Genomic DNA, 230,686 nt, shown 5'->3' on the forward strand with positions numbered 1-230,686 from the left:
GACGCCGCCTGGCACCTCCACCACCTCACCCACCACCACCCCCTCCAAGCATTCGTGCTCTTCTCGGCGGCGGGAGGGCTGCTCGGGAACGCCGGGCAGGCCAACTACGCGGCGGCCAACGCCTATGTGGACGCGCTCGCCGCCCACCGCCGGGCCCGGGGGTTGCCCGCGGTGTCGCTGGCCTGGGGGCTGTGGGAGGAGGTCAGCGGGCTGACCGGGGGGCTCGCCCCGGCCGATCTGGCGCGGATGCGGCGGGCCGGGGTACTGCCCCTGTCGACCGAGGACGGGCTGGCGCTCTTCGACCGGGCGCTGGGGCAGGAGCGTGCGCTGCTCGTGCCGGTCCGGCTGGACCGGGAGGCGCTGCGCGGGGAGGCCGGTGCCCGGCCGCTGCTGCGGGACCTGGCTCCCCGGGCGGAGCTGCCGCGAGCGGCGGCAGCGGGAACCGGAGGGGCCGGTGGCGCCACGGCCGCTCCGGTCGTCTCGCTCGTCGGCCTGACTCCTGGCGAACGTGCCCACACTTTGCTGGAGTTGGTGCGACGGCAGGTGGCCGTGGTGCTGGGGCACGCCTCCCCCGACGCGGTCGATCCCGAGCGCGGTCTTCTCGACGCCGGCTTCGACTCGCTGCGCGCCGTGGAGCTGCGCAACCTGCTGAACACGGCCACCGGGTTGCGGCTGCCCGCGACGCTGATCTTCGACCACCCCACGGCGGCGGCGGTCGCCGCCCGCCTGGACGCGCTGCTCGCCACCGCCGGGGACCCCGGAGGTCGGGAGGAGCCGCCGTCGGGGGCCGGACTGGCCGCGGTGGAAACCCTGGAAGCCGGCCTGCTCGCCTCGGGTCTCCTGGCGGCGGACGGTGCCGGCGCGCTCCCGGTCCCCGACCGTGAGCGGGTCGCGGAGCGGCTGCGCGCGCTGGTCGACCGGCTGGCCCCTGCCGGTGCGGTCCGTGCGGTGCCCGCCGCCGATGCCGGAGCGGATGCCGAGGGCGGACAGGACGACCGGTTCGGGGAGTTCGAGAGCGAGTTCGACAACGCGTCCCTCGACGACATCCTCACCATCGTCGACGACGAACTGCGCAAGTCCTGACATGGCCGCCGACCCGTCCACCCCTCACGCACGGAAGAAGGCTGACGCAACCATGACGAGCGACGCCCCTCGCGGGGACTCAGGCCCTCGGGACGCGGAGGCGAAGGTCGTCGATGCCCTGAAGCGGCTGACCGTGGACCTGCGCAAGACCCGGCAGCGGCTGAAGGAGGTCGAGGCGGCGGCGCGCGAGCCGATCGCGATCGTCGGCATGGCCTGCCGCTACCCGGGCGGGGTCACCTCCCCCGAGGACCTGTGGCGGCTGGTGGCCGAGGGCCGGGACGTCATCGCGCCGCTGCCGGCCGACCGTGGCTGGGACGCGGACCTGTACGACCCGGATCCGGCCCGCGCCGGCAAGGTCACGGTCCGCGAGGGCGGTTTCCTGGACGACCCGGCCGCCTTCGACCCGGCGTTCTTCGGGATGAGCGCCCGCGAGGCCCTGGCGACCGACCCGCAGCAGCGGCTGCTCCTGGAGACCTCCTGGGAGGCAGTCGAGCGCGCGGGCATCGATCCGGTGTCGTTGCGCGGCAGCCGGACCGGGGTCTTCGCGGGCGTGATCTACCAGGACTACGCGGCCCGGCTGCGCAACGCGCCGGGCGAGTTCGAGGGGTATCTCGGCAACGGCAGCACGGGCAGTGTGGCCTCGGGGCGGGTCGCGTACACGCTCGGCCTTGAGGGGCCGGCGATCAGTCTCGACACGGCCTGTTCGTCGTCGCTGGTGGCGCTGCACGAGGCCGCGCAGGCGCTGCGGGCCGGGGAGTGCCAGCTGGCGCTGGCCGGCGGTGTCACGGTGATGGCCTCGCCGCTGGCGCTGCTGGAGTTCAGCCGGCAGCGCGGCCTGGCGGGGGACGCCCGCTGCAAGGCGTTCGCGGCCGGGGCCGACGGGACCGCGCTCGGCGAGGGTGCCGGGATGCTGCTGCTGGAGCGGCTGTCCGACGCCCGTCGGCACGGGCGGCGGGTGCTGGCCGTGGTCCGGGGCAGTGCCGTCAACCAGGACGGCGCGAGCAGTGGGCTGACCGCGCCGAGCGGGCCGGCGCAGCGGCGGGTGATCCGGCAGGCGCTGGACCGGGCGGGGCTGTCGGCGGCGGACGTGGACATGGTCGAGGCGCACGGCACGGGAACCCGGCTGGGCGACCCGATCGAGGCGCAGGCCCTCATCGACACGTACGGCCAGGAGCGGCCCACCGAACGGCCCCTGTGGCTGGGCTCGGTGAAGTCCAACATCGGGCACGCGCAGGCCGCCGCCGGGGTCGCCGGTGTCATCAAGGCGGTGCAGGCGATGGAGCACGGAGTGCTGCCCGGCACCCTGCATGTGGACGCGCCGAATCCGCACGTGGACTGGTCGGCGGGCGCGGTGGAGCTGCTCACGGAGCGCCGGGAGTGGCCGGCGGCCGGCCGGCCCCGGCGGGCGGGGGTGTCGTCCTTCGGTGTCAGCGGGACCAACGCCCACGTGGTGCTGGAGCAGGGTGATCCGGCGCCCGTCCCGCGGACCGGGTCCGGTGGCGGTGCGAGTACGGGTGACGGTGATGGTGCGGGTGCCAGTGGTGGCGCGGGTACCGGTGTCGGTGGTGGCGCCGTCGTGCCATGGGTGCTGTCCGGTCGTACGGAGGACGCGCTGCGCGCCCAGGCGGAGCGGCTGGCGGCACATCTGACGGACCGTCCGGAGCTGTCGGCCGCCGCGGTGGGCGAGGCGCTGGCCCGGGGCAGGTCCGTGTTCGAGCACCGTGCGGTGGTGGGCGGCGCCGACCGTGCCGAGCTGCTCGCGGGACTGACCGCCCTGGCCGACGGGCGCGACGCCCCCGGTCTCGCCCAGGGGCGCGTCACGTCGGACGCGCGGGCCGTTCTCGTGTTCGCCGGCCTGGGGAGGTCGGCGGATCTCGGCTGGGCCGGTCGCCTCGCCACGGTCTCCCCGGTGTTCGCCGCGTGCCTGGAGCGGTGCGACGAGGCACTGCGGGCGGGCACCGACAGGCCGCCGCTGCTCGACGTGCTGCGCGGCGGCACCGGCGAACCCGCCTCCCGCTGGGCGGTGTCGGTGGCGCTCGCCGGACTGTGGGAGGCGTTCGGGATCCGGGCCACGGCGGTCGTCGCCGTGACGGACGCCGATGCCGACGCCGACGCCGCGGTCGACGACGACGTGGCGGTGCTCGCGGCCTCCTGTGTCGCGGGCGCGACGACGCTGAAGGAGGCCGCCCGCGCGCTGCTGTCCGGCGGCGGGGCACCGCAGCCCGGCAGCGCACGCGTCCCCCTGCTGACGGCGTCCGCCTCCGTGTCCGGCGAACTTGAGCGTGTGATCGAGGAGTTGGCGGACCGCGGCCTCTTCGTGGAGGTCGGCCCGCCGGGTTCGGTCGCCCCGAGGCTCCCCGCGGAGCGGACCGTCGCCCCTCCGGTCGGCGGCGCTCACGGCGACGAAGCGCTGTGGGCCGCGCTGGCCCGGCTGCATGTGAGCGCCGCGACCGTGACCTGGGCGGCGGCCTTCCCCGCACCGGGTCCGGACGGCCCGTTCCCGGCCGAGCTGCCGACGTACGCGTTCCGCCGCCGCCGGTACTGGCTGGACGACGGCCCCCGCATCGCCGACCCGACGGCCGCCGGACTCGCACCGGCCGGCCATCCGCTGCTCGGCGCCGCCGTGGAACTCCCTGACGGTGAGGGCCTGTTGTTCACCGGGCGGCTGTCGACGGACACCCATCCCTGGCTCGCGGACCACACGGTCGCCGGGCGGGTCGTGGTGCCCGGTACGGCCCTGCTGGAGCTGGCCGGCTGGGCAGGTACGCGCGCCCACTGCCCCCGGGTCGCCGAACTGACCCTGCACGCCCCGCTGGAGCTGCCCCCCACCGGGCGCGCGGTCCGGCTGCACGTCACCGCCCCGGACGCGGACGGCCGACGCCGTCTCACCGTCTCCGCGCGACCGGGCCCGGACCAGGAGTGGACCCGGCACGCCACCGGCACCCTCTCCCCCGCCGACGCCCCGGAGGCCGGCGGCGCCGACCTGGTGACCTGGCCGCCGACCGGCGCCGAACCGGTTGCCGTCGACGTCGACGACCTCCACCGGCGGGCCGCCCGCCACGGCATCGGATACGGGCCCGCCTTCAGGGGGCCGCGGTCCGTGTGGCGCCGGGGCGACGAGGTGTTCGCGGAGGTCGCCCTGCCCGAGGGCCTGCGGACGGAGGCGGGGCGGTTCGGGGTGCACCCCGCGCTGCTCGACGCCGCGCTCCAGTCGTGGCCGGCGGCGCACCCCCAGGTCCTGGCCGAACGCCGGGTGCCGCAGGTCTGGCACGGCGTGACGGCGGGCACCGGCGGCGCGGACGCCCTGCGCGTGCGGATCGCACCGGCCGAGGGCCACGACGAGGACGGCACCCACGCCGTGAGCGTGCGGGCGTCCGACGCGGCGGGCGTCCCGGTGCTGTCCGTGACCGCCCTCGTCTCGCGCCCCCTGCGCGACGCCGACCCGGCGGGGGTGCTGCTGCGACCGGGCTGGGCACCACTGGCGGCCCGGCCGCACCCCGCGCACGCCGTGGTCGCGGCGCTCGGCACCGAGGACGACCTGCCGGTGACCGTCGATCGTCGGTACGGCGACCTGGACGCACTGGTCGAGGCGGTCACCGCCGGCGCACCCGCGCCGGACGTGGTGCTGCTCCCGGTCTCCCGGCTGCCGGTGCCGCCCTCCCCCGGCGTCCCGGAAGCCGTGCACACGGCGACCGCCGCCCTCCTCGCCCGGCTGCGGACCTGGCTCTCGGAGCCCGGGCTGCGGGCGAGCAGGCTCGTGACGGTCTCACGGGAGGAGTCCGGGGCGGCGGCGGATTCCGGCAGCGGGGGTGCCCTGGTCGACGCCGCCGTGCGCGGGCTGATGCGCAGCGCGCGGACCGAGCACCCGCGACGCTTCGGGCTGCTGACGCTGACCGGCTCGCAGGCACCCGGGCCGGAATCGCTCGCGACGGCACTGGACGCCGTACGGGACGAGCCGGAGGTCGTGCTCAGGGGCGACACCGCGTGGGTGCCCCGGCTGTCCCCGACGGGGCCTGCGGGGCCTGCGGATCAGGCTCCGGTCGTCGACCCCGACGGGACCGTCCTGATCACCGGCGGCACCGGCACCCTGGGGGCGCTGGTGGCCCGCCATCTGGTCTCGCGGGGCGCCCGGCATCTGCTGCTGACCGGCCGCCGGGGCGAACAGGCTCCGGGGGCGGCCGCGTTGGCGGCCGAACTGACCGCCGAGGGGGCACGGGTCACCGTGTCCGCCTGCGACGCCTCCGACCGGGACGCACTCGTGGCCCTCCTCGACGCCGTACCCGACGCCCATCCCCTGACGGCCGTCGTCCATGTGGCCGGGGTGACGGCCGACGCCTCGGTCGGCGCGCTGACGGACGTCCGGCTCGCCGCCGTGCTGCGGCCGAAGGTGGACGCGGCCTGGCATCTGCACGAGCTGACGCGCGGCACCGGCCTGACGGAGTTCGTGACGTTCTCCTCCGCCTCGGGCGTGTTCGGCGGTGCCGGGCAGGCCAACTACGCGGCGGCCAACGCCTTCCTGGACGCCCTCGCCCAACACCGGCACGCACAGGGTCTGCCCGGCCGCTCCCTCGCGTGGGGCCCGTGGGCCGAACGCAGCGCCCTCACCGCCGACCTGACGGCGGCGGACCGGGCGCGGATCGAGCAGGACGGTATCCGCGCGCTCGCCACGACGGACGCCCTGAACCTGTTCGACGCCGCCCTCGCGACGGCCGACACCCCGGTCCTCGTCCCTCTCGGGCTCGACCCGGCACGGGTGCGGGAACGCCGGGGCGACGGGCGGCTGCCGGCCCTGCTGAGCACACCGGCGGACACCGGGCAGGCGGAACCGAGCGACTCCGCTCCGGCCGCGGCGACCACCGCCGCCCCCGAAGTCCTCTACGCCGAGCGGCTGAAGGCGATGTCGGAGGGCGAGCGCCGACGGGCCCTGCTCGACCTGGTCCGCTCGCACGCGGCCGTGGTGCTGGGCGGCGGTCAGTCGGCCCAGGACATCGCACCCCGGCAGGGCTTCGTCGACCTGGGCTTCGACTCCCTGTCCAACCTGGAGTTGCAGGACCGGCTGTACGACGCCACCGGTGTGGACCTGCCGAGCACACTGATCTTCGACCATCCGACCGCCGAGGCCCTCGCCGACCACCTCTGCGCGGAACTCACCGGCCCGGCGGACAGCGGCGGTCCCGCCGTGGGACCCGCGCTCGCCGAGCTCGACCGGCTGGAGGCCTTCCTGGCCTCCTTCGCCGAGAACGCCGACGCCGGAGCCAGGGAGACGGTCGCACACCGGCTGCGGGACCTCGTCTCCCGCTGGCCCGGCAGGTCGCGTCAGGACGGTGGACCGCATCCGGACGGTGGACCGCGTCAGGACGGCGGGCCGGACCAGGACGGGCCGACCACGTCCGGGCTCGCGTCGGCCTCCGACGACGAACTCTTCGAAGTCCTCCAGCAGTTGCGATCCGCCGAGGGCGGGACGCCGACGGACCAGCAGCGTCTCTAGGAGCGGGGCACCGTGTCGCAACCACAGCAGCAACAGCCGACCTCGTCCTCGGCGCAGTTGGACAAGTTCCGTGAGCATCTGCGCTGGGCCACCAACGAGTTGGGCGAGGCCCGTCGGCGGGTGACCGAACTGGAGGAGGCCGACCGCGAGCCGATCGCGATCGTCGGCATGGCCTGCCGCTTCCCGGGCGGGGTCACCTCCCCCGAGGACCTGTGGCGGCTGGTCGCCGAGGGCCGGGACGCCGTCAGCGCGCCGCCCGCCGAACGCGGCTGGCCCGCCGAGGAGTTCCACGACCCGAGCGGGCAGCGGCCGGGCACCTCGTACGTCTGGGAAGGCGGGTTCCTGGACCGCGCCGCCGACTTCGACCCGGCGTTCTTCGACATCAGCCCGCGCGAGGCCCTGGCCATGGACCCGCAGCAGCGGCTGCTCCTGGAAACCTCCTGGGAGGCGATCGAACGTGCCGGCATCGACCCGACGGCACTGCGCGGCACCCGCGTCGGGGTGTTCGCCGGGCTGATGTACCACGACCACGCCGCCCGGCTGGGCGAGGTCGACGAGGCCGTCGCGGGCTTCCTCGGCAGCGGCAACGCGGGCAGCGTGGCCTCCGGACGGATCTCGTACGTCCTGGGCCTCGAAGGTCCGGCGATCACCGTCGACACGGCCTGCTCGTCCTCACTGGTCGCCCTGCACCTGGCGGCCCACGCGGTCCGGCGCGGGGAGTGCGCCATGGCACTGGCGGGCGGGGTCACCGTGATGGCCACCCCGTCCACCCTCGTCGACTTCAGCAGGCTCGGCGGGCTCGCGCGGGACGGCCGTATCAAGTCCTTCGCCGCCTCGGCGGACGGCACGGCCTGGGGTGAGGGCGCGGGCATGCTGCTGGTCGAGCGGCTCTCCGACGCCCGCCGCCTGGGCCATCCCGTCCTCGCCGTACTGCGCGGCTCGGCCGTCAACCAGGACGGCGCCACCAGCAGCCTGTCCGCCCCCAACGGCCCCTCCCAGCAACGGGTCATCCGGGCCGCGCTGGCGGCGGCCCGCCTCTCCCCCGACCTGGTGGACGCGGTGGAGGCGCACGGGACGGGTACGACCCTGGGCGACCCGATCGAGGCTCAGGCCCTCCTGGCCACCTACGGCCAGAACCGCCCCGCCGAACGACCCCTGTGGCTCGGCTCGTTGAAATCCAACATCGGCCACACCCAGGCCGCCGCCGGCGTCGGCGGCGTCATCAAGATGGTCAAGGCCCTGGAACACGGGGTACTGCCCCACACCCTCCACGTCGACGAACCCACCCCGCACGTCGACTGGACCACCGGCGCCGTCTCCCTCCTCACCGAACAACGCCCCTGGCCCGACACCGACCGCCCACGCCGCGCCGCCGTCTCCTCCTTCGGCGTGAGCGGCACGAACGCGCACGTCATCCTGGAACAGGCCCCGGAGGCGGCACGCCCCGAGACGGCCCCGGATCACCCTGCCTTCGCCTGGCCGATCTCCGCACGCTCCACCAAGGCCCTGCGCGACCAGGCCGCACGACTACGGGACGCGGTGACGAAGCATCCCGAATGGTCACCGGCCGAGATCGGCCACGCCCTCACCTCCGGCCGGACGCGCTTCGAGCAGCGGGCTGTGGTGGTGGGGGCCAGCAGGGATCAACTCCTGGACGGGCTGGCGGCGTTGGCGTCCGGCGGCGAGGCGCCCGGTGTCGTCACCGGGCACGGAGACGGCGGGCAGCCGGTGTTCGTGTTTCCCGGCCAGGGGTCGCAGTGGACCGGGATGGCCGTCGAACTCCTCGACACGTCCGAGGTGTTCGCCGAGTCCATCACCGCGTGCGAAGCCGCCCTCTCCCCTCATGTGGAGTGGTCGCTGAGCGAAGTGCTCCGCAACGGCCAGCCGTTGAACCGGGTGGACGTGGTGCAGCCCGCCCTGTTCGCGGTGATGGTGTCGCTCGCCGCGGTCTGGCGATCCCTGGGGGTCGAGCCCGCCGCCGTCGTCGGACACTCCCAGGGCGAGATCGCCGCAGCCGTCGTCGCCGGGGCACTCACACTCGACGACGGCGCCAAGATCGCCGCCCTCCGCAGCCGCGCCATCCTCAAACTCGCCGGACACGGCGGCATGGTCTCCCTGCCCCTCAGCAACGAAGACACCACCGAACTCCTCAAACAGTGGCCCGACCGCATATCCATAGCCGCCCTCAACGGACCTCAAGCCACCGTCGTCGCCGGAGACGCCACCGCCCTCGACGAACTACTGACCCACTGCGAGACCGAGAGCGTCCGCGCCCGCCGCATCGACGTCGACTACGCCTCCCACACCGCACACGTCGAAGCCATCGAAAGCGACCTCGCCGAAGCCCTGAAGGGCATCACCCCGCACACCAGCACCGTGCCCTTCTACTCGACGGTCACCGGCGAGCCCATCGACACCAAACAACTCGACGCCGGCTACTGGTACACGAATCTCCGCCAGACGGTCCTCCTCGAACCCACCCTGAAGCGTCTGACGGCAGACGGCCACACCGGCTATGTGGAATGCAGCCCCCACCCCGTCCTCGTCCCCGCCATCGACGAGACGACCGAAGGCCACGTCACCGGCACCCTGCGCCGCGACGAAGGCGGCTGGCAACGCCTCCTCACCTCCGCAGCCCACCTCCACACCCACGCCACCCCCATCACCTGGCCCACCAGCCACACCCACCACATCGACCTCCCCACCTACCCCTTCCAACGCAACCGCTACTGGCTCGAAACCACCACACCCACAACCACCACCGGCGCAAAACACCCCCTGCTCGACACCACCATCCCCCTCGCCGACAGCGACACGATCGTCCTCACCGGCCGGATCTCCCTGCACACACACCCCTGGCTGGCCGACCACGCCGTATGGGACACCACACTCCTCCCCGGCACCGCACTCGCAGAACTCGCCCTGCAAGCCGCCGACCGGGCCGGATGCGACGTCGTGGAGGAACTGACACTCCAGGCACCTCTCGTCCTGCCCGAAGACGACACGACCGACCTCCAACTCACCGTCGAAGCACCCGACGACACCGGCCGCCGCAGCCTCACCATCCACAGCCGCCCCACAAGCCACACCGGCTGGACCCGCCATGCCACCGCCACACTGACCCCCGCGACAACCCACCCCGACTGGGACCTCACCACCTGGCCTCCCCCCGACGCCCAGCCCCTCGACCTCACCGGCCTCTACCCACGACTGGCCGACCAAGGATTCCACTACGGACCCGCCTTCCAAGGCCTCCACACAGCCTGGCGACACGGCAAGGAACTCTTCGCCGAAGTACGACTGCCGGACGAACTGCACCACACGGCAGGCAGGTTCGGGATCCACCCCGCCGTCCTCGACGCGGCCCTGCACACCAGCCTGATCGACGGCATCGACGGCATCGACGGCACCGACGACGTCCGACTCCCCTTCGCCTGGACCGGCATCACCCTGCACGCCACCGGAGCCACCACCCTCCGCGTCCGCATCACACCCCAGGGACCCGACACCCTCGCCCTCACCGCGGCCGACCAGAACGGCCGGCCGGTGGTCGAGGTCGCCTCGTTGACCAGCCGGGCGGTGGGTGCGGAGCAACTCGGCCGCAGGATTCCCCTGTTGCATGTGGAGTGGACCGAACTCCCCGTGCCCGAAGGCGCCTCGGAGGACGAGGTGTTCGTCCTGGGGGCGGACGAGCTCGGTCTCGGCTTCGATACCCGGTCCGCCCTCGGGGCGCCCGGCACGTACGTGCTGTCGTGCGGCGGCGGCACGACCCCGGCGAACACTCCGGATGCCGTCCGGTCGGCGCTGCACCGCGTCCTGTCCGCCGTGCGCGCATGGCCGGCCGACGAGCGGTTCGCCGACGGCCGGCTGGTGGTGGTCACTCGGGGCGCGGTGGCGGCCGGGGACGGCGAGGCTGTGGCGGACCTGGTGCACGCGCCGCTGTGGGGGCTGCTGCGCTCGGCGCAGTCCGAGCACCCCGGCCGGTTCGTGCTCGTCGACGTGGACGGACGGGCCCCCTCCGCGGCCACCCGTACGGCGCTGCGTCGCGCGCTCGCGTCCGGGGAGCCCCAGTGCGCGCTGCGGGACGGGCGGCTGCTGGTGCCCCGGCTGGTGCGGGAGACGGCGGGGCGGGTGCTGGAGGCGCCGGCCGACGGGTCGGCCTGGCGGCTGGACACGACCGGCAAGGGCACGCTGGAGAACCTCGCGCTGGTGCCGTACCCGGAGGCGGCGGCCCCGCCGGCTCCGGGGCACGTCCGGGTCTCGGTCCGTGCGGCGGGGATGAACTTCCGTGACGTGCTGCTGGGCCTGGGGATGGTCGACCAGGACGTGATGGGCGGCGAGGCGGCCGGTGTCGTGCTGGAGGTGGCACCGGACGTCACGGACCTGGCGCCGGGCGACCGGGTCATGGGCATGATGCCGGGGTCGTTCGGTCCGGTCGCGGTCGTCGACCGGCGGCTGCTCGTGCCGCTGCCGCGGGGATGGACGTACGCGGAGGGCGCCTCGGTGCCGATCGCGTTCCTCACCGCCTACTACGGTCTCGTCGACCTCGCCGGCCTGCGGGCCGGGGAGTCGGTGCTGATCCACGCGGCGACGGGCGGAGTGGGTCTGGCCGCGCTGCAACTCGCCCGGCATCTGGGCGCCGAGGTGCACACGACGGCGTCCCCGGCGAAGTGGGAGACGCTGCGGGCGCTCGGTGTGCCCGAGGACCGGATCTCCTCGTCCCGCTCCCTGGACTTCGAGGAGCGGGTCCGGGCGGCCACCGGCGGGAGCGGGGTCGACGTCGTACTGAACTCGCTGGCCCAGGAGTTCGTCGACGCGTCGCTCCGGCTGTTGACGCCCGGTGCCGGGGGCGGGCGGTTCGTGGAGATGGGCAAGACCGACATCCGGGACGCCGAGCGGGTCGCGGCCGACCATCCGGGCGTGTCGTACCTCTGGTTCGACCTCATCGAGGCGGGCCACGAGCGCATCGGGCGCATGATGGCCGGGCTGATGCCATTGTTCGAGAGCGGCGCGCTGGCGCCGGTCCCGACGTCCGCCTGGGACGTGCGGCGTGGGCTGGACGCCTTCCGGTACATGAGTCAGGCCCGGCATGTCGGCAAGGTGCTGCTCACGCTGCCGCCCGCCGCGCTCGACCCGGACGGCACGGTGCTGATCACCGGCGGTACCGGCACCCTGGGCGCCCTGGTGGCCCGGCATCTGGTCGCCGAGCACGGCGTACGGCGGCTGCTGCTGCTCGGGCGGCGGGGCGAGGCGGCCGAGGGGGTGGCCGGGCTGCGTGCCGAACTCGCCGCCGCGGGCGCCGAGGTGGGCGTGGTGGCCTGCGACAGCGCGGACGGTGAGGCGCTCGCGGAGGTGCTGGCCGGGATTCCGGCCGCGCATCCGCTCACCGGCGTGGTGCATGCGGCCGGGGTGCTCGACGACGCCGTCCTGACCGCTCTGACACCCGAGCGGCTCGATGCGGTGCTGCGGCCCAAGGTCGACGCGGCCTGGCATCTGCACGAGCTGACGCGGGACGCGGACCTGGCCGCGTTCGTGATGTTCTCCTCGTCGGCGGCGGTGCTGGGCGGTCCCGGCCAGGGCAACTACGCGGCGGCGAACGCCTTTCTCGACGCCCTCGCCCGGCACCGGCGGGCCCAGGGGCTGCCCGGGCTCTCGGTGGCCTGGGGCCTGTGGGAGCGGGCGAGCGCGATGACGGGGCATCTGGACGAGGGTGACCTGGCCCGGTTGCGCCGGGCGGGCTTCCACGCCCTGTCCGACACCGACGGGCTCGCGCTGTTCGACGCGGCCCTGCCGTCGGACCGGTCCGAGGTGGTGGCGGTGCGCCTGGACGCGGCGGCTCTCGAAGCGGGCGGCGCGGCGGGCCATCCGCTGCTGCGGGGACCGGCCGGACCGGCGACGCGCCGTCGTCGTACGGTCGAGGCGGCGGCCGCCGTGGCGAACTCGTCAGCCGCACCTGCGGAGTTGAGGGAGCGGTTGGCGGCTCTGCCGGTCGCGGAGCGTGGGCGGGTGGTGCTGGATCTCGTCCGTGACGCGGCCGCCCTCGTGCTCGGGCACCCGTCGAACGCGGCGATCGGGCCCCGGCAGGCCTTCAAGCAGCTCGGCTTCGACTCGCTGACGTCGGTCGAGCTGCGCAACCGGCTCAACACGGCCACCGGGCTGCGGCTGCCCGCCACCCTCGTCTTCGATCATCCGACCCCGACGGCGCTCGGCGAGCACCTGCTGGGCGAACTGGCCCCGGCCGCACAGGAGTCGGCCCCCGCCGACGCTCACGCCGGCTTCGGCGACCCCGGCGACCCCGCCGACCTCGGTGACGAGGACGTGCGGCGGCTGCTGGCGGCCCTGCCGCCGGCGCGGCTGCGGGAGTCCGGGCTGCTGCCGGCCCTGGTGCGACTGGGCGCGGCGGCCGCCTCCGCGCCGGGCGGCGACGCCGCCGACGAGCCGGACGAGTTCGACGACCTGGACGCGGACGACCTCATCGACCTGGCGCTCGGCGCGGGCGACCACTGAGCGCGGCCGGACGTACGGACGGACCGCGGAGACGACCATGAGCGGAGAGGGAACCCCCGTGACGCAGGACGAGCAGGCCGGGCGGATGCTGGAGGCGCTGCGCCACTCCCTGAAGGAGAACAAGCGCCTCCAGCAGGAGAACCGCAGGCTCGCCGAGAGCCGGCACGAGCCGATCGCCGTCGTCGGCATGGCCTGCCGGTTCCCTGGTGGTGTGTCGTCGCCGGAGGACTTCTGGCGGCTGCTCGACGAGGGCCGGGACGCGGTCGGCCCGTTCCCCGCCGACCGCGGCTGGGACGTCGGGGCGCTGTACGACCCGGACCCGGACCACCCGGGCACCAGCTATGTGCGGCACGGCGCGTTCCTGCGGGACGCCGCCCGGTTCGACGCGGACTTCTTCGGGATCAGCCCGCGAGAGGCCCTCGCCATGGACCCGCAGCAGCGGCTGCTGCTGGAGACGTCCTGGGAGGCGGTCGAGCGGGCGGGCATCGACCCGGCCTCGCTGCACGGCAGCCGTACGGGGGTGTTCGTCGGCGCCTCCCCGCTCGGTTACGGTGCCGGTCCGCGCGCCGCGTCGCAGGGCGCGGAGGGCTATCTGCTGACGGGCACCACCGTGAGCGTCGCGTCCGGGCGGCTGGCCTACACCTTCGGGTTCGAGGGCCCGGCGCTGACCGTGGACACGGCCTGTTCGTCGTCCCTGGTGGCGCTGCACCTGGCGGCGCAGGCGCTGCGCGGCGGCGAGTGCGAGCTGGCGCTGGTGGGCGGGGCGGCGGTGATGGCGCGGCCGCACATGTTCGTGGAGTTCAGCCGGCAGCGGGGTCTGGCGCCCGACGGCCGGATCAAGGCGTTCGCGGGTGCCGCGGACGGCACCGCCTGGGGTGAGGGTGTCGGGATCCTGCTGGTGGAGCGGCTGTCGGACGCACGGCGGCACGGGCACCGGGTGCTGGCCGTGGTCCGGGGCTCGGCCGTCAACCAGGACGGCGCCAGCAACGGCCTCACCGCCCCCAACGGCCTCGCCCAGCAGAAAGCCGTCCGCGCGGCCCTCGCCGACGCCGGCCTGACCCCGGCCGACGTGGACGCCGTCGAGGCCCACGGCACCGGCACCCGCCTCGGCGACCCCATCGAGGCGCGGGCGCTGCTGGCCACCTACGGCCGGGAGCGCCCGGCGGAGCGGCCGTTGTGGCTCGGCTCGGTGAAGTCGAACATCGGACACACCCAGCTGGCGGCGGGTGTCGCCGGTGTCATCAAGATGGTGCTGGCGTTGGAGCACGGGGTGCTGCCCCGCACCCTGCACGTGGACGAACCCACCCCGCACGTCGACTGGACCACCGGTGCCGTCTCCCTCCTCACCGAGCGGCGCGCGTGGCCCGAGACGGGCAGGCCGCGCCGGGCCGCCGTCTCCTCCTTCGGGATCAGTGGCACCAACGCCCACATCGTTCTGGAGCAGGCTCCGCCGGAGCCCGGGGCGACGGGGGCGATGGGGGCGATGGGGCCGGAAGCGGCGCCCAAGGTGTCCGAGGTACCCGAGGTACCCGAGGTACCCGAGGTACCCGAGGTACCCGAGGTACCCGAGGTACCCGAGGTACCCGAGGTACCCGAGGTACCCGAGGTACCCGAGGTACCCGAGGTGTCCGAGGTGTCCGAGGTGTCCGAGGTGTCCGAGGTGTCCGAGGTGTCCGAGGCGGCAGATGGGGTCTCCGACGCCGGCCGTCCGCTGCTCCCCTGGCTGCTGTCCGCCGCCGGACCGGCCGCGCTGCGCGCCCAGGCCGAGCGGCTGCACACGGCCGTCTCGGCGCACCCCGTCCCGGCGCACCCCGACTGGACGCCCGCGGCGCTCGCCCGTTCCCTCGCCACCACGCGCGCCCGCCTCGACCATCGGGCCGTCGTGCTCGGCTCCGACCGGGAAGACCTGCTCGCCGGGCTGGAGGCACTGCGGACACCCACGGCGGACGCCGGCCGTCCGGTGACGGGCACGGCCGCGCAGGGCGGGGCCACGGCCTTCCTCTTCACCGGGCAGGGTTCCCAACGAGCCATGATGGGGCGGGAGTTGTCCGCCAGGTATCCGGTGTTCGCCGCGTCCCTCGACCGGATCTGCGGCCTGTTCGACGAGCGGGCCGGCCTCGGGCTGCGTGAGGTGCTGGACGCGGCGGCCGGTTCCGAGCGCGCGGGGCTGCTGGACCGTACGGCGTGGACGCAGGCCGCGCTGTTCGCCGTCGAGGTGAGCCTGTACCGGCTGGTGGAGTCCTGGGGCGTGCGCCCGGACCAACTGCTCGGTCACTCGGTCGGCGAGCTGGCGGCGGCCCATGTCGCCGGCGTCTTCTCGCTCCAGGACGCCGTCACGGCGGTCGCGGCCCGCGGGCGGCTGATGCAGGAACTGCCGCCCGGCGGTCGGATGGCGGCCGTCGAGGCGGCCGAGGAGGAGGTGACGGCCCTGCTCGCGGGCCGGGCCGAGGGGCCCGGGCGGGCGGGGATCGCGGCCGTCAACGGGCCGTCGTCCGTCGTGGTCTCCGGCGACGAGGACGCCGTACGCGAGGTCGTCGAGGTACTGCGGGCCCGGGGCCGGCGCACCAGGGAACTCCCGGTGAGCCACGCGTTCCACTCGCCGCGCATGGACGGCATGCTGGACGGCTTCCGTGAGGTGCTGGCCACGCTCACGCTGCGCGAGCCGGTCCTGCCGATCGTCTCGAACGTCACCGGCCGGCCCGTCACGAGCGCGGAGGTCCGTTCGGCGGACTACTGGGTGCGGCACGTGCGGGAGGCGGTTCGCTTCCACGACGGCGTCGGCACGCTGCTCGGCCAAGGGGTGCGTACGTTCGTGGAGTTGGGGCCCGACGGAGTGCTGTCCGCGATGGTGCGCGAGGGCGCCGCAGCGCTGCTCCCGGACGACGCGCTCGCCGATGTCGTCGCGGTGCCGCTGCTGCGCCGCGACCGCGACGAGGTCCGCACCCTGCTCACGGGGGTGGCGCAGGCGTATGCGCGGGGCACGGAGGTGGACTGGGGTGCCGTCGTGGCCGACCCCGGTGCGGGTCCGGTGGTGCCCACCCGGATCCCCGGCCTGCCCACCTACGCCTTCCAGGGCGAGCGGTACTGGCTCGCGGACGGCGCGGACGTCCCGGCCGAGCCCGGCGATCTGGGCCTCGCCCCGGCCGGACACCCGCTGCTCGGCGCCGCGCTCGCGCCCGCCGAGGGCGACGGCCTGGTCCTCACGGGCCGGCTGTCGCCGCGTACCCACGGCTGGCTCGCCGATCATGTGATCCTCGGCTCGACCGTCGTACCGGGCACCGCGTATCTGGAACTCGCCCTGCACGCGGCCGCGTCGACCGGCTGCGACACGGTGGAGGAGCTGCACCAGGAGAGCCCGCTGATCCTCGCCGAGGACGAGGCCGCGCACCTCCAGCTGACGGTGGGCCCGGCCGACGAGCACGGGCGGCGCACGATCGCCGTGCACTCCCGGCCCGCCCGCGCGGCCGAGGACAACCCGCCGTGGACCCGCCGCGCGAGCGGAGTCCTGGCCCGCACGGCGGACGCCGCGACGGGCCCTGAGCCGGGCGGCGCCTGGCCGCCACCGGGTGCCGTCCCCGTCGACGTCACGGGCTTCTACGACTCCGTGGCGGACGACGGCTTCACGTACGGCCCGTCGTTCCGGGGCCTGCACGCGGTGTGGCGGTCGGGCGAGGACACGTTCGGCGAGGTACGCCTGCCCGAGGGCCACGACGCCGAGGCGGCCCGGCACGGGGTCCATCCGGCGCTGCTGGACGCCGCGCTGCACGCCGGCCTGGTCGGCACCACCGCCGACGAGGTGCTGCTGCCCTTCGTGTGGAGCGGGGTGCGGCTGCACCGGCCGGGCGCCACCGCGCTGCGCGTACGCCTCTCCCCCGTCGGGCCCCGGGCGATGTCGGTGACCGTGTGGGACGCGGACGGGGCCCTCGTGGCCTCGGTGGAGTCGCTGCGGGCCCGCCCGGTCTCGGTCGCCCAGCTGCGGGCCGCGGCCCCCGACCGGCGGCCAGAGCACCTGTTCCACGTCGGGTGGACGCCGGTGGAGCGGGACCGGGCGGAACCGGACCGGGCGGCGGACCTGGTCGTGGTGGGCCCGGGGCGGGTGCCGGAGGGTGTCGTACGGGAGCGGTTCGCGGACGTCGCGGCGCTCGCGTCGGCCGTCTCCGCGGGCAGGCCCGTGCCCGACGCCGCGTTCCTGACGGCTCCCGAGGACACCGACGGCCCCGTCCCCGAAGCTGTCCCCGAGGCCGCGCACGCGGCGGTGCACGCCGTGCGGTCCGCGCTCGTGGCGTGGGCCGCGGACGAGCGGCTCGCCGGAACTCCGCTGATCGTGGTCACCCGCGACGCGGTCGCCACCGGGCCCGGCGACCCGGTCACGGGGCTGCGCCAGGCGCCCCTGTGGGGGCTGACCCGCGCGGCCCAGGCGGAACACCCGGACCGGTTCGTCCTGCTGGACCTGCCCGACGACACGGCGGCGGACGTACGGCGGACGACGGCGGACGACCGGCATACGGAGGCGGACGGCCGGTGTGCGGAGGCGGACGCCTGGCGCGCGGCGGCGGACCGCTTCGGCGAACCGCAACTGGCCCTGCGCGAGGGTACGTTGCTCACCCCCCGCCTGACCCGAGCCCGCCCCTCGGCCGCTGCCGAGACCCGCATCCCGCTCCCCGGGCCGGACGGCGGCACGGTCCTGGTGACCGGCGGCACGGGCGCCCTGGGCGCACTGGTCGCCCGGCACCTGGTGCGCGAACACAGCGCCCGCAGGCTGCTGTTGCTGAGCCGCAGCGGTCGATCGGCTCCCGGGACAGCCGAGTTGACGGCCGAGCTGACCGGGCTCGGCGCACACGTGACCGTGGCGGAGTGCGACGCCGCCGACCGGGAGGCGCTAGTCTCCGCCCTCGACGGCATCCCGGCGGAGCACCCGCTGACGGCCGTCATCCACACGGCCGGTGTCACGGGCGACGGCGCCCTGGACGCGCTCACGCCGCGACGCGTGGACGCCGTACTGCGTCCCAAGGTGGACGCGGCCTGGCAGCTGCACGAACTGACCGGGGACACACCGCTGGTGCTGTTCTCGTCGGCGACGGCCACCCTCGGCGGCGCCGGACAGAGCGCCTACACCGCCGCCAACTCCTTCCTGGACGCCCTCGCCGCACACCGTGCGGCGCGCGGGCTGCCCACGGTGTCGCTGGCCTGGGGCCTGTGGGAACAGGACACGGCCGGTATGGCGGCCGGGCTGGACGCGACGGCCCTGCGCCGGATGCGCCGCGCCGGGATCCTGCCGCTCTCCGCCGAGGAGGGCCTGGCCCTGTTCGACGCGGCGACGGCCACCCTGCGGTCCGCCGCCGGAGGCCTCCCCGTCGTCGTACCGGTACGGCTCGACCCGACGGCGTTCGGCGCGTCCGCCGGCGCCCCCGTCTCGCCCCTTCTGCGCCGGCTGGAGCCGGATGCCGCCCAGGACGCCCGTCCGGCGGGGTCGGACATGTCCGAGCGGGCGGCGGCGTTGCGCGGGCGGCTCGGCGGGGTGGACGAGGAGGAGCGGCGGCGCATCCTGCTGGAGTTGGTGCGTGGCACGGTCGCCGAGGTGCTCGGCCACCCGGGCCTCGGCTCCGTCCCCGCCGAACGTGCCTTCAGCGACCTGGGCTTCGACTCGCTCACGGCGGTGGAACTCCGCAACCGGCTCACCACCACCACCGGACTGCGGCTCACCGCGACGCTCGTCTTCGACCACCCGACGTCCCAGGCGCTGGCCCGCCACCTCGACGAGGCACTGCCCCGCGACGACACCCCGGCCGCCGCCCCCGTCCTGCGCGAACTCGACCGACTGGAGGCGGTGTTGGCGAGCATCGCCCCCGGCCACCACCCGGACCACGAACGGATCGCCGGACGGCTGCGGGCCGTTCTCGCCGCCTGGGACGAACGGACGGACGACCGGGCGGGCCCGACGGCCGCCGGGCCCGCCGACGGACCGAACACGGCCGGCTCCGCGCTGGAGCTGGACTCGGCGGACGACGACGCGGTCTTCGACTTCATCACCAACGAACTCGGGATCTCCTGACCCGTGCGGAACAGAGAGGGTGGCACCACCGTGGCGAGCAGTGAGCCCAGCGAGATCGAGGACAAGCTCCGCTACTTCCTCAAGCGGGTCACGGCCGATCTCCAGGAGACCCGGCAACGGCTCCAGGAACTGCGGTCCGTCGAGGGCGAGCCGATCGCGATCGTCGGCATGGCCTGCCGCTACCCGGGCGGCGCCGACTCCGCCGACCGGCTGTGGGACCTGGTCGCCGAAGGACGCGACACCGCCGCCCCGTTCCCCGCCGACCGGGGCTGGGACCTCGACGAGCTGTACGACCCGGACCCTGACGCGCCGGGCAAGACGTACGGCCGCGAGGGCTGTTTCCTCGACGGCGCCGACCGGTTCGACGCCGGGTTCTTCGGCATCGGCCCGCGCGAGGCCCTGGCCATGGACCCGCAGCAGCGGCTGCTCCTGGAAACCTCCTGGGAGGCGTTCGAGCACGCGGGCATCGACCCGACCGTGCTGCGCGGCAGCCGCACCGGCGTGTTCATGGGCACCGGCCAGCAGGACTACGCGAGCCTCGTGCAGCGCGCCACCGAGAACCTGGAGGGCTACCTGCTCGCCGGCGGAGCCGCCAGCGTGATCTCCGGCCGGCTGTCGTACACCTTCGGCCTGGAGGGCCCGGCGATCACCGTCGACACGGCCTGCTCGTCCTCGCTGGTCGCCCTGCATCTGGCCGTGCAGTCGCTGCGGCGCGGTGAGTCCACACTGGCGCTCGCGGGCGGGGCGGCGGTCATGGCGGCGCCGGGCATGTTCGTGGAGTTCGCCCGGCAGCGCGGCCTCGCGCCCGACGGCCGCTGCAAGGCCTTCGCCGCGTCGGCCGACGGGACCGGCTGGGGCGAGGGCGTGGGCGTCCTGCTGCTGGAGCGGCTGTCGGACGCACAGCGGCAGGGCCACCGGGTGCTGGCCGTGGTCCGGGGCTCGGCCGTCAACCAGGACGGCGCCAGCAACGGCCTCACCGCCCCCAACGGCCCCGCTCAGCAACGGGTCATCCGCCAGAGCCTCGCCAACGCCCACCTGGACACCGCCGACATCGACGCCGTGGAGGCGCACGGGACGGGTACGACCCTGGGCGACCCGATCGAGGCCCAGGCCCTCCTGGCCACCTACGGCCAGAACCGCCCCGCCGAACGACCCCTGTGGCTCGGCTCGTTGAAATCCAACATCGGCCACACCCAGGCCGCCGCCGGCGTCGGCGGCGTCATCAAGATGGTCAAGGCCCTGGAACACGGGGTACTGCCCCGCACCCTCCACGTCGACGAACCCACCCCGCACGTCGACTGGACCACCGGCGCCGTCTCCCTCCTCACCGAACAACGCCCCTGGCCCGACACCGACCGCCCACGCCGCGCCGCCGTCTCCTCCTTCGGCGTGAGCGGCACGAACGCACACGTCATCCTGGAACAGGCCCCGGAGAACCCACCCGCCGGGAAGCCGCCCACCACGGCCGCACCCGCGCCCCTCGCCCCCCTCGTGTTCTCCGCCCGCTCAGCCGGAGCCTTGCGGGAACAGGCGGCACGGCTGGCCGACCATCTCCGGCAGAGCCCCGAGGACGTACGACACGTGGGTCACGCCCTACTGACCCAGCGGGCTTCACTCGACCGGCGCGCGGTGGTGCTCGGCGGGGACCGGGAGCAACTGATCGCCGGACTGAGGGTGTTGGCATCCGGAGAAGAGGCCCCCGGGACCGTCACCGGGCAGGGGGACTCGAAGCAGCCGGTGTTCGTGTTTCCCGGTCAGGGGTCGCAGTGGACCGGGATGGCCGTCGAACTCCTCGACACGTCCCAGGTGTTCGCCGAGTCCATCGCCGCGTGCGAGGCAGCGCTTGCCTCGCATGTGGAGTGGTCGCTGAGTGAAGTGCTCCGCAACGGGCAGCCGTTGAACCGGGTCGACGTGGTGCAGCCCGCCCTGTTCGCGGTGATGGTGTCGCTCGCCGCGGTCTGGCGGTCCCTGGGGGTCGAGCCCGCCGCCGTCGTCGGGCACTCCCAGGGCGAGATAGCCGCAGCCGTCGTCGCCGGGGCACTCACACTCGAAGACGGCGCCAAGATCGCCGCCCTCCGCAGCCGAGCCATCCTCAAACTCGCCGGACACGGCGGAATGGTCTCCCTGCCCCTGAGCAGCAAGGACGCGACCGAGCTCATCGACCCCTGGGACGGCCGTATATCGATCGCCGCGCTCAACGGACCTCAGACAACCGTCGTCGCCGGAGACGCCACCGCCCTCGACGAACTACTGACCCACTGCGAGACCGAGAGCGTCCACGCGCGCCGCATCGACGTCGACTACGCGTCTCATACCTCGCACGTCGAAGCCATCGAAAGCGACCTCGCCGAAGCCCTGAAGGGCATCACCCCGCACACCAGCACGATCCCGTTCTACTCGACGGTCACCGGCGAGCCCATCGACACCGCACAGCTCGACGCCGGCTACTGGTACACCAACCTCCGCCAGACCGTCCTCCTCGAACCCACCCTCAAGGGGCTGACCGAAGACGGCCACACCAGCTACCTCGAATGCAGCCCCCACCCCGTCCTCGTCCCCGCGATCGACGAGACGACCGACGGCCACGTCACCGGCACCCTGCGCCGCGACGAAGGCGGCTGGCAACGCCTCCTCACCTCCGCAGCCCACCTCCACACCCACGGAACGCCCGTCGACTGGGCCCTCTTCACCACCACGCCCGGCCGTCACATCGACCTCCCCTCCTACGCCTTCCAGCGCAAGTCCTACTGGGTCGAGACGGTCCCGGGCGCCGCCGTCTCCTCGTACGTCCCGGCGGAGGACGGCGCGGGGGACGAACTCGACCCGGCCGTGGCGGAGTTGCGTGAGCGGCTGTCCGGGCTGCCGGAAGCCGTGCGCGAGAAGGTGATGCGGGACCTGGTGACGGACCACGCCACGGCGGTCCTCGGGCTGGAGGAGCCGCTCGAACCGACTCGTTCCTTCCACGAGTCGGGGTTCGTCTCGCTCACGGCCGTGGAGCTGCGCAACCGTCTCGTCCGGGCCACCGGCACCCGGCTGCCCTCCTCCGTCGTCTTCGACCACCCGACGCCCCAGGCCCTCGGCCGTCATCTGCTCGCCCTCCTCGACGGGACGAACGACCGCACGGGCGACGCCTCGGGGCCCCAGGTCGGCGTACGCGCGGACGACGATCCGATCGTCATCGTCGGTATGGCCTGCCGCTATCCGGGCGGGGTCGCCTCCCCCGAGGACCTGTGGCGGCTGGTCGCGGAGGGTACGGACGCCATCGGCCCGTTCCCGCAGGACCGCGGCTGGGACGTCGAGTCGCTGTACGACCCCGACCCGGGGCGTTCCGGGCACACGTACGTCCGTGAGGGCGGCTTCCTCGCCGACGCGGACCGCTTCGACGCGTCCTTCTTCGGCATCAACCCGCGCGAGGCGCTGGCCATGGACCCGCAGCAGCGGCTGCTCCTCGAAACGTCCTGGGAGCTGTTCGAGCGTGCGGGCATCGATCCGGCGGAGCTGCGCGGCAGCCGTACGGGCGTGTTCGCGGGGCTGAGCGGACAGGACTATCCGCTGCTGCTGGACGCGTCACGGACGGAGTCGGAGGAGGTGGAGGGCTATCTGATGACGGGCAACGCGGCGAGCGTGCTGTCCGGCCGGCTCTCCTACACCTTCGGTCTGGAGGGGCCGGCGATCACCGTCGACACGGCGTGCTCGTCCTCGCTGGTCGCGCTGCATCTGGCGGCGCAGTCGCTGCGTTCGGGCGAGAGCGAGCTGGCGCTCGCGGGCGGGGTGACCGTGCTGTCGACGCCGCAGGCGTTCGTCGGGTTCAGCCGGCAGCGCGGACTGGCGCCGGACGGCCGGTGCAAGCCGTTCTCGGCGGGTGCCGACGGCACGGCGTGGGCCGAGGGCGTCGGTCTGGTGCTGCTGGAACGGCTGTCGGACGCCCGCCGTCACGGGCGTCGGGTCCTCGCGGTCCTCCGGGGCAGCGCGACCAACCAGGACGGTGCGAGCAACGGCCTCTCCGCCCCCAACGGGCCCTCCCAGCAACGGGTCATCCGCCAGGCCCTCGCCAACTCCCGGCTGGAAAGCGGCGACGTGGACGCGGTGGAGGCGCACGGTACGGGTACGCCGCTGGGCGACCCCATCGAGGCCCAGGCGCTGCTCGCCACCTACGGCCGGGGCCGGTCCGCCGAACAGCCCCTGCTGCTGGGCTCGGTGAAGTCGAACATCGGGCACACCGCGGCGGCGGCGGGCGTGGCCGGGGTGATCAAGATGGTGCAGGCGATGCGGCACGGGGTGCTGCCCCGCACCCTGCATCTGGACGAGCCGACCCCGCACGTGGACTGGTCGGCCGGGGCCGTGACACCGCTCGCCGACACCGTGAAGTGGCCCGAGCGGGGCCGGCCGCGCCGGGCCGGGGTGTCCGCGTTCGGCATCAGCGGGACGAACGCGCACGTCATCCTGGAACAGGCCCCACCGGAGACGGTCACCGCGCCCGCCCCCAGTGCTTCGGCGCCCGTCGTGCCGTGGCTGCTGTCCGCGCACTCCGCGGCGGCCCTGCGGGCCCAGGCGGAGCGCCTGCGGGCCCACCTCGCCCGACTCGACCCCACGAACGCAACCGACACCAGCACCAGCACCAGAACCAGCACCGATACCGACACCGACACCGACACCGACACCGCGGTCGCCCCGAACGCCACGGACCCCACGCTTGTCGCACGCTCCCTGGCCTTCACCCGCTCGGCGCTCCCGCATCGCGCCGTCGTCCTCGGCGGCGACCGGGCCGCCCTCGACTCGGGGCTGACGGCCCTCGCCACGGGCACGGCGGCACCGGGCCTGGTCCAGGGCCGGACCGCGACCGGCCGGCTCGCCTTCCTCTTCCCGGGACAGGGCAGTCAACTCCCCGGCATGGGAAGGGGGTTGTACGCGCACCATCCGGTCTTCGCGAGGACCCTGGACGAGCTGTGCGCGCTTGTCGACGGCGAGCTGGACGGGCGGCTGCCCGGCATCCGTGAGGTGCTGTTCGCGGAGGCCGGCACGCGGACGTCCGCGCTGCTGGACGAGACCGTGCACACGCAGGCCGCGCTGTTCGCCGTGGGCGCCGCGGCCTACCGGCTGCTGGAGTCGTGGGGCGTGGTCCCCGATGTCGTGGGCGGCCACTCGATCGGCGAGCTGACGGCGGCGTACGTCGCGGGCGTGCTGTCGGCCGAGGACGCCTGCCGGCTGGTGGCCGCGCGCGGCCGGCTGATGCAGGCGTCCCCGGAGGGTGGGGCGATGGCCGCGCTGGAGGCCACCGAGGACGAGGCGACCGAGCTGCTCGCGGCCGGCTCCGGGGCGCTGGGCGTCGCCGCGGTCAACGGCCCGCGTGCCGTCGTGGTGTCCGGGGTCTCGGGCGCCGTCGACGAGATGGTGGCGGCGTTCGCGCGGCGAGGCCGACGCACCAAGCGGCTCCGGGTCTCGCGCGCGTTCCACTCGCCGCTGATGGACGGCGTGCTGGAGGAGTTCGGCGAGGTCGCGGGCGCCCTGTCGTTCCACACGCCCCGGCTGACCCTGCTCTCCAACCTCACGGGCGCGCCGGCGGCCGCCGCCGAGGTGTGCTCGCCCGCGTACTGGGTGCGGCACGTCCGCGAGACCGTACGCTTCCACGACGGGGTGCGCCGGCTGCTGGACGACGGTGTGACGACGGTCCTCGAACCGGGTGCGGGCGGTGTGCTGTCGGCGCTGGTGCGGGACAGCGCGGCGGACCGTCCCGGCGCCCCGGTGGAGGCGATACCGCTGTTGCGGCGGGGCCGTCCGGAGCCGGAGAGCGCCGTCGCCGCCCTCGCCCGGCTCCACGTCCGGGGTGTCCCGGTGGACTGGTCGGCCCTGCTCGGCTCCTCCCGCGACACCGTCGCCCTGCCCACGTACGCCTTCCAGGGCCGCCGCTACTGGCCGGACTCACCCACGACGAGCCGCACGACGGGCCCCACGACGGGCCCCACGACGGACCCCACGGCAGCCCCCACAGGCCCCACGACCGGCCCCTCGGCGGCCCCCGGGCCGGTACCCGCCACCACCGACGCTCCCGTCCCGTCCTCCCCCTCCCCCGCCTCCGCACTGCACGCCCGCCTCGCCCCGCTTCCCGTCCCCGCCCGCGAGGCCGTCCTGCGGGAGCTCCTCGCCGAGGAGGTCGCGGCGGTCCTCGGGCACGGGGACACCACGGAGGTCGACGCCGCCCCCGGTCTGCCGGAACTCGGCATCGACTCGCTCACGGCCGCCGAACTGCGGGCCGGGCTCCAGTCGGCCACCGGCGCCCCGCTCGCCTCCACGGCCGTGTTCGAGCACCCCACGCTGGACGCCCTGGCCGCCCATCTGCACGCCGTGCTGGTCGAGTCGTCGCTCCTCACGGTCACGGCGGACTCGGCTCCCGCGCCGCGGGCGGCACCGTCCGGGTTCCTCACCGAACTGGCCCTCCGGGCGGGGCGGGAGGGCCGGTTCGCGGAGTTCGGCTCCTTCCTGGAGGAGGCGGCCCGGTTCCGGGAGACGTTCGACGCGTCGACGCCACCCGAGGCCGTACGCCGCCCGGCGCCCGTACGGCTGGCACGCGGGGACGGCGGGCCCGTACTGATCTGCTTCCCGTCGTTCGCGAGCCGATCCGGCGCCCACCAGTACGCCCGGCTCGCCTCCCGCGCGCGGGGCGAGCGGGACGTCTGGGTGCTGCCGGCGCCCGGGTTCGCGCCCGGCGAGGCGCTGCCCGCGGACCTCGACGCGCTGGTCGGGGTGCACGCGCACGACGTCGAACTCCTCATGCGGGAGCGGCCGTTCGCGCTGCTCGGCCATTCGGCGGGCGGCTGGATCGCGCACGCGGTGGCGGCCCGGCTGCGCGAGCACGCCCCGACGGCCGTCGTCCTGATCGACAGCTACGAGCCGGGGCACCCCGTGCTGCCGCGGATCCAGTCCCACCTCGCCGCGGACCCCCGGCGGACGGGCCCGGACGACGACACCGTGCTGACGGCGATGGGCGGCTACGCGCGCCTGTTCGCCGCCGGCCGGCGGCCCGACGACGACGGCCCCGCCCGTCCGACGCTCCTCGTGCGCGCCACCGAGCCCCTGCCCGGCTTCCCCACGACCGGCTGGCAGGCCCACTGGCCGGCCCGGCCCGCACCCGTCGTCGTGGACGTGCCCGGCGACCACTTCACCACGACCACCGACCACGCCCCGACGACGCTCGACGCGATCCGCGACCACCTGTCGTCGCTGTCCCCCTCCCCCTCCCCCGTCCCCGCCCCTCACGGAAGGTGAGCACACCCATGTCTCCCGAGAACGGCGCTCAGCCGCACGAGATCGACCAAGCGGTCCTGGACGGCCAGGCCCCCTACCACCGGCGTGCCCTGGCCTTCTACGACCTCGTCGTGTTCCGGGGCAGCGCACCGTGGTTCTGGCGCTGCCACCCGAGCAACTTCGAGCAGCTGTACCGCACGAGCATCGGCGCGAAGCACCTGGAGATCGGCGTCGGCACCGGATACCTGCTGTCCCGCACCCGGTTCCCGGTGTCCAACCCGAAGGTCACGCTCGCCGATCTGAACCCGGCCACCCTCGACTTCACCGCGCAGCGGCTGCGCTTCGTCGAGACGACGAAGGTCGTCGCCAACGCGCTGGAGCCGCTGCCGGTGCCGGACGAGAGCCATGACTCGGCGGCGCTGAGCTTCCTGCTGCACTGCATCCCCGGCAGCCTCCGCGACAAGGGTGTGGCGATCAAGCACGCGGCGGCGGCCGTGAAGCCGGGCGGAACCGTGTTCGGCAGCACGGTGCTGTCCTCCGGCGTCCCGGTCACCCGGGCGGGCCGGTGGCTGATGGGCAACCTCAACGCCAAGGGCGTGTTCCACAACGACCAGGACAGTCTGGGTGACCTGCGCGCCCAACTGGAGCAGAACTTCGACGACTTCGAGCTGGTCACCCGGGGCAGCGTCGGCCTCTTCCGCGCCCGCAAGCCGAAGTAGCCCCCCGCCCGGACACCGCCTTGCCGAAAGGACCCGCCATGGGTGATCGCTGGTACCCGGTCGAAGAGGCCGACGACTCCTTCTTCGCCACCGCCCCCCTCCATCACGCCCGCTCCGTCGAACTGCCGTACCCGGCCGAGGAGACCTGGGCCGCGCTCACCGGTGAGGGGGTGTCGAGCTGGACCAAGGGCATGAAGCGCCTCACGTGGACCTCACCGCGTCCCCACGGCGTCGGCACCACCCGGGAGATCGAGCTGGGCGGCGACTTCGTGCTGCGCGAGCGGTTCTTCCGCTGGGAGGAGGGCCGGCGCAAGACGTTCACCGCCGTCGAGGGCACCAAGAACATCTTCCGGCATCTCGTGGAGGACTACGTCGTCGAACCGACCGACGGCGGCTCGCGGTTCAGCTGGCGCTGGGCCGCCGAGCTGAACCGCCCCTGGTCGTATCTCCAGGGCCCGCTGGACCGATGGATGTTCGCCCCGACCGGCCGCTCCCACATCGACGGGCTGCCCGTGTACATGGCCGCCCACCGCTGACCCGAGCACACGACACGCACCCCCGACCGAAGGAAGACACACATGTGTGGGATCGCCGGCTGGATCGCCTTCCAGCGGGACCTGCGGACCCGACGCCCCGCGCTCGACGCGATGACCGCCACCATGGTCTGCCGGGGCCCGGACGCCGGGGGCACCTGGCTGTCACCGTCCGCGGCGCTCGGGCACCGGCGGCTGTCCGTCATCGACCTGGAGGGCGGCGTCCAGCCCATGACGGTCGACACGCCGGACGGCCCGGTCGTGCTGACGTACAGCGGTGAGGCGTACAACTTCGTCGAACTCCGCGACGAGCTGCGCCGGCGCGGTCACCGCTTCCGCACCACGAGCGACACCGAGGTGGTGCTGCACTCCTACCTGGAGTGGGGCGAGGAGTTCGCCGAGCGGCTCGACGGGATGTACGCGCTCGGCGTCTGGGACGGCCGCACGGACAAGCTGGTCCTGCTGCGCGACCGGCTCGGCATCAAGCCGCTGTACGTGTACGAGACCGAGGACGGCGTCCTGTTCGGCTCGGAGGCCAAGGCGATCCTCGCCCACCCGGAGGTGCAGCCGGTCGTGGACACGGACGGCTTCCGGGAGCTGTTCGGGTTCGTCAAGGAGCCGGGCCGCGCCGTGTGGGCGGGGATGCGCGAGGTCAAGCCCGGCAGCCTGCTGATCGTCGACCGCGCCGGGCCGCGCGAGCGCCTGTACTGGCGGCTGGAGGTCGCCGAGCACGAGGACGACACCGCGACGACCGTGCGCCGGGTGCGGGAGCTGCTGGAGGACAGTGTCGGCCGGCAGCTCGTCGCGGACGTGCCGCAGTGCGTGCTGCTCTCCGGCGGCCTCGACTCCAGCGCGCTGACCGCGCTGGCCGCCCGCGGGATGGCCGAACGCGGCCGGGAGACACGGACGTTCACGGTCGACTTCGAGCAGCCGGACGACTTCCGCGCCGACGAGCTGCGCGGTTCACCGGACGCGCCGTACGCCCGTGAGGTCGTCGCGCACGTGGGCACGGTGCACACCGACATCCGGCTGGACCACCAGGCGCTGGCCGATCCCGAGGTGCGGCGCGCGGTCGTCACCGCGCGGGATCTGCCGTTCGGCTTCGGGGAGGCGGACAACTCCCTCTACCTGCTGTTCAAGGCGATCCGGGAGCACGCGACGGTGGCGCTGTCGGGCGAGTCCTCCGACGAGATCTTCGGCGGGTACCCGTGGTTCCATCTGCCGGTCGTGCAGGAGGCCGCCATGTTCCCGTGGGTCACGGCCTCCGGGCTCGGGCCCAGGTCCCATCCCACCAAGCTGATCGACCCCTCCCTGCTGCTGGGCACGCTGGACGTGCCCGGCTACTGGGCGCAGCGCTGGGCCGACACCGTCGCCCAGCTCCCGGCCGTACCGGGCGAGGACGCGCACGAGCGCCGGATGCGGGAGTTCTGCTACGTCCATCTCACCAGCCTGCTGGGCCTGTTGCTGGACCGGAAGGACCGGATGAGCATGGCCGTGGGCCTGGAGGTCCGGGTGCCGTTCTGCGACCACCGGCTGGTGGAGTACGTGTTCAACACCCCGTGGTCGATGAAGACGTTCGACGGCCGGGAGAAGAGCCTGCTGCGGGCGGCGGTGCGCGATGTGCTGCCCACCTCGGTGGTGGAGCGGGTCAAGGCGCTCTACCCGCACACGCAGGAGCCTCGGTACGTCGGCGCGTTGCAGCACCAGGTGGGCGATCTGCTCGCGGGCGGCCACCAGGCGGTCGACTTCTTCGACCGGGCCGCGCTCACGAAGGCCGTCCAGGGGCGGCCGGAGGCCGTGGAGCGTGACGAGCGCGAGGCGTTCGAGCGGGTCCTCGACCTCGCCGTCTGGCTCGATGTGCACCGCCCCACCCTCAAGCTCTCCTGACCCCCCATCCCACCCCCCTCTGCGAGGAGCACCCACGGCATGGCAGTCGACAACGACCTCTACGACCAGCTCTCCTGGTGGGACGACAACCAGCCCTTCGCCACGCTGGAGGCGTTCACCCCGGCCCGCTTCACGTACTTCCACGACGTCCTGACCACCCGGCTGCGGCTGGAGCCGAAGGGCCTGCGGGTGCTGGACGTGGGCTGCGGCGGCGGGCTGCTCGCCGAGCGCTTCAGCCGTACGGGCGCCCAGGTCACCGGCATGGACCCGTCGGGCCCCTCGCTGGAGGCGGCCCGCGCCCACGCCCGCGAGCAGGGCCTGGAGATCGACTACCGGCAGGGCGTGGCGGAGGAACTCCCGTTCCCTGACGGCACGTTCGACCTGGTGTACTGCTGCGACACCCTGGAGCACGTCACCAGCACCGACCGGGCGGTCGGCGAGGCGGTGCGCGTACTGAAGCCGGGCGGCCACTACCTGTACGACACGATCAACCGCACCTTCCGCTCCAAGCTCGCCATGATCAAGATGGCCCAGGAGTGGAAGTCGGTCAGCTTCGCCCCGAAGGACCTGCACGACTGGAACAGCTTCATCAGGCCCGAGGAGCTGTACGCGCTGTTCCGCCGGCACGGTCTGGACAACCAGGAGACGATCGGCTTCGCCTCCACCCGGCCGCAGCTGGAGCTGCTGAAGGACATGCGCCGCCGCGCCCGGGGCGAGATCACCTACGGCGAACTGGGCCGCCGCTTCGGCCTCGGTGTCCATCCGAAGGACACCTCCGTCATCTACGCCGGTTTCGCGAGGAAGGCCGCCTGATGGACACGACCCAGAGCACCGCCACGCCGGCGATCCACGTCCCCGTACTCGTCGTCGGCGCCGGTCCGGCCGGGCTCACCGCGTCCCTCGCGCTGTCCCGGTACGGTGTCCGCCACCTCCTGGTGGACCGCTACGACGGCAGCGCGCACACGCCCCGCGCCCACCTGCTCAACCAGCGCACCGGCGAGATCTTCCGCGATCTGGGGGTCGAGGACCGGGTGCTGGCCGAGGCGACCCCGAGCCCGCTCTTCGCCAACCATGTCTTCATGTCGACGTTCGCGGGCCCCGAGGTCAGCCGCCTGGACGCGTACGGCAACGGCCCCGACCGGATCGGGGACTACCTGGCGGCCAGCCCCGGCCGGATGTGCAACCTCGCCCAGCATCTGCTGGAGCCGATCCTGGTCGACGAGATCGAGCGGGCCCGGGTGGGCGAACTCCGTGGCGGGCAGGACTTCCAGCGCCTCACGCAGGACGACGACGGCGTCACCGCCGTGCTCCGCGACCGGCACTCGGGGCAGGAGTACACGGTCCGCGCGGACTATGTGATCGGCGCCGACGGCGCGCGCAGCCGGGTGCGGGAGCAGGCCGGCATCGGGATGCAGGGGCACGAGGGCATCGCGCGGGTGGCGTCGGTGTGGTTCGAGGCCGACCTCTCGCGGTACAGCGCCGACCGTCCGGCGATCCTCTACATCGGCGGCGTGCCGGGCCGCCCGGCCGGGGACGGCCGCGTCTTCGTGAGCATCCGCCCCTGGAACGAGTGGGTGTATCTGCGGTTCCTCGACCACGACGACGATCCGGAGGGCTTCTCCGCGGACGACCACGAGGAGATCACCGCCCATATCCGCCAGAGCATCGGCGACCCCTCGATCGACATCAGGATCAAGAGCGTCTCGCCGTGGCAGGTCAACGCGCAGGTCGCCGAACGCTTCGCCGCCGGGCGGGTGTTCTGTGTCGGCGACGCCGTGCACCAGATGCCGCCGACGAACGGCCTCGGCCTGAACACGGCGGTCGCGGACGCCCACAACCTGGCCTGGAAGCTGCGGCTGGTCCTCGCCGGCCTGGCCGGACCCGAACTCCTCGCCACCTACGAGACCGAGCGGCTCCCGGTGGGCGGCCACGCCGTGGACCGTGCGGTGCGCAGCATGCTCGACTTCCTCGGCATCCCGGCGGCCCTCGGGTACGAGGAGGGCCAGAGCGCCGAGGAGCAGTGGGCGCTGCTGCGCGGCCTGCACGACGACACACCGGAGGCGGCTGCCCGGCGGGAGGCGCTGGCGGCGGCGACCGACCGGATCAACGGCCAGGTCAACGCGCACGGCATGGAGATCGGCCACCGCTACCGGGCGGGGGCCCGGGTGGACGACGGCACACCGGAACCGGCCCAGGACCGCGACCCCGAGCTGTACTACCAGGCCACGACCTGGCCGGGCGCACGGCTGCCGCACGCCTGGCTGGAGGACGGCCGGCTCCGCTGCTCCACCCTGGACCTCGTCGGGCACGGCCGTTTCGTGCTCCTGACCGGCCGGGGCGGCGAGGCCTGGCACGAGGCGGCCCGGGAGGCGGCCCGGCTGACCGGCGTCGAGGTCACCGTGCGGCCGGTCGGCACGGCCGGCGGCCCGCGCGACCCGTACGGCACCTGGGAACGGCTGCGGGAGGTCGACGCGGACGGCGGTGTCCTGGTCCGCCCCGACGGCCATGTGGCCTGGCGCGCCGCGTCGTCCGCGTCGGCACAGGACCTGCCGAAGATCCTGGCGACCCTGCTGCACACACCCAGCGGCCGCTGACGGCAGTTGGCGCGTGCGCGGGCGGGCGGGCGGTACGACCGTGGGCCGGCAGCGGGGCGACGCCGCCGTACGGTCCGCCGGGGCCGGGGGCCGGTCCGCGGGGGCCGGGGGCCGGTCCGCACGGCCGCAGGCCGGTCTGCACGGCCGTGCCGCCGTGGCCGGGTGTGACGTCCCGGGAGGCCGCCGCCCGGATGCGGTCGAGGACCGTGCGTGTCGACCGCGTCCGAGGGGATGGGCGGTGGCCTCCCCCGGTTCACCGGGTCACTTGGTGACCGAGTAGGAGTGGGCGCCGGTGCCGGCCAGGGCTCCGCCGTCGACGATCAGGTACGCGTCGCGGATCGGACGGCCCGCGAGCCAGGACTCCAGGATCTCGCGGGTGCCGGCCGCGTAGCGGGCCTGCGCCGAGAGGGACGAGCCGGAGATGTGCGGGGTCATGCCGTGGTGCGGCATGCTGCGCCAGGGATGGTCGGCCGGGGCCGGCTGCGGGTACCAGACGTCGCCCGCGTAGCCCGCCAACTGCCCGCCGCGCAGGGCGCGTTCGACGGCGTCCCGGTCGACGATCCGCGCCCGCGCGGTGTTGATCAGGTAGGCGCCGCGCTTCATCCTGGCGAGCAGTTCGTCGCCGAACAGCCCCTCGGTCTCGGGGTGCAGCGGCGCGTTGACGGTGACGACGTCGCAGTGCGGCACCATGTCCGCCGCGCTCTCGTGGAAGGTCAGCCCCAGCTCCTCCTCGACCTCGCGCGGCAGCCGGTGCCGGTCGGTGTAGTGCAGCCGTACCTCGAAGGGCGCGAGGCGGCGCAGGACGGCGAGGCCGATCCGCCCGGCGGCGACCGTGCCGACGTGCATGCCTTCGAGGTCGTAGGAGCGGGCCACGCAGTCGGCGATGTTCCAGCCGCCGTCGAGCACCACCTGGTGGGAGGGCAGGTAGTTGCGCACGAGGGACAGCGTCATCATCACCACGTGCTCCGCGACGCTGATGCTGTTGGAGTACGTCACCTCGGCGACCGTCACCCCGTTCGCGACGGCCGCGTCGAGGTCGACGTGGTCGGAGCCGATGCCCGCGGTGACGGCGAGCTTGAGGTTCTTCGCGGCGGCGATGCGCTCCGCCGTCAGGTACGCCGGCCAGAACGGCTGCGAGATCACCACGTCCGCGTCGGCCAGCTCACGGTCGAAGACCGAGCCGTCGCCGTCCTTGTCGGAGGTGACGACGAGGGTGTGGCCGGCCTTCTCCAGGAAGTCCCGCAGGCCGAGTTCGCCGGACACGCTGCCCAGGAGGTGCCCCGGGGTGAAGTCGACGGCTTCCGGGGTCGGGGTGGTCTGGCCGCCCGGGTAGTGGTCGATCGTGGGGAGGTCGTCGCGGGCGTACGCGGTCGGGTATCCGTCGGTCGGGTCGTCGTACAGGACGCGGTCGGCTGCCGATGCGGCGGGACGGCTCGGGGAACCGGGTGATCGACGGGGCGGGGCGGGGCCGGCCCGGTTCGCGAAGGGGCGGGATTCAGCCGAGGGTGAGCAGTTCCTCGCAGAAGCCGCCGAAGCCTCGCTCGCGGTCGACGAGGTGGATCTCGAGGATCCAGTGGCAGCGGCGCCCGGCCATGTCCGTGCGCCGCAGCGGGGTGTCGTTCGCCGGGGCGATGTACGACTCCACGTCCGCCGTCGATCCACGCGTGCGGGAACTCGCCGACCAGATGGCCGGCGTGCCAGCCGCCCAGCTCCCACCCGGCCTCGGCGGCCAGCCGCTCCACCTCGGTGTACAGCTGCTTGCCCGTGATGTCGGGCGTGTCGGCGAAGAACCGCTTGCCGGCGGCGAAGGCCTTCGCCAGGTCGTCCCGCAGCCGGTGCTTGACCGGGTCGTCGCCGAGGACGAAGGTCCGCCCGAAGTCGGCCTCGTACTCCTCGAAGATCGGCCCGAAGTCGGCGAACACGATGTCGTCCGCACCGATCACCCGGTCCGGCGGGTTCTCCCGGTACGGCTCGAGCGTGTTCGGCCCGGACCGCACGATCCGCTTGTGCCAGTGCCGGGTGGTGCCGAACAGTTCGTTCGCGAGATCCCGGACGCGGTCGCCGACCGCCCGCTCCCCGGCCCCCGGCACCACCAGGCCGCGCCTGTCGATCTCCGCGAACAGCCGAACGGCCTTCGCCTGTGCGTCCAGCAGCCGTGCCGCACGCGTGGGTTCGTCGTCATCCGCCATGGTGGCGAACGTACTTTTCCCTCCCCTTCCCGGCAATCGGACAAGAGCGGTCCGCCCGGGGCCTTCGAGGCGGGGGCGGCCGAATCATCACCCGAGGGCAGGACGGCCCCGGGCTGGTAAATGAAAATGATTATCGATAGCGTGTGCGTGCGCAGCACCCGGCCCCTCCCGCCCGAGGGCTCTCCGGGATGCCCTGGCGCCGAGCCTGAACCGAGCCCACGAAAAGGGGAGTTGTGACGCATCTGCTGATGGTCGAGAGCTGGGTCGGGTCGATGAGCAGACTGCTGCCGCGGGCGATCCGGGAGGGCGGGCACGAGTTCACGTTCCTCACCCGCGACCTGCACCACTACCTCCGCCCGGCACCCGACGCGGCGGCACACCCGCTGCTCGGCGCGCGCAACGTGATCACGGCCGACACCAACGACACCGACGCCCTGCTGCCTCGGATCGCGCGCCTGCACGAGGTGCTGCGCTTCGACGGCGTGCTCACGTCCTGCGACTACTACCTGCCGACGGCGGCACGGATCGCCGCACGTCTGGGCCTGCCGGGCCCGGCCCCGGAGGCGGTGCAGAGCGCCTGCCGCAAGGACACCACCCGCCGTGTCCTGCGCGACGCGGGGGTGCCCGGGCCGCGCTTCGCCGTGCACGAGGAGTGGGCCGACCTCGCCCGGGCGGCGCGGAGCATCGGCTACCCGCTCGTCGTCAAGCCCGTCGACCTCTGCGCGGGCATGCATGTGCGGCGCGTGGACGACGAGATCCAACTCGCCGCCGCCGTAAGGGCGCTGGCCGACTTCCCGGTCAACGCCCGGGGGCAGCGCCGGGATCCCGCCGTCCTGCTGGAGGAACTGCTGGACGGCCCCGAGGTGAGCGTCGAGACGGTGTCGCACGCGGGTGCGGTGCATGTGGTGGGCGTGACCGACAAGAGCATCGGCGGGGCACCCGCGTTCATCGAGACCGGGCACATGTTCCCGGCCGCCCTGCCGCCCGCCGACATCGCGGGGGCCGAACGGACCGCCCTCGCCGCGCTCGAGGCCCTCGGCCTGACCGACGGTGTGGTGGCGCACACCGAGATCAAGCTGACCACCGCCGGGCCGCGCGTGGTCGAGGTCAATCCGCGGCCCGCCGGGAACCGCATCACCGAGCTGGTCCGCCGGGTGACCGGCATCGACCTGGCCGCGGCCTTCGTGGAGGTGTCCCTCGGCCGCCGGCCCGACCTGCGGCGCGGCGACACCGGGCTGCGCAGCGCGGCCGTCGGCTTCCTCGTCCCGGAGACCTCCGGCACGCTCGAGTCGCTGGACGGCGACGCGCTCCGGGACGTGCCGGGCGTACTGGAGGTGCGGCTCGCCGAGCCCGGCGCACAGGTGAAGGCGGCCGGCAGCAACAACGAGTACCTCGGGCATGTCATGGCGGGCGATGCCGAGGGACCGGGCGCCCGCGACCATGTCGAGGCCCTGCTCGACGAGCTGCGACGCACGCTGGTGATCCGATGACCGCCACCCCGCACACCGCCCACATCGCCCACCCCGCCCACATCGCCCACCCCGCCCACATCGCCCACCCCGCCGACATCGCCCCCGTCGCCCGATCCGCCCGCACGACGGTCGCGGCCCACGAGTCGTACGACGAGCTCGTGGCCCGCGTCCTCGCCGGTGAGTTGGGCCCTGATCCCGCCTCGCAGCGGATCGCCGTGGCTTTCGGCACGCGGCAGGCGGTACGGCACGACGGGCGCGGCACCGGCTACCGCAACGACGTCCTCAGCCTGCGCCTGGGCTCGGCCGTCGGCTCGTGCGCGGTCGAGCCCGGGACGCTGCCCGACGGCACGATCGACGACTGTGCGGGCACCGATGTGGCCCGGCTGCTGGGGCATCCGCTGGCGCCGGTGCGGGTGGCCGCGCTGGACGCCTATCTGATGCACGTCCACCCGCACACCGCGCCGAACGGGGCGCGGCCCGTGCCGTTGCCCGCCGGGACGTCGCTGGAGAAGTCCCGGGCCCGGGCGAGGGCCGTCGTCGAGCTGCTCGATCTGCCGGCGGGCGCGACCGTGCTGGTGGTGGGTGTCGTCAACTCGCTGCTGGAGGAGCTGCGTTCGCGCCGGCTGGACTACGTGCCCTGTGATCTCAAGGGCGGGCTGACCGAGTGGGGCGAGGCGGTCGTCACCGACGCGCCGGCCGAGGCGGACCGCTGCGACGCGCTGCTGGTGTCCGGGATGACGCTGGGCAACGGCACCTTCGATCCGCTACGGCGGCACGCGCTGCGGCACGGCAAACAGCTGGTGATGTTCGCCCAGACGGGCAGCGCCGTCCTGCCCCGCTTCCTCGGCCACGGGGTGAGCGCGGTGTGCGCCGAGCCGTACCCGTTCTTCTGGCTCGACGGCGGCCCCGGCACGGTGCACCAGTACGGCGGCCCTGATCCGGAGGGGGGACGATGACCACGACGGCCGTACGCCCCGTCGCCCGCCCGGAGCTGCTCACCCTGCTCGGCCGCACTCCCCTGGTCCGGGTCACCGCCGACCTGCCAGGCCCGCACCCCGGATTCTGGGCCAAGCTCGAAGGGCTCGCGGCGGGCGGCATGAAGGCGCGGGCCGCCGTGTCGATGCTGCGGGGCGCCCGTGAGCGCGGCGAACTGCGGCCCGGCGCACCGGTGGTGGAGTCCACCTCCGGCACGCTCGGCATCGGGCTCGCCTTCGCGGGGCAGGCGCTCGGGCATCCCGTCGTACTGGTCGGCGACAGTGAACTGGAGCCGTCCATGAGGCAGTTGCTGCGCGCTCATGGGGTGCGGCTGGAGATCGTGGCCCATCCGGCGGCCCGGGGCGGCTGGCAGGCCGCGCGGCTCGGCCGACTGCGTGAGCTGCTCGCCGTGCTGCCGGGCGCCTACTGGCCGGACCAGTACAACAACCCTGACAACACTGCCGGTTACGCCTCTCTGGCCGCCGAACTCGTCGACCGGCTCGACCATCTCGACGTCCTGGTGTGCAGCGTCGGCACCGGCGGCCACAGCGCGGGCGTGATCGGCCCGCTGCGGCGGCGCTGGCCCGCTCTGCGGCTGATCGGTGTCGACTCGACCGGCTCCACCATCTTCGGCCAGCCCGCCCGGCCGAGGCTGATGCGCGGCCTGGGCAGCAGCATCCACCCTCGTAACGTCGCCTACGACGCCTTCGACGAGGTTCACTGGGTCGGCCCGGCCGAGGCCGTGGACAGCTGCCGCCGACTGGCCCGCGGAAGCTTCGTCAGCGGTGGCTGGAGCACGGGCGCCGCCGCCCGCGTCGCCGCCTGGGCGGCCCGCGTCCACCCTGGCGCGGTCGTCGCCACCGTCTTCCCCGACGGCCCGCACCGCTACCTCGGCACCGTCTACGAGGACGACTTCACCACCGCCCACGGCCTCGACCCCGCCGCGGCGGCCACCTGCCCGGTCGAGATCCCGCACCCCCGTGCGGTGGAGGCCACCGGCTGGGCGCGCTGCACCCGCGTCACCGACCCGCTGAAGGCCGTCCCCCGTCCGGAAAGGACCCCGTGAAGGCCAGCCTGCGCACCGTGCGCCTCGAACTCGCCGAGCCGCTGCGCATCTCCCGCTCCACCATGTCCGCCCGCGACGCCGTATGGCTGACCGTCGAACACGACGGCGTCACCGGTCACGGCGAGGCCGTCAGCAGCGTCTACCAGCGGCTCGACGTCCGGACCCTGGAACGGCTCCTGACCGCCGTCGGTACGGACCTCGCCCGCTTCCCCGACCCCGAGAGCGCCCTGGACGCCCTGTGGGCGGCCGGGCCGGCCGGGGAGGGCCGCACTCCCCCGGCCGTGACCGCCGCCGCCGAGGCCGCGCTGCTCGACCTCGTCGGCAAGCGGGCCGACCGTCCCGTGCACCGGCTGCTCGGTGCCGGGAGGCCTCCGGTCGCGGCCACCGCCCGCACCATCGGCATCACCTCCCTCGCCCACGCGGCGGCCCAGGCCCGCCGTCTCGTGGCGAGCGGCTTCGAGATCATCAAGGTCAAGGCGGGAACGCCCGATCCGGAGGACGACGTGGAGAGGGTCCGGGTCATCCGCGACGCCGCGCCCCGGGCCCGCCTGCTCCTCGACCCCAACGGCGCCTGGACGGTCGCGCGGGCCGAGGCGCTGCTGCCCCGGTTCGCCGACCTCGGCGTCGAGGCCGTCGAGCAGCCCCTCGCGCCGGGCGATCCCCGGGCGCTGGGCGCGCTGGCCGAACGCTCACCGCTGCCGGTCATCGCCGACGAGGACGCCGTCGGCCTGGACGACGTCCGCCACCTGGCCGGACGCGTCCAGGGCGTCAACGTCAAGCTCGCCAAGTGCGGCGGGGCGCACGCCGCCCTGCGTATCGCCGAGGCGATCGACGGCAGTGGCACGGAGCTGATGCTGGGCTGCCTGACCGCCAGCAGCCTCGGCCTCGCGCCCGCCGTCCACCTCGCCGGCCGGGCCCGCTGGGCCGACCTCGACGGGCACCTGCTGCTCGCCCGCGACCCGTGGACCGGCATCGGCGGCGAGGACGGAGTCGTCCGCCCGAACGGCCTTCCCGGTCTGGGAGTTCGGGAGGCGGTGGCGCATGCGGACCTGGCGTGAGACGCGCCGCCTGCCGCTCGCGGTCCAGCTCCTGCTGGTCAACCAGCTCGGCGTCAACACGGGCTTCTATCTCCTCATCCCCTATCTGGCCACCCACCTGGACGAGGACCTGGGCATGTCGGCGGTCGTCGTCGGCGTCGTCCTCGGTGTGCGCAACCTCAGCCAGCAGGGGCTGTTCATCATCGGCGGGTCCGCCGCCGACCGGCTGGGGGCGCGCGGCGTCATCATCACCGGCTGCGCCCTGCGCACCGCCGGGTTCGCGCTGTTCGCGCTCGGCGACGGCCTGGCCGTGCTGCTCGCCGCGTCCGTGCTGAGCGGGCTCGCGGGCGCGCTGTTCAACCCCGCCGTGCGCACCTACCTCGCCCAGGAGGCGGCGGAGCGCAGGGCCGAGGCGTTCGCCCTGTTCAACGTGTTCGCCACGACCGGCGCCCTGATCGGCCCCCTGCTGGGCAGCGTGCTGCTGCTGGTGGACTTCCGCACGTCCGCGCTGACCGCCGCCGGGATCTTCGCGGCCCTCACCGTCGCGCAGGCCCTGGTCCTGCCCGCCCGGAAGGTCGGGCCGAGCGATGCCACCGTTCTCGCGGACTGGCGCGAGGTGCTGGGCAACCGCGCCTTCCTCGCGTTCGCCCTCGCCATGATCGGCATGTTCACCCTGGAGAACCAGCTGTACCTGCTGCTGCCCGACGGAGCCCGCCGGGCCACCGGCTGGGACGGTGCGGCCGGGCTGGTCCTCCTCGTCGGCACCCTCGCCAATCTGGCGTTCCAGCTGCGCATCACCCATGCCCTGAAGGAGCGGGGGGACCGGGCGCGCTGGATCGCGGCGGGCCTGGGTCTGATGGCCCTGGCGTTCCTGCCGCCCGCCGTGGTGACGGCCGGCTCCGGCGGCCCTGACGGTGTGGCCGGCGCGGCGCTGCGTGCCCTGCCCGTCCTGGCCGGCGCGCTGCTGCTCCACCTGGGAGTGATGATCGCCCAGCCGTTCGTGATGGAGCTGATCCCCGGCTTCGGCAGGCCCGGGCTGACCGGCACCTACTTCGGCGTCTTCTACGTGGTCTCCGGCATCGCGGCAGCCGTCGGCAACGCCGTCGTCGGCTGGGCCATGGACACCGGGGAGCGGGGCGGCGCCGGCTGGCTGCCGTGGGCGTGCTGCGCGCTGTTCGGGCTCGCCTCCGCGCTGGGCGTGGCGCGGCTGCACCGGCTCGGGTCCCTGCCGCAGCCGTCGAAGCCCGCGATACCCGTGACGGTCTGAGGAAGGACGAGCCATGCCCACCGCCGCGCGCAATCTGCTCACCGACAACCCCGCACTGTACGAGGCCCGCTTCCGCGACCCCGGCCGGCTGGCCGGGCGCTGGACGGAGGACTGCCTGCGGCGGCACGGCGCGGGAGCGCGCGTGCTGGACATGGGCTGCGGCACCGGCCGCGACGCCGCCCATCTGCACGGCGCCGGCCGCGAGGTGACGGGTGCCGACCTCTCCGAGGCGATGCTCGCCCACGCCCGCGCCCATCATCCCGGGCCCGAGTACGTCCATGCCGACCTGCACGGATTCGACCTGGGCCGGGGTGTGTTCGACGCCGTGGTGTGCCTGGACAGCGCCCTGCTGTACTGCCACACCAACGACCGGCTCGACGCCTTCCTGTCCTCCTGCCGCCGTGCCCTGGTACCCGGCGGCCTGCTGGTCACGGAGATGCGCAACGGCGCCTACTTCCTCGGCCGTACGGACCTGCTGGACACGCCCACCGTCGACGCGTTCACCTGGCAGGGCACCGTCTACCGGTCCACCACCACGCTCACCGTGGACCGTACGGCCCAGCTCCTGCGGCGCAGGCGTGTGTGGACCGCGAGCGACGGGTCGGCTCCGGTCGAGCAGCGCTCAGCGTGGCGGCTGCTGTTCCCGCAGGAGCTGCGTCACCTGCTGGCCGGGCACGGCTTCGCGGTCCTCGAACTCCACGACGGGCCCGGCCCGCGCACCGAACCACCGTGGCGGGAGGGCCGGTTGCCCGGAGCCACGGCGGACGCGGACCGGCTGCATCTCGTCGCCCGCCTCACCACCCCCCACTGACCCTTCGTCCCCACCACACCCCAAGGAATCCCATGCATGACGCACACGTCCCCGGGCTGCGCCGCCGCGGCTTCCTCGCCGCCACGGGAGTCGCCTCGCTGGGCGCGCTCGCCCTCACCGGCTGCGGCGGCTCAGGCGGCGAGGGCTCCGACGCCAAGGGCGACGGCACACCGAAGCGGGGCGGGCGGCTGCGCGCCGCGTTCGCGGGCGGTGGCGCCGCCGAGACCCTCGACCCGCACCTGGCCAACCTGTTCGCCGACGCCGCCCGCGCCAAGGCCCTGTTCGACAAGCTCGCCGACTACGGCGCCGACCTGTCCGCCCAGCCGCGCCTCGCCGAGAAGTGGGAGCCGAACAAGACCCTGGACCGCTGGCGGGTCACCCTGCGCGAGGCGGCCTTCCACGACGGAAGTCCGGTCACCGCCGCGGACGTGCTCTACAGCTATCGCCGCATCGCCGACCCCGGGCGGGCGTTCCGTGCCAAGGCGTCCCTGGAGCCCATCGACCTCGACGCCAGCCGCGCCACCGGCCGGCGGTCGATCGAGTTCGTCCTCAAGCGTCCCACGGCCGAATTCCCCAACATCCTGGCCTCGTTCGGCGCCTACATCGTCCCGGAGCACGCGGGGGAGGCGGCCGGCTTCGCCGGCGGGCCGATCGGCTCCGGACCCTTCCGCTTCGTCTCCTTCACCCCCGGCCGCTCCGCGGTCTTCCGCCGCCACGACGCCTACTGGGAGGGCGCCCCGTACCTCGACGAGCTGGAGTTCGTCGTCGCCGACGAGGAGTCCGCGCGCGTCAACGCCCTCCTCGGCGGCCAGGTCCAGTACGCCCACGAGCTCCATCCGGCCACCGCCCGCGCCCACGAGGGCAAGGGGCGGATCGAGATCGTCAGGCTCCGGGGCAGCGCCATGCAGGGCTTCGCCATGAAGACCGACCGGGCCCCCTTCGACGACCGACGCGTCCGCGAGGCGTTCTTCCTGATCGCCGACCGCGAGGAACTCGTCGCCGGCGCCCTGTCCGGCGCGGGGGTGATCGGCAACGACCTGTTCGGGAAGGGCTACGAGTACTACGCCGACGACCTCCCCCAGCGTGAGCAGGACCTCGACCGGGCCCGCGCCCTGCTGAAGCGGGCGGGCGCCGAGAACCTCGAGGTCACCCTGGACACGTCGGAGGCCGCGGCCGGTTTCACCGAGGCGGCCGGCATCTTCCGTGACCAGGCGAAGCGGGCGGGCGTCACGATCGACGTGCGCACGGGCAGCAAGGACACCTACTGGGCCGACATCCTCGACAACGGCACCCTGTGCAGCTACCGCTCCGGCGCCATGCCCATCGAGGCCCATATCTCCCAGCGCCTGCTCACCGACTCCACCACCAACGCCACCAAGTGGCGGCACGAGGACTTCGACGCCCTCTACCGGCAGGCCCAGTCCACCCGCGACCCGGCCGAGCGCGCCGCCGTGTACGCGCGCATGCAGCGGCGCCTGTACACCGAGGGCGGCTTCGTCGTCTGGGGTTTCGCCGACTGGATCCTCGCAACGGCGCCCGCCGTGCGGGGGGTCGAGACCGAGGCCCCCGCCAACACGCTCCACTGGGCCCGCTTCGACAAGGTCTGGCTCGCGTGAGCGGACTGCGTTCCCTCGTCGCCCGGCGGCTGCTGCTCGGCGCCGTGCAGACCGTGGCCGTGGTGCTGCTGGTCTTCGCGCTCACCGAGGCGCTGCCGGGCGACGCCGCCGTCGCCCTGGCCGGCGACCAGCCCGACCCGGCCCGGATCGCCGCCATCCGTGAGGCCATGCACCTCGACCGGCCCGCGCACGAGCGGCTCGCGGACTGGGTGACGGGCCTGTTCCACGGCGACCTCGGCACCTCCCTGACCTCCGGCCGCCCGGTCGGCGGGTACCTCGCCGAAAGCTTCGGCCCGACGCTCCTGCTGGCCACGCTCACCCTGGCGCTGCTCGTCCCGATCGGCTTCGGCCTCGGCATGCTCGCCGCCCGCCACGAAGGGCGCCCGGCCGACCGGCTGATCAGCTCGGTCACGCTCGCCGTGTACGCGGTGCCCGAGTTCGCCCTCGGCATGCTGCTGGTGACCGCCCTCGCCCTCCGACCGGGCGGGCTGCCGCCGACCGCCGTCGGCTACGGCACCGATCTGCTGGGCCGTCCGGCCGTGCTCGTCCTGCCCGTGCTCGTCCTGCTGTCCCGCCCGGTCTGCTCCCTGTCCCGCCTGGTGCGGGCCGGCCTGATCGACGCGCTCGCCTCCCCCTACGTGGCGCACGCCCGCCGCTACGGCGTCTCCGGCGCCCGCGTCCACTGCGCCCACGCGCTGCCGGGGGCCCTGGTTCCCGCCGTCCAGCAGCTCGCCCGCACCCTGGACTGGCTGCTGTGCGGCGTCGTCGTCGTGGAGGCGCTGTTCGTGATCCCGGGGCTCGGCACCGTCCTGCTCGACGCCGTCGCCGAACGCGATGTGCCGGTGGTGCAGGGTCTCGCCGTGGTGTTCGGCGTCCTGACCGTCCTACTGCATCTGGGCGCGGACCTCGTCGCGCACCGTCGCGCGCCCCGGGCGGGGGTGGCCGCGTGAGGAAGCCGCGGGCGGGGCGCTTCGCGCTCGGTGCGGCGGTCGTCGCCGTACCGCTCGTGCTCGCCCTGCTGGGCCCGCTGGTCGCGGGCGAACCGGGGCCGCGGGCGGCGTCCTTCACCGTCGGCGACGGCCACTGGCTCGGCACCGACTTCGTGGGCCGGGACGTGGGGCAGCAGGTGCTGCGCGGCGGCCGTCCGGTCGTCCTGACCGCTCTCGCCGCCACCGCCCTGTCGTATCTCGTCGCGCTGCCGGTCGGCCTGGCCGGCGCGCTCACCCACCGCCGCTGGCTGGAGGAGCTGCTGATGCGCCCCCTGGACGTGCTGCTCGCCGTCCCGTCGCTGCTGCTGATCCTGCTGGCCGCCACGGTGTTCTCCCCCGGGGCCGTCGGTCTCGCCCTGCTGGTCGCCCTGGTGAACGTGCCCGACGCGGCCCGCCTCGTACGCGCCGCCGCCACGGAGGTCGCCGCCCGGCCCGCGGTCGAGGCGCTGCGCATGCAGGGCGAGACATGGTGGCGCATGGCCGTCGGCCACGTGGGCCGTTCCCTGCTGCGTACCCTGGCCGCCGACGCCGGCACCCGGCTGACGGGCGTGCTGTACCTGGTCGCGACGGCCGCGTTCCTCGGGGTCGGGGTCGCCCCGGACGCCGCCGACTGGGCGGTCATGGTCGACCGCAACCGCACCGGCCTGTTCGTCCAGCCGTGGGCCGTGGTCGTCCCCGCGCTGCTGATCGTCGCCCTGACGATGGGCACCAACCTCCTCTTCGACGCCGCGCTCTCGGCCGGCCGCCGCGGCGACCGGGCCCGGGGCGCGAGGCTCCCGGGCACCCCCGGGACCGTCCGCGGCCGGGTGGAAGGCGAGGGGCGACGATGAAGCACCGCACGGACGGCACGGCGGGCCGGGCCGGTGTGCCCGGCGGCGGCCCCGCCGGCACCGCCGAGGAGCCGGTGGCGGAGATCCGGAAGCTGCGCGTCGAGGTCGGCGGCAGGGCGATCGTCGACGGAGTGAGCCTGAGGGCCCTGCCCGGCCGGGTCACCGCCCTGGTGGGCGCCTCCGGCAGCGGCAAGACGACCACCGGCCTCGCCCTGCTCGGCGAGTATCCGCCCGGTGCCCGTGTCACCGGCGAGGTGCGGCCGGCGGCCGACGGCCCGGTCGGCCACATCCCGCAGCATCCCGCCGCCGTCCTCAACCCGGCCCGCCGCGTCCGCGCCCTCCTGACGGACATCGCCCGCGCCCAGGTACGCCACCTGCCCCGCCGCCGTCGCCGGGCAGCGGCCCGCGAACGGGTCCTGCGCGCCCTCGCCGAGGCCCAACTCCCGGACGCCGAGGCCCTGCTGCGCCGCTACCCGCACCAGCTCTCCGGCGGCCAGCAGCAGCGCGTCGTCCTCGCCCAGGCCCTGCTGCTGGGCGCCCGGGTCGTGGTCGCCGACGAACCCACCACCGGCCAGGACGTCCTGACCAAGAGCCGTGTCGTCGAGCAGCTGGCGGCCGTCGCGGCACGGGGCATCGCCGTCGTCCTGCTCAGCCACGACCTGGACGTCGTACGGGCGCTGGCCGACGAGGTGATCGTCATGCGGGAGGGCCGGGTCGTGGAATCGGGGCCGGCGAGGCGCCTGTGGCGCGCGCCCCGGCACGCGTGGACCCGTGAACTGCTTGCTGGCCGAGAGGAGTTCACGCAGACCGCGGAGGTGTCCGGCACCGGCGGGCCCGTCCTGCGGGTACGCGGTCTGACCGCACACCACCGCACCGGCGCCCGCGGCACGACCGAGGTCCTGCGCATCCCCGCACTCGACCTGCGCGCGGGCGAGTGCCTGGCCGTCGTCGGCCGCTCCGGCAGCGGCAAGACCACCCTGGCCCGCTGTCTGGCGGGACTCCACCGCGACCGTCGCGGAGAGATCCTCCTCGACGGCACACCGCTGCCCCGCAGCCTGCGCGACCGCGACCGCCCGCAGTTGGCGGCCGTGCAGTACGTCTTCCAGGACGCGCGCGCCGCGTTCGACGAACACCGCCCCGTCCTGCACCAGATCGCCCGCACGGCGGTCCGGCTGCGCGGCACCGGGACCGCCGCCGCGACGCGGGAGGCCCTGGCCGCACTGGCCGGTCTCGGCCTCCCCGAGGATCTGGTCCGCCGACGCCCCGGTCGGCTCTCCGGCGGCGAACTCCAGCGCGCGGCCCTCGCCCGCGCCCTGCTGGCCCGCCCCCGCGTGCTCGTCTGTGACGAGATCACCTCCGGCCTCGACACCCTCACCCGCCGCGGCATCCTCGACGTCCTCACCGCCCTGCTCCACGACCGCGACGACCTGTCCCTGGTCCTGATCACCCACGACCTGGACACCGCCGCCCTGGCCCACCGCGTCGCCGTCCTGGACGCCGGCGAACTCGTCGAGCAGGGCCCGGCCCGACACGTCCTGACCACCCCGAGCCACCCGTTCACCAGGTCGCTCGTGGCGAGCACGACGCGGCCCGGGGGCGGGAACACCTGCCTGAACTCACGGCGGGATCGGGGGCTCGGGCACCACGGGCGGCGGACCGCGCCCCCGGCGGAGCTGTGGAGCTAGTGAAGTCGCGCGGCGAACGCGTCGTAGGCCCGCTCGTCGAAGAGGACGAACGCGACCTCCTCGACCGCCGTCCGTGTGCTCCGCACCGTCTCCACCGCGATCCGGGCGGCGTCGTCGAGCGGCCAGCCGTAGATGCCCGCCGAGACGGCCGGGAACGCGACCGTGCGGGCGCCCAGTTCGTCCGCGACCCGCAGGGACTCGCGGTAGCAGGAGGCCAGGAGTGCGGACCGGTCCTCGGTCGCGCTGTACACCGGACCCACGGTGTGGATCACCCAGCTCGCGTCCAGCTCACCGGCCGTGGTCGCGACCGCCTGCCCGGTGGGCAGCCCCTTGCCGTAGTGGGAGGCCCGCAGCCGACGGCAGTCCTGAAGGACGGCGGGCCCGCCCCGCCGGTGGATGGCCCCGTCCACACCGCCGCCGCCGAGCAACGAGGAGTTGGCCGCGTTGACGATGGCGTCCACGGACTGATCGGTGATGTCGCCCTGGACGAGCGTGATCGTGGTCATGCCTGTGTGTATACCCCCGGGTGGGGGCCGGGGCGCGCGGGATACGTCCGCCCGGTGTCCCGGCGCCGTCCACTCGGGCGCGCCCGCTCGGCTTCCGGACACACGGTTCCGGGGGCGCACGGCTTCCGGCAGCTGGGCTACCCGGCCGCCCGGAGCCTGCGCCACACGGCCTTCGCCGCGTTGTGGCCCGACATGCCGTGGACGCCGGGGCCGGGTGGCGTGGCGGCCGAGCAGATGAAGACGGCCGGGTGGGGGGTGGAGTAGGGGAACAGGGACAGCCTGGGGCGCAGCAGGAGCTGGAGCCCGGAGGCCGCGCCGGAGGCGATGTCGCCGCCGACGTAGTTGGCGTTGCGGGCGGCGAGTTCGGCGGGGCCGGCGATCGCGCGGGCCAGGACGCGGTCGCGGAAGCCGGGCGCGAAGCGCTCCAGTTGGCGTTCGAGGACGTCCGTGAGGTCGCCCGTCCAGCCGTTGGGCACATGCCCGTACGCCCAGAAGACCTGCTTTCCCGCGGGGGCGCGTCCGGGGTCGGCGACCCCGGGCTGCACCGTGATCATGAAGGGCCGCTCGGGTGCCCTGCCCTCGCGGGACGCGGCCCGCAGCGCGGCGCCGATCTCCGCGCTGTCGGCGCCGATCTGCACGGTGCCGGCCACGCGGGCCTCCGGCGCGGTCCACGGCACCGGGCCGTCGAGCGCGTAGTCGACCTTGAAGGCGGCCGCCCCGTACCGGAACCCCGCGTAGTGGTTGCCCAGGCCGGCGATGCGGGCGAGGGCGGTGGGCGAGGTGTCGAAGACATAGGCGCGGGCCGGCGGCAGGTCGTCGAGCCGCTTGACCTCGTAGTCGGTGTGGACGGCGCCGCCGAGGTCCTTCAGATAGGCGGCGAGGGCGTCGGAGACGGCCTGGGAGCCGCCGCGGGCCACGGGCCAGCCCCGGGCGTGCGCGGCGAGCGCGAAGACCAGGCCGACGGCACCGGTGGCGAGGCCGCCCAGCGGGGCCATGACATGGCCGACGAGCCCGGCGAAGAGGGTCTTGGCGGGCTCGTCGCGGAAGCGGCGGGTGAGCCAGGTGGACGGCGGCAGGCCGGCCAGCCCGAACCGGGCGAGGGTGACCGGGTCGCGCGGCAGGGCGGTGAGCGGCAGGGACATGAAGTCGCGCACCAGTGTGTCCCACTTGGGCAGGAACGGCTCGACGAGCCTGCGGTAGGCGCCCGCGTCACGCGGCCCGAAGGATGCGGCCGTCTCCGCGACCGACCGGGACAGCACGGCGGCGCTGCCGTCGAGGAACGGGTGCGCCATGGGCAGCTCGGCGTGCAGCCACTCCAGCCCGTACCGCTCCAGGGGCAGGGCGCGGAACGCGGGTGAGTTGATGCCGAGGGGGTGCGCGGCGGCGCAGGGGTCGTGCCGGAAGCCCGGCAGGGTCAGCTCCTCGGTCCGGGCGCCGCCGCCCACGGTGTCCCGTGCCTCGAAGAGCGCCACGGAGAAGCCGCGCCGGGCCAGTTCCACTGCGGCGGTCAGCCCGTTGGGCCCCGCTCCCACCACGACCGCATCGAGCATCGACGGCACTTCCGACCCCTTCGTCAGCCGGTGGCCTCCGTAGACCGGCGACCTCCGGGATTCAGGATATGCCGGGGGTACGACAGCGCCCGAGGCACGGGGCCGCAAACCGTCAGGTGCCCGCGCACCCCTCCACCCGGCCTCGCGCCGCACCCGGCGAGGGACCGCACCCGGCAACGGGCCGCACCGCGGCGGCGGTCACGCCCCGGCCAGCAGTGCCCGCACCCGGCGGGCCGTCGCCGCGTCGCGTGCCGTGGTGAACGGCAGGGCGTTGCCGCCGGTGATCCGGAACGGCTCGCCGCCGAGGGTCAGATGGGCGCCGCCCGCCTCCTCGACCAGCAGCAGGCCCGCCGCGTGGTCCCAGGCCGCCTCCCAGGAGAAGGCGGTCGCATCCAACTCGCCCCGGGCGACGGCGAGATACTCCAGGCCGGCCGATCCGCAGGCACGCGGCGCGACGCCGTCCGTCCACAGCCCCAGCAGGGCACGCTTCTGTTCGTCGGTGGTGTAGTCGGGGTGCGAGGTGGCCACCACCAGGTCGCGCCCGGCCTCGGGGGAGCCGGCGGACAGCCGCTCGCCGTCGAGGAAGGCACCGCCGCCCTTCACGGCCGTGGCCAGCTGGTCGCGCGCCGGGGCGTAGGTCCAGGACGCGAGCAGGACTCCGCGGCGGACCAGCGCGACCAGCGTGCAGAAGCCGTCCTCGCCGTGCACGAACTGCCGTGTGCCGTCGACCGGGTCGACGATCCACACCGGCGCGTCGCCCTGGAGCGCCTCGTACGTGGCCGGGTCGGCGTGCACCGCCTCCTCGCCGACGACGACCGAGCCGGGCAGGAGCGCGCCGAGCGCCTCGGTCAGGAACAGCTCGGCGTTGCGGTCGGCGTCGGTCACCAGGTCGTGGGGGCCGCTCTTCTGGTCGACCTCGTGCTCCGCGAGCTGCCGGAAGCGGGGCATGATCTCGGTGGCGGCGGCCTTGCGGAGCGCCTCCTCCACGTCGGTCGAGCGCCCGGCGAGAAACTCGTCGATGGTTTCCATGTCTTCGATCATGTGCTCCATGAGAGCACGCCCCACTGACAATCCCCACCCCGCCGGTGCACTCCGGGTGGAATGGGGATGAATACGCGCCTCCGGTGATCGCGGGCACCCCGGGCGTCAGCGGCCCACCGCATACCCCTGCATCCCCCGCGGATTGGCGGCCGCCGAGAGGATCCCCGTCCTCGGGTCCCGGGCCACGGCGCACAGCCGGCCCTCGGACCACGGGTCGCCGACGGTCACGTCGTGGCCGCGCCGCCGCAGCCCCTCCACCACCTCCGCCGGCATGCGCGATTCGACGGTCACGCTGCCCGGCCGCATCCCACGCGGGTAGAAGGACCCGGGGAAGGAGTCGTTGTGCCAGTTCGGGGCGTCGATCGCGCCCTGGAGGTCGAGACCGCCGCGGACCCGCGCGCGCAGGGCGACGGCGAGGAAGAAGTGCAGCTGCCACTGGTCCTGCTGGTCGCCGCCGGGCGTGCCGAACGCCAGCACCGGCACCCCGTCGCGCAGGGCGAGGGAAGGGGTGAGGGTGGTGCGGGGGCGGCGGCCGGGCGTCAGCGAGTTCGGCAGCCCCTCCTCCAGCCAGGCCATCTGGAGCCGGGTGCCGAGCGGGAAGCCCAGCTCGGGCACGACCGGGTTGGACTGGAGCCAGCCGCCGCTGGGCGTGGCCGCCACCATGTTGCCCCAGCGGTCGACGACGTCGAGATGGCAGGTGTCGCCCCGCGTGCCCCCGTCCGCCGCGACCCCCGGCTCACCCGACGAAGAGGCGCCACGCGCGCGCGGCTCCCCCGGTCCCACGGTTCCCGGCCCCTTCGCCACCGTCGGCTCCCCCGCCCCCATCGGGCTGAAGCCGGGCTCGTCGGCATGGACCAGGTGCGCGTGCGCGCTCAGTCGGGGAACGCGCCCACCGGGCCCACCGGGGCGCAGCTCGTACGAGGCCTTGTCGCCGACGAGAGCCCGCCGCCCGGCGTTGTAGTCGTCCGAGAGCAGCTCGGCGAGCGGCACGTCGGCCGCGTCGCCGTACCAGGCCTCCCGGTCGGCCATGGCGAGCTTGCAGCCCTCGATCAGCAGATGGACGTACTCGGTGGAGCCGTGGGCGGGCAGTTCGGGCGGGAGCAGGGCGAGCTGCTGGAGGAGGGCCGGGCCCTGGCTCCAGGGGCCGGCCTTGCACAGGGTCCAGCCGTTCCAGTCGTACGTCGCCGGTGTCTCGTAGGACGCGGACCAGCCGGCGAGGTCGGCGGCGGTGAGGGTGCCGGTGTGGCGCTCGCCGCTGGTGTCGAGCGTGGGGCGGGCGGACTGAGCGAGGAGCGCCTCGGCGACGAACCCGGTGCGCCACACCTCCCGCGCGGCCTCGATGCGCGCCTCGCGGTCGCCGGCGCCGGCGGTCTCGGCGAGCAGCCGCTTCCAGGTGGCGGCGAGGGCGGGGTTGCGCAGCAGCTCACCGGGGCGGGGGGCCCGTCCACCGGGCAGGTACACCTGCGCCGAGGAGGTCCACTCGGTCTCGAACAGCTCCCGTACCGTCTCGACGGTCGCGCCGACGTTGTCCACGGGCGCGTGTCCGTGTTCGGCGTATCCGACGGCGTACTTCAGGACGTCGGCGAGGGACTTGGTGCCGTGGTCGCGCAGGAGCAGCATCCACGCGTCGAAGGCGCCGGGAACGGCGGCGGCCAGCGGCCCGGTGCCGGGCACGAGGTCCAGGCCGAGCCCCCGGTAGTGGGCGACCGTCGCGCCGGCGGGTGCCACGCCCTGCCCGCACAGCACCCGCACCTCGCCGTCCGCCGGGGCGAGCAGGATCGGCACCTCCCCGGCGGGCCCGTTGAGGTGCGGTTCGACGACGTGCAGCACGAACGCCCCGGCCACGGCGGCGTCGTAGGCGTTGCCGCCGTCCTCCAGTACGGCCATCGCCGACTGCGAGGCCAGCCAGTGCGTGGAGGACACCATGCCGAAGGTGCCCTGGAGCGTGGGTCGGGTGGTGAACACGGATACGGCTCCTCACTGCACGCCAGTGGATCCGATGATCGTACGCACGAGGCCCCGCACTCCCCTTCGCCCCTTATGTTCTCTATGCCGCTTTATGCAGCAAACGAACGGCGATGTCGCCGACGGATCGCACCCCTTGGTCACCGGGCCGCCACGGAGCGAGTTTTCGCTTCCGCCCCACAGGGAGTCGTGTGACACTGGCGTCCCTGTCCGCATCGCGGACTCCGTCCGCACCGTCCCCCACGAAAGTGCGCCGTGCGCTCTCTCCCACTGCCGCTCGCCCTCACCGCGCGCCTGTCCCCGGTGGCCGTGCTGGCCTGCGCGGGCTGGGTGCTGACGTCCGGTCCGGCCACCGAAGCACCGGACACGGCGGCGGCCAAGGACACCCAGCAGACCCAGTCCGAGGAGACGTCGAAGGGCCCGGCCTCGACGGCCGTGACCAAGACGTACACCGAGGCACCCACCCCCTGCACCAGTGTGGCCACCAAGACGATCACCTCGCTGGTGCCGGGCGCCAAGACGGCCGGCAAGGAGATCCCGTCGACGGACACCGCGGTGCGCCGGACCTGCTCCTGGAACGCGCTCAAGGAGTTCGACTACCGCTGGCTCGACGTCTCCTTCGAGATCACCGAATCGGACGACGCGGCGCAGACGTCGTACAAGGAGCGGCTGAAGGAGAAGAGCGGCGGGGGCGCCGTCCCCGGGCTCGGGGACGAGGCGTACTCCGTGGTGAACCTCACGACGGAGGACAAACAGCAGACCCGCGAGGGTGTCGTCATCGCGCGCGTCTCCAACGCGCTGGTGGTCGTCACCTACAACGGCAGCGACTTCGAGTCGAGGAAGTCGCCCAGCACGGACGTGATCAACAAGGGCGCGATCAAGGCGGCGAAGGACGTGGTGGCCGCGCTCCAGAAGAAGAGCGGCTGACGGGCCCCTCGCTCGAACGGGCGGAGCGGGCGGCCGGAGGAGCCGTACGCTCCTGCGGCCGCCCGCCCACCGTCTGTCAGGCGTCGCGCTCCGCGGGCCGTCCGCGCAGCAGCATCAGGGCCAGGTACACCGCCATCGAGGTGCCGAGGCCGACCGCCCAGCCGTAGTCGGCGAGGGATTCCAGCGCCGGGACGGGACGGCCGTCGATCAGTGGCTCGAAGCTGGCGCCGCCGACGGCGAGGACACCGCCCGCCACGAAGGCCACCACGGCCCGCCAGTTCCAGCCGCCGTCGTACCAGTAGCGGCCGCCGGTGCGGTACAGGTCGGTCAGGTCGAGCTTGCCGCGGCGCAGGATCCAGTAGTCGGCGATGAGGATGCCGGCGACCGTGCCGAGCAGTCCGCCGACCAGGCCGAGCCAGGTGAAGATGTAGCCCTGCGGGTCGGAGTACAGCTTCCACGGGAAGATCAGCACACCGAGCACGCAGGTGGCGAGCGCACCGGTACGGAAACTGATCTTCCGGGGTGCAATGTTGGAGAAGTCGAAGGCCGGGGAGACCAGATTGGCGGCGATGTTCACGGACAGGGTCGCCACCAGCACGGTGACCAGCGCGAACAGCAGGCCGACGACGTTGTCCGTCTTGGCCGCCAGCTGGACCGGGTCCCAGATGGTCTCGCCGTACACGGCCTGCGAGCCCGAGGTGACCATCACGGACAGCAGCGCGAACAGCGTCATGGTGGTGGGCAGACCGAGCGCCTGGCCCCAGGTCTGCGCCTTCTGGGACTTGCCGTAGCGGGTGAAGTCGGGGATGTTCAGCGACAGCGTCGACCAGAAGCCGATCATGCCCATCAGGGACGGCCAGAACAGCTTCCAGAAGTCGCCGCCCCAGCCGAGCTTCGAGGGCTGGTCGAGCAGCGGGCCGAAGCCGCCGGCCTTGTTGCTCATCCAGATCAGCATCACGACCGCGCCGACCAGGACGAAGGGCGCCGCCCAGTTCTCGAAGCGGCGGATCGTCTCCATGCCCCGGTAGATGATCGCGACCTGGATCGCCCAGAAGATCGCGAACGACAGCCACATGGTCCAGGGGTAGCCGCCGACCTTCCCGGCGTCGCTCCAGCCGTTGCCGATCAGCTTCCCGGCGAGGAAGTAGATCGCCTCGCCGCCGATCCAGGTCTGGATGCCGAACCAGCCGCACGCCACCAACGCCCGTACGACGGCGGGGAGGTTGGCGCCCCGGATGCCGAAGGAGGCACGGGCGAAGACCGGGAACGGGATGCCGTACTTGGGTCCCGCGTGCCCGGTGAGCAGCATCGGGATCAGCACGATCACATTGGCCAGCGCGATGGTGAACACCGCCTGCTTCCAGTCCATGCCGACGGCGATCAGACCGGAGGCCAGCGTCCACGACGCCGTGTTGTGGGCCATGCCGACCCACAGCGCGGAGAAGTTGTACGTGGTCCAGGTGCGCTTCTCCACCGGGACCGGAAGCAGGTCCTCGTTGGCGTAGGGGCCGCTGGGCTGCGGCGAACCAGGGGCGATCTCCACCCGGCCGTCGGCGAGGGTGACTTGGGAGGTCGGCGGTATCGCCGTGGGAGCGGTGTCGGTCATGAGCAGGCCAATCAAACGAGGGGCGGATCCGGAAAGGCCGTGCGGGTCTCCGGCCCCCTCCTCCCGTATGGCGGAGGAGGGGAGAACTGGAGTGGGGGGATGGGGAGTTGCTCCTGGGCCCTGGGGACGGGCGGGTCAGCCGTTCACGGCGGGGATCACCGTCGTGCCGTACGCGTCGATGACCTTCTCGCGGGCGTCGTGCATGTCGTAGACGGCGAACTGGTCCACGCCCAGCTCGCGCAGGGCGTTCAGCTTCTCGATGTGCCGCTCGACGGGCCCGATGAGGCAGAACCGGTCCACGATCTCGTCGGGCACGAACGCGGTGTCGGGGTTGTCGCTGCGCCCGTGGTGCGAGTAGTCGTACCCCTCGCGCGCCTTGATGTACTCGGTGAGTTCGTCGGGTACGGCCGCGGAGTGCTCGCCGTACTTCGAGACCAGGTCGGCGACATGGTTGCCGACCATCCCGCCGAACCAGCGGCACTGGCCGCGGGCGTGGGCGAGCGCCTCGGGCGAGTCGTCGTCGGTGACGTAGGCCGGGGCGGCGACGCAGATCTTCACCTCGGACGGGTCACGGCCGGCGGCGACGGCCGCATCCTTGACGGCCTTGACCATGTACTCGGTGAGATAGAGGTCGGCCAGCTGGAGGATGAAGCCGTCGGCCTCCTCCCCGGTCATCTTCAGCGCCTTGGGCCCGTACGCGGCCATCCAGACGGGGAGCTGGGCGCCTTCCTTGATCCAGGGGAACCGGACGACCGTACCGCCGAGGTCCGCCTCCTCTCCGGAACCCAGGGACCTGATGACCTTCATGGCCGCGCTGATCCGGGCGAGGGTGTTGGGGGTGCGGCCCGCGACACGCATCGCGGAGTCGCCGCGGCCGATGCCGCACACCGTGCGGTTGCCGAACATGTCGTTGAGGGTGGCGAAGGTGGAGGCGGTGACCTCCCAGGTGCGGGTGCCCGGGTTGGTCACCATCGGGCCCACGGTCAGTGTGCTGGTGTTGGCCAGGATCTGACTGTAGATCACGAAGGGTTCCTGCCAGAGCACGGCGGAGTCGAAGGTCCAGCCGTAGGTGAAGCCGTTGTGCTCGGCACGCTGCATCAGCTCGACGACCTTGGAGGCCGGCGGGTCGGTCTGAAGAACGAGTCCGAAGTCCATGTGCGCCACTCCTAGTTGAGGTACTGACAGGTGGAGCGCGGGGTGTAGACGCCGTGACCCGCGCGTCCCGTGTACTCCCGCTCGGTGATGACGGGTTCGCCCCGCGAGAGGACCGTCTCGACGCGCCCGGTGAGGCGCCTGCCCTCGTACGCCGAGTAGTCGACGTTCATGTGGTGCGTCTCGGCGGAGACGGTCTGCTCGGCGTGCGGGTCGTAGATGACGACGTCGGCGTCGGCGCCCGGGGCGATGGTGCCCTTCTTCGGGTACATGCCGAACATGCGGGCCGGGGTGGCGCAGGCGATCTCGATCCAGCGGCGGCGCGAGATGTGCCCGTCGACGACGGCCTGGTGGAGCAGGTCCATCCGGTTCTCGACGCCCGGCAGCCCGTTGGGGATCTTGGAGAAGTCCCCGCGGCCCAGCTCCTTCTGGCCGACGAAGCAGAACGGGCAGTGGTCGGTGGAGACCACCTGGAGGTCGTTGGTCCGTAGTCCCTGCCAGAGCTTCGCCTGGTGCTCCTTGGGCCGCAACGGCGTCGAGCACACGTACTTGGCGCCCTCGAAGTCCGGCTCCGCGAGGTTGTCCGTCGACAGGAACAGGTACTGCGGGCAGGTCTCGCCGAAGACGTTCAGGCCCTCGTCGCGGGCCCTGGCCAGCTCGGCGACCGCCTCCGCCGCCGAGACGTGCACGACGTAGAGCGGGGCGCCCGCGACCTGCGCCAGCTTGATCGCCCGGTGGGTGGCCTCCGCCTCCAGCAGCGCCTTGCGGACCTCGCCGTGGTACCGGGGGTCCGTCTCGCCGCGCGCCAGCGCCTGTTCCACCAGGACGTCGATGGCGATGCCGTTCTCCGCGTGCATCATGATCAGGCCGCCGTTCTCGGCGGAGCGCTGCATGGCGCGCAGGATCTGGCCGTCGTCGGAGTAGAAGACCCCCGGGTAGGCCATGAACTGCTTGAAGGAGGTCACCCCCTCCTCGACCAGCAGGTCCATCTCCTTGAGCGTCTCCTGGTTCACATCGGAGACGATCATGTGGAAGCCGTAGTCGATCGCGCAGTTGCCCTCGGCCTTGGCGTGCCAGGCGTCCAGGCCCTCGCGCAGGGTGTGGCCGACGCTCTGCACGGCGAAGTCGACGATCGTGGTGGTACCGCCCCAGGCCGCCGCCCGGGTGCCGGTCTCGAAGGTGTCGGAGGCGAAGGTGCCGCCGAACGGCAGCTCCATGTGGGTGTGGACGTCGACCCCGCCCGGAATCACGTACTTCCCGGTGGCGTCGATGACCGTCTCGGCGGTCCAGGCCTCGGCGGCCGGGGTGCCGGAGGCGGCGAGGGCGGCGATACGGCCGTCCTCGATCAGGACGTCGGCATGGATCTCGTCGGACGCGGTGACGACGAGACCGCCGCGGATGATTTTACGGCTGCTCATGTTCCGGCTCCGGAAAGGTAGTCGGTCGGGTGCGGGTCGGTGGGGGGCGCTCCCCCGCTCTCGGCTGCGCTCGAGCGGGGGACCCCCATCGCGGCGGAGCCGCATGTGTCAGGGCCCCGCGCCCCTGAAGAACACGGGCGCGGGGAGCCGCAACGGTCACGGAGCCGTCAGCGGGCCGTAGGCCTCCGGGCGGCGGTCGCGGTAGAACTGCCAGCGGTCGCGGACCTCGCGCAGCTTGGCCAGGTCCAGGTCGCGGACGACGAGTTCGCTCTCCTTGTCGCTCGCCACCTCGCCGACGAACTGGGCCTCCGGGTCCACGAAGTACGAGGTCCCGTAGAAGTCGTTGTCGCCGAGCTCCTCGGTGCCGACCCGGTTGATCGCGCCGACGAAGTACTCGTTGGCGACGGCGGCCGCCGGCTGCTCCAGCTGCCACAGATAGGCGGACAGGCCGCGCGAGGTGGCCGACGGGTTGAAGACGATCTCGGCGCCCTCCAGACCGAGCGCGCGCCAGCCCTCGGGGAAGTGGCGGTCGTAGCAGATGTAGACGCCGATCCTGCCGACGGCCGTGTCGAAGACGGGCCAGCCCACGTTCCCGGGGCGGAAGTAGAACTTCTCCCAGAAGCCCTTCACCTGCGGGATGTGGTGCTTGCGGTACTTGCCGAGGTAGGAGCCGTCGGCGTCGATCACGGCGGCCGTGTTGTAGAGGACGCCGGGCTGCTCCTCCTCGTACATCGGCAGCACGAGGACGATGCCGTGCTCGCGGGCGAGTGCCTGGAAGCGCTGGACGATCGGGCCGTCCGGGATCCGCTCGGCGTACTCGTAGAAGGCCGGGTCCTGGACCTGGCAGAAGTACGGTCCGTAGAACAGCTCCTGGAAGCACAGGACCTGAGCACCCTGCGCGGCCGCGTCGCGGACCGCCTGCTCGTGCACCTGGATCATCGATTCCTTGTCGCCGGTCCAGGCCGTCTGGAAGACGGCGGCACGGATCACTCTGCTCATCGGGACCTCCGGTCGCTCGGTGTGCGAGGAGCCTAGAAAGCCCTGAAGACCCATTTGAGTTGCACCGTGTCACGTCTGCGGGAGCCCGGCGTGTCACTGTGTCACGTCTTCCTGGACTCATGTTTCACCGCCGTTTTCCCAGGTCGTCGCAGGTTTCAAGCCTGTTGCGCATCGTGCGCGAGGAGTGCGATGTGCACCGAGGCGGCCTGTTCGAAGTCGTCCAGGTCGACACCCAGCCGCGCCTCTATCGCCTCCAGCCGGCGGTACAGCGCGGGCCGGGAGACATGGTGGAGCTGCGCGGTGCGCGACTTGTTGCGGCCGGAGGCGAGATAGGTGCGCAGTACGGCGAGCAGGTCGTCGCCCGCCCCGGCGCACAGCAGCCCGTCCAACTCCCGCTCGGCGAAGGACTGCACGTGCGGGTCGTCCCGCAACAGCCGTATCAGACCGCGCAGATGGACGTCCCGCAGGCGGACGACGGCGGGGAGATCGAGGGCGGCGGAGGAATCGGCGACGGCGTCGGCGACGTGCTGGGCCTCGCGCAGCCCGGTCGGCACGTCGTCCCAGACGATGCGCGGATCGGCCGCGGCGACGACCGTGCGGCTCTCGCCCGACTCGGTGCGCAGCCGGGTGGCGAAGTGCGCGGCGAGCGCGTCGGCGTCCTGGTCGCGGGCGAGGCTGAGCAGCACGGCGACGGCCCCCTCGGCGAACTCCGCCACCAGGCCCGGCAGGCCCAGCAGCCTGAGCATCCGCTCCAGTTGGGCGGGATCGCCGTCCCGCACGACCAGCGGGACGAACGTCCGCCGGTTGACGGGGAGCCCGGCCGCCCGGGCCCGCGGCAGCAGCTGCCGGGCGGGTACGACGCCGGAGACCAGGTCCGTCAGCAGGCTCTGCGCGGACTGCTCCTCCCAGGTGTGGGCGGAGGTGCCGCCGAGCATGCGGTGCAGGACGAGGGCCTCGGCGGCCCGGTCGGCGAGGAGCCGCCCGCCCGCGGTGTCGCCGCGGTAGCCGCAGAGCATGATCTGCCCCCACCGCTCGCCGCGCCCGCCCAGTTCGGCGCGGATCCAGCCGTCTCCCTCGCTGCCGCCGGCCTGCCGGGCGATGCGCTCCCAGTCCCGCAGCACGTCGTCGACGGCGGGCCGCTCCCCCGCGGTGGCCAGCACCCGGTGGGCGAGGTTGGTGACGACGACGGGACAGCCGGTGTGGTGGGCGATCTCGTCGAGCAGCCGTTGCAGCGGCGCCCCGGCGGTGATCAGCCCGGTGAGCGCCGTCCGTACGGCCTCGGAGAGGCTGACGGCGGCGAACTTGCGCCGTACGAGCCGGGACTGCACCTCCTCGGTCAGCTCGGCGAACGGGAAGGGCCGGTGCAGGACGACCATGGGCAGGCCGCACCGTTCGGCGGCGCGCCGCATCACGTCCGGCGTCGTGGGGAAGGCGCGTCCGAGTCCGAGGACCACGGCGGCGGCCTCGGCCCGGTGCAGCGACCGGATGTACTCGGCCTGCGCGTTCTCGTCGCCGGCGAGCAGCACGCCGGTGGTGAGGACCATCTCGCCGCCGGTGAGCATCACGCCGACGTCGGCGGCCTCGGCGACGTGCACCCAGCGCACCGGCCGGTCGAGCTGGGCGGCGCCGGCCACCACCTCGGGTTCCCCGGCGAGGACCCGTTCCAGGGTCAGGACCCGGCGCACCGACAGAGCGGGCTCCAGGGGTTCGACGGGGCCCCAGGGCTCCGGGGTGCTGGTCATGGCGGTGTTCCCTTGCTCGACCGGCGATCGGGCGCCGGGCCGGTGCTACTGCGTGTTCCTCAGCGCGGTTTCGAGGATCGCGGCGCCCTCCTCGGCCTCCGCGACGGTCAGGGTCAGCGGCGGCGCGATCCGCAGGGCGCTGGTGTCGTGCCCGCCGCCCTTGCCGATCAGCAGGCCGCCCGCGCGGGCCGCCTCCAGCACGGCGGTGGCCCGGTCCGGGTCGGCGGTGTCGGTGCCGGGTCTGGTCAGCTCGACGCCGATCATCAGTCCGCGCCCGCGTACCTCCCGGATGCCCGGGTCGTGGGCGGCGACGGCCCGCAGCCGCTCGATGAGGAGGCCGCCGACCCGCCGGGCGTTGCCCTGGAGGTCGTGTTCGAGGAGGTAGGTGAGGTTGGCGAGGCCGGCCGCCATGGTGAGCTGGGTGCCGCCGAAGGTGGAGATGCTGTTGGCGTCGAGGCAGTTCATGATCTCGGCGCGGGCGATGACGCCGCCGATGGAGGTGCCGTTGCCGATGCCCTTGGCGAAGGTGACGATGTCCGGCGGGCCGCTGCGGCCGTGTGCCTGCCAGCCCCAGAAGTGGTCGCCGGTGCGGCCCCAGCCGGTCTGCACCTCGTCGGCGATCCACAGGATGCCCCGCTCGTGCAGCACCTCGCGGAAGGCCGCGTACAGGCCGTCCGGGGGCGAGGTGAAGCCTCCGACGCCCTGGACGGGCTCGGCGATCAGGGCGGCGGGCGGGCGGGTGTGGCCGAGGAGGTCCTCGAGGTCGTCGACGCAGGCGGCGATGAACGCCTCGTCGCTCAGCCGGGCGAACGGGCCGCGGCCGCGCACCCCGCCGTGCACGTAGAGCGTCTGGAGCGGGGAGAGCGAGGTCGGGGACCAGCCGCGGTTGCCGGTGATGCCGACCGCGCTGAAGGAGCGGCCGTGGTAGCTGTTGCGCATCGCGAGGATCGTGTTGCTGCGCCGGTGGGTGGTGGCGAGCAGCAGCGCGGTGTCGTTGGCCTCGGTGCCGGAGGTGGTGAAGAAGACGCGGGCGTCCGGGATGCCGCTGAGCTGGGCGATGCGTTCGGCCAGCTCCACCATCGGGCGGTTGAGGTACAGGGTGGAGGAGTGGACGATCCGCCCGGCCTGCTCGCTCACCGCCTTGGTGACCTCGGGCAGCGCGTGCGCCGTCATCGTGGTCAGGATCCCGCCGAAGAAGTCGAGGTACCTGGTGCCGTCGGCGCCCCAGACGTACCGTCCCTCCCCGTGGGTGATCTCCAGGGGCTCCTCGTAGTAGAGGGCCAGCCAGTCCGGCAGGACCCTCCGGTGACGCGCGTACAGGTCGCTCACGGCTGCACCAGCCCTTCGTAGGCGTCCGGGCGGCGGTCGCGGTAGAAGGCCCACTGCTGCCGCACCTCTTCGATCAGGTCGAAGTCCAGGTCGCGGACGACGAGTTGCTCGCTCCGGTCGCTCGCGATCTCGCCCACGAACTCGCCTCGCGGGTCGACGAAGTACGACGTCCCGTAGAAGTCGTTGTCCCCGTACTCCTCGACTCCCACACGGTTGATCGCCGCGACGAAGTACTCGTTGGCGACGGCCGCCGCCGGCTGTTCGAGGCGCCACAGGTGGCTGGACAGGCCCCGGTGGGTGGCGGACGGGTTGTAGACGAGCTGGGCGCCGTTGAGCCCCAGCTGCCGCCAGCCCTCGGGGAAGTGGCGGTCGTAGCAGATGTAGACGCCGACCTTGCCGACGGCCGTGTCGAAGACCGGCCAGCCCGCGTTCCCCGGCTTGAAGTAGTACTTCTCCCAGAAGCCCTTGACCTGCGGGATGTGGTGCTTGCGGTACTTGCCGAGGTAGGAGCCGTCGGCGTCGATCACGGCGGCGGTGTTGTAGTAGAAGCCGGACTGCTCGATCTCGAACACCGGGACGACGATCACCATGCCGGTCTCGCGCGCCAGCTCCTGCATACGACGTACGGTCGGCCCGTCCGGCACCGGCTCGGCCCACCGGTAGTGCTCCGGTTCCTGGACCTGGCAGAAGTACGGGGCGTTGAAGACCTCCTGGAACCCGATGACCTTCGCGCCCTGCCGGGCCGCCTCGCGCGCGTGCTCCTCGTGTTTCGCCACCATGGACCCGGTGTCACCGGTCCAGGTGGCCTGGACCAGTGCGGCACGTACGACGTTGGCCATGAGCTGCTCCTTCGACGGGACGTCAGAGCCTCTACGCCCGTAGACGAAGGTCGTAGAGGGACGAACGTAAGCCTCCAGGAGGGGCTTGCCAAGACCATCGCCGTTAACCCGCGGAGTCGATCGCGTTTCACACTCCGGTGGGTGAGCCCGGCGCCGGACGGCGTAGCGGCGCGGCCGCGGTCAGGTGGTGAGGCCGGCCACCCGCAGGGCGTGGACCAGGTCCCAGTGGCGCTGGTCGGAGACGCCCCGGGCGGCCTCCAGCAGCAGCGGGACGAGGGAGCGGGGGTCCGGTGCGACGCTGCGGGCCGCCTCCTCGGGGGTGCGGACCCGGACGTAGGCGTCCAGCAGGGCGCGCACCTCGCGGTGGCGCCCCACCTCGACCAGCGCCAGGACGGCCTGTCCGATCTCGGCGGCGGGGCGGGCGACGCCCTGCCGCAGGATCTGCTCACCGTCGGCCGTGCGCCCCACGGCGGCCAGGGCGTCCGCGGCGGCGACCAGCCGGTCGGCGGGCAGGGAGGCGGTCTCCCACAGGAGGGTCGTCCAGTCGGCGGAGAGCCCGGCCCGCTGGAGTTCGGCGGCCAGCAGCGGGATCCGGGCGGCGGGCCAGTGGGCGCACTCCACGAGCAGGGCGTGCGCCTCGCCGCTGCGGCCCTCGGCGCGCAGGGCCACCAGCCGCTCCACGGCCTCGACGGTCTCCCGCCGGGCCTCGGCGCCCAGCGGCTCCCGGCGCGGCTCGGACCGCTGCTCCACGGTCTCGGCGGCCGCCCCGGCGAACCGGGCCCCGCGCGGCGACCGGCGGCCGGTGGGCGCGGGCGCGCGCGGCGCGGACGGCTCGGGGGCCGGGGGTTCGGCGACGGGGGCGGTCTCCTCCTCCACCATCCCGGCGAAGCGGGCACCGCCCCGGCGGCGCTTGCGCTGCTTGGGGACGGAGGCGGGGGTGTCCGGCTCGGGCTCGATCCGGGGTTCGCGTGCCCGCTCGGGATCGCCGGCGGCGCCGGGCCCGCCCCCGGGTGCCCGGTTGTCGTATGCGGCGACCGTGGGCCCGGGCTCCGCCGGGCCGTGTTCGCGCGCCTGCCGCCGGGCCGCCGCCCGTCGGTCGAACTCCGCTATCCGGTACCGGAGTTCGGTGCACCGGGCGGTGGCCCGTTCATGGTCGTCGTGGGCCCAGGCGAGGTCGAGGCGGAGGGCGTCGGCCTCCTCGCGGGTGCCCGCGGCGGAGAGCCTGCGCCCCAGTTCGGCCTGGCGTTCGACGGCGTAGCGCTGTTCGCGGAGCATCACGTCGAGCCGGTCCCCGAGGGCGTCGCGGCCGCCGGGCCGGGCGTCGTGCGCGGCGAGGGCGGCGCCGTGCAGGGGCCTCACCCGCTGCGCCTCCTGGGCGGCGGCCGGGGTGCCGTGCTCGGTGGCGAGGTCCTGGAGCAGGGCCTCCACCACGTCCCAGGGCGGCACCTCGCGCCCGTCGAGGCAGGCCCGCATGCCGTCGGGGTCGCGCTGCCAGAACACGGCGCACCAGCCGGCGCCCTGGTCGAGGCGCGCCAGCAGCCCGTTCAGGTAGTTCGCGAACTCCCGCACCCGGCCGGGGAGTTGATCCAAAGTCATCGCCCAACTCCCGCCCGACCGGAACACTCCGACCCGTAAGAAAACACCAGTTGTGTTACAGCGCGGCTACGGCGAGTTTTCGAAGGGGACGCGACGGGCTCCCGCCCCGGCCGGGGGAGCGCCGGCGTGCCCCGGGCCCTCACGCGGCGGCGAGCACGCACGCCCCCGCCAGCTCGTCCATGGACAGTCCGAGCGCGCCGGCCAGCGCGGCGACGGTGAAGAAGGCCGGGGTCGGGGCCCGGCCGGTCTCGATCTTACGGAGGGTCTCGGCGGAGATGCCCGCGATCGCCGCGATCTCGGTCATGCTCCGGCCGCCGCGGGCTTCGCGGAGCAGCCGCCCGAGCCGCTCGCCGCGCTCGCGCTCCTGTGGGGTCAACGGGGTACGCACCATGCCGTCATTCTAATACCGGTATAGTAATTGGCATGGTGGAACTCAAAACCGACACATCGATCGACGCCATGTACGAGGCGGGCCAGGTCGTCGCACGAGCCCTGACGGCCGTGCGGGACGCCGCCGACGTGGGCGTCTCCCTGCTGGAGCTGGACGAGCTGGCGCACGACGTCCTGCGGGAGGCGGGGGCCACCTCCCCCTTCCTCGGCTACCGCCCCTCCTTCGCCCCGGTGCCCTTCCCCGCGGTGCTCTGCGCCTCGGTGAACGACGCGATCGTGCACGGCATCCCCACGGGCTACCGGCTGCGCGACGGCGACCTGCTCTCGGCCGACTTCGGCGCGCGGCTGAACGGCTGGGTCGGCGACTCCGCGCTCAGCCTCACGGTGGGCACGCCCCGCCCGGCGGACGTCCGGCTGATCGAGACGGCCGAGCGGGCCCTCGCGGCCGGCATCGAGGCGGCGGTCGTCGGCAACCGCATCGGCGACATCGCCCACGCGATCGGCACGGTGTGCCGCACGGCGGGCTACGGCATCCCGGACGGCTTCGGCGGCCACGGCGTGGGCCGCCATATGCACGAGGACCCCGGGGTCCCCAACGAGGGCCGCCCGGGACGCGGGCTGCGCCTGCGCCACGGCATGGTCATCGCCATCGAGCCCATGCTGATCGCGGGCGGCACCGACGACTACCACGCGGCCCCCGACGGCTGGACCCTCAAGACGAACGACGGCTCCAGGGCGGCCCACGCGGAACACACGGTGGCGATCACCGACAGCGGACCCAGGGTTCTGACCGAACGGCGCTAGGGCGGCCCGGCGAGGGGCGCGAGGGCGCGAGGGCCGTATCGACGAGCGGCTCCACCGCGTGGGCGCGACCGTCCACGCGGGCCCCGCCCCGGCCCGCCGCACGCGAGCGCCCCGAGGGACACGCCGCAGGGCTTCCGCAGGACATGCCGCCCAAATCGGAACGTGCCAAGGTGGTGTAACCGCCCCAGCCGAGGGCACCCGGCCCCGCACGTCGATCGATCGGAACGCCATGACCAGCGGCTACCCCAGCCCGGAGGGCTACGGCGACCCCTTCGGCGAATTCCTGGCCCGCTTCTTCGGCGGGCCCCGCCCCGGCCCCCGCCAGATCAACATCGGCCAGCTCCTCAGCCAGCCGGCCCGGGACCTGGTCCGCGGCGCCGCCCAGTACGCCGCCGAACACGGCAGCCGCGACCTGGACACCGAGCACCTGCTGCGCGCGGCCCTCTCGGCGGAGCCGACCCGCAGTCTGCTCAGCCGGGCCGGCGCCGACCCGGACTCCCTCGCGACGCAGATCGACGAGCGCTCGGGCCCGGTCCAGCACCTGCCGGGCGAGGCGCCCCCGCCGACCTCGCTGTCCCTCACCCCGGCCGCCAAGCGCGCCCTGCTCGACGCCCACGACCTGGCGAGGTCCCGCGGCGCCGGCCACATCGGCCCGGAGCACGTGCTGAGCGCCCTCGCCTCGAACCCGGACTCCGCCGCCGGGCACATCCTCAACGCGGCCCGGTTCGCGCCCGTGGGCCTGCCGCCCGAGGCCCCGGAGACCGCGCAGGCCCACCCCGAACGGCAGCGGCCCACCGGCACCCCCACCCTGGACAAGTACGGCCGCGACCTCACCGACCTCGCCCGCCAGGGCGGTATCGACCCGGTGATCGGCCGGGACGACGAGATCGAGCAGACCATCGAGGTGCTCTCCCGGCGCGGCAAGAACAACCCGGTGCTGATCGGTGACGCGGGCGTCGGCAAGACGGCCGTCGTGGAGGGGCTGGCGCAGCGCATCGCCGACGGTGACGTGCCGGACGTCCTCGACGGCCGCCGGGTCGTCGCCCTGGACCTGACGGGCGTGGTGGCGGGCACCCGCTACCGGGGCGACTTCGAGGAGCGGCTGAACGCCATCGTCGGCGAGATCCGCGCCCACTCCGACGAGCTGATCGTGTTCATCGACGAGCTGCACACCGTCGTCGGAGCGGGCGGGGGCGGCGAGGGCGGCTCGATGGACGCCGGGAACATCCTCAAGCCGGCGCTGGCCCGGGGCGAACTGCACGTCGTGGGCGCGACCACGCTGGAGGAGTACCGCAGGATCGAGAAGGACGCGGCGCTGGCCCGCCGGTTCCAGCCGATCCTGGTCCCCGAGCCCTCGCCGGCGGACGCGATCGAGATCCTGCGTGGGCTGCGCGACCGCTACGAGGCCCACCACCAGGTCCGCTACACCGACGAGGCACTGGTCGCGGCCGTGGAGCTGTCCGACCGCTATCTCACCGACCGGCGGCTGCCCGACAAGGCGATCGACCTGATCGACCAGGCGGGCGCCCGGGTGCGGCTGGGCGCCCGGACCAAGGGCACGGACGTACGGGCCATGGAGCGCGAGGTGGAACGGCTGGTCCGGGACAAGGACCAGGCGGTCGCCGACGAACAGTACGAACAGGCCACCCGGCTGCGGGACCGGATCACCGAGCTGAAGGGGCGGATCTCCGAGGAGAGCGGCGAGGACGCGGCCGACGAGGGTCTGGATCTGGAGGTCACGGCGGAGGCGGTCGCCGAGGTGGTGTCCCGTCAGACGGGCATCCCGGTCGCCCGGCTCACCCAGGAGGAGAAGGACCGCCTGCTGGGTCTGGAGGAGCATCTGCACGAGCGGGTCGTCGGCCAGGAGGAGGCCGTACGGGTCGTCGCGGACGCGGTGCTGCGCTCGCGCGCCGGGCTGGCCAGCCCGGACCGGCCGATCGGCAGCTTCCTGTTCCTCGGGCCGACCGGCGTCGGCAAGACGGAGCTCGCCCGGGCGCTCGCGGAGGCGCTGTTCGGCAGCGACGAACGCATGGTCCGACTCGACATGAGCGAGTACCAGGAGCGGCACACGGTCAGCCGGCTGGTGGGTGCCCCGCCCGGATACGTCGGGCACGAGGAGGCCGGGCAGCTCACCGAGGTGGTGCGCCGGCATCCGTACTCGCTGCTGCTGCTCGACGAGGTGGAGAAGGCGCATCCGGACGTCTTCAACATCCTGCTCCAGGTCCTCGACGACGGGCGGCTCACCGACTCCCAGGGCCGCACGGTCGACTTCACCAACACGGTGATCGTGATGACCAGCAACCTGGGTTCGGAGGCGATCACCCGGCGCGGGACCGGCGTCGGCTTCGGCGCGGGCGGCGCGGCGGCGGACGAGGAGGAGCGGCGCGAGCGGATCCTGCGGCCGCTGCGGGACCACTTCCGGCCGGAGTTCCTCAACCGCATCGACGAGATCGTGGTCTTCCACCGGCTCACCGCCGGGCAACTGCGGCGGATCACCGACCTGTTGCTGGAGAAGACCCGGCGGCTGCTGCACGCGCAGGGCATCGGGGTCGAGTTCGCGGACGAGGCCGTCGACTGGCTGGCGGAGCGCGGCCACGAGCCGGAGTACGGTGCCCGGCCGCTGCGCCGGACGATCCAGCGCGAGGTGGACAACCAGCTGTCCCGGCTGCTGCTCGACGGCCGGCTGGCGAAGGGCGAGCGGGTGCGGGTGGAGGTGGAGGACGGGCGGCTCGCGTTCCGTACCGGGCCGCCCGTCCCCACCGCCGAACTATGAGGCCGGGTGGACCACCTGCGCCGAGCCGCCGCCCCGGCGGACGGTCTCGGCGGCGGCCAGCCACTTGCCGTTGGGCAGCCGCTGGACTCCGGTGGCGGCCCCGATCTCGGGGTTGAGCCGGAAGGAGTGCCCGATCTTCTCCAGCTGCGCCCGTACCTCGCTGTCGTAGAGGCCGGGTTCGAGTTCGGTCTGGGCCGCGTTGCGCTGGCTGGCGCGGGGTGCGGCGATCGCGTCCACGAGCGGCAGGCCCCGGTCGAGGAATCCGGTGAGGGTCTGGAGCACGGTGGTGATGATGGTCGCGCCGCCGGGCGAGCCGAGCGCGAGCACCGGCCTGTCGTGCCGGTCGAGGACGATCGTCGGGGAGATCGAGGACCGGGGCCGCTTGCCCGGGCCGGGCAGGTTCGGGTCGTGGACGGCCGGGTTGGCCGGGGCGAAGGAGAAGTCGGTCAGCTCGTTGTTGAGGAGGAAGCCCCGGCCGGGCACGGTGATGCCGCTGCCGCCGGTCTGCTCGATGGTGAGCGTGTAGGCGACGACGTTCCCCCACTTGTCGGCGACGGTGAGATGTGTGGTGTTCTCGCCCTCGTACGTGGTCGGCGCCGCCGTGCCGCCGGTGGCGCAGGCGGCCGGGTGGCGGGGGTCGCCGGGCGCGACCGGGCTGGTGAGCACCGCGTCGTCCCGGATGAGGCAGGCGCGCGAGTCGGCGTACCGCTGGGACAGCAGTTCCTTGGCCGGTACGTCCTCGAAGGCGGGGTCGCCGACCCAGCGCCCGCGGTCGGCGAACGCGATCCGGCTCGCCTCGATGTAGCGGTGCAGGTACTGCGCGTCGGTGGCCCGGGAGAGGTCCGTGCCCTCGAGGATGTTGAGCGCCTCGCCGACGGTCGTGCCACCGGAGGAGGAGGGCGCGATGGAGTAGACGCCGAGACCGCGGTACGTCGTCCTGGTGGGCGCCTGGAGCTTGGCGCGGTAGGCGGAGAGGTCGTCGGCGGTCAGCTTGCCGGGGCGGGCGTTCCAGGTCGAACCCGGGTCCACGGGCGGGTGGTTGACGGTGTCGACGACGTCCTCGCCGATGGCGCCCCGGTACAGGGCGCGGACGCCCTTGCGCCCCAGTTCGGCGTAGGTCGCGGCGAGGTCGGGATTCTTGAACGTCGAGCCGACGACGGGGAGTTGCCCGCCCGGCAGGAACAGCCGCGCGGTGTCCGGGAAGTAGCGGAAGCGGGTCTCGTTGGCGGCGGTCTGGGAGCGGAAGGTGTCGTCGACGGTGAAGCCGTCGCGGGCCAGGCGCTCGGCGGGCTTCAGGAGCGTGCCGAGCTTTCTGCTGCCCCAGCGGTCCAGTGCGGTCGCCCAGGTGGCGGGGGTGCCCGGGGTACCGACGCCGAGGCCGCTGCTGACGGCGTCGGCGAAGGCGAGCGGCTTGCCGTTCTCCAGGAAGAGTCCGGAGTCGGCGGTCAGCGGCGCGGTCTCGCGTCCGTCGACGGTGTGCACCGTGCGGGACCCGGCGTCGTAGTAGACGAAGTAGCCGCCTCCGCCGATGCCGGAGGAGTAGGGCTCGGTGACGCCGAGGGCGGCGGCGGTGGCGACGGCCGCGTCGACGGCGTTGCCGCCCTTCCTGAGCACCTCGATGCCGGCGGCGGAGGCGTCCGCGTCGACGCTGGCGACGGCACCGCCGTAGCCGACGGCGACCGGTACCTTGTCGACCGCCGTTCTCTGGGCGGCGGGTGGCGCCGCCGCCCCCACCGAGACCACGGCGGCCGAGACCGCCAGGACCGACAGTTTCCGTGCGACAGGGCGACGCATCCGTACCTCCAGTCCGGGACCGTCCGCGCAGCGTAACCACATCGCGGGGGCCCCGACAGGGCGCCTCGGGGCACTGTCATACGACTGCCACACCTCGAACACGGGTACGTCCCTCGCATGATGGACCGCTACCATGCGCGCCCATGAACGACGACGTGCGCAATATCGTCCTGGGTGTCGTCGCGGCGGGTATCAGCGCCGCGCTGGGCTGGGTCGCCCGGACCTATCTGTGGCGCCGGAAACTCCGGCGCAAGCAGGCCTTCTTCGGGCTGCCCGAGAACTCGGAGTCCCTGCTCGTCGTCAACCGCGACGCGGGCAGCGCCGACCTCGCGGTGCACCGCCACGACGTGTTCGCGCTCCTGGAACTCGCCGCGCTCATCAAGGACTGCGGCGCAGGCGCCGAGGTGGTCACCCAGGACGCGGCCAGACAGGGGTTCGGGGAGCGGACGGAGTTCTGCGTCGGCGGTCCGGGGTCGAACCGGCGCATGGCGGCCCACCTCAACGCCATGCTGCCCGGGGTGCGGATCAACACCGACCCGGAACCCGGCCCGGACAAGCTGGCGTTCCAGATCGGCGCCGAGCACTACCGGATGGAGCCGGGCGTCACCGAGTACGTCCTGCTGGCCCGGCTCACGGCCGGCCGGCGGCACGCGACACGGCCGGTGTTCCTGTTCTGCGGCCAGCGCGCGATCACCAACCAGGCCGCGACCCGCTACCTCGTCCGCCATCACGAGCGACTGGCCCGCAAGCACGGGAACCACTCGTTCGTCCTGCTGCTGAAGGTCATCAACTCCCAGGCGTACGGCCCCGATGTGGTCGAACTGGTCGAGGACGTGACACGGGCCTCCCAGGCTCCGCTGCCTGAAGCAACAATCGTTACTGCCACGTAACTTACCGACGGGTTACCTTCGGTACGGACCGGAGGTTACCGTCGGGTCACTTTGCATTGAGGCATGTCGAGGAGTGACCCGTGGCACGACCGCCCCGCAAGGCCCTGCGCGCGACCGCCGCGGGCGTCCTCTCCGCGTCCCTGATCGCCGGGGGTGTCCTCGGGGCCGCGCCCGCCGCGCAGGCCGCCACGAGCGACGTCCGGTACGTCGACATCGCGGGGGACGGCGGCACCGTCCTCAAGGCGAACGTCGTCACCCCGGCCGGCGCCGACGGCACCCGCCGCTACCCGCTGGTCGTCCTGCCGACGAGCTGGGGCTTCCCCCAGGTCCAGTACCTGGCCCAGGCGAAGAAGCTCGCCGAATCCGGTTACGTCGTGCTCAGTTACAACGTGCGCGGCTTCTGGCAGTCCGGCGGCGAGATCGACGTCGCGGGCCCGCACGATGTCGCCGACGCCTCCAAGGTGGTCGACTGGGCGCTCGCCCACACCCCCGCCGACCCGCGGCACATCGGCATGGCGGGCGTCTCCTACGGCGCCGGGATCAGCCTGCTGGCCGCCGCGCACGATCCGCGCGTCAGGGCCGTCGCCGCGCTCAGCGGCTGGGGCGACCTGATCGACTCCATCTACTCCGGCCGCACCCAGCACCTCCAGGCGGCCGCCGTGCTCGACACGGCGGGCACGGTCACCGGCCGGCAGAGCGCGGAGTCCCGGGCGGTCTTCTCCGCCTTCTACTCCTCCGACCTGTCCAAGGAACAGGACATCCTCGCCTGGGGGAAGAAACGTTCACCCACGACCTACGTGGACCAACTCAACCGCAACGGCGCCGCGGTGATGCTCGCCGGCGGCTGGGGCGACACCATCTTCCCGCCCAACCAGTCCGCCGCCCTCTACGAGAAGCTGACCGGCCCGAAGCGGCTGGAGCTGCGCCCCGGCGACCACGGCACCGCCGAACTCACCGGCCTGTTCGGACTGCCCAACGACGTCTGGACCGACACCCGGCGCTGGCTCGACCGCTACCTCAAGGGCACGGCGAGCGGGATCGACACCGAACAGCCCGTGCAGCTCAAGTCCCGGTCCACACACGCGTACGAGGGGTATCCCGACTGGAAGTCGGTGAACGCCGACCGCGGGAAGATCGCCCTCGCGGGCACCACCACGATCCACACGAACGTCGACTCCGGCGCCGACGGCGGGATCGTCTTCCTCTCCAGCATCCTCGACCAGATCGCCCGGCTGCCCCCGGTCGCCTCGATCCCCCTGCTCCCCCGCGCCTGGGCAGCCGTCTGGCAGTCGGAGAAGTACGCCACCGCCCAACAGGTGCGCGGCACCGCGACGTTGCACACCACGGTCACCCCGACCAAGGAGAGCGGCACCCTCGTCGCCTACCTGTACGACGTGGGGCCGCTCGGCCTCGGCAAGCTGGTCTCGCACGCGCCGTACACCTTCCACGGGCGCACGCCCGGAAAGCCGTTCGGTGTCGGCCTGGAGCTGTACTCCACGGCCTACGACGTCCCGGCAGGGCACCGACTCGCCCTGGTCGTCGACACGGTCGACCCGCTCTACATCGAGCACAACCCGTCCGGCGCCCGGCTGACCTTCTCCTCGCCGCCGAACGACCCGTCGTACGTGTCGGTTCCGCTGCGCGAGCAGTGATCTCCGGCCGGTCGCCGGGCGGGTATGGCTCTGTGACTGCTGCCCCCTGCGACCGGGTGGCCGTCGGGGGTCCCCCACCCGGCAGCTGCGTCCCCGGTTACGCCGCGGCGGTCGCGACCCCGGTCATGGGGGATGAACGGCCCACTCTAGTCGCCCCCGTCAAGACCCGGGCACGCGAGCACCCGGCGGCCCCCGAAGGGCCGGGTGACGTCCCGCGGTTCGCCCGCCCGCCGGCCGCCCCCGCGGCCGCTCGGGACGGGGTACGGCCGTCAGGCCTCCGCCACCTCGCCGTACAGCTGCGACAGCTCGGGAACCCCGTTCACGGCCCACTCCTGACCCGCGGTCACGACATCGAACTCCCGGCCGGACAGCAGCCGGACGACGGGCTGTCCGTCCGGCCAGAAGTCCCACGCGGCACCGGGCACGGTGCGCACGATGACCGTGCCCAGATAGAGCCCGGCGTCGTTGCCCAGCCAGGGCAGGCTCTCCTCGTCGTCACGCCAGCGCGGCAGCAGCTGGTCCAGCGCCTCCAGCGAGGCCACCGTGTCGTCGAGCCGGACACCCGCCCGGCCCGCCTGGGAGCGCAGCAGCTCGCATTCGGAGAGGAGTTCGGCCACCCCCTCGGGGTCCGCGGCGAGCACGGCGTGACCGGCTTTCTTGCGCCTGTTGCCCAGGAAAGGGATGTTCATACGTCCAGCGTGTCATTCGCACCGACGTGCGCACCACAGGCGCGCGGACAGGCGCTTCCGGTCGAATTCCGGTGCCGGGCGCGCATGGCGCGTTGACCGGCGGCCCCCGGGTCCCTAGCGTCGCGAGCCGCTGTTGATCACCGTGCGCGGGAGGAGTCGGCGGTTGCGCCGAGGTGTCCGGAGATTTCCCCTGGTACTCGCCCTGTGCGGGCTCTTCCTGGCCCCGGCCGCGCCGGTCCGCGCGGCCCGGCCGCTGCCCCTTCCCCCGCCGCTGCCGCTGGCGGCCCTGTACGACAACGCGGCCCACACGGACCTGGACGGCGCGGGCAACGCCCTGCCGGCCGACGACCTCGCGGCCGCGGGCTGGACCCCGGGCCGTGAACTGAACGTCGACGGCGCCCGCTTGACGTGGCCGCGCCGTCCACCCGGCGCCCCCGACGCCCCCGACGCCCCCGACGCCCCCGACGCCCCCGACAACGTACGCGCCGCCGGACAGGCCGTACGCCTCGGCGGCCGCGGCGACGCCCTCGCCTTCCTGGCCACCGGCACCGCCGGCACGACCGTGGACGGCGTCGGCACGGTCCGCTACACCGACGGCTCCACCTCCGGGTACCGGCTCACCGTGCCCGACTGGCGCACCGGGCCGCTCGGCGCCAAGGCACTCGCCGTGGCCCACATCGACACCCCCGGCGGCCGGATCGCCGAGCGGGCCCGGCTGTACGTCGTGACGGTGCCGCTGGTCCGCGGGCGTGCGGTGGCCTCGGTACGGCTGCCCCTCGCACCCGACCTGCATGTGTTCGCGCTGGCGGTACGGGAGGCGGCGCCGGGCTGGACGGGCAGCTGGGCGGCGTCGGCGTCCGGGCTGCCTGCCGTGGGGCCGTGGACCGACCGGACGCTGAGGCTGGTGGTCCACACCTCGGCCGGCGGACCACGGGTACGGCTGCGGTTCGCCAACCCCTTCGCGTCCGCGCCGGTGCGCATCGGCGCGGCGACGGTGGCCCCCCGGGCCGCGGACGCCGTCGCGCGGGCCGTGCCGGTGCCGCTGTCCTTCGGCGGCCGGGCGGACGTCGAAGTGCCCGCGGGGGCGCAGGCGGTGAGCGATCCGCTCGCCTTCGCGGTGCCCGCCGGGGCCGATCTGCTGGTGAGCCTCCACCTGCCCGGCACCGTGACCTCGGCGCCCTCCCACACGCTCGCGGTGCAGCGGTCGTACCTCAGCGAACCCGGGGACCACACGGCGGACCCGGCCGGGACCGCGTACGGCACGACGGTGACCACCTGGCCGCTGCTGACCGGGGTGGACGTGGGCGGCGGGCCCGGTGCCGTGGTGCTGCTCGGGGACTCGATCACCGACGGCGACCGGTCGACGACGGACACCAACCGGCGCTGGCCCGACGCCCTGGCCGCCCGGCTGCGCGCGCAGGACGCGGTGCCGCGCTACGGCGTGCTCAACGCCGGGATCTCGGCGAACCGCGTGGTCGGCGACCGCTACCCCGGCGACGGCGTGTCCGCGGTCGCCGGCGGGGTCAGCGCCGTGCACCGGCTCGACCGGGACGTGCTCGCCCAGACCTCGGTCCGCACGCTGATCGTGTTCGAGGGCATCAACGACGTGCGCGGCGGGACGACCGCGGCCGAGGTGACCGCCGGGCTGCGGGAGATCGCCGGGCGCGCGCGGGCGCACGGCGTACGGGTGCTCGGGGCGACCCTGCTGCCGTGCGGGGGCTCCGCGAGGTACACGGCGGCCATGGAGGCCGAGCGGACCGCGGTGAACGCCTGGATCCGGGAAGCGGGCGCCATCGGCACGTTCGACGGCGTGCTCGACCTCGACCGGGCGCTGCGCGACCCCGCCGCCCCCGCCCGCATGCTGCCCGGGTACGACAGCGGGGACCATCTGCACCCCGGCGACGCCGGATACGCGGCGCTCGCCGAGTCGGTGGACCTGGCGCTGCTGTGAGCCGCCCGCGCTACACGTCGAGGTCGACCACGACCGGCGCGTGATCCGAGGCGCCCTTGCCCTTGCGCTCCTCCCGGTCCACGTACGCGTCCTTGACGGCCTGGGCGAACGGCGCGTTGCCGTACACCAGGTCGATGCGCATGCCGCGGTTCTTGGGGAAGGCCAGCTGGCGGTAGTCCCAGTACGTGAACGGGTGGTCGTACTTCAGGGGGCGCGGGACGACGTCCGACAGGCCGGTCTCGCGCAGGGACGCCAGAGCGGCCCGCTCGGCCGGGGTGACATGGGTGAGGCCTTCGAAGGCCGCCGCGTCGAAGACGTCGTCGTCGGTCGGCGCCACGTTGTAGTCGCCCAGGACCGCGAACGGGCGGCCGCCCCCCGCGTCACCCGCGACGGCCGCCTTCAGGGCCTCGAACCACTGGAGCTTGTAGGCGTAGTGCGCGTGCTCCACCTCGCGGCCGTTCGGCACGTAGACCGACCAGACGCGGACCGGGCCGCAGGTCGCCGAGATCGCCCGGGGCTCCTGCGCACCGTCGTAGCCCGGGTCGCCGGGCAGGCCCTTGACCACGTCCGCCAGGCCCACCCGGGAGAGCACCGCCACGCCGTTCCACCGGCCGGTGGCGTTCACCGCCGCCTCGTAGCCCAGCTCGCGCAGCTGGTCGAACGGGAACTGCGCCTCCGCCAGCTTGGCCTCCTGGAGGCAGAGCACGTCCGTGCCGCTGCTCTCCAGCCAGGCCAGCAGCCTCGGCAGGCGGGCGGTGATCGAGTTGACGTTCCAGGTCGCGATGCGCATGCCTGACAACCTACCGGGCACCACTGACACTCACACGGCGGTGGCCTCGCCGGGCGTCAGCCGCAGGTGCTCCGCGCCGCCGAGCGCGCCGATCTGGTTGTCGTAGATCGGGCGGGCCAGGTCGGTGAGGAGGGCGTCGTGGATGTCGTAGGCGCGCCGCGGCTTCACCTCGCGGACGTAGTCGATCACCTCGGAGATCTTGCTCCAGGGGGCCATGACCGGGAGCATCAGCGTCTCGACCGCGTGGTCGGGGACGGTGAGGGCGTCGCCGGGGTGGAAGACACGGCCGCCGTCGACGAGGTAGCCGACGTTGGTGATGCGCGGGAGGTCGGGGTGGATCACCGCGTGCAGTTCGCCGTGGACCTGGACGTCGAAGCCCGCTGCGGTGAAGGTGTCGCCGTGGCCGACCGTGTGGACCCTGCCCGGGAAGGCGGCCGAGATCTTCTCGGCCACGGACCGCAGGGTCCAGATCTCGGCGGCCGGGTTGGCGTCCATGGCCGTACGCAGCCGCTCCTCGTTGAAGTGGTCCGGGTGCTCGTGCGTGACCAGGATGACGTCCGCGCCGGCCGCGGCGTCCGCCTCGCTGAAACCGCCGGGGTCGAGGACGAGCGTGCGCCCGTCCTTCTCCAGCCGGACGCAGGCGTGCGACTTCTTCGTGAGCTTCATGGTCGTCATGGGTCCCATCCTGCCGCCGACGTCCGGCGGGCGCTCACTCCTGCGGAGTGGTCTCCTCCCGGATGATCTGCTGCGCCACCCGGAACGCGCTGTTCGCCGCCGGGACACCGCAGTACACGGCCGCCTGGAGCAGCACCTCCTTGATCTCGTCCGGGGTGAGGCCGTTGCGCAGCGCGGCGCGGGTGTGGAAGGCCAGCTCCTCCAGGTGGCCGCCGGCGACCAGCGCGGTCAGCGTGACGCAGGAACGCGAGCGCCGGTCGAGTCCGGGGCGGTCCCAGATCTCGCCCCAGGCGTAGCGGGTGACGAACTCCTGGAAGTCGCCGGAGAAGTCGTCGGCCTGCGACAGCGCCCGGTCCACATGGGCGTCCCCGAGGACCTCGCGGCGCACCTTCAGCCCGGCGTCGTACGGGTCGGGCCGGCCCATGGCCTGCGGCGGCTCCACCAGCGGGGCGGGCGCGATCTCCGCGATGGGCACCGGCTGCGGGGGCGCGGACACGACGGCCCGGACGGGGATCCCGGGCACGGCGGTCTGGCCGGTCGTGGAGTCGTGGGCGGGCTGCCAGGCGGTGGAGAAGTGCCGCACCAGCAGATCGGTGACGGCGGCCGGCTGCTCCACCGGAACCAGATGGGAGGCGCCGGGTACGACGGCCAGCCGGGCGTCCGGGATCCCGGCGACCAGGGTGCGCGCCTCGGCGGGGCCGGTGACCTGGTCGTCCGAGCCGACCAGGACGAGGGTCGGGACACCGATCAGGCCCAGCTCGGCGCGGACGTCGAACGCGGCGAGCGCCTCGCAGGCCGCGATGTAGCAGCCGGGGTCGGTGGTGCGCACCATCTGCACCGCCCACTCGGTGATCGCCGGCTGCGCGGCCGCGAACCCGGCGGTGAACCAGCGGTCGGGTGAGGTACGGGCGATGGGGTCGAGGCCGTTGGTCCGCACGATCACTCCGCGCTGACGGAACTCGTCGGCCGTGCCGAACCGCGGCGAGGCGGCGATCAGCGCGAGCGAGGCGACCCGCTCCGGGTGACGCAGGGCCAGTTGCACACCGACCCCGCCGCCGAGCGCGCAGCCCGCGTAGCCGAATCGCTGGACGCCCAGCGAGTCGAGGGTGGTGAGAAGGCGCTCGGCGAGGTCGGCGACGGAGCCGGCCGGATGGGCGGGGGCGCCGCCGTGGCCCGGCAGATCGTAACGGAAGACCCGCCATTGCTGGATGAGCTCGGGGATCTGACGGTCCCACATGTGCCAGGTGGTACCCAGTGAGGGACCGAGGATCAGGACGGGAGCCTCTTCTGGCCCGTCAAAGCGGTATTGCAGGGTGTTCGGTGGTGTCTCGCTCACCCGTCAGACCCTCTCATCTCTCACGGACGCCCCTATAACGGGGGGACGCTGGATGCCGTCCTGACCAGGTTGAAGACTTCTCGGGCGGCATATCGCTCGGGGCATCGGATGATCTCACGTCGTGTCTTGCCCTCTTGGGTGCTGCGTTCGTAGTACGCCTGGGTGCTGCTGGGGTGGAAGCGCAGCCGGGTGAACACGATGCGGTGCAGGGCCGCGTTGGCCTGCCGGTCGCCGCCATGGTCGAGCGGACGCGAGCTCCGCCGGCCCGAGGAGTATTCGAGGGGACTGACTCCGCACAGGGCGACGAAGGACGCCTCGGTGCTCAGCCGCTCGGGATCGTCTCCCATGGTGATCAGCAAGGTGACGGCACTGTCCGGGCCGATGCCCACCGGCACGAGCAGCTGCGGGGCGTGGCGTTCGGCGAGCTGGGTCAGGCGCTGATTCAGCCACGCGCCTACACGCCGCGTCACCAGAGGAAATGATCACGCCGCACACGAGACCGTGCGTGCCCGCCGACGCTGACGGGCACGCTCATCTCATGTTTCTGCCGATGGGTTCGCTGATTCGGCGGCACGGCGATATTCGGCGTTGAGGCGCTGGGCTTCCTCGAGTTGGTCTTCGAGGATGACGATCCGGCAGGCGGCCTCGATGGAGGTTCCGTGGTCGACGAGCTCCCGGGCGCGGGCGGCGATGCGCAGCTGGTAGCGGGAGTAGCGGCGGTGGCCGCCTGCGGAGCGCAGCGGGGTGATGAGGCGGGCTTCGCCGATGGCGCGGAGGAAACCCTGTGTGGTGCCGAGTATCTCGGCGGCCCGGCCCATCGTGTAGGCGGGGTAGTCGTCGTCATCGAGACGGCCGAACGTGTCGTCTGCTGTCATTGCACCTCTCTGTGGAACGCGTGGAGGGGCCTTGGCGCCGTACTGGCACCAAGGCCCCGAGGGAACTACTACACCATCTGCCGGCCCTGATACTGCACCGGCCCTGTGTTTCCGCGGACCCGACCGAAATGCTGTCGGGGGCGCGGGGATCGCGATTGCTTGACCGGAGACCACCTCACTATCGATGTCCTGCGGTACCCGGGTCCAAGATTTTTGCCCGGGCGATCCTGATGGCGCTCAGCTCCTCCGTTCTTCCCTCTTGATCAACTACTCACTGACTTCACTGCGGGTACTGCGAACTGCAACTGCGTGTACTACTGCCCGGCAGTTCATCTCTGCCGCGCTCGCTCGATCTCGGCTACGAGAGAAACCATAACCACACCGCCGCCCAATGTCTACTTCGGCTGGCATAGATTTCCGCGCGCTCGAGGATGAGGTAATCCGTCTCGACCTGTTGCTCGACCGGTCCCTGGATGGTTCTAGCAGCTCAGAGCGCTGTCATCACCGGCCGCCCGGCTCCCGAAGCGTCGTGGGGGCAGAGAGTGTCGGAGGTGCCGACGGATTCCGCCCGCTCGGGATCCCGGAGACAGGCGGGATGTACCGGGTTGCGATCGAGGACGTCAGCGCCTGGCCATGGGCGACTTCAGCTCCTCCGACCACTGAGCGACGGCGACGGGAACCGGCTGCACGCAGTGTGGGCCCGACCGGCGTACCGGTAGGGCCCACATTGCTGTTCAGGTGTCGGTTCGTGCCTGTTCCCCGGGTCAGACGGGAACGGGGGTGCCGAGCATCGCGGAGGCGTGCTGCATCGGGCTGAGAACGCCCAGAGGCGCGGCCTTGGGGACGGCGCGGCAGGTGAAGCCGAGCTGAGTCATGGCCCGCAGGACTTCGATGGCGCTGAAGTCACGGCGGTCCTGTCGCGTGACGACGTGTCCGACCTGCTTGACGGGATAGTGACGACGGCCAATGATCACGGAGCCCCCGGTGACCGGTTCGGGCTTGATGCCCTTCATCGATTCCAGCACGCCGCCCTTGGTGAGCTCGAAGGGGAAGCGGGCGATGACGCAGCGCATGGGGCCTCACAAGGGAGAAGGGGAGAACGGTCCGACCTGGGTGCGGCGGCTCAGCGGGAGAGAGCGAGGCCCAGGGCGCTGCCTTGCTCGTCGACCACCGGCAGGACACCGAGCGCACGGGTGCGCATCGCGTGCTCGGCTTCGGCCATCGTGGTCACGGGTGAGGTGAACGAGCCGTGGTCGCCGAGGATGTCGCGCAGGCGGACGCGGTCGGTGTAGGCGGCGCTGTCGCGGACGGTGGTGAGGTCGGTCCGGGTGACCAGGCCGGTGCGCTGGTCGTCCTGGTCGCGGACGACCAGTCGGCTCGTGCGGGCTGCGGCCATGAGGGCCAGCGCCACCTCGACGCTCATGTCGTCACAGACCTGCGGTCCGGCCGCGTCCAGGACCTCCTCCGCCGTTCTGTGCACGGGGTTGGCGTCCGCCGGGCGGGGCTGCGTCTGAATCAGCGTCAAAAGGTGCTTCCCACAGAGATGGACCGGGTTTCTGATCACGAAGGTCCTAGGCCGCCGCGCCGAGGACGGACGTGCGTACGGGCGCGCGCCGGGCCGTCGAAGAGGGGCGGCGCCGGCCTCGGGAGGTGGCGCTGCGCCTGGAGCGTTCGGCCACCGGTGCGGTGATGACGACCGGGATGCCGGAGGGGGCCTGGGCGCCGGTGATCCGGCGCAGGGCCTCGTCGCCCGAGTGGATCTGGGTGATCTGCGGCCGGATCCCGGCGTCCGACATGAGGCGCACCATACTGCGGCGCTGGTTCGGTGTGACGAGGGTGACGACACTGCCGGACTCGCCGGCGCGGGCGGTACGGCCGCCGCGGTGGAGGTAGTCCTTGTGGTCGGTCGGAGGGTCGACGTTGACGACGAGGTCGAGGTTGTCGACGTGGATGCCGCGCGCCGCGACGTTGGTCGCTACCAGCACGCTGACGTGCCCCGTCTTGAACTGCGCCAGCGTGCGCGTGCGCTGCGGCTGCGACTTGCCGCCGTGCAGCGCGGCGGCCCGTACTCCGCTGTTGAGGAGGTCCTGGGTCAGCCGGTCGACGGCGTGCTTGGTGTCCAGGAACATGATCACCCGACCGTCGCGAGCGGCGATCTCGGTCGTGGCGGTGTGCTTGTCAGCGCCGTGGACGTGCAGGACGTGGTGCTCCATCGTCGTGACCGCACCGGCCGAGGGGTCGACCGAATGCACGACGGGGTCGGTCAGATAGCGGCGCACCAGCAGGTCGACGTTGCGGTCCAAGGTGGCGGAGAACAGCATCCGCTGCCCCTCCGGACGCACCTGGTCGAGCAGCGCGGTGACCTGCGGCATGAATCCCATGTCGGCCATCTGGTCGGCCTCGTCCAGCACCGTGACGCCCACCTGGTTCAGCCGGCAGTCGCCACGGTCGATGAGGTCCTTGAGCCGGCCAGGGGTCGCGACGACGATCTCGGCCCCGCCACGCAGCACGCCCGCCTGCCTGCCGATCGACATCCCACCCACCACCGTGGCCAGCCGCAGCCTGACGGAGCGGGCGTACGGAGTGAGCGCGTCGGTCACCTGCTGCGCCAGTTCACGCGTCGGTACGAGGATCAGCCCCAGCGGCTGGCGGGGCTCAGCACGCCGTCCTGCCGTACGGGCGAGCAGGGCGAGGCCGAAGGCGAGGGTCTTGCCGGACCCGGTGCGCCCGCGGCCCAGGACGTCACGGCCCGCCAGGGAGTTCGGCAGCGTCGCGCCCTGGATCGGGAACGGCACGGTCACGCCCTGCCTGCCGAGTTCGGCCAGCAGCTGCTCGGGCATACCGAGATCGGCAAAACCTTCAACGGCAGGCAGCGCGGGGGTGATCGTCGTGGGCAGCGCGAACTCACCCTGCACCGGGGCGGGCCGACGGCCGTAACCGCCGGAACGGGCAGGCCCGCTGGAACGGCGCGGTGCCGGGGAGCCGAAGCGACTGCCGCCCTTCCCCGCGTCGGCACCGCCCTTACGGGTGCGGGCGGAGCGGTCGTTCGTATGTGTGCGGTTCATGCGGAACCTTCCTCGATGTGGCACATATCAAGGAATTCCCGCAGCGATGAGCGGCATGGAGAATTACAAGTATGGACCGGTAGCAAAAGAAAGCAATATGGCCGGCGGAAATCTCCGGGGCGCACGTGCTGAAATGAGTGACGCGATGGGGGTGTAAAACCCGGGCGTCGGCTGCGGTGCAGCTCTTCAGGATGCGCCTGTACCTCTGAACGAGGAGCCGCGCGTGGTGGGACTGCGGATTCCTCCGAGTCGTCCCGCGGGTGACATCACCGCGGGAGATGCATGCAGCTGGGCCCCGCACCCCGAAGGATGCGGGGCCCAGCTACAGATGGTGCGTGAGCGTCAGGCGGGAACGATGTTCTCGGCGGTCGGGCCCTTCTGGCCCTGCGCGATGTCGAAGTTCACCTTCTGGCCTTCGAGCAGCTCACGGAAGCCCTGCGCCGCAATGTTCGAGTAGTGGGCGAACACATCGGCGCCGCCACCGTCCTGCTCGATGAAGCCGAAGCCCTTTTCCGCGTTGAACCACTTCACAGTACCAGTAGCCATGTCATATCTCCTTTGGGGCAGTACATCGGCATCCGCATTGTGCGAACGCCGTGTCGCCGCGATGATTACCCCGCCCGGAAATGACCGGAAATACAGAAGCGCTCCCGACCGGCAGAAGCCTGGTGGGGGCACTTGAAGTTTTGGGAACCACAACTGCAACCGAGATCGACAGTAGCACGCCGGAACGGCCCGTGTACGTTGAATAATTCCACTCTGCTCTTCGCGGCAAAAACTCCCACTGCGCGGTCCGTCAAAATCTGATCTCCCGGGCACAGACATTGCTTCACTCGAAGTGCAACGTTTCAGGAAGAGTCGCCTACTGCACCAGGGATCCCAGGAGCGGACGACGTACGCAGATTTCCGAATGACGCCACTCGGAAGGGTCCGGCAGTTCGTGCCCTCGGAGCCAACGGCACAAGATCCACGACGGGGCCGTCCGGGTGTCCAACCTGGACAAGGGCACCGTGCTGCGCATCCCGGGCACCCGGTACGGCACCGCCGGCCACGTCGAGACCCGGGCCACCGGCCCGGTCGACATCGACGACTTCGCGTCCACCGGCCGCGGCAACACCCTCCTGGCCGCGATCAACGCGGACAACGAGGTGGCGACCCGCTTCGGAGCGGGCGACCGTTCCGGCATCGGGTACCCCGCGTACTTCCCGGGGTTCGGTCAGCCGGGCGAGGGCGGGGCGGTGGCGGTACCCGTGAGGGTGTCGAGTTGGGCGGCGAGGTCGGGGTGGGTGGTGGCCAGGTAGGGGCGGGTGGCGTTGAGGGGGTGGATGAGGTCGGCGGGGTCGTTGTGGGCGAGGGCCGCGTGGAGTTGGCCGAGCGGGTCGCGGGCGGCGGTGGGGAGATCGGTGAGGGCGGTGATCTGCCCGGCGACGCGGCGCAGGTCGGCGGCGTTGCGGCGGGCCCATTCGGCTTGGGTGCGGTCGGCGGCGCGGCGTTCGCGGGTGGCCTGGACGCGTTGTTCGCCGGTGGTCCCGGCGGGGCCGGGCCGGCCTCGCAGGTAGCGGCGTTCGGCGGCCTGACGGCTGGCGACCCCCAGAGGGTGGGCGAGGTCGGCCCAGCTGGCTCCCGCGCGCCGGGCCGTTTCGATCAGGCCGGTCTCCCATCCGGCGAGTTGTTCGCGGACCTGCCGCAACAGCAGCAGGGAGGCCAGGGCCTGCTCCGCACCGGGGCTGGCGGCGGGGGTGTCGGAAGTCTCCTGCCGGGCGGCGTGCAGGGCGACGTCTATGGCGTGCAGGGCCGCCGCGGCGGCGAGCAACGAAGCCGGGCTTCGGCCGTCGGCGCTGGACGGGGCCGGCTGGTCGGCTGCTGTCACGGGCACCTCCCTCGGCTTGTCATCGACTGGACGACACCGTGTTTGTCATCCATTGGATGACATGTTACAACGGTTTCAGTGAAGCGCATTGGCAGCAACTGCCCGAACCTGCTGGAGGTGTTTTCACGATGTTGATGCGCACTGACCCCTTCCGTGAGCTGGACCGGCTGGCGCAGCAGCTGATGGGGCCGGGCACCTGGTCACGGCCGTCCCCGATGCCGATGGACGCCTACCGCGAGGGCGACCGGTACGTGGTTGCCTTCGACATCCCCGGCGTCAGCGCCGACGCGATCGACATCGACGTCGAGCGGAACATGCTGACCGTCAAGGCCGAGCGCCGGCCCGTGGCGAAGGCCGACGACGTGCAGAGGGAAATGTCGGAGCGGCCGCTGGGTGTCTTCTCCCGCCAGATCGTGCTCGCCGACACGCTGGACACCGAGCACATCGAGGCCGACTACGACGCCGGCGTGCTCACCCTGCGGATCCCGATCGCGGAACGCGCCAAGCCCCGCAAGATCGCCGTCGGCGGCGGATCCGGCCGCAGGGAGATCTCCGGCTGAGCAGGAAGCAGAACGCGCGGCCCGCCTACCCCACCCGCGAGCGGGCCGAGGAGGCCATCCGTCTGGTCGTCGCAGGACTCGGGCGCCGGCTGACGGGCGGCGAGCGCGTCGAGCTCGCCGCCCGTCTCCCCCTCGAAGCCGCACGCCTCCTCACCGCTCAGATCCCCGGCACCCAGCCCCTGACCGGCTGGGCCTTCGTCAAGGACCTCGCTGCCCGCGCCGAAGCCTCCCTGGCCACCACCCGCTGGGACACCGGAGCCGTCTTCGCCGCCATCGCCGCCCCCGACCTCCTCACCCGCGTCCTGCGCCAGCTCCCTTCCGGGTTCGCGCTGCTGTTCGGCCGCGCCGAACTCACCCCCGCCGCCCAGCCTTGTGCAACACCCTCTACAGGCCGTGTACCGAAGATGGATCCGGGATACCCCGGGCGCTCGGGTGAGCGAGGCCCGGTGACGGCGCCCGTCGCGCGGTTCCCGGTGCGATCAGGTAGTCAGGAACGGTGGACAAGGACGCGACCGACCCCTTCGTGCATGTCCGGGGCGCCGGTGAGAACAACCTGCGGAACATCGATGTCGATGTTCCGCGGGACGCGATGGTCGCCTTCACCGGCGTCTCCGGTTCGGGCAAGTCCTCGCTCGCGTTCGGCACGCTCTACGCGGAGGCCCAGCGGCGCTACTTCGAGTCCGTGGCACCGTACGCCCGAAGGCTGTTGCAACAGGTCGGCGCACCGCACGTGCAGGAGATCACCGGGCTGCCACCCGCCGTGGCCCTGCAGCAGCGACGCGGGTCGCCCAGCTCGCGCTCGACGGTCGGCACCATCACCACGCTGTCCAATCTGCTGCGCATGCTGTACTCCCGCGCCGGCACCTATCCGCCCGGGGCCGCACGGCTGGAGGCCGAGTCGTTCTCACCCAACACCGCGGCCGGGGCCTGCCCGGAGTGCCACGGACTGGGCGTCGTGCACGACGTCGCCGAGGACCTGCTCGTCCCGGACCCCTCGCTGAGCATCCGCGAGGGGGCGATCGCCGCCTGGCCGGGCGCCTGGCAGGGCGCCAACCTGCGCAGTGTCGTGCACGGCCTGGGGATCGACATCGACCGACCGTGGCGCAGGCTCAGGAAGAAGGACCGGGACTGGCTGCTGTACACGGACGAGCAGCCCTCCGTGTACATCGAGCCGGAGGAGGACCGCGTCGACTACGGCTACCAGGGCACGTTCTGGAGCGCCCGCAAGCACGTCATGCACGTCCTCGCCGACTCCAAGAGCGAGAAGATGCGCGAACGGGCGCTCCGGTTCGTCAGGAGTGTGCCCTGCCCCGAGTGTCACGGCAGCGGACTGCGGCCCGAGGCGCTCGCCGTGACCTTCGCCGGACGGTCCATCGCCGAGATCAACGCGATGCCGCTCACCGAGGTCGTGGCGCTGCTGCGGCCCGTCGCGGGGCGGTCCGAGGCCGACGCCACCACGTCGACCGCCCGATCCGGGGAGACGACCGAGGTCGCGGTCCGGATCTGCGGCGATCTGGTCGCGCGGGTCGAAGTACTGCTCGACCTGGGCCTCGGATATCTCAGCCTCGGGCGCCGCTCGACGACCCTGTCGCCCGGCGAGGCGCAGCGCCTGCGGATCGCCACCCAGCTGCGCTCGGGGCTGTTCGGCGTCGTCTACGTCCTCGACGAACCCTCCGCGGGCCTGCACCCGGCCGACGCGGAGCCGCTGCTGGACGTGCTGGACCGCCTCAAGGCGGCGGGCAACTCGCTGTTCGTCGTGGAGCACGACATGGACGTCGTACGGCGGGCGGACTGGGTGGTCGACATCGGCCCCGGCGCGGGTGAGGGCGGCGGACGCGCGCTGTACAGCGGCCCGGTCGCCGGTCTTGAGCGGGTCGGGGAGTCGGCCACGAGCCAGTACCTGTTCGGGCGCGCCCAGCCGCTCGATCACCGCCCGCGCACACCGCACGGCTGGCTGCACCTGAGCGGCGTCTCCCGCCACAATCTGCACGACGTGTCCGTCGACGTACCGCTCTGCGTACTGACGGCGGTGACGGGCGTGTCCGGTTCCGGAAAGTCGACACTGGTGACGCAGGTGCTCGCCGAGGTCGTCCGCGGCCACCTCGGACTCGTACCCGAGGAGCCCGACGAGGCGCAGCTGGAGGTCGACGTCCAGGACGCGTCGGGGGTCGAGTCGTTCGACCGGCTGGTCCGGGTCGACCAACGGCCCATCGGCCGGACTCCCCGGTCCAACCTGGCCACGTACACGGGGATGTTCGACGCGGTGCGCAAGCTGTACGCGGCGACGGACGGGGCCAGGGCGCGCGGCTACTCGGCCGGGCGGTTCTCCTTCAACGTGCCCGAAGGGCGGTGCGAGACCTGCCAGGGCGAAGGATTCGTCGCGGTGGAACTGCTGTTCCTGCCCGGTACCTACGCGCCGTGCCCGACCTGCGAGGGCGCCCGGTACAACGCCGAAACGCTGGAAGTCACCTACCGCGGCAAGAACATCGCGGAAGTGCTGGCGCTGTCCGTCGACGCCGCCGCCGAGTTCCTGTCCGCCGTCCCGGCCGCCTCCCGCAGTCTGGAGACGTTGCGCGAGGTGGGGCTGGGGTACCTGCGGCTGGGGCAGCCCGCGACGGAACTCAGCGGTGGTGAGGCGCAACGCATCAAACTGGCCACCGAACTCCAGCGAGCCCGCCGCGGTCACGCGCTCTACCTGCTCGACGAGCCGACGGCGGGGCTGCACCCCTCGGACATCGCGCTGCTGCTACGACAGCTGCACCGGCTCGTCGACGCCGGCAACACGGTCGTCCTCGTCGAGCACGACCTGGACACGATCGCCACCGCCGACTGGGTCATCGACCTCGGGCCGGGCGGCGGCGACGCGGGCGGGCGGGTGGTCGCGGCGGGCCCGCCGGCCAAGGTGGCGAGGGCCCGCCGCAGCGCCACCGCGCCCTATCTCGCGGCCCGGCTCGCGCGCTCCGGTCAAGGCGCGTCGGCCGGTCGGTAGAGGCGGCCGCACTGGCAGGGCCGTGCGGACGTGAGCCGGCGTGAGCGTGCGGGGGCGCGCCATCCTGTCAACTTCTTCAGAGCATCTCCAGGGGGGTGGGCCCGCTGGGCGGCGGGAACGCCTCGTCGAGGGCGTCGAGCGCCTCGGCAGGCAGGTGGAGGTCCACCGCGCCGCGGTTCTCCCGGACGTGGTCGGGTGATCCGGAACGCGGGATCGCGGCCACCCCCTGTTCCAGCACCCAGGCGAGTGCCACCTGCGTCGGCGTGGCTCCGAGGGCCCGGGCCACGGCACCCAGTGCCTCGGCTTCCAGGAGTCGCCCCTGCTCGATCGGGGAGTAGGCCATGACCGTCACCACTGCCTCGCGGCACCAGGGGAGCAGATCCCACTCGATGCCGCGCCGGGAGAGGTTGTACAGCACCTGGTCGACGGCCACGGCGTCGCCTCCGGGGAGGGTGTTCAGCTCGACCATGTCGGCGACGTCCAGATTGCTCACGCCCCAGTAACGGATCCTCTCCGCCTCCATCAGGTCGTGGAATCCCGCAAGGGTCTCCTCGAGTGGCCACCGTCCCCGCCAGTGCAGCAGGTAGAGGTCCAGCCGTTCCGCACGGAGCCGCCGCAGGCTGCCCTCGCAGGCGGCGACGGTGCCCTTCCGGTCGGCGTGGCCGGGCAGCACCTTGCTGACGAGGAAGACCTCCTCACGGTGTCCCCGGAGGGCCTCCCCGACGAGCTCCTCGGCCGCGCCGTCGCCGTACATCTCCGCCGTGTCGACGACGGTCATGCCCAGGTCCACGCCCAGCCGCAGCGCGGCGATCTCCTGTTCACGCCGGGCCGGTTCCTCGCCCAAGTACCAGGTGCCCTGCCCGAGCGCCGCGATCTCCTCACCGGAGGGGAGCGCGATCGTTCTGGCCGATTCCGCGGACATCTCGGGCCTCCTGTCTGCCACGGATCCGTGTCACGCGCGCCCGCACCGAGTGCCCAGGTCCGCGCCTCCCAGACAACCGGTGTCGCATGCGCCGTAGGGAGGTCAGGAGGGGTGAGCGGACTACGCCGAGAGCGTGCCGGGACCGGGCGCGCGGTCGCGCAACGCGACGGCGACCGACACAACGGCGCCGCAGGAGAGGACCGCCGCGAAGCCGATCATGGCGGTCTGCACGGCGAAATGCCGCAGGGCGATGCTGAAGAGGACGGAGGGCAGGCCCATTCCCAGGTACGCGACAACGAAGAACACGGCGCGGACCCCCGCGCGGGAGGCGGGCTCGGCCACTGAAACGCGCGCAAAGTCCTGGCGAGGCAATCAGCCGGGCCCACCCAGCACGATCTTCCACACTCGGGTCGCCACCTGGAGGTTCAGCCGGTCCTCGACGTTCGCGAGGTCGTTGCCGCTGATGTCGCGGATGCGCTGGAGCCGATAGCGCAGCGTGCTGCGGTGGATCGCGAGGGATTCCGCGGTCTCGTCGTAGTTGCCGCCGAAGTCGAAGTACCGGGACAGGGTCTCCACCATGGACGTGTGGTGCCGGGAGTCGTAGTCGATGAGCTGCCCGAGCCACTCCTGGACGAACGTCTCCAGTTCCCGGTAGTCGTTGCCGGGTCCCAGGATGCGGTAGAGGCCCAGCTCGTCGAAGAACGTCGTGCCGTAGCGCTCGCGGGAGTGACGGCGCACTTCCATGGCGCGCTGCGCCTCCTGGTAGCGGTGGGGTATGTCGTCCAGGGAGTCGCAAGGGGCGCTCACTCCGATCGTCCCGGACCGTGTCCCGGTCTCCCGGGCGAGCGCCTCGTACAACGCGCGGGCGTGCGGCCTGTCGTCGGCGACCAGGACCACATGGTCGGAACGTCGGGTCAGCAGCGACCGCATGCCCACGGCGGAAGCCGCCCGTCCCACGGTCTGCGCGAAGGAATCGTCCGCGGTCCGGTTCGGCCACTGCACCACGACGATGTAGTGGCTGCGGTGCAGGTCGTGTCCGACTGCCTCGGACCGGGCGTAGGCGCTCGCCTCGTCCGTCCCCGCCAGGAGGTCGTCGACCAGCGCGCGGTGCAGCCTCAGCTCCACTTCGGCCAGATCGCGCAGGTGCGTCAGCTCCGGGGCGAGCGACGCGGCGGCGTGTTCCAGCGCGAGCACGGTGTGCTCGTCGGCCTCGTCCAGGGCATCGACCACGGCCAGCACGCCCAGGACCTCGCCGCGCGGGCGGACCAGGGCGATCAGCCGGTCCTTCACCCGCACCGGCCCGGCCCGACGGGCGACGGCGTGCAGCATTTCGTCCTGGCGCACGGGGTCCGGCTCGGGATAGGGGTCGGGGCGGCCGGGTCCGGTCCAGGACCTCAGCCGACCGAAGCGGTCCTCGACCAGCGCGGGGAGTCCTGTGAGCCGGTGCAGTGCGCGAGTGATGGCTTCCTCGCCGCCGCGCGAGGCGGCGACGTCGGCCATGAGCGCATGAACGGCCCGCTGGTACCCCAGCTCCGCCACGACGGAGATCAGCTGCCGCTGGAGGGCTGTGCGTTCGTCCCTCAGCCGGTGCAGCTCCAACGCGTCCCCGCGTTGGCGGTGGTGTGCGAAGGCGACCGACAATGCGGCAGCGGTGTGCCGGACGATCGTGGCGAGCAGGGATCGCTCGACCTCGGATGGCCGGGAGCGGGACGTCACCACGAGGTAGCCGTGGAGTCCCTCAAGTCCGCGCAGCCCCAGAGCCCGGCCCCAGGGCCTGCCGGGTACGGTCACGGGGCCGTCCCGCCCGGCCAGGTCCCGCACCCTCCGGCCCACGGCCGAGGCATGCGTCTGCCCGTTCCTCGGGCTGGGGACCAGGTCGCCGCCCACCTTGAGGTATCCGGCCTCGGCGCGGTACGGCCCCGTGGCGGCTATGTGGTCCATGGCCAGTCGCAGGATCTCGTCTTCGTCCGGGGTGTCGAACAGGGCGCGGGAGAGCGCCATCAGGTCGCGGAGGGCGTGATCGGCCGGGGGCGGAGCGGGTGGCCCGGGGTATCTCCCGGCGGCCGTGGGGTGCCGCCCGGTGCTGCCCCGCGGAAGGCTGCACTCCCAGTCGGAGCAGCGGTGGTACGGGCTGTGCGTCCGACTGTCGGCCATGGGACCACTCCATTCTCCCCGAGTCTTCAGGGAGGCGAGTGGTATGTCGCGTACCCGCTCCCGGCCGGCTTACCCGAGATGTCCGGAATCTTTCTCTCGTACTCGTGGGGCGACCGGACCCGTGCATTCCTGGCCCGCCAGGCGCAGGCGTGGAGCCACCCGGTTCGTCACCCTGGGGAGTGTTCGAGACCCTCCGTGCGCACCGGCGGGAACCGGCGGAGGTCCCACCTCTACCTGAACGAACGTGATCCGGACAGTCGGCGCAGGCGCCGTACCGGGAGGAGTTCCCCATGGCCAAGGCAGTGGGCATCGACCTGGGCACGACCAACTCGGTGATCGCCGTGTGGGAGGGCGGCGAGCCGTCCGTCGTGCCCAACAGTGAGGGCAACCGCACGACACCGTCCGTGGTGGCCTTCACCGACACCGGGGAACGTCTGGTGGGCCAGCTGGCCCGGCGCCAGGCGATCCTCAACCCCAAGGGCACCATCTACTCGGCCAAGCGGTTCATCGGCCGGCACTTCGACGAGATCTCCGACGAGGCCAGGGCGGTGGCGTACGACGTCGTCGAGGGCGACGGCGGGGCCGCCCGCTTCAAGGTGCGCGACAAGTTGTACGCGCCTGAGGAGATCAGCGCACAGGTGCTGCGCAAACTCGCCGACGACGCCTCCAAGCAGCTGGGGGAGCGGGTCACGGAGGCGGTCATCACGGTGCCCGCCTACTTCAACGACGCTCAGCGCACCGCCACCAAGGACGCCGGACGGATCGCGGGACTGGAAGTGCTGCGGATCATCAACGAGCCGACGGCGGCCGCCCTCGCCTACGGCATGGACAAGAAGGAGCACGAGACCGTCCTCGTCTTCGACCTGGGCGGCGGCACCTTCGACGTGAGCATCCTCGACGTCGGCGACGGCGTGGTGGAGGTGCGCTCCACCGCCGGCGACAGCCACCTGGGGGGCGACGACTTCGACCGGCGTCTGGTGGATCACCTCGCGGACGACTTCCAGAAGGAGAACGGCATCGACCTGCGCAAGGACCCGCAGGCGCTGCAACGACTGTTCGAGGCCGGGGAGAAGGCCAAGACCGAGCTCAGTTCGGTGACGCAGACGCAGGTCAGCCTGCCGTTCATCACCGCCGACGCCTCGGGCCCCAAGCACCTCACCGACTCGATCATGCGGTCGACGTTCGAGCAGATCACCGGCGACCTGGTGGAGCGCTGCCTGGGACCGGTGCAGCAGGCGATGGCCGACGCCAAGGTCGGCGAGAGCGACATCGACGAGGTCATCCTCGTAGGCGGTTCCACCCGTATCCCGGCGGTGCAGGCTCTGGTCCGCCGACTGACCGGCGGCAAGGACCCGAACATGAGCGTCAACCCCGACGAGGTCGTGGCCCTGGGCGCCGCGATCCAGGCCGGGGTGCTCAAGGGCGAGGTCAAGGACGTCCTGCTGCTCGACGTCACACCCTTGTCGCTGGGCGTGGAGACGCGCGGCGGAGTGATGACGAAGATCATCGAGCGGAACACCACCATCCCGGTGCGCCGCAGCGAGACCTTCTCCACCGCCGAGGACAACCAGCCGGCCGTCGATGTGGTGGTCCTCCAGGGCGAGCGTGAACGGGCCGCCGACAACCGGGTGCTGGGCCGGTTCCAGCTCACCGACATCCGGCAGGCGCCGCGAGGCGAACCGCAGGTCGAGGTCACCTTCGACATCGACGCCAACGGCATCCTCAACGTCAAGGCCCGCGACCGGGACACCGGCAAGGAACAGGGCATCACCATCAGCGAGAGCTCCAACCTGGACCGCAGTGAGGTCGAACGCATGGTCCAGGAGGCCGAAAGCAACCGGGGCCAGGACCAGGCACTCCGCGAGGCCGTCGACGCCCGCAACGAACTCGACGCCGTCGCGTACCAGGTCGAGAAGCGTCTCGCCGAACTGGGCGACGCAGCGCCCGCGCACGAGAAGGCACGCGCCGAGATGCTCGTGTCCGACGCCCGGGCGGCGGTCAAGGAAGAGGCGGGCGCGGAGCGCGTGCGGCCTCTGACCTCCGAACTCCAGCAGGTGCTCGCGGGGCTGACGGCCCATCAGGACGCAGGCGCCACGGGCGGCGGACCCGGCCAGGACGCCGCCGCCGGCGGTCCCACGAGTGCCGGCGGCGGTGACGATGATGTCATCGACGCCGAGTTCGACAAGGGTTGAGGCGCGCCATGCCCACCCACCCCCAGGAACCCGACCGGACCGCGTCGGATCCGGTCGCACCGGTCCCGGAAGGCGCCGGACGCCCTCCGCGCGGGGATCTGCCCCAACCGGGCCCGCCCCGGTCCGAAGCGGCGAACGGCGAACCGGGACCCGACGCCGCCGGCCCCGCGCGTGCCGAGGACGAGTACACGACCGCGATCCAGGAACTGGAGGACCGCTGGCGGCGCGCGCTCGCCGACCTCGACAACCTTCGCAAGCGTCACGCCAGGGAACTGGAGCGCGAACGGGCGGTCGAGCGGTCCCGCACGGCGGCCGCCTTCCTGCCCGTCCTCGACAACCTCGAACTCGCCCTGACCCACGCGGGCGCCGATCCGGGAGCGATCGTGGAGGGCATCCGGGCCGTACGCGACCAAGCGGTGAACGTCCTCGAACTGCTCGGCTACCCGCGGCATGCGGAGACCGGCGTCGCCTTCGACCCGGCCCGGCACGAGGTGGTCGGTGTCGTCCAGGACCCCGACGCCCCACCGGGCACCGTCGTCGAGGTGCTGCGCCCCGGCTACGGGGACGGCGAACGACAGCTCAGGCCCGCCGCCGTGACGGTCGCGAAGCGGGAGTGACCGGTCATGGCACGGGACTTCTACGCGGTGCTGGGCGTGTCACGGACCGCGAGCCAAAACGAGATCCAGCAGGCATATCGCAAGCTCGCCCGCAGGCACCACCCCGACGTCAACAAGGACCCCGGGGCGGAAGAGCGTTTCAAGGACCTCAACGAGGCATACAGCGTCCTGTCCGATCCCAAGACCCGAGCCCGCTACGACCGCTTCGGCGAGGACTACCGCAAGATCCCGGAGGACTTCGACGAACGGGTCGCGGCGGGAGCGGGCGGCGGCTTCCGCGGTCGGAGGACCGCAGGCGGTGGCGGTCCTCGTGTCCGGTACGCCACCGGCTTCGGCGACGACTTCGGCGCGGAGGGCATCGACATCGAGGACCTGTTCGGCTCCATGTTCGGAGCCGGCGCCGCCCGAGGCGGCGTCCCCGGGGCGGACCAGGAGGCGGAACTGCCGCTCACCGTCGAGGAGGCGTACCGAGGCGGTCGTCGCACCGTCACGCTCGCCGGTCCCACCGGGCAGCCGCGGCGGTACGAGGTCGACGTGCCGCCGGGCGTCACCGACGGGCAGCGCATCCGGCTGGCGGGTGAGGGCGGCCAGGGCAGTGGTGACGCCGCCGCGGGCGACCTGTACCTGCGGGTGCATGTCCAGCCCCACCCCCGGTTCCGGCTGGACGGCCGTGACGTGCACGTCCAGGTCCCGGTCACCCCGTGGGAGGCGGCCCTGGGTGCGCCCGTGCCGGTGCCCACGCCCGGCGGTGGCACGGCCAAGGTCACGGTGCCCGCGGGCTCGTCCAGCGGCCGTCGGCTGCGGCTGCGCGGCGAGGGCATGCCGAACCCGCGGGGCGCGAACGGCGACCTGTACGCCGAACTCCGCGTCATGGTGCCGCCCACCCTCGGCGACCGGGAGCGTGAACTGTTCGAGGAGCTCGCCGCCACTTCCCCGTTCGACCCCAGGAGGACGTGATGAACGACCGACCCGCGGGAGCGGCAGGCATCGGCCGGGCCGGCGTGGGCGCCCGTCCGGTGCGGACGGGCGCCGACCTCACCGCCTCGACGGCTGTCCGGTACGCGCTCGTGCCCGTCCCCAGGCTCTCCCTGGCCGCCGTGGCCCTTCGCTCGGGCCTCCACCCCGATCTGATCCGCCGGTTCGTCGCCCTTGGCCTGGTCGACGCCGAACGCGACTCCGCGGGGCACCTGGTGTTCGACCCCACGGCCCCGGCGGTCCTCGCCCGCATCCAGCGGCTGCGCACCGGACTCTGCCTCAACTACGCATCCATCGGCCTGGTGCTCGACCTGCTCGACCGCATCAGCCTGCTCGAAGCCGCCCTGCGCGGCCGCGGCACGAGGAGTGAAACACCCCCATGGACATGAACCGTCTCACCCAGAAGTCCCAGGAAGCCCTCCAGGAGGCCCAGACCGCGGCCGTCGGCATGGGGCACACCGAGGTCGACGGGGAACACCTGCTGCTCGCACTTCTCGATCAGGAGGACGGTCTGATCCCACGGCTGCTGCAACAGGCCGGCACCGAGCCGAAGGAACTGCGCGCTGCCGTGCGCGAGGAACTCTCCCGCCGCCCGAAGGTCACCGGCCCCGGCGCGGCACCCGGCCAGGTCTTCGTCACCCAGCGCCTCGCCCGGCTGCTCGACGCCGCCGAACGGGAGGCCAAACGCCTCAAGGACGAGTACGTGTCCGTGGAGCACCTCCTGCTCGCCCTGGCCGAGGAGAGCTCCTCGACCGCCGCCGGGCGACTGCTCAAACAGGCCGGCATCACCAGGGACTCGTTCCTGAGCGCGCTCACCCAGGTCCGCGGCAACCAGCGCGTCACCTCCGCCAACCCCGAAGTGGCCTACGAGGCTCTGGAGAAGTACGGTCGCGACCTGGTCCTCGAGGCTCGGTCCGGGCGGCTGGACCCGGTCATCGGCCGTGACGCGGAGATCCGCCGCGTCACCCAGATCCTCAGCCGCAAGACCAAGAACAACCCCGTCCTCATCGGCGACCCCGGCGTCGGCAAGACCGCCATCGTCGAGGGCCTGGCCCAGCGCATCGTTCGCGGCGACGTCCCCGAGGGCCTGCGCGACAAGACGGTGTTCGCCCTCGACATGGGCTCCCTGGTCGCCGGCGCCAAGTACCGCGGCGAGTTCGAGGAACGCCTCAAGGCCGTGCTCAGCGAGGTCAAGGCCGCCGAGGGACGGATCCTGCTCTTCGTCGACGAGTTGCACACGGTCGTTGGCGCGGGCGCCGCCGAAGGGGCCATGGACGCGGGCAACATGCTCAAGCCGATGCTCGCCCGCGGCGAACTCCACATGATCGGCGCCACCACCCTCGACGAGTACCGCAAGCACATCGAGAAGGACGCCGCCCTCGAACGCCGCTTCCAGCAGGTCCTGGTCGACGAGCCGAACGTGGAGGACACCATCTCCATCCTGCGCGGACTGCGCGAACGCCTCGAGGTCTTCCACGGCGTGAAGATCCAGGACACCGCGTTGGTCTCCGCGGCCACCCTCAGCCACCGCTACATCACCGATCGGTTCCTGCCCGACAAGGCCATCGACCTCGTCGACGAGGCGTGCGCCCGGCTGCGTACCGAGATCGACTCGATGCCCGCCGAACTCGACGAGATCACCCGCCGCGTCACCCGCCTGGAGATCGAGGAAGCGGCCCTGTCCAAGGAGAGCGACCCCGCCAGCAGGACCCGCCTGGAGGAGCTGCGCAGGGAACTGGCCGACCTGCGCGGCGAGGCCGACGCCAAACACGCCCAGTGGGAGGCCGAACGGCAGGCGATCCGCCGCGTGCAGGAACTGCGCCAGGAACTGGAGCAGGTCCGCCACGAGGCGGAGGAGGCCGAACGCGCCTACGACCTCAACCGTGCCGCCGAACTCCGCTACGGCCGCCTCCAGGACCTGGAGCGCCGACTCGCCGCAGAGGAGGAGCAACTGGCCGCCAAGCAAGGGCAGAACCGGCTGCTGCGCGAGGTCGTCACCGAGGAGGAGATCGCCGAGATCGTCGCCGCCTGGACCGGCATCCCCGTCTCCCGCCTCCAGGAGGGCGAACGCGAGAAACTGCTGCGCCTCGACGACATCCTGCGCGAGCGCGTCATCGGCCAGAACGAGGCCGTCAAACTCGTCACCGACGCCATCATCCGCGCCCGCTCTGGCATCCGCGACCCTCGCCGCCCCATCGGCTCGTTCATCTTCCTCGGCCCCACCGGCGTCGGGAAGACCGAGCTGGCCAAGACCCTCGCCCGGACTCTGTTCGACTCCGAGGAGAACATGGTCCGCCTCGACATGAGTGAGTACCAGGAGCGGCACACCGTCAGCCGGCTCATGGGCGCGCCGCCCGGATACGTCGGTTACGAGGAAGGCGGCCAGCTCACCGAGGCCGTACGCCGCAAGCCGTACTCGGTCGTGCTGTTCGACGAGATCGAGAAGGCGCACACCGATGTCTTCAACACCCTGCTGCAGATCCTCGATGACGGCCGCATCACCGATGCGCAGGGCCGCCTCGTCAACTTCCGCAACACCGTGATCATCATGACGTCCAACATCGGCTCCGAGCACCTCCTCGACGGTGCCACCGCCGAAGGTGAGATCAAGCCCGACGCCCGCGCCTTGGTGATGGGCGAGCTGCGCGGGCACTTCCGCCCGGAGTTCCTCAACCGCGTCGACGACATCGTGCTGTTCAAGCCGCTGGGTGAGCGGCAGATCGAGCGGATCGTGGAGCTGCAGTTCGACGAGCTGCGGCAGCGGCTCGCCGAACGCCGCATCACCGTCGAACTCACCGACGCCGCCCGGGAAGTGATCGCCCACCAGGGCTACGACCCGGTGTACGGGGCCCGGCCACTGCGCCGCTACATCTCCCACGAGGTCGAGACACTGGTCGGACGCGCCCTGCTGCGCGGCGACGTCCAGGACGGCGCGACGGTCCGCGTCGACGCCGAACACGGAGAGCTGGTGGTCACCTACGACCAGCCCGAGGACGCGAACGGAGCGCGGGCGGCATGAACACGATGCAGGCGACGACCGTCAGTTGTCCGCACTGCGGGCGCACCAACCGGGTGCCCGTGGCCGCGGAGGGCCGCCCCAAGTGCGGCCACTGCAAGCAGCCCCTGCCGTGGATGGTGGACGCGGGCGACGACGACTTCACCGAGGTCGCCGAGCGGGCCGACGTCCCCGTCGTGGTCGACCTGTGGGCCACCTGGTGCGGCCCCTGCCGCATGGTCAGCCCCGCGCTGGAGAAGGTCGCCACCGATCTCGCCGGCCGCATCAAACTCGTCAAGGTCGACGTCGACAAGAACCCGCGGCTGTCGCAGCGTTTCGAGGTCCAGGCGGTACCGACGCTGCTCGTCCTCGACCGGGGCGAGACGGTCGCCCGGCAGGCGGGGGCGGCGCCCGCCCCCGCTCTGCGCCGGTGGGTGGAACAGTCGATCACGGGCCGGGAAGGGTGATCCGGATGACCCTGCACGCAGACCCCCACCTCGCGCTTGTCCGGCCGGTCCAGCCGCTGACCCCAGAAGGGTGTCAGGAGTGTCTGCTGCTCGGCTCCCCGTGGGTCCACCTGAGGCTCTGCCTGACCTGCGGGCACGTCGGCTGCTGTGACTCCTCGCCGAACAAGCACGCGCGTAGGCACGCAGCTGCCGACGCCCATCCGATCGTGCAGTCGTTCCAGCCCGGCGAGGATTGGCGCTGGTGCTACGTCCACGAGGCGTTCGTCTGATGTCCGGCGACCAGTCGCTGCCGGGCGATGAACAGGTGCCGGAGGAAGTGGATGAGGCCGTCTTCTGGGAGGCCCCGGACATCTACGGTGCGTATCCACGCCTTGCGCAGGACCAGATAGCACGTCTGGCGGAGCACGGGCAACGCCGGAGCATGGCTCCGAACGACGTGCTGATCCGGGAGGGGGAGCGCTGCGAGACGTTCTTCGTCGTCCTCAGCGGTACCGTCGCCGTCGTCGAGGACCACGGCACTCCCGAGGAACACGTGCTGCGCGTGCACGGCCCCGGTCGCTTCATCGGCGAACTCGGGCTGCTGCACGGACAGGTGGCCTTCTACACAGCTGTCGCCAGGGAGCCGGGCGAGGTGCTCGTCGTCTCCTTGGACCAGTTGCGCCGCCTGGTGTCCCAGGACTCCACCATCGGGGACCTCGTGCTGCGCGCCTGTCTGGGCCGTCGCGCACTGCTCGTCGGACAGGGCGCCGGTTTCCGCATCATCGGCTCGCGCTACTCGCCCGACACTCGGCGGCTGCGCGAGTTCGCCATCCGCAACCGGCTGCCGCACCGGTGGACCGACCTGGAGACCGACGAGGAGGCCGAGGAGCTGCTGCGCCGCTTCGGCGTCGGCCCGGAGGAGACACCGCTCGTCATCTGGCGGGACACCACCCTGTTGCGCAACCCCAGCAACGCGGAACTGGCCCGGCTCATCGGCCTGCCGTCACTGCCCGCCGGAAACCGTCACGGCGACCTCCTCATCGTCGGCTCCGGACCCGCCGGCCTCGCTGCCGCGGTGTACGCCGCCTCCGAGGGCCTGAGCACCACGGTGGTGGAGGCGATGGCCACCGGCGGCCAGGCCGGCACGTCGTCCCGCATCGAGAATCTGCTCGGCTTCCCCGCCGGCATCTCCGGCGCCGAACTCACCGAACGCGCCGTGCTCCAGGCCGACAAGTTCGGCGCCAGGATCAGCATTCCGGTGGAGGCGACCAGTCTCCGTCCCCAGGACGACGACCACTACGTGGTGGCGTTCGCCGACGGCAGCGAGATCGCCGCCCGCGCCGTCGTCCTGGCCACGGGCGCCCGCTACCGCCGGCTCCAGGTGCCCGGCATCGAACGCCTTGAGGGAACGAGCGTCCACTACTCGGCGACCGTCTACGAGGCCCAGCAGTGCCGCACCGACCCGGTGGCCGTCGTCGGCGGAGGCAACTCGGCGGGCCAGGCGGTGCTGTTCCTCGCCGGGTACGCGCCGAAGGTGCACCTGCTGGTCCGAGGACCCAGCCTTGAGGCCAACATGTCCCGCTACCTGGTCGACCAGGTCGAGCGCCATCCGCGGGTCGAGGTCATGCTGCACACCGAGGTCACCGAGGTCATCGGCCAGGAGGTGCTGGAGGAGCTCGACGTGGTCGACAACCGCACGGGCGGGCACCGCCGGCTCGCGGCACGGGGCCTGTTCGTCTTCACTGGCGCCGACCCCCACACCGAGTGGCTCGCCGGCATCATCGCCCTCGACTCCCGCGGCTTCGTCCTCACCGGCCCGGAGGCCCAGGAAGCCTGCGCCCACCCCGAGGTGTGGCACGGCCGCGGGCGCTCGTGCATGACCCTGGAGACCAGCCTGCCCGGGGTCTTCGCGGTGGGGGACGTCCGTAGCGGCTCGGTGAAGCGGGTGGCCTCGGCGGTCGGCGAAGGCGCGATGAGCATCCACTTCGTGCACCGCTACCTGGGCCGCGCGGCCACGCACGGCGGCACCGACAGCTCACCGCGCACCCGTCCGAAGGAGTCCGCTTGGCTCGCATGACGCGGGCGGGAGGGCCGCCCGTGGCGGGGAAACCGCCCGGCCGGACCGCGTGGTCGTCGAACGTCGTGGGCGCGGGGGCCAGTCGGCCGGGTGGCCGGGGCGGCCGGGTCGTCGGGTCGGCCGGACAGTCAGGTCGGCCGGGTCGTCGGGTCGGCCGGACAGTCAGGTCGGCTAGGTGGTCACAGTTCTTCGGAGGCGCCCAGGCCGGTCAGCGCGCCCACCGGGTCCGGGTCGGGGGTGCCTCGGGGCCACCAGTCGTCGCGGCCCGGCTCGGACTCGTACGCGTACCACAGCCCTTCGCGCCCGAAGCGGAGTTGGACATGCCCGCGGGGGTGGGTGAGGTGGTTGCGCCACGGGCGGAAGGCGGGGAGGTCGGCGGCGAGGAGCAGCGGGCGGGCCCGGTCGAAGCGGCCGGCCGGCGGGTCCCAGGCCTCCTCCAGGACGGTGAGGCCGTCCGGCCCTCCCTGCCGCCACGCGGCGACCGCGCGCGCCAGCTCGGACGGGGTGCGCCCGGCGGCCGCGGCGAGCGCGGCGTACAGGGAGCGGGTGGTGGCGGTGAGCCCGGAGCCGGGGCGGGCGGCGGCGAGCCGTACCGCGTCCTGCCACAGGGTGAGTTCACCGATCTCGTCGTGGCCGGTGGCCAGCAGGGCGTGGGCGCGGGCGGCCGCGTCGGTAGCGAGCTGGTCCAGCGCGAACGCGTCGGGGCCGCTCGGCGTGGAGGGGTAGGCGGGCGGCTGCCCGGGGTGCGGGGGCACGGGCAACGGGGCCGGGAGCGGCGGGAGTCGACGCGCGGCGAGCGCGACGGCCTCGGTGGCCCGGACGCCCGGCAGCGGCGCCGGTTCCCGCTCCTGGGCGGCGCGGGCCGCCCGTGCGGCGTTACGGCGGGACAGCGCGTCCAGCAGCTCGCGTTCGCCCCGGCCGCGCAGCAGGAGCAGCACGAACGGGTCGGCGTCCAGCAACCGCGCGGTCTGGTAGCAGAGCGCGGCGGCATGCTTGCAGGGGTGGCCCCGGTCGGGGCAGCTGCAGTGCGGTTCGAGGTCGCCGGGGCCGGGCAGCAACGGCACCCCGCACTCGGCGAGGGACTCCGGCATCTCCTTGTCGAGCAGCGCGGCGATGTGCGCGGGTCGCTCCACGGCCGCGTCCAGGAAGCGCTCCCAGTCGTCCCCGTCGAACGTCCGCAGCCGCACCTGTACGCGGTACGGCCGGGGGCGGCTGCCCTGCACGTACGCGAGGACGAGTCCCGGGGTGACCGTGATGGCGTCCACGCTGCCCTGCTCGGCGTAACCACGGCCGCGCGCCAGCCGCTTGGCGTCCAGCGCGCCCTCCTCCAGCGCGGTGACCCAGGCGTTGCCCCACCAGGTCTCGGCGAAGCGGGTGTCGCCGTCGGCCGCGGTGGCCGACCGGGGCGGGAAGGCGGGGAAGGTGCGGCGGTGGTCGCCGTCGCGCGTGGGGGCGGCCATGGAGTGGGAGGTGCGGGGGGTGCGAGTGGTGCGGGTGGGATCTGCGGTGAAGGTGGGGCGGACGTCGTCCTGGGCGGGCTCGGGGAGGGCGGGCGCCGACCCTGCGGGGGCGGAGGGGTCCGCCGGTGCGGACAGGTGTGCGGGGGCGGACGGCTCCGGAGACACCGGAGCCACCAGGGGCTCCGGGGACTCCGTCGGCTCGGGGGAATCCGTCGGCTCCGGGAAATCCGTCGGTTCCGGGGAATCCGAGGGCATGCGGAAGGCTCCGGCCAGGAACTGCCTGACGTCACGGGCTCGGTCGCGGGCGGCGGACCGGTCGGCGGCGGGGGCGCCGTCGCGGGCGGTCGGCCGCTCGGCGGCGGGGGCGTGGTCGCGCCTGCGGGCCGGGCGGGGGGTCGCCGCGTCGGTGAGGGCGCGGGCGGCACCCGGGGCGGGCCGTTCCGCGTCGGTGCCGGCCGGCGGGTGGGCGGGCCCGCTCACCGGCTCCCCCGCGGCCGCCTCGGCCCTGCGTGCCTGGGCGCGGGCCGCGCGCAGCGCCTCGCGGGCGATGTCCCCGGGACGGGCGCCGGGCCCGGGACGGGCGCCGGGCCCGGCCGTGCCACGCGGCGGACGCGACTCCTCGGGCTCACCGATCTCACGGGACTCACGGGGCTCTCGGGACGCGGCCGGTTCCCCCGGTGGGCGCGGTTCGCCCGGTTCCTCGGCCGCCGGTGCCTGATCCGCCGTGGCGCGCCGCAGGGCGGCGCGGGCGGCGTCGCCCGGCCTCGGCTCGCGCCGCGCGGTCTCCTCCTCGGCCGCCGACGTCGCCTGTTCCTGCGCGCGTTCCCGTGCGGCCCGCAGGGCGCGGCGGGCGGCGTCGGCGGGGCTGCTCGCGCCGTCCTCCCGGGGCGCTCCGGCTGTGCTCTCCGGCTCCCCCATCACGCCTCCCTCCGCAGCCGGACCAGGTCGGTCAGTTCACGGTCCGTCAGTTCGGTGAGAGCGGACTCGCCGGAGCCGAGGACGGCGTCGGCCAGGGCGCGCTTGGCCTGGAGCATCTCGGCGATACGGTCCTCGACCGTGCCCTCGGTGATGAGGCGGTGGACCTGGACGGGCTGGGTCTGGCCGATCCGGTAGGCGCGGTCGGTGGCCTGCTCCTCCACGGCCGGGTTCCACCAGCGGTCGAAGTGGACGACATGGCCCGCGCGGGTGAGGTTCAGGCCGGTGCCGGCGGCCTTCAGGGACAGGACGAGGACCGGGGTGGCGCCCTCCTGGAAGCGGTCCACCATGCGCTCGCGCTCGGGGACCGGCGTGCCGCCGTGCAGGAGGTCGACGGGGATCGCGCGCGCGGCGAGGTGGGCGGTGATCAGGCGGGCCATGCCGACGTACTGGGTGAAGACCAGCGCGGAGCCGTCCTCGGCGAGCAGGGTGTCCAGCAGTTCGTCCAGCAGGGCGAGTTTGCCGGAGCGGGCGGCGGCGGAGGTCCCTCCGCGCGGGCGGAGCCGAGCGTGGGGGAGGTCGCCGACGGGGGTGACCTCCTCCTTGAGGTACAGCGCCGGGTGGTCGCAGATCTGCTTCAGCGCGCCCAGCAGCTTCAGCACCAGGCCCCGGCGGGCGATGCCCTGCGCCGTCTCGATGGCCAGCAGCGACTCGCGCACCACCGCCTCGTAGAGGGCCGCCTGTTCGCGGGTGAGCGGGACCGGGTGGTCCGTCTCCGTCTTGGGCGGCAGCTCGGGGACGATGCCGGGGTCGGACTTCTTGCGGCGCAGGAGGAACGGGCGTACGAGGCGGGCGAGGCGCTCCACCGCCTGCGCGTCCTCGCCGTTCTCCACGACGCGGGCGTGGCGGGCGCGGAAGGACTTCAGGGGGCCGAGGAGGCCGGGGGTCGTCCAGTCCAGCAGGGCCCACAGCTCGGACAGGTTGTTCTCGACCGGGGTGCCGGTGAGGGCCACGCGCGCGGGGGACGGGATCGTCCGCAGCGCCTTCGCGGTCGCCGAGTAGGGGTTCTTCACGTGCTGCGCCTCGTCGGCGACGACCATGCCCCAGGACTGCTGGGCCAGGGTCGGGGCCGCCGAGCGCATCGTGCCGTAGGTGGTGAGGACGAAGCCGCCGGCCAGGGCGTCGAGGCTGCGGTCGGCGCCGTGGAAGCGGCGGACGGGGACGCCGGGCGCGAAGCGGGTGATCTCGCGCTGCCAGTTGCCGAGGAGGGAGGCGGGGCAGACCACGAGCGTCGGTTCGGTGCGGGCCCGCCGCAGGTGCAGGGCGATCACGGTGATCGTCTTGCCGAGTCCCATGTCGTCGGCGAGGCAGCCGCCGAGGCCGAGGGAGGTCATGAGGTCCAGCCAGGCCAGACCCCGGAGCTGGTAGTCGCGGAGCGTGGCCCGAAGGCCGGGGGGCGGCTCGGCCGGCTGGACGCCGGTGGTGAGGCGGTCGCGCAGGGCGGCGAGGGCGCCGACGGGGACCGCCTCGACCGTCTCGCCGTCGACCTCGGCGGTGCCGGTGAGGGCGGCGGCGAGGGCGTCGACCGGGTCCAGCAGGCCCAGTTCGCGCTTGCGGGCCTTGCGGACCAGTGCCGGGTCGACCAGGACCCACTGGTCGCGCAGGCGGACGACGGGGCGGTGGGCCTCGGCGAGGGTGTCCATCTCGGCCTCGGTGAGCGGGTCGCCGCCGAGCGCCAGCTGCCAGCGGAACCGGAGCAGTTCCTCGCTCTCGAAGAAGCCGGTGCCGTCGGTCGCCGAGCCCGGCGCGGGCCGGACGACGGCCGCCGCGCTGAGGTCCTGGGCGAGGTCCCTGGGCCAGTGCACGGCGACCCCGGCGGCCGCGAGGCGGGTCGCCGCCACGCCGAGCAGATCGCCCAGTTCGTCCTCGGACAGGGCGAGCACGTCGGGGGTGTCCTGGTCGGCGAGGCGGGCGAGCGGCGGCCACACGCGTGCCGCGCGCCGGACGGCGAGGGCGGCGTCGACGCGCGCGCGGGGGCCGAAGGCGGCGTCGGCCGCGCCCGCCCACAGGGTGGCCGCGTCGGTCAGCAGGGTGGGGTCGGCGAGGCTGTGCACCTGGACGATCGCGGCCCCCGCGCGGCGGGCCCGCTCGCCGTCGTCGAACAGGTCGTAGGCGGAGAGGTCCAGGCGCAGGGAGATCCGCACGCCCGCGTCCATCCCGGCGGCGACCTCGGCGGCCCAGTCCTGGGCGCCGGGCAGCCGCTGGGGCCGGCGGTCCGCGAAGGGCCTGCCGCACGCGTGCGGCGCGGCGGGGGTGCGGGGCAGGGTGTCCGCGACGGCGTCCAGGAAGGACCGCATCAGGGCCTCCGGCTGCGGCAGCCGGAGCGCGCCCGGGCCCGGCAGCGGGACGGCGTGTCCCTCGTGGGGCAGGGCGGCGGCGACGGCGCGCAGGTGGGCGATGTCCTCCGGGTCCAGCGGGCCCGCCCGCCAGGCGTCGAGGCCCGCCGGGGTCAGGCCGGGCAGCAGCCGGCCGCGGGCGGTGAGCCGCAGCGCGTGCAGCGCGGCGGCGCCCCAGCAGGCGGTGGCGGGGTGGGCGGCGGGGTCGCGGCGGGCGTGGACGAGCAGCGGGAGCGCCTTGTCGAGCGGCAGCGTCAGGGCGGCGGCCGGCCTGCGGCGGACCGAGCTGCCGTGGGGGCGTACGACGGTGAGCTCGGTCGGCTCCGCGTGCGGGGTGGCGGGCAGCGGGCCGTCCTGCGGGTCCCAGAGGGCGATCCGGCCCTCGCGCGGGACGGGCGCGGGCAGGAAGACCGCGGCGAGTCGCGCGGCGGCGGCGTGCGCCCGCGTCACGGCCGTGTCGTCGAAACGCGTCGCCATACGCTCTGTCCACCTCCCGCCCGCGTGTCGGATCAGTCGTCTTCGACTCTACGGGCGGGGTCTGACAATCGGCTCCGGCGGCCTGCCGGAGGGGCACACTCGGCCGGTGCGGCCGGTCAGGGAACCGTGCGCGAGACGACGTACACCATCGGGTATATCGGGTTCTGGTGGTTCACGACGACGTCCAGGGTGGGCGTCGGGTTCTTCCGCTCGCGGACCAGGCCGTAGTAGTCGCCCGTGCGGGCGCCGGGGCCGGAGAACCGCCAGCCCGTGACCTCGCGGTCGCGGGCGCCGATGGTGATGTCGTCCTTCTTCAGGTCGTCCCGGTCGGCGCCGATGTCCGAGAGGAACTGGTCGAGGCCGGCGTGCGTGGTCTGGAACTGCACGTAGAGCCGGCTGGTCTTCCAGTTGTTCGTCTCGTAGTAGGCGACCTTGTTCGACGGGTGCGGGACCGGCACCTGGTAGAGACGGCGCTGGACCTTGGAGGGCCAGCCCTCGGTCAGGCCGGTCGCCGAGTACTTCGCCTCCTTGTCCTTGCCGCTGTCGCGGCTCTGGTTGGCGGAGATCACCAGGTAGCCGGCCGGGACGCCGATGAGCAGCACGATGATCAGCAGGGTGAGCGTCCTGCGGCGGATCACGTGGCGGCGGTCCTCCGGGGGCCGGGAGGGCTCGTCCGGCGGCGTCGCCTGGCGGGGCAGCGAGGCGGTCACGCGGTGTCCCGGGTGCGGCGGGCCGCCTCGGTGAACCGTTCGAAGCGCTCGTAGCGCTCCACGCGGCGGCGCTTGGCGCGCCGGAAGCGGCGGGCGACCAGCCGGGCCAGGTCGGCGGCGCCGACCATGCCGGCTTCCGGGCCGAGCTGGGCGCGCACGATCCGGGCCTCCGGGCGGTAGCCGCGGCCGGTGAGCTGGCGTTTGAAGGCGTCCCGCGCGGGCGCGATCAGCAGGTCGTCGGCGGCCGAGACCCCGCCGCCGATCACGAAGCAGGACGGGTCGAGGGCGGCGGCCAGGTTGGCGATGCCGACCCCGAGCCACTGGCCGATGTCCTGGAGCAGCTCGATGCACATCGCGTCGCCGTCGCGGGCGAGTTCCGTGATCATCGGCCCTGTGATGTCACCGATCTGCCCCTTGACGTGCTCGATGATCCCGTACGCCACCGGGGAGTCGGCCGCGGCCAGTTCCTTGGCCTCGCGGACCAGCGCGTTGCCGGAGCTGTACTGCTCCCAGCAGCCGCGGTTGCCGCACGGGCAGCGGTGGCCGCCGGGCACGACCTGCATATGGCCGAACTCGCCCGCGACGCCGTACTTGCCGCGCTTGACCTGGCCGTCCTCGAGGATCGCGCCGCCGATGCCGGTGCCGAGGGTGATCATGACCAGGTGGTCCTCGCCGCGGCCGGCACCGAAGCGCCATTCCGCCCAGGCGGCGGCGTTGGCGTCGTTGTCGACGAGGACGGGCACGGCGAGGCGTCCGGCGAGGCGGTCGCGCAGCGGCTCGTTGCGCCAGGACAGGTGGGGGGCGAACAGGACGCGGTTGCGGTCGGCGTCGACCCAGCCGGCCGCGCCGATGCCCACCGCGTGCACGTCGTGCCGGTCGGACAGGTCCAGGACCAGCTCGACGATCGTGTCCTCGACGACCTTGGGGCTCTTGGACTTGTCCGGGGTCTCCGCGCGGAGCTTCTCCAGGATGTTGCCGTCGGCGTCGACGACGCCCGCCATCACCTTGGTGCCGCCGATGTCGATGCCGACCGTGGGCACCCGGGGTGCCGTCAGGTGGGAGCGGCGCTCTCGGGTGCCCACCGTCCGCAGTGCGGGCGCGCGGCGGGAGCCGATGGGGGCGGTGAAGTTGCCGTAGGTGCTCATCAAGGCCCGATTCTGCCTCACCGGGATGACCGGTGCCGTGCGGGGCGGTGAAGGAGGGTACGCGGGATGTGCCGTCCGCGGGGTCGAACACGGCTCGCCGCCCGGCGGCCGCGGACCACCCGTCCTACACCTTGTCAGGACATGAGGTCGCATTGTCCGGACAATGCGACCGCGGCGGGCGTGCGGGCGGCGGCCGGGCTCAGGACCGTACGAGGAGCTGGAACTCGAAGGAGTAGCGGCTCGGGCGGTAGATGTGGTCGCCGAACTCCACGGCGCGCCCGGTGTCGTCGAAGGTGGTGCGCTGCATGGTGAGCAGCGGGGCGCCCTCCGTCTCGGCGAGCCGCTCGGCCTCGGCGGCGGTGGCGGCGCGGGCGCCGATGGACTGGCGGGCGCTGTGCAGGGTGATCCCGGCGGCGCGCATCAGGCGGTACAGGCCGGTGGCCTCCAGCTGCCCGGTGTCCAGGTCGAGCAGGCCGGCGGGGAGGTGGTTGCACAGGTAGGCCATCGGTTCGCCGTGCGCCAGCCGCAGCCGCTCCACCCGGTGCACCTCGCTGCCCTCGGCGACCGCGAGCGCGGCCGCGACCTCGGCGGACGCGGGTTCGACGGTGTTGACCAGCACGGTGGTCGCCGGACGCTGGCCGGCCGCCTCCAGGTCGTCGAAGAGGCTGCTGAGTTCCAGGGGCCGTTTGACCTGGCTGTGCACGACCTGGGTGCCGACCCCCCGGCGGCGCACCAGGAGTCCCTTGTCGACCAGGGACTGGATGGCCTGGCGCACGGTCGGGCGGGACAGGCCGAGCCGGGCCGCCAGCTCGATCTCGTTGCCCAGCAGGCTGCCCGGGGTCAGCGATCCGTGCTCGATCGCGGCCTCGAGCTGCTGGGACAGCTGGAAGTACAGGGGCACCGGCGAGCTGCGGTCCACACGGAGGTCGAGCTGCACGGTCGGGTCCACTTCTGGTTTCGGCACCCGCCGAGCGTAGCTCCGCGCGCTGTTGACGGGAAGTTGTGTAGTCCGATTGTCCGGACAAACGCATTGACAGGGCGAGGGATCCGAGGTCACTTTGGTCTCATGCGCATCGGGGTCATCGGGACGGGCCGCATCGGCACGATTCATGCGAACACACTCAGCCGTCACCGCGAGGTCGGATCCCTGATCCTGACGGACGCGGACCCCACGCGAGCCCAGGAGCTCGCGCTGCGGCTCGGCGAGACGGCCGCCCCGGGGGTGGAGGAGATCTTCCGCTGGGGCGTGGACGCCGTGGTGATCACGACGGCCACCTCGGCCCACGCCGAACTGATCGGTCGGGCAGCACGGTCCGGGCTCCCGGTGTTCTGCGAGAAGCCCATCGCCCTGGACCTGACGGGGACTCTCCAGGCGATCGCCGAGGTCGAGGCCGCGGGAACGATCCTTCAGATGGGGTTCCAGCGCCGCTTCGACCCGGGGTACGCGGGGGCGCGGGAGGCGGTGCGCTCGGGACGGCTCGGACGGCTGCACACCGTGCGCGCGCTGACCTCGGACCAGTCGCCGCCCCCTGCCTCATGGCTGCCGGTGTCCGGCGGGATCTACCGGGACGCCCTCATCCACGACTTCGACTGTCTGCGCTGGGTGACCGGGCGGGAGGTACGGGACGTGTACGCCGCCGGGTCCGACGCGGGCCCCGCGATGTTCCGCGCCGCGGGGGACGTCGACACGGCGGCCGCGGTCCTCACCCTGGACGACGGCACGCTCGCCACGGCCACGGCGACCCGGCTGAACGGCGCGGGCTACGACGTGCGCATGGAGCTGGCCGGGGAACTCGACCAGATCGTGGTCGGGCTGGACGACCGCACCCCCATCGCCTCCACCGAGCCCACCGGCCCCCCGGCCGCGGACAAGCCCTGGACGGGCTTCCTGGAACGCTTCGGACCCGCCTACGCCGCCGAACTGATCGCGTTCGTGGAGGTCCTGCGCGGCGAACGCCCCAACCCCTGCGACGGCCGCGAGGCGCTCCAGGCCCTGCGTGTCGCCGAGGCCTGCGAGACGTCCCGGCGGGAGCGCAGGGCCGTGTCGATGGCGGAGATCCCGGGGGCGGCCGGGGCGGGGTGAGTCAGGGATCCGGGGACCGCCTCACCGCGCCCCCTGCGGTCCCCGTTCCCGTGACCATCGCACCGGCAGGCTCCGCACCCCGCGCATCAGGGTGCCGGGGAGCCAGTCGCCGGGCGGGCCGTCGAGGGCGAGGCCGGGGGCGCGGTCGAGGAGGGACCCGAGGGCGATCCGGGCCTCCATGCGGGCCAGCGGGGCGCCGAGGCAGTAGTGGATGCCGTGGCCGAAGGCGAGGTGACCCCGGGTGTCGCGGCGGATGTCGAAGCGGTCCGGAGCCGGATAGCGGTCCCCGTCCCGGTCGGCGGCGGTCAGGCCGATCATCACGGCCTCCCCCGCCGCGACGGCCGTGCCGCCGATCTCCAGCGGCTCGGCGGCGAACCGGAACGTGGCGTTCTCCACCGGCCCCTCGTAGCGCAGGGCCTCCTCGACCGCGCCGTCCAGGAGGGACGGGTCGGCGCGCAGCGCGGCCAGCTGGTCCGGGTGCGTGAGCAGGGCGTGGACGGCGTTGGTGAGGAGGTTGACGGTGGTCTCGTGGCCGGCGATGAGCAGGATGAACGCCATGCCGCGCAGTTCGCCGGGCGAGAGCCGGTCGCCGTCCTCCGCGGTGGTGCGGATCAGGTCGCTCAGCAGGTCGCCGCTCGGCCCCGCGCACCGCTTGTCCTCGATCAGCTCGGTCAGGTACTCGGCGAGCCGCACGAACGCGTCGTGCTCGCTCTGCGCGCTGGTGGGTGCCACGGCCTCGGTGGAGAGCTTGCGGAACTCCGTGCGGTCCAGCTCGGGGACGCCGAGCAGTTCGCAGATGACGGTGATCGGCAGCGGGTAGGCGAGGGACTCCACGAGGTCGGCGCGGCCGTGCGGCAGCATCGCGTCGAGGAGGTCGTCGGTGATCCGCCGGATCCGCGGCCGCAGTTCCTCCACGCGGCGCACGGTGAAGGCGCGGGAGACCAGCGAGCGCAGCCGCGTGTGCTGCGGCGGGTCGGCGACCAGCAGGTACTTGCCGATCAGCTGCTCGTCGAGGAACGTGACGCCGATCCGCGCCGCGTCCTTGGACAGACGGGGGTCGGCGAGCGCGGCACGCGCCTCCTCGTACCCCACGACGAGCCAGGTCTCGTGGTGCGCGTCGGGGGTGGGCAGCCGCACCCGATGCACGGGCCCGCGCTCGCGCAGCCGCGCGTACACCGTGTGCGGGTCCCGCCGGAACCCGTCGCCGAACGCCCCCAGGTCCACCACGTCGGTCATGACGCTCCCTCCCCCTCACCGCGACAACGCGCGGGACGGCGTCCTAGTGCCCGTCCCCCTCCAACAGACCCGCGTCGTACGCCAGCAGGGCGATCTGCACCCGGTTGTTGAGGCCCAGCTTGGCCAGGGCGCGGGAGACGTGGGCCTTGACGGTGGCGACGCTCATGAACAGCTCGGCGGCGATCTCGGCGTTGGACAGACCGCGGCCGACGGCGACGGCCACCTCGCGTTCGCGCTCCGCCAGGGCGGCGAGCCGCTCACGCGCGCGGGAGCGGCGGGTGTCGGCCGCCGCACCGGCCGCGTGGGCCATCAGCTGCCGGGTGACGGTGGGTGACAGGACGGGGTCGCCGCCCGCGACCCGGCGCACCGCGTCGAGGATCTGGGCGGGCGGGGTGTCCTTGAGGACGAACCCGGCGGCGCCCGCGCGCAGTGCCCGCAGCACCTGCTCGTCGGCGTGGAAGGTGGTGAGGACCACGACCTGCGGGGCGTCCGGCCGGGCCCGCAGCCGCTGGGTGGCGGTCAGCCCGTCCACGGCCGGCATCCGGATGTCCATCAGGACGACGTCGGGCAGGGTGCGGTCGACGAGCGCCTCGACCTCCGCGCCGTCCCCGGCCTCGCCGACGATCTCGATGTCCTCGGCGCCGCCCAGCATGAGGGACAGGCCGGCCCGTACCAGGGGGTCGTCGTCCACGAGGAGAAGTCTGATCGCAGTCATGGGCCTCACGTAATCACGCGGGGGAGCGGTGAGTTGACCTCTCGGCGGCCCGGGAGGCACCCCTGGCAGGGCGGGCGGGACGGGCTCGGGTCAGGACGCGGCCGGCCACGGCAGCCAGGCCCGTACCTCGAAGCCGCCGTCCGCCCGGGGGCCGTGCTCCAGCCGGCCGCCGGCCAGGGTGGCGCGTTCGGTCAGGCCGATGAGGCCCTGGCCGGAGCCGGGGACGGGCGGTACCTCTCCCTCCGGGGCCGGGTTGCGCACGGTCACGGTGAGCCCCTCCCCCGGGCCGCCCTCGACGCCCACCGCGACCTCGGTTCCGGGGGCGTGCTTGCGGGCGTTGGTGAGGCACTCCTGGGCGATGCGGTAGGCGGTGCGGCCGACGGAGGCGGGCACTGCGGCGGGGTCGGTCACCCGCTGGTCGAGGGTGACCTTGGTGCCGGCCTCGCGGGACTCGCTGACCAGCGCGTCCAGGGCGGCCAGGGTGGGCTGCGGGCGGCCGCCCTGGTCGTCGGGCTCGTCGGCCCGCAGGACGCCGATGATCTCGCGCAGGTCCTGGAGTGCCTCGTGGGCGCTCTCCCGGATGACCCCGGCGGCCCGCGCGACCTCCTCGCGGGGCGCGTCCGGCCGGAACTCCAGCGCGCCCGCGTGCACGCTGAGCAGGGTCAGCCGGTGCGCGAGCACGTCGTGCATCTCCCGGGCGATGGCCTCGCGGGCCAGCCGCTGCGCCTGCTCGGCGCGCAGCCGTGCCTCGGTCTCGGCCCGGCGCGCGCGATCGCGCAGGCTGACCATGAGCTGGCGCTTGGACCGTACGGCCATGCCCCAGCCGATGACCGCCACGGTGAGCACGGCGGTGAACACCACCGCCGGGCCGTACCCCAGGTCGGGGTCGGGGCGGACCCACATCAGCAGCGGGATCAGCGCGAGCTGGATGCCGCCGACCCAGGCCACGTACCGGAAGGGCCGGTGCACGGCGAGGGTGAAGAGGGCGACCGTGCAGGCGCCGGCCGAGGTGGTCGAGACGAAGGCGAGGGGGAGCGTGGCGACGGCGAGACCGAGGGGCCAACGGCGGCGCAGCCAGACGGCGGCGCAGGCCAGGGCGCCCAGGAGCTGGTCGGCCGCCACGACGACCTCGGGCAGGTCCCGGTTGTCGGTGAGCGACTCGGCGACGGCCAGGCCGATGACGATGGCCAGCAGGAAGCAGGTGAAGTCGACGACCCAGTCGCGGGCGGTGCGCCGGGGCGGACGTCCCGGGCGCTCGGCGTCCGGGTCCAGCTCCGCGACCACGGCGGACGGCAGCATCCACCGGTGCCGCGCGAATCTCGGCGCCGTGCGTGCCATGCCGTCGTCAGCCCTCATGGTCGACAAATCTACGCAGCGGGCGGCTCCGTCACCTCCTCGCCGGCCGGATCGCCACCGAAGGAGCGGGGAGCGTCGACGAAGGTCGCGGCGGGGCCTACTTTCGGCGCGGACGCGCGCGTGCCGTCGAGCCTTCCGTCAAAGGTGCCTCGCCCCGCGGCCGATGGCTGTGGGGGTACCGCGGGGCGAGGGTCTTCTCATGAGGGAACTGCTGGGAGTACTCGGTTTCGTCGCCCTGGCGCAGGGCGTGCTGGGCCTGTTGCACGAGGTGGTCCACTGGCGGGTGGGGCTCGTGCGCCGGCTCGGCCTCCTGGACGGCTACGAGATCTACGCGAGCGTCGCGCTCATCGTGCTGGCGTTCGCGCTGTTCGCCGCGGCGGAGAGCCGAAACGACAGGCCCTAGGTCAGGACCTGGACCGGGACCTGTCCGGGCCGCTCAGCAGTCGTAGTCGATCAGGTCGAACGTCGCGTAGTGATCGGCCGTGTAGTAGTCCTCGTCGGTCTGCTTCCCCGTGACGACGCGGCGGGCGCCGCGGGTGGAGGAGCCCGGGGTCTTGACCGTGTACTCGTGGTAGTAGCCCGTGGACTGCCGGGGCAGGACGCCTTCCCGGTTCTGGAAGACGGCCCCGTCCTGCGAGTACGGGAAGGGCCCGCCCTGCTCGATCAGGTCGAGCGTGGTGTACGCCTGGGTGGGCAGATCGCCGTAGCAGATGCTGCCCACCGCGGCGTGGGCCGTGGTCGCGGAGACGGTGCCGCCCACCAGCAGGGCTGACAGGACGGCGGCCGAGGCGCCGATGCGGGTGATTCGTGGGGGGAATCTCATGCCCTCATGATGACGCGCGTAGACAGTGGCATGTCAATGACAACTCCGGGGATTTTTCCCGTCCCGCCCGATGAGTTTTCGGGAAGTTAACCTGCGGGCGGGAGCGGGGCCCGGACCGGTACCGGGGTCCTCCCTACCCGTTGTCCGGGAGTTCGTACGAGCCGTACGCGGGCCGGCCGGTCGTGTCGTACGACTGGATGGAGACACCGGCGCCGGTGACGCGGCCGCCGGTGTGCCGGAAGGCCGTCGGCAGGGTGCCCTCGGTGAACAGGCGCAGGCCCGTGCCGAGCACCACCGGAAAGGTCAGCACGTGGATCGTGTCGAGGAGTTCGAGGTCGAGCAGGGAGCGCACGAGGGCACCGCTGCCGTGCACCTGGAGCTCGCCGTCGGTGCGCTCCTTGAGTGCCGTGACCTCCTTGGCGAGGTCGCCGCCGATCACCGTCGTGCCGGCCCACTCCGGGTCGGTGAGGGTCGAGGAGACGACGTACTTCGGCAGCCCGTTGAGCTTCGCGGCGACGGGGTCCCCGGGGTCGGTCACCTTCGGCCAGAAGGAGGCGAAGATGTCGTACGTGCGGCGGCCTAGGAGGAACCCTCCGACACCGCCGAAGACCTCGCCGACGAACCGGCCGAAGTCCTCGTCGCCGTACGGGAAGCTCCAGCCGCCGTGCTCGAAGCCGCCGCGGGTGTCCTCCCGGGGGCCGCCGGGTGCCTGGTAGACGCCGTCGAGGGTCACGAAGACGGTGGAGACGAGCTTGCCCATGGAGATCGCCTGCTTCCGGGTGCGGGGTCTGTGGTCATCACCTCAGACCCCGCCGGGTCCCGCAACTCATCGGTGCGGGCGCCCGGCTCACCCGGCGTTCGTCGAGAACAGTCCGCCCGTCGGGCCCTGCTTGTCGCCGCCCTGCGCCTTCCTCAGGGCGTTGGCCAGGCTCTCGATGGTGAGGGACTGAAGGATCACCTGGCCGTTGCCCTCCAGGGTGGCCAGGGACAGACCCTCGCCGCCGAACACGGCGTTCATGACCCCCTGGCGGTTGAGGCCGCCGACGCGCTGGACGCCGTAGTGGATGCCCTCCTCGAAGGCGACCACGCAGCCCGTGTCGACCTCGATGCGGCCGCCGAACTCGGCCGGGTTGAGGTCGATGAAGTTGCCCGCGCCGGCGATGATCACCGTGCCGTGGCCGGTGAACTTCTCCAGGACGAAGCCCTCGCCGCCCTTCCTGCCGGTGCGCCCGCCCTGGAAGGCGATGCCGAAGTCGACGGTGGACTCGGCGGCCACGAAGGCGTCCTTCTCGGCGAACCACGCGCGCGTGCCGTTCAGCTCCAGGGCCCGCATCTCGCCCGGGAGCACGCCCGCAAAGCCGACGGTGCCCTCGCCGCCCTGGGCCGTGAAGTACTGGAAGGCCAGCGACTCGCCCGCGAGGGCGCGCTGGCCGACCTGCATGGCGGTGCCCATGGCCTGGCGCAGCACGCCGCCCATGCCGCCGCCACCGCCGCCGCCTTGCGGCTGTGAGCCGCCGGCGTTGCCCGACGGGCCGCCGAGGCGGGTCTCCATGGTCACGTTCGTCGTCTTGAAGAGGAACTTCCCCGCCTCGCAGTACACGGTCTGGCCGGGGTGCAGGTTGACGACCGCCATCTGCATGGCGTTGCCGACGATGTCTTGCCGAAGAGTCACAGCAGGAGAACGCGGGAGGCGGAGGAAAGAGTTCCGCCCGATCGGGGGTGGTTCGGGAACGGCTGAAGGCGGGCCGGAGGTCGGCGTCCGTTCGCCGCCAGCGCGCGGGGACGCGCGGCGGTGGGATGGACTCATGACGACGACCCGGGAGGGAACCATGACAACGGTCCACGGCACACTCGACGGCAAGGTGGCCCTGGTGACCGGCGGTGGCCGGGGCATCGGCGCCGCCACCGCCCTGCGGCTGGCGCGGGAGGGCGCGGACGTGGCGGTGACGTACGAGAACGGCGAGAAGGCGGCGCAGGACGTCGTACGGGCCGTGCAGGCGCTGGGGCGGCGGGCCGTGGCGCTGCGCGCGGACGCCGGGGACGCGGGCGAGGCGGCGGACGCGGTGGAGCGTGCGGCGGGGGCGCTCGGCGGGCTCGACGTGCTGGTGAACAACGCGGGGATCGGGGTGCTCGGGCCGCTGGAGGACCTCGCGCCCGAGGACGTCGACCGGGTGCTGGCCGTCAACGTACGCGGGGTGTTCCTCGCCTCGCGGGCGGCGGCCGGCCGGATGGCCGAGGGCGGGCGGATCATCACCATCGGCAGCTGCATGACCCAGCGGGTGCCGGGGCCCGGGGGGACGCTGTACACGATGAGCAAGGCGGCGCTGGTGGGGCTGACGAAGGCGCTCGCGCGGGAGCTGGGCGGGCGGGGGATCACCGCGAACATCGTGCATCCCGGTCCGGTCGACACGGACATGAATCCGGCGGACGGGCCGTTCGCGGCGGGCCAGCGGGGGATGACGGCCGTGGGGCGGTTCGGGACGGCCCAGGAGGTGGCCGCGACCGTGGCGTACCTGGCCGGGGCCGGGTTCGTCACAGGGGCGGAGTTCTCCGTGGACGGCGGGCACGCGGCGTAGGCCTCCGGCGGTCGGGGGGACCTGTGCGGCTGCGTCCCTGGTCGCGGCCTTCTGGGGGCTGTGCCCCCAGACCCCCCTTTTTTCGGCCTGAACGGCCTCGTCCTCAATCGCCGGACGGGCTGAAGGGAAGCTGCCTGTCCGGCGTTCGAGGTGCCGGTCAGCCGCCCAGTTCCTGGTGCCGGGCCGTCAGCCCGGCCGCTCCCTCCTCCGTCGGCGAGCCGAACAGCCGCAGGCGGGAGATACCGCCGTCGGGGTAGATGTCCACGCGCGCGTGGGTGCCCACGGCCGGTTCGGGCAGGACGAAGCGGTGGTTGGTGTCGGGCTGCAGGCGGGTGCGCGGGAGGATCTCCGTCCACTCGCCGTCCTCGCCGTCCCGGACCGAGACCGACGCCCAGCCGGCGCTGTTGCCCTTCAGGTACGCGGTGTCGATCTCCAGGGCGCGGATCCGGGACTGGGCCGCCAGGCGGTAGCGGATCCAGTCGTTGCCCCGGTCGCGGCGGCGGCGGGTCTCCCAGCCGTCGTCCATCTTGCGGGAGCGGCCCGGCTGGATGGTGTTCGAGGCCGGCGAGTAGAACAGGTTCGACGCGTCCTCGGCCCGGCCGCCGTTCTCCAGGGCGACGACGTCGAACGTGCCGAGGACGGCCAGCCACTCGGGGTCGGGCACGACCTCGCCGTACACGCGCAGCCGGGCGATACCGCCGTCCGGGTGCTGGTTGACGCGGAGGTGGGTGAAGCGCTGCTCGACCGAGACGGCGAAACCGTTCGCAGCGTGGCCGCCGACCGGGGTGCGCGGGACGAGGGTCGTCCACTTCACGTCGCCGCCCAGCAGCGCCTCGGGGGACGGGGAGCCCGGTACCGAGGTGCCCTCGACCGACACCGCCTGCGGGTAGTTGCCGCGGAAGTGGGCCGTGTCGACCACGATCCCGCGGATCACGCCGGGCGCGCCGAGGCGGACCAGGGCCCAGTCGTGGTCGTCGTCGGCGGGCCACGGGTGGTCCGCCGAGACACCGCGCCGGCGCCGGGTCTCCCAGCCGTCCATGATCTTGCCCTTGTGCCCGAAGTGCTCGGGGTCGAACTCGGCCCGCCCGGGCAGCAGCAGGTTCTCGCGCTGGGCGAAGAACTCGTCGGCGGCGGCGATGACGGCGGCGCCGAGCTGCCGGTCCGCGAGGTCGGCGTGGTGCGTGAAGGGGAAGTCGGCGGTGCGGTAGTCCGCGTACGGGTCGCCGCCGCCGTAGGGGTTCGCGTCGCCGGTGAAGTGCGGTATCGCTGCCACGGTGATCAGGTCTTCCTTTCGGGAGTCGGCCGGTGCGGGAGGTGCCCGGGGCCCGGGGCTCAGGGGGTGCGCGTGAGGAGTTCGCCCTTCGGCGCCGTGAACTCGCCGTCCGCGTGGATGCGTACGCCGCGCAGCCAGGTGGACCGCACGACGCCGTACAGGGTCCGGCCCGCGTACGCGGTGACGCGGTTGCGGTGCTGGAGGGCGGCCGGGTCGACGGTGAAGGTCTCGTCGGGGGCGAGGACGGCGAAGTCGGCGTCGCGACCGGGTGCGATGGCGCCCTTGCGGTCGTCGAGGCCGACCAGTTCCGCGGTGCGCGTGGACATCCAGCGGGCCACGTCCTCCAGGCCGTGGCCCCGCCTGCGGGCCTCCGTCCAGACGGCCGCCAGGCTCAGCTGGAGGCCGGAGATGCCGCCCCAGGCCGTCGCGAAGTCGTCCGTCTTGAGGTCGGCCGTCGACGGGGAGTGGTCGGTGACCACGCAGTCGACGGTGCCGTCGGCCAGCGCCTGCCAGAGCAGGTCCTGGTTGGCGGCCTCGCGGATGGGCGGGCAGCACTTGAACTCGCTGGCGCCGTCCGGGACCTCCTCCGCGGTCAGCGTGAGGTAGTGCGGGCAGGTCTCGACCGTGAGGCGCACGCCCTCCGCCTTCGCGGCCGCGATCAGCGGCAGCGCGTCGGCGGAGGACAGGTGCAGGACGTGCACGCGTGCGTGCAGACGCTTGGCCTGGGCGATCAGCTGGGCGATCGCCGTGTCCTCGGCGTCGCGCGGCCGGGAGGCGAGGAAGTCGGCGTACTTCGGCCCGCCCTGCTGCGGGGCGGCGTCCAGGTGGCGCGGATCCTCGGCGTGCACGATCAGCAGGCCGCCGAAGCCGGCGATCTCGGCCAGGGACCGGGTCAGATCCTCCTGGCCGAGGTGCGGGAACTCGTCCACACCGGACGGCGACAGGAACGCCTTGAAACCGAAGACGCCGGCGTCGTGCAGCGGGCGCAGGTCCTTGACGTTGTCGGGCAGGGCGCCGCCCCAGAAGCCGACGTCGATGTGCGCCTTGTCGGCCGCGACCTCCCGCTTGGTGCGCAGGTGCTCGACCGTGGTGGTCGGCGGCAGGGAGTTGAGCGGCATGTCGACGAGGGTGGTGATGCCGCCGGCCGCCGCCGCGCGCGTGGCGGTCCAGAAGCCTTCCCAGTGGGTGCGGCCCGGGTCGTTGACATGGACGTGGGTGTCGACCAGACCGGGCAGCAGGACGTCGTCGCCGAAGTCCTCCAGGCGGGCGCCCTCGGCAACGGGCGCGTCGTACGGCAGAACGGCCGTGATCCGCCCGGCGCGGACGGCGACCGAGGCGGCGCGCGTCCCCTCCGGGGTGACGACCCGTGTCGAGCGCATCACCAGTTCGGCGTCGGACACCCGGACCCCTCTCTTCCGTTCTCTTCCGTTCACGGCGGTTCACTTCGGTTCACTTCGGTGAAACGTCCACGCAACGGAATTCAACGTTCTGTTGAAGGAGTCTTCACTCCCGGCCCCATGCCGTCAAGAGCCCGCCTCTCCAGAGTGCCCCCACCGCCGCCACTCTGGACGTTTCCACAAAGCGGAATTAGGATTCCGTGAAGCAGAACGTAGCTACGCACCAGCGGGGAGTCAACCGACCGCCGGGTAGGCTTCAGCTCTTCCCGCCAGTCGCGAGTACCACCAGGTCCGAGTCCCGCCCGTGTCGAGAGGAACGCGCCGTGCCGACGTCGAGCGCCAGCCCCACCGATTCCGCCAAGTCCGCCGGCGGAGGGGTCCAGTCCCTCGAGCGCGCCTTCGACCTCCTGGAGCGGATGGCGGACGCGGGCGGCGAGGTCGGCCTGAGCGAGCTGTCCGCCAGCAGCGGGCTGCCGCTGCCGACCATCCACCGCCTGATGCGCACCCTGGTCGTCTGCGGGTACGTCCGCCAGCAGCCCAACCGGCGCTACGCGCTGGGCCCCCGGCTGATCCGGCTCGGCGAGTCCGCGTCCCGGCTGCTGGGCACCTGGGCGCGGCCGTACCTGGCCCGGCTGGTCGAGGAGACCGGCGAGACGGCGAACATGGCACTGCTCGACGGCGACGAGATCGTGTACGTGGCGCAGGTGCCGTCCAAGCACTCGATGCGGATGTTCACCGAGGTCGGCCGACGGGTGCTGCCGCACTCCACGGGCGTGGGCAAGGCCCTCCTCGCGAGCTTCCCGGACGCCGAGGTGCGCGCCCTGCTGCACCGCACCGGCATGCCCGCCGCCACCGAGAAGACCATCACCACGCCGGACGGCTTCCTGGCGGCGCTGGCGGACGTGCGGCAGACGGGGTACGCGGTCGACGACAACGAGCAGGAGATCGGCGTGCGCTGTCTGGCGGTGTCCGTACCGGACGCCCCCACGGCGGCGGCCATCTCCATCTCCGGCCCGGCCGGACGCGTCACGGAGGCGGCCACGGACAAGATCGTGCCGGTGCTGAAGCAGGTCGCCGTGGAACTGTCCGAGGCACTGGCCAGCTCGGGGCCGACGATCCAGGCGTGAACGCGCCTTCGGGGGCGGTGCGGCCGGGCGGAGCCCGGCGAGCCGGCCCGCGACAGCCGGGCCTCAGCGGCGCGGCGGTCCCCCGAACAGCTCCACCGCGCGGCGCACCTCCGACAGGCCGCGCGCCAGCGCGCTGACCGAGCCGATCGCGCCCGCGACGAGCAGCAGGGAGCGGCGCAGGTGCGGTATCTCGGGCGCGCCTCCGGCGGCCATGGCGTCCAGCGCGGCCAGCTCCTCCTCCGCGATGTCCCGGTCGGGGAACTCGGCGGGGTGTGCGGCGAGTTCCCGGCGCAGCCGGGACACGGCGGACCGCAGCTCCGACACCCGCGGGTCCTTGTCGCTGCCGGTCACAGGCCTCTGCTCCACGCTCCGCAACACAGTCCTCCCCCTCGCACGCCGTCGTGCGCGTCCCGTTGTGGTGCATGCCCCCACCGGGCGTCGGTCGGGCGCCCGGCCCCTCGGTGCGGGCGTTTAGTTAACGCCACCTCGGGCCGCGGGCGCCAGTCCGCTGCGTCATCGGCTTGCTGCGCTGCGTGATCCCCGGATGCGGTATGCAGGATCCATGACACGCACCGAGGACGAGGTCGCCGGTCTGCTGCTCGCGGCCGGCGGGGGCAGACGGCTCGGCGGGCGCCCCAAGGCGCTGCTGACGCATCGGGGACGGCCGCTGGTGGAGCACGCGGTCGGAGTGCTGCGCGCGGCCGGCTGCACCCGGATCCATGTGGTCCTGGGGGCGGCCGCCGACGCCGTGCGCGAGACCGCGCGGCTCGACGGGTGCGTGGTGGTGGAGAACCCGGAGTGGGAGCACGGCATGGGCACCTCACTGCGGGCCGGGCTCGGCTCGCTCGCCGGGACGGGGGCGCGGGCGGCACTGGTGTCGCTGGTGGACCAGCCGGGCATCGGTGCGCGGGCGGCGGGCCGGGTGCTCGCCGCGTACCGGGACCAGGAGTCCCTGGTCTCGGCGGCCTACGACGGGGTACGCGGCCATCCGGTGCTGTTCGGCGCCGCCCACTGGGCGGGCGTCGCGGCGAGCGCGACCGGCGACCGAGGGGCCCGCGCCTATCTGGCGGCGCACCGGGAGGCGATCACGCTCGTCGAGTGCGGGGACGTGGCCCGGCCCCACGACATCGACACACCCGAGGATCTCGCGCACCTCGAGTGAAGGGCACCTCGAGCGAAGGGCACCTCGAGTGAAGGACACCTCGAACGACGGACACCGCGAAACGACGGGCACCTCGCGTGAAGGCGCCCCGGCCGAAGGGAACACCTTGAGTGAAGACCCTGGCACTGAGCGCCATCTTGCCTCGATCCGGAGAATCTCGACATCAACAAACCATTGAACTTCCACGATGAGGAAACTAGTATCCACTGATCAGAAGCACCCTGCTGCTCAGCAGGCGCTCTCCGCCCGACCCGGGTCTCCTGGCACCCGGTGCCACGCTCGCTGAAGGAAGTGACAGCTCATGTCCGCACCAGCGCCGTCCCCGCCGGCCGTCGTCGACGCCGAGCCCCTGCCCCGGCAGGAGGAGGTCCTCACCGAAGCGGCCCTCGCCTTCGTCGCCGAGCTGCACCGCCGGTTCACCCCGCGCCGTGACGAACTCCTCGCCCGCCGCGCCGTGCGCCGCGCCGAGATCGCCCGCACCTCCACCCTGGACTTCCTCCCGGAGACCGCCGCGATCCGCGCCGACGACTCCTGGCGGGTGGCCCCCTCCCCCGCGGCCCTGAACGACCGCCGAGTCGAGATCACCGGCCCCACCGACCGCAAGATGACGATCAACGCCCTCAACTCGGGCGCCCGGGTCTGGCTCGCCGACTTCGAGGACGCCTCCGCGCCGACCTGGGAGAACGTGGTCCTCGGCCAGCTCAACCTGATCGACGCCTACACGCGGAACATCGACTTCACGGACCCGAACTCCGGTAAGTCGTACGCGCTGAAGGACGCCGCCGAACTCGCCACCGTCGTCATGCGCCCGCGCGGCTGGCACCTGGACGAGCGGCACCTGACGGTCGACGGCGAGCAGGTGCCCGGCGCCCTCGTCGACTTCGGCCTGTACTTCTTCCACAACGCCCGGCGGCTGCTCGACCTCGGCAAGGGCCCGTACTTCTACCTGCCCAAGACCGAGTCGCACCTCGAAGCCCGGCTGTGGAACGACGTGTTCGTCTTCGCGCAGGATCATGTCGGCATCCCGCAGGGCACCGTCCGCGCCACCGTCCTCATCGAGACGATCACGGCCGCGTACGAGATGGAGGAGATCCTCTACGAACTCCGCGACCACGCCTCGGGACTGAACGCGGGCCGCTGGGACTACCTGTTCTCCATCGTGAAGAACTTCCGTGACGGCGGCCCCCGGTTCGTCCTGCCGGACCGCAACGCCGTCACGATGACCGCCCCGTTCATGCGCGCGTACACCGAACTCCTCGTCCGCACCTGCCACAAGCGCGGCGCGCACGCGATCGGCGGCATGGCGGCCTTCATCCCCTCCCGCCGCGACGCCGAGGCCAACAAGGTCGCGTTCGAGAAGGTCCGCGCCGACAAGGACCGTGAGGCGGGCGACGGTTTCGACGGCTCCTGGGTCGCCCACCCCGACCTGGTCCCGCTCGCCATGGAGTCCTTCGACAAGGTCCTCGGCGACCGGCCGAACCAGAAGGACCGGCTGCGCGAGGACGTCCACGTCGAGGCGGCCGACCTGATCGCGGTCGACTCGCTGGAGGCCAGGCCCACCTACCCCGGTCTCGTCAACGCGGTGCAGGTCGGCATCCGTTACATCGAGGCGTGGCTGCGCGGGCTCGGCGCGGTCGCCATCTTCGGCCTCATGGAGGACGCGGCCACCGCCGAGATCTCCCGCTCGCAGATCTGGCAGTGGATCAACGCCGGCGTGGAGTTCGAGAACGGCGAGAAGGCGACCCCCGAACTGGCCCGCGCGGTCGCCGCCGAGGAACTGGCCGGCCTCCGGGCCGAGCTGGGCGAGGAGGCGTTCGCCGCCGGTCACTGGCAGCAGGCCCACGACCTGCTCCTGGAGGTCGCGCTCGACGAGGACTACGCCGACTTCCTCACCCTGCCCGCCTACCGGCAGCTGGAGGGCTGAGCCTCACGCGGACCTGTCCGAGTGGCCCAGGGACCGCCCCGGGGCCACTCGGTCGCGGACGACCTGCTTGACCGCCGTGGGCTCGGGGAAGCCCTGCTCGCGGCGGTCCCACACCACCTCGTCGTTCACCCGGACGACGAAGACGCCGCCCGTGCCCGGCCGGAGCGACAGCTCCGTCAGCTCGGCCTCGAAGGTCGTCAGCAGCTCCTGGGCCAGCCAGGCCGCGCGGGGCAGCCACCGGCACTGGGTGCAGTACTCGATCTCGACGCGCTGAACGTCCGTCATTGCAGGTGCACCGACCAATCCTGTTCCGCGGCCGGCTTGCCGTGCAGGTCGGGGACCCGCTTGAGCCAGCTCGGCCGTCCTCGTTCCGTCCTCGCCGCGCGCAGGGCCTCATCGGCGGCGAGTTCCTCCCGGCTGGGGAAGTCGGTGGGCAGCCAGGCCGCGGAGGCCTGCACGCGCGCGTGCAGGTACGTCACGTACGCCTCGCGGGCCTCGTCCGGTGTCGCGAAGTCGGTGAGCCAGGCGTCGGGGACCTCGGCGACAACCTGCCGCAGCAGTTCCTCGGTGACCCTCGGCGCCAGCTCCGCGTCGGCGGCGCGTACGTCCGGGCCGTAGTGGCCGAGGGCGTGGTGGCGGAAGTCGTAGGCCTTCGTGGGGTCGGAGCCGTCCCAGCGGTGGTGGAAGACGAGGGCGGCGCCGTGGTCGATGAGCCACAGGCGCGGGGGCGCGATCCCGAGGGTGGGCCAGACCATCAGGTTGGAGCTGTGGACCGTGCGGTCGACGTTCACGGTCAGGGCGTCGAGCCAGACGATCCGGCCGGCCTCCAGCGGGTCCACCCGGAACGTCCTGGCGACCTCCGGGGTGAAGTCCCGGGCGCCCGGCAGGAAGTCCATGCCGAGGTTGAGGCCCGCGCTCGCGCTGTGCAGGTCGCGCACCTCCTGGTGCGGCTCGTGGTCGGCGACGGCGGGATCGAAGTGCACGAAGACCAGTTCCGGGAAACGCAGTCCGAGGGCGCGCGCCAGCTCGCCGACGATCACCTCGGCGACCAGCGCCTTGCGCCCCTGCGCCGAGCCCGTGAACTTCACGACGTAGGTGCCGAGGTCGTCGGCCTCGACGACTCCGGGGACGGAGCCGCCGGACCGCAACGGGTTCACGTATCGAACAGCAGTCACATCGCGCAGCACACCGGCCAGCGTAGTTCAGATCATGAACGGGCCGGCGGGCCCGGGACGGGGGCCGTGCGGGAAGCGGAAGCGGCTCAGGGTCCGGCCAGGGGGTTCGGCAGCGGCAGGTAGCGGGCGTCGGCGCCGTCCGCGCCGGTCCAGCGCAGCAGCAGGTTCGTCTTGCCGGGCAGGGTGGGCGCGGTGAGCAGGGCGTGGGCCTCGGGCAGGTCGTGGCGGGCCAGCTCGCGGCGGGCGGCCGGCCAGGGGTCGAACCCGGGGTGCCGCTCGGCGAGGGCGGCGGCGATCTCGGTGAGATGGTTGACGACCAGGCAGTACACCAGCCGTTCCCAGCCGGCCGCCCGGTCCGCCTCCGGCAGGAGCTTGACGCCCTCGGCGTCCCGGAACAGCGCCTGTACCGGCGTACCGGACCGGTCGACGGCGACCAGTGTGTTCTGGACATGCGCCTCCAGGACGACGCCGTGGTCGGCGAAGGCCGTGAGCGCGGGGGGCACGACGGCCGCCAGGTACGCCTCCCACCAGGCCGCAGGGTCCTGCGCGGCGGCGAGCGGGCTGCCCTCGAAGCCTTCCACGAGTCCCGCGGCGAGCAGCGGGGTCGCGCCGGGCGTCAGCCGGCCGCGCAGCCCGTCGCGGACCAGGACGGCCAGTTCCTCGAAGGCGAAGCCGGCGGTGCGGTAGCCGCGGTCGCTCAGCCAGGCCGCGGGGCCGCCGGCCGACGCGAAGGCCCGGGTGACGGCCGTGTCGGTGCGGCGGAGCCTCAGCAGGTCGTGGCGCCACAGACGGCGGACGTCGTTGGTGATGCGGACGTCGAGGCTGAACTTCAGGAACAGGTCCCGCTCGGGCGCGTACAGCGTGCGGATCGCGGCCGTGGGCCAGGTGTCGAACGCGGTCGTGCCGAGCCGGACCAGCCGGCCGTCGGCGAACGCGGGGGCCAGTGCGCGGTCCGTCAGGTCGAGCTGCCAGGGGTGGGCGGGCAGCAACCGGTAGCCGGGCGGGGCCGTGCCGAGGGCGTCCAGGGCGGAGGTGTCGCCCTCCTCGACGACCGTGTCCTCGCGTACGCCGAGCAGCACCAGCGGGAAGCGGGCGTACGCCTCCGGGGCGTACGGCAGCCAGCGGGAGGCCGGGGCGCCACCGCGCGCCTTGGGCGCGGGGTGGTGGGGGTGGCCGGTGACCAGTGACTGCTCGGAGCGCAGATACGGGTCGGCGGGCGGGACGGCACGCGCGCGTGCGGCGAGCAGGGCGGCCACCGCGTCCCTGCTGTCGATCATCTCGGCGGGCAGTTCGTGGTTGGACAGGCCGGTGTGGCGGCGCAGTTCCTCGCCGGTCAGCTTGACCAGTTCGGTGTGGCCGAGCCGGTGCCAGACGCCGTCCGCGCGCACCTCGGGCTCGGCGGGCCGGCGCTCCCCGCGCACCCGCAGCAGCCGGCCGGTGCCGGGCAGCCGGTACACGAGCCGTCCGGCGCGCTCCGGGTGCCCGGGGAGCGGCTCGGCGACCTCCCGCAGCAGGCAGTTGAGCAGCGGCGCGGCCGCGTAGGCGTCGGCGAGGCCGTCCACGGTGCCGTCCGCGGTCACTGCTGCCTCGGCGGGCGGGGGGCTGGCATCCAGGCGGTCCACTGTTCCCTACGGTTCTTTCGTGCGGAGACGATCAGTATCGCTGGCGTCGCGGGCCGTCCGTGACACCTGGCTCGTACCGGCCCGTACCCGACTTGTACCCGCATGCCACCCTCATGCCCACCCGCATGCGCACCCGCATGCGCCTTCCCTTCGAGGAGCCAGCCGTGCACCGTCCTCCCACCGCCGAGGCCGAGGTGGCCGCCGATCTCGCCGTCGTGCGCCCCGACCTCGGGCCCCGGTTCACGGCCGAGCTGCCCGGCGCCCGGGCGGCCGTGCTGACCCGGCTGTGGCGGGCCCTGGCCCATGAGCCGCTGCCCTGGATCGAGCGCGGGGAGCGCGGCGGCGACGGCCTCACCCTGCGGCTGGTCGACGGCCGCCGGCTGCACGGCCCGCTCCCCGACCCGTACGCCACCACCGCGTACGTGAGCGTCGTGACGCTGGACGGGACGGCGTACGACGATCCCGCGCGGCTGACGGCGGCGCTGGCGGTGCCGCACGGGGCGGGCTTCGCGGCCGAACTCGGGCACAGCGTCGCGTCGATGGCGCTGTCGCGGGCCGGGCAGGGACCTCACCCGAAGGAGTGGCCGCAGGACGACCGGGGGTGGGAGCGGCGGGTCGTCGACGGGCATCCGTACCATCCCGGCTGCCGTTCCCGGCCCGGCTTCTCGGTGGCGGAGCAGCTGGCCTACGGGCCGGAACACGGGCCCACGGTCCGGCTGGGGCTGCTGCCGGTGCCGGCCGGGGAGTGCGTGGTGTCGGGCGAGTGGCCCGGGGAACTGCGGGACGGGGCGCGGCTGCTGCTCCCGGTGCATCCCTGGCAGGCGGAGCACGTCCTCAAGCGGTCCTGCGCGAGGGACGTCGCGGCGTATCCGCTGATGTCGCTGCGGACGCTCGCGCTGCCCGGCGGGCCGCACGTCAAGACCGCGCTGAGCACCCGGCTGACGTCCTCGGTCCGGGACATCTCGGTCGGCTCGGTCGCCGCCTCGGCGGCCCTGTCGGCGTTCGGCGAGACCCTCGCCGCCCGCACCGACGGGCTGCTGCACGTCACCCGGACCCTGGGCGCGGCCACGGCCGACTCCCCCGACCTCGCGGCCGTGCTGCGCGAGTCGCCGCAGGTGTACGGCGCGCCGGGCGAGTACGTCGTCCCGGTGGCCGCGCTCGCCGGCACCGGACTGCCCGACTCCCCCGGCTGGCTGGCGGAGTTCGCGCGGCTGTCGCTCGCTGTCGGGCTCGGGCTGCTGGAGCTGGGGGTGGCGCTGGAGGCACACGGCCAGAACCTGCTGGTGGTGCTGTCGGCGTCGGGCGCCCCGCTGCGGCTGGTCTATCGCGACCTCGCCGACATCCGCGTCGGCCCCTCCCGGCTGGCCCGGGCCGGTGTCCCGCTGCCCGGGGAGCTGCCGGCGCGGATCCTCACGGACGACGTGACGGCCCTGCGGCGCAAGCTGTTCGGCTCGCTGGTGGGCGGCGCGCTCGCGGGCACGGCGGGCGGAGCCGCGGCCCTGGGGGCGGCCCTGGCGGCGGCCGTCCGGGAGCTGCCGCGGACGCCGGACCTGGTGGCGCTGTGCGAGGAGCCGCTGCCGGTGAAGGCGCTGACGCTGATGCGGCTGTCACCGGGCGCGGCCGGGGACCGGTGGGCGGAGCTGCCCAACCCGATGGCCACGGACCTGGACTGACCCGGCGTCGTGCGCGGGGCCGTCCGCGGGGCGGCCCGTCCACGGGGCGGCCGCTCCGTGGACCGACCCCGCTTTGTGGCGGGACACCCCTGATCAATAGGATCCGCCGATGATCAGAACACAACGGCTGGCGGCGGGCGTCTGCGCCCTGCTCGCCGCGCTCACGGCGGGGCTCGCGTTCCCGGCCGGAGCGGTCGCCGACGAGACCACAGCCCTCGCGCCCAAGGTCGACCTGGTCCTCGACGTCAGCGGATCCATGCGGACGAAGGACATCGACGGCGGGACGCGGATGGCCGCGGCCAAGCAGGCGTTCAACGAGGTGCTGGACGCGACCCCGGAGACCGTCCTCCTCGGCATCCGCACGCTCGGCGCCAACTACCCGGGAGACGACCAGAAGACGGGCTGCAAGGACACCGCGCAGCTCTACCCGGTCGGCCAGGTGGACCGCACCGAGGCCAAGGCGGCGGTGGCGACCCTGTCGCCGACCGGCTGGACGCCGATCGGCCCCGCCCTGCTGAAGGCGGCCGACGACCTCGACGGCGGCACCGGCTCCAAGCGGATCGTGCTGATCAGCGACGGTGAGGACACCTGCGCCCCGCTCGACCCGTGCGAGGTGGCCCGTGAGATCGCGGCCAAGGGCATCGGCCTGACCATCGACACCCTGGGCCTGGTGCCCAACACCAAGATGCGGCAGCAGCTCAGCTGTATCGCCGAAGCCACCGGCGGTACGTACACCTCGGTCGAGCACACCGACGAACTCACCGACAAGGTGAACCAGTTGGTGGACCGCGCGGCCGACCCGGTGGTGACACCGGTCGCCACCGAGGGCGCGGACTCCTGCTCGAAGGCACCCGCCCTGAAGTCCGGCCTCTACACCGACCGCGAGGAGTTCGGCCAGGAGCGCTGGTACCGGGTCGACGTCGAGCCGGGCCAGGAACTGCGCGCCTCGGTCAGCGTGTCGGCGGACCGGGCCATGAACCCGGACTACGGGGTGCTGCTGCGGGCGGTCACCGTGCACGGCCGGGAGATCGTGCGCGGCGAGGCCGCGGGCAACGGCCGCACCGACGTCGTCTCGACCGGTCTGCGCTACCCGAAGGCGGAGAGCGACGACGACGAGGCGGCGGCCGAGACGGTCTGCCTCCAGGTCACCAACTCCTACTCGGCCGCGTCCGGTGTGAAGACCACGCCCGGCATGCCGGTGGAGCTGACCGTGGACGTGGTCGACGGCCCCTCGCAGGCGAGCGACGTGGCCTCCTTCGGCCTCGGCCGCGGCTGGTGGCTGCTCGGTCTGCTGGTTCTGGTCGGTTTCCTCGCGGGTGTCCTCTGGGGCTGGGTGTCGCGCTGGCGTGTCGCGGTCTGGAGGACCAACTGATGCGGATCACACGAGTGTTGAGCGGCGCGCTGCTGGCGCTGGGACTCGCGGCCGGTCCGGCCGCGGCGGACTCCTCCCCCTCCGCGAGCCCGTCCGACGGCGCCTCCGCGCCCACTTCGGCGGGCACGTCGTTCCGCACGGCGACGGAGGTCGAGCAGGGGCAGACGGCCACCGCGAGCGCCTCCACGGGTGACTATCTGTACTGGTCGTTCCCGGCCGACTCGGGCCTGCGGCCCACCGTGAAGGCGACGGTGAAGCTGCCGGACGCGCATGTGGCCCAGACCTGGCAGATCGACGTGTACGACGGTCTGCGGCGCCGTCAGGCCTGCCAGTACGGCGCCCAGACCCGCACGGCCGCGCAGGGCACCGCCTCGATCGAGCTGACCTGTGTGCTGCGCACGGTCCGCTCCTGGTCGGAGCCCTGGGCCAACGACCCGCTGCCGGGCACGTACTACGTCCGGCTGACGGCCGTCGGCCTGAAGGCGGCCGACCTGGGCCTGCCGGTCGACGCCGAACTGCGGGTGGACTCCAAGGACATCGGTGGCGCGGCGGCCGTGGACGGCTCGCTGGCGAAGCCGCTCGTCCCCGGGATCGCGGTCACGTCCGCGACGGAGGAGGACGACGACGAGTCGGCGTCCGCGGTGCTGTCGAGCCTGGAGCCGGACGACGGCTGGGCGTCCGGCTGGTGGACCGACCGCTGGGTGTGGTCCGGCATCGGCGCGGTGCTGGCCGCGCTGGCCGGCATCGGCGGCTACAGGCTGACGCGCGGCTCGGGCCGGCCCCGGCAGGTACCGCCGGGAGCCTGACGCTCCACCGGAAGGCCCACCGCCGAGACGGGGCGGGCCACCGCAGAAGGCCCGTCGCCGAGACGGGGTGAGCTGTCGCAGAAGGCCCACCGCCGTGCAGGGGTGGGCCTTCTGTCATGCCTCCCGCAGTGCCTTCGCCAGCGTTCCCTCGCCACCGACCTCCACCCGTTTCGCGCGTACGGCGTCCAGCAGGCCCAGTTCCCCGCGGGCGACGGCCGTGCAGGTGTCCGTGTCGAGCGAGAGCCGGGCGTCGGGCTCGCGGGGCGCGAGTCCGTCGCCGTAGACCGGGCCGTCCTCGGCGCCGACGTACAGGTGGAACTGCCCCTCCTCCAGCCGTACTTCGACGAGGCCCTCGCCCTCCAGCCCGCGCAGCAGGGGCAGCGCGAACCAGTGCGCGCGCACAGCGTCGGTGGGCCGGCGCTCGCCGAGTTCGCTCTCGCCCCAGGTGCCCAGCGCCTGGAGCACCGGCAGCAACCCACGCCCACGGCTGGTGAGTTCGTACACGTAGGCCGCGCCCGGCGGGGGCAGCCTGCGCCGGGTGGCGAGCCCGTCGCGCTCCATGTCCTTCAGCCGCCCGGCGAGCACGTCCGTGCTGACGCCCGGCAGGTCGGCGTGCAGGTCCGTGTAGCGGCGCGGACCGGCGAGCAACTCCCGGACGATCAGCAGGGTCCAGCGGTCGCCGACGACGTCGAGCGCGCGGGCGGCGGAACAGTACTGGTCGTAGCTTCGGCGAGGTGACATGCGACGCAGTCTAGACATGTTGTTGGACTTTCCAAGCTCGAACTTGGTAAAACCAAGCAACAACACGAACCGGAGGGGCGAGCGCCAATGGAGTTCCGGCAGTCCAACAAGCTGAGCGAGGTCTGTTACGAGATCCGCGGCCCGGTGATCGAGCACGCCGACGCGCTGGAGGCGGCGGGGCACAGCGTGCTGCGCCTGAACACCGGCAACCCCGCGGTCTTCGGCTTCGAGGCACCGGAGGAGATCCTCCAGGACGTGATCCGGATGCTGCCGCAGGCACACGGCTACACCGATTCGAGGGGCATCCTCTCCGCCCGCCGCGCCGTGGCGCAGCGCTACCAGGAGCGCGGCCTGGAGGTCGGCGTCGACGACGTCTTCCTCGGCAACGGCGTCTCCGAGCTGGTCTCCATGGCCGTACAGGCACTGGTGGAGGACGGCGACGAGATCCTGATCCCGGCCCCCGACTTCCCCCTGTGGACGGCGGTGACCACCCTCGCGGGCGGCAAGGCGGTCCACTACCTCTGCGACGAGCAGGCGGAGTGGTACCCCGACCTGGACGACATGGCGTCGAAGATCACGGACCGTACGAAGGCCGTGGTCATCATCAACCCGAACAACCCGACCGGCGCGGTCTACCCGAAGGAGATCATCGAGGGCATCCTCGACCTGGCCCGCCGGCACGGCCTGATGGTCTTCGCCGACGAGATCTACGACCAGATCCTGTACGACGACGCCGTCCACCACTCGGCGGCCGCGCTCGCCCCCGACCTGGTGGTGCTGACCTTCTGCGGCCTGTCGAAGACGTACCGGGTGGCGGGCTTCCGCTCGGGCTGGCTCGTGGTGTCCGGCCCCCGGCAGCACGCCAGGAACTACCTGGAGGGCCTCACCATGCTGGCCTCCATGCGGCTGTGCGCCAACGCGCCCGCCCAGTACGCCATCCAGGCCGCGCTCGGGGGCCGCCAGTCCATCCGCGACCTCGTCACTCCGGGCGGCAGGCTCCACGAACAGCGCAACGTGGCCTGGGAGAAGCTCAACGAGATCCCGGGCGTGTCCTGCGTGAAGCCCAAGGGCGCGCTGTACGCGTTCGCGCGCATCGACCCCAAGGTGCACCCGATCCACGACGACGAGAAGTTCGTCCTGGACCTGCTGCTGCGGGAGAAGATCCAGGTCGTCCAGGGCACCGGCTTCAACTGGCCGACCCCCGACCACTTCCGCATCCTCACCCTCCCCCACGCGGACGACCTGGAGGCGGCCATCGGGCGGATCGGACGGTTCCTCGGCGGGTACCGGCAGTAGGCGCCGCATAGCGTGTGCCGCATGGGTGATCTGTTTCTCGTCCGGCACGGCGAGACCGCGTGGTCCCGGTCCGGGCGGCACACCGGGTGGACGGACGTCCCGCTGACCGAGCACGGGCGCGAGGAGGCGCGGCGGCTGGTGCCGCTGATCCGCTCGCACCGGGTCGGGGCCGCGTTCGTCAGTCCCCTCCAGCGGGCGCGGGAGACGGCGGAGCTGATCGGGCTGCACGGCTTCCGGGTCGACGCCGACCTGCACGAATGGGACTACGGCGGGTACGAGGGCGTCACCACCGTCGAGATCCAGCGGGAGCGGCCCGGCTGGTTCCTGTTCTCGGACGGCGTCGCGCCCGGCCCGCCCGAGCATCCCGGGGAGAGCCCGGAGCAGGTCGGGGAGCGGGCCGACCGGGTGCTGGCCAAGGTCGACGCGGCGCACGCCAATACCGAGGGGTGCGTGGTGCTGGTGGCGCACGGGCACTTCCTGCGGGTGCTGACGGCCCGGCGGCTCGGGCTGCCCGCGTCGCAGGGCGCGCACTTCCAGCTCGCCACCGGGACCCTCTGCCGGCTGGGCACCGAGCACGGGCGGCCGGTGATCGCCGCCTGGAATGTCAGACCCGGGTCGTAGCCTTCGAGAGGGCGACAGCACTCGGAGGGAGCACACCGTGACACGACCGCCGACCGCCGTGCAGCGGCGTGTGATCGACGCCGCCGAGCCGGTCACCGGGCGGCTGCGGGGGACACCGGCGCAGCTCGCGGCCCTGGTGCGGCGGGGGCTCGCCTTCCGGCACCCGAGACCGCCGCACGACCACTTCCTCACCCCGGCCGGGCACCGGATACGGGAGGCGCCGCCCGAGCCGGCCGGGGAACCCGCCGTCGGGTCGCCCCGGGCCGACACGGGGGTGTTCGCCGCGCGGGTCGGCGGCGACGAGGAGCCGGGCGCGTCCGGGCCCGCCCGTGCGCGCGAGGTGCACAGCGCCTGGCAGGGGCTGCTGGAGCTGCGCCGTATGACCAACCCCGACGGGGCGGTGGACCGTCCGTGCGCCTGGGAACGCACGCATCTGGTGCGGGCGGCCGCACTGGCGCTGGAGGCGGCGGGGCACCGGCCCGCCGAGCCGGACGCCGAGGGCTACCGGGTGCGCGCCACGCCCCAACCCGACGCGGTCGCCGTGCACGGACCGGACGGCGCGACACTCACGGCCTGCGCGGTGACACTGGAGAAGGCGGGCTGGCAGACCGGCGCGCACACCGAACCCCGGAGCAGAGCACGCTATCTGCTGGCTTCCCCACGCCGGGTGTGAGGGACATGCCAAGATCGATGCCCGATACATCGGTGCCGAGAGCACCGCTGCGCCGTCGACGAGAAGGGGAAGCCATGAGCGAGCCGTTTTCCGTCCGGATCACCGTCCGCGGATACGAGACCGACGTACAGGGCCACGTCAACCAGAGCGTGTACATCAACTACGCGGAGCACGCGCGCTGGTCGCTGCTCCAGGCCGCGGGCATCACCCAGACCGGCCTCACCGGCCGGGGCGTGGGCCCGGTCGCCCTGGAGACGACGATCCGCTACAAACGCGAGCTGCTCGCAGGTGACGAGGTCGATGTGACCTGCGCGTTCCTGTGGAGCGGCGGCAAGACGTTCCGCATCGAGCAGACCATCCGCAAGGCGGACGGCACGGTCTCCGCCGAACTCACCGCCGTCGGCGGGCTGCTGGACCTCGAGGAACGGCGCCTGGTGGCCGACCCGCAGCACTACTTCAAGGAACTGTCCACGGACCCCGGCCTGTTCGGGCTGTAGGCGCCTCCGCCGCGCCCGAGCGGTACACCGGGGCGAAGGCCGCCCCGGCGTTGCCGCCGCGACGGCCTTCGCCCGGCCGGGCACCCCGATCGTCTCGGGCCCGTGGCCGGACCCGGTGCTCAGCCGGGGGTGACCGCCTCCATCGGGTGCGTCACGTCCTTCGCGTCCTGTGCCCGCCCCAGGTGGTTGAAGACGAGGTTGAGCAGGACCGCCGCCACACAGCCGGTGGAGATACCGGAGTCCAGGACGATCCGGGCCGTCTCCGGGAACGCGTGGTAGAACTCCGGCGCGGTGATCGGGACGATGCCGACGGCGAGGGAGACGGCGACGATCAGGACGTTGTTGTCCCGTTCCAGGCCGGCCCGGACCAGGGTCTGGATGCCGCTCGCGGCGACCGAGCCGAACAGGACGACCCCGGCGCCGCCGAGCACCGGGCGCGGTACGACGGCGATCAGCGAGGCGGCCATCGGGCACAGGCCCATCAGGACCAGGAAGCCGCCGCCGGTGGCGACGACATAGCGGCTGCGGATCCGCGTCATCGCGACCAGGCCGATGTTCTGGGCGAAGGCGCTGCACATGAAGCCGTTGAAGAGGGGGCTGAGGGCCGAACCGAGGGTGTCCGCGCGCAGGCCCGCCGCGATGGTCCGCTCGTCGGCGGGCCGCTCCACGATCTCGCCCAGCGCCAGCATGTCGGCGGTGGACTCGGTCATCGAGACCACCATGACCACGCACATCGACAGGATCGCCGCGAGCTGGAACTGCGGGGCGCCGAAGTGGAACGGGGCGGGGAAGCCGACCACGTCCGCGTCCGCGACGGGCCCGAAGTCCGTGACGCCGAACGGGATCGCGAGGAGGGTGCCGGCGACCAGGCCGAGCAGCACGGCGATCTGCTTGACGAAGCCGCGGGTGAAGCGGCGCAGCAGCAGGACGATCAGGAGGGTGAGGCCGGCCAGGCTGAGGAAGGTCGTGGAGCCGTAGTCGGCGGCCGTCGGATCGGGGCCCTGGGCCCAGCCGAAGGCGACCGGCAGCAGGGACACCCCGATGAGGGTGATGACCGTACCGGTGACGACCGGCGGGAAGAAGCGGACGGCCTTGCAGAAGACGGGGGCGGCCAGGAAGCCCAGGAGTCCGGCGACGATCACCGCGCCGAAGATGACCGGCAGGGCGTCCCGCTTGTCCTCGGTGGAGGCGACGATCGCGGTCATGGGGGCGACACCGGCGAAGGTGACGCCGTTGACGAAGGGGAGCCGGGCGCCGATCTTCCAGACGCCGATCGTCTGGAGGAAGGTGGCGAGGCCCGCGGTGAAAAGGCAGGCGCCGGTGAGGAAGGTGAGGTCGGTGGCGGACAGGCCGATGGCCGCGCCCACGATCAGGGGCGGGGCGACGACTCCCGCGTACATGGCGGCCACGTGTTGCAGGCCGCTGGTCGCCATTCTCATGGCGGGGAGTTTCTCGTCGACGGGGTGGACGGACACGGCGGCTCTCCTCCGGGCGGTTACACGGCAGCTCTGGCGTGGGTGTCTGGGAGGTGGTGCGCGGTCGTGCGGGACCGGGATGGAGCGACGGACGGCAGGGGACCGTTCCGGGGCGCGCGCGTCCACGCGCGCCCCGGGCACGGCCGCCGTGGGCCCCGTACGGGGCCCCGGCCGCCGACCGAGGGCCGTCCCCCTCGGCCGGAGTCGTGAGGGCTCAGGCCCGGGCGGCGATCTCCGCCAGGCGCCGGGCCTCCTCGCGCGTGGTGCGCGCGATGGCGTCCTCGTCGGCGAGCGACAGGCGGCCGTCCGCCACGATCTGACGGCCGTTCACGAAGGACGCGGTGACCGGGGCCGCCGCGCCGAGGACGAGTGCGGTGACCGGGTCGGCGATGGAGGCGTGGGCGAGGGTGTCCAGCTTCCACAGCACCAGGTCGGCGAGCTTGCCCGGCTCCAGGGAGCCGATCTCGTGGGCGCGGCCCAGGACCCGGGCGCCGCCGTGGGTGCCCAGGCGCAGTGCCTGACGGGCGGTCAGGGCGGCCTCGCGGTGGGCGCCCAGGCGGTTGATGAGCAGGGCGTTGCGCAGTTCGGTGTGCAGTTCGCCGGACTCGTTGGACGCCGTGCCGTCGACGCCGAGGCCGACGGGGACGCCGGCCGCCAGCATGTCGGGGACGCGGGCGATGCCGGCCGCCAGGCGGGCGTTGGAGGACGGGCAGTGGGCGACACCCGTTCCCGTCCGTGCGAAGGCGTCGATGTCGGAGTCGTTCATGTGGACGCAGTGCGCCATCCACACGTCCTCGCCGAGCCAGCCGGTGGACTCGAAGTAGTCGGTCGGGCCCATGCCGAACAGCTCGTGGCAGAACTTCTCCTCCTCGACCGTCTCCGAGCCGTGGGTGTGCAGCCGCACGCCGAGCCGGCGGGCCAGCTGGGCACCCTCGCGCAGGAGTTCGGTGGAGACGGAGAAGGGCGAGCAGGGGGCCACGGCCACCTGGGTCATGGCGCCGAAGGAGGCGTCGTGGTGCTCCCGGACGGTCGCCTCGGTCGCGGCGAGGGCGCCGTCGAGGGTCTCGACGGCGAAGTCCGGGGGCAGCCCGCCGTCCTTCTCGCTGCGGTCCATGGAGCCCCGGGCGAGGGTGAAGCGGACGCCCATGTCGCGGGCGGCGCCGATGATCGCGCCGGAGAGGTCGCCGGTGCCCCGGGGGAAGACGTAGTGGTGGTCCATGGCGGTGGTGACGCCGCCGCGGGCCATCATGGCCAGGGAGCCCTGGGCCGCCGCGTGGACCATCTGCTCGTCGATGCGCGCCCAGGTCGGGTAGAGCGCGACGAGCCAGTCGAACAGGTTGTGGTCGGTGGCCAGGCCCCGGGTGATCCACTGGTAGAAGTGGTGGTGGGTGTTGACCAGGCCGGGGGTGACCAGGTGCCCGGTGGCGTCGATCCGGCGTACCACGTCGGTCAGGCCCTCGGGGGCCCGGCCCGCGCCGAGCGACTCGATGCGGTCGCCTGCGATGACGACGTGGCCGTCGGCGTACTCGGTGTCGTCGGCGTCCACGGTCGCGATCGAACAGTTCTCGATGACGATGCGCTGAACCATCGTGCGTGCGCTTCCTTCCGTATCCGTGTCCGTGTCGGCGTCAGAGGTTGGTGAGGTCCGCCGGGATCCGCGCCTCGCAGCCGTCCCGCAGGACGGTGGCCTCGATCAGGCCGTAGGGGCGGTCGGCCGCGAAGTACACCTCGTTGTCGTTCTTGAGCCCGAACGGCCCGAGGTCCACCAGGAAGTGGTGCTTGTTCGGGAGGGAGAAGCGGACCTCGTCGATCTCGGCACGCTGCTCGACGATCCGGGAGCCCATCGCGTAGAGGGTCTGCTGGAGGGAGAGCGAGTACGTCTCGGCGAAGGCCCGGAGCAGGTGCTGCCTGGTCTGCGCGTAGGACTCCTCCCAGTCGGGCGCCTGCTGCTCGTCGTCGGTCCAGTTGAACCGCCAGCGGGCGGAGACCTCGGTGGCGAGGATCCGGTCGTACGCCTCGGGGAGCGTCGTGTACTTGTCCTTGACGTAGCCCCAGAACTCGGAGTCCGTCGAGTTCAGTACGACGAGGTCCTTGAGGCCGGAGACGACCTCCCAGGACGAGCCGTCGTAGGTGATCTGGGTCAGCCGGGTCTCCTGGCCGGTGCGGGCGAAGGAGTGCGCGCCCTTCCCGCCGTGCTCGATCCGTTCCCAGCCGTACTCCTCGATCCGGATCCGGGCCCGGTGGATCGGTTCCTGCGAGGTCACGAAGTGGCGGGCGAGGTGGATGCCGAACTGCTCGGCGGACTCGATGCCGTGCTCCTTGGCGAACGCGTACACCGTGTTCTTGGTGGTGTCGGTCGGCAGGACGCTGGCGTTGGAGCCCGAGTAGTGGACGTCCTCCATGTCGCCGCTCAGCGACACGGACACGTTGAGGTCCTTGATGTGGTGCGTGGCACCGTCCCGCGTGATCCTGACGACTCGGTTCTCGGCCTTGCCGTACTGGTTCTGTCCCAACACCGGGCGGGCGGGGCGGGAATTGTCTGCCATAGCTAGCTCCCTCGGTAAACGGAGTAGCCGAACGGGTTGAGCAGCAGCGGTACGTGATAGTGCTCGCCGGCCGTCACCGCGAAGGTGATGACCACCTCGGGGAAGAACACGGCACCGCTGTCCCGATTCGCGGGGGCGTCCTGCTGCGCATCGGCTTGATTCTTCGCGGATGTCTCGAAGTACGGCTCGACCGCGAAGTCGAGCCGGACGTGGGTGGTCCCCTCCGGCAGGGCCGGGAGGTCCTTGCACCGGCCGTCCGCGTCGGTCGCGGAGCCGCCGAGCGCCTGCCAGTGCGCGTCCCGCCCGGTGCGGGCGCAGAGCCGGACGGCGACGCCCCCGGCGGGGCGGCCGACGCTGGTGTCCAGGATGTGGGTGGACACGGAGGCGGTGGTGCTCGTGGTGGTGCTGGTGCTGGTGCTCATGGGGGTGTGCTCTCAGTCCTCTTCGACGGGGGCGGCGATGCGGGCGAGCCGGATACGGTTGATCTTTCCCAGCTCGGCGCGGACGATCTCGCGCTCCTGTGCGGGCGAGTTCCCGAGCCGCTCCTGCACCGCGTCGCGCATCTGCTCGCCGGTCCGCCCGGTGGCACAGATGAGGAAGACGTGGCCGAACCGGTCCTGGTAGGCCAGGTTCAGTTCCAGCATCTGCGCCCGGAGTTCGTCGGAGGCGCCGGCCATCCCGCGCTGTTCGCGGGCCGAGGTCGGGTCGCCCGGCTTCGGGCGGCCGATCGGCGGGTGCCCGGCCATCGCCTCGGCCAGGTCGGCCGCGGTCAGCTCGGCCATGGCGGCGTCACTGGCGGCGTACAGGTCGTCGGCGGTGGCGTAGGGGCGGGCCGCGAGCAGCCGGTCCGCCCACGCTCTGGCGGCGCAGGCCTCCAGGAGGGTGGCGCGGGCCACGGACTCCTCGAGGCCGTTGAACCGGGCCAGGCCCGAAGGCGTGGAAGTCGAAGTCACGGGGTCAGCTAACGCCTCCCCGCGACACCCCGTCAACACTTTGTTGAAAATTCCGGGTAACAAGCCCCGTACGGCCGCCACGCGGCCTCGCCAGGCCCTTCCGGGCCCGGGGGTCAGGCCTCTTTCTCCCTGTTCAGGTAGTTATAGACGGTGAAGCGGGAGACCCCGAGCGCGCCCGCCACGGTCTCCACGCCGTGCCGGACGGAGAAGGCGCCCCGCACCTCGAGGATCCGGACGACCTCCTGCTTGGCCTTGCGGTCCAGGTCGGCGAGCGGCCTGCCCTGCTTGCGCTCCATGGCGGCGAGGATGTGATCGAGGGAGTCCGCGAGCTGGGGGAGTCGTACGGCGACGATGTCCGCGCCCGCCCAGGCGAGCACCACATCGTCGGGGCCGGCCTCGTCGGGCGGGACCATCTCGCCGCCCATGGCGTCGACCAGCGGCTTCACGGCCGCGATGAACGGCTCCTCGCCGCCGGGGCTCACTCGCCCTCCCCGAGGACGTTGACCTGGAGCGAGATCCGGGTGGCACCCGCGCCCAGCGACTCGCGCAACAGGGCGTCCACGGCGGCGAGCACCGCGCCGGCGCCGCCCTCCACGGTGTTGCCGAACGGTCCGACGTCCACCGTGTCCAGGTCGGCCGCCTCGATCACCTCACGGGCGACCAGCGCGTGCGCGGGTGCCTCGTCGAGGTCGAACGGCTCGGTCGTGAACTCCACTCTCAATCGCACGCGCTCAACCTAACGCGCGGTACGGCTTTCCGCCGAGCCCTCTTGACAAGCTCCGACCTCCGGCGGCAATCTTCCAATAAGCAGAAAACAACTTCCGCAATACGGAAACACTCGACACGGAAGGGAGCGCGGCCCCTCATGGGATTCGAAGACCGGCGCTTCAACGTCAACCTGTCGATCCTCTTCACGGAACTCCCGCTCCTGGAGCGCCCCGCGGCCGCCGCCGCGGCCGGCTTCACCGCGGTCGAGCTGTGGTGGCCCTGGGTCGACTCCCCCACCCCCGGGCGCTCCGCGCTCGACGCCCTGAAGCGGGCGATCGAGGACGCGGGCGTCCAGCTCACGGGCCTGAACTTCTACGCCGGCCGGCTCCCCGGCCCCGACCGCGGCGCCCTGTCGCTGCCCGGCGTGGAGTCGGAGCGCTTCCGCGCCAATGTCGAGGTGGCCACCGGCTTCGCCGAGTCCGTGGGCTGCACGGCGCTCAACGCGCTCTACGGCAACCGCGTCGACGGGGTCGACCCGGCCGAGCAGGACGCGCTCGCCCTGGAGAACCTCGTCCTGGCCGCCCGGGCCGCCGACCGGATCGGCGCGATCCTGCTGATCGAGGCGCTGAACCGGCCCGAGTCACCGCGGTATCCGCTGGTCGGCGCACCGGCCGCGGTCGGGATCGTCGACAAGGTCAACGAGGCGACGGGGCTCGGCAACGCAAAGTTCCTGATGGACCTGTACCACCTGTCGATGAACGGCGAGGACCTGCCGCGGGTGATCGAGACGTACGCGCCGAAGACCGGCCACGTGCAGATCGCCGACAACCCCGGCCGCGGCGCACCGGGCACGGGCTCGCTGCCGCTGGCGGACCTCCTCGACCAGCTGACGAAGGCGGGCTACGACGGCCTCGTCGGCCTCGAGTACAAGCCGGGCGACCGCCCGAGCGCCGAGGCCTTCGACTGGCTGCCCCGCTGAATCCCCGTACCGAGAGGCACCCTCCCATGAGCAACGCACTCCCCAAGATCGCCTGGATAGGCCTCGGCATCATGGGCTCCCCCATGTCCGAGAACCTGATCAAGGCGGGTTACGACGTCACCGGCCACACGCTGGAGCAGGACAAACTCGACCGGCTCACCGCCGCCGGCGGCACCGCGGCCGGGTCGATCGCCGAAGCGGTCGCCGACGCCGACGTGATCATCACGATGGTTCCCGCCTCGCCCCAGGTCGAGGCCATCGCCTACGGCCCGGACGGCATCCTGGCGAACGCCCGCCCCGGCGCCCTGCTCGTCGACATGTCCTCCATCACCCCGCAGACCTCCGTCGATCTGGCCGCGGCCGCGAAGGAGCGGGGAGTCCGGGTGCTGGACGCGCCCGTGTCCGGTGGTGAGGCCGGCGCGATCGAGGCCGTGCTGTCGATCATGGTCGGCGGCGAGCAGGCCGACTTCGACGCGGCGAAGCCGCTCTTCGAGGCGCTGGGCCGGACCATCGTGCTGTGCGGTCCGCACGGCTCGGGCCAGACCGTGAAGGCCGCCAACCAGCTGATCGTCGCCGTGAACATCCAGGCGTGCGCGGAGGCCGTGGTCTTCCTGGAGAGGTCGGGGGTGGACCTGGAGGCCGCGCTGGACGTCCTGGGCGGCGGCCTGGCCGGCTCGACCGTGCTGGCCCGCAAGAAGGACAACTTCCTGCGGCGGGACTTCAGGCCGGGCTTCCGCATCGACCTGCACCACAAGGACATGGGCATCGTCACCGACGCCGCCCGCACCGTCGGCGCGGCCCTGCCCGTCGGCGCGGTCGTCGCCCAGCTGGTCGCGAGCCTGCGCGCGCAGGGCGACGGCGGGCTGGACCACTCCGCGCTGCTGCGCGCGGTCGAGCGCCTCTCCGTCGCCCAGGTCTGACGACACCCCCGAGACCTCCGGGCGGCGCCCCCGCCGACAACTGTCCTGTCGCGCCCAGGCAGGGGCGCCGCCCGGAGAACCACAGGGACCGGCACAAGGTCCGCCTCCACCCGCCTCGCGAGAGCGGGCGCCCCGTGGAGGTCCGGACCCCCCGTCGGCCCGCACCCGCGGAACGGCCCGGTTTGAGGGGTGGCCGCTCGCGGCGGTGCGGGCAGGGCGAGGACCGCGGCGGTGTACGCGCCAGTGCGGTGGTGAAGGACCCGAGCCCCCTTCCCGACCTGAGGGAGGGCGGGCCCGGTCCGTCGTACCCGCCGCGGTCCCAGCCACTCACGACCCCGTCCGGCGGCGCGAACGTCCTGTCGCGCCCAGCCTCGCGCCGTCGGACGGCCGGCGAACGCCCAGGGCTCACCGCCGGTGAGCCCTGGGCGTTCGCCGTTCCGCGTGCGGATCCACGGCACCCGCAGGACGCTGAGGGCATGGGCAATCCGACGCGGTTTCCGCACATCGTGGTCCACCCGCCGGCGCTGGACGGCTCCCGGCGGGTCACCTCCGAGGACATCGTCCTCGGCGTCGCCTCGCATCTCGACGACGTGGTCGAGATCCTGCGCCTGGCCGACCTGGACCGGATCGAGGTGGAGGTGAGCGACCTCATCGAGTGGCAGGGCGGCGGCCCGGACGACTGGCCCGGACTGTCGGAGCACCATGGACAGCAGGAGGCGTAGCCGGGCTACGTCAACCTCAAATCAACCTCTGAACATGGTTCAGCAGGCTTCACCCACCCCTGTCCGCGGGCACATGGTGGTCACGTGGGGCCCGTCGGCACGGGGGCGGCGGGCCCCCGCCACGGGGGTGCGCCATGCGTCACGACAGCTCGGTCCGGCTTCAGCCGTACGAGGTCGCGCTGCTGCGGGGAGGTCCCCGCGCGGCCGTCATGACGGCGGTCGTCGACCTGCATCTGCGGGGCGTCGTCGAGGCGGGCCGGCCCGGCAGACTGCGGACCTCGGGAGCGTCCCCCGAGGCTGCCGGGCAGGCCACGCCTCCCCTTCCGCCGCTCGCCGAAGCCGTGCGTACGGCCCTCGAACGGCCCGCCGGCCTGCCGGAGCTGCTGGTCCACCCGGCCGTCCGCCGGGCCCTGGCCGAGCTGGTGCGGGGCGTGCGGTCGGCGGGCATGATGCGTCTTCTGCCACCGCACCGGAGCCGGGCCGGCCGGAACGCGCTGCGGGCCCTGCGGGCCGAACATCCGCTCCCGGCCCACCGCAAGGACGTGCCGCCGGACGACGCCGTGCCGGCCGTGGCCCTGTACGGCGAGCAGGCCCTGCACGTCCTCGTGCCGCGCTTCGCCCTGCGGGCCGGGCTGCTGCCGCGTGCCGGCGTGACGGACGACAAGCCCTTCCACCGGCGTGCTCCGCGCGGGGGTGGCAGCGGCGGCTCGGGGTACTACTGCGGCGGAGCGACCTCCTGCGGCGGCTCGTACTGAGCGGACCGGGAACCCGCCGGACATGCGGAACCGGACATGCGGAAGGGGGCGGCCCGTCCCCCGGACGGCCGCCCCCGGCAGGGACCCGGCTCAGACCTTCAGCGTCCTGACGGACGTCGGCGCGTGCCCCGGCTCGGTCGCGATCTCCTCGAACTCCACGATGTTGCCGATGTCGTTGGTGGTCGACATCGCGATGTTGGTGACGCGCTCCAGGATCGCCTCGACGACGACCGGCACCCGGAACTCGGCGGCCAGCTTCTTCGCCTGCTCGAAGGCGGCGCCCAGCTCGGCGGGGTCGGTCACCCGGATCGCCTTGCAGCCGAGCCCCTCGGCCACCTTGACGTGGTCGACGCCGTAGAGGCCCAGCTCGGGCGAGTTGATGTTCTCGAACTCCAGCTTGACCTGGAAGTCGATGTCGAACGCCCGCTGCGCCTGCCGGATCAGGCCCAGGTACGCGTTGTTCACCAGGACATGGATGTACGGGATCCGGTGCTGCGCGCCGACCGCCAGCTCCTCGATCATGAACTGGAAGTCGTAGTCGCCGGAGAGTGCGACGACCTGGGCCTCGGGGTCGGCCTTGGCCACCCCCAGCGCGGCCGGGACGGTCCAGCCGAGCGGGCCCGCCTGGCCGCAGTTGATCCAGTGGCGCGGCCGGTAGACATGCAGCATCTGGGCGCCGGCGATCTGGGAGAGGCCGATGGTGGTGACGTAGCGGGTCTCCGGGCCGAACGCCTTGTTCATCTCCTCGTAGACGCGCTGCGGCTTGATCGGGATGTCGTCGAAGTGGGTACGGCGCTGGAGCGTCGCCCGCTTCTCCTGCGCGGCGGCCGCCCACGCCGAACGGTCGGGCAGCCGGCCCGCCGCCTTCAGCTCCTTCGCCGCCTCGACGAACAGCTCCAGGGCCGCCCGGGCGTCGGAGGCGATGCCGTAGTCGGGGGCGAAGATCCGGCCGATCTGGGTGGGCTCGACGTCGACGTGCACGAAGGTGCGGCCCTCGGTGTAGACGTCGATCCGGCCGGTGTGGCGGTTGGCCCACCGGTTGCCGATGCCGAGGACGAAGTCGGACTCCAGGAAGGTCGCGTTGCCGTAGCGGTGCGAGGTCTGCAGGCCGACCATGCCGGCGTTCAGCTCGTGGTCGTCGGGGATCGCGCCCCAGCCCATCAGGGTCGGGATCACCGGGGTGCCGGTGATCTCGGCGAACTCGACGAGCAGTGCGCAGGCGTCGGCGCCGATGACCCCGCCGCCCGCGACGATCAGCGGGCGCTCGGCGGCGTTCAGCATGCCGAGCGCCTTGTCGATCTGGGCGCGGGTCGCGGCCGGCTTGAAGACCGGGAGCGGCTCGTAGGTGTCGGGGTCGAACTCGATCTCCGTCTGCTGGACGTCGACCGGCAGGTCGATCAGGACCGGGCCGGGGCGGCCGGAGCGCATCAGGTGGAAGGCCTGCTGGAAGACGCCCGGGACCTGGGCGGCCTCCAGGACGGTGACCGCCATCTTCGTCACCGGTGTCGCGATCGAGGCGATGTCGACGGCCTGGAAGTCCTCCTTGTGGATCACGGCGGTCGGCGCCTGGCCGGTGATGCACAGGATCGGGACGGAGTCGCCGAGGGCCGAGTACAGGCCGGTGATCATGTCGGTGCCGGCCGGTCCCGAGGTGCCGATGCAGACGCCGATGTTGCCCGGGTGGGTGCGGGTGTAGCCCTCCGCCATGTGCGAGGCGCCCTCGACATGGCGGGCCAGGGTGTGCTGGATGCCTCCGGAGGCCTTGAGGGCCGCGTAGAAGGGGTTGATCGCCGCGCCGGGCACACCGAACGCGGCGGTGACGCCCTCGCGCCTGAGGATCTCAACTGCCGCGCGGGCAGCGGTCATTCGAGCCATCGAGTACTCCTGCTTCGGCTGTCGGAATCGCTCTCCCGTCGCGCCCCGCGGTGAGAACTTGGCGTTTCCTTGGAATTTCCACATTGTGGAAAACTTTTTCTACTATCTGGAAGCAATGTAGGTGGGCGCGCGAAGGTCGTCAAGAGACGGACACGGGCGGGCCGAAGGAGGACGATGGGGGCCATGTCCGAGAGCGTGCCGGTGCGCTGCCCGGCCTGCCGGCACGAGCGCCCCTACACCGCGCCGTCCTATCCGTGCGCGTGCGGTGCCCCCGTCGTCCCCGTGCTGGACCGCCGGACGGCACCCGCGGCCGTCGTCCACCGGGTGTGGGACGAGGAGTGGATCACCCTGCGCTGCGCGGCCTGCGGCCGCCAGGGTCAGTGGCCGCGCCCCGAACTGGGCTGCCCCTGCGGGACCGTGCTGCGGATCCCCGTGGCCGGACAGACCGGTCCGGGGCGGCGGCCGGCGGCCGTCGCGAAACCGGCGCCGGCGCCGGTCCCGGCCCCGGCGGCGGACGGCCGCCGTGCCTTCCGCTCCGTCGCCATCCGTACCGCGCTCGACGCGGTCACCGCCGCCGCGCTGTATCTGCGCTGGCTCGGCCACGGCGACGTCCGGCGGGCCGACCAGCGGCCCACGTCCGGCATCGGGCTCGCCGCGAAGGGGCTGCTGGCCCAGGTGGATCCGAGCGTGCGCCCGGCCTCGCTGCGGGACGTGGAGTGCCTGTGGCTCACGGCCATGACGGAGTCGTCGCGGTGCGTGTACTTCTCGCTCGCCGGGTACGCCGACGACGCCCGCGCCGGCGCCGACCGGCTGGGTGTCCCGCTGTTCCTGCTGGATCCCACGGGCACCCCGCGCCCGGTGAACGCGACGGCCGCCGCCCTGGACGCCGAGGGCGCCTGAGCGACGGCCGGGCGAGGCGGTCAGCCGCCGTACGTCTCGCGCAGCTCGATCTTGCGGACCTTCCCCGACACCGTCATCGGGAAGGCGTCCAGCACCTGGAGCCGGCTCGGGATCTTGTAGTGCGCGAGCCGCCCCTCGCAGAAGACGCGTACGTCGTCCAGCGTCGGCGGGTCCGCCGGATCGCGCGGGATCACACAGGCGAGGACCTCCTCGCCGTACCTCTCGTGCGGGACGCCGACGACCTGGACGTCCTGGATCCCGGGGTGCCCGTAGAGGAACTCCTCGATCTCGCGCGGGTAGATGTTCTCGCCACCCCGGATGATCATGTCCTTGATCCGGCCGACGATCTCGACGTACCCGTCCTCGCGCATCACCGCGAGGTCCCCGGTGTGCATCCAGCGGCCCGCGTCGACGGCCTCGGCGGTCTTCTCCGGCTCGTTCCAGTAACCGAGCATCACGCTGTACCCGCGGGTGCACAGCTCGCCCGCCGCGCCGCGCGGCCGCGTCACCCCGGTCGCCGGGTCGACGACCTTCACCTCGATGTGCGGGAGGACCCGGCCGACCGTGCCGGTGCGGTGCTCCAGGTCGTCGTCGCGGCGGGTCTGGGTGGAGACGGGCGAGGTCTCCGTCATGCCGTAGGCGATCGACACCTCCGCCATGTTCATCTCGGCGACCACCCGTTTCATCACCTCCACCGGGCAGGGCGAGCCCGCCATGATGCCGGTGCGCAGGGACGACAGGTCGTAGGAGGCGAAGTCGGGGAGGTTCAGCTCCGCGATGAACATGGTCGGGACGCCGTACAGGGAGGTGCACCGCTCGCGCTGGACCGCCTCCAGCGTGGCCCCCGGCTCGAAGGAGGGTGCGGGGATGACCATGCAGGCGCCGTGCGAGGTCGCCGCCAGGTTGCCCATCACCATGCCGAAGCAGTGGTAGAAGGGCACGGGGATGCAGATCCGGTCCTGCTCGCTGTAGCCGACCATCTCCCCCACGAAGTAGCCGTTGTTGAGGATGTTGTGGTGGGAGAGGGTGGCCCCCTTGGGGAAGCCCGTCGTGCCCGAGGTGTACTGGATGTTGACCGGGTCGTCGCAGGACAGTTCCTCCGGGCGGGCGTCGGGGGTCGCCCGGGCGAGCAGCGCCTCCCAGCTCGGGTCGCCGATGTACACCACCTCGCGCAGCCGCGCGCACCGGGGCCGCACCTGCTCGATCATCGCCCGGTAGTCGCTGGTCCGGTGCCGCACGGAGGCGAAGAGCAGGGACACTCCGGCCTGTTCGAGGACGTACTCGACCTCGTGGGTCCGGTAGGCCGGGTTGATGTTGACCATGATCGCCCCGATGCGGGCGGTGGCGTACTGGACGAGCACCCACTCCGCGCAGTTGACCGCCCAGATCCCCACCCGGTCGCCCTTGACGACCCCGGCGCCCAGCAGGGCCGAGGCCAGCCGCTCCACGTCCGCGCCGAACGCGGCGTACGTCCAGCGCCGGCCCGACGGCACGTCGACCAGCGCGTCGCGGTCCGGCCAGGCCGCCACGGCCCGGTCCAGGTTGGCGCCGATGGTGTCGCCGAGCAGCGGGGTCGCGCCGGTGCCGTGGCTGTACGAGAGGTCCGCGGGGCTCACCGGAAGTCCTCCTCGCGGTACTCGTCCGCCGAGCCCGCTGCCGTCGCCTCGCGCAGCTCGATCCGGCGGATCTTGCCGCTGACCGTCTTGGGCAGCGGGGCGAACTCCAGGCGGCGGACGCGCTTGTAGGGGGCGAGGACCTCACGGGAGTGCTCGAAGAGGATCTTCGCCGTGCCGGGGCCGGGCTCCCAGCCCTCGGCGAGGACGACGTACGCCTTGGGCACGGCGAGCCGCAGGTCGTCCGGGGCGGGCACGACGGCCGCCTCGGCCACCGCCTCGTGCTCCAGCAGCGCGCTCTCCAGCTCGAAGGGGCTGATCTTGTAGTCGGAGGCCTTGAAGACGTCGTCGGCGCGGCCGACATAGGTGAGGTAGCCGTCCTCGTCCCGTGCGCCGATGTCACCGGTGCGGTAGTAGCCGCCGGCCATCGCCTCCGCCGTACGGTCGGCGTCGCCGTGGTAGCCGGTCATCACGCCGACCGGGCGGGCCGAGAGGTCGAGCGCGATCTCGCCCTCGGCCGCGCCGGGCGCGCCCGACACCGGGTCGAGCAGCTCCACCCGGTAGCCGGGGCTGGGCCGGCCCATGGAACCGGTCTTCAGCTCCTGGCCGGGGCTGTTGGCGATCTGGACGGCCGTCTCGGTCTGTCCGAAGCCGTCCCGGACGGTGACGCCCCAGGCGCGCCGGACCTGCTCGATGACCTCGGGGTTGAGGGGTTCACCGGCGGCCACGGCCTCGCGGGGCGGGGTGCGCAGCTGGGTGAGGTCGGCCTGGATGAGCATGCGCCAGACGGTGGGCGGGGCGCAGAACGTCGTCACGCCCGCCCGGTCCATCTCCGCCATCAGCCGGGCCGGGTCGAAGCGGGTGTAGTTGTGGATGAAGACGGTCGCCTCGGCGTTCCAGGGGGCGAAGAGGTTCGACCAGGCGTGCTTGGCCCAGCCCGGCGAGGAGATGTTCAGGTGTACGTCGCCGGGCTGGAGGCCGATCCAGTACAGGGTCGCGAGATGGCCGACCGGGTACGAGGTGTGGGTGTGCTCGACCAGCTTGGGGCGGGCGGTCGTGCCGGAGGTGAAGTACAGCATCAGCGGGTCGTCGGCGCGGGTGGGGCCGTCGGGGGTGAAGCCGGCGGGGGCGTCGTAACCGTTCTCGTAACGCTGCCAGCCGGTGCCGGTCGTCTCCGGTGCGGCGCCGCCGACGGCGATCCGGGTGTAGTCCCCCGGCACCTCGTCGAACTTGGCCGTGTCCTCGGCCCGTACGAGCACGTGCCGGACCCGGCCGCGCTCCACCCGGTCGCGCAGGTCGGCGGGGCCGAGCAGCGGAGTGGCCGGGATGACGACGGCGCGCAGCTTCATCGCGGCCAGGGCGGTCTCCCAGAGTTCGGCCTGGTTGCCGAGCATGACGAGGATCCGGTCCTCGGCGCCGACCCCGCGGCCGCGCAGCCAGTTGGCGATCCGGTCGGAGCGCTCGGCGAGTTCGGCGAAGGTCAGCCGGGTCTCGGAGCCGTCCTCCTCGACGATGTGCAGGGCGGTGCGGTCGTTGCCGTCCGCGATGACGTCGAACCAGTCGAGGGCCCAGTTGAAGTACTCCGGCCGGGGCCACTCGAACCGTTCGTAAGCGGTGGTGTAGTTCTCGCGGTGCTCCAGCAGGAAGTCCCGTGCCCTGCGGAAGCTCTCCGTCGCCGTCGTCATCCGTCCTCCTTGCTTCTTGGGTCGTGCGCCGGTGGGGCGTGCTCGGCGGGTGTCTCGCCCCTTCGGGTCACTCCCGTGGTTCCGGACCATTGCCGGGCGGCTCTCTGACATCGTGTAATCCGTGATGCAGGTCTCACTACCCCCGAACGGGGGTGTGCGGTACCTAGGGAGTGTCTTGTGCATCAGGTCGGCTCCGCGTGACGGGGGCTTGAGGACGGGCCCGCCGCCCCGGCAAGATCCACGAGAGATCCCCTAGCCACGCGGAAAGGGCGAGGACGTGGCAGCAGACGCGGCCGGAACGGCGGAGATGCGCGGTGCGCTGGCACGGCTGCGGCGTACGACGGGGCTGCCGGTCGCCTTCGGCGGGCTGGTGGAGCCGGGGCGCCGGCGGATGCGGATCAGCGAGTTCAGCGGCGCGGCCACGCTCGCGCTCAGCGGGCTGGCGGTGACCTCCGGCAACGGCCTCGGCGGCAAGGCGGTCGCGCTGGCCCGCCCGTGCGCGGTGAGCGACTACTCCCTCTCCCGGCGGATCAGCCACGAGTACGACGCGGCCGTCGCCGAGGAGGGCCTGCGCTCGGTACTGGCCGTCCCGGTGGTGGTGCGGCGCCGGGTGCGCGGAGTGCTGTACGGCGCCCTGCGCACCGCCCAGCCGCTGGGCGACCGCACGCTGGACGCGGCGGTGGACGTGGCGCGGGAGGTGGAGCAGGCGCTGGTCGTCGGGGACGAGGTGCGCGAGCTGCTGACGGCGGCCCGGCCGCAGCCCGACCGCGGTGCCGAGTGGGAGCAGGTGCGGGAGGCGCACGCGGCGCTGCGCGCCCTGGCCCCGAGGATCACCGATCCGGTCCTGCGTGCCGACCTGCTCGACGTCTGCGGGCTGCTGGCCCCGGGGCGCGAGGAGGGGGCGGCCGCCGGGGAGCGGCCGGTGGTGCTCGCCCCGCGTGAGCTGGACGTACTGGCGTGTGTGGCGGCGGGGGCGACGAACGCGGCGGCGGCCGAGCGGCTGGGCCTGCGCCCGGAGACGGTGAAGGGGTACCTGCGGTCGGCGATGCGCCGGCTCGGCGCCCATACGCGCGGGGAGGCGGTGGTCGCGGCGCGGCGGGCGGGACTGCTGCCGTAGGAAACATGGCCGTGGCAGAGTGCTCGGATCACGCCGGGGAGGGGTCCGCACGATCAGATTCCATTCACCGGCGGCCGCGATGAATTTACCTCTGCGTCATGTTGTTATCTGACTCACCACGCTGTCCCTCCGAATTTCAAAGAGACATTGCCTAGAATTTGGCCCGGACACGACACACGGAGGGGAGCGGTAACCGTGCGACGGGACTTCAAGGAGCCTGCCAGATGCCGCCCCGACCTGGTCATCGGCAGGGAGGAACTGTTCGGCTCCGCCCGAGACCAGCTGGTGCGCGGCGGCAGCGTGCTGCTCCACGGCCCCGCCGGAATAGGAAAGTCGACCGTGCTGCGGGCATTGGCCGCGGATTACGGCGAGTCCGCGCACACCGTGTTGCGCTGCTCGGCGACCGAGTCCGAATCCCACCTCCCGTTCCTGGCCCTGGCGGACCTCTTCGGCCTGGTGCTGGACGAGATCTCGGACAAGCTGCCCTCCGCCCAGCGCACGGCCCTGGAGTCGGCGCTCACCGGCCGAGGCGAATCGACTCTGCAACGCGACGGCCTCGCCCTGCGCCTCGCCGTGCTCTCGGCCCTGCGCGCCCTGGCCGCGGCCGGCCCGGTGCTGCTCGTCGCCGACGACCTCCAGTGGCTCGACCCGGCCAGCGCCGAGCTGCTCGGCTTCGCCGCCCGCCGGCTGGGCGACACCCCCGTCCAGCTGCTGTGCGCGGTGCGCACCGAGGGTCAGGAGTACGACCGGCATCTACGCGCGTCCCCGCCCGACACGCTCGCCGTCCGCCTCAACCCGCTCTCCCGTTCCCAGGTCTCCGCGCTGCTCGACCACCGCGGCTACACCGCGCTGCCCCGTTCGACCGTGCGGGAGATCCACCGCACCAGCGGCGGCAACCCGCTGTTCGCCCTGGAGCTGGGCCGCGCGCTCGGCGAGAACCCGGCCCCGCCGCGCCCCGGCGAGCCCCTGCCGGTGCCGACCTCGCTGCGCGCCCTGGTGCTCAGCCGGCTCGACATGCTCTCCGACGAGGCCCGCCGCACCCTGCTCGTGGCCAGCGCCGGCGCCCGCCCCACCCTGTCCCTGCTGCACGCGGCCGGCCGGGAGAACGCCGAGGCCGAGACCGCCCAGGCGGCCGCGCTCGGCCTGCTGGCGACCGAGTCCGAGGCTCCGGCCGTACGGTTCGCGCATCCGCTGATCTCGGCGGCGCTGTACGCGGAGGCGCCCGCCCAGGAGCGCCGGGCCGTGCACGCGGCACTGTCCACGGCCGCCTCCGACCCCATCGAACGGGCCCGCAACCTGGCACTGGCGACCACCGGCACCGACCCGGAGGTGGCCGCCCGGCTCGCCGAGGCCGCCGCACTGGCCCGGGACCGGGGCGCACCCTCGGTCGCCGCCTCGCTCGGGCTGCTCGCCGCCCGGCACACCCCGCCGGACGGTTCCCCGGCCCCGGACGAGCACCGGCTACAGGCGGCGGAGGACTCGATCACGGCCGGCGAGGTGGACCTCGCCCGGGACATCGCGCGCGAGGTGCTGACCCGGGCCACCGTGCCCGCCGACCGGATCCGCGCCTGGGAGGTCGTCATCGAGGCCGCCGGGCAGGCCCTGGGCGAGGTCGACTCCGTCTTCCCGCAGGCCCTCGCCGACGCCGGCGACGACCCCCGGCTGCTCGCCCTGGTCCACTACCACCTCGCCTGGCGCAAGCTGATCGTCGAGGGCGACTTCGCCGAGGCCCGGCAGGAGGCCGCGCACACCGCGGAGCTGGCCGCCCGGGGCGGGGACCGCCGCACCGAGCTGTTCGCGCTGTCCTTCCAGGCGTCGACGGAGATCCTGATGGGTCATCCGCTCGCGCCGACCACCATCAAGCGCGCGCTGAAGGAGCCTCAGGACCCGTACGTGGCCTGCCATCACAACGGCGCCGGGATGGCCCGGTTCCGCTGGCTGCTGATGAGCGACCAGCTCCCCGAGGCCCGGGCCACCATCACCGGGCTGCTGCGCGAGGTGCGCCGGCGCGGGATGGTCGAGAGCGAGGTGCACTTCCAGCGGTTCCTCGCCGACACCGAACTGCGTTCCGGGCACTGCGGACGCGCCCTGGACCTGGCCCGCGAGAGCCTGCGGCTGGCCCGCGACTCGGGCATCGGGCTGGGTGCCTCCGCGATGCTCACCTCCCTGGCCGAGGCCTCCGGCGGTGACGTGGACCGGGCGCTCGTGCTGGCCCGGGAGGCCGCGGACCGCGCCGAGGAGGACGGCGACCAGATGTACCTGTCGCGGGCCCTGGCCGCACTGGGCTACGCCCAGCTGGTGGCCGGGGACGCGGCGGGCACGGTGGCCTCGCTGCGCCGGGTGCGGGAGCTGGAGCACGGCCTGGGCATCACCGACCCGGCGCGCGGCCGCTGGCAGGGCGACCTCGCCGAGGCGCTGGTCCGGGTGGGCGAGCCGGGCGAGGCACAGGACGTCATCGACGTCACCCGCGAGCACGCACTGCGGCTGGGCCGGGAGGGGGTCCTCGCGGTGCTGGACCGCGCGGAGGCACTGGTGCGGGCGGCGCACGGCGACCACGAGGCCGCGCTGGCCCGGCTGACGTCCGTTCAGGACCGGCTGGCCAAGCTGGGCTACGGGCTGGAGGAGGCGCGGGCCGCGTTCGCCATGGCCCGGCTGCGCACCCGGCGGGCGGGGCCGACGTCGTACGACGAGGCGGCCCGGCTGTTCCGGCGGTGCCGGGCACTGCCCTGGCTGCGCCAGGTGGACGCGGCCGCCCTGGAGGGCACGGCCGAGCCGGTGCCGCCCACCCGGGCCGCGCCCGCGGCCGACGCGCTGGAGGGGCTGGCCTCGATGGAGCGTCAGGTCGCCGCGCTGGTCATGGAGGGCGCCACCAACCGGGAGATCGCCGCGCGCCTGTTCATCAGCGTCAAGACGGTCGAGGCGACCCTGACCCGGGTCTACCGGAAGCTGGGGATCCGCTCGCGGGTGGATATCGTCCGACTGGCGGCGGGGCGCCAAGCCAAGTGAGCGGGACGCGGGGTTAACTGCCTTCGCGGGTCCACCGAGCGCGGGCCCGGCGGCACCTGTGGGTCCCCTGGGGGCGACCGAGGGTTTTCCCTGCCCCAACTCCCCTAGGGGGTTCCCTCATTGGGAGGAGGGTGCGCCGGGCCCTACCGTTCGGGATGTGCCGCTCGCCCGGGCACACGGGGGCCGGTCCCGCGGCCCCCGTGCACACCCCCCACACCCGTGCGACCCCCCACCGGCGAATCCCCCCACGAGGAGACTCATGTTCGGGCTCAACCGTGCCAAGAAGGCCGCCGCCCTCGTCGCGGCGACCGCCGCCGCGGCCGCGACCGCTCTGCTCAGCGCCCCCACCGCTGTCGCAGCGCCGCAGCCGATCGTCGGCGGCACGACGACCACCACGACCGCGTACCCGTTCATGATGCAGATCACGGACGCCTCGCAGAACCAGTTCTGCGGCGGCACCCTCGTCTCGGCGACCAAGGTGGTCACGGCGGCCCACTGCATGGTCGGCGAGACCACCAGCAGCGTGCGCGTGGTCGGCGGCCGCACCTACCTCAACGGTACGAACGGCACGGTCAGCCGGGTGAGCAAGATCTGGATCAACCCGAGCTACACGGACGCCACCAACGGCGACGACGTGGCCGTCCTGACCCTGTCGACCTCGATGCCGTACACCACGGCGTCGTACGTCTCCTCGTCCCAGACCGGTGTGTACGCGGCCGGCACCACCGCCCGGGTCCTGGGCTGGGGCACCACCTCGGCGAACGGCAGCTCCTCCAACCAGCTGCGGACGGCGACCGTGCCGATCGTGTCCGACTCCAGCTGCGCGAGCTCCTACGGTTCGGACTTCGTCCAGTCCGACATGGTTTGCGCCGGATACACCTCCGGCGGCGTAGACACCTGCCAGGGCGACAGCGGCGGTCCCCTGCTCATCGGGGGCGTCCTGGCAGGGATCACTTCTTGGGGCGAAGGCTGTGCCCAGGCGGGGTACCCGGGTGTCTACACCCGGCTGACCACCTTCTCCAGCCTGGTCACCGCGCAGGTGAACTCGTAAGTCACCGCGTGAACCCCGAGCACTCCTGAGCACCCCTCAGGTGACATACCAGGGGGCGCTGCGAGCCTCCACGAGCGGCCCGCAGCGCCCCCTCTCCACTGCCCGCGTCAGCCCGCCACGACGGTCCCGAACCGGACGTCGTACGGCTGCCCCGGGTACAGCACGGCCAGTGTCCGCTCGCCCTCCGCGGTCACGTCCCGCCGCTGGGCCGCGGTGAGGCGCCCGAACGGCTCGACGACCAGCGCGGCTTCCTCCAGCCGCCACACGCCCGCGAGGAAGCCGTCGACGAGCAGCGTGCAGTGGGCCTGGTTGCCCCGCCAGGTGCGGCCCCGGTACTCCGGCGGGACGACCCGGGAGCGGTCGGCGTGGGACAGCAGCAGGTTGTCGAACTCGGGCAGGAACCGGGGCGGGGCCGGGGTGTCCGGGTCGGGGCGCGAGGCCTCCGGGAGGTCGAACAGCTCGACGCCCCGCTCGTCCCGGAAGGTGACCAGCCGCGGCCGCAGCCGTTCGAAGGCCTCGCGCAGCCGGGTCAGCCCGGCCCAGGTCTGCATGTCCTTGACGGAGGCCGGTCCGAAGGCGGCCAGGTAGCGCAGGACGACCTCGTCCGGCGCCGGGGCCGGTTCGGCGGGCCGGCCGAGCCAGTGCTCGGCGGTCGTCAGGGCGACCTGTCCGCTCCTGCCCCACAGCCCGCGCGGGGTCACCTGGACGAGCGGCAGCCGGCAGCGGGCCGCGATCGCCAGGGACTGCGGGTCGGCCTCGGGCCAGCGGCCGGACAGCGCCTCGCGCAGCTGCCCCATCGTGCGCGGCTCCGCCTCCACCAGCTCCCGGGCGAACACGGCGAGCCGGTCCAGGTCGACCCCGGCGAGTCCCTTGCGGAAGGCGTTCAGCTCCCGGTCGCGGGCGGGCTGGACGAGCGGCCGCAGGGTGAGGCAGTCGTCGTCCGTATGGGTGTGGATCGTGGAGCGCATGGTGACGATCCGGACCACCTCGCGGTCGGCCATCAGCATGGACAGCAGCTCCGGGCCGAAGCCGTCGAGGCGGGCCGCGAGGGCGTGGTACGGCGGCTTGACGTTCTGCGCCTGGAGCCCCAGCAGATGCGCCACGGCCTCCTTCGCCGACAGCTCGGACGGCCGCAGCAGCAGCTGCCGGTCGAGGGTCGCGCGGTTGAGGGCGCGGGCGTCGAGCACCGGAGCGGCGGAGGGCGTCTTCGTCATGTACAGGAAACTATCGGGGATCGAGGACAGGTACTGTCCGCAACGCTCACCGGATCGTTGCGGGGGTCGGCCGAAGAGGCCCCCGGAGAGCCCCGCACAAGCCTGCGGAAGCCCCGCAGAGCCCCGGAGAGCCCCGGAGAAACGGTATGCCCGGTATATCCTGCCCGTGATCAAGCGGACACAGGCTCGACCGACTCGACGGAGAGGCAGCCGCGATGCCCGAGCGCCCCAGCCCCCGCAAGTCCGTCTGGCGCCGCACCCCGCTCCCGCCGCCGCCCCCGGCCGCGAGCCCGGCCCCGCCGCCGGCCCCGCAGCCGCCGGAGAACGGCGAGATCGCCAGCGTCATCCAGGCGGTGCTCTACCGCGACGGCGTCCGGGTCCTCGCCCCCGCCACCCTCGCGGAGACCTTCCGGGCGCTGCGCGAGCAGCCGGCGGGCATGGCCTGGATCGGCCTGGCCCGCCCCACCGGCGCCGAACTGCACTCCCTGGCCGCCGAGTTCGACCTGCATCCGCTCGCCGTCGAGGACGCGAAGGAGGCCCATCAGCGTCCCAAACTGGAACGTTACGGCGACACCCTCTTCGTCGTGCTGCGCGCCGCCCGCTACCTGGACGCGCCCGAGGAGATCGACTTCGGCGAGCTGCACGTGTTCGTGGGCCCCGACTTCGTCATCACGGTCCGCCACGGCGCCGCACCGGACCTGTCGGCGGTGCGGCGCCGTATGGAGGCGACCCCGGAACTGCTGAGACTGGGCCCGGAGGCGGTGCTGTACGCGATCCTGGACGCGGTGGTCGACGACTACGTCCCGGTCGTCTCCGGCGTCCAGAACGACATCGACGAGATCGAGACGGAGGTCTTCCGGGGCGACCCGAGGGTCTCCCGCCGTATCTACGAACTCTCCCGCGAGATGGTCGAGTTCCAGCGCGCCACCCGCCCCCTGGTCGGCATGCTGCACGGCCTGATGGCCGGCTTCTCCAAGTACGGCACCGACGAGGAACTCCAGCGCTATCTGCGGGACGTCGCCGACCACGTCACCCACACCAGCGAACGCGTCGACGGCTTCCGCCTGGCCCTCACGGAGATCCTCACCGTCAACGCCACCCTGGTCACCCAGCAGCAGAACGCGGAGATGCGGGCGTTGGCGGAGGCGGGCTTCGAGCAGAACGAGGAGATCAAGAAGATCTCGGCGTGGGCGGCCATCCTCTTCGCCCCGACCCTCGTCGGCACGATCTACGGCATGAACTTCACGAGGATGCCGGAGTTGCACTGGACCCTCGGCTACCCCTTCGCGATCGGACTGATGGCGATCGTATGCACCGGTCTGTACGTCATCTTCAAGCGGCGGGGTTGGCTCTAGCCCGCCGCTCGAGAACCCTCAGTGCCAGTTGCTGATCCTGACGTCGTGCGGTGCGGGCTCGCCCTTGCCGGTTTCGACCAGGCTCTTGAGGCTCATCAGGAAGGTCGCCCACTTGGTGCTGCAGTGGTACATGAACTCCACCGGCTCCTTCCAGCCTTCGTGCCGGAACAGCACGATCGTGTAGCCGTCCTCCCGCTTGAGGTCGAAGCGGATCCGGGTGCCGATCCACTCCTCGGGGCCGTCGACGACCTCCCAGAGCACGCGCTCGGCGGGCCGGGCCTCCAGAACCTTGATGTCGAACCCGCCGGGCTCGAAGCGGAACCGGATCACTCCGCCGACCTCGCTGTCGCCGTCGGTGTCCTGCGTCCACCAGTGCGCCAGCCCGTCGACCGTGGTCAGGGCCATGTAGACATCGTCGGGAGCCGATGTGACGCCGATCCTGTGCAGGATGTCCACCATCTCGATACCTCGTTCCCGTGCGGGCGCCCGCGAGCGGGCGCGGTTCATCGGCGCCGCCACGGGATGTGGTGACGTGGGTTCGTTCGTGCGGGGTCAGCCCTCCTGGCCTCGCTGGATCGCTTCGGCGATCCGCTTGATGCGCTGCAACCGGGCGTCCCAGGCGGCCCCGACCGACGCCAGTTGCGCGACGGCGCGTGCGAGTTGGGCCTCGTCCACCTCGTAGCGGCGCTCGCGTCCGGCCGGCATGACGTGGACCAGCCCGACTCGGTGGAGTACGCCGAGATGCTTGGCGACCGCCTGCCGGGTGACCGGCAGGTGCTCGCTCAGCGTGGTCGCCGTTCCGCCGCCGCCGGTCAGCAGCAGGTCGAGCATCCGCCGCCTGGTCGGGTCCCCCACCGCCGACCAGAGCTCGTCGTCGACGGCGACGCTCATGGCGACACCAGCCGGGCGACGTAGGTGACGAGGCGGGGCAGGAAGTAGTCCCAGCCGGTGACGTGTTCGCGGTACTGCTCTTCGAGCACGGCGGCCTCCCAGCCCTTCTCGCGAAAGCCGGTCTCGGTGAAGCGCAGCAGTGTGCCGGCGCCGGACGGGACCAGCTCGAAGGTCACCAGGAGCGAGTTGTCCGGTGTCGCGGCCTCACCCTCGTCGTACACCCAGCGGAAGGAGAACCGCCGGGGCGGGTCCGCCTCGATCACCGTGAGCGCGACGACGTTCGCGTCCGGCGTGCTCCGGTCGCCGAACGAGATGACCCCGGTGGCGCCGGGCACCGGCTTGAGTTCCGCCTCGTCCGGCCACCACTCCCGCAGGTGCTCGGGCGTGCTGATCACCTCGTAGACCACCTCGGGCGAGGCGTCGACACGGATCTCCCGCTCGATGCTGCCGTACTCCATTCCGCTCCCCCATCCTCTCGCAACCTTTGGTTGCACATAACCGTAGACCAGCCCTTCGATTTACGCAACCTTTGGTTGCTATAGGGCACCCAAAGGTGCCGTGGCGCTATTGGGTGCCATTGGGTGCCATAAATGACTCCCATTGGGTGCCATGCGTGTGCCACTATGGCACCACTGATGGCGCGCCCCTGGACCTCGCGGTCGAAGGGGGCGCGTTTCGCGGAGTGAGGCATCAAAAAATGGGGGCGGATCATGGAGACAGCACAGAGCCGGCAGCAGTCGGCACCCGGCACCTTCGCCGCCTTCGCCCGCTTCGTGGTCTGTGGCGGCGGGGTGGGGCTCGCCTCCAGCTTCGCCGTGGTGGCCCTCGCCTCCTGGATTCCCTGGGTCCTCGCCAACGCGCTGATCACCGTGGTCTCCACGCTCCTCGCCACCGAGCTGCACGCCCGCTTCACCTTCGGCGCGGGCGGGCGCGCGACCTGGCGCCAGCATGCGCAGTCGGCCGGGTCCGCGGCGGCCGCGTACGCCGTGACCTGCGTGGCGATGCTCGTCCTCCAGCAGCTGGTGGCGGCGCCCGGCGCGATGCTCGAACAGGTCGTCTACCTGTCCGCCTCCGCACTCGCCGGTGTCGCGCGGTTCGCCGTGCTGCGCCTCGTCGTCTTCGCGCGCGGCCGTTCGCAGGCCGCGGCCACCGTCGACACCGTCCGTCCCGTGCACGCGAGCGTGGCCCGCGACGCGGCCCCGGCCGACCCCGCGGCGCTCTGCCACGCGGCCTGACCGTCCCGCCGGGCGGCGCTCCGCGCCCGCGCCACGGGAAACGTCGGCCCGGTGCGTCCGTCCGTCCCAGGTGTCCCGCTACGGCCGGCCGGCCGACGTCTCATCCACGCTCACGGAGGTACGCGTCCAGCTCGGCGGCGCCGGTCAGCATCGCCCGCCCGCGGGCGGACAGCCGGCCGTGCCAGTCGCCGAGTGCGGCCTCCAGCGGCTCCAGCCCGCCGGCCGCCCGCACCTGGGCGATCAGCGGGGCGATCTGCTCCAGCAGGTAGCCGCCCCGCCTGAGCTGGTGGGCCAGCCGGGCGTCCCGTACGTCGGCCTCGTCGTAGACGCGATACCCGGTCAGCGGGTCGCGGCGCGGGCGCACCAGACCGGCGCGCTCCCACGTGCGCAGGGTCGCGGGCCGGATGCCGAGCCCGTCCGCGAGCGGCCCGATGAACGTGCCGCCGGGCCCGGACGCCGTGGCCGGCCCGGAGCCCCCACCGGGTTCGGTCGCCGCGCTCGGCTCCAGGTCGCGGAGAGCGTTCTCCACCGCCTGGAGGGTCCGGCGGTCGTCGAGGAGCCGGGCGTGGCTCTCGTCGATGAGGCGGAACGCCTCCTGCGCCGCGCCCTCGTTCACGGCCCGCATGATCGAGGTCGCCGTCCGGTGGCCGTGTCCCGGCACCAGGGCGAGAAACGCGCGCAGGGCCCGCGCGTGCAGCGGCGTGTAGGTGCGGTAGCCGTGGGGTGTGCGCGCGGCGGCCGGAAGGATGCCAGCCTCCTCGTAGTTCCTGACCGCCTGCGTGGACAGACCGTGCCCGCGCGCCAGATCGACCGGCCTGAGCCGCTCACCGCTTTGAAGGTTTCGCCCCATGGTCCCGCCGATATCAGGCCTGTCAGCGGAAAAGTTTCCACCGAAAGTTCAACGATAGCGTTGAGGTCATGGCTACCGACATCAAGGACACCGCCCATGCCGTCGGGGCGGCCGCCGTCATGAGGCTGCTCCCGGCCCGGCCGCGCATCCTCGCCCTGGGCGAGCCCACCCACGGCGAGGACACGCTGCTCGACCTGCGCAACGCGCTCTTCCGGCAACTCGTCGAGGAGGAGGGCTACCGGACGATCGCCATCGAGAGCGACTGCCTGAGGGGCCTGGTCGTGGACGACCACGTCACCTCGGGCACGGGCACCCTCGACGAGGTCATGGAGCGCGGCCTCAGCCACGGCTGGGGCGCGTCCGCGGCCAACCGCGAGCTCGTGCGCTGGATGCGTGCCCACAACGACGGCCGGCCCGCATCCGAACAGCTCCGCTTCGCCGGTGTCGACGGCCCGCTGGAGATCACCGGCGCCGCGAGCCCCCGTCAGGCCCTCACCGCACTCCACGGCTACCTCGCGGCCCGGGTGGACGCGGATCTGCTCCCCTGCACCGCGGAAACACTCGACCGCCTGCTCGGCACCGACGACTTGTGGACCGATCCCGCCGCGATGAGGGACCCGGCCCGGTCCGTGGGGCAGTCGGCCGAGGCCGCTCGACTGCGGCTGCTCGCCGACGACCTGGTGGCCCTGCTCGACGCGCAGACGCCGCAGCTGAGCACGGCGAGACCGCGGGACGAGTGGGACCGCGCCCGCCTGTACGGGCGCACCGCGACCGGGCTGCTGCGCTACCACCACTGGATGGCCGACGCCTCACCGGCCCGGCTGACCCGGCTGGTGGGCGTGCGGGACCAGATGATGGCCCACAACCTCCTCGCCCTCGCCGAACGCGGTCCGGTGCTCGTCCACGCCCACAACTCCCATCTCCAGCGGGAGAAGAGCACGATGCGCATGGGCGGGGCGCCGCTGGAGTGGTGGGGCGCCGGTGCGCTGGTGAACGCCGCGCTCGGCCAGGAGTACGCCTTCGTGGCCACGGCCCTCGGCACGATCCGGCACCAGGGCGTGGGCACCCCGCCGCCGGACACCCTCGAAGGACTCCTGTACGCGCTCCCGGAGGACGCCTGCGTCGTCGACGCCCCCCGGCTGGCCGCCGCCCTCGGCGACACGCGGCCCGCCCCCCGCGTGTCCCCCTGGTTCGGCTACGCCCCGTTCGACCCGGCCCACCTGGCCGACAGCGACGGCATCGTGTTCGTCAGGGACGTCCCACAGATCTAGGGCTGGCTCAGGGAAGGGGTCGGGGTCGGGGGCGGGGAACTCTGGTACGCCCGGTCGCAGTGGGGCCAGGCGCTGAAGTCCTCGGTGCGCTGCCACAGCCGGTGGGCGGCCTGGATGTTCCATTCCGGTTCGAGGGCCGTGCTCGGTGTCCCGCCCAGCTCCCGCAGCGTGGTGTCGGAGATCTGGAAGACGCCCCAGTTCCTGGTGCCGTTGGTGTTCGGCAGGATGTGGAGCGGATCGAGGAAGGACTGGCAGTCGGCGATGGCGGCGGCGCGGTCGGGCTCTTCCTCGAACACCTCACGCACGCGCTGCCGCACCTTCTCCGGCGACCAGGTGTCCATGCGGGTCTTCTGCGCGTAGAGGGCCTTCTTGGTCTGCTCGCCGACGACCCCGTTCGGGGCGATGCCGGCCAGCACCTGGAAGGCGGTCACGCGTCTCAGTGTCTGCGGCCCGAACTGGCTGTCGACGTCGATGTCCGCCCCCGCCCGGGCGAGGAGCCGCTGCACCTCCCGTACGCAGGCGTCCTGCTGACCCATGCCTACCGTGCCGTCGCACGCGTCCGAGAAGAGGAGCCGGCTGTCCTTCTTGCCGGTGTTCCTGGTGTCCGTGGTGTCCGTGGTGTTCGTCGCGCCGGTCGTGTGGGGCTCGGTCTCGGGTATCAGGGCCCATGCCCCCGCCGCGAGTGCAAGGGCCAGGACGCTCGCCGCGAGAGTGAGCCGGCCCCGCTGGTTCCAGGCTCCGCGCCGGGCGGTCGCGGCGGGGACGATGTCCACCACGGAGGCCGGGTCGGAGGCCGGGTCGGAGGCCGGGTCCGGGCTGGGGTTCACGCCCGGGTCGGCGGTGGGGCTCGGGGCTTCGGTCCGCGCCGGTCCGGCGTCCTGCGTGCGTTCGGCCCTGGTCCCGGTCCCGGTCTCGGTCCGTGTCGCCGGTTCGGGTTCGGGTTCGGGGCTCACGGGGGCGGACGACGCCGAGCGGGCCGCGTCCGCGAGAGCCCATAAGCGGTGCACCTTTCTGAGTTCCTCGCGCGAGGCTCCGCAGGCCGTGGCGAACCGGTGTGCGCAGCCGTAGTCCGGCGGGACGTAGGAGCCCGAGCAGTACCGGTGCAGGCTGGAACTGCTGATGCCGGTCTTGTGGGCCAGTGCCTCGTAGCTGAGATCGGCCCGGCCTTTCAGGGCTCGCAGGCACGCCGCGAATTTCTCGAATTCCGCACTATGCGTCACGGGAACACCCCTTTAGGTCACCGTGGTCGTCGGCGGCCGGATCCTAGTCCTCCGGGCCGTGCGTGTCCCGCGCTCGTCCCACAGTCCCTCGTATACACCGCGTTCACGCAGGTCGCCGCCGTCCCGGCATCCCAGCCCGGGCCGATTCCTTGTCGCCGGCCGACGCCCCTTGCCAGTGTCTGCGTCGCTCGGCGGGGGAACTGCCGGCGCGGCGACGGGGGACCGCGCCGGGCCCGTCCCCGTGATCCGGGCTCGGAGCACCACCGACTGGAGGAGATGTCCATGAAGAAGCTCTGGGCGGCACTGGCCACGACCGGCGTGTTGGGTGCCTCGCTGGTCGCTCTGGCGCCGGCGGCCTCCGCCGCGCCCCAGGCGTGCGTGACCACGACCATCACGACGGGCTACCGGACGTACTCGGAGACCGCGAGCAAGTCGTCCACCAGCACGTGCAGCGACCTCAACCTCACCTACGCGAACGACACGTCGGCGGTGGGCTACGACTGCTACCGCGGGATGTACCGCAACTCCGCGGGCACCTGGTTCCGGGGCACCTCGGGCTGGCACTGCCTCGACGACGGCGCCTACGCCGTGGACACGGTCCTTCTGCTGACCGACCTCAACGACGGCACCACCTTCGGTGTGGAGAGCTACTACGACGCCCCGGACTACGTGAACATCACGCACTGAGGCACCCGCACCGGGTCCGGCGGGGCCGTCGTGAGGCCGCCCCGCCGGACCCGGCGTCCGTCCACCGGTCTCGACCGAGCGCTCGACAGAGAGAAGGGGAAGGCCCCGGATGGCCGGACCGTCCCGGGCAGCGGCGGCACCGCTGCGCACCGTGCTCACCCTGGTCACGCTGATCACCCTCACCGCGGGCACGGCCGGCTGTGCGGGTCCGTCCGTTTCCTCCACCGAGGCCGCCGCGGGTCCCGCCGTGCCCCGCAGCTCGCCGGTGACCTACGAGGTGCCGGCGGATCTCACCCCCGCCGTGCTGCCGGCGACGGGCGCGGAGGCCCGGTGGTCCCAGGGCCTCGACGCCTTCGGCGAGGCGGTCGCCGACGCCGAGGTCCGCGGCTGTGTCCGCGCGCGGGGCGAGACGATGCCGGACCTGGTGCCGCTCGCCTTCACCCGGTACATGGACCTGCCCGACCTGGACTTCATCCGGCGCCACGGGTTCGGCTCGACCGCGCTTCCGGCGTCCTCCTCCACCGAGTCCACCGAGTCCACCGAGTCCACCGAGCCCACCGAGGGCCGCGAACCCGGCTCGCCGGACGGCTCGGCGGTGTCCGGTCCGGTGCGACGCTGCATGGCGGCGGGCCAGCGTGTCGTGAACGACTTCCGGGCGCTCTACGGCCCGCTGCGGATGTCGTGGTTCAGGGAGATCGGCCGGCTGGCGTCCGACGAGTCGGTCGCCCGGGTCTACGGCGCGTTCCCCTCCTGCCTCGCGCGACGGGGGGTGAAGGTCACCGGCGAGGACAGGTTCTTCGGGCTCGTGGACCGGCGGCTCGCCGCCGGCCGGAGCGACCTGGACCTGGCCGCCGACTACGCGGCGTGCATGGCCCCGGTCGAGGCCGTGCGCGAGCCGCTGCGCACGGCGTCGCGGGACCGGTTCGCCGCCGCCCACCGCCAGGAGATCGAGGAGCTGACGGACCAGCTGATGCCGCGCGTCCGGCAGTTGGAGGCCCGGTACGAGGTACGGCTGTGCTTCCCCGCGCTCTCCGCGTGACCTGCCCTCGCCCGGCCGGGGGCCGGGTTCACCGGTGTTCGGGGTTGTCCGCGCCCGGGCGGCAGCCCGCGTCCCACTGCGAGCGCTGGTTGCCGTGGGCGGGGACGCCTCCGGAGCGCTTGAGCAGGGCGGCGAGATGCATCAGGTTCCAGGTCATGAAGCTGGTGTTGCGGTTGGTGAAGTCGTTCTCCGGGCCGCCCGAGCCCGGGTCGAGGTACGACGGCCCGGGGCCGGCCGCGCCGATCCAGCCGGCGTCCGCCTGGGGCGGGACGGTGTAGCCGAGGTGCTGGAGGCTGTAGAGGACGTTCATCGCGCAGTGCTTGACGCCGTCCTCGTTCCCCGTGATCAGGCAGCCGCCGACGCGGCCGTAGTAGGCGTACTGACCCTGGGAGTTGAGCAGTGAGGAGCAGGCGTAGAGGCGCTCGACGACCCGCTTGGTGACGGAGCCGTTGTCGCCCAGCCAGATCGGGCCGGCGAGCACGAGGATGTCCGCCGCCATCACCCTCTCGTACAGCGCCGGCCACGCGTCGGTGGCGAAGCCGTGCTCGGTCATGTCCGGGTACACACCGGTCGCGATGTCGTGGTCCACGGCCCGGACCAGGTCCGTCGTCACGCCGACGGCATCCATGATCGCGCGGCTCCGGTCGATCAGGCCCTCGGTGTGGCTGAGCTGCGGGGACGGTTTGAGGGTGCAGTTGATGTAGAGCGCGGTGAGGTCGTCGAAACGGTGGGCGGGGGCTGTGTCCATGACGGCAGGGTCTCGTGTCGCGCCCGTTTCGTCCGGGTTCGACGCGCCTCGCCTTCAGCGTGCCGTCGGCAGCAGCACCTCGAAGCGGCAGCCGCCCGGGATGTTGCGTACGGTGGCCCGGCCCTGGTGCGCCTCCACGATGCCCCGGACGATGGCGAGGCCCAGGCCGGCGCCCGCCGGCGGGGTCCGGGCGTGGGTGCCGCGCCAGCCGGTGTCGAAGACGCGGGGCAGGTCCTCCTCGGGGATGCCGCCGCAGCCGTCCGTCACCGAGACCACGACACCCTCCGGTGAGCTTTCGGCCGCCACCGCGACCGTGCCGTCGGCGGGGGTCCGGCGGATCGCGTTGACCAGGAGGTTTCCCAGGACCCGGCTCATCTCCTTGCCGTCGACCTCCACCGGGACCGCCGCCACCCGGTCGCCGACGAGCCGTACGCCGAGCTCCCGGGCGAGCGGGTCCGCGCCCGCGAGGGCGTCGCCGACGAGGTCGTAGAGCGAGATGCGGGAGCAGGTCAGGGGCAGTGTGCCGGCGTGGATGCGGGAGAGTTCGAAGAGGTCGCCGACCATGCCGTCGAGGCGCTCGACCTCGGTGCGGATCTGCCGCAGATAGCGGTGGGGGTCGGCGGCCACGCCGTCCTCCAGCGCCTCGGACATGGCCCGCAGCCCGGCCAGCGGGGTGCGCAGGTCGTGCGAGATCCAGGCGACCAGCTCGCGCCGCGAGGTCTCCAACGCCCGTTCGCGGTCGCGGGATTCGGCGAGCCTGGCGCTCGTCGCGGCCAACTCGCGGCTGAGCGCGTCGAGTTCGGCGGTCGCCGGGCCGTCCGGGACGGCGAAGTCTCCACTGTCCCCGAACGAGCGGGCGGCGGCGGCGAGTTCGCGACTGCGGGCGACGACCCGGCGGCCCAGCAGCAGTGCGGTGGCCAGGGAGACGACCGCCGCCATGGCCACGACCGTCGTCACCACGGTCAGGTCGTGGGGCGACAGGAACATCGCCCAGGCGACGGCCAGCGTGCCCGCGAGCATCGCGACCACCCCGACGGCCGCCACCACGGTGAGGGAGGCCGTGAGCGAGCGGCGGCGCAGCAGACGCAGCGCAGCCGCTCCGGCCAGGCCGGTGACGGCGGCCCCGGCGAAGGCGTACAGGGCGATGAGGACCGTGTCCCGCATGATCACTCCTCCCCCGGTTCGAAGCGGTAGCCGACGCCCCACACCGTCTGGATCAGCCGGGGGCGGGCCGGATCGTCCTCGACCTTGCCGCGCAGCCGGCGGATGTGGACGGTGACGGTGGACAGGTCGCCGAAGTCCCAGCCCCACACCTCCCGCATCAGGTCCTCGCGGCCGTAGGCCCGCCCGGGATGCTTCAGGAAGAAGGCGAGGAGGTCGAACTCGCGCAGGGTGAGGGCGAGTTCGACGCCTTCGCGGGTGGCCCGGCGGGCGGCGGGGTCGACGGTGAGACCGGCCGCGGCCAGCGTGCCGGTGCCGGTGGCGGGCCGGGAGCGGCGCAGTACCGACTCCACCCGCAGGACCAGCTCGCGCGGGCTGAACGGCTTGGTGACGTAGTCGTCGGCGCCGACCTCCAGGCCGAGGATGCGGTCCTCCTCGTCGCCGCGCGCGGTGAGCATGATGACCGGCACGGGCCCGTGGCCGCGCATCCGGCGGCACACCTCCAGGCCGTCCATGCCGGGCAGCATCAGGTCCAGGACCACCAGGTCGGGCCAGTGCGCGGCGGCCCGGGTCAGGGCCATGGGGCCGTCGTCGGCCCGGTCGACGGTGTAGCCGGCCCGGTCCAGGTATCCGGCGACGACCTCCGCGACCGTGGGGTCGTCGTCGACGACCAGGACTCTCGCGGACCCTGCCGTATCGGCTCGCTGCTGCATGCCTCCAGCCTCGCACCACGCCCGCGTCCACACGGCCCGGGAGGGTGCCCGGCGCCACGACGTCCGCGTTTCGTAAGGAGCCGGAGCCCGAAATGCCCGTTTCGCGTTCGTAGGGTGAAGGGCGTGACCATCTCACCCTCGCCACCGGGCGATGTCGATGTCGTGCTCCCCTGCCTGGACGAGGCGGAGGCCCTGCCCTGGGTCCTGGCCCGGATCCCGGCCGGCTGGCGCGCCCTGGTCGTGGACAACGGTTCCACCGACGGCTCGGCGGAGCTTGCCCGGGACCTCGGCGCGACCGTCGTGCACGAGCCGCGGCGGGGCTTCGGCGCCGCCTGCCACGCCGGGCTGGCCGCCGCCACCGCCGACGTCGTGTGCTTCTGCGACTGCGACGCCTCTCTCGATCCGTCGCTGCTCGTGCCCTTCGTGGCCGAGGTACGGGCCGGCGCCGCCGATCTGGTGCTCGGCCGCAGGCGCCCGCGCGGCCGGGGCGCCTGGCCGGCGCACGCCCGGGCCGGCAACCTCGCGCTCGCCCGGCTGCTGCGCCGCCGCACCGGCCTCGCCCTGCACGACCTGGGCCCGCTGCGCGCCGCCCGCCGCGAGCCGCTGCTCGGCCTCGGTCTGACCGACCGGCGCAGCGGCTACCCGCTCCAGATGGTGGTGCGCGCCGCCGACGCGGGCTGGCGGATCGCCGAGCGGGACGTCCCCTACCTGCCGCGGGCCGGCGCCTCGAAGGTGACGGGTACGTGGCGCGGCACCTGGCAGGCGGTGCGGGACATGAGCGGCGTCCTGCACGAGGCCCCGGCGCGGGAGAGGGCGGCACGATGACCACCCTGCTCGTCATCGCCAAGGAGCCGCTGCCGGGGCGGGTGAAGACCCGGCTCACCCCGCCGTTCACCGCGCGCGAGGCGGCGGCGCTCGCGGAGGCCTCGCTCACGGACACGCTCCTGGCGGTGGCCGCCGCCCCGGCCACCCGCCGTGTCCTGGTGCTGGACGGCACCCCCGGCCCCTGGCTCCCGCCGGGCTTCGACGTCGTACCGCAGAGACCCGGTGGTCTCGACGAACGGCTCGCGGACGCGTTCGGCCGCTGCGCCGGGCCCGCCCTGCTGATCGGCATGGACACCCCGCAGGTCACGCCACGGCTGCTCGACGTCGACTTCACCGGGTGCGACGCGTTCTTCGGAGCGGCCGAGGACGGCGGCTTCTGGGCGCTCGGACTGGCCGAGCCCGATCCCGCGCTGCTGCGGGGTGTGCCGATGTCGACGGCGGTGACGGGCGCCGTACAGCGTCGGCGGCTCGTCGAGGCGGGGCTGCGGGTGCGCGATCTGCCCCGGCTGCGGGACGTCGACACCGCCGCCGACGCCCACGCGGTGGCCGCGCTGGCCCCGCACGGCCGCTTCGCCGCGCGGCTGGCCCGGTGCACGGCGGCGGCACACCGGTAGAACGCCGGCCGCTTCGCCGCGCGGCGGCCCGGTGCACGGCGGCGGCACACCGGTGGAACGCCCCGGGCCGGCCCGCACCGCCCTCGGGCCGGTCAGCGGACGGCCGGCGGTCGCCGTCGGCCGGCTCTGCGCAGCCGTAGGGCCAGGAGCAGGGCCGAGCCGCCGAAGAGGACGGCGGTGATCAGCAGCCAGCGGGCGAGGAAGCCGTCCGGCGACAGTCCGGTGCCCAGCCGGTAGCGCCGGTCCACCCGTCCGGCGATCAGCGGGAACCACACGAGCAGCAGCAGGCCGGAGAACGCGGCCGGGACCCGTACGTACCCCGTCCACGTGCGGTGACCGGCCGCGTCGAGGCCGTGGACGACGGCCCGGTCCGCCGCCGTGTACAGGGGCAGCAGGACGAGGTCGTGCAGCAGTGCGGCACCGACGATCCACAGCACGACGTCGAACCGGTCGTCGGCGGCGCCGAGCAGGCGCACGCCCGCGTACCCGGCGAGGGCGAACGAGCAGGCGAGCAGCAGCAGTTGCCAGGGGCCTCCGACGGGGATCCTCGGCCGGCGCATCACAGGTCTCCGAACGTCATCCGGGCCACCCACTTGGTGTTCAGCACACCGGGCGCGGCGGGCACGATCACCCGTGCCGGGTGGCCGTGGTCGGGGGACAGCTCCTCGCCGTTGACGTACAGGGCGAGCAGGGACCGCGGGTCGGCGACCTGGCCGGCGCTGAGGGCGGCGTGCCGGAAGGCGCCGCGGCGCTGAAGGGATTCGACGAACAGGTCCGGGGGGTCGCCGTCGTACCCGACGAGCGCGGCGAGATCGCGCAGCCGCACGCCCCGCCACCACTGGTCGGACGTCGACCAGCCCTCGACGCAGGCGATCGGCAGCGCCGAGCTGTGCAGGGGGAGCGCGGCGAGCTGGGCGCGGGCGAGGCGGACGGTGCCCGTCCGTCCGGTGACCACGAGCCGCCAGGCGTCCGGGCCAATCTCGGCCGGGTCGATGCCGGCGTAGGCGGCGGTCTTGTTGATCTGGAAGCCGTTCGGGCCGCTGCCGGGGTCGGCGCCGCCGTGCGGGGCGAGGAGGGCGGTGCGGCGCAGGCTGTCGAAGCACTGCCCCACGGTCGTCAGGAACAGCAGCAGCGCGCCACCCCCGACGAACCACAGGGCGCCGCGCCGGGACACGGTCGGCTCGGCGGGGCGCGGGGACACCAGGCCGTCCTCCTCGCCCTCCCGGCCCTCCCGCAGGTGCCGCAGATTGCGCAGCGCCCTGGGCGTCTTGAGGACGGCGTGGGCGACGAACGCGGCGATGAACACCCACGCGCCGTAGAAGTGCAGCGGGTAGAAGGAGCCCGGGAAGACGTAGTCGAGCTGGATGTTGAGGACACCGGTGACGAACTCGAAGAGGCCGCCGCCGACCAGCAGCACCAGGGAGATCCGCTCCAGGGCGTGGGCAAGCGAGCGGGCGGGCGGCAGCGCGAACAGCTTCGGCACCACCGACCACAGCTTGGCCAGCAGCACCGGGACCAGCGTGATGCCCAGGGTGACGTGGACGCCCTGGTTCAGCCGGTACAGCCAGTGCGGGTGTGTCGGCCACGCGAAGAGGTAGAAGCCGAGGATCCCCTTGTCCGGGGTCTTGTCGTTCACCGGGGACAGGTCCGGGTTGTAGGCGGCGTACGAGACCAGGCCCGTCACGAACAGCACCGTGATGCCGACGAGCAGGACGACACCGAGCACGGACGTGAACCAGGGGCCGCGCAGGGGGCTGCGCCAGAATCCGGGGGAGGTGGGGAGCCGGGGATCGTCTCGCATGCGCCGACCGTAGACATGGGCACCCCCGTGAAGGGCCGCGCGACCCATGACGAAACGCTGACGTCCGGCCCGGACGGCGGCCCGAATCCCGCCGGTCGGCCTAGCGTGCCGGTGTGACCCGCCCCCTTCTACGTGATCTGTGCGCCGCCCTGGCCGCCGCCGTGCTCGTCGCCGTGGCCGTGTCGGTCGGCCGCCACCTCCAGGACACCCGGCACACGCTGTTCGTGAACTGGCCCCCTCTGCTGGCCACCTGGGGCCCGCACACGGGGCCCGGCACCCCGGCCGCGCTGCTGGTGGCCGCGGCCGTCACGGCGTACGGCCCCGCGCTGGCCGTCCGCCTGCCCTGGCGCGCCCTGCTCGCGGCGTCCTGGGGCGCGGCCACGGCGTGGATCGTCTCGCTCGCCCTCGTCGACGGCTGGCAGCGGGGCATCGCGGCGCGGCTCACCACCCGGCACGAGTACCTCCGGGTCGTCGACCGCTTCGACGACATCCCCGGCACCCTGCGGGACTTCACCCACCACATCCTTCTGGACTCCCCCGACAACTGGCCCGCCCATGTCGCCGGCCATCCCCCGGCGGCCACCCTGACGTTCGTCCTCCTCGGCCGGGCCGGGCTGCGGGGCGGCGGCTGGGCCGGAGCCTGGTGCATCCTGGCCGGCGCGACGGCGTGCGTGGCCGTGCTCGTCGCGGTACGGGCGCTGGCCGGGGAGGGTCTCGCACGACGGGCGGCCCCCTTCCTGGTCCTGGCCCCCGCCGCGGTGTGGATGGGCACCTCGGCCGACGCGTACTTCGCGGCGGTCGCGGCCTGGGCGGTGGCCACGCTGACGCTGGCGGTCACCGGGCGGTGGGTGGGGTGGGCCGTCGTGTCGGGCCTGCTGTTCGGGCTCGCGTGCTATCTCTCCTACGGCCTCACGCTCGTCGCCGTCCTCGGCGCGGCGGTGCTGCTGCTCGGCCGGTCCGGGGTCCGGGCGCGGCCGGTGCTGGTGGTGGCGCTGCTCGCCGGGCTGGCCGTCGTGCCGACGGCGTTCACGCTCGCCGGGTTCGACTGGTGGGAGGCGTACCGGCTGCTGGTCACGCGCTACCGCCAGGGTGCGGGCGGTGTACGGCCGTACGGCTACTGGGTGTGGGCCAATCTCGCCTGCACGGTCCTGATCACGGGCCTGGCGACGGCGGCGGGGCTGCGGCGGACGGGTGCCGTGCTGCTCCGGCGGCGTGCCGCACCGCGTGGCGACGTCCGGCTCGCCCTGCTCGTGGCCGCCGCGCTCGTGGCCGTGCTGGCCGCCGACCTCTCCGGCATGAGCAAGGCGGAGACGGAACGCATCTGGCTCCCGTTCGCGCTGTGGCTGCTCCCGTCCTGCGCGTTCCTCACCCACCCCCGCGCCTGGCTGGCCGCCCAGGCGGTCCTCGCACTGCTCCTCAACCATCTGCTGCGCACCGGGTGGTGAGCGGCCGGCCCGTCGGGCGCGCCGGGTCTGCGTCAGGGTTCCGGAGAGTGCCCCTGCGCGAGGCGCTCGGCGACCCAGCGTGCCGCCGACCGCGGATCGGGGACGGCCGGCACGCCCTCGGGGGGCGGCGGCCGACGGACCACGATCACCGGCAGCCCGGCCTCGCGGGCCGCCGTCAGCTTCGGCGCGGTGGCCGCTCCCCCGCTGTCCTTCGTCACCACCACGTCGACACGGTGACGGCGCAACAGCTCGCGTTCTCCGTCGAGAGTGAAGGGGCCGCGGTCGAGCAGCACCTCCATCCGGGGCGGGTACGGGGGCTCGGGCGGGTCGACCGACCGGACGAGGAACCACGGCCCGGTGAGGTCCGCGAAGGCGGCCAGGCCCGTCCGCCCGGTGGTGAGGAACACCCGCCGGCCGAGTCCGGGCAGCAGCGCGGCGGCCTCCGCCAGGGAACCGGCCTCGTGCCAGCGGTCACCGGGCACCGGCGTCCAGCCGGGGCGGCGGACGGCGAGCAGGGGGACGCCGGTGTCGGCCGCGGCCCGCGCCGCGTGGTGCCCGATGGCCCCGGCGAAGGGGTGGGTGGCGTCGACGAGCGCGTCCACCGCGTGTTCCCGCAGCCAGGCCGACAGCCCCTCGGCACCGCCGAACCCGCCGACGCGCACCGCGCCGGGCAGCGGGCGGGGACCGGCGACCCGCCCGGCGAGCGAACTGGTCACCGTCAGACCCGGCACACCGTCCAGCAGTTCGGCCAGCCGGCGGGCCTCCGTGGTGCCCCCGAGGATCAGTAGGTGCACGGGAGTCCGGATCCGTTCTTCGCGGGTGGGGCGGTCGGGTTCCCACTCAAGCACACCGGGGCGTGCGCCGGTGTGTGAGCCGTCTCTCGACGCCCCCGCGCCCCCCATTGCCGCTTGTCAGGGCCCATATGCGGGCACTACTGTCACCACGCCTCGGTGAACGGGAAATCCGGTGTGAAACCGGTGCGGCCCTCGCCACTGTGATCGGGAAGTCCGGCTCCAGCCCTCACGGGCAGCCACTGGGTCCTCGGACCCGGGAAGGCGGAGCACGGGCGGTGGTACCCGTCAGCCAGGAGACCGGCCGGGGCGCGTCAACCATCCACGAGGTGCTGGAGAGGGTCTGCTGAACCATGCACATAGCCGAGGGTTTCCTCCCGCCGGCGCACGCGGTCGCCTGGGGCGTCGCGTCCGCACCGTTCGTCGTCCACGGAGTCCGGTCGCTCACCCGTGAGGTCAGGGAGCATCCCGAGAGCACCCTGCTGCTCGGCGCCTCCGGGGCCTTCACGTTCGTCCTGTCCGCACTGAAACTGCCCTCGGTGACCGGGAGTTGCTCGCACCCCACCGGCACCGGCCTGGGTGCCATCCTGTTCCGGCCGCCGATCATGGCCGTCCTGGGCACGATCACCCTGCTCTTCCAGGCCCTGCTGCTCGCGCACGGCGGTCTCACCACCCTCGGCGCCAACGTCTTCTCGATGGCGATCGTCGGACCGTGGACCGGCTACGCGGTCTACCGGCTGCTGCGCCGCTTCGACGTGCCGCTGATGGTCACGGTGTTCTGCGGCGCCTTCGCCGCCGACCTGTCCACCTACTGCGTGACCAGCGTGCAGCTGGCGCTGGCGTTCCCCGACCCGGGCAGCGGATTCCTGGGCGCGCTCGGCAAGTTCGGCTCCATCTTCGCCGTCACCCAGATCCCGCTCGCGGTCAGCGAGGGCCTGCTCACGGTGTTCGTGATGCGGCTGCTGGTGCAGTCCAGCAAGGGCGAACTGACCCGGCTCGGCGTGCTGGTGACGGGCGGGCGGCCCCAAGCCGGTGCCGGTACCGGTACCGAGGCGGTGGCCCGATGAGCCGCAACGCGAAGATCAACGCCCTGCTGCTGTTCGTGGTGGCCGCGCTGGCCGTCCTGCCGCTGGTCCTCGGGCTCGGCGACCACAAGGAGGAGCCGTTCACGGGCGCGGACGCCGAGGCGGAGACGGCGATCACCGAGCTGGAACCGGACTACGAGCCCTGGTTCTCGCCGCTGTACGAGCCACCGTCCGGGGAGATCGAGTCGGCGCTGTTCTCCTTCCAGGCGGCGCTCGGGGCGGGCGTCCTCGCCTACTACTTCGGTCTGCACCGCGGGCGGCGCCAGGGCGAACTGCGGGCGCTGGCACGGCAGGACGCGGCCACGGCCGAAGCGGCCGCCGAGGCGATCGGCGCCGAGCCCGCCACCGAGCCCGCCGACCGGGCCTAGCCGGGTGCTGCCGATCGACGCGGCGGCCCACAGCAGCCGCTGGCGCCGCCGTCACCCGGTGGACAAGGCCGTGCTCGGACTGGGCCTGACCGTGCTCGCCGTCTCCCTGCCGCCCTGGCCCGGCGCCGCCCTCGTACTGCTGACCGCGCTCGTGGTGCTGCTGGGCCCGGCAGGGGTGCCGGCCCGCCGGCTGTGGCGGGCCTACCGGGTGCCGCTGGGGTTCTGTGCGACCGGGGCGCTCACGCTGCTCGTCCAGGTCGGCGGGCCCGACGGGTTCGTCGCCCCGGCCGACGGCGGGGCGGTGCGCGCCGGGGAGCTGCTGCTGCGCACCTCGGCCGCCTCCCTCGGCGTCCTGCTGTTCGCCTTCACCACACCGATGTCCGATCTGCTGCCGCGCCTGGTCCGCGCCGGGGTGCCCGCACCGGTCGTGGACGTGGCGCTGGTGACGTACCGGATGAGCTTCCTGCTGCTGGACTCCGTGCGCCGCATCCGGGAGGCGCAGGCGGCGCGGCTCGGGCACACCAGCCGGGCGGCCGAGTGGCGTGCGCTGGCCGGGCTCGGGGCCACGGCGTTCGTCCGGGCCTTCGACCGGGCGGCACGGCTCCAGGCCGGGCTCGCCGGCCGGGGCTACGACGGCACCCTGCGCGTCCTGGTGCCCGAGGCCCGGGTCTCCGTCCGCTTCACGGCCGGCAGCGTCGCCCTCCTCGCGGCACTGACCGTTCTCACCCTCGTCCTGGAAAGGCCGCCGACATGAGCGAGCCCGTGCTGGTCGCCCTGCGCGGCGCCTCCTTCGCCTACGAGGACGGCCCCGTCGTCGTCGACGGGCTGGACTTCGAGGTCCGCGGCGGACGCGCGCTCGCGCTGCTGGGCCGCAACGGCAGTGGCAAGACCACGCTGATGCGGCTGCTCAGCGGCGGACTGCGGCCGCGCACCGGCGAACTGACCGTCGAGGGGCGCGCGGTCGGCTACGACCGCAAGGGCCTGACCCGGCTGCGGACGACCGTGCAGCTGGTGGTGCAGGACCCCGACGACCAGCTGTTCGCCGCGTCCGTCGGCCAGGACGTGTCGTTCGGACCGCTGAACCTCGGCCTGTCCGACGTGGAGGTGCGGGCCCGCGTCGACGAGGCCCTCGCCGCCCTCGACATCACGGCCCTGGCCGACCGGCCCACCCATCTGCTGTCGTACGGGCAGCGCAAGCGGACCGCCATCGCGGGCGCCGTCGCCATGCGGCCGCGCGTGCTGATCCTCGACGAGCCGACCGCCGGGCTCGACCCCGACGGCCAGGAGCGGCTGCTCGCCACCCTCGACGGGCTGCGCGCGTCCGGGACGACGGTGGTGATGGCCACCCACGACGTCGACCTCGCGCTGCGCTGGGCCGACGACGCCGCACTCCTCACCCCGTCCGGCGCGCACACCGGGCCCGCGGCGGCGATGCTGGCCCGTACGGACCTGCTCGGGCAGGCCGGGCTGCGGCTGCCGTGGGGGATCGCCGCCGCCGAACTGCTGCGCGCACAGGGCCTGTTGCCCGCCGCGGCACCCGGACCGCGCACGGCCGAGGAACTCTCCGCCCTGACGACGGCCCGTACGGGGACGTGACCTCGTGCGGACCGGGCGGGAGCCGGCGCCCGCGCTCGGGGGCGTGACCGGCCGCACCTCTGCTCCGGCCGGCCCGGCGGACGTCTTCCCCGGTCCGGTGAACGTCTCCCCCCTCACCGCCGTATTCGACGAGGTGAGCGGGCGTGAGGCGGGGGGCGGGGCCGTGTGGGTGCGGGCCGGGGTGTTCGCCGTGCTCGGGACCGTGCTCGCGCTGCTCGGGCATCACGCGATCGCCGAGGCGGCGGTGCCGTGGCGGCTCGCGGGGGCGCTCGTCGCCGTCCAGCTCGCCGCGTTCCTGCCGCTGGCCCGGCGCCGTCCGTCGCCGGTCGTGACCCTCGGGGCCACGCTGCTGACGCAGGGCGCCCTGCATCTCGCGCTGTCCCTCGCCGACGGCCACGCGCCGGCGGCGCTGCCGGGTCACGCCGGGCACGCCGGTCATCCGGCGGCGGCCGGCGGGGACGGGCACGTCTGGCATCACGGCGGGATGCCGATGGCCGCGGTCCACACGGCCGCCGCGCTCGCGGTGGCCTGGCTGCTGCACCGGGCGGACGTCCGGACGCGGGCCGCGCTCGGCCTGCTGCGCACGCTCGGCCGGGCCGCCGCGGCCGCCTTGGCCCAGGTGCTGCCCCGCCCGGTGCCCCGTCCGGAGCCGGTACGGCCCCGGGCGCCCGGCCGGCGCAGCGGCGCGTTCCTGGCGCCGGCCGGGCCGGGTCCGGCGAACGTCCTGGAGCACGCGGTGGGGCGCAGGGGCCCACCGCGTGGGGAGAACCCCTCGGTCCTTCACCGGCCCCGGTCGTCACCGGGCCGGATCCTCCCGTTCCCGCAAGGAGTTCCCCCGTGTCCGTGTCCCACCCCGTCCGCCCCCTGGCGCGCGTCGGCCGCCGTCTCGGGCTCGCCGGCGCCGTCGCGCTGACGGCCACCCTCGCCCTGGCCGCACCGGCCGCCGCCCACGCCGAGGTCGAGGCCGACCGCCCGCAGGCGCTCGCCGAGAACGTCACCCTGACCTTCGTCTCCGAGGCCGAGTCCGCCTCCGCCGGCTTCCGTGAGGTGCGGGTCGTCCTGCCCGAGGGCATCGCCCCCACCGCCGTCACCCTCGGCAAGGCCCCCAAGGGCTGGAAGTTCACGGCGACCGAGGACGGCTACACCCTGGCCGGTCCGGCGCTCGGCACCGGCGTCGACGCGGAGTACAGCGTGAAGGTCCGCCAGCTGCCGGACGCCGAGGAGCTGGCGTTCAAGACCGTCGAGACGTACGACGACGGCGAGATCTCCCGGTGGATCGAACTGCCCGCCGACGGCAAGGAGGCCGAACAGCCCGCTCCGCTGCTGAAGCTGAAGGCCGCGGCCCCGGGGGCCACGCCGGTCGGGGCGAGCCCCACGCCGTCGGAGACGGCGGGGTCCCCGTCCGCGGCCGCTTCTTCCACCCCGTCGCCGAAGTCGTCGTCGAAGTCCGCGTCGGAGTCCGCCTCGGCCGACGAGGACTCCGGGACGTCCACCGGCCTGCTGGCCGGCGGGGCCGCCGCGACGCTGCTGGTCCTCGGCGGCGGAGCCTGGTGGTTCCTCAGGCGTCGGGCCGCCGGCACGTCCGAGGACTGACCCGGACCGCCGTCGACCCGGGGCCGCGAGAGCGTACGCCTCGCCCCGGGTCGACGGCCGGCACCCGGCGCCACGAACGCGGCGCCGGGTGCCGAGGGCTCAGAAGACGCCCTGGCCCGGGACGAGGATCCCCCGCGGGTCGTACGTGCGCTTCGCCGCCTCCAGCGCCGGCCAGGCCGGGCCGAAGTGGTCCCGCCAGTCCTCGGGGGTGAACGGGATGCTGCCCACCGGGTACTGCGTGCCGCCGGCCGCCGCGGCGGCCTCGTACGCGGAGCGGTTGGCCGCCAGCAGACGCTCGACGGTGGCCGTGTCGTCCGGCGGGGTGGCGCCGAGGATGTCGAACAGGTACGACACGTCCTCGTCGGAGGTGCGCAGCAGCGGGGTCGTGAGGCGCTCCTTCAGCATCGGGTAGAAGAGGATGACGCCCGGGCCCAGATCGGCCGGGGTGAGGTTCGCCAGCAGCGGTCCGCTGACGGACGCGGCCGCCGAGCCCGGCAGCATGAGGTTGAGCCACGGGTGGGCGTACGTCCAGAAGCCGGCCTCCTTGAGGGAGGCGACGAGCGGTGCCAGCCGGTCCAGGAAGTCGTAGTAGGACCGGTCGGTGTACTGCACCCCGGCCGGATCGTGGCGCAGACCGCTCAGCAGGGCCGTGTCGTCCGGTGCGGGGCCGACCGGAGGGCCGTAGGCCACCGCCTCCAGGCTGTAGGCGCGGAAGGCTCCCTGGGCGTCTACGTGGACCTGACCTTCCACGTAGTCGAAGCGGCCGTCCTGGACGAGCACGCGCTGGTCGTCCAGGAACGTCTCCAGGTCGTCGTAGGGCAGTTGGTAGTGGCGGACCGACTCGGGCGCGGGCACCAGGCGCAGGGTGGCCTCGACGATGATCGCGCACTGGCCGAGGCCGGCCAGGACGGCGTGGAAGAGGTCGGGGCGCCGGGACGGGGAGCAGCGGACCAGCTCGCCCGCTCCGGTGACGACCCGCAGCGCGGTGACGTTGTCGACCTGGGCGCCGTGCCGATGGATCTGGCCGCCGAGGCCGCCGACGGACAGGGTGCCGCCGACGGAGAGTTCGATGTAGTCGGTGAAGACGGGCGGGGTGAGACCGTGGGCGAGGGTCGCCCTGGCCACCTCGCTCCACTTGGCGCCCGCGCCGACGGTGACGGTGGTGCTGTGCGGCCCCACGGGGCCGATGGCCGCGAGCGGCGCGGTCTCGACGACCAGGCCGTCCGCCACCTGCGCCTGCCCGTACGGGGCGTGCCCCTGGCCACGCGGCGCGACCGGCAGACCCAGGTCGTTGCAGAACCGGACCATGGCGACGACGTCGCGCACCGAGCCGGGGCGCAGGACGGCCAGGGGTCGGCGGTGGACGATGTGGCCGTAGTCGTCGGCCGCGGCGCTCAGCGACGCCGCGTCGGTGACGAGCGTGCCGTCCAGCCCGGGGATCCTGGCCAGGGCGGATCCCGGCTCCGCGGCGGTCGCGGTCCAGGTGCGGGCCGCGGTGTCGAATCCGATCACCGCCGTGCCGGTGACGGTGAGTCCACGTAATACGGTGCGTCTGGACGGTGTGCGGGACATACGCACTACCACCTCTCAAGCGCTGGTCAAGTGGTCAAATCCACGACAGCGTAGGCGAGTTGATCCCGTACGGCATCGGGTTTCCCTGGCGTCCCGGTGCACGGCCCACGCCCGTGGACGACCACTACGACGCGCTCGGGGCGGGCGTGCTGCCGCTCATGCCGCGGAGCTGCTGGATGTTCCCGCCGACCTTGTCGCGGGCCTGCTCCAGCAGCTCGGGCTTGGCGCTGACGACCCACTGCGGGCCGACCAGATAGGTGCCCCCGTAGATGGCGGCGGCGTCCAGCCAGGTCAGCTTGAACTTCTCCGCGGGGAAGGTGGTGATGAGGTAGTCGGCCTGCGCCGCGTGGCAGGTGCCCTCGCGCAGTTCGTCGGCGTCGGTGCGGATCTCGGCCTCGCAGCCGATCAGCCCGGCGATCACCTCGACCCTCGCCGGGGCCACGACGCCGGCCGCGGGGGCGGCGGAGAGCTTCGACGGGTCGCTGTTCCCCACGGCGTCCGCGGCGCCGCCCGTGCCCCCGCCGCACGCCGTGACCGGCAGGAGCAGCGCCAGACCGGCGACGAGCGCGGCACCGCGCGGCAGACGGGCGGTGGATGTGCTTCGGCCGGTGGTTCCTCGCTGCGACTGCTGTGACACGTGCCCTCTCCGTGTTCCGGTCCACGCTGTTCCCGTCCGCGCCGGCGGACGGGGTGACGACTGTCCAGAGGTACGGACGGTCCGTGACGGCTGTTCACCCACGCCCGGCCCGGACCTGCCCTGCCCGGCCCGCGGTGATCGCCGATGTCCGACCCGACCGGCACCCGGTCCACAGGGACCGCTTAGCATCACCCGTGATGAGGAGCAGGGCGCCGCTGGCGCAGCGCGGGGACCGCGGCGCGTGGGGGGCCACGCGGACCGCGGCACTGCTGCCTGCCCTGGCCGTGCTCCTCGGCGCGCTGCTGATGTGCCTGGGCCACGGGACGCACGGTGTCGTCGCCCTGCACTCCGCGCCCACGGCGGTCACCGTCTCCCCGAAGCAGCCCACGGCGGTCACCGTCCCCGCGGGGCGGCCGACGGCGGACGGGACGGCCGCGCACCATGGCGGGCGGACCGTGTTCCGGGGTGTCTGCCCGGCGGGCGGCAGTTGCTGCGTCCCGGCCGTCCACGCCGGTGGCGCGGTGCTCGCCGCTCCCGTCCCGACCGCGCCGGCGCTGCTGCGCCGGGTCCCGGGCCCTCCCACCCCACCGGACACCCCCGCCCTCCCCACCGGCCGCCCACCGCCCGGCGCCGCTCCCGACCTCCACGTTCTCCAGGTGCAGCGGACCTGAACGGCCCTGGCCGCACGGCACCCCCACGCCCGCCCACGCGCGCGTGCCGCCGTACGCCGTCCGTCCGCCCGTCGCATCCGCCCCGCCGCACGACGACACCGTGCGGCGGAGAGAGAGGACATCCCCATGAGCAAGACCAGCAAGAAGGCCGCGGCCGCCGGCCGCAAGGAGCGCATCGAGGCGCTGCGCCGCGCCGAGCAGGCCCGCGAGCGGCGCAACCGCGTCATCACCCTCACCCTGAGCACGGTCATCGTCGCCGGACTGATCGGCTGGGGCGTGTACGCGATCAACAGCGCCAACGAGAAGGAGGAGCAGCAGGCAGCCGAGGCGAAGAAGCCGGTGCGGGGCGAGAAGAGCTGGGACGCGAAGAAGCTGACGCAGAACCACGTCAAGGAAGCGGTCGACTACCCGATGAACCCGCCCGTCGGCGGCGACCACCACCAGGCGTGGATGACCTGCGACGGCACGGTCTACACGAAGGCCGTGGCGAACGAGAACGCCGTGCACTCGCTGGAGCACGGCGCGGTGTGGGTCACCTACAACACAAAGGCGGCCGAGGCCGACGTCAAGGCGTTGGCCGACAGGGTCTCCCGGACGCCCTACACGCTGATGAGCCCGGTCGAGGACCAGTCCGGGGCGATCATGCTGTCGGCCTGGGGCCACCAGCTCACCGTGGACAAGGCGTCCGACGCCCGGGTCGAGCAGTTCTTCACCAAGTACGTCCAGGGAGCGCAGACCCCGGAACCCGGTGCCGCCTGCACCAACGGGCTGACCGGCGCGTAGCGGCCGTCGGCGGCACGGGCGCGGGCCGCGTCCGTGCCGCCGCGCATCGCCCGGTCCGGGTGCCGCCCGGGTGGTCCGGGTGCCGCCCGGGTCCGGGTGCCGGTCAGTCCCGCTGGGCGGTCTGCTCCGCGGCCTTCTTGATCGCCTCGCGGATCCGGGAGTACGTGCCGCAGCGGCAGACGTTCTCGATCCGGTCGATGTCGGCGTCGGTGGGCTGCGGCGTCCGCGTGAGCAGGGCGGCCGCCGCCATGATCTGGCCCGGCTGGCAGAACCCGCACTGCGCCACGTCGCGGTCGAGCCAGGCCTGTTGCACGGGGTGCAGCGTGTCGCCGTCGGCCAGGCCCTCGATGGTGGTGACCGCCCGGCCCGCGCAGTCGGCGACCGGTACGACACAGGGCTGGATCTCCGCACCGTCGAGATGGCTCGTGCAGGCGCGGCAGACGCCCACCCCGCAGCCGTACTTGGGCCCGGTGACGTTCAGCAGGTCCCGCAGCACCCACAGCAGCGGCATGTCGTCCGGCGCGTCGACGGTGACCTGCTCGCCGTTCAGGACGAAGGAGTGGGACGGCATCTGCACCTTCCATAATCCGGGATCAGGGGTCTCAGAAGTCCAGGGGGAAGCGGCGCGGTCTGGTGCCGGTGGCGCGGGCGTAGGCGTTGGCGACCGCGGCCGCCGCCGCGGGGACACCGAGTTCGCCCGCGCCGCCCGGCTCCCGCCGCGAGGGCATCAGGTGCGCCTCGAAGTGCAGCGGGGCGTCCCGCTGGCGGGCGTAACGGAAGTCGGCGTAGCTGCTCTCGCGGACCGCTCCCCGGTCGATGTGGAGGCCGGCCGTCAGCACGGTGGAGATGCCGTCGACGGCGGTGCCCATGAGCTGCGCCTCCAGTCCGCGCGGGTTGACGGCCGTCCCGACGTCGGCCGCCATCACCACCCGGGTCACCCGGGGGGCCTTCGGATCGGTGACGTCGATCTCGGCCAGGCAGGCCACGCACGAGCCGTACTCCTCGTGGACGGCGATGCCCTGCGCCTGGCCGGCCGGCAGGGCCCGGCCCCAGTGCCCGGCCGACGCGGCCTTGTTGAGCACGGCTCGCAGGGTCTTGCTCCGCAGTGTCGTACGCCGGAACGCGACCGGGTCCTTGTGCAGGGCCCGCGCCACCTCGTCGACGAGGATCTCCTCGGCGGTGCGCATGGTCCCGGAGTCCACCGACCGCCAGGGCCCGAGGGGGATCGCCGGCAGTTCGACGGAGCCCGAGTCGCCGTCGACACGGCCGAAGTTGTAGAGGCCGCTGTCGCTGGGCAGGGGCCCCTGGGCGCGGGCGACGAGCGCCCTCGCGCCGCCCTGCGCGGACAGCCCCTTTCCGTCGTACGCCTCACTGACCGAGGCCGTCGCATGGGTGAACGCGACGACTCTGCCCCGGGCGTGGCTGGCCCGGATCCGGTGGTGGCTGGCCGGGCGCATCCGGCCGTGCCGGACGTCGTCGGCGCGGCTCCACATCAGTTTGACGGGCCGCCGGGCCGCCTTCGAGATCAGGGCCGCCTCGATCGCCGCGTCGTGGTTCAGCCGCCGGCCGAACGAGCCGCCGCCGCGCAGGACATGGACCTTCACCTTCGCCGCGGACAGTCCGACCGCCGAGGCGACGGCCTCCCGCGCGTCCATCGGGGTCTGGGAGGAGAACCAGATCTCGGCCCGGTCGGCGCGGACGTCCGCCACCGCGGTGAGCACCTCCATCGGGGCGTGGCCGACGAACGCGAACTCGAACTCGCCCTCCGTCTGCGCCGATCCGCTCGGCGGGGTGCCGAGCCGGGGGACGGCGGCCCGCAGCCGGGAGCGGATCGCGGCGTCGGAGAGCGACGCGAGGGGGCCCGGGGCCCAGGTGATCCGCAGCGCGTCCCTGGCCCGGAAGGCATGGTGGAAGGAGTCGGCCACCACGGCGACCCCGCCGGGCACCTTGACGACCGCGTGGACGCCCGGCATGGCGCGCGCCGCCCGGTCGTCGACCGAGACGAGTGTCCCGCCCAGCGTCGGCGGCCGCGCCACCACGGTCGGCTTCGCCCCGGCAACGGCCAGGTCACCGGCGTACTTCGCCTTGCCGGTGACGATGTCCCGGGCGTCGATCCGGGTCGTGGGCGTGCCGATCACCCGGTGCCGGGAGACGGGTTTGGGCCGGCTCGACACGGTGGTCCGGGTGATCCGGGCGGCGCTCGCGGTCAGCGATCCGAAGGTGGCCGAGCGGCCGTCCGGCGCGAACACCTTCGTGTCCCGGGTGCGCAGGGTCCACCCGGGCAGGCCCCAGCGGCGGGCGGCGGCGGTGACCAGTTTGGCGCGCGCCAGGGCGGCCAGTTCGCGGGCCGGGCCGTACAGCGAACGGACCGAGCTGGAACCGCCGGTGTACTGGTTGCCCCGGGCGCGGGCGTCGGCGAGCGGGATGTCGATGTCGCCGAGCCGGGCGTCCAGCTCCTCGGCGATCATCATGGCGACGGCGGTGGTGACACCCTGTCCGACCTCGACGCGCGGCAGCCGGACGACGACCCTGTTGGCCGCGGTGACCTGGAGGACGAGCATCTCCTCGTCGGTGCCGGTGACCAGGACGTCGGACGCCGCGCGGGCGGGTTCGGCGTCGGCCGCGGACGAGGAGTCGCAGCCCAGGGGCGCCGCGACGGTCAGGGTGGACGCCGCGAGCGAGTAGACCATGAATCTGCGGCGGGACAGCGGACGGGCCACCGGACACTCCTCTCCAGGCCTTTCGGGTGGGCGCGGCCTGAACCTCGCCCCGTGCTTCGCCCCGTAGGAGGGCCCGGCGGGCCCGGAGGTTGCCTGCGCGGCGGCGCTCCGTGCGCCGCCGGCCGGCTCGGTCCTGGCCGGCGTCGCGGACGAGCGGGGCGGCCTGGACCCGGAGAAGGGCTGCGATGACCCCCACGACCTGGAGTTCACCGGCACCACCTGCTGCCGGCCCGCGATCCCGGCACCACCTGCTGCCGGCCCGCGATCCCGGCCCCGCCCGTGAGGCCGACGCCGGCTGCGCCGCCGCCTGGCGCGGGCCGGCCCGCGCCCGCCGTACCGCGGGCGGCTCGGCCTGCGGTGAGGCGGCGGCCGGTCGCGGTCCCGCCCGACCGCGACCGGCCCGCGACGGGTCTCGGGGGCCCGTCGGAGGCACGCGGCGCGTTATGATCACGCGCACGCCGGCGGACGACGAGTGACCCCGTACCCAGCCCGCGCACCCAGCTCCCGCACCACGATCGAGGAACCCCGGGATCACCCATGACCGACTCCGGCCATCGGCTCGACACCGTCGCCCACGCCCAGGACGGCACCGCCCTGGCCTGCCAACTCCGGGGGCAGGGATACCCGTTGGTCCTCCTGGCCGGGCAGGCGAACAACCACCACTGGTGGGACCGGGTCCGCGCGGACTTCCATGCCGGCCACTGCACCATCACCCTCGACCAGCGTGGCACCGGGGCCGGCGACAAGCCCGAAGGGCCCTACTCCACACGGCAGTTCGCCGACGACGTGATCGCCGTGCTGAACCGCCTCGGCATCGAGCGGGCCGACGTCTACGGCACCTCCATGGGCGGCCGGGTCGCCCAGTGGGTGGCCGTCCGGTATCCCGAGCGGGTCCGCCGGCTCGTCCTGGGCTGCACCTCGCCCGGCGGCCCGCACGCCGTCGAGCGCGACACGGCCGTACGGCGGGCCCTGGCGCAGGCCGATCCGGCCGCCGCCCGGGAGGCCCTGACCGACCTGATGTACTCCCCCGGCTGGCGGGCCGCGCACCCCGGCCCGTACACCACGCTCGGCGACCCCGGGATGCCCCCGCACGCCCGCCGCGGCCATCTGCTGGCCAGCAACGGGCACGACGCGTGGGACGTCCTGCCCCGGATCACGGCACCCACGCTGATCCTCCACGGCGACCAGGACCGGCTCACCCCGCCGGACAACCTCCCGCTGCTCGCCGCCCGTATCCCCGACGCCCGCACCCGTCTGTTCCCCGGTGCCCGGCACGCCTACTTCGAGGAGTGCCGCGCGGAAGCGGGCGCGCTCGTCACCGAGTTCCTCGCGCGGGGCCTCTGACCGGCTTCCCGCAACGGCAGCCCCCGGAAACCCCAGAACCCCAGAAACCGCTTGCCGGAACCATTGACGGGGTCATGCACACCCCCTATCTTCTGGCCGAAGTTACGAACCTGGTTCGAAATAACGAACAGCACGGCAGAGCAACCCCGAACAGCCCGAGCGACCCGCTCGATCGACCGCACAAGGCGACTTCACGGACAAGGGACGGTCCCGTATGCCTCGGATGGTTCGAAGGCGCCCCGGCGCGCCCGCAACACGGCGCAGACCCCTGCTCGTCTGCGTACTCGCGCTCCTCGTCGCCCTGGTGGCGGCGACCCAGCCGGTGTCCGCGGCGGACGGCCGCCCGTACACCAACCCGGTCAAGTCGGCCAAGGGCGCCGACCCCTGGCTGGAGTACTACGACGGCAACTACTACCTGGTCACCACCACGTTCACCGGCGTCCTCGCCATGCGCAAGGCGCCGACGCTGGCGGGCCTGGCGACCGCGCCCAGCGTGCAGGTGTGGTCGGACACCACCTCGACCCGCAACACCAACATCTGGGCACCGGAGATCCACCGGTTCAACGGCAAGTGGTACCTGTACTACTCGGCCGGGCAGAGCGGCGTCGCCTGCTGCGACTCCCAGCGCACCCATGTCCTGGAGAGCGCCGGCACCGACCCGCTGGGCCCGTACACGTACAAGGGCTCGCTCACCGGCTCCAATCTCACGCCGGGCGGCTGGCTGATCGACGCGAGCGTGCTCCAGGCGAACGGCAATCTGTATCTCGTCGGATCCGGCTTCGTGAACGGCGGCACGCAGAGCCTGGTCATCGCGCCGATGAGCAATCCGTACACGCTCTCCAGCAGCACCTTCACGGTCATCTCCAGCCCCACGCTGAGCTGGGAGACCTCGGGCGCGCCGGTCAACGAGGGGCCGGAGCCGCTGTATCACGACGGCCGTACCTTCCTGACCTTCTCCGCAAGTTACTGCCAGACGGCCGACTACAAGCTGGGGCTGCTCGAACTGACCGGTTCCGACCCGCTGAACGCGGCGTCCTGGAAGAAGACCCAGACCCCCGTGTTCCAGCGCAACGACGCCGCCGGCGTCTACGGCCCCGGTCACAACGGCTTCTTCAGCTCGCCGGACGGCACCGAGAACTGGATCGTCTACCACGCCAACTCCTCGTCCGGCGGGGGCTGCGGCAACGGGCGGACCACCCGGGCCCAGAAGTTCACCTGGAACGCCGACGGCACGCCGAACTTCGGCACGCCGGTGGCGCTCGGCACGACACTCCCGGGCCCGTCCGGCGAGACGGCGGCGACCCCCACGTCGTACACCCTGGTGAACCGCAACAGCGGCAAGTGCCTGGATCTGTCGGGCGGCTCCACCGCCAACGGCACGAACGTCTTCCAGTGGAGCTGCACCGGCGGGACCAATCAGAAGTGGCGGATCGAGGATCTGGCCGACGACACCAGCCGGCTGGTGAACGTGGCCGGGGGCGGGGTGCTGGACACCGCCGACTGCTCCGGCGCCGACGGCGCCGATCTGCGCCAGTGGTCGTGGCTGAACAACAAGTGCCAGCGGTTCCGGCTCGTCCACACCGCGAGCGGCGACTACGTGCGGATCGTCAACGAGAACAGCGGCAAGGTCGCCGACGTGGCGGACTGCGGCACCGTGAACGGCACCGACGTACGGCAGTGGACCTGGCTGGACAACACCTGCCAGCAGTGGCGCCTCGTGCCCACCGCCTGACCCCCTCCGCCCAGCACTCCCCCCCCCCCCGCATCAGGAGAATTCCCTTGAGACGCAACGCCGTACGGCTGTTCCTGGCCGTCCTCGTCGCCCTCGCGGCCGTGCTCACCGGCACGGCCGCCCCCGCCCAGGCCGCCGTACCGGAATCCCCCGCCGTGACCTACACCAACCCGATCGCCGCGCAGCGCGCCGACCCGCACATCTTCCGGCACACCGACGGCTACTACTACTTCACCGCCACGGTCCCCGAGTACGACCGCATCGTGCTGCGCCGGGCCACGACGATCCAGGGCCTGTCGACGGCCCAGGAGGTCACCGTCTGGACCAGGCACACCAGCGGGATCATGGGCGCCCACATCTGGGCACCGGAGATCCACTTCATCGACGGCAAGTGGTACGTGTACTTCGCGGCCGGCGCCACCGACGACGTGTGGGCGATCCGGATGTACGTCCTGGAGGGCACCGGCAGCAACCCGCTGACCGCGACATGGACCGAGAAGGGCCAGATCAGAACCACCTGGGAGAGCTTCTCCCTCGACGCCACGACCTTCACCGTGGGCGGGGTGCGCTATCTCGCCTGGGCGCAGCGCAATCCGGCCGAGGACAACAACACCAGCCTGTTCATCGCGAAGATGGCCAACCCCTGGACGATCTCCGGCACTCCGGCGGAGATCTCCCGGCCGACGCTGTCCTGGGAGACGGTCGGCTACAAGGTCAACGAGGGTCCCGCGCTCGTCCAGCACGGCGACAAGGTCTTCATGACCTACTCGGCGAGCGCCACCGACGCCAACTACTGCCTGGGGCTGCTGACCGCGTCCGCGACGGCGGACCTCACCGCGCCGGCGTCCTGGACGAAGAGCGCGTCGCCCGTGTTCACGTCGAACGCCGCGACCTCGCAGTACGGGCCGGGACACAACTCGTTCACCGTGTCCGAGGACGGAAAGTCGGACATCCTCGTCTACCACGACCGCAGCTACAAGGACATCAGCGGCGACCCGCTGAACGACCCCAACCGCCGCACGCGCGTGCAGAAGGTGTACTGGAAGGCCGACGGCACGCCCGACTTCGGCGTCCCGGTCGCCGACGGCGTCACCCCGCAGCGGTTCTCCTCCTTCAACTACGCGGACCGTTTCGTCCGGCACTGGGAGTACCGCGCCAGGATCGAGGCGAACGTCAGCCCGCTCGCGGACTCGCAGTTCCGGGAGGTTGCCGGGCTCGCCGGCACCGGCACGGTCGCGCTGGAGTCGGCCAACTTCCCCGGCTACTACCTGCGGCACAAGAACTTCGAGGTGTGGCTGGAGAAGAACGAGGGCACGGCGGCCTTCGCCTCCGACGCGAGCTTCTACCGTCGGGCCGGCCTCGCGGACTCGGCGGGGGTCTCGTACGAGTCGTACAACTACGCCGGCCGGTACGTCCGCCACTACAACTACGCGCTGTACGTGCAGACACCGAGCACGGCCACGGACCGCGGGGACGCCACCTTCTACGCCCAGTGAGGCGCCGGACGGCATGATCCGGAGACTATACATAGCGTGTATACACGCTATGTATAGTCTCGGCATGCCTTCTCTGACCAGGAAGATGAAGAACACGGGGGCCGGGTTGCGTGCCGTCGCCGTCTCGGTGGCGGCCGCTTCGCTGGCGGTCGTCCTCACCGGCTGCGGCGGACTCGACACCACCGCGCCGAGCTCCGTCCGCGCCGAGCCCGCGACCACCACCCAGGCCGCCCGGTTCGGCTCCGTCGACTGCCGCGAGGCGAAGTGCATCGCCCTCACCTTCGACGCCGGACCCAGCGAGAACTCCGCACGACTGCTGGACATCCTGAAGGAGAAACAGGTACCGGCGACGTTCTTCCTGCTGGGGAAGCGGCACATCGAGAAGTACCCGGAACTCGTCGAGCGCATGGCCGCCGAGGGCCACGAGGTGGCCAGCCACACCTGGGACCACAAGATCCTCACCGACCTGGGCGAGGACGAGATACGCGAGGAACTCCGGCGCCCCAACGACGCGATAGAGCGCCTCACCGGCCGCGCGCCCACCCTGATGCGCCCGCCGCAGGGCCGCACCGACGACACCGTGCACAAGATCTCCCGCGAGCTGGGCCTCGCCGAGGTGCTGTGGACGGTGACCGCCAAGGACTACACGACGACCGACTCCGACCTGATCCGTGAGCGCGTCCTCGACCAGGCCGGCCGCGACGGCATCATCCTGCTGCACGACATCTACGACGGCACCGTGCCGGCCGTGCCCGGGATCATCGACGCGCTGAAGGAACGCGGGTACGTGTTCGTCACCGTGCCCCAGCTGCTGGCGCCCGGCGAGGCGAAGCCGGGCGAGGTCTACCGCTGACACCCCGGCCCGGGTGCGGCCACGTCACATGCCCGCGCCACTGCGCCAACGGTGTGACCCGAGGGGGAACGGTCCACCGGGCCGCGCGGACTCCCTACGATCACTGTGTGGTCACCTTCCAGCTCGAACGCACGGTCCCCCTCCCCCTGAAGGAGGCGTGGCGCCGGCTCACCGAGTGGCAGCGGCACGGCGATGTCGTCCCGCTGACCCGCGTCACCGTCGTCACTCCCCCGCCGACCCGCGAGGGCACGGTGTTCGTGGCGCGCACGGGCCGGGGCCCGTTCGCCTTCGACGACCGGATGGAGGTCACCGTGTGGTGTCCGCCGACCGAGGACGAACCCGGCCTGTGCCGGCTGGAGAAGCGCGGCCGGGTCGTCATGGGCTGGGCCGAGATCGAGGTCCGGCCCGGCCCCGGCGGCCGGGCACGGGTGATCTGGCGGGAGGAACTGCGCGTACGCCTCCTGCCCTCCCCCCTCGACCCGCTGCTGCGGGCCGCGTCCCGGCGGATGTTCGGCCGCGCGGTCAACCGTCTGCTGCGCCGCCCCTGACCCTCGGCGGACCCCGCCCGTGCGGTCTGGGCAACGGCGTCGACCGCATGCCAGGGTGGGTCCATGGCGGACACGGGGGAGATCGAGGCACTGGCGGCGGACGGTCTGCGGTGGCTGCTGGCGGCCGCGCGGGACACCGGGAACGGCGGACTCGGATGGCCCGTCAGGCCGTCGGACGGCGAGGTCGATCCGATGCTGTACAACGGCACCGCAGGGGTGGTTCCGGTGCTGCTGGAGGCGTGGCGGCACTTCGGGGACGACACGTACGCGGACGGCGCCCTGCGCGCGGCCCGTTCCCTGGCCGACGCGGTCGACGGCCATCCGGACGACTCGCTCTACTTCGGCCGCACCGGGATCGCGCTCGTCCTGCGCGCCGTCCACCGTGAACTCGACTGCCCGGCCGCCGGCCTGGCGGCCGCTCGGGCCCTGGAGGGGGTGCGGGCGCGGTTCGACGGGACGCGCTGGGGCGAGCTGTTCGAGCTGATGGGCGGCAACGCGGGGATCGGGCTGGGGGCCTGGGCGGCCGGGGACGCGGAGCTGGCGCTGCTCGCGCTGGAGCCGTACGCGCGGACGGCCGAGCGCACCCCCGCGGGCGTCACCTGGGAGTTCAGGGCAGGGGTGGCGGAGCGGCTGCACCATGTCTCGCACGGCACCCTCGGGATCGTGTACGCCCTCGCCGCGGTCGGGACGGCCGCCGGGCGCGCCGATCTGGTCGGCCTGGCGCGGGCCGGGGCGGCCGATGTCGTGGCCCGGGACGAGGGCGGTCCCGACGGGTTGCTGATCCCGCACTCCGACCCGCCGTACCGGCCCGACGCCACCCGGCGGCACAGCTACGGCTGGTGCCACGGTCCGGCCGGGGACGCCCAGGTGTTCCGGCTGCTGCGGGACGCCCTCGGTGAGCCCGGGTGGGCGGAACTCGCCGGCCGCTGCTGGCACACCGTCACGCACTCCGGGCTGCCGCGGCGCCTGTGGCCGGGCTTCTGGGACAACAACGGCCGTTGCTGCGGCACCGCGGGCGTACTGGCGCTGGCCTGCGACCGGATCGCCGAGCAGGGCGACTCCCCCGACTTCGCCCACGTCCTGGCCACGGACCTCCTCGATCGCGCGACACGGGACGCGCGGGGCGCACGCTGGTCCAACGTCGAGCACCGGTCCGACCCGAGCGCGCTGGAGCCGCAGACCGGGTGGGCGATGGGCAACGCGGGCATCGTCCGGGAGCTGCTGCGGTACACCCGGGTCGCCCGGGGCGGCGACCCCGCCTACACGTTCACCTGGCCCGACCAGCCGGTGCCACGGCCTCGCACCACGGACGAGCGGCCGGTGCCACGGCCTCGCACCACGGACGACCGGCCGGTTACGCGGCCTCGCGCCACGGACGACCGACCGTTGCCGCGGCCTCGCGCCACGGACGACCGGCGGCCGGTGCCACCGTCTCAGGCCACCGAGCCGATGCGTCCGGCGGGGGCCGATGTCACGTCGTGATGGATCGGCGTGTGCGCACCGGTCAGGGAGATCCCGCTGCCGCCGCGCCGGTTCGCGACGATCTCCGCGGCGATCGACAGTGCCGTCTCCTCGGGTGTGCGGGCGCCCAGGTCCAGGCCGATGGGTGAGCGCAGCCGGGCCAGCTCCAGTTCGGTGACGCCGACCTCGCGCAGGCGCTCGTTGCGCTCCAGGTGCGTACGGCGCGAGCCCATCGCGCCGACGTACGCGACCGGGAGGCGCAGGGCCAGCCGGAGCAGGGGCACGTCGAACTTGGCGTCATGGGTGAGGACGCACAGGACGGTCCTGGAGTCGACCTCGGTGCGTTCGAGGTAGGTGTGCGGCCACTCGACGACGATCTCGTCCGCCTCCGGGAAGCGGGCCTTCGTCGCGAAGACGGGGCGGGCGTCGCACACCGTCACATGATGGCCGAGGAACTTGCCGATCCGGACCAGCGCGGACGCGAAGTCGATCGCGCCGAACACGATCATCCGGGGCGGGGGGACGGAGGACTCGACGAGGACGGTGAGCGGGGCACCGCAGCGGGAGCCCTGTTCGCCGATCTCCAGGGTGCCGGTGCGGCCCGCATCGAGGAAGGCGCCGGCCTCGGCGGCCACGGTGCGGTCGAGTTCGGGATGGCCGCCGAAACCCCCTTCACCACGGCCGTCGGGATGGATCAGCAGCGCGCGGCCGACGAGGTCCGCCGGGCCGGTCACGATCCGGGCCAGGGCGGACGCCGTTCCGCTCGCGGCGGCTTCGAGGGCGGCCGCGACCACCGGGCGGACCGGGTCGCCGGCCCGCACCGGTGTGACGAGGATGTCGATGACGCCGCCGCAGGTGAGGCCCACGGCGAAGGCGTCGTCGTCGCTGTAGCCGAAGCGTTCGAGGACGGGTTCGCCGTCCTGGAGCGCCTGTTGGCACAGTTCGTACACCGCGCCCTCCACACAGCCGCCGGAGACCGAGCCGACGGCCGTTCCGTCGGTGTCCACCGCGAGGGCGGCGCCCGGCCGGCGGGGTGCGCTGCCGCCGACCGCCACCACCGTGGCGACGGCGAAGTCACGTCCCTGCTCGATCCACCGGTTCAGCTCCTCGGCGATGTCCAGCATGTCTCGGTCTCCTTGACGGCGGTGGTGCGGCGGTCGGCGGTCCGGGCGGCGCAGGTCCGCCTCGGTGCCGGGCGCCTAGTGGACGCCCAGCCAGCTCTCGATGGGATGGAGGGCGAAATAGACCAGGAAGATCCCGGTGAGGACCCACATGAAGGCCCCGATCTCCCGCGCCTTGCCCTGGGCGGTCTTGATGGCGACGTGGGAGATGACGCCGGCGGCCACGCCGGTGGTGATGGTGTAGGTGAAGGGCATCAGGACGACGGTGAGGAAGACCGGGATCGCGGTGGCCCGGTCGGCCCAGTCGACGTGCCGGGCGTTCATCAGCATCATCGCGCCGATGACGACCAGGGCGGCGGACGCCACCTCCTGCGGGACGATCGCGGTGAGCGGGGTGAAGAACAGGCAGGCGGCGAAGAAGGCGCCGGTGACGACCGAGGCGAGTCCGGTACGGGCTCCCTCGCCGACGCCGGTCGCCGACTCGATGAACACGGTCTGGCCGGAGCCGCCCGCGACACCGCCGATCGCTCCGCCGGCGCCGTCGATGAACAGGGCCTTGGACAGGCCCGGCATCCGGCCCTTGTCGTCGGCGAGCTTCGCCTCGGTGCCGACGCCGATGATGGTGGCCATCGCGTCGAAGAAGCCCGCGAGGACCAGCGTGAAGACGATCATGCCGACGGTCATCGCGCCGACCTCGCCCCAGCCGCCGAACTCGACGTCCCCGAAGAGCGAGAAGTCGGGCATGGAGACGGCGCTGCCGTGCAGTTCGGGGGCGCCGGCCGCCCACTGCCCGGGGTCGACGACCCCGGTGGCGTTCAGGACGGCGGCGACGGCCGTGCCGCCGACGATGCCGATGAGGATGGCGCCGGGGACGTCGCGGGCCTGGAGCATGAAGATCAGCAGCAGGGTGCCGGCGAACAACAGGACGGGCCAGCCCGCCAGTTCACCCGCCGGGCCGAGGGTGACCGGGGTCGCCTCGCCCTGGTGCACGAAGCCGGACTTGTAGAAGCCGATGAGGGCGATGAACAGGCCGATGCCCATGGTGATGCCGTGCTTCAGGGCGAGCGGGATCGCATTCATGATCATCTCGCGCAGGCCGGTGACGACCAGCAGCATGATGACCACGCCGTACATCACGCACATGCCCATCGCCTGCGGCCAGGTCATCTCCGGGGCGACCTGGGAGGACAGGACTCCGGAGACGGAGAGGCCGGCGGCCAGGGCGAGCGGCACCTTGCCGGCGAAGCCCATCAGCAGCGTGGTGAAGGCCGCGGCGAACGCGGTCGCGGTGATCAGCGCCTTCTGGCCGAGCGTGTCGCCCGCCGCGTCCTTGCCGGACAGGATCAGGGGGTTGAGCAGCAGGATGTACGCCATCGCCATGAAGGTGGTGACGCCGCCGCGCACCTCGCGTGCGACGGTGGATCCCCGCCGGGATATGTGGAAGTACCGGTCGAGCCAGGACCGTCCGGCCGGGACGCGGGTACCTTCGCCCGCGTCGTCGGCAGTGGTCCTCGGCTCCGTTGACTGCTGGGTCATGTGGGGCCTACTCCCAAGGTTCATAGGGGCACCCGCGTGCGACCGCCGCCTGACGGCAGGTCAGCCGCCGTGGCGGCTGCGGGATTTGGGAAGGTGCTTCGGCCGCACGACCCGGGGGACGGCCCGAGACGAACGATCTGAGGTGCTCCGGGCGGCGCGGAGCTGTGACGTTCCGTGCGCCGCCCGGAGATTTCGGTGTTACGCCGTGCCGGTGAGGTGTTCCGGCCGGACCGGCGTCCTGTTCAGCTCCAGCCCGGTCGCGTTCCTGATGGCCGCGAGGACCGCCGGGGTGGACGACAGGGTCGGGGCCTCGCCGATGCCGCGCAGCCCGTACGGGGCGTGGTCGTCGGCGAGTTCGAGCACGTCGACGGGGATGGTCGGCGTGTCGAGGATGGTGGGGATGAGGTAGTCCGTGAAGGAGGGGTTGCGCACCTTCGCCGTCTTCGGGTCGACGATGATCTCCTCCATGACGGCCACGCCGAGACCCTGGGTCGTGCCGCCCTGGATCTGGCCGACGACGGACAGCGGGTTGAGCGCCTTGCCGACGTCCTGCGCGCAGGCCAGTTCGATCACCTTGACCAGGCCCAGCTCGGTGTCGACCTCGACGACGGCCCGGTGGGCGGCGAAGCTGTACTGCACATGCCCGTTGCCCTGGCCGGTGCGCAGGTCGAAGGGCTCGGTCGGCCGGTGCCGCCACTCCGCCTCGACCTCCACGGCCTCCTCGCCGAGGACGTCCACCAGGTCCGCGAGGACCTCGCCGCCGTCGGTGACGACCTTGCCGCCCTCCAGGAGCAGTTCGGCGGTGGCCCAGGCGGGGTGGTACGTCCCGAACCTGCGGCGGCCGGTCTCCAGGACCTTCTCGCGGACCAGCTCGCAGGCGTTCTTCACCGCGCCGCCGGTGACATAGGTCTGCCGGGAGGCCGAGGTGGAGCCCGCGGAGCCGACCTGGGTGTCCGCCGGGTGGATGGTGACCTGGGCGACGCCCAGCTCGGTGCGGGCGATCTGCGCGTGGACGGTGACTCCGCCCTGGCCGACCTCCGCCATCGCCGTGTGCACGGTGGCCACGGCCTCGCCGGCGATGACCTCCATCCGGACCCTGGCGGTGGAGTAGTCGTCGAAGCCCTCGGAGAAGCCGACGTTCTTGATGCCGACCGCGTAACCGATACCGCGGACGACCCCCTCGCCGTGGGTGGTGTTGGACAGGCCGCCGGGCAGCTGGCGTACGTCGGCGCCCTCGCTGCTCTCCCACTGGCGCTCCGGCGGCAGCGGCATCGCGCTGACCCGGCGCAGGAGTTCGGCGACGGGGGCGGGCGAGTCCACCGGCTGTCCGGTCGGCAGGAGCGTGCCCTGCTCCATGGCGTTGCGCCGGCGGAACTCCACCGGGTCCAGGCCGAGTTCCTTCGCCACCTTGTCCATCTGCGCCTCGTAGGCGAAGCACGCCTGGACCGCGCCGAAGCCGCGCATCGCGCCGCAGGGCGGGTTGTTGGTGTAGAGCGCGATCGCCTCGATGTCGACGTCGTCGACGACGTACGGGCCGATGCCGAGCGAGGAGGCGTTTCCGACGACGGCCGGGGAGGCGGAGGCGTACGCGCCGCCGTCCAGGACGATCCGGCACCTGACGTGGGTCAGTTTGCCGTCTCGGGTGGCGCCGTGCTCGTAGTACAGCTTGGCCGGGTGGCGGTGGACGTGGCCGAAGAAGGACTCGAAACGGTTGTAGACGATCTTGACGGGTTTTCCGGTGCGCAGGGCGAGCAGGCAGGCGTGGATCTGCATGGACAGGTCCTCGCGGCCGCCGAACGCGCCGCCGACGCCGGCCAGTGTCATCCGCACCTTGTTCTCGGGCAGGCCGAGGACGGGCGCGATCTGGCGCAGGTCGGAGTGCAGCCACTGGGTGGCGATGTAGAGGTGGACGCCGCCGTCCTCCTCGGGCACGGCGAGGCCGGACTCGGGGCCGAGGAAGGCCTGGTCCTGCATGCCGAAGGTGTACTCGCCCTTGACGATCACGTCGGCCCGCCCGGCGGCCCGGTCGGCGTCGCCGCGGACGATCGGCTGGCGGTGGACGACGTTCGGGTGCGGGACGTGGCCGATGTGGTGGTCGTCGCGGTTCTCGTGGACGAGGATCGCGTCCGGGGCGGTCGCGGAGGCCTCGTCGGTGATGACGGGCAGCTCGCGGTACTCGACCTTGATCTTCGCGGCGGCGCGGCGGGCGGTCTCCGGGTGGTCGGCGGCGACGATGGCGACCGGCTCGCCGTGGTGGCGGACCTTGCCGTGGGCCAGGACCGGGGTGTCCTGGATCTCCAGGCCGTAGTTCTTCACCTCGGTCGGCAGGTCGTCGTACGTCATGACGGCGTACACGCCGGGGGTGGCGAGGGCCTCGGAGGTGTCCAGGGAGACGATCTCGGCGTGGGCGACCGTGGAGCGCAGGATCTGGCCCCAGAGCATGTCCTCGTGCCACATGTCGGACGAGTACGCGAACTCGCCGGTGACCTTGAGGATGCCGTCCGGGCGGAGGGTCGACTCGCCGATCCCGCCCTTGGTCTGCGAGCCCTGGGTGATCTTGGTGGGAGCGCCGGTGGGGGCACCGCCCTGGTCGAGCGACGTCGAGAGCTTGGGGGAGGGCATCGGGTCAGACCGCCTCTCCCTGCCGGGCGGCCGCGAGGCGGACCGCGTCCATGATCTTCTCGTAGCCGGTGCAGCGGCACAGGTTGCCCGAGAGGGCCTCGCGGATGTCCGCGTCCGTGGGGTTGGGGTTGCGCTCCAGCATCTCGTCGGCGGCGACCAGCAGACCGGGCGTGCAGAAACCGCACTGGACGGCGCCGGCGTCGATGAACGCCTGCTGGACGGGGGAGAGTTCGGTGCCCTCTCCGGTCTGCGAGTCGCTGCCCCGGGCCTGCCAGTTCCTGGCCTCGTCGAGCGAGGTGCCGGACGGGGCCTCGCCGCCGCAGGCGCCTCTCGCGCACCCCTTCTCGGCGCGGTCGCGGGCGTAGTCCGCGAGGCCCTCGACGGTGACGACCTCGCGACCCTCGACCTGGCCGGCCGCGACCAGGCAGGAACACACCGGCACACCGTCCAGGCGGACGGTGCAGGAGCCGCACTCGCCCTGCTCGCAGGCGTTCTTGGAGCCGGGCAGGCCCAGCCGCTCACGCAGGACGTAGAGCAGGCTCTCGCCCTCCCACACGTCGTCGGCCTCCTGCGGCCGTCCGTTGACAGTGAAGTTGACGCGCATCACGCAGCTCCCTCGGTGTGGCGGCGGGCGCCGCGGTAGGACTCCCAGGTCCAGGTCAGCGTGCGGCGGGCCATGACGCCGACGGCGTGCCGGCGGTAGCTCGCGGTGCCCCGGACGTCGTCGATCGGGTTGCAGGCGGCGGAGCAGAGGTCCGCGAACTGCTTGGCGACCGACGGGGTGATGATCTTCCCGTTGTCCCAGAAGCCGCCTTCCTCGAGCGCCGCGTCGAGGAAGTCCTCCGCGACCTTCGCCCGGACGGGGGTGGGGGCGGCGGATCCGATGCCGGTGCGGACGGAGCGGGTGTCCGGGTGCAGGGCGAGGCCGAAGGCGCAGACCGCGATGACCATGGCGTTGCGGGTGCCGACCTTGGAGTACTGCTGGGGGCCGTCGGCCTTTTTGACGTGGACGGCGCGGATCAGCTCGTCGGGGGCGAGCGCGTTGCGCTTCACCCCGGTGTAGAAGTCGTCGATCGGGATGAGCCGGGTGCCCCGTACGGACGCGGCCTCGACCTCGGCGCCGGCCGCGAGGAGGGCGGGGTGGGCGTCGCCGGCCGGGGAGGCGGTGCCGAGATTGCCACCGACGCCGCCGCGGTTGCGGATCTGCGGGGAGGCCACGGTGTGGGAGGCGAGGGCCAGGCCCGGGAGTTCGGAGCGCAGGTTCTCCATGATCCGCGAGTAGGGCACGGAGGCCCCGAGCCGCACGCTGTCGTCGCCGACCTCCCACTCGTAGAGGTCACCGATGCGGTTGAGGTCGAGGAGGTACTCGGGCCGCCGGTGGTCGAAGTTGATCTCGACCATCACATCGGTGCCACCCGCAATCGGCACAGCGGTGGGGTGCTCGGCCTTCGCGGCGAGCGCCTCCTCCCAGCTGGCGGGGCGAAGGAAGTCCATGACCGGCTCTCTTCTTCGTCTCGTGAGTCTCGTGAGTCGTCTCGTTCGAGCCAGAATCGGGTGCGGCGGGCCCGGCTCGTTCATGTGCTGTTCACGCGGAGTGGGGCCAGTACACAGCGCGACACTCCGGCGGTGTCAGTCACGGAAACCATGAAGGAGTTGGCTGGTCGGGGCAGCCATCTTGTAGATTCGTATGAACGGAGGCCCTCAGTAACCTCCTCGTTTTCCTGTGGAAACGTAGGAAACAACCTGGCAATCACAGAATGCGGCCCGCGACCGCCCGCACGGCGGCCGACGCTCCGACGGCAGGGCCCGCGTGGGGCCCACGGCGGCCCCTTCCCGTGGGGGCCCGCACGATTCATCGTAGATTTCGAGACAAGGAACGGCGGCGACGAGATGCGGCTGCGCGCACTTCTGGACACCGATGCGCTGGGCCTCAGGCTCCTCGGCGGCGAGGACGAACTGGACCGTACGGTGCGTGGGGTCATGACCACCGACCTGCGGGATCCCAGCCGCTACCTCTCCGGCGGCGAGCTGGTGCTGACCGGCCTGGCCTGGCGCCGGGACGCGGCGGACTCCGAACCGTTCGTAAGGATCCTGGTGCAGGCCGGCGTGGCCGCGCTGGCGGCCGGCGAGGCAGAGCTGGGGGATGTGCCGCAGGACCTGGTCCTGGCCTGCGCCCGGCACCGGCTGCCGCTGTTCGCGGTGCACGAGTCGGTTGCCTTCGCAACGATCACCGAGCACGTCGTACGGCAGGTCAGCGGTGAGCGGGCCGGGGATCTCGCGGCCGTGGTCGACCGGCACCGGCGGATGATGACCTCGGGCCCGGCGGGCGGCGGCCCGGACGTGGTGCTGGACCTGCTCGGCTCCGACCTGGACCTGCGGGCCTGGGTGCTCTCCCCCACCGGGCGGCTGATCGCGGGCCCGAAGATGGCGGGCCCCGCGCTGCCGGCCGAGCTGTGCGGCCGGCTCTCGGCGGAACACCTGGCGGCGGTGCGCACCGGCCGGCGCGGGCCGCACCGGGTGATCGTCGGCGGTACGACGTACTCGCTCTTCCCGGTCCGCGGCGGCGGCCGGTCCCCGCAGGGCGTGCGGGACGTGCGCGCGAGCGTGCTGTCGGACTGGCTGCTGGCCGTGGAGGCGGACGCCGGGGACTGGGCCGACGAGCGGCTCGACCTGCTGCACGGCGTCACCCAGCTGATCGCGGTCGAGCGGGACCGGCGGGACGCGGCGCGCACCGTGCGCAGGCGGCTGGCGCAGGAGGTGCTGGAGCTGGTCCAGACGGGTGCGGCCCCGGCGGAGATCGCGGCGCGGCTGCGGGTGGCCGCACCCGTGCTGCTGCCGGGCCTGGGCACGGCCCCGCACTGGCAGCTGGTGGTGGCGCGCGTCGAGTGGGACAGCGGCGAGCTGGAGGCCGGGCCGGTCGCCCAGGCGCTGCTGGAGGAGATCCTGGTCGACCCGCTGGCGACCGGCACCGAGCCCTCCGACCGGATCGCCGTCGCCCACACCGGTGACGAGGCCGTCGCCCTGGTCCCGCTGCCGGCGATGTCCGCCGAGCACGACGGCTCCGACACGGGCGTACTCGCCGACGCGCTGCTGAAGGCCGTCCGGGAACCGCTCTCGGCGGGCCTCGACGGCGACGGGCGGCTCACCCTCGGCGTGAGCGCGGCCGTGCACTCGGCGGAGGGGCTGCGCGGGGCGCTGGAGGAGGCACGGCACGCGCGGCGGGTGGCGGCGGCCCGGCCCGGGCGGGTGTGCGCGGCGGGGCACCAGGAACTGGCCTCGCACGTGCTGCTGCTGCCGTTCGTCCCGGACGACGTGCGCCGGGCGTTCACCGCGCGGCTGCTCGACCCGCTGCGCGACTACGACCGTCGGCACCGCGCCGAGCTGATCCCGACGCTGGAGGCGTTCCTGGACTGCGACGGCTCGTGGACGCGCTGCGCCTCCCGGCTGCACCTCCACGTCAACACACTGCGCTACCGGGTCGGGCGGATCGAGCAGTTGACGAGCCGTGACCTTTCGCGGCTGGAGGACAAGCTCGATTTCTTCCTGGCGCTGCGAATGAGCTGACACCGGCCGCCGTCCGTTGAAACCTTTGAGGGCGGAGAGTCCCACGACTTTGTGAAATCCTTCACCCGCCCCCTTGGCCCGGTGCCGCGATTCGTGCTGAGATGCGGCCACCACTCAAAGCTCGACGGCGCGCTCGGGGAGGGCAACGTGGCGTATTCCGCCATGTCCGGTACCGGAACGACCTCAGACGAGGACCCCCTCCAGACCGCGGTGTGGCGGCTGCGCTCGCGGGCCTGCTGGGCCGACGCGGCGGCGCTGCTGCCGGCCGACACCCCGCCGGGCGCGATGCAACGGGCCGCGCTGCTGGTGGAACGGTGCCTGTACACCGAGCAGGGCTGGCAGGAGGCCGAGGACGCGCTGCGTACGGCGGAGGCGCTGGCGCACAGCGACGAGGAGCGGGGCGCGGCCGCTTGTGAACGGGGGCACCTTGCGTACGCGGCCACGGTGCACGGGGTGCGCGACCGGGTGGACGAGGCACGGGCCGCGCTCGGCCGCGCGGCGGCGCTGATCCCGCCGGACGCCGCCGGGCGGGGGCTGCTGGACTTCCGGCGGGGGCTGCTCGCGGAGAACATCGCACGTTCCCCGCAGGCGGCCCGGGCCGCGTACCGGCGCGCCCACACGGCTGCCGCGGCCCACTCCGACTCCCTGCTGCTGTCCTTCACCTGGCGTCACCTCGCCGGGCTCGCGCTGCGGGACGGCGAGGTCGCCGAGGCCCGCCACGGCTTCGCCGAATCCCTGCGGATCCGCGAGGAGTTGGGCTACCTGGTGGGCACCGCCCCGGCCCTCGCGTCCCTCGCGGACGCCGAGGTCGAGCCGGAGGCCTCACGGTTGCGCGAGGAGGCGCGACGGCTGTTCCGGCTGCTGGGGGGCGTACCCACGTGGCTGGCACGGCAGTTGGCACCCCCACCGGCGGCCACGGCGTAGTCGGGGGCGGCTCCGCGAGGTCGGCGGGGCGGCCGGTGCACGGGGTCGCGGCGTCCGGCGCCGGTGCCGGTTCCGGTGCCCGGGAGCACGGCGTGACCCGCGCGTTCCCGTATGTGCACGGCATGTGCGCGGCCGCACAAGGGCCGGGTGCCCCGGTGCGCCGCCGAGGGACGCCGGGCGGCGTCGCCCGCGCGGGCGGGGCCTCGGGCGCTCGTGCCCCGAGTCACAATGGCGGGGCCGGGGCGTCCCGGCCGCCGCGCGCCAGGCCGCCGGGCGGCCGCTTCCGCGGGGCGCGCGGGGCCGCGCGGGTCATGGACCGGCGTCGGCCGTGTCAGGCCGAGTCAGGCCGAGTCAGGCCGTGAAGTGGTCCCGGACCAGGGCCTGGGCCGTGTCCAGGTCGCCCGTGATCAGGGCGTCGAGCAGCGTGAGGTGGTCCGTCGCGTCGGCGAGCAGCTCCGCCCGCCCCCGGGGGGTGGCGGCGCCCGTCAGGAGCCACTGGGAACGTCGGTGCAGGTCCGCCGCTATACCGACGAGCTGGTCGTTGCCCGAGAGGGCGAGCACGGCGCGGTGGAAGACGCGGTCGGCCTCCGCGTACGTGGCCCGGCAGCCACCGGCCGCCGCGCGCACCGTCGCCTCGGCGAGGGGCCGCAGGTCCGCCCAGCGCTCGGCCGGCACCGTACGGGCGAGCCGGAGCATCACGGGCACCTCGATGAGTGCCCGCACCTCGGCCAGTTCGGCGAGTTCGCGCGTGCCGCGCACGACCACCCGGAAGCCCCGGTTGGGCACGACCTCGACCGCGCCCTCCAGCGCGAGCTGCTGCATCGCCTCGCGCACCGGCGTCGCGGAGACCCCGAAGCGCTCGCCGAGGACCGGCGCCGAGTAGACCTCGCCCGGCCGCAGCTCCCCGGTGACCAGGGCGGTGCGCAGGGCGTCGAGGATCTGCCCGCGCACGGAGGACCGCTGGACGACGGGACGCGGGACGCCCCCGGGCCGCTGGAGGTCGGGGCGCTCGACGCCGGGCCGCTGGAGGTCGGGGGTCTGGAGGTCGGGCCGCGGGACAGGGGTCTCGCTGTGGGTGTGCTCCCCGCGCACGGCGCCCTGCGGGGCGCACCGCTCACGGTCCGCGCCCTCGGCGGACGCCGCCCGGGACTGCGCCGGAACCCGTGCCCGGACAGGGCCCTCCTGCGGGATCCCCGGAGCGGCGGAGCCCTGCATGCCCTGCTTCACGGGCCCTCCCGGCGGATGTGTCGGTACTTGGGGTCATTACGGCGGCTTGTTACTCGTCCGTCAAGCACCTTAGGCCTACTGGCCGTCAGTTCAAATCCCGAACATAATGACTAAGGTAAGGCTTGCCTTTAATCCCTCGCAGATCGGTGGTCCCGGCATGCCCACAGCCCCGTCGGCCACAGCGGCGGCGTACGCCCGCCTCACCGAGGTCTTCCCGGGCCTGGCCGTCACGGAGCTGGCACCCGACGAGCCCGCGCCCCGGGGCGGCGGCTGGGTCGGGGCGGCCGCGCTCGCGGCGGGCGGACCGGACCTGGACACCTTCCTGGCCTGGGACGACGCCCAGGTCGTCCGGGACTACGGACAGCGGGCGCGCCCCGACGTCGTCGCGAGCTTCGGACTGCACCGGTACGCCTGGCCCGCCTGCCTGCTGATCACCGTCCCGTGGTTCCTGCACCGCCGGGTACCGCGCTACCCCGTGACGCACGTCTCGTACGACCGCACCGGCGAGGTCATGCGGATGGCGGTGCGCCCGCCCGACTCGTTCGCCTGCCTGCCGGACGATCCGGCGGCGGCACTGCCCGGCGCCCGGGTGGTCCCGAACGAGGAGGCGCTGCGGGCGGAGGTGCGGCACGCCGTCGCCGAGCACCACGAGCCGGTCCTGGCCGGCTTCGGACCGCGGGCCCGGCGGCGCGGGCGCGCCCTGTGGGGCATGGTGACGGACGAGATCGTCGAGGGCCTCTGGTACGTCGCCCAGCTGCTCGGCGAGGAGGACCGGGCCCGGCACGAGCTGGAGCTGCTGCTGCCGGGCGCGACCCGCCCGTACGTCGGCACGGCGGCCTTCCGCGAGCTGACCGGCCCGAACGGCGAGGCGCTGGCGACCCGGGACCGGGCGAGCTGCTGCATGTTCTACACGGTGCGCCCCGAGGAGGCGTGCGAGACGTGTCCGCGCACCTGCGACGCGGACCGGGTCGCCAAGCTCACTGCGGCCGCCGCCAGTTGACGCTCCGTCGGACGGTCACCCTGGTCGGCGGAGCGTTCGGCGTCCCGTAGGATCACCGGACGAGAAGACTCCCCCTGCGGTTACAGGTACTTCACAACTTCCTCACGTGCCCCGGGAACTTTCCGCGGAACCACCCGTATGGGTAGTCTTATTCGAACTCAACTCCCGCTCCTCAAGCTGCAGTTCGAGCAGAACGTCGCCCTGGGCATCCCCTTGCACTTCCTTGGCGGCCTCTTGCCCCGAAACCCCCTGAGGAACAGCGGGATTGGGCCACTATGGCGGGCGTTACGCCCTATCCCAATGCAAGGGACCCCAGATGAGACTGACCGACATATCGCTGAACTGGCTGCTTCCCGGCGCCGTACTGCTCCTGGGCATGCTTGCGGCGGTGGCGGTGCTCCGGCGCGGCAAGAACTCCTCGGGGAAGAACACGAGCGCGGACGACTCGTGGGAGCGCAGCGAGGAGCGCCGCAGGCGCAAGGAAGCCGTCTACGGAATCGCTTCCTATGTGTTGCTGTTCTGCTGTGCCGCCGTGGCGGCCGCGCTCTCCTACCGAGGACTCGTCGGCTTCGGCCGCGAGAACCTGAGCCTCTCCGGCGGCTGGGAGTACCTGGTTCCGTTCGGCCTCGACGGCGCGGCCATGTTCTGCTCCGTCCTCGCGGTGCGCGAGGCCAGCCACGGTGACGCGGCGCTCGGCTCCCGGATACTGGTGTGGACGTTCGCGGGTGCCGCCGCCTGGTTCAACTGGGTGCACGCGCCCAGGGGCCTCGGGCACGACGGCGCTCCGCAGTTCTTCGCAGGCATGTCCATGTCCGCCGCGGTGCTCTTCGACCGCGCGCTGAAGCAGACCCGCCGCGCCGCGCTGCGCGAGCAGGGCCTGGTGCCCCGTCCGCTGCCGCAGATCCGCGTGGTGCGCTGGCTCCGGGCCCCTCGTGAGACCTACAGGGCCTGGTCGCTGATGCTCCTCGAGGGCGTGCGCAGCCTGGACGAGGCCGTCGAGGAGGTCCGCGAGGACAAGGCCCGCAAGGACGAGACCAAGCTGCGCCGCCGCGAGCAGCAGCGCGTCGAGCGGGCCCAGCTGAAGGCGATCAGCCGTGGCCACGGCCGCTTCCCCGGCCGCGGTGGCGGCGGCGGGCGCCAGCTGGAGGCCCAGGCGGCCCTGGAGCGGGCCACCGCCGAGCGGGTCTCCGCGGAGCCTGCGATAGCCAACTCGGCGGAGCAGCTGCCGGTCCGCAACCGGCCCTCCCTCCAGCCGGTGCGCCAGAGTTCCGACCCGATCTCCGTCGACCTCACCGCGGAGGACGACACCATGGCCCTGCCGCGGCTCGACTCCCTCGAGCGCAAGCTCAAGGACCTGGAGCAGCAGTTCGGCTGATCCTCGGGTGACACACGGGAAGGGGCGCGACCTCAGCGGAGGCCGCGCCCCTTCCCGTTTCCCGTGCTCTCGGCCCCTGCCGTCTCCTCGGTCGCTCAGGCCGCTCCGGCACCCAGTTCGAACCAGACGGACTTCCCGACCCCGTGGGCCCGTACCCCCCAGGCGTCCGCGAGGGACTGCACCAGGATCAGGCCACGGCCGCTCGTGCCGTCGTCGGCGATCGGCACGCGCGGCCGCGGGCGGCGGGCGACGAAGTCCCGTACCTCCACCCGCAGTCCGGCCGGTGACACGGTGGCCGTCAGGACCGCGTCCTGGTCGGTGTGGACGAGGGCGTTGGTGACCAGTTCACTGGTGAGCAGCTCGGCCGTCTCGGAGCATCCGGGCTTCCCCCAGCCCTCCAACAGTTCGCGCAGCGCCCGGCGCGCCTCGGGCACCGCCCGCAGGTCCGCCCGCCCGAGTCTGCGGCTCAGCCGCGCCGCGCGCCCGACGGTTTCGACGTCGGCCCCACTCTCGTCCTCCGTGTTCCGCCTGGTCGCCGAGGTGTTCGCGATCACCGTCGGACCGCTGCCTCGTGCCTGCCTCTTCATGACCCCCGCCCGCGTGCCGATGTCGGTTCCCCTCCTGCTCGAACACGTTCACGGGGATCCTTGCCCGGTCGGCGGCGGGCCAGTCATGTCGAGTCGTCGACGACCGGGTGTTCGGCCATGTTCGACCGGTTACCGGCGGCGAGGTGTGGGGGTGGTGGCGGGCGCTCGGCCGCCGGTGGGAGCGCCGTGTACGGCGGGTCGCGCACCGCTCGTGCGCGTGTGCCGGTGGGCCGGGAGGGCGCCGTGCGGCGATCCGTGGGTGGCGGGTGGCAGGGGGCGGGTGGGCGGCATGTCCCTGCCGTGGGCCGGCGGGCGGGTGAGCCGGCCCCGGCGCGCTTCGCCCGGCAAGCCCGCCCCCGCGCCCCCGTCACCGGTACCGACCGGGAAACCCACTGGTCGACGGGCCGGTCGCGACCGGCGGGACGGGTGGTACGAGGAGACCACGCACCCCCGGGCGCGGCACCCGCCGTACGACGCCGTGGGCGCCCCGCGCCGGCGTACACCCGCGCGTCCCGGACCGGGCGGCGCGTCCCCCCGGGAACGGCGGTGAGCCGGTGCGCCCCCTCCGCGCACCGGCTCCCGCCCGTCCGTTCCGCCCGCCTCCGGCCCCGTACTCCGGGAAGACGCACGGACCGTTCGGCCTCCGCCCCTTCACGGAGGCGGCCCTGCCGACCTCGCCGTAGGCGTGGAAGGGGTGGGACGACCACTACCCACCGCCGGCTCCGCCAAGGCACCTCGGTCCCGCCCAGGCGAATTTGGCCGGAATCAGTTGTGCCGTCGTCGGTCAGTGGAGCTTCTTGACCGCCGTGGTCGTCGTCTTCTTGAAGGCCTTCACCGGGGCGTCCCCGAAGTCGCCCATCTGACCCCAGTCGACGACCGTCACGGCCCGGCCGTCCCGGCCGACGGAGAGCAGGCGGATGTCGGTCGCGCCCCACGAGGTCTCCACGTGCAGCCCGTAGACATGGGCGCCCTCCTCGACGTCGAGCGTCCCGTAGTCCCGAAGCGTGGCCTCGAGCTCCGGGTCGGCCCGCTCGATCCGCTTCGCGCAGGACCTGATGTCCTTGTCGACCCGCGAGAACCGGCCCTTGGCCGCGCTGACGCTCGGCAGCTCGGCGGAGACCTGACGGGCGCCGGCGTCCAGGTCGGTCCGGAACTCGCGGTACCAGGTGTTCGAACCCCCGCCCAGGGCCTTGCCCAGACAGGTGTCCAGCTCGAGCACCTCCGGCACGCCGGCGGTGACCCGGCCGGCCGTCCAGGAGGAGCTGGGGTGCGGCGGAAGGTCCTTGGCCGCGAGGAATCCGGGCGCCTTCGGCGCGGCGGCGACCGCCGGTGCGGAGAGGACCGTGCCGAGGGTGAGGCCCGTGATGGCGAGTGCGGTGAACGCGCCGAGCGCGGCCGACCGGGTGTGCTGTGACATGCGTGATCCCCCGTTGGGTGGGTGGGTGTGTGGAACGGCGCGGCCGCCTGGACACCGGATGGTCGGGTCCGGCCGTGCTCGGCGGCGACACCAAGAGCATCGGCCCGCCCGGCGGCCCGGGGCAACGCTCTTCGCCCGATCGGCCCCGGTGGAACCATCCCAGCCCAGCTGACGTGCAGATACATGAGTGCCTGGGATGCCCGTCCCGGGCCCGGCGAGGACGGGGCACGGGGTCACGGTGTCGAGCGAGAGGGACGTCGCGCAGTTCGCGGCGCTGCTGACGGAACTGAAGGCGCGTACGGAGCGCAGCTACGGCTCCCTCGCCCGCCGGCTGGGCATGAACACCTCCACACTGCACCGCTACTGCGCGGGGGAAGCGGTTCCGCAGGACTTCGCGCCCGTGGAACGCCTGGCGGAGTTCTGCGGGGCCGCACCCGAGGAACGGCTGGAACTGCACCGCCGGTGGCTGCGCGCGGTGGCGGCACGTCAGGCACGGGCCCGGGGGACGGAAGCAGCGCCGGAAGAACCGTCGGAGGGCGCGGCGGAGGGCGCGGCGGAGGAAACGCCGGACCGCACGGCGGAACCCGCAGCGCCGGAACCGACGGAAGCGCCACCCGCGGAAGCGGTCCCGCAGGACCCGGAAGCACCGCCGGCCGGGCAGGAAACACCTCCGCCCCGCGCTCCCCACGCCACCCCCTGGTACCGCCGTCGCCGGGGCGCCCTCCTCCTCGGTGTCGCCTGCGCGCTCCTCGCGACGGTGGGCACCCTCTCCGCGCTGCCCGCCGACCGTCCCTCGGACCACCCCTCGGCCTCCGCGACCGCCACCCGTCCCGCACCCCGCACCTCCCCCTCCGCGACGAGCCCGACGGCACCCTCCTCGCCCGCGTCCGGCACCCCGCCCGAATCCACCGGCTCGGCCCAGGCCTCCCCCGATGCGCACGGCACGCCCGGCAGCACCCCGAGCGCGTCCCCTGCCCCGTCCTCGGGCTCGGCCGTCCCGCTGACCTGGACCGCCGACTCCCAGGTGTGGGCGCTCGGCTGCGGTCACGACTACGTGGTCGACCGGCCGCCGGTACGGGTTCCGCCGCCCCCGTCCTCGCAGGACGCGGGAACCTGGGCGACGGCGCAGGGCGCGGTGCACGGACGGGAGACCAACGTGGAGATCTCGGTACAGGGGCGCAGTTCCACGGCGGTCGTCCTGACGGCCCTGCGGGTGCGGGTCGTCGGCCGCGCCGCGCCCCTGGCCGGTACGGCGTACGCCATGGACCAGGGGTGCGGCGGCTCGATCACCCCCCGGTCCTTCGCCGTCGACCTGGACAAGGACCGCCCGGTCGCCCACGCGGTCCCCGGCAGTGACGCCGGTACCCCGATCCCGGCGGTGCGGCTGCCCTACCGGGTCTCCGTCGAGGACCCCGAGGTGCTGCTGGTCACGGCCCGCACGAAGACCTGCGCCTGCGACTGGTACCTGGAACTCGACTGGTCCTCCCAGGGCCGCACCGGCACGGTCCGCATCGACGACCACGGCCGCCCGTTCCGCACGAGCGGCATCGAGGGCCTGCCCCGGTACGTGTACGACACCGGCGGCCGCCGCTGGACGCCGTACGTCTAGGGGCGGGGCACGTTGCGGAGGTTGGAGCGGGCCATCTGGAGCATGCGGCCGACCCCTCCGTCCAGGACGATCTTGGAGGCGGAGAGGGCGAAGCCGGTGACCATCCCGGCGCTGATCTTCGGGGGGATGGAGAGGGCGTTGGGGTCGGTGACGACGTCGACGAGGGCCGGACCCTTGTGCCGGAAGGCGTCCTTCAGGGCCCCGGCGAGCTGCTTGGGTTTCTCGACGCGGACGCCGAAGGCCCCGCAGGCACGGGCGACGGCGGCGAAGTCGGGGTTCTTGTTGGTGGTGCCGTGCGAGGGCAGTCCGGCGACCAGCATCTCCAGCTCGACCATCCCCAGCGAGGAGTTGTCGAACAGCACGACCTTCACGGGGAGGTCGTGCTGCACCAGGGTCAGGAAGTCGCCCATCAGCATGCTGAAGCCGCCGTCGCCGGACATCGAGACGACCTGGCGGCGGCGGTCGGTGAACTGGGCGCCGATCGCCATGGGCAGCGCGTTCGCCATGGAGCCGTGGGAGAACGAACCGATCACCCGGCGGCGGCCGTTGGGGGTGAGGTAGCGGGCGGCCCAGACGTTGCACATGCCGGTGTCGACGGTGAACACGGCGTCTTCGTCGGCGAGTTCGTCGAGGACGGAGGCAACGTACTCCGGGTGCAGGGGAACGTGCTTCTCGACCTTCCGGGTGTAGGCCCGCACCACCCCCTCCAGCGCGTCGGCGTGCTTCTTCAGCATCCGGTCGAGGAAGCGCCGGTCGTCCTTCGGACGTACCCGCGGGATGAGGCAGCGCAGCGTCTCGCGGACGTCTCCCCAGACCGCGAGGTCCAGCCTGGAGCGCCGGCCCAGGTGCTCGGGGCGTACGTCGACCTGGGCGATCCGCACGTCGTCGGGCAGGAAGGCGTTGTACGGGAAATCGGTTCCCAGCAGGATCAGCAGCTCGCACTCGTGGGTGGCCTCGTAGGCGGCGCCGTAGCCGAGGAGACCACTCATGCCGACGTCGTACGGATTGTCGTACTGGATCCATTCCTTGCCGCGCAGGGCGTGGCCCACCGGGGACTTGATCCTGCCGGCGAGTTCCATGACCTCGGCGTGCGCGCCGGCCGTGCCACTGCCGCAGAACAGGGTGACCCGGTCGGCCTCGTCGATCATCCGTACGAGCGCGTCGATCTCGGTGTCGCCGGGGCGCACGGTGGGGCGGCTGGTGACGAGCGCGGTTTCGACGGGGCGGTCGGGGGCGGGTTCCGAGGCGATGTCGCCGGGGAGGGCGACGACGCTGACGCCGCCGCGGCCGACCGCGTTCTGGACGGCGGTGTGCAGCAGCCGGGGCATCTGTTTCGGGCTGGAGATCAGTTCGCAGTAGTGGCTGCACTCGCGGAACAGCTGGTCGGGGTGGGTCTCCTGGAAGTAGCCCAGCCCGATCTCGGCGGACGGGATGTGCGAGGCGAGGGCGAGGACCGGGGCCATCGAGCGGTGGGCGTCGTAGAGGCCGTTGACGAGGTGCAGGTTGCCCGGGCCGCTCGAGCCCGCGCAGGCCGCGAGCCGCCCGGTGATCTGGGCCTCCGCGCCGGCCGCGAAGGCGGCGGTCTCCTCGTGCCGTACCGCGATCCAGTCGACGGCGGAGTGGCGGCGCACGGCGTCCACGACGGGGTTGAGGCTGTCCCCCACGACACCGTAGAGGCGCCTGACCCCGGCGCGGGCGAGGATGTCCACGAACTGTTCGGCGACGTTCTGCTTGGCCATGGAGGGAGGCACCCCTTCGGTCTCGTCGGGTTCGCTCCCTCCACAGTGGCCGCGGCGGCGCCCTCACGCCTCCCAGACGGCCGCCGCCGTCCGGTCGTCGGCGTAGCCCTTCACCCTGACCTGGGTGTCGGCGAGGAACGCGGCCAGGCCGGGCGGGTTCGGGCCCGACCACTGTCCCGTGAGGTACCTGGACAGCTCCGGCTCCCCGCGCAGGGGTTCGGCGAGGCCGCCGGTGCACATCAGGAGCGTGTCGCCCGGGCGGGCCACGGAGGCCCGGAAGCGGAAGGGTTCGCGGGGCGGCTCGGGGGGCTCCTCGTAGGGGTTCGGCGGGGTGGGGATGCCGAGGTCCATGGTGAGCCGGTCGCCCTCGGGCGTCTCGGCGGGCAGCGATCCGAAGCCGACGACCGGCCCGCCCGCGATCTCGCCCACCCGCGGTTCGAGGTCCTGCCATTCGCCCTCGCGCAGCCGGAACAGTCCGCCCGGGCCGACGCCGAAGAAGACCCGGGTACGGCAGTCGGGGTCGGCGGGCAGCAGCAGGCAGCGCAGGGTGGCCGCGTACTCCTCGGGTTCCAGGCCCTGTTCGGCGGCGCTGGCGCGGAGCCGGCCGAGGCTGCGGTCGGTCAGCCGGTGCAGCCCGGACTTGAGGTCGCCGCGCCGGGCGGCCCTCATGTCCTGCGCGAGCCGGACGTGGCTGCGGCCCACGGCACGGCCGATCCACTGGCAGGCCTCGGCGGCGGCCCGGTGCGCGCCGGGTGTCGCGCGGGCGCCGGTCGCCATCGCGACGAGGACCAGCGCCTGGTCTCCGGTGCCGAAGCGGGCGGTGAGCAGCGAGTCGCGGCGGGGCTCGCCGCGGTACCGCGCGGAGTCCCCGCGCACCGAGGCGGCCCGCAGCGCGCACGCGCCGTAGCGTGCGCCGTCCAGGACGGTGTCGGCGACCAGGTCGTCGAGGTCGTCCGGGTCGGCGGCCGGCAGGGCGGTGGGCTCGGCGTCGTAGGTGGGGGGTCCGGAACCGACGTACGCCTTCGGGGCGCCCTCGGGGGCGCGCTTCAGGGTGGGGAGGTCGAGGGCGGTGGTGGTGCGGGCGGGCTCCGGCGCCGGCGCCGCGGGGGTGGCCGGGGTGGCCGTCCCGATGGCGGAGGCGGTGGGGGCGAACGGGACCAGGGGCGGAGTCTGCGGGGGTGCGGGGACGGAGGGCGCGGCGGGCGTGGAGGGGGCGGAGGGGGTGGAGCCGCTGAAGCCGGGGGGCAGGGGGCCCGGCGGGACGGTCGTGGGGCCGGGGGGCGTGTCCGGCGGGGGCTCCCAGGGGGCGCGCGGGGGTACGGGGGCGTCCCACCCCGTGCCCGGCCCGGTGTCCCACCCTGTGCCGGGCTCGTCGCCCCGCTCCGGACCGGACTCACCGCCCTGCCCCGTACCGGACCCACCGCCCCGCCCGGGACCGCGCTCCGCGGTGGAACCGAGGGGGTCGTCCCGCTCGCCGGCCGCACCGCTCGGGCTCCCGCCGGGGGTCCCGATCGGGTCGCGGGGTGGCGGCACCGCTGCCTGGGCGGGCGGTGCCCCGGGGGCGGTGTCCCGCGCCCGCCACCAGTCGGAGTCGGTCGGCCCGCCGGGTACGGGGTTCTCCGCGCGGGGTTCCGGCACCGCGCCCCCCGCCCGGGCCGGCCCCGCGCCCGTCTCGCCGTCCGGCCCCGCGGAGCGCACCGCTCCGGAGGCCGAGGCGAAACGGTCGTCGAGGGAGTCGGCGGTGGGCGCCGGGCCCGTGTCCGCGGTGGAGTCGTCGTACAGCTGCCCCCACCAGTCGTCCTCGTGACCGGTGGGCCTTCCCCCCTGCTGGCTCATGCCCCCAATTGTCCACCGCACGGGCCGGTTGAAAACGGGGCATCAGGAAAATGCGGCCCGGGATGCGCTGTCGAACAGCGGGTCGAGTGACGTGATGGACACCAGTGCGAAATGAGTCGCCGGACGGTCCCACCCCCCACGGGAGGACCGTCCGGCGACTTGAGGTGACCCGGACCCACATCCCCTATGCGCCCCTGCGCGTCATGAGCCCGGACCACGTTCCGGGGTGCCTTCGGCCGCCGTGCGGCGAGGCCGGCGTGCCGGACGTTCCCGGAGATCCGCTGTTCGGATGGCCCGGAGGTCCGTGGATGATCGCCGCCGATCGCGGATGATCATGTCTTCCTGCCGTGGCCACACCTTGGCAGAGTGACCACGGGTACGGCGACGATGTACCGCGGCGGGTATGCGCCGTGGCGGCTTCCCGCCAGGGCACGACGAGACACGGCACGACGAGACACGGCACGACGAACGCGCCACGACGAACGCGCCACGACGAAGAACGACGTGCAGGAGGGACGACGGCGATGCTGGGAGCGATCGGGCTCGACGGGACGCACGAGGCGGCGTACCGGGCGCTGGTGTCCGTGGGCGCCGCCGACGTGCCCGATCTCGCGCGCCGGCTGGCGCTCGGCGAGCACGACACCGAACGCGCGCTGCGCCGACTGGAGCGGCACGGTCTCGCCGCCCAGTCCTCGGGGCGTCCCGGCCGCTGGGTCGCCGCCCCGCCGGGAGTCGCGCTGGGCGCGCTGCTCACCCAGCGGCGGCACGAGCTGGAGCAGGCGGAGCTGGCGACCGTGCTGCTCGCCGAGGAGTACCGGGCGGCGGCGGCCGAACCGTCCGTGCACGACCTGGTCGAGGTGGTGACCGGTGCCGCCGCCGTCACCCAGCGCTTCCTCCAGATCCAGCTCGGGGCGAGCGAGGAGGTGTGCGCGCTGGTCACCGGCACCCCGGTGGCGGTACCCGGGGCGGACAACGACGCGGAGGAACAGGCCGCCGAACGCGGGGTGCGCTACCGCGTGGTCCTCGAACGGGCGGTGCTCGACCAGCCGGACGGCATCAAGGAGCTGACCGCCGCACTCGGCCGGGACGAGCGGGTGCGGGTCGTGGACAAGGTGCCGACGAAGCTGGTGGTGGCCGACCGTGCGCTCGCGCTGGTCCCGCTGACCGGCCGCTCGGCGGAGCCCGCCGCGCTGGTGGTGCACGCCAGCGGGCTGCTGGAACTCCTCTCGGGCCTGTTCGAGTCGGTGTGGCGGGACGCGCTGCCGCTGCGGCTGGGCGCGGACGGCGTGGCCGAGCAGGCTCCCGATGGCCCGGACCCCACCGACCTGGAGATCCTCTCCCTGCTGCTGGCCGGGCTCACCGACGCGAGCGTGGCCAAACAGCTCGACCTGGGGCTGCGGACCGTACAGCGCCGGGTGAAGGGCCTGATGGAGCTGACGGGGGTGTCGACCCGGCTCCAGCTGGGCTGGCACGCGTACGAGCGCGGCTGGGTGGCCCGGGAGCAATGAGCCTGCCGGGACCTGCTTGACCTGCGGGTTCTCGCCGGTTCGGGCACGCTGGGCAGATGGGAGTGTGGGAACTCCTGCTGGTCGGCGTGGTCCTGCTGTTCGGCCTGTGCGGAGTGCTGGTGCCCGGGGTGCCGGGGTCGTGGCTGGTATGGGCCGCGGTCCTGTGGTGGGCGCTGAAGGACCCGCGGCCGGTGGCCTGGGGAATCCTCGTCGGGGCGACCGTCGCGCTGCTCCTGAGCCAGGTGGTGCGCTGGGCCCTGCCGCCCCGGCGGCTGCGCGCCTCCGGGGCGACCCCCCGGATGGCGGTGTACGCGGGGGCCGGCGCGCTCCTCGGGTTCGTCCTGGTACCGGTGATCGGCGCCGTCCCCGGCTTCATGGGCGGCATCTACCTGTCCGAACGCCTCCGCCTCGGCGGCTCCGGCGAGGCCCGCGCGGCCCTGCGCACGGCGATGCGCTCGGGCGGCTGGAGCGTGCTGGCGGAGCTGTACACCTGCCTGCTGATCGTGGGGGCGTGGGTGGGGGCGGAGCTGTGGGGCTGAAGGGGCCGGGCGCGCGGGTGTGCGGTGTCTCCGCGCGGGTGCGCAGTGTCTCAGGGGCCTCGGGGCGCCTCAGAGGGAGGACGGCGGCAGCGGCAGCGCCCCCTCCAGCACGAGCAGCCGGGTCTTGCGCTCCAGCCCGCCCGCGTACCCCGTCAGCGAGCCGTCCGCGCCGATCACGCGGTGGCAGGGGCGCAGGACGAGCAGGGGGTTGGCGCCGACGGCGCCTCCGACGGCGCGGACGGCGGGGCGGGAGGCGCCGATGCGGGCGGCGATCTCGCCGTATGTCGTGGTGGCCCCGTAGGGGACGGTGTCGAGGGCGTCCCACACGCGCTCGCGGAACGCGGTGCCCTCGGCGCGCAGCGGCAGCCTGAACTCCTTCAGCTCGGCGGCGAAGTACGCGGCGAGCTGCTCCTCGGCGGCACGGAAGGGTCCGGGATCGTGCCGCCAGTCGTCCTGGACGGTGCGGCCGCCCTTCTGTCCGGGTACGGAGAGCGAGGTCAGGGCGCCGTCGGGGGCGGCGGTGAGGAGCAGGGGGCCGAGGGGGCTGTCGACGGTGGTCCAGTACGTCGGGTACTCGGTGGCGGTCATGGGGTGGGTTCCTCCGCAGCGCGCAGATGGTGAAGGGCGTAGGTGCGCCAGGGGCGCCAGGTGTCGGGGACGTCCGCGCCGGGCGGCGCGACGTCGGGGTCGCCGAGGGCGCGGGCCCGGATCGCCGCCACGGTACGGGCGTCCAGGCCGGGCAGCGCGAGCAGGGCGGCCTGCGCGTCGTCCCGGTCGGCGCCCGGGTCGAGGCGGACGGTGCCGTCGGCCAGCGCCGCCGCGAGGGTGCCCACGGGGCCGGGGCCGCCGGCGAGGGCGGCCGGTTCGGGGAAGAGGTGGGTGAGGGTGCCGCAGGGCGCGTCGAGGGCCTTGCCGTGGCCCCGGACCAGGTCCGCGGCGGCCGCCCGCCCCGCCAGGGCCCGTACGGCGTACTCGTCCGGGTCGGCGGCGCCCGGCGCGCGCAGGCCGGGGCGGGCGGCGACCAGCGGGGCGAGCCGGGGGTCGCCGCCGAGCCGCTCGTCCACGGCGTAGGGGTCGGCGTCCAGGTCGAACAGCCGCCGCAGCCGCTGGACGGCGGTGGTCAGGTCGCGCGGGTCGGTGAGGCTGAGGCGGGCGTCGAGCCAGCCGCCGGGATGGACGGCGGAGGGGCGTCCCGCGTCGCCGGTCCGCTCGTCGACGGCGACGATCCCGGTGCCGTGGGGCAGCCGCAGCGTGCGGCGGTAGGTGCGGCCGCCGGGCGGACCGCTCACCTCCTCCACCCCGGGCACGGCCTCGTGTGCCAGCAGGTCGAACACCGGGCCCGCCCGGTACGGGCCCCGGTGGGCGAGGCGGAGCGGGATCCCGGCGCTCGGGGTGGCCGCCCGCAGGGAGGCGCGGACGGCGGCCCGCAGGTCGGTAGGGGTGGCCGCGTACACGGCCCGGATGGTGTCGTTGAACTGGCGCACGCTGGCGAACCCGGACGCGAACGCGATCTCGGTGACCGGCAGGCCGGTCGTCTGGAGCAGGGTCCGCGCGGTGTGCGCGCGCTGCGCCCGGGCGAGGGCGACGGGGCCCGCGCCCAGCTCGGCGGTGAGCTGGCGCTGCACCTGGCGGGCGCTGTAGCCGAGCCGTCCGGCGAGGCCCGGGACGCCCTCCCGGTCGACGACGCCGTCGCCGATCAGCCGCATGGCCCGGCCCACGACGTCGGCGCGCACGTTCCAGTCGGCGGAGCCGGGTACGGCGTCCGGACGGCACCGCCGGCAGGCCCGGAAGCCCGAGCCCTGCGCGGCGGCGGCCGTCGGGAAGAAGCGCACGTTGCGGCGTTTCGGGGTCACGGCGGGGCAGCTGGGCCGGCAGTAGATGCCGGTCGTCTCGACCGCGAAGAAGAACGCACCGTCGAACCTGGCGTCCCGGCTGCGCACCGCCTCGTACCTGGTGTCCTGGTCCGTCATGGGTTCCATGCTTCCCAGTCTTCGCCCGCGGCCGTGATCGTGCTGGCGGGAATCGGACACGGCCCTGACCGCCGCCGGTGCCTAGGGCCTCTCTTTCGGATCTTGCCGTGGGTCACGGGGCCTGGCACGCACTCCCCCAGAGGGGGGACCCCCAGCCGCGTTGTCGTCGGTTGTCAACGTCCCCCAGCCTCCGGCCGGGGGTGCCCCCACCGCGTTGCCGCCCTCCTCCGCCTTGCAGCTGCACGCTCCCCCACTCTCGGCTTCGCTCGAGCGGGAGGGGCCCCCACGACCCCGCTCGGCCACGCCGGCAAGTCCCGCGGACCGGAGCCGGCCTGATCCGAAAGAAAGGCCCTAGGTCGCCGCAGGACGCCAGGTCACCCGAGGCGGCCAGGTCACCGGGGCGGGGCCGGCCGCCACGGCCCGTGTCCGCGCTTGGCGTCGCCCGCCGCCCGGCCCTCGGCCTGCTTGCGCTTCCAGTCCTGGCGGATGCCGGCGCGGGCCCGGGCGTCGGACTTGGCGACGATCCACTGGTTCTCCCTGACGAGCTTGCGGTAGCTCTCCAGCCGGCGCACGGGCAGTTCGCCGTCGTCGACGGCGGCCAGCACCGCGCACCCCGGCTCGCGCTCGTGCGAGCAGTCGTGGAAGCGGCACCGCCGGGCGATCGCCTCGATCTCCGAGAAGACCTGGCCGACGCCGGCGCCTGCGTCCCAGAGGCCGACACCGCGCAGTCCGGGTGTGTCGATGAGGACGCCGCCGCCGGGCAGCGGCAGCAGATTGCGGGTGGTCGTGGTGTGCCGGCCCTTGCCGTCCATGTCACGGGTGGCCTGCACGTCCATCACGTCCTCGCCCACCAGGGCGTTGGCGAGCGTCGACTTGCCGGCGCCGGACGCGCCGAGCAGCACGGTGGTGCCCCGCCCGAGGAGGCCGGCGAGTTCCGCGACGCCCTCGCCCTCCCTGGCGCGGACGGTCAGGACCGGGACTCCGGGCGCGGTGGTCTCCACGTCCTGCACGAGGTACGACAGGGCGACCGGGTCGGGCACCAGGTCGGCCTTGGTGAGCACGACGACGGGCTGGGCGCCGGACTCCCAGGAGTCCGCCGACGTACGCAGCAGTGCCTCACCGCTCGAACTGGACATCGCGAGCGCGAGGAACCGTTCGATCCGCCCGAGGTCGAGTTCGACCGCGAGCGACACGCAGATGACGATGTGATCGATGTTAGTGGCCAGCACCTGCCCCTCGGACCGCTTGGACGACGTCGACCGCACGAACGCGGTCCGCCGAGGCAGGATCGTACGCGCGTACCGCGGATCACCGCCCTCAGGATCGACGGCGACCCAGTCCCCCGTGCACACGACCTTCATCGGGTCACGGGGAACGACGAACGCGGTGTCGGCACGGACGACGCCGTCAGGAGTGGCCACATCACACTGGCCGCGATCGACCCGGACAACCCGGCCCGGGACCAGACCCTGAGCGGCATACGGGGCGAACTCGGCCTCCCAGCCCTCGTCCCAGCCGTAGACGGCGAGCGGATGCTGGACAGCGGAAGAGGAAGACGGGTGGAGCGAAGCGTTGAACAAGGGGAAACCCTTCGAAGGGTGGCCCCGGCGGCGCGCTCCAAGCGCGCGGATCGAGTGGGTGTCAGCCGGAGACCACAGGGGTGGGAACGATGAACTCCTGAATGCGGGCAGAGCCCGTCACCGTGACAGTCATCAATGTCCTCACCTCCTGCTTCTTCTCAACGAACCAACACCATGCCCTGGGCAGCGACACAGCCGCGCCCTGGAACGAGCAGAACCATAGCCCCACCCCAGGACACGGCACCACCGATTAAATTCGGGGCCCCACCTGCGCGAAGCCGACAACCAGCGGACCAACGTCACGCCGCAAGTCGTACAGCATCCCGGACGAGGACCTGGGTCCTGCCGACCTCAACTATCGGCCGCCTGTAGCTCACGGCGATCCCGGAGCGCGTTGTGAACTCCACCAGTCCGTACCGGAGTACACCCACGACCGGAACAGCCGCCGTGTCCAGGGCGGCAGCCAACTCGGGCAGCTCGGCAGCGAGTTCCCACGAAGTCGATACGAGGTCGAACACACCCAGCTCGGGAAGGTCCGCCAGCCGGAAGCCGATTCGGACCTCAGGTGTCGGCCCGCGGCCTGCCTGGGCTGCCCCCTTGCGATCAGCCAGGCTCGCCGGACAACCACACAGCGATCCACGTGCGCCCCTCGGCTCCAAGAGCCTAGTTCCGTCGCAGACATGGAAAGTCTCACCAGCTCCGCGCATCACCATGCGAAGCGAGACGGCCCCGCAGCCACCCAGCAAGACAGAGATGTGATCGTGGCGAGTCAGGACCTCGACGACATGCTCGTCGCCTGTGTCCAACAGCTGCGGCACACCTCCATAGAGCCCACCCACAGCGTCAGCGACCGCTAGGTCCGCCGTTGTAATGCGCCACGCCGACAGCGCAATGGGCCTTCCACCTCGCTGTCGCGCCACATGGAAACGGCCCACCGGATCTGACGCGGATACGCGCGGCCGATCCGCCCCAGCGTCGTCGAGCTTCTGATCCCGACTGGGGCTGTGGTGCGGGTGGGGAGCCATGGTCTTCCTCCGGCGGCGCGATGTTCAGAGGCTCCAAGGATCCGATGCACTCGCCGGTTGGCGTAGCCGGGATTCACATGTAGAGAGATGCCAGCTCGCACGTCATCAGGTCTGAGCAAGGTCAGATCAGGTCCACGAGCACTGCCAACTCAGCGGCGGCCCAACAGCGCATCCACGCAGCCGATACTTTCGGTAAGTTGCCCCCCTTACAGTGGAACACACAGCCAGCGCACTGGCTCCGGTCACCCGGGGCCCCGCACCTACACCCTCGGGGGGCTCTGTGACGGACGAGCAGCAGACAGTTGACCAGCACCTGTGGAGACTCTTCGACTCCCTCCGAGGCCGGCTCTCCTCTAATGAACTGGCTGACTCGTTGCTGTGGAATGCCGTCGACTGGAGAACCCGCGCCACCGGCCTGCCAGCTCCCGAAATCGACATCATGCAGCTTGCAGCCCAGCGTGTGAGGAAGCTCAACCCTGCGCTGGATCCGACGCTAGAAGGCGAACAGGAGCTGCTACAGACCTACACCCCGGCACAGATCAGGCGCTACGCAAGGACGTTGCTGCGCCCTGTGCACCAACACGACGAGTTTGCCACCTCCGCGTCTCTGGTGAAGGTCGCCGAAGCTACCTTGACCTCTTACGAGCGCGGAGGCCGCACGGATGCGCTGCATCTCTATGATCCGGCGTGCGGGTCCGCCACTCTGGCGCTCGATGTCGCCGAGTCTCTGACAGATCAGACAGGCGTGCCGGTCAGCATCGCCGGCCAGGACATCAGCTCATCCACCGTTCAGCGCGCCCGGGCACACGCCTACCTTGTCGGAGCGGACGCCGCATTCAGCTTGTCAAACTCTCTCGAAGAGGACGCCTTCCCCGGCCGCCAGTTCGACTACACGGTGGCCGAGATCCCATACAACATGTCGTGGCACAGCAGCCTAGCGTCCTGTTCAGCTGAGGCTGAGCGCCTGGATGGACGATTCCCCGCTGGTCTGCCGCAGCCCAATAATGCCTCCCTGCTGTTCGCCCAGATCCTGCTAAGCAAGCTTCGAGACCCGGCGGACGGTGGCGGCCGAGGGATTATGTTCACCGCTACAGGGCCGCTGTCTGACACGGGCGGCAGCGCGATACGTACCTGGCTGCTGGAGCAAGATCTCCTGGACGCTGTGGTCGCTCTGCCCGAAGGACTCAGCGCGAACACAAGCATCCGGCTGTTCGCCCTGGTCTTCTCCAACGGTAAGCCCAAGGCGCGTCGGCGGAAGGTTCAGTTCATCGACCTCCGCGGCTTTTACGAGGACGTGCGTTCACGCCGGCTTGAGCGCCGTACCATCAGCGACGCGGCCCTAGATGAGCTGTCACGAAGCCTGAAGCAACCGAAGCCGACGCCCTACAGCAGGACAGCCTCGGCGAGTGATCTCTCATTCCGTCGAGTCAGCGTCATGCACGACACCACTGCAGCCATCGGCAAGCCCGGGCAGGGCCATGTGCCGTCGCTCACCATACTGGTGCCGGTCACGTCCTCCATCGAAACGTGGCGCAATGCCCGCTACGTCACAACGCCACCGGACGTGAGCGACGTGGCGAACTCACAGCTCACGATGTTCGATGTAGACCGCGTCTTCCGAACCGACCGACCTCCGCGCGCGCTGCGCGACCTCACCCAACACGGCTGGAAGACCGCCCGTCTGACCGAGCTCGCTCAGCACATCTGCTACGTCCCCTCAGCCAAAGCAGCCGACCGCCCGGCCATACTGTCATCCGCCTCAGGAGAGCCAGCACTCATCCTCCCCATCGAACCGCACCTGGACGCAGTAACCGGGGATCCGGCGGAAGTCGCTCCCGACAACCGCATCCTCGTTGTCCAGACTAGAGACAAGCACGCCGACGCCGACTACCTCGCAGGCTGGCTCAACTCCCCACTAGGCCGGAAACTGCGCTCGGCGGCCGCCAGTTCCGGCAGCGACAGCTACGTCAGCCCTCGCGGCTTCAATCTCACCCAAGCCTGGCGCATGGCAGACGACCTTCTGATCGCCCTGCCGGACCTGTCTGTCCAGCGCGACATGGCCCGCACAGAGCGAGCTCTGGGCGCCGCCCGCCGTCACCTTGTCGACTCGCGCCGAGAGCTCTGGAACGACCCCAGGAAGCGCTCCGATATCTACAGGGAGGCGAGCCGCCTCATCCCCTCGGCAGACCTAGCCCAATGGGCGGCAACTCTGCCCTTCCCCATGGCCAGCGCCCTGTGGGCCTACGAATCCAAAGGTGACAGCAACCTCCATGCCCGCCACGCTCAGATGTTCCACTTCTGGGACGCCACTATTCAGTTCCACGCCACTGTCCTCCTGTCAGGCCTTCTCCAAGACCGTTCAGGCCTCGAGCAGGAACTCCCCGCCCTCGCTGCGCAGTTCAGTAAAGTGGGGCTTTCCCCCGAAAGGGCCAGCCTCGGTGTCTGGCATATTGTGCTGCAACGCCTCACCAAGAGGTACCGCACCGCGGTAGCCGGAACCGACACCGACGAGCAGGCACGGGTGCGGGCAACCTTCGCCGACGCGCCACCCGACTTCATGGATACCCTCCTGAGCACCGACATCACGAAGCTGTTCGGAGAAGTGATCCATCTACGCAACACATGGAGTGGCCACTCGGGTGCGACCAGCGAGGACTCCCTTAGGGAGCAGCTCGGCATCCTAACCGGCCACGTGCACACCTTGCGTAACCTGATCGGTGCCGGCTGGCTGGACTTTCCTCTCGTGCGCGCTGGTGGGGCTCGGATTAGGAACGGGGTATTCCACCATGAGGTGGACCTGGCCGTTGGCCCAAACACTCCGTTCAAACAGGAGCAGTTCCCGAGCAACCTGGCTCTGGAGGAAGACGGCCTATACCTCGTCTCCCGCGAGGGCGGCGGCGCACTGCCACTTGCCCCGCTGGTCAAGCTGCAGCCAGCAGCCTTCGGAGCAAACAGCGACTGCTACTACTACAACCGCCTGCAGACCAATGGCATGCGGTTTGTGGCCTACCACGAAGCAGCTAAATCAGAAACACTCACGGCTGCCGTGCCCACTGCCGCCCTCGTCGCTGCCCTGACCTCCGGGGTGCCTGCCTCACAGTAGCTAGTTCCGACAGGTGATACGCACAAGAATCTACATGTCAAAGACCGGCGTTTCCGTTCAAGATAGACAGGAAAGAATACTCGGATTCGCCGCCGCTCGACGTCGGCACTGCACTGCACTGCACTGCAGAAGCGCAGGTATGGGGTCTCAGCGATTCGACGGTAGGACCGAATTCCATCGTCAGTCAGACGTAGCACCTTTTCCATCGTTTCGCATCTCAATCGGAAAAAGCCGCTCGATTTGGATTCCTCCGACGATCTTCCAGATTTCAGCCAGCTTCGCTTCGTCGAGCAACGACGGATTGGCCTCAAGCATCAGCGTGATGCTGTCCTCAATCTGCTTGGGCGTGAGCATCTCCAATACGCCACTCAGCCGCGAAGAGCCATCTTCATCCTCGATCCGCGCATTGCGTAGAATTCTGAACTGCTCTTCACTAAACAGCCTGGCCAATAGAGCTGCAACGAATCGCTCGCGCGCCTCCACGCCGCGCATGGCGACTCTATACCCTTCGAGTTCGGCAACCAATTCTCGCAAATCCTCTGAAGAAACAGATTCAACCAGGGCGGACGACTCAGGCGTGATGGCTCGACTTTCATCCTTGCCAGTCCGGGCAAGTCTGCTGCGCGTCGACTTCACGAACGGGCGGAGCTGATCATTCCACCATCTCTTGAGGCGTGGCGCAGCCCTCTCCGCAACTTCGACGAGAATAGCCAGGAGCTCGACTATCTCCTCGGGCTCCAAGCGTTCCCGCCCTCGGGAATCCGCCCCATACTCACTGGCGACGCAGACGACCGGCGGCGAGTCCGTCAGCAAATCCCCTTCACCCTCGCCAATGTCATAAATCTTGACTTGCCCCTTTACCCCTTTCGAGCCGGGGGTGAACAGATTTGGGCTCGATGCGCCATCACCGTCTCTTGATCGCCCAAGCTGCATGCCTTCTTCGTACTCAATCTCGACTGTCTTTCTAACCATCCGTTACCCCCCTGCTGCAAAGCACGGTCGATTCTTCGGGACCCATTCTCTAACTGCACCTGTATAGGCGGCGATCCGGTCGGCGAGCCTGGTGCCCGGGGCGAGACCGAGGTCTACTGATCCATTAGCTTCCAAGGCGCGGGGCCGATCAATGGCGCGATAGATCTTCCCCCAGCCGATTAGCCCAGGTCCTGGCGAAGGCGGCGGAGATAGGCGTCGATCTGCGCCAGCCCCGGCCAGTCGTTTCCCCGTAGCTGGGAGGTTTCCGACCGGAGACGACCTCCGATCTCTAGTACCTGGGGAAGGTTTTCCGCCGCTGCATGCAGGCCCATGAGCCGTGCGAGGGCATCCAGGTGGCGATTGACTGCGTCCTCACTATCGGAAGCAGGCGTCATCTCCACGACGCGGTCGAAGGCTTGGATGGCGGCGGTGGCCTCGCCGAGTTCCATCCGGCACTGCGCGGCGTAGTACCAGCACAGCTGAGCTTGCTCGTCGTGGCCGCCGTAGCGGTCGGTGTAGTGGCAGGCGAGCGGCTCGAAGAGCGCGAGGGCCTCGCGGTGGCTTCCGGCCAGGAACTTCACCTGGGCGAGGCTGAACTGCATGCCTTCCTTGAGCTCCGGGTCAGCGGCTCTCGCGATAGCTTCGGTTAGTGTGTCGGCCGCCTGTGTGAACTGGCCATCCTGAGCCAGTCGCGCTGCCCTGTCGGAGACCCCGTCCGCCTCTTGCTCGGTCAGTGCGGCGGGGTCTGGCTCGAGCCTCTGCGGTGCGGCGGCCGGCGGGGGCCCGAGCGGCGAGGGAACCACGACCGTGGGGGTGTACGAGGGGGCGACACTGGGGCTGGGCGCCCGACCGCCGAAGGGCCGCAGGAACGGCAGACGGGGGTCAAGGATGCCCTCGTCGGTCGCGGCAGGGACACCGGTGGAGGCATGGACGAAGGGCAGGAGAGTGTCGTAGACCTCCATCGCGTCCATGCGCTGCTCGGCCTCCTTAGTGAGCATCGCTAGCAGGAGCTTCTCAATGTCGACCGGCACGTCCGGGCGCACGGTGCGGATGGACGGGGGCGGGGTGTGGACGTGGTGCCACATGTGGGAACGGCTGTCGTCGGGGGTGAACGGCGGCTTGCCTGTGAGCATTTCGTGGAGCACGCAGGCGAGGGCGTAGACGTCTGCGGCGGGGCCGACGGCGTTGGCCAGGCTCTGTTCGGGGGACATGTAGGGCGGGGTGCCTACGGTCATGCCGACCTGGGTGAGCCGGGGCAGGGTGCCGACTCCACGCAGGGCGGCGACGCCGAAGTCGAGGACCTTGACCACGCCTCCGGGGGTGAGCATCAGGTTGGACGGCTTGATGTCGCGGTGCACGACGTCGTGACGGTGGACGGTGTCCAGGACGGAGGCGATCTGGGCACCGACGGCCGCTGCCCAGGAGACCGAAACCGTCTCGCTTTCGTAGTCGGTCTCGTCGATGAACGTCTGCAGTTCGCGTCCCTGCAGGAGCTGCATGACAACGAACAGCCGTCCACTGGCCTCGTCGGTTCCGGTGTCGTAGACGGCCGGCACACCCAAGTGTTCGATGCCGGCCGTGATCTGGACCTCACGCAAGAATCGGGCGCGGCGGGTCTGCAGGGTCTCCTCGAAGGCCGCGCCCTGGAACCCGGGCGGGACCGGGCTCTCAGCCAGCATCATCTTGACCGCGACACGGCGGTCCAGACGTTCGTCGTACGCCTGCCAGACCTCGCCCATGCCGCCCGCGCCGATGGGTGTGTGCAGCCGGTACCGGCCCGCGATCACGCGGGCCGGTACGCCGGCGTCGAAGCTCGGCGTGCCGCCCTGCACCATGCGAGGACCCTCTCTGTGTGGTCGGAGCGTGACCACCCCGTTCGGCCTCTTGCCTGACGTGCTGCAGAGCACAGGCTATGCGGTCGGCGGTTCCGCCCGACGGCTTCCGGACGACTTGAGCTCGGCGGCCCGCTGCTCGGTGGCCCGGCGCTCGGCCTCGCGTCGGACCGGGCGTCGGATGAGCTGGTACGCCTGCTGGGTCGCGACCTGCTTGAACAGGCGGTTGACGTCGGCGTCGTCGAAGTAGCGGACCATCAGGGCGTCGTTGGACGCCGCCTGGTCGATGACGATCCGGTCGAGGTCTTTCTCCAGTTCCCCTCCGAAGACGTCCTGGTCCTGGTGCAGGGCGATGGCCCGGAGTTCGGGGTCCTCACTCACGGCGACAACGAGCTGACCGAGCAGGATCTGGTCGGTGGTGGACAGCCCGGTCCCGTACTCCTCGTTGACGGACTGGATCACCTCGGCCAGCGACATCTCCTCCGCCTCGGCCACCGCTCCGGCCGCCTCGGGTACCAGGCCAGGCAGTACCTGCGCGCCCGCCGCCTCCAGGCGCAGCTCCGGGGTGCCCGTCTGAGCGATGCGCATGTGACTCGGGGCGGCCGTCCCTATGTCGGCGCCGGCGCTGCGGGCGGGCGCGGGCAGGCGGCGCAGCAGGAAGCGTCCGTACTGGTAAAGCCGTTCCAGTTCGAGGTTCTCAAATCCGATGACGTGGGAGAGCCAACCGTACGCCTTGGTGTAGGAGTCCAGGGCGCGGCGGAATTCGGCGGCGGTGTCCGGTTCGGTGGCGTTCAGGGCGTTGAAGCGGTCCAAGGCGGGCTGCAGGTAGCCGTAGAGGCGGGCATGGGCCTTCATGATGGCGGTGTCGGTGGCCGAGCCGCCCTGGAAGGCTGCGAAGTACGCGGTGACGAAGGCGTCCATCTCGGCTTCCACCAGGAGCTGGTAGGCCATCACCTCGCGTTCGCGGTCGAACAGGAGGTTGGGGTCGGTGGGCTCGCTGACCGACGCCTCGTAGTACTGCTGGAAGGCCTGCTCGATGTCCTCGGGCCGGTTGGCGAAGTCGAGGATGAACAGGTCCTCGGTGGTCTTGAGTCGGTGGGTGCGGTTGAGCCGGGAAAGGGTCTGCACCGCGGCCAGCTTCACCAGGACCTTGTCCACGTACATGGTGGTCAGCAGCGGCTGGTCGAAGCCGGTCTGGTACTTCTCGGCGACGACGAGGATGCGGTACTCGGGCTTGGGGACGGACGGCGGGTTCGGGTCGTCCGCGCGGGTGTAGCCGAAACGTGCCGGCAGTTCGCGTTCGGGGAAGCCGTTGAGCTTGGCCTCGGTGTACTCGATCCCGTCGAGGGTCAGTGCCCCGGAGAACGCGACCAGGGTGCCGCAGTCGGTGAAGCCCCGCTGGTCGATGTAGGCCCGCATGGCCTGGTAGAGCCGTACGGCGTGGTCACGGCCGGAGGTGACGACCATCGCCTTGGCCCGGCCGCCGAGTCGCGGGCTGGAGTGCGACCGGAAGTGGTCGACGATGATCTTCGCGCGGGAGGCCATCGACGCCTCCGACATCAGCGCGGCCCTCACCAGCCGCGAGCGCACCTTGCGCGGGTCCACCTGCTGCTCCGCCTCCTCAGCGGCAGCTTCCTGGAGCTTGAAGTACGTGGCGTAGGTGATGTAGTTGCCGAGCACGTCGAGGATGAAGCCCTCTTCGATGGCCTGCCGCATCGAGTAAACGTGGAACGGTCCCTTCTCCTGCTCCCCCGAGCCGGGATTGGCGTAGGGCGTGCCGAAGAGGTCGATCGTCTTCGCCTTGGGGGTGGCCGTGAACGCGAAGAAGGACAGGTTCGGCTGCTTGCCGCGCGCCAGGGCCGCGGCCGTCAGCGGGTCGCCGTCCTCGTCCACCGCGTCCGAGCCGAGACGTCCCAGCGCCTTCTTAAGGGCCGCCGCGCTCTCGCCACCCTGCGAGGAGTGCGCCTCGTCGATGATCACCGCGTAGCGCTGGCCGCCCAGCCCGGCAACCTTGTCCAGGACGAAGGGGAACTTCTGCACCGTGGTGATCACGATCCGGGCCGTCGGCCCGGTCAGCGCGTCCGCGAGCTGCTGGGAGTTCTCATCGATCCGCACGACCACGCCGGCCTTGTGGTCGAACTGGTAGATGGTGTCCTGGAGCTGCTTGTCCAGCACCCGCCGGTCGGTGATGACAATGACCTTGTCGAAGACCAGCTTGTTCGCCCCCAGACCGGAGGCAAGCGCGGCAGGCGCGATCCGACCGGGGTCGTGGGAGGTGTGCAGGCTGGACAGGTGGTGTGCGAGCCAGGCGATGGTGTTGGACTTGCCCGAGCCGGCGGAGTGCTGGATCAGGTAGTTCTCCCCCGCCCCATGGCGGGCCGCGTGTGCGATGAGCTTGCGCACTGCGTCCCATTGGTGGAACCGCGGGAAGATCAACGGCTGCGTGTGCGCGCTACCCGGCTTGTGGGACGGCGCCCGGCCGGCCTTCGCGGCAGCGTCCTCGACGTGCAGGAACCGCTGCAGCAGCTCCAGCCAGTTGTCCCGGGCCCATACCTCGTCGAAGAGGTACGAGGTGGGGTACTTCCCATCGGTCGAGGCCGGGACGTTGCCGGCTCCGCCGATCTGGCCGGGGCCACCGGAGCCGGTGTTGAAGGGGAGGAAGCGGGTGGCGTCGCCGGCCAAGCGGGTCGTCAGAAATGCCAGCGTCGGATCGATCGCGAAGTGGACCAGGCTGCGCTTGGCGAAGAACAGTTCCTTCGGGTCGCGGTCGCGGCGGTACTGCCGCTTGGCGTCCTCGACGGTCTGGCCGGTCAGTCCGTTCTTCAACTCCACCGACGCGACGGGCAGTCCGTTCAGAAAGAACGCCATGTCGAGGCTGTCGGCCGGGCGCGCGGCGGAGTAGTGGAACTGACGCACGAAGGTGAGCCGGTTGGCGTCGTACTCGTCCAGAGCGTCGGCGGCGAGGGTGTGCGCGGGACGGAAGTACGCAAGCTGAATCTTCACGTTCCGGTCATTCACGCCCCGACGCAGCACGTCCAACAGGCCGCGCGAGTCGATCTCCCGCACCACCCGCTTGGCGAACCGGCCGATGGCCTGCTCCTCGTCCTCGCCGTAGGCGGCCTGAAGCGCCAGCCACGCGTCGTTCTGCGACGCACCGAGGAACGCGGCCAGCTCGGAGGTATCAATGCCAAGGGCGCGGTCGTAGGTGTTCGACAGCCCGCGCTGCCAGCCGCTGCGCAGCAGCGCCGCTTCCACGGCGTTCTCGAATGCCTTCTCGGTGTATACGCGGGCGTCGTTCATCTGAAATCCCCCTCAGAAGTCGCGGTCATGCGCGGGGCGGGCGGTGGTGACGTCGAGCTGACCGGTGACGGCAGCGGTGATCAGCGCCTGCCGGCGTTCCGTGAGCAACCGATCCTGTGCCGACAAACGCTCAGAAAGTGCGTCCATTGAACCAATTTCTCGATCGAGGATCGCAACTTTCGCGGCCTGCTCGCTGCGTGAGGCAGCGGGGATAGGGAGCTGCTTCATAGCGCCAACATTGAAGTGCGCTTGAATACTCCCTACGGAATTCAACCCGACCTGCCCCTTGGCGTAATCCGAGTTAAGGACGTAGGTCACATAGCGTGGATCGAGCTTATTGCCCAAGCGGACAATAATTAGGTCGATACAGTTCGCTCCGTCAAATTCACGAGGAACAACAGCAGCAGCCCCGGCTTGACCGGTACGTACTACCACCACGTCATCGGCATTGAGTCTTGATTTCCGATTCTCCGCGTGTCCCTTATCGCTAATGCGAATGAGACTCTCGGAAAGAATGCGACCGGGTTGGACATTGAGCCCTCGCAGTGCAGGTACACCGCCATCGTCGACGTACCATTTGGCTGGCGTAACCACAATCCCCACAGAAACGTCACGCGCAAGATACTTAAGGGGTACAAGTCGCGTACTGTGGCCTTCTTCGAGACCGAGTACTTGCTCGGTGATGCGTTCCCTCCTTAGCGCCATCAAGTCTCTCATCTGCCGGCGCTTGCTCAGAAGGAGGTCAATGCGAGCCGTCTCAGCATCGAGGAAGTCGGCAATGCGGAGCTGCTCGCTCAGTTCCGGCAAGGGAATCCTAAAATCTAGGATCTTGCTGCTGTTTGTAGATGCCAGATTGGTCGTCTTGGTGCCCGTACTCTCGAAATAGCTCCTACCGTAGCCGGATTGAGTAACCCAAGCCAGGTACCTCGCATCGAGCCGCTCCGGATTGGTTCGAAGGGCGAATACATGGTTCTGGTGTAGACAGCCATCCAACTCCCCTCGCCAAACGGTCCCGCGCCCAAGCTTATCGAGATCACCACCCTCGGTCATGAGGACATCACCGGAGCGAAGCTCACTTCGTTTTGCCATCGCACGCGGAACGGTAATGTTCGAAACCGAATCAAGGTTCAGGTGACCGGCTTGGACATTCGCGACTCTCAGATACGGCCGCGTCACCACGTCGCCATCAAGCTCCCGCGTTCCGTCGACCGTCAAACCAGTCTGCAAGCGGCACAGGTACCCGAGACGCACATGCTGGAGCTTCCCGCTTGTAAGCTGTTCATCCATTAGTGACCTCGCCCAGCAGTGCCTGGATTTCAGCCTCAAGGGACTTCAATTCCGCGTCGATCTCCGTGAGCGGCCTCGGCGGCGTGTTGACGTAGAACTGGCGCGTGAAGGGGATCTCGTATCCCAGCTTGAACCGCTCCACCTCCTTGGTCTTCGGATTGCGGGTCTCCGCGATCCAGGCGTCCGGAACGTGGGGCAGCACCTCGCGGGCGAGGTACTCGTCGATGTCCTCTCCTAGCGGTACGTTCTCGTTGTCGCGCAGGTCGGGGTCAGGCTCGGGTTTGCCCTTGATGAGCTGGACCTCGCCTTCAGGGTCGGTCACTCCCACGGCGTCACGGAGGGCCTTCTGGAAGGGCGCGGCTGAGGGCCACAGCACGCCTCCGGCCACCATCACCGTCCGCAGGGCTTCCCATGCCTCAGCCTTTGTGGACCACTGCGATCCGATCAGCGGCTTGAGCGCGGCCAGCAACAGCTCGACCGCCGCGTCGCCCCCGACCGCCTTCTTCACGGCGGCCGACGCACCGAGCTGAGCGAGGCTGTCCTCGGTCAGCTCGAAGCGGAGCTTGAGTGGCCGGTCCACGGTGATGCGCTGGTAGCCGAAGTCTCGGTTAGCGAAGACCTTCACCCGCGTGTGATCCGGATGGCCTTCGTCGCCGGCGATGCTGAGCGCGTCGCGGTAGGTCGCGCAGATGTGCCCGATCTGGTCCCGAGTCATCCTCTTGCGCTTCTCACCGAGAGACTTGCGCATCTTGGTCCACTGGTCGCGAGCGTCGAGCAGGATCACACGGCCCTTGCGGTCGGCGGGCTTGCGGTTGGTGACGATCCAGAAGTACGTGGAGATGCCGGTGTTGTAGAAGAGCTGGTCCGGGAGGGCGACGATCGCCTCCAGATAGTCGTGCTCGATGATCCACCGGCGGATCTCCGACTCGCCCGACCCCGCGCCTCCGGTGAACAAGGGGGAGCCGTTGAAGACGATGGCAAGGCGGGTGCCGCCGACCTCGTCGCCCGCGTCGTCCTTCTTGAGCGGCTGCATCTTGCTCATCATGTGCTGCAGGAAGAGCAGCGAGCCGTCGTTGATCCGGGGCAGGCCGGCTCCGAAGCGGCCGTCGAATCCGCGGTCCTCGTGCTCCTGGCGTACGACCTTCTCGACCTTCTTCCACTCCACGCCGAAGGGCGGGTTGGCGAGCATGTAGTTGAAGGTCTCGCCGTCGTGGCCGTCCTGGCTGAAGGAGTTGCCGAAGCGGATGTTCTTGGCTGTGTGGCCCTTCAGAAGCATGTCGGAGCGGCAGATCGCGTACGACTCGGCGTTCAGCTCCTGTCCGAACAGGTTGACGCGCACGCGCGGGTTCAGCTTGCGGATGTGCTCTTCAGCTGCCGAGAGCATGCCGCCGGTGCCGCAGGCCGGGTCGAGGATCTTGACGACCTGACCCTCTCCGTTCAGCCGGTCGTCGTCCGGAGCGAGTAGCAGCTCGACCATCAGCTCGATGACCTCGCGCGGGGTGAAGTGCTCACCGGCGGTCTCGTTGGAGGCATCGGCGAACTTGCGGATCAGCTCCTCGAAGACGTAGCCCATGTCGTGGTTGTCCACGGCCTCGAAGCTCAGGTCCAGGCCGGCGAACTTCCGCACCACCTGGTAGAGCAGGTCGGCGTTGTCCAGTCGGTCGATCTGGAGGTGGAACTCGTAGCGGTTGATGATCTCGGTGGCCTCCGAGGAGAATCCCCGGATGTAGTCCTTGAGGTTCTTCGCCACGTTGGCCGCGTCACTGCTGATCGTGTCGAAGGTCTGCTCGGACAGGTTGTAGAACTTGAGTTTGGACGCTGCCAGCAGCAGTCCGTCCTTGTTCTCCCCGGTGTAGGAGGCCGCCCGGTCCCACACCGCCTGGCGGGTCGGGGCCATGACGCAGTCCAGCCGGCGCAGCACCGTCAGCGGCAGGATGACCTTTCCGTACTCCGAGCGCTTGTAGTCACCGCGCAGGAGGTCGGCTACCGACCAGATGAAATCGGCCAGTTCCTGGTTCTTACTCAAAGTGTCCCGTCCTCTTGCCCCACTGCGGCGTCTCCGTCGGTCGTCGTGCTTTGGTGTTCAGGGTTCCCGCCGTCACGGGTCGCCGGCGGATCGAGTGCGCCGCCGGTGAGGCCGTCGCGGGCGAGCCGCGCAGCCCGGTCGCCCATGCTGGCGAGTTCGGCGAGTTCGCGCTCGAACGCGCCCAACGAGCGAAAGGCGTCGCCGTAGCGGCGCTGTCGCTCAACCTCTATGCGGGGCAGGCGCGCCGCCTGCAGGTCCGCTCGGAACGTACCCGAGGAGGATGTGCTACGACGGACGTTCTCCGCGCTGCTGGCGAATCCACGCACGTAGTCGGGGTCCAGCTGGTCGCTGGCTGAGGTGAGCTCGTCACCTTCCAGGTTGACCAGGCCGGCGGCCAATAGGTCGCTCACGGCCACCGGGACGCCATCGTCCAGGGCGTCGGCCGGGCCACGTGGTGGCAGCTCGGGAAGCAGCGCCCGCAGACGGCTCAGGCGCGTGTCGAGGTCCTCGCGCAGCTTGGCGTACTCCACCGCGTAGTCGGGTTCCGGCTCGCGTACGTAGCGGCTGGGCGTGAGGTCCACCTCGTTGTCCAGCAGATCGATCAGCTGCACCTCCGCCTTCTGGTGAGGCTGAGGGTCCCACGGTCCGTCCGGGCTGTTGGCGCTGAGATCCACCATGCGTACGGTCTCCGCCGCCCGCCCAGGGTTGGAGGGACGACTTAGCAGCCACAGGTGGAGCGGAAGTGCATGACTGGCGGCGAGGCCGGGCGGTAGAGCCACCACTGCGGTGACGCAGCCGCGACGCACCAACTCCGCACGGATTCTGCGACCGGAGCGACGATGGGCAACCGATGCCGGCAGGACCACCACGGCTCGCCCGCCGGGTGCCGTGTGGTGGTAGCAATGCTGAAGCCAGGCGAGTTCGCTCTCCCCGCGCGAGGGCACCCCCGCTTCCCAGCGCGGATCGATGAGCAGCTGCTCGCGGCCCCAGTCGGCCACGGCGGTCGGCGGCTCGCATACAACCAGGTCTGCGCGGAGATCGGGGAACGCGTCAGCCCGCAACGAGTCGCCTGCCACGATCTGAACCGGCGCCGCCTCCCCTGCGGCGGCCAAGGCCGCACGCACCTGGGCTACGCGTGCCGCATCTGCCTGTGTGTCCTGCCCCAGTCTGCTCTGGACCGCACTGCCGCCCACCGCAACGAGGAGCGAGCCGATGCCGCACGCGGGGTCAAAGACGGTGCCCGCAGTCTCACCGGCGAATTCTCGGACCGCGCGAGCCAGCCGCAGTGTCGAGGCCCCGTCCAACGCGGCGCGCGCGGTGGAATCCAGCAGCCGGGCGACCAGAGCATCCATCACCTCGGTGGGCCTCCGGTCGGCGACCAGCCCGTCCACCGCCTCTCGGGCGGCCTGGTCGAGGAGCTCTTCCATATTGCCCCAGAGGTACTCCCCGACAGCAGCCAGGGCCCGCGCCATGTCCTCGCCGTAAGCGCAGCGCAGCGCCTGCCAGAGCCGGACCTCCCCGCTGACCTCTCGCCCGTCGCGCTGCCCTTCCAGCCACTGCCGTACCTCGGTGAGCGAGAACAAAGGACTCGCCGAGGTACCGCCTACGGGCGCGGGGAAGTCCGAACGACGCCTGCGCCAGTTGGACACCGCGGCACGCGTCACGCCCGCCAACCGTGCGATCTCCGCAGCGGTTGCCGTGGCATCAGCCGCCTCGTTTCCTCCGATCATGAAGCGACCGTACACCGTTCACGCTCGGATCTCCAAGTTACATTCAGTTGACGGCGTTAACTAGCTCATGTTCACTGGGTGTCGCGCGCCAAGGACTCCGCCGCACACAGCACACCCCCCGGAGGAGAACCGAGCGTGAGCACGAAGTCACGCGGATCGAGGAGAACGACCCCGCGGCATCGACCTCCGGCACCTCGACTCGAAGGAGCATCACGTGGCGGCCAAGGAGAAGAGCAGCACTGGCACCCGAAAGTCCACGTTGCACCGGCTCACTGTTCCTAGCGGTGGCGAGGTGGAACTCCGCACTCTTGTGCGTCCTCACTATCTCGATAGACCCGGATACCAAGTCCGCGAGTTCGCCTGGGAGGGCGTAACCGGGCTGCTGGTGAACGGGGGAATCCCCCGAGACCGCGCCGACTGGTGCCCGGCCGTCGAGCGGATCACCGGCCTGGAGGTCAACGAACGGAATCACTCCGCTGCGGGCCTGGTGCTCATGCGCACCGAACGCGGCTTGTACGCCCTGAGTTACGGGGTCGGCCAGCACATGCTGGACCCGTACTACCGTGATGATGAATTCGGACTGGAGTTCGCCACCCGCTGCCTCGACGAGGACGGCATCATCAAGGTGCGCAACCAGATCATGGACGGACGAGGGCGCGTCGACGAGTACTCCGTCGCCCGGGGAGAGCGTATCGACGGCTTCGGACTCGACCGGTTCGGCGCAGTCGTCCGCCGCATCTGTGGAACGGTCAGCGGCATCCCGTTGACCTCACTGCCCGCCGGTAGCTCCAAGCATGTTCGAGTCGAGTGTTCCGAGTCGACCATCAAGCTGCCGCTGGCCACCACCCCGGAGGAATTCCTCAACGACCTGCGTGCGATAGAGGAGGTCTGCTCGCGCCCGGATCCACTGCCCGAACTGGGCTTCGTCGATCGGCTCCGCACGCTGGACAAGCGCAGCCGCAAGGCGGTGGACGCCCAGGCAGTCCTTGAGCGCGTGCTCGCCGACCCTACTCACCCGCGGCTCACGCTGGGAGTTCCGGAGAGCTGCCAGGAGGGCTTCGGCTCCGCCCAGGCGTTCCGGATCAGCTCGGGTAGCCGCAGCATCGACGTCACCGACCTGGACCTTCCCGTCCTCCTCGACTTCGTCTCGGACAAGACCGAGGGCGAGCGCCTCAAGGCGCTCGGCCAA

At 72.7% G+C, this 230,686-nt stretch carries 180 protein-coding genes, 5 pseudogenes and 1 riboswitch (1 of these 186 cut by a window edge); of the genes and pseudogenes, 91 read left to right on the forward strand and 94 right to left on the reverse strand.

All coding sequences use genetic code 11. The annotated features are described in order from the left end of the window. From IE275_RS19400 to IE275_RS19465, 10 genes and pseudogenes are all read left to right on the forward strand, one after another. A partial coding sequence (locus IE275_RS19400) for a beta-ketoacyl reductase (protein ID WP_189712595.1) occupies window positions 1-1,083 on the forward strand: 1,083 nt, incomplete at its 5' end. Window positions 1,084-1,135: 52 nt separating this feature from the next. Beyond that, window positions 1,136-6,571 (forward strand): type I polyketide synthase, encoded by a 5,436-nt coding sequence (locus IE275_RS19405; RefSeq protein ID WP_189712596.1) that lies wholly within the window; start codon window positions 1,136-1,138, stop codon window positions 6,569-6,571. A 96-nt stretch (window positions 6,572-6,667) separates the two neighbouring features. After that, window positions 6,668-13,078: pseudogene (locus tag IE275_RS19410) on the forward strand (type I polyketide synthase); the annotation flags it as partial. A 37-nt stretch (window positions 13,079-13,115) separates the two neighbouring features. Then, window positions 13,116-19,130 (forward strand): type I polyketide synthase, encoded by a 6,015-nt coding sequence (locus IE275_RS19415; protein ID WP_189712597.1) that lies wholly within the window; start codon window positions 13,116-13,118, stop codon window positions 19,128-19,130. Window positions 19,131-19,223: 93 nt separating this feature from the next. After that, window positions 19,224-26,393, forward strand: a pseudogene (locus IE275_RS45985) (type I polyketide synthase); the annotation flags it as partial. Window positions 26,394-26,401: 8 nt separating this feature from the next. After that, entirely contained in the window at window positions 26,402-27,091 is a 690-nt protein-coding gene (locus IE275_RS19445; RefSeq protein WP_189712598.1) for a class I SAM-dependent methyltransferase, read from the forward strand. A gap of 38 nt (window positions 27,092-27,129) precedes the next feature. Next, window positions 27,130-27,627, forward strand: coding sequence for an SRPBCC family protein (locus IE275_RS19450; protein ID WP_189712599.1), 498 nt, complete (start codon window positions 27,130-27,132; stop codon window positions 27,625-27,627). Window positions 27,628-27,669: 42 nt separating this feature from the next. Beyond that, window positions 27,670-29,511 (forward strand): asparagine synthase (glutamine-hydrolyzing), encoded by a 1,842-nt coding sequence (gene asnB, locus IE275_RS19455; RefSeq protein ID WP_189712600.1) that lies wholly within the window; start codon window positions 27,670-27,672, stop codon window positions 29,509-29,511. 39 nt (window positions 29,512-29,550) lie between these two features. Then, window positions 29,551-30,324, forward strand: a complete 774-nt coding sequence (gene ubiG, locus IE275_RS19460) for a bifunctional 2-polyprenyl-6-hydroxyphenol methylase/3-demethylubiquinol 3-O-methyltransferase UbiG (protein ID WP_189712601.1) — start codon at window positions 29,551-29,553, stop codon at window positions 30,322-30,324. Beyond that, complete coding sequence (locus IE275_RS19465; protein WP_189712602.1) at window positions 30,324-32,105, forward strand: FAD-dependent monooxygenase; 1,782 nt, start codon at window positions 30,324-30,326, stop codon at window positions 32,103-32,105. The genes ubiG and IE275_RS19465 overlap by 1 nt, the downstream gene beginning before the upstream one ends. Before the next feature lie 261 nt (window positions 32,106-32,366). Here IE275_RS19465 and IE275_RS19470 read toward each other — a convergent pair whose 3' ends face one another. Together IE275_RS19470 and IE275_RS19475 are read right to left on the reverse strand one after the other, a co-directional pair. After that, window positions 32,367-33,506 carry an NAD-dependent formate dehydrogenase gene (locus IE275_RS19470; protein ID WP_189712800.1) on the reverse strand — a complete coding sequence of 380 codons (1,140 nt, stop codon included), beginning with the start codon at window positions 33,504-33,506 and terminating at the stop codon, window positions 32,367-32,369. Window positions 33,507-33,600: 94 nt separating this feature from the next. After that, window positions 33,601-34,294: pseudogene (locus IE275_RS19475) on the reverse strand (M24 family metallopeptidase). A gap of 233 nt (window positions 34,295-34,527) precedes the next feature. Here IE275_RS19475 and IE275_RS19480 point away from each other — a divergent pair. From IE275_RS19480 to IE275_RS19525, 10 genes are read left to right on the forward strand one after another with little or no spacing between them, the layout of a single operon-like run. Then, window positions 34,528-35,784 (forward strand): ATP-grasp domain-containing protein, encoded by a 1,257-nt coding sequence (locus IE275_RS19480; protein WP_189712603.1) that lies wholly within the window; start codon window positions 34,528-34,530, stop codon window positions 35,782-35,784. Further along, complete coding sequence (locus tag IE275_RS19485) at window positions 35,781-36,722, forward strand: Rossmann-like domain-containing protein (protein WP_189712604.1); 942 nt, start codon at window positions 35,781-35,783, stop codon at window positions 36,720-36,722. The genes IE275_RS19480 and IE275_RS19485 overlap by 4 nt, the downstream gene beginning before the upstream one ends. Then, entirely contained in the window at window positions 36,719-37,807 is a 1,089-nt protein-coding gene (locus IE275_RS19490; RefSeq protein WP_189712605.1) for a PLP-dependent cysteine synthase family protein, read from the forward strand. The genes IE275_RS19485 and IE275_RS19490 overlap by 4 nt, the downstream gene beginning before the upstream one ends. After that, window positions 37,804-38,865 (forward strand): dipeptide epimerase, encoded by a 1,062-nt coding sequence (locus IE275_RS19495; protein WP_189712606.1) that lies wholly within the window; start codon window positions 37,804-37,806, stop codon window positions 38,863-38,865. The genes IE275_RS19490 and IE275_RS19495 overlap by 4 nt, the downstream gene beginning before the upstream one ends. Continuing rightward, window positions 38,849-40,111 carry an MFS transporter gene (locus tag IE275_RS19500; RefSeq protein WP_189712607.1) on the forward strand — a complete coding sequence of 421 codons (1,263 nt, stop codon included), beginning with the start codon at window positions 38,849-38,851 and terminating at the stop codon, window positions 40,109-40,111. Before IE275_RS19495 ends, IE275_RS19500 begins: the two co-directional genes overlap by 17 nt. A gap of 13 nt (window positions 40,112-40,124) precedes the next feature. Further along, on the forward strand, window positions 40,125-40,922 hold the full coding sequence (locus IE275_RS19505) for a class I SAM-dependent methyltransferase (protein WP_189712608.1): 798 nt from the start codon (window positions 40,125-40,127) through the stop codon (window positions 40,920-40,922). A 32-nt stretch (window positions 40,923-40,954) separates the two neighbouring features. Further along, window positions 40,955-42,538, forward strand: coding sequence for an ABC transporter substrate-binding protein (locus tag IE275_RS19510; protein WP_189712609.1), 1,584 nt, complete (start codon window positions 40,955-40,957; stop codon window positions 42,536-42,538). Further along, the gene (locus IE275_RS19515; RefSeq protein WP_189712610.1) at window positions 42,535-43,488 is read left to right on the forward strand and encodes an ABC transporter permease; all 954 of its coding nucleotides are present in this window, start codon (window positions 42,535-42,537) and stop codon (window positions 43,486-43,488) included. The genes IE275_RS19510 and IE275_RS19515 overlap by 4 nt, the downstream gene beginning before the upstream one ends. Continuing rightward, entirely contained in the window at window positions 43,485-44,357 is an 873-nt protein-coding gene (locus IE275_RS19520; RefSeq protein WP_189712611.1) for an ABC transporter permease, read from the forward strand. The genes IE275_RS19515 and IE275_RS19520 overlap by 4 nt, the downstream gene beginning before the upstream one ends. Beyond that, window positions 44,354-46,042 (forward strand): ABC transporter ATP-binding protein, encoded by a 1,689-nt coding sequence (locus IE275_RS19525; protein WP_189712612.1) that lies wholly within the window; start codon window positions 44,354-44,356, stop codon window positions 46,040-46,042. Before IE275_RS19520 ends, IE275_RS19525 begins: the two co-directional genes overlap by 4 nt. Here the strand turns inward: IE275_RS19525 and IE275_RS19530 are convergent. The 4 genes from IE275_RS19530 to IE275_RS19545 all read right to left on the reverse strand — a co-directional run bounded on the left by IE275_RS19530 (window position 46,039) and on the right by IE275_RS19545 (window position 51,104). Next, complete coding sequence (locus IE275_RS19530) at window positions 46,039-46,548, reverse strand: O-acetyl-ADP-ribose deacetylase (RefSeq protein WP_189712613.1); 510 nt, start codon at window positions 46,546-46,548, stop codon at window positions 46,039-46,041. The two genes, IE275_RS19525 and IE275_RS19530, sit on opposite strands and share 4 nt — an antisense overlap. A 137-nt stretch (window positions 46,549-46,685) precedes the next feature. Further along, window positions 46,686-48,098, reverse strand: coding sequence for a phytoene desaturase family protein (locus IE275_RS19535; RefSeq protein ID WP_189712614.1), 1,413 nt, complete (start codon window positions 48,096-48,098; stop codon window positions 46,686-46,688). A 198-nt stretch (window positions 48,099-48,296) separates the two neighbouring features. After that, window positions 48,297-49,139, reverse strand: a complete 843-nt coding sequence (locus IE275_RS19540; RefSeq protein WP_189712615.1) for an inositol monophosphatase family protein — start codon at window positions 49,137-49,139, stop codon at window positions 48,297-48,299. 105 nt (window positions 49,140-49,244) lie between these two features. After that, window positions 49,245-51,104, reverse strand: a complete 1,860-nt coding sequence (locus IE275_RS19545) for a gamma-glutamyltransferase family protein (protein WP_189712616.1) — start codon at window positions 51,102-51,104, stop codon at window positions 49,245-49,247. A 255-nt stretch (window positions 51,105-51,359) separates the two neighbouring features. On the opposite strand from IE275_RS19545, the gene IE275_RS19550 reads away from it, so the two are divergent. Then, the gene (locus IE275_RS19550; RefSeq protein ID WP_189712617.1) at window positions 51,360-52,031 is read left to right on the forward strand and encodes a hypothetical protein; all 672 of its coding nucleotides are present in this window, start codon (window positions 51,360-51,362) and stop codon (window positions 52,029-52,031) included. A 76-nt stretch (window positions 52,032-52,107) separates the two neighbouring features. Here the strand turns inward: IE275_RS19550 and IE275_RS19555 are convergent, their stop codons facing one another. The 9 genes from IE275_RS19555 to IE275_RS19595 form a co-directional block, all read right to left on the reverse strand. Beyond that, on the reverse strand, window positions 52,108-53,637 hold the full coding sequence (locus IE275_RS19555) for an NCS1 family nucleobase:cation symporter-1 (protein WP_189712618.1): 1,530 nt from the start codon (window positions 53,635-53,637) through the stop codon (window positions 52,108-52,110). Window positions 53,638-53,772: 135 nt separating this feature from the next. Continuing rightward, window positions 53,773-54,792, reverse strand: coding sequence for a TIGR03842 family LLM class F420-dependent oxidoreductase (locus tag IE275_RS19560; protein ID WP_189712619.1), 1,020 nt, complete (start codon window positions 54,790-54,792; stop codon window positions 53,773-53,775). An 11-nt stretch (window positions 54,793-54,803) separates the two neighbouring features. Further along, complete coding sequence (gene hydA, locus IE275_RS19565) at window positions 54,804-56,207, reverse strand: dihydropyrimidinase (protein ID WP_189712620.1); 1,404 nt, start codon at window positions 56,205-56,207, stop codon at window positions 54,804-54,806. Between the two features lie 156 nt (window positions 56,208-56,363). Next, window positions 56,364-57,206 carry a nitrilase-related carbon-nitrogen hydrolase gene (locus tag IE275_RS19570; protein WP_189712621.1) on the reverse strand — a complete coding sequence of 281 codons (843 nt, stop codon included), beginning with the start codon at window positions 57,204-57,206 and terminating at the stop codon, window positions 56,364-56,366. Between the two features lie 155 nt (window positions 57,207-57,361). Continuing rightward, complete coding sequence (locus IE275_RS19575; protein ID WP_189712622.1) at window positions 57,362-58,948, reverse strand: PucR family transcriptional regulator; 1,587 nt, start codon at window positions 58,946-58,948, stop codon at window positions 57,362-57,364. Between the two features lie 45 nt (window positions 58,949-58,993). Then, window positions 58,994-60,277, reverse strand: a complete 1,284-nt coding sequence (locus IE275_RS19580; protein WP_189712623.1) for an aspartate aminotransferase family protein — start codon at window positions 60,275-60,277, stop codon at window positions 58,994-58,996. After that, window positions 60,274-61,116 (reverse strand): nitrilase-related carbon-nitrogen hydrolase, encoded by an 843-nt coding sequence (locus IE275_RS19585; RefSeq protein WP_189712624.1) that lies wholly within the window; start codon window positions 61,114-61,116, stop codon window positions 60,274-60,276. The genes IE275_RS19580 and IE275_RS19585 overlap by 4 nt, the downstream gene beginning before the upstream one ends. Window positions 61,117-61,296: 180 nt before the next feature. Then, complete coding sequence (locus IE275_RS19590; protein WP_189712625.1) at window positions 61,297-62,712, reverse strand: hypothetical protein; 1,416 nt, start codon at window positions 62,710-62,712, stop codon at window positions 61,297-61,299. A 139-nt stretch (window positions 62,713-62,851) separates the two neighbouring features. Continuing rightward, the gene (locus tag IE275_RS19595) at window positions 62,852-63,103 is read right to left on the reverse strand and encodes a helix-turn-helix domain-containing protein (protein ID WP_189712626.1); all 252 of its coding nucleotides are present in this window, start codon (window positions 63,101-63,103) and stop codon (window positions 62,852-62,854) included. 32 nt (window positions 63,104-63,135) lie between these two features. On the opposite strand from IE275_RS19595, the gene map reads away from it, so the two are divergent. Both map and IE275_RS19605 read left to right on the forward strand, forming a co-directional pair. Beyond that, window positions 63,136-63,906: a type I methionyl aminopeptidase gene (gene map, locus IE275_RS19600; RefSeq protein WP_189712627.1), complete on the forward strand. Its 771-nt coding sequence runs from the start codon at window positions 63,136-63,138 to the stop codon at window positions 63,904-63,906. 229 nt (window positions 63,907-64,135) lie between these two features. After that, window positions 64,136-66,679, forward strand: coding sequence for an ATP-dependent Clp protease ATP-binding subunit (locus IE275_RS19605; protein ID WP_189712628.1), 2,544 nt, complete (start codon window positions 64,136-64,138; stop codon window positions 66,677-66,679). Here IE275_RS19605 and ggt read toward each other — a convergent pair. Beyond that, window positions 66,674-68,473: a gamma-glutamyltransferase gene (gene ggt / locus IE275_RS19610; RefSeq protein WP_189712629.1), complete on the reverse strand. Its 1,800-nt coding sequence runs from the start codon at window positions 68,471-68,473 to the stop codon at window positions 66,674-66,676. The genes IE275_RS19605 and ggt overlap by 6 nt on opposite strands. 143 nt (window positions 68,474-68,616) lie before the next feature. On the opposite strand from ggt, the gene IE275_RS19615 reads away from it, so the two are divergent. Together IE275_RS19615 and IE275_RS19620 are read left to right on the forward strand one after the other, a co-directional pair. Continuing rightward, a complete protein-coding gene (locus tag IE275_RS19615) occupies window positions 68,617-69,363 on the forward strand; it encodes a hypothetical protein (protein ID WP_189712630.1) in 747 nt (248 codons plus the stop codon). Between the two features lie 80 nt (window positions 69,364-69,443). After that, the gene (locus IE275_RS19620) at window positions 69,444-71,015 is read left to right on the forward strand and encodes an alpha/beta fold hydrolase (RefSeq protein WP_189712631.1); all 1,572 of its coding nucleotides are present in this window, start codon (window positions 69,444-69,446) and stop codon (window positions 71,013-71,015) included. A gap of 269 nt (window positions 71,016-71,284) precedes the next feature. Here the strand turns inward: IE275_RS19620 and IE275_RS19625 are convergent, their stop codons facing one another. After that, window positions 71,285-71,704: a DUF6278 family protein gene (locus tag IE275_RS19625; RefSeq protein WP_189712632.1), complete on the reverse strand. Its 420-nt coding sequence runs from the start codon at window positions 71,702-71,704 to the stop codon at window positions 71,285-71,287. Between the two features lie 163 nt (window positions 71,705-71,867). Here IE275_RS19625 and IE275_RS19630 point away from each other — a divergent pair, with 163 nt between their 5' ends. Beyond that, window positions 71,868-73,655 carry an SGNH/GDSL hydrolase family protein gene (locus tag IE275_RS19630; protein ID WP_189712633.1) on the forward strand — a complete coding sequence of 596 codons (1,788 nt, stop codon included), beginning with the start codon at window positions 71,868-71,870 and terminating at the stop codon, window positions 73,653-73,655. Between the two features lie 10 nt (window positions 73,656-73,665). Here IE275_RS19630 and IE275_RS19635 read toward each other — a convergent pair whose 3' ends face one another. The 5 genes from IE275_RS19635 to IE275_RS19655 all read right to left on the reverse strand — a co-directional run bounded on the left by IE275_RS19635 (window position 73,666) and on the right by IE275_RS19655 (window position 77,331). After that, a complete protein-coding gene (locus tag IE275_RS19635; RefSeq protein WP_189712634.1) occupies window positions 73,666-74,445 on the reverse strand; it encodes an exodeoxyribonuclease III in 780 nt (259 codons plus the stop codon). A 30-nt stretch (window positions 74,446-74,475) separates the two neighbouring features. After that, a complete protein-coding gene (locus IE275_RS19640; RefSeq protein ID WP_189712801.1) occupies window positions 74,476-75,111 on the reverse strand; it encodes an MBL fold metallo-hydrolase in 636 nt (211 codons plus the stop codon). Window positions 75,112-75,154: 43 nt separating this feature from the next. Then, entirely contained in the window at window positions 75,155-76,456 is a 1,302-nt protein-coding gene (pcaDC, locus tag IE275_RS19645; RefSeq protein ID WP_189712635.1) for a bifunctional 3-oxoadipate enol-lactonase/4-carboxymuconolactone decarboxylase PcaDC, read from the reverse strand. Window positions 76,457-76,488: 32 nt separating this feature from the next. Continuing rightward, complete coding sequence (locus IE275_RS19650) at window positions 76,489-76,926, reverse strand: transposase (protein ID WP_229870380.1); 438 nt, start codon at window positions 76,924-76,926, stop codon at window positions 76,489-76,491. Between the two features lie 66 nt (window positions 76,927-76,992). Further along, window positions 76,993-77,331, reverse strand: coding sequence for a MerR family transcriptional regulator (locus tag IE275_RS19655; RefSeq protein WP_189712636.1), 339 nt, complete (start codon window positions 77,329-77,331; stop codon window positions 76,993-76,995). Between the two features lie 473 nt (window positions 77,332-77,804). On the opposite strand from IE275_RS19655, the pseudogene IE275_RS19660 reads away from it, so the two are divergent. Continuing rightward, window positions 77,805-77,994, forward strand: a pseudogene (locus IE275_RS19660) (hypothetical protein); the annotation flags it as partial. A 101-nt stretch (window positions 77,995-78,095) separates the two neighbouring features. On the opposite strand, the gene IE275_RS19665 reads toward IE275_RS19660, so the two are convergent. The 4 genes from IE275_RS19665 to IE275_RS19680 all read right to left on the reverse strand — a co-directional run bounded on the left by IE275_RS19665 (window position 78,096) and on the right by IE275_RS19680 (window position 80,942). Next, a complete protein-coding gene (locus IE275_RS19665; RefSeq protein WP_189712637.1) occupies window positions 78,096-78,404 on the reverse strand; it encodes an SCO5918 family protein in 309 nt (102 codons plus the stop codon). Window positions 78,405-78,454: 50 nt separating this feature from the next. Continuing rightward, the gene (locus IE275_RS19670) at window positions 78,455-78,856 is read right to left on the reverse strand and encodes a CBS domain-containing protein (RefSeq protein ID WP_189712638.1); all 402 of its coding nucleotides are present in this window, start codon (window positions 78,854-78,856) and stop codon (window positions 78,455-78,457) included. Window positions 78,857-78,902: 46 nt separating this feature from the next. Further along, complete coding sequence (locus IE275_RS19675; protein ID WP_189712639.1) at window positions 78,903-80,396, reverse strand: DEAD/DEAH box helicase; 1,494 nt, start codon at window positions 80,394-80,396, stop codon at window positions 78,903-78,905. 342 nt (window positions 80,397-80,738) lie between these two features. Next, window positions 80,739-80,942, reverse strand: a complete 204-nt coding sequence (locus tag IE275_RS19680) for a cold-shock protein (RefSeq protein WP_042169227.1) — start codon at window positions 80,940-80,942, stop codon at window positions 80,739-80,741. 440 nt (window positions 80,943-81,382) lie between these two features. On the opposite strand from IE275_RS19680, the gene IE275_RS47085 reads away from it, so the two are divergent. Then, a complete protein-coding gene (locus IE275_RS47085; RefSeq protein WP_308435662.1) occupies window positions 81,383-81,697 on the forward strand; it encodes a hypothetical protein in 315 nt (104 codons plus the stop codon). Here the strand turns inward: IE275_RS47085 and IE275_RS19690 are convergent. Continuing rightward, complete coding sequence (locus tag IE275_RS19690; protein WP_189712640.1) at window positions 81,613-82,266, reverse strand: type III effector protein; 654 nt, start codon at window positions 82,264-82,266, stop codon at window positions 81,613-81,615. The genes IE275_RS47085 and IE275_RS19690 overlap by 85 nt on opposite strands. A 128-nt stretch (window positions 82,267-82,394) precedes the next feature. On the opposite strand from IE275_RS19690, the gene IE275_RS19695 reads away from it, so the two are divergent. The 3 genes and pseudogenes from IE275_RS19695 (at window position 82,395) to uvrA (ending at window position 85,815) form a co-directional block, all read left to right on the forward strand. Then, the gene (locus IE275_RS19695; RefSeq protein ID WP_189712641.1) at window positions 82,395-82,826 is read left to right on the forward strand and encodes an Hsp20/alpha crystallin family protein; all 432 of its coding nucleotides are present in this window, start codon (window positions 82,395-82,397) and stop codon (window positions 82,824-82,826) included. Continuing rightward, a pseudogene (locus IE275_RS19700) lies at window positions 82,799-83,191 on the forward strand (DUF2267 domain-containing protein); the annotation flags it as partial. The gene IE275_RS19695 and the pseudogene IE275_RS19700, both read left to right, overlap by 28 nt. Before the next feature lie 131 nt (window positions 83,192-83,322). Continuing rightward, window positions 83,323-85,815 carry an excinuclease ABC subunit UvrA gene (gene uvrA / locus IE275_RS19705; RefSeq protein ID WP_189712642.1) on the forward strand — a complete coding sequence of 831 codons (2,493 nt, stop codon included), beginning with the start codon at window positions 83,323-83,325 and terminating at the stop codon, window positions 85,813-85,815. Window positions 85,816-85,891: 76 nt separating this feature from the next. Here uvrA and IE275_RS19710 read toward each other — a convergent pair whose 3' ends face one another. The 3 genes from IE275_RS19710 to IE275_RS19720 all read right to left on the reverse strand — a co-directional run bounded on the left by IE275_RS19710 (window position 85,892) and on the right by IE275_RS19720 (window position 88,891). Beyond that, window positions 85,892-86,737, reverse strand: coding sequence for an aldo/keto reductase (locus IE275_RS19710; RefSeq protein WP_189712643.1), 846 nt, complete (start codon window positions 86,735-86,737; stop codon window positions 85,892-85,894). Window positions 86,738-86,857: 120 nt separating this feature from the next. Then, window positions 86,858-87,043, reverse strand: coding sequence for a hypothetical protein (locus tag IE275_RS19715; protein WP_229870381.1), 186 nt, complete (start codon window positions 87,041-87,043; stop codon window positions 86,858-86,860). Between the two features lie 66 nt (window positions 87,044-87,109). Next, window positions 87,110-88,891 carry a PucR family transcriptional regulator gene (locus IE275_RS19720; RefSeq protein ID WP_189712644.1) on the reverse strand — a complete coding sequence of 594 codons (1,782 nt, stop codon included), beginning with the start codon at window positions 88,889-88,891 and terminating at the stop codon, window positions 87,110-87,112. Window positions 88,892-89,181: 290 nt separating this feature from the next. Here IE275_RS19720 and dnaK point away from each other — a divergent pair, with 290 nt between their 5' ends. Genes dnaK through IE275_RS19760 form a run of 8 tightly spaced genes read left to right on the forward strand, consistent with a single transcriptional unit; the run spans window position 89,182 to window position 98,193 of the window. Next, on the forward strand, window positions 89,182-91,083 hold the full coding sequence (dnaK, locus tag IE275_RS19725; protein ID WP_189712645.1) for a molecular chaperone DnaK: 1,902 nt from the start codon (window positions 89,182-89,184) through the stop codon (window positions 91,081-91,083). 8 nt (window positions 91,084-91,091) lie between these two features. Further along, window positions 91,092-91,700 (forward strand): nucleotide exchange factor GrpE, encoded by a 609-nt coding sequence (locus IE275_RS19730; RefSeq protein ID WP_189712646.1) that lies wholly within the window; start codon window positions 91,092-91,094, stop codon window positions 91,698-91,700. 6 nt (window positions 91,701-91,706) lie between these two features. Next, the gene (locus IE275_RS19735) at window positions 91,707-92,657 is read left to right on the forward strand and encodes a DnaJ C-terminal domain-containing protein (RefSeq protein WP_189712647.1); all 951 of its coding nucleotides are present in this window, start codon (window positions 91,707-91,709) and stop codon (window positions 92,655-92,657) included. After that, window positions 92,657-93,064: a chaperone modulator CbpM gene (locus IE275_RS19740; RefSeq protein ID WP_189712648.1), complete on the forward strand. Its 408-nt coding sequence runs from the start codon at window positions 92,657-92,659 to the stop codon at window positions 93,062-93,064. The genes IE275_RS19735 and IE275_RS19740 overlap by 1 nt, the downstream gene beginning before the upstream one ends. Then, window positions 93,055-95,694, forward strand: a complete 2,640-nt coding sequence (clpB, locus tag IE275_RS19745; RefSeq protein ID WP_189712649.1) for an ATP-dependent chaperone ClpB — start codon at window positions 93,055-93,057, stop codon at window positions 95,692-95,694. Before IE275_RS19740 ends, clpB begins: the two co-directional genes overlap by 10 nt. Further along, on the forward strand, window positions 95,691-96,137 hold the full coding sequence (gene trxA, locus IE275_RS19750; RefSeq protein ID WP_189712650.1) for a thioredoxin: 447 nt from the start codon (window positions 95,691-95,693) through the stop codon (window positions 96,135-96,137). Before clpB ends, trxA begins: the two co-directional genes overlap by 4 nt. A 5-nt stretch (window positions 96,138-96,142) precedes the next feature. Next, window positions 96,143-96,406, forward strand: coding sequence for a UBP-type zinc finger domain-containing protein (locus IE275_RS19755; protein WP_097227389.1), 264 nt, complete (start codon window positions 96,143-96,145; stop codon window positions 96,404-96,406). After that, window positions 96,406-98,193, forward strand: coding sequence for an FAD-dependent oxidoreductase (locus tag IE275_RS19760; protein ID WP_189712651.1), 1,788 nt, complete (start codon window positions 96,406-96,408; stop codon window positions 98,191-98,193). The genes IE275_RS19755 and IE275_RS19760 overlap by 1 nt, the downstream gene beginning before the upstream one ends. 179 nt (window positions 98,194-98,372) lie before the next feature. On the opposite strand, the gene IE275_RS19765 is transcribed toward IE275_RS19760, so the two are convergent. From IE275_RS19765 to IE275_RS19785, 5 genes are all read right to left on the reverse strand, one after another. Continuing rightward, the gene (locus IE275_RS19765) at window positions 98,373-100,571 is read right to left on the reverse strand and encodes an SWIM zinc finger family protein (RefSeq protein ID WP_189712652.1); all 2,199 of its coding nucleotides are present in this window, start codon (window positions 100,569-100,571) and stop codon (window positions 98,373-98,375) included. After that, window positions 100,571-103,441, reverse strand: a complete 2,871-nt coding sequence (locus IE275_RS19770; RefSeq protein ID WP_189712653.1) for an SCO1167/SCO6262 family helicase — start codon at window positions 103,439-103,441, stop codon at window positions 100,571-100,573. The genes IE275_RS19765 and IE275_RS19770 overlap by 1 nt, the downstream gene beginning before the upstream one ends. A gap of 116 nt (window positions 103,442-103,557) precedes the next feature. Then, entirely contained in the window at window positions 103,558-104,151 is a 594-nt protein-coding gene (locus tag IE275_RS19775; RefSeq protein ID WP_189712654.1) for a sugar kinase, read from the reverse strand. Next, window positions 104,148-105,296 (reverse strand): ROK family glucokinase, encoded by a 1,149-nt coding sequence (locus IE275_RS19780; RefSeq protein ID WP_189712802.1) that lies wholly within the window; start codon window positions 105,294-105,296, stop codon window positions 104,148-104,150. Before IE275_RS19780 ends, IE275_RS19775 begins: the two co-directional genes overlap by 4 nt. Before the next feature lie 199 nt (window positions 105,297-105,495). Continuing rightward, window positions 105,496-106,233, reverse strand: a complete 738-nt coding sequence (locus tag IE275_RS19785) for a GntR family transcriptional regulator (protein WP_189712803.1) — start codon at window positions 106,231-106,233, stop codon at window positions 105,496-105,498. Window positions 106,234-106,362: 129 nt separating this feature from the next. On the opposite strand from IE275_RS19785, the gene IE275_RS19790 reads away from it, so the two are divergent. Continuing rightward, window positions 106,363-107,379, forward strand: a complete 1,017-nt coding sequence (locus tag IE275_RS19790) for a Gfo/Idh/MocA family protein (protein ID WP_189712655.1) — start codon at window positions 106,363-106,365, stop codon at window positions 107,377-107,379. A gap of 21 nt (window positions 107,380-107,400) precedes the next feature. Here IE275_RS19790 and IE275_RS19795 read toward each other — a convergent pair whose 3' ends face one another. From IE275_RS19795 to IE275_RS19805, 3 genes are all read right to left on the reverse strand, one after another. Continuing rightward, window positions 107,401-108,615 carry a cytochrome P450 family protein gene (locus IE275_RS19795; RefSeq protein WP_189712656.1) on the reverse strand — a complete coding sequence of 405 codons (1,215 nt, stop codon included), beginning with the start codon at window positions 108,613-108,615 and terminating at the stop codon, window positions 107,401-107,403. Between the two features lie 43 nt (window positions 108,616-108,658). After that, window positions 108,659-109,330, reverse strand: coding sequence for a response regulator (locus tag IE275_RS19800; RefSeq protein WP_189712657.1), 672 nt, complete (start codon window positions 109,328-109,330; stop codon window positions 108,659-108,661). Between the two features lie 90 nt (window positions 109,331-109,420). Next, entirely contained in the window at window positions 109,421-110,686 is a 1,266-nt protein-coding gene (locus tag IE275_RS19805) for a histidine kinase (protein ID WP_189712658.1), read from the reverse strand. 199 nt (window positions 110,687-110,885) lie between these two features. On the opposite strand from IE275_RS19805, the gene IE275_RS19810 reads away from it, so the two are divergent. Next, window positions 110,886-111,089 carry a hypothetical protein gene (locus IE275_RS19810; RefSeq protein ID WP_189712659.1) on the forward strand — a complete coding sequence of 68 codons (204 nt, stop codon included), beginning with the start codon at window positions 110,886-110,888 and terminating at the stop codon, window positions 111,087-111,089. 33 nt (window positions 111,090-111,122) lie between these two features. Here the strand turns inward: IE275_RS19810 and IE275_RS19815 are convergent, their stop codons facing one another. The 3 genes from IE275_RS19815 to IE275_RS19825 all read right to left on the reverse strand — a co-directional run bounded on the left by IE275_RS19815 (window position 111,123) and on the right by IE275_RS19825 (window position 113,181). Further along, on the reverse strand, window positions 111,123-111,509 hold the full coding sequence (locus IE275_RS19815; RefSeq protein WP_189712660.1) for a guanyl-specific ribonuclease: 387 nt from the start codon (window positions 111,507-111,509) through the stop codon (window positions 111,123-111,125). A 133-nt stretch (window positions 111,510-111,642) separates the two neighbouring features. Beyond that, complete coding sequence (locus tag IE275_RS19820; protein WP_189712661.1) at window positions 111,643-112,269, reverse strand: dihydrofolate reductase family protein; 627 nt, start codon at window positions 112,267-112,269, stop codon at window positions 111,643-111,645. An 87-nt stretch (window positions 112,270-112,356) separates the two neighbouring features. Further along, window positions 112,357-113,181 (reverse strand): AIM24 family protein, encoded by an 825-nt coding sequence (locus IE275_RS19825; protein ID WP_189712662.1) that lies wholly within the window; start codon window positions 113,179-113,181, stop codon window positions 112,357-112,359. A 157-nt stretch (window positions 113,182-113,338) separates the two neighbouring features. Between IE275_RS19825 and IE275_RS19830 the strand changes: the two genes are divergently transcribed. After that, window positions 113,339-114,085: an SDR family oxidoreductase gene (locus IE275_RS19830; protein WP_189712663.1), complete on the forward strand. Its 747-nt coding sequence runs from the start codon at window positions 113,339-113,341 to the stop codon at window positions 114,083-114,085. Window positions 114,086-114,242: 157 nt separating this feature from the next. On the opposite strand, the gene alc is transcribed toward IE275_RS19830, so the two are convergent. Both alc and allB read right to left on the reverse strand, forming a co-directional pair. Beyond that, entirely contained in the window at window positions 114,243-115,358 is a 1,116-nt protein-coding gene (gene alc, locus IE275_RS19835; RefSeq protein ID WP_189712664.1) for an allantoicase, read from the reverse strand. Between the two features lie 59 nt (window positions 115,359-115,417). Continuing rightward, window positions 115,418-116,758, reverse strand: coding sequence for an allantoinase AllB (allB, locus tag IE275_RS19840; RefSeq protein WP_189712665.1), 1,341 nt, complete (start codon window positions 116,756-116,758; stop codon window positions 115,418-115,420). A 320-nt stretch (window positions 116,759-117,078) separates the two neighbouring features. Between allB and IE275_RS19845 the strand changes: the two genes are divergently transcribed. Beyond that, window positions 117,079-117,882, forward strand: a complete 804-nt coding sequence (locus IE275_RS19845; protein ID WP_189712666.1) for an IclR family transcriptional regulator — start codon at window positions 117,079-117,081, stop codon at window positions 117,880-117,882. A gap of 63 nt (window positions 117,883-117,945) precedes the next feature. On the opposite strand, the gene IE275_RS19850 is transcribed toward IE275_RS19845, so the two are convergent. Beyond that, window positions 117,946-118,260 (reverse strand): DUF5955 family protein, encoded by a 315-nt coding sequence (locus IE275_RS19850; protein ID WP_189712667.1) that lies wholly within the window; start codon window positions 118,258-118,260, stop codon window positions 117,946-117,948. A gap of 184 nt (window positions 118,261-118,444) precedes the next feature. Between IE275_RS19850 and IE275_RS19855 the strand changes: the two genes are divergently transcribed. Further along, on the forward strand, window positions 118,445-119,044 hold the full coding sequence (locus IE275_RS19855) for a nucleotidyltransferase family protein (protein ID WP_189712668.1): 600 nt from the start codon (window positions 118,445-118,447) through the stop codon (window positions 119,042-119,044). Window positions 119,045-119,345: 301 nt separating this feature from the next. Continuing rightward, window positions 119,346-120,968, forward strand: a complete 1,623-nt coding sequence (aceB, locus tag IE275_RS19860) for a malate synthase A (protein WP_189712669.1) — start codon at window positions 119,346-119,348, stop codon at window positions 120,966-120,968. A 3-nt stretch (window positions 120,969-120,971) separates the two neighbouring features. Here aceB and IE275_RS19865 read toward each other — a convergent pair whose 3' ends face one another. From IE275_RS19865 to IE275_RS19875, 3 genes are all read right to left on the reverse strand, one after another. Next, a complete protein-coding gene (locus tag IE275_RS19865; RefSeq protein WP_189712670.1) occupies window positions 120,972-121,253 on the reverse strand; it encodes an Rdx family protein in 282 nt (93 codons plus the stop codon). Then, on the reverse strand, window positions 121,250-122,155 hold the full coding sequence (locus IE275_RS19870) for a HipA family kinase (protein ID WP_189712671.1): 906 nt from the start codon (window positions 122,153-122,155) through the stop codon (window positions 121,250-121,252). The genes IE275_RS19865 and IE275_RS19870 overlap by 4 nt, the downstream gene beginning before the upstream one ends. A gap of 74 nt (window positions 122,156-122,229) precedes the next feature. Next, complete coding sequence (locus IE275_RS19875; RefSeq protein WP_189712804.1) at window positions 122,230-123,756, reverse strand: IucA/IucC family protein; 1,527 nt, start codon at window positions 123,754-123,756, stop codon at window positions 122,230-122,232. A 173-nt stretch (window positions 123,757-123,929) separates the two neighbouring features. Between IE275_RS19875 and IE275_RS19880 the strand changes: the two genes are divergently transcribed. From IE275_RS19880 to IE275_RS19890, 3 genes are all read left to right on the forward strand, one after another. Continuing rightward, on the forward strand, window positions 123,930-125,438 hold the full coding sequence (locus IE275_RS19880; RefSeq protein WP_189712672.1) for an IucA/IucC family protein: 1,509 nt from the start codon (window positions 123,930-123,932) through the stop codon (window positions 125,436-125,438). 109 nt (window positions 125,439-125,547) lie between these two features. Then, window positions 125,548-126,810 (forward strand): VWA domain-containing protein, encoded by a 1,263-nt coding sequence (locus IE275_RS19885; protein WP_189712673.1) that lies wholly within the window; start codon window positions 125,548-125,550, stop codon window positions 126,808-126,810. Next, a complete protein-coding gene (locus IE275_RS19890; RefSeq protein WP_189712674.1) occupies window positions 126,810-127,616 on the forward strand; it encodes a hypothetical protein in 807 nt (268 codons plus the stop codon). The genes IE275_RS19885 and IE275_RS19890 overlap by 1 nt, the downstream gene beginning before the upstream one ends. A 114-nt stretch (window positions 127,617-127,730) precedes the next feature. Here the strand turns inward: IE275_RS19890 and IE275_RS19895 are convergent, their stop codons facing one another. Next, entirely contained in the window at window positions 127,731-128,357 is a 627-nt protein-coding gene (locus IE275_RS19895; RefSeq protein ID WP_189712675.1) for a winged helix-turn-helix transcriptional regulator, read from the reverse strand. Between the two features lie 87 nt (window positions 128,358-128,444). On the opposite strand from IE275_RS19895, the gene IE275_RS19900 reads away from it, so the two are divergent. The 4 genes from IE275_RS19900 (at window position 128,445) to IE275_RS19915 (ending at window position 131,444) form a co-directional block, all read left to right on the forward strand. Further along, window positions 128,445-129,653, forward strand: coding sequence for a pyridoxal phosphate-dependent aminotransferase (locus tag IE275_RS19900; protein WP_189712676.1), 1,209 nt, complete (start codon window positions 128,445-128,447; stop codon window positions 129,651-129,653). Between the two features lie 21 nt (window positions 129,654-129,674). Next, entirely contained in the window at window positions 129,675-130,274 is a 600-nt protein-coding gene (locus IE275_RS19905; protein WP_189712677.1) for a histidine phosphatase family protein, read from the forward strand. A gap of 37 nt (window positions 130,275-130,311) precedes the next feature. Next, window positions 130,312-130,947, forward strand: a complete 636-nt coding sequence (locus IE275_RS19910; protein ID WP_189712678.1) for a hypothetical protein — start codon at window positions 130,312-130,314, stop codon at window positions 130,945-130,947. Window positions 130,948-131,021: 74 nt separating this feature from the next. Further along, on the forward strand, window positions 131,022-131,444 hold the full coding sequence (locus tag IE275_RS19915) for an acyl-CoA thioesterase (protein ID WP_189712679.1): 423 nt from the start codon (window positions 131,022-131,024) through the stop codon (window positions 131,442-131,444). A gap of 119 nt (window positions 131,445-131,563) precedes the next feature. On the opposite strand, the gene IE275_RS19920 is transcribed toward IE275_RS19915, so the two are convergent. The 7 genes from IE275_RS19920 to IE275_RS19950 form a co-directional block, all read right to left on the reverse strand. Further along, complete coding sequence (locus IE275_RS19920) at window positions 131,564-132,919, reverse strand: nucleobase:cation symporter-2 family protein (protein WP_189712680.1); 1,356 nt, start codon at window positions 132,917-132,919, stop codon at window positions 131,564-131,566. Window positions 132,920-133,133: 214 nt separating this feature from the next. After that, window positions 133,134-134,507: an 8-oxoguanine deaminase gene (locus IE275_RS19925; RefSeq protein ID WP_189712681.1), complete on the reverse strand. Its 1,374-nt coding sequence runs from the start codon at window positions 134,505-134,507 to the stop codon at window positions 133,134-133,136. A gap of 40 nt (window positions 134,508-134,547) precedes the next feature. After that, window positions 134,548-135,465, reverse strand: coding sequence for a factor-independent urate hydroxylase (gene pucL / locus IE275_RS19930; RefSeq protein WP_189712682.1), 918 nt, complete (start codon window positions 135,463-135,465; stop codon window positions 134,548-134,550). A gap of 2 nt (window positions 135,466-135,467) precedes the next feature. Beyond that, window positions 135,468-135,887 (reverse strand): hydroxyisourate hydrolase, encoded by a 420-nt coding sequence (uraH, locus tag IE275_RS19935; protein ID WP_189712683.1) that lies wholly within the window; start codon window positions 135,885-135,887, stop codon window positions 135,468-135,470. A 12-nt stretch (window positions 135,888-135,899) separates the two neighbouring features. Further along, window positions 135,900-136,418: a 2-oxo-4-hydroxy-4-carboxy-5-ureidoimidazoline decarboxylase gene (gene uraD, locus IE275_RS19940; RefSeq protein ID WP_189712684.1), complete on the reverse strand. Its 519-nt coding sequence runs from the start codon at window positions 136,416-136,418 to the stop codon at window positions 135,900-135,902. Between the two features lie 113 nt (window positions 136,419-136,531). Then, window positions 136,532-136,843 carry a helix-turn-helix domain-containing protein gene (locus IE275_RS19945; protein WP_373299262.1) on the reverse strand — a complete coding sequence of 104 codons (312 nt, stop codon included), beginning with the start codon at window positions 136,841-136,843 and terminating at the stop codon, window positions 136,532-136,534. 53 nt (window positions 136,844-136,896) lie between these two features. Then, window positions 136,897-137,145 carry a YkoF family thiamine-binding protein gene (locus IE275_RS19950; RefSeq protein WP_189712686.1) on the reverse strand — a complete coding sequence of 83 codons (249 nt, stop codon included), beginning with the start codon at window positions 137,143-137,145 and terminating at the stop codon, window positions 136,897-136,899. A 138-nt stretch (window positions 137,146-137,283) separates the two neighbouring features. On the opposite strand from IE275_RS19950, the gene IE275_RS19955 reads away from it, so the two are divergent. The 4 genes from IE275_RS19955 to IE275_RS19970 all read left to right on the forward strand — a co-directional run bounded on the left by IE275_RS19955 (window position 137,284) and on the right by IE275_RS19970 (window position 140,502). Then, window positions 137,284-138,105 carry a TIM barrel protein gene (locus IE275_RS19955; RefSeq protein ID WP_189712687.1) on the forward strand — a complete coding sequence of 274 codons (822 nt, stop codon included), beginning with the start codon at window positions 137,284-137,286 and terminating at the stop codon, window positions 138,103-138,105. A gap of 26 nt (window positions 138,106-138,131) precedes the next feature. Further along, window positions 138,132-139,025, forward strand: coding sequence for a 2-hydroxy-3-oxopropionate reductase (locus tag IE275_RS19960; RefSeq protein WP_189712688.1), 894 nt, complete (start codon window positions 138,132-138,134; stop codon window positions 139,023-139,025). 476 nt (window positions 139,026-139,501) lie between these two features. Continuing rightward, window positions 139,502-139,747: a hypothetical protein gene (locus IE275_RS19965; RefSeq protein WP_189712689.1), complete on the forward strand. Its 246-nt coding sequence runs from the start codon at window positions 139,502-139,504 to the stop codon at window positions 139,745-139,747. Between the two features lie 59 nt (window positions 139,748-139,806). After that, window positions 139,807-140,502 (forward strand): TIGR04222 domain-containing membrane protein, encoded by a 696-nt coding sequence (locus IE275_RS19970; RefSeq protein ID WP_189712805.1) that lies wholly within the window; start codon window positions 139,807-139,809, stop codon window positions 140,500-140,502. Between the two features lie 90 nt (window positions 140,503-140,592). Here the strand turns inward: IE275_RS19970 and gcl are convergent, their stop codons facing one another. Continuing rightward, a complete protein-coding gene (gene gcl, locus IE275_RS19975) occupies window positions 140,593-142,377 on the reverse strand; it encodes a glyoxylate carboligase (protein WP_189712690.1) in 1,785 nt (594 codons plus the stop codon). Window positions 142,378-142,551: 174 nt separating this feature from the next. Between gcl and IE275_RS19980 the strand changes: the two genes are divergently transcribed. Next, a complete protein-coding gene (locus IE275_RS19980) occupies window positions 142,552-143,277 on the forward strand; it encodes a hypothetical protein (protein ID WP_189712691.1) in 726 nt (241 codons plus the stop codon). Window positions 143,278-143,297: 20 nt separating this feature from the next. On the opposite strand, the gene IE275_RS19985 is transcribed toward IE275_RS19980, so the two are convergent. Both IE275_RS19985 and IE275_RS19990 read right to left on the reverse strand, forming a co-directional pair. Then, on the reverse strand, window positions 143,298-144,893 hold the full coding sequence (locus IE275_RS19985; RefSeq protein ID WP_189712692.1) for an AMP-binding protein: 1,596 nt from the start codon (window positions 144,891-144,893) through the stop codon (window positions 143,298-143,300). Next, window positions 144,890-146,575, reverse strand: a complete 1,686-nt coding sequence (locus tag IE275_RS19990) for an AMP-binding protein (RefSeq protein ID WP_189712693.1) — start codon at window positions 146,573-146,575, stop codon at window positions 144,890-144,892. The genes IE275_RS19985 and IE275_RS19990 overlap by 4 nt, the downstream gene beginning before the upstream one ends. A 277-nt stretch (window positions 146,576-146,852) precedes the next feature. On the opposite strand from IE275_RS19990, the gene IE275_RS19995 reads away from it, so the two are divergent. The 3 genes from IE275_RS19995 (at window position 146,853) to IE275_RS20005 (ending at window position 151,749) form a co-directional block, all read left to right on the forward strand. Then, window positions 146,853-147,692, forward strand: coding sequence for a response regulator transcription factor (locus IE275_RS19995; protein ID WP_189712694.1), 840 nt, complete (start codon window positions 146,853-146,855; stop codon window positions 147,690-147,692). 195 nt (window positions 147,693-147,887) lie between these two features. Beyond that, entirely contained in the window at window positions 147,888-150,698 is a 2,811-nt protein-coding gene (locus IE275_RS20000) for a helix-turn-helix transcriptional regulator (RefSeq protein ID WP_189712695.1), read from the forward strand. Window positions 150,699-150,957: 259 nt separating this feature from the next. Then, window positions 150,958-151,749 carry a S1 family peptidase gene (locus tag IE275_RS20005; protein ID WP_189712696.1) on the forward strand — a complete coding sequence of 264 codons (792 nt, stop codon included), beginning with the start codon at window positions 150,958-150,960 and terminating at the stop codon, window positions 151,747-151,749. A gap of 107 nt (window positions 151,750-151,856) precedes the next feature. On the opposite strand, the gene IE275_RS20010 is transcribed toward IE275_RS20005, so the two are convergent. Next, the gene (locus IE275_RS20010) at window positions 151,857-152,963 is read right to left on the reverse strand and encodes a winged helix DNA-binding domain-containing protein (RefSeq protein WP_189712697.1); all 1,107 of its coding nucleotides are present in this window, start codon (window positions 152,961-152,963) and stop codon (window positions 151,857-151,859) included. Between the two features lie 215 nt (window positions 152,964-153,178). Here IE275_RS20010 and IE275_RS20015 point away from each other — a divergent pair, with 215 nt between their 5' ends. Next, complete coding sequence (locus IE275_RS20015; protein ID WP_189712698.1) at window positions 153,179-154,318, forward strand: magnesium and cobalt transport protein CorA; 1,140 nt, start codon at window positions 153,179-153,181, stop codon at window positions 154,316-154,318. Window positions 154,319-154,336: 18 nt separating this feature from the next. Here the strand turns inward: IE275_RS20015 and IE275_RS20020 are convergent, their stop codons facing one another. The 3 genes from IE275_RS20020 to IE275_RS20030 form a co-directional block, all read right to left on the reverse strand. Next, on the reverse strand, window positions 154,337-154,777 hold the full coding sequence (locus tag IE275_RS20020) for an SRPBCC family protein (protein ID WP_189712699.1): 441 nt from the start codon (window positions 154,775-154,777) through the stop codon (window positions 154,337-154,339). A 93-nt stretch (window positions 154,778-154,870) separates the two neighbouring features. Beyond that, window positions 154,871-155,209 (reverse strand): ArsR/SmtB family transcription factor, encoded by a 339-nt coding sequence (locus tag IE275_RS20025; RefSeq protein ID WP_189712700.1) that lies wholly within the window; start codon window positions 155,207-155,209, stop codon window positions 154,871-154,873. Next, on the reverse strand, window positions 155,206-155,667 hold the full coding sequence (locus IE275_RS20030) for an SRPBCC family protein (protein WP_189712701.1): 462 nt from the start codon (window positions 155,665-155,667) through the stop codon (window positions 155,206-155,208). Before IE275_RS20030 ends, IE275_RS20025 begins: the two co-directional genes overlap by 4 nt. Window positions 155,668-155,919: 252 nt before the next feature. On the opposite strand from IE275_RS20030, the gene IE275_RS20035 reads away from it, so the two are divergent. After that, window positions 155,920-156,444: a GtrA domain-containing protein gene (locus IE275_RS20035; protein WP_189712702.1), complete on the forward strand. Its 525-nt coding sequence runs from the start codon at window positions 155,920-155,922 to the stop codon at window positions 156,442-156,444. A 100-nt stretch (window positions 156,445-156,544) separates the two neighbouring features. Here IE275_RS20035 and IE275_RS20040 read toward each other — a convergent pair whose 3' ends face one another. Continuing rightward, window positions 156,545-157,294 carry a TioE family transcriptional regulator gene (locus IE275_RS20040; RefSeq protein ID WP_189712703.1) on the reverse strand — a complete coding sequence of 250 codons (750 nt, stop codon included), beginning with the start codon at window positions 157,292-157,294 and terminating at the stop codon, window positions 156,545-156,547. Between the two features lie 68 nt (window positions 157,295-157,362). On the opposite strand from IE275_RS20040, the gene IE275_RS20045 reads away from it, so the two are divergent. Then, complete coding sequence (locus tag IE275_RS20045; protein WP_189712704.1) at window positions 157,363-158,565, forward strand: erythromycin esterase family protein; 1,203 nt, start codon at window positions 157,363-157,365, stop codon at window positions 158,563-158,565. Here IE275_RS20045 and IE275_RS20050 read toward each other — a convergent pair. Further along, complete coding sequence (locus IE275_RS20050) at window positions 158,562-159,785, reverse strand: helix-turn-helix domain-containing protein (RefSeq protein ID WP_189712705.1); 1,224 nt, start codon at window positions 159,783-159,785, stop codon at window positions 158,562-158,564. The genes IE275_RS20045 and IE275_RS20050 overlap by 4 nt on opposite strands. A 282-nt stretch (window positions 159,786-160,067) precedes the next feature. Between IE275_RS20050 and IE275_RS20055 the strand changes: the two genes are divergently transcribed. Together IE275_RS20055 and IE275_RS20060 are read left to right on the forward strand one after the other, a co-directional pair. Continuing rightward, window positions 160,068-160,472 carry a hypothetical protein gene (locus IE275_RS20055; protein ID WP_189712706.1) on the forward strand — a complete coding sequence of 135 codons (405 nt, stop codon included), beginning with the start codon at window positions 160,068-160,070 and terminating at the stop codon, window positions 160,470-160,472. Window positions 160,473-160,581: 109 nt separating this feature from the next. After that, window positions 160,582-161,511 carry a hypothetical protein gene (locus tag IE275_RS20060; RefSeq protein WP_189712707.1) on the forward strand — a complete coding sequence of 310 codons (930 nt, stop codon included), beginning with the start codon at window positions 160,582-160,584 and terminating at the stop codon, window positions 161,509-161,511. A 28-nt stretch (window positions 161,512-161,539) separates the two neighbouring features. On the opposite strand, the gene IE275_RS20065 is transcribed toward IE275_RS20060, so the two are convergent. Genes IE275_RS20065 through IE275_RS20075 form a run of 3 tightly spaced genes read right to left on the reverse strand, consistent with a single transcriptional unit; the run spans window position 161,540 to window position 164,133 of the window. Then, window positions 161,540-162,259, reverse strand: a complete 720-nt coding sequence (locus tag IE275_RS20065; protein ID WP_189712708.1) for a flavodoxin family protein — start codon at window positions 162,257-162,259, stop codon at window positions 161,540-161,542. Window positions 162,260-162,313: 54 nt separating this feature from the next. Continuing rightward, window positions 162,314-163,423, reverse strand: a complete 1,110-nt coding sequence (locus IE275_RS20070; protein ID WP_189712709.1) for a sensor histidine kinase — start codon at window positions 163,421-163,423, stop codon at window positions 162,314-162,316. A gap of 2 nt (window positions 163,424-163,425) precedes the next feature. Then, window positions 163,426-164,133: a response regulator transcription factor gene (locus tag IE275_RS20075; RefSeq protein WP_189712710.1), complete on the reverse strand. Its 708-nt coding sequence runs from the start codon at window positions 164,131-164,133 to the stop codon at window positions 163,426-163,428. Between the two features lie 114 nt (window positions 164,134-164,247). Here IE275_RS20075 and IE275_RS20080 point away from each other — a divergent pair, with 114 nt between their 5' ends. After that, a complete protein-coding gene (locus IE275_RS20080) occupies window positions 164,248-164,958 on the forward strand; it encodes a glycosyltransferase family 2 protein (RefSeq protein ID WP_189712711.1) in 711 nt (236 codons plus the stop codon). After that, complete coding sequence (locus tag IE275_RS20085) at window positions 164,955-165,572, forward strand: TIGR04282 family arsenosugar biosynthesis glycosyltransferase (protein ID WP_189712712.1); 618 nt, start codon at window positions 164,955-164,957, stop codon at window positions 165,570-165,572. The genes IE275_RS20080 and IE275_RS20085 overlap by 4 nt, the downstream gene beginning before the upstream one ends. 92 nt (window positions 165,573-165,664) lie before the next feature. On the opposite strand, the gene IE275_RS20090 is transcribed toward IE275_RS20085, so the two are convergent. Together IE275_RS20090 and IE275_RS20095 are read right to left on the reverse strand one after the other, a co-directional pair. Continuing rightward, a complete protein-coding gene (locus tag IE275_RS20090; protein WP_189712713.1) occupies window positions 165,665-166,132 on the reverse strand; it encodes a hypothetical protein in 468 nt (155 codons plus the stop codon). After that, entirely contained in the window at window positions 166,132-167,373 is a 1,242-nt protein-coding gene (locus IE275_RS20095) for a molybdopterin-dependent oxidoreductase (RefSeq protein WP_189712714.1), read from the reverse strand. The genes IE275_RS20090 and IE275_RS20095 overlap by 1 nt, the downstream gene beginning before the upstream one ends. Before the next feature lie 113 nt (window positions 167,374-167,486). On the opposite strand from IE275_RS20095, the gene IE275_RS20100 reads away from it, so the two are divergent. Then, the gene (locus IE275_RS20100) at window positions 167,487-168,818 is read left to right on the forward strand and encodes a hypothetical protein (protein WP_189712715.1); all 1,332 of its coding nucleotides are present in this window, start codon (window positions 167,487-167,489) and stop codon (window positions 168,816-168,818) included. A 32-nt stretch (window positions 168,819-168,850) separates the two neighbouring features. On the opposite strand, the gene IE275_RS20105 is transcribed toward IE275_RS20100, so the two are convergent. After that, window positions 168,851-169,612: a cobalt-precorrin-6A reductase gene (locus tag IE275_RS20105; protein WP_189712716.1), complete on the reverse strand. Its 762-nt coding sequence runs from the start codon at window positions 169,610-169,612 to the stop codon at window positions 168,851-168,853. A 137-nt stretch (window positions 169,613-169,749) separates the two neighbouring features. Continuing rightward, window positions 169,750-169,932, forward strand: a riboswitch (cobalamin riboswitch). A gap of 30 nt (window positions 169,933-169,962) precedes the next feature. On the opposite strand from IE275_RS20105, the gene IE275_RS20110 reads away from it, so the two are divergent. From IE275_RS20110 to IE275_RS20135, 6 genes are read left to right on the forward strand one after another with little or no spacing between them, the layout of a single operon-like run. After that, entirely contained in the window at window positions 169,963-170,676 is a 714-nt protein-coding gene (locus IE275_RS20110) for an energy-coupling factor ABC transporter permease (RefSeq protein WP_189712717.1), read from the forward strand. Then, the gene (locus IE275_RS20115) at window positions 170,673-171,062 is read left to right on the forward strand and encodes an energy-coupling factor ABC transporter substrate-binding protein (RefSeq protein ID WP_189712718.1); all 390 of its coding nucleotides are present in this window, start codon (window positions 170,673-170,675) and stop codon (window positions 171,060-171,062) included. Before IE275_RS20110 ends, IE275_RS20115 begins: the two co-directional genes overlap by 4 nt. Window positions 171,063-171,066: 4 nt before the next feature. After that, window positions 171,067-171,816 (forward strand): cobalt ECF transporter T component CbiQ, encoded by a 750-nt coding sequence (gene cbiQ / locus IE275_RS20120; protein WP_189712719.1) that lies wholly within the window; start codon window positions 171,067-171,069, stop codon window positions 171,814-171,816. After that, window positions 171,813-172,658: an ATP-binding cassette domain-containing protein gene (locus IE275_RS20125; protein WP_189712720.1), complete on the forward strand. Its 846-nt coding sequence runs from the start codon at window positions 171,813-171,815 to the stop codon at window positions 172,656-172,658. The genes cbiQ and IE275_RS20125 overlap by 4 nt, the downstream gene beginning before the upstream one ends. Window positions 172,659-172,701: 43 nt before the next feature. Further along, on the forward strand, window positions 172,702-173,571 hold the full coding sequence (locus tag IE275_RS20130; RefSeq protein WP_189712721.1) for a hypothetical protein: 870 nt from the start codon (window positions 172,702-172,704) through the stop codon (window positions 173,569-173,571). Then, window positions 173,502-174,251 (forward strand): DUF1775 domain-containing protein, encoded by a 750-nt coding sequence (locus IE275_RS20135; protein WP_229870396.1) that lies wholly within the window; start codon window positions 173,502-173,504, stop codon window positions 174,249-174,251. The genes IE275_RS20130 and IE275_RS20135 overlap by 70 nt, the downstream gene beginning before the upstream one ends. Window positions 174,252-174,350: 99 nt before the next feature. On the opposite strand, the gene IE275_RS20140 is transcribed toward IE275_RS20135, so the two are convergent. Then, window positions 174,351-175,823 carry an FAD-binding protein gene (locus IE275_RS20140; protein ID WP_189712722.1) on the reverse strand — a complete coding sequence of 491 codons (1,473 nt, stop codon included), beginning with the start codon at window positions 175,821-175,823 and terminating at the stop codon, window positions 174,351-174,353. A 124-nt stretch (window positions 175,824-175,947) separates the two neighbouring features. After that, the gene (locus IE275_RS20145; protein ID WP_189712723.1) at window positions 175,948-176,460 is read right to left on the reverse strand and encodes a hypothetical protein; all 513 of its coding nucleotides are present in this window, start codon (window positions 176,458-176,460) and stop codon (window positions 175,948-175,950) included. A gap of 197 nt (window positions 176,461-176,657) precedes the next feature. Here IE275_RS20145 and IE275_RS20150 point away from each other — a divergent pair, with 197 nt between their 5' ends. After that, window positions 176,658-177,131, forward strand: a complete 474-nt coding sequence (locus IE275_RS20150; protein ID WP_189712724.1) for a hypothetical protein — start codon at window positions 176,658-176,660, stop codon at window positions 177,129-177,131. A 126-nt stretch (window positions 177,132-177,257) separates the two neighbouring features. Next, entirely contained in the window at window positions 177,258-177,914 is a 657-nt protein-coding gene (locus IE275_RS20155; RefSeq protein ID WP_189712725.1) for a thioredoxin-like domain-containing protein, read from the forward strand. 103 nt (window positions 177,915-178,017) lie between these two features. Here IE275_RS20155 and IE275_RS20160 read toward each other — a convergent pair whose 3' ends face one another. Continuing rightward, on the reverse strand, window positions 178,018-178,485 hold the full coding sequence (locus IE275_RS20160; RefSeq protein WP_189712726.1) for a (2Fe-2S)-binding protein: 468 nt from the start codon (window positions 178,483-178,485) through the stop codon (window positions 178,018-178,020). Between the two features lie 31 nt (window positions 178,486-178,516). Further along, a complete protein-coding gene (locus IE275_RS20165) occupies window positions 178,517-180,604 on the reverse strand; it encodes a xanthine dehydrogenase family protein molybdopterin-binding subunit (protein WP_189712807.1) in 2,088 nt (695 codons plus the stop codon). Between the two features lie 567 nt (window positions 180,605-181,171). On the opposite strand from IE275_RS20165, the gene IE275_RS20170 reads away from it, so the two are divergent. The 6 genes from IE275_RS20170 to IE275_RS20195 all read left to right on the forward strand — a co-directional run bounded on the left by IE275_RS20170 (window position 181,172) and on the right by IE275_RS20195 (window position 188,089). Further along, entirely contained in the window at window positions 181,172-181,978 is an 807-nt protein-coding gene (locus IE275_RS20170; protein ID WP_189712727.1) for an alpha/beta fold hydrolase, read from the forward strand. Between the two features lie 223 nt (window positions 181,979-182,201). Next, window positions 182,202-183,710, forward strand: a complete 1,509-nt coding sequence (locus IE275_RS20175; protein ID WP_189712728.1) for a family 43 glycosylhydrolase — start codon at window positions 182,202-182,204, stop codon at window positions 183,708-183,710. 47 nt (window positions 183,711-183,757) lie between these two features. Further along, complete coding sequence (locus tag IE275_RS20180; RefSeq protein ID WP_189712729.1) at window positions 183,758-185,206, forward strand: family 43 glycosylhydrolase; 1,449 nt, start codon at window positions 183,758-183,760, stop codon at window positions 185,204-185,206. Window positions 185,207-185,270: 64 nt separating this feature from the next. Further along, a complete protein-coding gene (locus IE275_RS20185; protein ID WP_373299257.1) occupies window positions 185,271-186,059 on the forward strand; it encodes a polysaccharide deacetylase family protein in 789 nt (262 codons plus the stop codon). A 107-nt stretch (window positions 186,060-186,166) separates the two neighbouring features. After that, window positions 186,167-186,607 (forward strand): SRPBCC family protein, encoded by a 441-nt coding sequence (locus IE275_RS20190; protein WP_189712731.1) that lies wholly within the window; start codon window positions 186,167-186,169, stop codon window positions 186,605-186,607. Between the two features lie 63 nt (window positions 186,608-186,670). Next, a complete protein-coding gene (locus tag IE275_RS20195) occupies window positions 186,671-188,089 on the forward strand; it encodes a lanthionine synthetase LanC family protein (protein WP_189712732.1) in 1,419 nt (472 codons plus the stop codon). Here IE275_RS20195 and IE275_RS20200 read toward each other — a convergent pair. The 5 genes from IE275_RS20200 to IE275_RS20220 all read right to left on the reverse strand — a co-directional run bounded on the left by IE275_RS20200 (window position 188,041) and on the right by IE275_RS20220 (window position 194,841). Next, window positions 188,041-189,192: an XdhC family protein gene (locus IE275_RS20200; RefSeq protein ID WP_189712733.1), complete on the reverse strand. Its 1,152-nt coding sequence runs from the start codon at window positions 189,190-189,192 to the stop codon at window positions 188,041-188,043. The two genes, IE275_RS20195 and IE275_RS20200, sit on opposite strands and share 49 nt — an antisense overlap. Window positions 189,193-189,267: 75 nt before the next feature. Then, window positions 189,268-190,725 carry an NCS2 family permease gene (locus tag IE275_RS20205; protein WP_189712734.1) on the reverse strand — a complete coding sequence of 486 codons (1,458 nt, stop codon included), beginning with the start codon at window positions 190,723-190,725 and terminating at the stop codon, window positions 189,268-189,270. A gap of 198 nt (window positions 190,726-190,923) precedes the next feature. Further along, complete coding sequence (locus tag IE275_RS20210) at window positions 190,924-193,347, reverse strand: xanthine dehydrogenase family protein molybdopterin-binding subunit (protein WP_189712735.1); 2,424 nt, start codon at window positions 193,345-193,347, stop codon at window positions 190,924-190,926. A 4-nt stretch (window positions 193,348-193,351) separates the two neighbouring features. Continuing rightward, window positions 193,352-193,951 carry a (2Fe-2S)-binding protein gene (locus IE275_RS20215; RefSeq protein WP_189712736.1) on the reverse strand — a complete coding sequence of 200 codons (600 nt, stop codon included), beginning with the start codon at window positions 193,949-193,951 and terminating at the stop codon, window positions 193,352-193,354. Next, window positions 193,951-194,841 (reverse strand): FAD binding domain-containing protein, encoded by an 891-nt coding sequence (locus IE275_RS20220; protein WP_189712737.1) that lies wholly within the window; start codon window positions 194,839-194,841, stop codon window positions 193,951-193,953. Before IE275_RS20220 ends, IE275_RS20215 begins: the two co-directional genes overlap by 1 nt. A gap of 396 nt (window positions 194,842-195,237) precedes the next feature. On the opposite strand from IE275_RS20220, the gene IE275_RS20225 reads away from it, so the two are divergent. Then, complete coding sequence (locus IE275_RS20225; RefSeq protein WP_189712738.1) at window positions 195,238-196,911, forward strand: PucR family transcriptional regulator; 1,674 nt, start codon at window positions 195,238-195,240, stop codon at window positions 196,909-196,911. Between the two features lie 147 nt (window positions 196,912-197,058). After that, window positions 197,059-197,835, forward strand: a complete 777-nt coding sequence (locus IE275_RS20230) for a hypothetical protein (RefSeq protein WP_189712739.1) — start codon at window positions 197,059-197,061, stop codon at window positions 197,833-197,835. Between the two features lie 351 nt (window positions 197,836-198,186). Here the strand turns inward: IE275_RS20230 and IE275_RS20235 are convergent, their stop codons facing one another. After that, window positions 198,187-199,062: a GntR family transcriptional regulator gene (locus tag IE275_RS20235; RefSeq protein WP_229870384.1), complete on the reverse strand. Its 876-nt coding sequence runs from the start codon at window positions 199,060-199,062 to the stop codon at window positions 198,187-198,189. Window positions 199,063-199,219: 157 nt separating this feature from the next. Here IE275_RS20235 and IE275_RS20240 point away from each other — a divergent pair, with 157 nt between their 5' ends. Both IE275_RS20240 and IE275_RS20245 read left to right on the forward strand, forming a co-directional pair. Then, window positions 199,220-200,062, forward strand: a complete 843-nt coding sequence (locus IE275_RS20240; RefSeq protein ID WP_189712740.1) for a (2Fe-2S)-binding protein — start codon at window positions 199,220-199,222, stop codon at window positions 200,060-200,062. Window positions 200,063-200,378: 316 nt separating this feature from the next. Then, entirely contained in the window at window positions 200,379-201,437 is a 1,059-nt protein-coding gene (locus IE275_RS20245; protein ID WP_189712741.1) for a DUF2637 domain-containing protein, read from the forward strand. A 95-nt stretch (window positions 201,438-201,532) separates the two neighbouring features. Here the strand turns inward: IE275_RS20245 and IE275_RS20250 are convergent, their stop codons facing one another. Next, window positions 201,533-202,024, reverse strand: coding sequence for an ATP-binding protein (locus tag IE275_RS20250; RefSeq protein WP_189712742.1), 492 nt, complete (start codon window positions 202,022-202,024; stop codon window positions 201,533-201,535). A 784-nt stretch (window positions 202,025-202,808) separates the two neighbouring features. Next, on the reverse strand, window positions 202,809-203,441 hold the full coding sequence (locus IE275_RS20255; RefSeq protein WP_189712743.1) for a hypothetical protein: 633 nt from the start codon (window positions 203,439-203,441) through the stop codon (window positions 202,809-202,811). Window positions 203,442-203,637: 196 nt separating this feature from the next. Between IE275_RS20255 and IE275_RS20260 the strand changes: the two genes are divergently transcribed. Beyond that, on the forward strand, window positions 203,638-205,050 hold the full coding sequence (locus tag IE275_RS20260; protein WP_189712744.1) for a helix-turn-helix domain-containing protein: 1,413 nt from the start codon (window positions 203,638-203,640) through the stop codon (window positions 205,048-205,050). Here the strand turns inward: IE275_RS20260 and IE275_RS20265 are convergent. Both IE275_RS20265 and IE275_RS20270 read right to left on the reverse strand, forming a co-directional pair. Beyond that, a complete protein-coding gene (locus IE275_RS20265) occupies window positions 205,047-206,789 on the reverse strand; it encodes a pyruvate dehydrogenase (RefSeq protein WP_189712745.1) in 1,743 nt (580 codons plus the stop codon). The two genes, IE275_RS20260 and IE275_RS20265, sit on opposite strands and share 4 nt — an antisense overlap. A gap of 63 nt (window positions 206,790-206,852) precedes the next feature. Further along, a complete protein-coding gene (locus IE275_RS20270) occupies window positions 206,853-208,625 on the reverse strand; it encodes a PP2C family serine/threonine-protein phosphatase (protein ID WP_189712746.1) in 1,773 nt (590 codons plus the stop codon). A 524-nt stretch (window positions 208,626-209,149) separates the two neighbouring features. Here IE275_RS20270 and IE275_RS20275 point away from each other — a divergent pair. Further along, window positions 209,150-210,133: a helix-turn-helix transcriptional regulator gene (locus tag IE275_RS20275; protein ID WP_189712747.1), complete on the forward strand. Its 984-nt coding sequence runs from the start codon at window positions 209,150-209,152 to the stop codon at window positions 210,131-210,133. A 56-nt stretch (window positions 210,134-210,189) separates the two neighbouring features. Continuing rightward, window positions 210,190-210,672 carry a DUF456 domain-containing protein gene (locus tag IE275_RS20280; protein WP_189712748.1) on the forward strand — a complete coding sequence of 161 codons (483 nt, stop codon included), beginning with the start codon at window positions 210,190-210,192 and terminating at the stop codon, window positions 210,670-210,672. Between the two features lie 69 nt (window positions 210,673-210,741). On the opposite strand, the gene IE275_RS20285 is transcribed toward IE275_RS20280, so the two are convergent. The 4 genes from IE275_RS20285 to IE275_RS47245 all read right to left on the reverse strand — a co-directional run bounded on the left by IE275_RS20285 (window position 210,742) and on the right by IE275_RS47245 (window position 215,247). Next, window positions 210,742-211,260: a methylated-DNA--[protein]-cysteine S-methyltransferase gene (locus tag IE275_RS20285; RefSeq protein ID WP_189712749.1), complete on the reverse strand. Its 519-nt coding sequence runs from the start codon at window positions 211,258-211,260 to the stop codon at window positions 210,742-210,744. Next, a complete protein-coding gene (locus IE275_RS20290) occupies window positions 211,257-212,642 on the reverse strand; it encodes a DNA-3-methyladenine glycosylase 2 family protein (RefSeq protein ID WP_189712809.1) in 1,386 nt (461 codons plus the stop codon). Before IE275_RS20290 ends, IE275_RS20285 begins: the two co-directional genes overlap by 4 nt. Before the next feature lie 392 nt (window positions 212,643-213,034). Continuing rightward, complete coding sequence (gene rsgA, locus IE275_RS20295; protein WP_189712750.1) at window positions 213,035-214,222, reverse strand: ribosome small subunit-dependent GTPase A; 1,188 nt, start codon at window positions 214,220-214,222, stop codon at window positions 213,035-213,037. Between the two features lie 299 nt (window positions 214,223-214,521). Next, window positions 214,522-215,247 (reverse strand): recombination directionality factor, encoded by a 726-nt coding sequence (locus IE275_RS47245; RefSeq protein ID WP_373299259.1) that lies wholly within the window; start codon window positions 215,245-215,247, stop codon window positions 214,522-214,524. Between the two features lie 280 nt (window positions 215,248-215,527). Here IE275_RS47245 and IE275_RS20300 point away from each other — a divergent pair, with 280 nt between their 5' ends. Beyond that, on the forward strand, window positions 215,528-218,350 hold the full coding sequence (locus tag IE275_RS20300; protein WP_189712751.1) for an HsdM family class I SAM-dependent methyltransferase: 2,823 nt from the start codon (window positions 215,528-215,530) through the stop codon (window positions 218,348-218,350). 180 nt (window positions 218,351-218,530) lie between these two features. On the opposite strand, the gene IE275_RS20305 is transcribed toward IE275_RS20300, so the two are convergent. The 6 genes from IE275_RS20305 to IE275_RS20330 all read right to left on the reverse strand — a co-directional run bounded on the left by IE275_RS20305 (window position 218,531) and on the right by IE275_RS20330 (window position 229,497). Next, entirely contained in the window at window positions 218,531-219,322 is a 792-nt protein-coding gene (locus IE275_RS20305) for a hypothetical protein (protein WP_189712752.1), read from the reverse strand. A 179-nt stretch (window positions 219,323-219,501) separates the two neighbouring features. Continuing rightward, complete coding sequence (locus IE275_RS20310; protein WP_189712753.1) at window positions 219,502-221,157, reverse strand: serine/threonine-protein kinase; 1,656 nt, start codon at window positions 221,155-221,157, stop codon at window positions 219,502-219,504. Window positions 221,158-221,232: 75 nt separating this feature from the next. Further along, window positions 221,233-224,454: a type I restriction endonuclease subunit R gene (locus tag IE275_RS20315; protein ID WP_189712754.1), complete on the reverse strand. Its 3,222-nt coding sequence runs from the start codon at window positions 224,452-224,454 to the stop codon at window positions 221,233-221,235. Window positions 224,455-224,466: 12 nt separating this feature from the next. Beyond that, the gene (locus tag IE275_RS20320; RefSeq protein ID WP_189712755.1) at window positions 224,467-225,741 is read right to left on the reverse strand and encodes a restriction endonuclease subunit S; all 1,275 of its coding nucleotides are present in this window, start codon (window positions 225,739-225,741) and stop codon (window positions 224,467-224,469) included. Beyond that, window positions 225,734-227,767 carry a type I restriction-modification system subunit M gene (locus IE275_RS20325; protein ID WP_189712756.1) on the reverse strand — a complete coding sequence of 678 codons (2,034 nt, stop codon included), beginning with the start codon at window positions 227,765-227,767 and terminating at the stop codon, window positions 225,734-225,736. The genes IE275_RS20320 and IE275_RS20325 overlap by 8 nt, the downstream gene beginning before the upstream one ends. Next, on the reverse strand, window positions 227,764-229,497 hold the full coding sequence (locus tag IE275_RS20330) for an HsdM family class I SAM-dependent methyltransferase (protein ID WP_229870386.1): 1,734 nt from the start codon (window positions 229,495-229,497) through the stop codon (window positions 227,764-227,766). Before IE275_RS20330 ends, IE275_RS20325 begins: the two co-directional genes overlap by 4 nt. Before the next feature lie 214 nt (window positions 229,498-229,711). On the opposite strand from IE275_RS20330, the gene IE275_RS20335 reads away from it, so the two are divergent. Beyond that, window positions 229,712-230,686: the 5' portion of a DUF6119 family protein gene (locus tag IE275_RS20335; RefSeq protein ID WP_189712758.1), read on the forward strand. 717 nt of this gene lie beyond the right edge of the window; only the first 975 of its 1,692 coding nucleotides appear in the window; it begins with the start codon at window positions 229,712-229,714; its stop codon lies off the right edge, out of view.

The sequence above is a fragment of the Streptomyces phaeofaciens genome (assembly GCF_014648915.1).
Classification (GTDB): Bacteria; Actinomycetota; Actinomycetes; order Streptomycetales; family Streptomycetaceae; genus Streptomyces; species Streptomyces phaeofaciens.

Excerpts from the sequence above, each read along its gene's own strand:
- IE275_RS19405 (WP_189712596.1), top strand. The coding sequence starts at position 1,136 with ATGACGAGCGACGCCCCTCGCGGGGACTCAGGCCCTCGGGACGCGGAG.
- IE275_RS19415 (WP_189712597.1), top strand. The coding sequence starts at position 13,116 with ATGAGCGGAGAGGGAACCCCCGTGACGCAGGACGAGCAGGCCGGGCGG.
- IE275_RS19445 (WP_189712598.1), top strand. The coding sequence starts at position 26,402 with ATGTCTCCCGAGAACGGCGCTCAGCCGCACGAGATCGACCAAGCGGTC.
- IE275_RS19450 (WP_189712599.1), top strand. The coding sequence starts at position 27,130 with ATGGGTGATCGCTGGTACCCGGTCGAAGAGGCCGACGACTCCTTCTTC.
- asnB (WP_189712600.1), top strand. The coding sequence starts at position 27,670 with ATGTGTGGGATCGCCGGCTGGATCGCCTTCCAGCGGGACCTGCGGACC.
- ubiG (WP_189712601.1), top strand. The coding sequence starts at position 29,551 with ATGGCAGTCGACAACGACCTCTACGACCAGCTCTCCTGGTGGGACGAC.
- IE275_RS19465 (WP_189712602.1), top strand. The coding sequence starts at position 30,324 with ATGGACACGACCCAGAGCACCGCCACGCCGGCGATCCACGTCCCCGTA.
- IE275_RS19485 (WP_189712604.1), top strand. The coding sequence starts at position 35,781 with ATGACCGCCACCCCGCACACCGCCCACATCGCCCACCCCGCCCACATC.
- IE275_RS19490 (WP_189712605.1), top strand. The coding sequence starts at position 36,719 with ATGACCACGACGGCCGTACGCCCCGTCGCCCGCCCGGAGCTGCTCACC.
- IE275_RS19500 (WP_189712607.1), top strand. The coding sequence starts at position 38,849 with ATGCGGACCTGGCGTGAGACGCGCCGCCTGCCGCTCGCGGTCCAGCTC.
- IE275_RS19505 (WP_189712608.1), top strand. The coding sequence starts at position 40,125 with ATGCCCACCGCCGCGCGCAATCTGCTCACCGACAACCCCGCACTGTAC.
- IE275_RS19510 (WP_189712609.1), top strand. The coding sequence starts at position 40,955 with ATGCATGACGCACACGTCCCCGGGCTGCGCCGCCGCGGCTTCCTCGCC.
- IE275_RS19525 (WP_189712612.1), top strand. The coding sequence starts at position 44,354 with ATGAAGCACCGCACGGACGGCACGGCGGGCCGGGCCGGTGTGCCCGGC.
- IE275_RS19530 (WP_189712613.1), bottom strand. The coding sequence starts at position 46,548 with ATGACCACGATCACGCTCGTCCAGGGCGACATCACCGATCAGTCCGTG.
- IE275_RS19535 (WP_189712614.1), bottom strand. The coding sequence starts at position 48,098 with ATGCTCGATGCGGTCGTGGTGGGAGCGGGGCCCAACGGGCTGACCGCC.
- IE275_RS19540 (WP_189712615.1), bottom strand. The coding sequence starts at position 49,139 with ATGATCGAAGACATGGAAACCATCGACGAGTTTCTCGCCGGGCGCTCG.
- IE275_RS19555 (WP_189712618.1), bottom strand. The coding sequence starts at position 53,637 with ATGACCGACACCGCTCCCACGGCGATACCGCCGACCTCCCAAGTCACC.
- IE275_RS19560 (WP_189712619.1), bottom strand. The coding sequence starts at position 54,792 with ATGGACTTCGGACTCGTTCTTCAGACCGACCCGCCGGCCTCCAAGGTC.
- hydA (WP_189712620.1), bottom strand. The coding sequence starts at position 56,207 with ATGAGCAGCCGTAAAATCATCCGCGGCGGTCTCGTCGTCACCGCGTCC.
- IE275_RS19570 (WP_189712621.1), bottom strand. The coding sequence starts at position 57,206 with ATGAGCAGAGTGATCCGTGCCGCCGTCTTCCAGACGGCCTGGACCGGC.
- IE275_RS19575 (WP_189712622.1), bottom strand. The coding sequence starts at position 58,948 with ATGACCAGCACCCCGGAGCCCTGGGGCCCCGTCGAACCCCTGGAGCCC.
- IE275_RS19585 (WP_189712624.1), bottom strand. The coding sequence starts at position 61,116 with ATGGCCAACGTCGTACGTGCCGCACTGGTCCAGGCCACCTGGACCGGT.
- IE275_RS19590 (WP_189712625.1), bottom strand. The coding sequence starts at position 62,712 with ATGACTTTGGATCAACTCCCCGGCCGGGTGCGGGAGTTCGCGAACTAC.
- IE275_RS19595 (WP_189712626.1), bottom strand. The coding sequence starts at position 63,103 with ATGGTGCGTACCCCGTTGACCCCACAGGAGCGCGAGCGCGGCGAGCGG.
- map (WP_189712627.1), top strand. The coding sequence starts at position 63,136 with ATGGTGGAACTCAAAACCGACACATCGATCGACGCCATGTACGAGGCG.
- IE275_RS19605 (WP_189712628.1), top strand. The coding sequence starts at position 64,136 with ATGACCAGCGGCTACCCCAGCCCGGAGGGCTACGGCGACCCCTTCGGC.
- ggt (WP_189712629.1), bottom strand. The coding sequence starts at position 68,473 with ATGCGTCGCCCTGTCGCACGGAAACTGTCGGTCCTGGCGGTCTCGGCC.
- IE275_RS19615 (WP_189712630.1), top strand. The coding sequence starts at position 68,617 with ATGAACGACGACGTGCGCAATATCGTCCTGGGTGTCGTCGCGGCGGGT.
- IE275_RS19625 (WP_189712632.1), bottom strand. The coding sequence starts at position 71,704 with ATGAACATCCCTTTCCTGGGCAACAGGCGCAAGAAAGCCGGTCACGCC.
- IE275_RS19635 (WP_189712634.1), bottom strand. The coding sequence starts at position 74,445 with ATGCGCATCGCGACCTGGAACGTCAACTCGATCACCGCCCGCCTGCCG.
- IE275_RS19640 (WP_189712801.1), bottom strand. The coding sequence starts at position 75,111 with ATGAAGCTCACGAAGAAGTCGCACGCCTGCGTCCGGCTGGAGAAGGAC.
- IE275_RS19655 (WP_189712636.1), bottom strand. The coding sequence starts at position 77,331 with ATGACAGCAGACGACACGTTCGGCCGTCTCGATGACGACGACTACCCC.
- IE275_RS19665 (WP_189712637.1), bottom strand. The coding sequence starts at position 78,404 with ATGCGCTGCGTCATCGCCCGCTTCCCCTTCGAGCTCACCAAGGGCGGC.
- IE275_RS19675 (WP_189712639.1), bottom strand. The coding sequence starts at position 80,396 with ATGAACCGCACACATACGAACGACCGCTCCGCCCGCACCCGTAAGGGC.
- IE275_RS19680 (WP_042169227.1), bottom strand. The coding sequence starts at position 80,942 with ATGGCTACTGGTACTGTGAAGTGGTTCAACGCGGAAAAGGGCTTCGGC.
- IE275_RS19695 (WP_189712641.1), top strand. The coding sequence starts at position 82,395 with ATGTTGATGCGCACTGACCCCTTCCGTGAGCTGGACCGGCTGGCGCAG.
- IE275_RS19710 (WP_189712643.1), bottom strand. The coding sequence starts at position 86,737 with ATGTCCGCGGAATCGGCCAGAACGATCGCGCTCCCCTCCGGTGAGGAG.
- IE275_RS19720 (WP_189712644.1), bottom strand. The coding sequence starts at position 88,891 with ATGGCCGACAGTCGGACGCACAGCCCGTACCACCGCTGCTCCGACTGG.
- dnaK (WP_189712645.1), top strand. The coding sequence starts at position 89,182 with ATGGCCAAGGCAGTGGGCATCGACCTGGGCACGACCAACTCGGTGATC.
- IE275_RS19730 (WP_189712646.1), top strand. The coding sequence starts at position 91,092 with ATGCCCACCCACCCCCAGGAACCCGACCGGACCGCGTCGGATCCGGTC.
- IE275_RS19735 (WP_189712647.1), top strand. The coding sequence starts at position 91,707 with ATGGCACGGGACTTCTACGCGGTGCTGGGCGTGTCACGGACCGCGAGC.
- IE275_RS19740 (WP_189712648.1), top strand. The coding sequence starts at position 92,657 with ATGAACGACCGACCCGCGGGAGCGGCAGGCATCGGCCGGGCCGGCGTG.
- clpB (WP_189712649.1), top strand. The coding sequence starts at position 93,055 with ATGGACATGAACCGTCTCACCCAGAAGTCCCAGGAAGCCCTCCAGGAG.
- trxA (WP_189712650.1), top strand. The coding sequence starts at position 95,691 with ATGAACACGATGCAGGCGACGACCGTCAGTTGTCCGCACTGCGGGCGC.
- IE275_RS19755 (WP_097227389.1), top strand. The coding sequence starts at position 96,143 with ATGACCCTGCACGCAGACCCCCACCTCGCGCTTGTCCGGCCGGTCCAG.
- IE275_RS19760 (WP_189712651.1), top strand. The coding sequence starts at position 96,406 with ATGTCCGGCGACCAGTCGCTGCCGGGCGATGAACAGGTGCCGGAGGAA.
- IE275_RS19765 (WP_189712652.1), bottom strand. The coding sequence starts at position 100,571 with ATGGGGGAGCCGGAGAGCACAGCCGGAGCGCCCCGGGAGGACGGCGCG.
- IE275_RS19770 (WP_189712653.1), bottom strand. The coding sequence starts at position 103,441 with ATGGCGACGCGTTTCGACGACACGGCCGTGACGCGGGCGCACGCCGCC.
- IE275_RS19780 (WP_189712802.1), bottom strand. The coding sequence starts at position 105,296 with ATGAGCACCTACGGCAACTTCACCGCCCCCATCGGCTCCCGCCGCGCG.
- IE275_RS19790 (WP_189712655.1), top strand. The coding sequence starts at position 106,363 with ATGCGCATCGGGGTCATCGGGACGGGCCGCATCGGCACGATTCATGCG.
- IE275_RS19795 (WP_189712656.1), bottom strand. The coding sequence starts at position 108,615 with ATGACCGACGTGGTGGACCTGGGGGCGTTCGGCGACGGGTTCCGGCGG.
- IE275_RS19800 (WP_189712657.1), bottom strand. The coding sequence starts at position 109,330 with ATGACTGCGATCAGACTTCTCCTCGTGGACGACGACCCCCTGGTACGG.
- IE275_RS19805 (WP_189712658.1), bottom strand. The coding sequence starts at position 110,686 with ATGAGGGCTGACGACGGCATGGCACGCACGGCGCCGAGATTCGCGCGG.
- IE275_RS19810 (WP_189712659.1), top strand. The coding sequence starts at position 110,886 with ATGAGGGAACTGCTGGGAGTACTCGGTTTCGTCGCCCTGGCGCAGGGC.
- IE275_RS19815 (WP_189712660.1), bottom strand. The coding sequence starts at position 111,509 with ATGAGATTCCCCCCACGAATCACCCGCATCGGCGCCTCGGCCGCCGTC.
- IE275_RS19820 (WP_189712661.1), bottom strand. The coding sequence starts at position 112,269 with ATGGGCAAGCTCGTCTCCACCGTCTTCGTGACCCTCGACGGCGTCTAC.
- IE275_RS19830 (WP_189712663.1), top strand. The coding sequence starts at position 113,339 with ATGACAACGGTCCACGGCACACTCGACGGCAAGGTGGCCCTGGTGACC.
- IE275_RS19855 (WP_189712668.1), top strand. The coding sequence starts at position 118,445 with ATGACACGCACCGAGGACGAGGTCGCCGGTCTGCTGCTCGCGGCCGGC.
- aceB (WP_189712669.1), top strand. The coding sequence starts at position 119,346 with ATGTCCGCACCAGCGCCGTCCCCGCCGGCCGTCGTCGACGCCGAGCCC.
- IE275_RS19865 (WP_189712670.1), bottom strand. The coding sequence starts at position 121,253 with ATGACGGACGTTCAGCGCGTCGAGATCGAGTACTGCACCCAGTGCCGG.
- IE275_RS19885 (WP_189712673.1), top strand. The coding sequence starts at position 125,548 with ATGATCAGAACACAACGGCTGGCGGCGGGCGTCTGCGCCCTGCTCGCC.
- IE275_RS19890 (WP_189712674.1), top strand. The coding sequence starts at position 126,810 with ATGCGGATCACACGAGTGTTGAGCGGCGCGCTGCTGGCGCTGGGACTC.
- IE275_RS19895 (WP_189712675.1), bottom strand. The coding sequence starts at position 128,357 with ATGTCACCTCGCCGAAGCTACGACCAGTACTGTTCCGCCGCCCGCGCG.
- IE275_RS19900 (WP_189712676.1), top strand. The coding sequence starts at position 128,445 with ATGGAGTTCCGGCAGTCCAACAAGCTGAGCGAGGTCTGTTACGAGATC.
- IE275_RS19905 (WP_189712677.1), top strand. The coding sequence starts at position 129,675 with ATGGGTGATCTGTTTCTCGTCCGGCACGGCGAGACCGCGTGGTCCCGG.
- IE275_RS19915 (WP_189712679.1), top strand. The coding sequence starts at position 131,022 with ATGAGCGAGCCGTTTTCCGTCCGGATCACCGTCCGCGGATACGAGACC.
- IE275_RS19925 (WP_189712681.1), bottom strand. The coding sequence starts at position 134,507 with ATGGTTCAGCGCATCGTCATCGAGAACTGTTCGATCGCGACCGTGGAC.
- pucL (WP_189712682.1), bottom strand. The coding sequence starts at position 135,465 with ATGGCAGACAATTCCCGCCCCGCCCGCCCGGTGTTGGGACAGAACCAG.
- uraH (WP_189712683.1), bottom strand. The coding sequence starts at position 135,887 with ATGAGCACCAGCACCAGCACCACCACGAGCACCACCGCCTCCGTGTCC.
- IE275_RS19945 (WP_373299262.1), bottom strand. The coding sequence starts at position 136,843 with ATGGGCGGCGAGATGGTCCCGCCCGACGAGGCCGGCCCCGACGATGTG.
- IE275_RS19955 (WP_189712687.1), top strand. The coding sequence starts at position 137,284 with ATGGGATTCGAAGACCGGCGCTTCAACGTCAACCTGTCGATCCTCTTC.
- IE275_RS19960 (WP_189712688.1), top strand. The coding sequence starts at position 138,132 with ATGAGCAACGCACTCCCCAAGATCGCCTGGATAGGCCTCGGCATCATG.
- IE275_RS19965 (WP_189712689.1), top strand. The coding sequence starts at position 139,502 with ATGGGCAATCCGACGCGGTTTCCGCACATCGTGGTCCACCCGCCGGCG.
- gcl (WP_189712690.1), bottom strand. The coding sequence starts at position 142,377 with ATGGCTCGAATGACCGCTGCCCGCGCGGCAGTTGAGATCCTCAGGCGC.
- IE275_RS19980 (WP_189712691.1), top strand. The coding sequence starts at position 142,552 with ATGGGGGCCATGTCCGAGAGCGTGCCGGTGCGCTGCCCGGCCTGCCGG.
- IE275_RS19990 (WP_189712693.1), bottom strand. The coding sequence starts at position 146,575 with ATGACGACGGCGACGGAGAGCTTCCGCAGGGCACGGGACTTCCTGCTG.
- IE275_RS20005 (WP_189712696.1), top strand. The coding sequence starts at position 150,958 with ATGTTCGGGCTCAACCGTGCCAAGAAGGCCGCCGCCCTCGTCGCGGCG.
- IE275_RS20010 (WP_189712697.1), bottom strand. The coding sequence starts at position 152,963 with ATGACGAAGACGCCCTCCGCCGCTCCGGTGCTCGACGCCCGCGCCCTC.
- IE275_RS20015 (WP_189712698.1), top strand. The coding sequence starts at position 153,179 with ATGCCCGAGCGCCCCAGCCCCCGCAAGTCCGTCTGGCGCCGCACCCCG.
- IE275_RS20020 (WP_189712699.1), bottom strand. The coding sequence starts at position 154,777 with ATGGTGGACATCCTGCACAGGATCGGCGTCACATCGGCTCCCGACGAT.
- IE275_RS20025 (WP_189712700.1), bottom strand. The coding sequence starts at position 155,209 with ATGAGCGTCGCCGTCGACGACGAGCTCTGGTCGGCGGTGGGGGACCCG.
- IE275_RS20030 (WP_189712701.1), bottom strand. The coding sequence starts at position 155,667 with ATGGAGTACGGCAGCATCGAGCGGGAGATCCGTGTCGACGCCTCGCCC.
- IE275_RS20035 (WP_189712702.1), top strand. The coding sequence starts at position 155,920 with ATGGAGACAGCACAGAGCCGGCAGCAGTCGGCACCCGGCACCTTCGCC.
- IE275_RS20040 (WP_189712703.1), bottom strand. The coding sequence starts at position 157,294 with ATGGGGCGAAACCTTCAAAGCGGTGAGCGGCTCAGGCCGGTCGATCTG.
- IE275_RS20045 (WP_189712704.1), top strand. The coding sequence starts at position 157,363 with ATGGCTACCGACATCAAGGACACCGCCCATGCCGTCGGGGCGGCCGCC.
- IE275_RS20055 (WP_189712706.1), top strand. The coding sequence starts at position 160,068 with ATGAAGAAGCTCTGGGCGGCACTGGCCACGACCGGCGTGTTGGGTGCC.
- IE275_RS20060 (WP_189712707.1), top strand. The coding sequence starts at position 160,582 with ATGGCCGGACCGTCCCGGGCAGCGGCGGCACCGCTGCGCACCGTGCTC.
- IE275_RS20065 (WP_189712708.1), bottom strand. The coding sequence starts at position 162,259 with ATGGACACAGCCCCCGCCCACCGTTTCGACGACCTCACCGCGCTCTAC.
- IE275_RS20070 (WP_189712709.1), bottom strand. The coding sequence starts at position 163,423 with ATGCGGGACACGGTCCTCATCGCCCTGTACGCCTTCGCCGGGGCCGCC.
- IE275_RS20075 (WP_189712710.1), bottom strand. The coding sequence starts at position 164,133 with ATGCAGCAGCGAGCCGATACGGCAGGGTCCGCGAGAGTCCTGGTCGTC.
- IE275_RS20085 (WP_189712712.1), top strand. The coding sequence starts at position 164,955 with ATGACCACCCTGCTCGTCATCGCCAAGGAGCCGCTGCCGGGGCGGGTG.
- IE275_RS20090 (WP_189712713.1), bottom strand. The coding sequence starts at position 166,132 with ATGCGCCGGCCGAGGATCCCCGTCGGAGGCCCCTGGCAACTGCTGCTG.
- IE275_RS20095 (WP_189712714.1), bottom strand. The coding sequence starts at position 167,373 with ATGCGAGACGATCCCCGGCTCCCCACCTCCCCCGGATTCTGGCGCAGC.
- IE275_RS20110 (WP_189712717.1), top strand. The coding sequence starts at position 169,963 with ATGCACATAGCCGAGGGTTTCCTCCCGCCGGCGCACGCGGTCGCCTGG.
- IE275_RS20115 (WP_189712718.1), top strand. The coding sequence starts at position 170,673 with ATGAGCCGCAACGCGAAGATCAACGCCCTGCTGCTGTTCGTGGTGGCC.
- IE275_RS20125 (WP_189712720.1), top strand. The coding sequence starts at position 171,813 with ATGAGCGAGCCCGTGCTGGTCGCCCTGCGCGGCGCCTCCTTCGCCTAC.
- IE275_RS20140 (WP_189712722.1), bottom strand. The coding sequence starts at position 175,823 with ATGTCCCGCACACCGTCCAGACGCACCGTATTACGTGGACTCACCGTC.
- IE275_RS20150 (WP_189712724.1), top strand. The coding sequence starts at position 176,658 with ATGAGGAGCAGGGCGCCGCTGGCGCAGCGCGGGGACCGCGGCGCGTGG.
- IE275_RS20155 (WP_189712725.1), top strand. The coding sequence starts at position 177,258 with ATGAGCAAGACCAGCAAGAAGGCCGCGGCCGCCGGCCGCAAGGAGCGC.
- IE275_RS20160 (WP_189712726.1), bottom strand. The coding sequence starts at position 178,485 with ATGCCGTCCCACTCCTTCGTCCTGAACGGCGAGCAGGTCACCGTCGAC.
- IE275_RS20165 (WP_189712807.1), bottom strand. The coding sequence starts at position 180,604 with ATGGTCTACTCGCTCGCGGCGTCCACCCTGACCGTCGCGGCGCCCCTG.
- IE275_RS20170 (WP_189712727.1), top strand. The coding sequence starts at position 181,172 with ATGACCGACTCCGGCCATCGGCTCGACACCGTCGCCCACGCCCAGGAC.
- IE275_RS20175 (WP_189712728.1), top strand. The coding sequence starts at position 182,202 with ATGGTTCGAAGGCGCCCCGGCGCGCCCGCAACACGGCGCAGACCCCTG.
- IE275_RS20185 (WP_373299257.1), top strand. The coding sequence starts at position 185,271 with ATGCCTTCTCTGACCAGGAAGATGAAGAACACGGGGGCCGGGTTGCGT.
- IE275_RS20195 (WP_189712732.1), top strand. The coding sequence starts at position 186,671 with ATGGCGGACACGGGGGAGATCGAGGCACTGGCGGCGGACGGTCTGCGG.
- IE275_RS20200 (WP_189712733.1), bottom strand. The coding sequence starts at position 189,192 with ATGCTGGACATCGCCGAGGAGCTGAACCGGTGGATCGAGCAGGGACGT.
- IE275_RS20205 (WP_189712734.1), bottom strand. The coding sequence starts at position 190,725 with ATGACCCAGCAGTCAACGGAGCCGAGGACCACTGCCGACGACGCGGGC.
- IE275_RS20210 (WP_189712735.1), bottom strand. The coding sequence starts at position 193,347 with ATGCCCTCCCCCAAGCTCTCGACGTCGCTCGACCAGGGCGGTGCCCCC.
- IE275_RS20215 (WP_189712736.1), bottom strand. The coding sequence starts at position 193,951 with ATGCGCGTCAACTTCACTGTCAACGGACGGCCGCAGGAGGCCGACGAC.
- IE275_RS20220 (WP_189712737.1), bottom strand. The coding sequence starts at position 194,841 with ATGGACTTCCTTCGCCCCGCCAGCTGGGAGGAGGCGCTCGCCGCGAAG.
- IE275_RS20225 (WP_189712738.1), top strand. The coding sequence starts at position 195,238 with ATGCGGCTGCGCGCACTTCTGGACACCGATGCGCTGGGCCTCAGGCTC.
- IE275_RS20240 (WP_189712740.1), top strand. The coding sequence starts at position 199,220 with ATGCCCACAGCCCCGTCGGCCACAGCGGCGGCGTACGCCCGCCTCACC.
- IE275_RS20245 (WP_189712741.1), top strand. The coding sequence starts at position 200,379 with ATGAGACTGACCGACATATCGCTGAACTGGCTGCTTCCCGGCGCCGTA.
- IE275_RS20250 (WP_189712742.1), bottom strand. The coding sequence starts at position 202,024 with ATGAAGAGGCAGGCACGAGGCAGCGGTCCGACGGTGATCGCGAACACC.
- IE275_RS20255 (WP_189712743.1), bottom strand. The coding sequence starts at position 203,441 with ATGTCACAGCACACCCGGTCGGCCGCGCTCGGCGCGTTCACCGCACTC.
- IE275_RS20260 (WP_189712744.1), top strand. The coding sequence starts at position 203,638 with ATGCCCGTCCCGGGCCCGGCGAGGACGGGGCACGGGGTCACGGTGTCG.
- IE275_RS20265 (WP_189712745.1), bottom strand. The coding sequence starts at position 206,789 with ATGGCCAAGCAGAACGTCGCCGAACAGTTCGTGGACATCCTCGCCCGC.
- IE275_RS20270 (WP_189712746.1), bottom strand. The coding sequence starts at position 208,625 with ATGAGCCAGCAGGGGGGAAGGCCCACCGGTCACGAGGACGACTGGTGG.
- IE275_RS20275 (WP_189712747.1), top strand. The coding sequence starts at position 209,150 with ATGCTGGGAGCGATCGGGCTCGACGGGACGCACGAGGCGGCGTACCGG.
- IE275_RS20280 (WP_189712748.1), top strand. The coding sequence starts at position 210,190 with ATGGGAGTGTGGGAACTCCTGCTGGTCGGCGTGGTCCTGCTGTTCGGC.
- IE275_RS20285 (WP_189712749.1), bottom strand. The coding sequence starts at position 211,260 with ATGACCGCCACCGAGTACCCGACGTACTGGACCACCGTCGACAGCCCC.
- IE275_RS20290 (WP_189712809.1), bottom strand. The coding sequence starts at position 212,642 with ATGACGGACCAGGACACCAGGTACGAGGCGGTGCGCAGCCGGGACGCC.
- IE275_RS47245 (WP_373299259.1), bottom strand. The coding sequence starts at position 215,247 with ATGGCTCCCCACCCGCACCACAGCCCCAGTCGGGATCAGAAGCTCGAC.
- IE275_RS20305 (WP_189712752.1), bottom strand. The coding sequence starts at position 219,322 with ATGGTTAGAAAGACAGTCGAGATTGAGTACGAAGAAGGCATGCAGCTT.
- IE275_RS20310 (WP_189712753.1), bottom strand. The coding sequence starts at position 221,157 with ATGGTGCAGGGCGGCACGCCGAGCTTCGACGCCGGCGTACCGGCCCGC.
- IE275_RS20315 (WP_189712754.1), bottom strand. The coding sequence starts at position 224,454 with ATGAACGACGCCCGCGTATACACCGAGAAGGCATTCGAGAACGCCGTG.
- IE275_RS20320 (WP_189712755.1), bottom strand. The coding sequence starts at position 225,741 with ATGGATGAACAGCTTACAAGCGGGAAGCTCCAGCATGTGCGTCTCGGG.
- IE275_RS20330 (WP_229870386.1), bottom strand. The coding sequence starts at position 229,497 with ATGATCGGAGGAAACGAGGCGGCTGATGCCACGGCAACCGCTGCGGAG.